This is a genomic window from Paenibacillus cymbidii (assembly GCF_004764705.1).
Classification (GTDB): Bacteria; Bacillota; Bacilli; order Paenibacillales; family NBRC-103111; genus Paenibacillus_AN; species Paenibacillus_AN cymbidii.
Map to the genome: position 1 here is coordinate 1 of NZ_SHLX01000015.1, position 228,282 is coordinate 228,282.

The 228,282-nt window shown below is 58.9% G+C and carries 178 protein-coding genes and 4 pseudogenes; 64 read left to right on the plus strand and 118 right to left on the minus strand.

Annotated features, from left to right (window positions below; translation table 11 throughout):
• Window positions 1-136: 136 nt before the first annotated feature.
• From EXY20_RS39520 to EXY20_RS20295, 7 genes are all read right to left on the minus strand, one after another.
• Window positions 137-679 (minus strand): hypothetical protein, encoded by a 543-nt coding sequence (locus tag EXY20_RS39520; RefSeq protein WP_207671308.1) that lies wholly within the window; start codon window positions 677-679, stop codon window positions 137-139.
• A gap of 34 nt (window positions 680-713) precedes the next feature.
• Complete coding sequence (gene cyoE / locus EXY20_RS20270) at window positions 714-1,661, minus strand: heme o synthase (RefSeq protein ID WP_135553932.1); 948 nt, start codon at window positions 1,659-1,661, stop codon at window positions 714-716.
• 86 nt (window positions 1,662-1,747) lie between these two features.
• The gene (locus EXY20_RS20275) at window positions 1,748-2,614 is read right to left on the minus strand and encodes an urease accessory protein UreD (RefSeq protein WP_135553933.1); all 867 of its coding nucleotides are present in this window, start codon (window positions 2,612-2,614) and stop codon (window positions 1,748-1,750) included.
• Window positions 2,607-3,278 (minus strand): urease accessory protein UreG, encoded by a 672-nt coding sequence (gene ureG, locus EXY20_RS20280; RefSeq protein WP_135554093.1) that lies wholly within the window; start codon window positions 3,276-3,278, stop codon window positions 2,607-2,609. Before ureG ends, EXY20_RS20275 begins: the two co-directional genes overlap by 8 nt.
• Window positions 3,279-3,383: 105 nt before the next feature.
• Window positions 3,384-4,073, minus strand: coding sequence for an urease accessory protein UreF (locus tag EXY20_RS20285; protein WP_135553934.1), 690 nt, complete (start codon window positions 4,071-4,073; stop codon window positions 3,384-3,386).
• 24 nt (window positions 4,074-4,097) lie between these two features.
• Window positions 4,098-5,831, minus strand: coding sequence for an urease subunit alpha (ureC, locus tag EXY20_RS20290; protein ID WP_135553935.1), 1,734 nt, complete (start codon window positions 5,829-5,831; stop codon window positions 4,098-4,100).
• On the minus strand, window positions 5,828-6,550 hold the full coding sequence (locus EXY20_RS20295) for an urease subunit gamma (RefSeq protein ID WP_328592564.1): 723 nt from the start codon (window positions 6,548-6,550) through the stop codon (window positions 5,828-5,830). Before EXY20_RS20295 ends, ureC begins: the two co-directional genes overlap by 4 nt.
• A 291-nt stretch (window positions 6,551-6,841) precedes the next feature.
• On the opposite strand from EXY20_RS20295, the gene urtA reads away from it, so the two are divergent.
• The 12 genes from urtA (at window position 6,842) to EXY20_RS20355 (ending at window position 21,377) form a co-directional block, all read left to right on the plus strand.
• Window positions 6,842-8,101: an urea ABC transporter substrate-binding protein gene (gene urtA / locus EXY20_RS20300; protein WP_135553937.1), complete on the plus strand. Its 1,260-nt coding sequence runs from the start codon at window positions 6,842-6,844 to the stop codon at window positions 8,099-8,101.
• 109 nt (window positions 8,102-8,210) lie between these two features.
• Complete coding sequence (gene urtB / locus EXY20_RS20305; RefSeq protein ID WP_135553938.1) at window positions 8,211-9,116, plus strand: urea ABC transporter permease subunit UrtB; 906 nt, start codon at window positions 8,211-8,213, stop codon at window positions 9,114-9,116.
• A 40-nt stretch (window positions 9,117-9,156) separates the two neighbouring features.
• Window positions 9,157-10,299: an urea ABC transporter permease subunit UrtC gene (gene urtC, locus EXY20_RS20310; RefSeq protein ID WP_135553939.1), complete on the plus strand. Its 1,143-nt coding sequence runs from the start codon at window positions 9,157-9,159 to the stop codon at window positions 10,297-10,299.
• Window positions 10,217-11,017, plus strand: coding sequence for an urea ABC transporter ATP-binding protein UrtD (urtD, locus tag EXY20_RS20315; RefSeq protein ID WP_135553940.1), 801 nt, complete (start codon window positions 10,217-10,219; stop codon window positions 11,015-11,017). The genes urtC and urtD overlap by 83 nt, the downstream gene beginning before the upstream one ends.
• On the plus strand, window positions 11,010-11,705 hold the full coding sequence (gene urtE / locus EXY20_RS20320; RefSeq protein ID WP_135553941.1) for an urea ABC transporter ATP-binding subunit UrtE: 696 nt from the start codon (window positions 11,010-11,012) through the stop codon (window positions 11,703-11,705). The genes urtD and urtE overlap by 8 nt, the downstream gene beginning before the upstream one ends.
• Before the next feature lie 260 nt (window positions 11,706-11,965).
• A complete protein-coding gene (gerQ, locus tag EXY20_RS20325; RefSeq protein WP_235886114.1) occupies window positions 11,966-12,430 on the plus strand; it encodes a spore coat protein GerQ in 465 nt (154 codons plus the stop codon).
• A 130-nt stretch (window positions 12,431-12,560) separates the two neighbouring features.
• Window positions 12,561-13,493 (plus strand): ABC transporter permease, encoded by a 933-nt coding sequence (locus tag EXY20_RS20330; protein WP_235886115.1) that lies wholly within the window; start codon window positions 12,561-12,563, stop codon window positions 13,491-13,493.
• Between the two features lie 27 nt (window positions 13,494-13,520).
• Entirely contained in the window at window positions 13,521-14,411 is an 891-nt protein-coding gene (locus EXY20_RS20335) for a carbohydrate ABC transporter permease (protein WP_135553942.1), read from the plus strand.
• Between the two features lie 66 nt (window positions 14,412-14,477).
• Window positions 14,478-16,151: an extracellular solute-binding protein gene (locus EXY20_RS20340; RefSeq protein ID WP_135553943.1), complete on the plus strand. Its 1,674-nt coding sequence runs from the start codon at window positions 14,478-14,480 to the stop codon at window positions 16,149-16,151.
• Between the two features lie 105 nt (window positions 16,152-16,256).
• Window positions 16,257-18,080 (plus strand): cache domain-containing sensor histidine kinase, encoded by a 1,824-nt coding sequence (locus EXY20_RS20345; protein ID WP_167859387.1) that lies wholly within the window; start codon window positions 16,257-16,259, stop codon window positions 18,078-18,080.
• Window positions 18,073-19,323 carry a response regulator gene (locus EXY20_RS20350; RefSeq protein ID WP_167859388.1) on the plus strand — a complete coding sequence of 417 codons (1,251 nt, stop codon included), beginning with the start codon at window positions 18,073-18,075 and terminating at the stop codon, window positions 19,321-19,323. Before EXY20_RS20345 ends, EXY20_RS20350 begins: the two co-directional genes overlap by 8 nt.
• 38 nt (window positions 19,324-19,361) lie before the next feature.
• Window positions 19,362-21,377 (plus strand): beta-galactosidase, encoded by a 2,016-nt coding sequence (locus tag EXY20_RS20355; RefSeq protein ID WP_135553946.1) that lies wholly within the window; start codon window positions 19,362-19,364, stop codon window positions 21,375-21,377.
• Window positions 21,378-21,878: 501 nt separating this feature from the next.
• On the opposite strand, the gene EXY20_RS20360 is transcribed toward EXY20_RS20355, so the two are convergent.
• The 6 genes from EXY20_RS20360 to EXY20_RS20385 form a co-directional block, all read right to left on the minus strand.
• On the minus strand, window positions 21,879-23,942 hold the full coding sequence (locus tag EXY20_RS20360) for an alpha-L-fucosidase (RefSeq protein WP_135553947.1): 2,064 nt from the start codon (window positions 23,940-23,942) through the stop codon (window positions 21,879-21,881).
• 56 nt (window positions 23,943-23,998) lie between these two features.
• Complete coding sequence (locus EXY20_RS20365; protein WP_135553948.1) at window positions 23,999-25,444, minus strand: sulfatase family protein; 1,446 nt, start codon at window positions 25,442-25,444, stop codon at window positions 23,999-24,001.
• Window positions 25,445-25,462: 18 nt separating this feature from the next.
• Window positions 25,463-27,025, minus strand: a complete 1,563-nt coding sequence (locus EXY20_RS20370) for an extracellular solute-binding protein (RefSeq protein WP_135553949.1) — start codon at window positions 27,023-27,025, stop codon at window positions 25,463-25,465.
• Between the two features lie 46 nt (window positions 27,026-27,071).
• Window positions 27,072-27,974: a carbohydrate ABC transporter permease gene (locus EXY20_RS20375; protein ID WP_235886116.1), complete on the minus strand. Its 903-nt coding sequence runs from the start codon at window positions 27,972-27,974 to the stop codon at window positions 27,072-27,074.
• 4 nt (window positions 27,975-27,978) lie between these two features.
• On the minus strand, window positions 27,979-28,836 hold the full coding sequence (locus EXY20_RS20380; RefSeq protein WP_135554097.1) for an ABC transporter permease: 858 nt from the start codon (window positions 28,834-28,836) through the stop codon (window positions 27,979-27,981).
• A 279-nt stretch (window positions 28,837-29,115) separates the two neighbouring features.
• A complete protein-coding gene (locus EXY20_RS20385) occupies window positions 29,116-31,404 on the minus strand; it encodes a helix-turn-helix domain-containing protein (RefSeq protein ID WP_135553950.1) in 2,289 nt (762 codons plus the stop codon).
• Window positions 31,405-31,469: 65 nt separating this feature from the next.
• On the opposite strand from EXY20_RS20385, the gene EXY20_RS20390 reads away from it, so the two are divergent.
• Window positions 31,470-31,697, plus strand: coding sequence for a hypothetical protein (locus EXY20_RS20390; protein WP_135553951.1), 228 nt, complete (start codon window positions 31,470-31,472; stop codon window positions 31,695-31,697).
• A 230-nt stretch (window positions 31,698-31,927) separates the two neighbouring features.
• On the opposite strand, the gene EXY20_RS20395 is transcribed toward EXY20_RS20390, so the two are convergent.
• The 10 genes from EXY20_RS20395 to EXY20_RS20440 form a co-directional block, all read right to left on the minus strand.
• Entirely contained in the window at window positions 31,928-32,512 is a 585-nt protein-coding gene (locus tag EXY20_RS20395) for a Fe-S-containing hydro-lyase (RefSeq protein WP_328592565.1), read from the minus strand.
• A gap of 516 nt (window positions 32,513-33,028) precedes the next feature.
• Window positions 33,029-34,210 (minus strand): fumarate hydratase, encoded by a 1,182-nt coding sequence (locus tag EXY20_RS20400; protein ID WP_328592566.1) that lies wholly within the window; start codon window positions 34,208-34,210, stop codon window positions 33,029-33,031.
• The gene (sdhB, locus tag EXY20_RS20405; RefSeq protein ID WP_135554100.1) at window positions 34,203-34,949 is read right to left on the minus strand and encodes a succinate dehydrogenase iron-sulfur subunit; all 747 of its coding nucleotides are present in this window, start codon (window positions 34,947-34,949) and stop codon (window positions 34,203-34,205) included. The genes EXY20_RS20400 and sdhB overlap by 8 nt, the downstream gene beginning before the upstream one ends.
• A 130-nt stretch (window positions 34,950-35,079) precedes the next feature.
• Entirely contained in the window at window positions 35,080-36,849 is a 1,770-nt protein-coding gene (sdhA, locus tag EXY20_RS20410) for a succinate dehydrogenase flavoprotein subunit (RefSeq protein ID WP_135553952.1), read from the minus strand.
• Between the two features lie 18 nt (window positions 36,850-36,867).
• Window positions 36,868-37,521, minus strand: a complete 654-nt coding sequence (locus EXY20_RS20415) for a succinate dehydrogenase (RefSeq protein ID WP_135553953.1) — start codon at window positions 37,519-37,521, stop codon at window positions 36,868-36,870.
• A 33-nt stretch (window positions 37,522-37,554) separates the two neighbouring features.
• Window positions 37,555-38,907, minus strand: coding sequence for an MmgE/PrpD family protein (locus tag EXY20_RS20420; protein ID WP_135553954.1), 1,353 nt, complete (start codon window positions 38,905-38,907; stop codon window positions 37,555-37,557).
• A gap of 51 nt (window positions 38,908-38,958) precedes the next feature.
• A complete protein-coding gene (locus tag EXY20_RS20425) occupies window positions 38,959-39,837 on the minus strand; it encodes an HpcH/HpaI aldolase/citrate lyase family protein (RefSeq protein WP_135553955.1) in 879 nt (292 codons plus the stop codon).
• Between the two features lie 63 nt (window positions 39,838-39,900).
• Complete coding sequence (locus tag EXY20_RS20430; RefSeq protein ID WP_135553956.1) at window positions 39,901-41,349, minus strand: aldehyde dehydrogenase family protein; 1,449 nt, start codon at window positions 41,347-41,349, stop codon at window positions 39,901-39,903.
• The gene (locus EXY20_RS20435) at window positions 41,346-42,467 is read right to left on the minus strand and encodes a zinc-binding dehydrogenase (RefSeq protein WP_135553957.1); all 1,122 of its coding nucleotides are present in this window, start codon (window positions 42,465-42,467) and stop codon (window positions 41,346-41,348) included. The genes EXY20_RS20430 and EXY20_RS20435 overlap by 4 nt, the downstream gene beginning before the upstream one ends.
• A gap of 31 nt (window positions 42,468-42,498) precedes the next feature.
• On the minus strand, window positions 42,499-43,680 hold the full coding sequence (locus EXY20_RS20440; protein WP_135553958.1) for a CaiB/BaiF CoA transferase family protein: 1,182 nt from the start codon (window positions 43,678-43,680) through the stop codon (window positions 42,499-42,501).
• Between the two features lie 236 nt (window positions 43,681-43,916).
• Here EXY20_RS20440 and EXY20_RS20445 point away from each other — a divergent pair, with 236 nt between their 5' ends.
• Window positions 43,917-44,555: a GntR family transcriptional regulator gene (locus EXY20_RS20445; protein ID WP_135553959.1), complete on the plus strand. Its 639-nt coding sequence runs from the start codon at window positions 43,917-43,919 to the stop codon at window positions 44,553-44,555.
• A 74-nt stretch (window positions 44,556-44,629) separates the two neighbouring features.
• Here EXY20_RS20445 and fabI read toward each other — a convergent pair whose 3' ends face one another.
• The gene (gene fabI / locus EXY20_RS20450) at window positions 44,630-45,394 is read right to left on the minus strand and encodes an enoyl-ACP reductase FabI (protein WP_207671313.1); all 765 of its coding nucleotides are present in this window, start codon (window positions 45,392-45,394) and stop codon (window positions 44,630-44,632) included.
• A 221-nt stretch (window positions 45,395-45,615) separates the two neighbouring features.
• Here fabI and EXY20_RS20455 point away from each other — a divergent pair, with 221 nt between their 5' ends.
• Window positions 45,616-46,878 (plus strand): discoidin domain-containing protein, encoded by a 1,263-nt coding sequence (locus tag EXY20_RS20455; protein WP_135553961.1) that lies wholly within the window; start codon window positions 45,616-45,618, stop codon window positions 46,876-46,878.
• Between the two features lie 259 nt (window positions 46,879-47,137).
• Here the strand turns inward: EXY20_RS20455 and EXY20_RS20460 are convergent, their stop codons facing one another.
• The gene (locus EXY20_RS20460; RefSeq protein ID WP_135553962.1) at window positions 47,138-48,751 is read right to left on the minus strand and encodes a histidine kinase N-terminal 7TM domain-containing diguanylate cyclase; all 1,614 of its coding nucleotides are present in this window, start codon (window positions 48,749-48,751) and stop codon (window positions 47,138-47,140) included.
• 235 nt (window positions 48,752-48,986) lie between these two features.
• Here EXY20_RS20460 and EXY20_RS20465 point away from each other — a divergent pair, with 235 nt between their 5' ends.
• From EXY20_RS20465 to EXY20_RS20510, 10 genes are all read left to right on the plus strand, one after another.
• Window positions 48,987-49,784 (plus strand): DUF2935 domain-containing protein, encoded by a 798-nt coding sequence (locus EXY20_RS20465; RefSeq protein WP_207671309.1) that lies wholly within the window; start codon window positions 48,987-48,989, stop codon window positions 49,782-49,784.
• A 121-nt stretch (window positions 49,785-49,905) separates the two neighbouring features.
• Window positions 49,906-51,066, plus strand: coding sequence for a glycosyltransferase family 4 protein (locus EXY20_RS20470; RefSeq protein ID WP_135553964.1), 1,161 nt, complete (start codon window positions 49,906-49,908; stop codon window positions 51,064-51,066).
• Between the two features lie 32 nt (window positions 51,067-51,098).
• Complete coding sequence (locus EXY20_RS20475) at window positions 51,099-52,430, plus strand: UDP-glucose dehydrogenase family protein (protein ID WP_135553965.1); 1,332 nt, start codon at window positions 51,099-51,101, stop codon at window positions 52,428-52,430.
• 431 nt (window positions 52,431-52,861) lie between these two features.
• On the plus strand, window positions 52,862-54,652 hold the full coding sequence (locus EXY20_RS20480; protein WP_135553966.1) for a cache domain-containing sensor histidine kinase: 1,791 nt from the start codon (window positions 52,862-52,864) through the stop codon (window positions 54,650-54,652).
• The gene (locus EXY20_RS20485) at window positions 54,645-55,712 is read left to right on the plus strand and encodes a helix-turn-helix domain-containing protein (protein WP_135553967.1); all 1,068 of its coding nucleotides are present in this window, start codon (window positions 54,645-54,647) and stop codon (window positions 55,710-55,712) included. Before EXY20_RS20480 ends, EXY20_RS20485 begins: the two co-directional genes overlap by 8 nt.
• Window positions 55,713-55,859: 147 nt before the next feature.
• Window positions 55,860-57,545, plus strand: a complete 1,686-nt coding sequence (locus EXY20_RS20490; protein WP_135553968.1) for a type 2 periplasmic-binding domain-containing protein — start codon at window positions 55,860-55,862, stop codon at window positions 57,543-57,545.
• A gap of 29 nt (window positions 57,546-57,574) precedes the next feature.
• Window positions 57,575-58,465 carry an ABC transporter permease gene (locus EXY20_RS20495; protein ID WP_135553969.1) on the plus strand — a complete coding sequence of 297 codons (891 nt, stop codon included), beginning with the start codon at window positions 57,575-57,577 and terminating at the stop codon, window positions 58,463-58,465.
• Window positions 58,466-58,482: 17 nt separating this feature from the next.
• Window positions 58,483-59,373, plus strand: coding sequence for a carbohydrate ABC transporter permease (locus EXY20_RS20500; RefSeq protein WP_135553970.1), 891 nt, complete (start codon window positions 58,483-58,485; stop codon window positions 59,371-59,373).
• 1,671 nt (window positions 59,374-61,044) lie between these two features.
• Window positions 61,045-61,917: a metallophosphoesterase family protein gene (locus EXY20_RS20505; RefSeq protein WP_167859389.1), complete on the plus strand. Its 873-nt coding sequence runs from the start codon at window positions 61,045-61,047 to the stop codon at window positions 61,915-61,917.
• A 16-nt stretch (window positions 61,918-61,933) separates the two neighbouring features.
• On the plus strand, window positions 61,934-62,638 hold the full coding sequence (locus tag EXY20_RS20510) for a histidine phosphatase family protein (protein ID WP_135553972.1): 705 nt from the start codon (window positions 61,934-61,936) through the stop codon (window positions 62,636-62,638).
• A 393-nt stretch (window positions 62,639-63,031) separates the two neighbouring features.
• Here the strand turns inward: EXY20_RS20510 and EXY20_RS20515 are convergent, their stop codons facing one another.
• From EXY20_RS20515 to EXY20_RS20550, 8 genes are all read right to left on the minus strand, one after another.
• Window positions 63,032-65,308, minus strand: coding sequence for a DUF5703 domain-containing protein (locus tag EXY20_RS20515; RefSeq protein WP_135553973.1), 2,277 nt, complete (start codon window positions 65,306-65,308; stop codon window positions 63,032-63,034).
• A gap of 414 nt (window positions 65,309-65,722) precedes the next feature.
• Window positions 65,723-67,843, minus strand: coding sequence for an ABC transporter ATP-binding protein (locus EXY20_RS20520; RefSeq protein ID WP_235886117.1), 2,121 nt, complete (start codon window positions 67,841-67,843; stop codon window positions 65,723-65,725).
• On the minus strand, window positions 67,840-69,708 hold the full coding sequence (locus tag EXY20_RS20525; protein WP_135553974.1) for an ABC transporter ATP-binding protein: 1,869 nt from the start codon (window positions 69,706-69,708) through the stop codon (window positions 67,840-67,842). Before EXY20_RS20525 ends, EXY20_RS20520 begins: the two co-directional genes overlap by 4 nt.
• Before the next feature lie 127 nt (window positions 69,709-69,835).
• Window positions 69,836-74,827 carry a glycosyl hydrolase family 28-related protein gene (locus EXY20_RS20530; protein ID WP_135553975.1) on the minus strand — a complete coding sequence of 1,664 codons (4,992 nt, stop codon included), beginning with the start codon at window positions 74,825-74,827 and terminating at the stop codon, window positions 69,836-69,838.
• Window positions 74,828-74,841: 14 nt separating this feature from the next.
• The gene (locus EXY20_RS20535; RefSeq protein WP_135553976.1) at window positions 74,842-75,777 is read right to left on the minus strand and encodes an aldo/keto reductase; all 936 of its coding nucleotides are present in this window, start codon (window positions 75,775-75,777) and stop codon (window positions 74,842-74,844) included.
• A 9-nt stretch (window positions 75,778-75,786) separates the two neighbouring features.
• A complete protein-coding gene (locus EXY20_RS20540; RefSeq protein ID WP_135553977.1) occupies window positions 75,787-76,656 on the minus strand; it encodes a carbohydrate ABC transporter permease in 870 nt (289 codons plus the stop codon).
• Window positions 76,650-77,564, minus strand: coding sequence for an ABC transporter permease (locus tag EXY20_RS20545; RefSeq protein WP_135553978.1), 915 nt, complete (start codon window positions 77,562-77,564; stop codon window positions 76,650-76,652). Before EXY20_RS20545 ends, EXY20_RS20540 begins: the two co-directional genes overlap by 7 nt.
• A gap of 72 nt (window positions 77,565-77,636) precedes the next feature.
• A complete protein-coding gene (locus EXY20_RS20550; RefSeq protein ID WP_135553979.1) occupies window positions 77,637-79,220 on the minus strand; it encodes an extracellular solute-binding protein in 1,584 nt (527 codons plus the stop codon).
• A gap of 301 nt (window positions 79,221-79,521) precedes the next feature.
• Between EXY20_RS20550 and EXY20_RS20555 the strand changes: the two genes are divergently transcribed.
• Window positions 79,522-81,831, plus strand: a complete 2,310-nt coding sequence (locus EXY20_RS20555; protein WP_167859390.1) for a helix-turn-helix domain-containing protein — start codon at window positions 79,522-79,524, stop codon at window positions 81,829-81,831.
• A 9-nt stretch (window positions 81,832-81,840) separates the two neighbouring features.
• Here EXY20_RS20555 and EXY20_RS20560 read toward each other — a convergent pair whose 3' ends face one another.
• Window positions 81,841-82,131, minus strand: coding sequence for a hypothetical protein (locus EXY20_RS20560; RefSeq protein WP_135553981.1), 291 nt, complete (start codon window positions 82,129-82,131; stop codon window positions 81,841-81,843).
• Window positions 82,132-82,340: 209 nt separating this feature from the next.
• Here EXY20_RS20560 and EXY20_RS20565 point away from each other — a divergent pair, with 209 nt between their 5' ends.
• Together EXY20_RS20565 and EXY20_RS20570 are read left to right on the plus strand one after the other, a co-directional pair.
• Window positions 82,341-83,327 carry a metal-dependent hydrolase gene (locus tag EXY20_RS20565; RefSeq protein ID WP_135553982.1) on the plus strand — a complete coding sequence of 329 codons (987 nt, stop codon included), beginning with the start codon at window positions 82,341-82,343 and terminating at the stop codon, window positions 83,325-83,327.
• A gap of 56 nt (window positions 83,328-83,383) precedes the next feature.
• Complete coding sequence (locus tag EXY20_RS20570) at window positions 83,384-83,563, plus strand: DUF5325 family protein (RefSeq protein WP_135553983.1); 180 nt, start codon at window positions 83,384-83,386, stop codon at window positions 83,561-83,563.
• Between the two features lie 275 nt (window positions 83,564-83,838).
• Here EXY20_RS20570 and trpS read toward each other — a convergent pair whose 3' ends face one another.
• On the minus strand, window positions 83,839-84,822 hold the full coding sequence (gene trpS / locus EXY20_RS20575; protein WP_135553984.1) for a tryptophan--tRNA ligase: 984 nt from the start codon (window positions 84,820-84,822) through the stop codon (window positions 83,839-83,841).
• 599 nt (window positions 84,823-85,421) lie between these two features.
• Between trpS and EXY20_RS20580 the strand changes: the two genes are divergently transcribed.
• Window positions 85,422-86,375, plus strand: a complete 954-nt coding sequence (locus tag EXY20_RS20580; protein ID WP_135553985.1) for an aldose 1-epimerase — start codon at window positions 85,422-85,424, stop codon at window positions 86,373-86,375.
• A 4-nt stretch (window positions 86,376-86,379) separates the two neighbouring features.
• On the opposite strand, the gene EXY20_RS20585 is transcribed toward EXY20_RS20580, so the two are convergent.
• Window positions 86,380-86,871: a hypothetical protein gene (locus EXY20_RS20585; RefSeq protein WP_235886118.1), complete on the minus strand. Its 492-nt coding sequence runs from the start codon at window positions 86,869-86,871 to the stop codon at window positions 86,380-86,382.
• A 156-nt stretch (window positions 86,872-87,027) separates the two neighbouring features.
• Between EXY20_RS20585 and EXY20_RS20590 the strand changes: the two genes are divergently transcribed.
• Window positions 87,028-87,255, plus strand: a complete 228-nt coding sequence (locus tag EXY20_RS20590; RefSeq protein WP_135553987.1) for an alpha/beta-type small acid-soluble spore protein — start codon at window positions 87,028-87,030, stop codon at window positions 87,253-87,255.
• Between the two features lie 164 nt (window positions 87,256-87,419).
• Here EXY20_RS20590 and EXY20_RS20595 read toward each other — a convergent pair whose 3' ends face one another.
• Complete coding sequence (locus EXY20_RS20595) at window positions 87,420-87,815, minus strand: O-methyltransferase (protein WP_135553988.1); 396 nt, start codon at window positions 87,813-87,815, stop codon at window positions 87,420-87,422.
• A gap of 270 nt (window positions 87,816-88,085) precedes the next feature.
• Complete coding sequence (locus EXY20_RS20600) at window positions 88,086-88,310, minus strand: hypothetical protein (protein ID WP_135553989.1); 225 nt, start codon at window positions 88,308-88,310, stop codon at window positions 88,086-88,088.
• Between the two features lie 270 nt (window positions 88,311-88,580).
• Between EXY20_RS20600 and EXY20_RS20605 the strand changes: the two genes are divergently transcribed.
• A complete protein-coding gene (locus EXY20_RS20605; RefSeq protein WP_135553990.1) occupies window positions 88,581-89,831 on the plus strand; it encodes a methyl-accepting chemotaxis protein in 1,251 nt (416 codons plus the stop codon).
• 90 nt (window positions 89,832-89,921) lie between these two features.
• Here EXY20_RS20605 and EXY20_RS20610 read toward each other — a convergent pair whose 3' ends face one another.
• Window positions 89,922-91,712 (minus strand): M3 family oligoendopeptidase, encoded by a 1,791-nt coding sequence (locus EXY20_RS20610; RefSeq protein ID WP_135553991.1) that lies wholly within the window; start codon window positions 91,710-91,712, stop codon window positions 89,922-89,924.
• A gap of 140 nt (window positions 91,713-91,852) precedes the next feature.
• On the opposite strand from EXY20_RS20610, the pseudogene EXY20_RS39955 reads away from it, so the two are divergent.
• Together EXY20_RS39955 and EXY20_RS20620 are read left to right on the plus strand one after the other, a co-directional pair.
• Window positions 91,853-91,999: pseudogene (locus EXY20_RS39955) on the plus strand (YycC family protein); the annotation flags it as partial.
• A gap of 212 nt (window positions 92,000-92,211) precedes the next feature.
• A complete protein-coding gene (locus EXY20_RS20620) occupies window positions 92,212-92,445 on the plus strand; it encodes a hypothetical protein (protein WP_135553993.1) in 234 nt (77 codons plus the stop codon).
• Between the two features lie 855 nt (window positions 92,446-93,300).
• Here the strand turns inward: EXY20_RS20620 and EXY20_RS20625 are convergent.
• On the minus strand, window positions 93,301-94,005 hold the full coding sequence (locus tag EXY20_RS20625) for a DUF2225 domain-containing protein (protein ID WP_135553994.1): 705 nt from the start codon (window positions 94,003-94,005) through the stop codon (window positions 93,301-93,303).
• A 54-nt stretch (window positions 94,006-94,059) separates the two neighbouring features.
• A complete protein-coding gene (locus tag EXY20_RS20630; RefSeq protein WP_135553995.1) occupies window positions 94,060-94,449 on the minus strand; it encodes a globin domain-containing protein in 390 nt (129 codons plus the stop codon).
• A 302-nt stretch (window positions 94,450-94,751) separates the two neighbouring features.
• Between EXY20_RS20630 and ylbJ the strand changes: the two genes are divergently transcribed.
• Together ylbJ and EXY20_RS20640 are read left to right on the plus strand one after the other, a co-directional pair.
• Window positions 94,752-96,005, plus strand: a complete 1,254-nt coding sequence (ylbJ, locus tag EXY20_RS20635; protein ID WP_135553996.1) for a sporulation integral membrane protein YlbJ — start codon at window positions 94,752-94,754, stop codon at window positions 96,003-96,005.
• A gap of 101 nt (window positions 96,006-96,106) precedes the next feature.
• Window positions 96,107-96,916, plus strand: a complete 810-nt coding sequence (locus tag EXY20_RS20640; protein WP_135553997.1) for an NAD kinase — start codon at window positions 96,107-96,109, stop codon at window positions 96,914-96,916.
• Window positions 96,917-96,954: 38 nt separating this feature from the next.
• On the opposite strand, the gene EXY20_RS20645 is transcribed toward EXY20_RS20640, so the two are convergent.
• The 4 genes from EXY20_RS20645 to lipA all read right to left on the minus strand — a co-directional run bounded on the left by EXY20_RS20645 (window position 96,955) and on the right by lipA (window position 101,455).
• Window positions 96,955-98,922, minus strand: coding sequence for an ATP-dependent DNA helicase (locus EXY20_RS20645; protein WP_135553998.1), 1,968 nt, complete (start codon window positions 98,920-98,922; stop codon window positions 96,955-96,957).
• A 195-nt stretch (window positions 98,923-99,117) separates the two neighbouring features.
• Window positions 99,118-100,155, minus strand: coding sequence for an efflux RND transporter periplasmic adaptor subunit (locus tag EXY20_RS20650; RefSeq protein ID WP_135553999.1), 1,038 nt, complete (start codon window positions 100,153-100,155; stop codon window positions 99,118-99,120).
• 80 nt (window positions 100,156-100,235) lie between these two features.
• Complete coding sequence (locus EXY20_RS20655; protein ID WP_135554000.1) at window positions 100,236-100,556, minus strand: YutD family protein; 321 nt, start codon at window positions 100,554-100,556, stop codon at window positions 100,236-100,238.
• A gap of 23 nt (window positions 100,557-100,579) precedes the next feature.
• Window positions 100,580-101,455 (minus strand): lipoyl synthase, encoded by an 876-nt coding sequence (gene lipA / locus EXY20_RS20660; RefSeq protein ID WP_135554001.1) that lies wholly within the window; start codon window positions 101,453-101,455, stop codon window positions 100,580-100,582.
• Window positions 101,456-101,981: 526 nt separating this feature from the next.
• On the opposite strand from lipA, the gene larE reads away from it, so the two are divergent.
• The 3 genes from larE to larC are packed head-to-tail and all read left to right on the plus strand — an operon-like array spanning window position 101,982 to window position 104,718.
• A complete protein-coding gene (larE, locus tag EXY20_RS20665) occupies window positions 101,982-102,827 on the plus strand; it encodes an ATP-dependent sacrificial sulfur transferase LarE (RefSeq protein WP_135554002.1) in 846 nt (281 codons plus the stop codon).
• On the plus strand, window positions 102,824-103,621 hold the full coding sequence (gene larB, locus EXY20_RS20670) for a nickel pincer cofactor biosynthesis protein LarB (protein WP_167859391.1): 798 nt from the start codon (window positions 102,824-102,826) through the stop codon (window positions 103,619-103,621). Before larE ends, larB begins: the two co-directional genes overlap by 4 nt.
• Window positions 103,618-104,718 (plus strand): nickel pincer cofactor biosynthesis protein LarC, encoded by a 1,101-nt coding sequence (larC, locus tag EXY20_RS20675; RefSeq protein ID WP_135554003.1) that lies wholly within the window; start codon window positions 103,618-103,620, stop codon window positions 104,716-104,718. Before larB ends, larC begins: the two co-directional genes overlap by 4 nt.
• A gap of 286 nt (window positions 104,719-105,004) precedes the next feature.
• Here larC and EXY20_RS20680 read toward each other — a convergent pair whose 3' ends face one another.
• The 3 genes from EXY20_RS20680 to larC2 are packed head-to-tail and all read right to left on the minus strand — an operon-like array spanning window position 105,005 to window position 107,532.
• Window positions 105,005-106,318 (minus strand): four-carbon acid sugar kinase family protein, encoded by a 1,314-nt coding sequence (locus tag EXY20_RS20680; RefSeq protein WP_235886126.1) that lies wholly within the window; start codon window positions 106,316-106,318, stop codon window positions 105,005-105,007.
• 5 nt (window positions 106,319-106,323) lie between these two features.
• Window positions 106,324-106,986 (minus strand): class II aldolase/adducin family protein, encoded by a 663-nt coding sequence (locus EXY20_RS20685; RefSeq protein ID WP_235886119.1) that lies wholly within the window; start codon window positions 106,984-106,986, stop codon window positions 106,324-106,326.
• A gap of 30 nt (window positions 106,987-107,016) precedes the next feature.
• The gene (gene larC2, locus EXY20_RS20690; protein ID WP_328592573.1) at window positions 107,017-107,532 is read right to left on the minus strand and encodes a nickel pincer cofactor biosynthesis protein LarC2; all 516 of its coding nucleotides are present in this window, start codon (window positions 107,530-107,532) and stop codon (window positions 107,017-107,019) included.
• 145 nt (window positions 107,533-107,677) lie between these two features.
• Here larC2 and EXY20_RS20695 point away from each other — a divergent pair, with 145 nt between their 5' ends.
• Window positions 107,678-108,730 (plus strand): M23 family metallopeptidase, encoded by a 1,053-nt coding sequence (locus EXY20_RS20695; protein WP_135554006.1) that lies wholly within the window; start codon window positions 107,678-107,680, stop codon window positions 108,728-108,730.
• Between the two features lies 1 nt (window position 108,731).
• On the opposite strand, the gene yunB is transcribed toward EXY20_RS20695, so the two are convergent.
• Both yunB and EXY20_RS20705 read right to left on the minus strand, forming a co-directional pair.
• Window positions 108,732-109,565, minus strand: a complete 834-nt coding sequence (gene yunB, locus EXY20_RS20700) for a sporulation protein YunB (protein WP_235886120.1) — start codon at window positions 109,563-109,565, stop codon at window positions 108,732-108,734.
• 142 nt (window positions 109,566-109,707) lie between these two features.
• Window positions 109,708-110,193, minus strand: coding sequence for an effector binding domain-containing protein (locus tag EXY20_RS20705; RefSeq protein WP_135554007.1), 486 nt, complete (start codon window positions 110,191-110,193; stop codon window positions 109,708-109,710).
• A 94-nt stretch (window positions 110,194-110,287) separates the two neighbouring features.
• Between EXY20_RS20705 and EXY20_RS20710 the strand changes: the two genes are divergently transcribed.
• A complete protein-coding gene (locus tag EXY20_RS20710) occupies window positions 110,288-111,214 on the plus strand; it encodes a helix-turn-helix transcriptional regulator (protein WP_135554008.1) in 927 nt (308 codons plus the stop codon).
• Between the two features lie 12 nt (window positions 111,215-111,226).
• On the opposite strand, the gene EXY20_RS20715 is transcribed toward EXY20_RS20710, so the two are convergent.
• The 4 genes from EXY20_RS20715 to EXY20_RS20730 all read right to left on the minus strand — a co-directional run bounded on the left by EXY20_RS20715 (window position 111,227) and on the right by EXY20_RS20730 (window position 114,471).
• Window positions 111,227-111,910 carry an HAD family hydrolase gene (locus EXY20_RS20715; RefSeq protein WP_135554009.1) on the minus strand — a complete coding sequence of 228 codons (684 nt, stop codon included), beginning with the start codon at window positions 111,908-111,910 and terminating at the stop codon, window positions 111,227-111,229.
• On the minus strand, window positions 111,907-113,124 hold the full coding sequence (locus EXY20_RS20720; RefSeq protein ID WP_135554010.1) for an MFS transporter: 1,218 nt from the start codon (window positions 113,122-113,124) through the stop codon (window positions 111,907-111,909). Before EXY20_RS20720 ends, EXY20_RS20715 begins: the two co-directional genes overlap by 4 nt.
• A gap of 201 nt (window positions 113,125-113,325) precedes the next feature.
• On the minus strand, window positions 113,326-113,628 hold the full coding sequence (locus tag EXY20_RS20725; protein WP_135554011.1) for a Dabb family protein: 303 nt from the start codon (window positions 113,626-113,628) through the stop codon (window positions 113,326-113,328).
• A 6-nt stretch (window positions 113,629-113,634) separates the two neighbouring features.
• Entirely contained in the window at window positions 113,635-114,471 is an 837-nt protein-coding gene (locus EXY20_RS20730; protein ID WP_135554012.1) for a helix-turn-helix transcriptional regulator, read from the minus strand.
• A gap of 142 nt (window positions 114,472-114,613) precedes the next feature.
• Between EXY20_RS20730 and EXY20_RS20735 the strand changes: the two genes are divergently transcribed.
• Together EXY20_RS20735 and EXY20_RS20740 are read left to right on the plus strand one after the other, a co-directional pair.
• On the plus strand, window positions 114,614-115,396 hold the full coding sequence (locus EXY20_RS20735; RefSeq protein ID WP_135554013.1) for a sugar phosphate isomerase/epimerase family protein: 783 nt from the start codon (window positions 114,614-114,616) through the stop codon (window positions 115,394-115,396).
• A gap of 3 nt (window positions 115,397-115,399) precedes the next feature.
• Window positions 115,400-116,419, plus strand: coding sequence for a Gfo/Idh/MocA family protein (locus EXY20_RS20740; RefSeq protein WP_135554014.1), 1,020 nt, complete (start codon window positions 115,400-115,402; stop codon window positions 116,417-116,419).
• Window positions 116,420-116,775: 356 nt separating this feature from the next.
• Here EXY20_RS20740 and EXY20_RS20745 read toward each other — a convergent pair whose 3' ends face one another.
• Entirely contained in the window at window positions 116,776-117,387 is a 612-nt protein-coding gene (locus EXY20_RS20745; protein WP_135554015.1) for a biotin transporter BioY, read from the minus strand.
• Window positions 117,388-117,501: 114 nt separating this feature from the next.
• Here EXY20_RS20745 and EXY20_RS20750 point away from each other — a divergent pair, with 114 nt between their 5' ends.
• Both EXY20_RS20750 and EXY20_RS20755 read left to right on the plus strand, forming a co-directional pair.
• Window positions 117,502-118,326 (plus strand): ATP-binding cassette domain-containing protein, encoded by an 825-nt coding sequence (locus EXY20_RS20750; RefSeq protein ID WP_135554016.1) that lies wholly within the window; start codon window positions 117,502-117,504, stop codon window positions 118,324-118,326.
• On the plus strand, window positions 118,311-119,999 hold the full coding sequence (locus tag EXY20_RS20755; protein WP_135554017.1) for an ATP-binding cassette domain-containing protein: 1,689 nt from the start codon (window positions 118,311-118,313) through the stop codon (window positions 119,997-119,999). Before EXY20_RS20750 ends, EXY20_RS20755 begins: the two co-directional genes overlap by 16 nt.
• Before the next feature lie 42 nt (window positions 120,000-120,041).
• On the opposite strand, the gene EXY20_RS20760 is transcribed toward EXY20_RS20755, so the two are convergent.
• The 5 genes from EXY20_RS20760 to EXY20_RS20780 form a co-directional block, all read right to left on the minus strand.
• Window positions 120,042-121,439 carry a TolB family protein gene (locus EXY20_RS20760; RefSeq protein ID WP_135554018.1) on the minus strand — a complete coding sequence of 466 codons (1,398 nt, stop codon included), beginning with the start codon at window positions 121,437-121,439 and terminating at the stop codon, window positions 120,042-120,044.
• A 462-nt stretch (window positions 121,440-121,901) separates the two neighbouring features.
• The gene (locus EXY20_RS20765) at window positions 121,902-122,756 is read right to left on the minus strand and encodes an amidohydrolase family protein (protein WP_135554019.1); all 855 of its coding nucleotides are present in this window, start codon (window positions 122,754-122,756) and stop codon (window positions 121,902-121,904) included.
• Between the two features lie 71 nt (window positions 122,757-122,827).
• Window positions 122,828-123,823, minus strand: coding sequence for a Gfo/Idh/MocA family protein (locus EXY20_RS20770; RefSeq protein WP_135554020.1), 996 nt, complete (start codon window positions 123,821-123,823; stop codon window positions 122,828-122,830).
• Window positions 123,824-123,959: 136 nt separating this feature from the next.
• Window positions 123,960-124,757, minus strand: a complete 798-nt coding sequence (locus EXY20_RS20775) for a TrmH family RNA methyltransferase (RefSeq protein WP_135554021.1) — start codon at window positions 124,755-124,757, stop codon at window positions 123,960-123,962.
• Between the two features lie 3 nt (window positions 124,758-124,760).
• The gene (locus tag EXY20_RS20780) at window positions 124,761-125,453 is read right to left on the minus strand and encodes a potassium channel family protein (protein ID WP_135554022.1); all 693 of its coding nucleotides are present in this window, start codon (window positions 125,451-125,453) and stop codon (window positions 124,761-124,763) included.
• 271 nt (window positions 125,454-125,724) lie between these two features.
• Here EXY20_RS20780 and sspI point away from each other — a divergent pair, with 271 nt between their 5' ends.
• Window positions 125,725-125,943, plus strand: a complete 219-nt coding sequence (sspI, locus tag EXY20_RS20785) for a small acid-soluble spore protein SspI (protein ID WP_135554023.1) — start codon at window positions 125,725-125,727, stop codon at window positions 125,941-125,943.
• Between the two features lie 289 nt (window positions 125,944-126,232).
• Here sspI and EXY20_RS20790 read toward each other — a convergent pair whose 3' ends face one another.
• Together EXY20_RS20790 and EXY20_RS39960 are read right to left on the minus strand one after the other, a co-directional pair.
• Window positions 126,233-126,952 (minus strand): MtnX-like HAD-IB family phosphatase, encoded by a 720-nt coding sequence (locus tag EXY20_RS20790; RefSeq protein WP_167859392.1) that lies wholly within the window; start codon window positions 126,950-126,952, stop codon window positions 126,233-126,235.
• A gap of 104 nt (window positions 126,953-127,056) precedes the next feature.
• Entirely contained in the window at window positions 127,057-127,674 is a 618-nt protein-coding gene (locus EXY20_RS39960; protein WP_235886127.1) for a LysR family transcriptional regulator substrate-binding protein, read from the minus strand.
• Here EXY20_RS39960 and EXY20_RS39965 point away from each other — a divergent pair.
• Both EXY20_RS39965 and EXY20_RS40440 read left to right on the plus strand, forming a co-directional pair.
• Window positions 127,600-127,995: a TOBE domain-containing protein gene (locus tag EXY20_RS39965; RefSeq protein WP_235886122.1), complete on the plus strand. Its 396-nt coding sequence runs from the start codon at window positions 127,600-127,602 to the stop codon at window positions 127,993-127,995. The two genes, EXY20_RS39960 and EXY20_RS39965, sit on opposite strands and share 75 nt — an antisense overlap.
• 28 nt (window positions 127,996-128,023) lie before the next feature.
• Window positions 128,024-128,467, plus strand: a pseudogene (locus tag EXY20_RS40440) (metallophosphoesterase); the annotation flags it as partial.
• 259 nt (window positions 128,468-128,726) lie between these two features.
• Here the strand turns inward: EXY20_RS40440 and EXY20_RS40445 are convergent.
• The 3 genes from EXY20_RS40445 to EXY20_RS20820 form a co-directional block, all read right to left on the minus strand.
• A complete protein-coding gene (locus tag EXY20_RS40445) occupies window positions 128,727-131,357 on the minus strand; it encodes a choice-of-anchor Q domain-containing protein (RefSeq protein ID WP_167859393.1) in 2,631 nt (876 codons plus the stop codon).
• 493 nt (window positions 131,358-131,850) lie between these two features.
• Window positions 131,851-132,084, minus strand: a complete 234-nt coding sequence (locus tag EXY20_RS20815; protein ID WP_135554028.1) for a hypothetical protein — start codon at window positions 132,082-132,084, stop codon at window positions 131,851-131,853.
• A gap of 395 nt (window positions 132,085-132,479) precedes the next feature.
• On the minus strand, window positions 132,480-132,695 hold the full coding sequence (locus tag EXY20_RS20820; RefSeq protein WP_135554029.1) for a hypothetical protein: 216 nt from the start codon (window positions 132,693-132,695) through the stop codon (window positions 132,480-132,482).
• Between the two features lie 96 nt (window positions 132,696-132,791).
• Between EXY20_RS20820 and EXY20_RS20825 the strand changes: the two genes are divergently transcribed.
• The 3 genes from EXY20_RS20825 to EXY20_RS20835 are packed head-to-tail and all read left to right on the plus strand — an operon-like array spanning window position 132,792 to window position 135,846.
• Complete coding sequence (locus EXY20_RS20825) at window positions 132,792-133,817, plus strand: CobW family GTP-binding protein (protein WP_135554030.1); 1,026 nt, start codon at window positions 132,792-132,794, stop codon at window positions 133,815-133,817.
• A gap of 39 nt (window positions 133,818-133,856) precedes the next feature.
• A complete protein-coding gene (locus tag EXY20_RS20830) occupies window positions 133,857-134,867 on the plus strand; it encodes a permease (protein WP_235886123.1) in 1,011 nt (336 codons plus the stop codon).
• 16 nt (window positions 134,868-134,883) lie between these two features.
• A complete protein-coding gene (locus EXY20_RS20835) occupies window positions 134,884-135,846 on the plus strand; it encodes a TIGR03943 family putative permease subunit (RefSeq protein WP_135554031.1) in 963 nt (320 codons plus the stop codon).
• 119 nt (window positions 135,847-135,965) lie between these two features.
• On the opposite strand, the gene EXY20_RS20840 is transcribed toward EXY20_RS20835, so the two are convergent.
• The 11 genes from EXY20_RS20840 to EXY20_RS20890 form a co-directional block, all read right to left on the minus strand.
• Window positions 135,966-136,415 carry a hypothetical protein gene (locus EXY20_RS20840; RefSeq protein ID WP_135554032.1) on the minus strand — a complete coding sequence of 150 codons (450 nt, stop codon included), beginning with the start codon at window positions 136,413-136,415 and terminating at the stop codon, window positions 135,966-135,968.
• A 583-nt stretch (window positions 136,416-136,998) separates the two neighbouring features.
• Window positions 136,999-138,102 (minus strand): Gfo/Idh/MocA family protein, encoded by a 1,104-nt coding sequence (locus EXY20_RS20845; RefSeq protein ID WP_135554033.1) that lies wholly within the window; start codon window positions 138,100-138,102, stop codon window positions 136,999-137,001.
• A gap of 63 nt (window positions 138,103-138,165) precedes the next feature.
• Window positions 138,166-138,891, minus strand: coding sequence for a ThuA domain-containing protein (locus tag EXY20_RS20850; protein ID WP_135554034.1), 726 nt, complete (start codon window positions 138,889-138,891; stop codon window positions 138,166-138,168).
• A gap of 35 nt (window positions 138,892-138,926) precedes the next feature.
• A complete protein-coding gene (locus EXY20_RS20855; RefSeq protein WP_135554035.1) occupies window positions 138,927-140,090 on the minus strand; it encodes a Gfo/Idh/MocA family protein in 1,164 nt (387 codons plus the stop codon).
• Between the two features lie 119 nt (window positions 140,091-140,209).
• Window positions 140,210-141,265 (minus strand): LacI family DNA-binding transcriptional regulator, encoded by a 1,056-nt coding sequence (locus tag EXY20_RS20860; protein ID WP_268966425.1) that lies wholly within the window; start codon window positions 141,263-141,265, stop codon window positions 140,210-140,212.
• Window positions 141,266-141,379: 114 nt separating this feature from the next.
• A complete protein-coding gene (locus EXY20_RS20865) occupies window positions 141,380-142,207 on the minus strand; it encodes a helix-turn-helix transcriptional regulator (RefSeq protein ID WP_167859394.1) in 828 nt (275 codons plus the stop codon).
• A gap of 14 nt (window positions 142,208-142,221) precedes the next feature.
• A complete protein-coding gene (locus tag EXY20_RS20870) occupies window positions 142,222-143,517 on the minus strand; it encodes an enolase-like domain-containing protein (protein ID WP_135554038.1) in 1,296 nt (431 codons plus the stop codon).
• Complete coding sequence (locus EXY20_RS20875; protein WP_135554039.1) at window positions 143,514-144,830, minus strand: enolase-like domain-containing protein; 1,317 nt, start codon at window positions 144,828-144,830, stop codon at window positions 143,514-143,516. Before EXY20_RS20875 ends, EXY20_RS20870 begins: the two co-directional genes overlap by 4 nt.
• 12 nt (window positions 144,831-144,842) lie before the next feature.
• Window positions 144,843-145,760 carry a Gfo/Idh/MocA family protein gene (locus EXY20_RS20880; protein WP_135554040.1) on the minus strand — a complete coding sequence of 306 codons (918 nt, stop codon included), beginning with the start codon at window positions 145,758-145,760 and terminating at the stop codon, window positions 144,843-144,845.
• A 170-nt stretch (window positions 145,761-145,930) separates the two neighbouring features.
• Window positions 145,931-146,686 (minus strand): YheC/YheD family protein, encoded by a 756-nt coding sequence (locus EXY20_RS20885; RefSeq protein ID WP_135554041.1) that lies wholly within the window; start codon window positions 146,684-146,686, stop codon window positions 145,931-145,933.
• Between the two features lie 32 nt (window positions 146,687-146,718).
• On the minus strand, window positions 146,719-147,867 hold the full coding sequence (locus EXY20_RS20890; RefSeq protein WP_135554042.1) for a glycosyltransferase family 4 protein: 1,149 nt from the start codon (window positions 147,865-147,867) through the stop codon (window positions 146,719-146,721).
• A gap of 277 nt (window positions 147,868-148,144) precedes the next feature.
• Between EXY20_RS20890 and EXY20_RS20895 the strand changes: the two genes are divergently transcribed.
• Complete coding sequence (locus tag EXY20_RS20895) at window positions 148,145-149,020, plus strand: aminoglycoside 6-adenylyltransferase (protein WP_135554107.1); 876 nt, start codon at window positions 148,145-148,147, stop codon at window positions 149,018-149,020.
• 990 nt (window positions 149,021-150,010) lie between these two features.
• On the opposite strand, the gene EXY20_RS20900 is transcribed toward EXY20_RS20895, so the two are convergent.
• The 8 genes from EXY20_RS20900 to EXY20_RS20935 all read right to left on the minus strand — a co-directional run bounded on the left by EXY20_RS20900 (window position 150,011) and on the right by EXY20_RS20935 (window position 161,797).
• Entirely contained in the window at window positions 150,011-152,434 is a 2,424-nt protein-coding gene (locus tag EXY20_RS20900) for a DUF4855 domain-containing protein (protein ID WP_135554043.1), read from the minus strand.
• 36 nt (window positions 152,435-152,470) lie between these two features.
• Entirely contained in the window at window positions 152,471-153,562 is a 1,092-nt protein-coding gene (locus tag EXY20_RS20905) for a sialidase family protein (RefSeq protein ID WP_135554044.1), read from the minus strand.
• Between the two features lie 41 nt (window positions 153,563-153,603).
• The gene (locus EXY20_RS20910) at window positions 153,604-154,689 is read right to left on the minus strand and encodes a sialidase family protein (protein WP_167859395.1); all 1,086 of its coding nucleotides are present in this window, start codon (window positions 154,687-154,689) and stop codon (window positions 153,604-153,606) included.
• Window positions 154,690-154,760: 71 nt separating this feature from the next.
• Window positions 154,761-155,651, minus strand: coding sequence for a carbohydrate ABC transporter permease (locus EXY20_RS20915; protein WP_135554046.1), 891 nt, complete (start codon window positions 155,649-155,651; stop codon window positions 154,761-154,763).
• Between the two features lie 15 nt (window positions 155,652-155,666).
• Complete coding sequence (locus EXY20_RS20920) at window positions 155,667-156,602, minus strand: ABC transporter permease (protein ID WP_135554047.1); 936 nt, start codon at window positions 156,600-156,602, stop codon at window positions 155,667-155,669.
• Window positions 156,603-156,626: 24 nt separating this feature from the next.
• Window positions 156,627-158,186 (minus strand): type 2 periplasmic-binding domain-containing protein, encoded by a 1,560-nt coding sequence (locus tag EXY20_RS20925; RefSeq protein ID WP_135554048.1) that lies wholly within the window; start codon window positions 158,184-158,186, stop codon window positions 156,627-156,629.
• A 168-nt stretch (window positions 158,187-158,354) separates the two neighbouring features.
• Window positions 158,355-160,715, minus strand: a complete 2,361-nt coding sequence (locus EXY20_RS20930; protein ID WP_167859396.1) for a helix-turn-helix domain-containing protein — start codon at window positions 160,713-160,715, stop codon at window positions 158,355-158,357.
• Between the two features lie 38 nt (window positions 160,716-160,753).
• Window positions 160,754-161,797 (minus strand): Gfo/Idh/MocA family protein, encoded by a 1,044-nt coding sequence (locus tag EXY20_RS20935; RefSeq protein ID WP_135554050.1) that lies wholly within the window; start codon window positions 161,795-161,797, stop codon window positions 160,754-160,756.
• A 235-nt stretch (window positions 161,798-162,032) separates the two neighbouring features.
• Between EXY20_RS20935 and EXY20_RS20940 the strand changes: the two genes are divergently transcribed.
• On the plus strand, window positions 162,033-162,713 hold the full coding sequence (locus tag EXY20_RS20940) for a FadR/GntR family transcriptional regulator (protein WP_135554051.1): 681 nt from the start codon (window positions 162,033-162,035) through the stop codon (window positions 162,711-162,713).
• A gap of 22 nt (window positions 162,714-162,735) precedes the next feature.
• Here the strand turns inward: EXY20_RS20940 and EXY20_RS20945 are convergent, their stop codons facing one another.
• Window positions 162,736-163,635: an aldo/keto reductase gene (locus tag EXY20_RS20945; protein WP_135554052.1), complete on the minus strand. Its 900-nt coding sequence runs from the start codon at window positions 163,633-163,635 to the stop codon at window positions 162,736-162,738.
• Between the two features lie 417 nt (window positions 163,636-164,052).
• On the opposite strand from EXY20_RS20945, the gene EXY20_RS20950 reads away from it, so the two are divergent.
• From EXY20_RS20950 to EXY20_RS20970, 5 genes are all read left to right on the plus strand, one after another.
• Window positions 164,053-165,525, plus strand: coding sequence for an ABC transporter substrate-binding protein (locus EXY20_RS20950; RefSeq protein ID WP_135554053.1), 1,473 nt, complete (start codon window positions 164,053-164,055; stop codon window positions 165,523-165,525).
• A gap of 70 nt (window positions 165,526-165,595) precedes the next feature.
• The gene (locus EXY20_RS20955; RefSeq protein ID WP_135554054.1) at window positions 165,596-166,498 is read left to right on the plus strand and encodes a carbohydrate ABC transporter permease; all 903 of its coding nucleotides are present in this window, start codon (window positions 165,596-165,598) and stop codon (window positions 166,496-166,498) included.
• A gap of 12 nt (window positions 166,499-166,510) precedes the next feature.
• Window positions 166,511-167,374, plus strand: a complete 864-nt coding sequence (locus EXY20_RS20960; RefSeq protein ID WP_135554055.1) for a carbohydrate ABC transporter permease — start codon at window positions 166,511-166,513, stop codon at window positions 167,372-167,374.
• A gap of 28 nt (window positions 167,375-167,402) precedes the next feature.
• Window positions 167,403-168,344: a sulfatase-like hydrolase/transferase gene (locus EXY20_RS20965; protein ID WP_135554056.1), complete on the plus strand. Its 942-nt coding sequence runs from the start codon at window positions 167,403-167,405 to the stop codon at window positions 168,342-168,344.
• Window positions 168,344-168,532: a hypothetical protein gene (locus EXY20_RS20970; protein ID WP_135554057.1), complete on the plus strand. Its 189-nt coding sequence runs from the start codon at window positions 168,344-168,346 to the stop codon at window positions 168,530-168,532. Before EXY20_RS20965 ends, EXY20_RS20970 begins: the two co-directional genes overlap by 1 nt.
• Before the next feature lie 18 nt (window positions 168,533-168,550).
• Here EXY20_RS20970 and EXY20_RS20975 read toward each other — a convergent pair whose 3' ends face one another.
• The 20 genes from EXY20_RS20975 to EXY20_RS21070 form a co-directional block, all read right to left on the minus strand.
• Complete coding sequence (locus tag EXY20_RS20975) at window positions 168,551-169,435, minus strand: carbohydrate ABC transporter permease (RefSeq protein ID WP_135554058.1); 885 nt, start codon at window positions 169,433-169,435, stop codon at window positions 168,551-168,553.
• 100 nt (window positions 169,436-169,535) lie between these two features.
• Window positions 169,536-171,167: a DUF3502 domain-containing protein gene (locus EXY20_RS20980; protein WP_135554059.1), complete on the minus strand. Its 1,632-nt coding sequence runs from the start codon at window positions 171,165-171,167 to the stop codon at window positions 169,536-169,538.
• A 147-nt stretch (window positions 171,168-171,314) separates the two neighbouring features.
• On the minus strand, window positions 171,315-173,711 hold the full coding sequence (locus EXY20_RS20985) for a helix-turn-helix domain-containing protein (RefSeq protein WP_167859397.1): 2,397 nt from the start codon (window positions 173,709-173,711) through the stop codon (window positions 171,315-171,317).
• 277 nt (window positions 173,712-173,988) lie between these two features.
• Entirely contained in the window at window positions 173,989-175,047 is a 1,059-nt protein-coding gene (locus EXY20_RS20990; RefSeq protein ID WP_135554061.1) for a sialidase family protein, read from the minus strand.
• Between the two features lie 71 nt (window positions 175,048-175,118).
• On the minus strand, window positions 175,119-176,063 hold the full coding sequence (locus tag EXY20_RS20995; RefSeq protein ID WP_135554062.1) for an aldo/keto reductase: 945 nt from the start codon (window positions 176,061-176,063) through the stop codon (window positions 175,119-175,121).
• A gap of 23 nt (window positions 176,064-176,086) precedes the next feature.
• Entirely contained in the window at window positions 176,087-177,022 is a 936-nt protein-coding gene (locus EXY20_RS21000) for a Gfo/Idh/MocA family oxidoreductase (RefSeq protein WP_135554063.1), read from the minus strand.
• 39 nt (window positions 177,023-177,061) lie between these two features.
• Window positions 177,062-177,853: a phytanoyl-CoA dioxygenase family protein gene (locus EXY20_RS21005; protein WP_135554064.1), complete on the minus strand. Its 792-nt coding sequence runs from the start codon at window positions 177,851-177,853 to the stop codon at window positions 177,062-177,064.
• A gap of 166 nt (window positions 177,854-178,019) precedes the next feature.
• On the minus strand, window positions 178,020-179,186 hold the full coding sequence (nagA, locus tag EXY20_RS21010) for an N-acetylglucosamine-6-phosphate deacetylase (RefSeq protein WP_135554065.1): 1,167 nt from the start codon (window positions 179,184-179,186) through the stop codon (window positions 178,020-178,022).
• A 32-nt stretch (window positions 179,187-179,218) separates the two neighbouring features.
• Complete coding sequence (locus EXY20_RS21015) at window positions 179,219-180,001, minus strand: SDR family NAD(P)-dependent oxidoreductase (protein ID WP_207671311.1); 783 nt, start codon at window positions 179,999-180,001, stop codon at window positions 179,219-179,221.
• Window position 180,002: 1 nt separating this feature from the next.
• Window positions 180,003-180,848 (minus strand): HpcH/HpaI aldolase family protein, encoded by an 846-nt coding sequence (locus tag EXY20_RS21020; RefSeq protein WP_135554066.1) that lies wholly within the window; start codon window positions 180,846-180,848, stop codon window positions 180,003-180,005.
• A gap of 47 nt (window positions 180,849-180,895) precedes the next feature.
• Complete coding sequence (locus EXY20_RS21025) at window positions 180,896-181,801, minus strand: ABC transporter permease (protein WP_135554067.1); 906 nt, start codon at window positions 181,799-181,801, stop codon at window positions 180,896-180,898.
• 409 nt (window positions 181,802-182,210) lie between these two features.
• A complete protein-coding gene (locus tag EXY20_RS21030) occupies window positions 182,211-184,634 on the minus strand; it encodes a glycosyl hydrolase family 95 catalytic domain-containing protein (RefSeq protein WP_135554068.1) in 2,424 nt (807 codons plus the stop codon).
• Entirely contained in the window at window positions 184,631-187,177 is a 2,547-nt protein-coding gene (locus tag EXY20_RS21035) for a glucosidase family protein (protein ID WP_135554069.1), read from the minus strand. The genes EXY20_RS21030 and EXY20_RS21035 overlap by 4 nt, the downstream gene beginning before the upstream one ends.
• Before the next feature lie 22 nt (window positions 187,178-187,199).
• Window positions 187,200-188,975 carry a type 2 periplasmic-binding domain-containing protein gene (locus EXY20_RS21040; protein WP_135554070.1) on the minus strand — a complete coding sequence of 592 codons (1,776 nt, stop codon included), beginning with the start codon at window positions 188,973-188,975 and terminating at the stop codon, window positions 187,200-187,202.
• A 65-nt stretch (window positions 188,976-189,040) separates the two neighbouring features.
• On the minus strand, window positions 189,041-189,913 hold the full coding sequence (locus tag EXY20_RS21045; protein ID WP_167859398.1) for a carbohydrate ABC transporter permease: 873 nt from the start codon (window positions 189,911-189,913) through the stop codon (window positions 189,041-189,043).
• Between the two features lie 25 nt (window positions 189,914-189,938).
• A complete protein-coding gene (locus tag EXY20_RS21050; protein WP_167859399.1) occupies window positions 189,939-190,871 on the minus strand; it encodes an ABC transporter permease in 933 nt (310 codons plus the stop codon).
• A gap of 647 nt (window positions 190,872-191,518) precedes the next feature.
• A complete protein-coding gene (locus EXY20_RS21055) occupies window positions 191,519-193,084 on the minus strand; it encodes a response regulator (RefSeq protein WP_135554073.1) in 1,566 nt (521 codons plus the stop codon).
• Window positions 193,085-193,088: 4 nt separating this feature from the next.
• Window positions 193,089-194,819 carry a sensor histidine kinase gene (locus tag EXY20_RS21060; RefSeq protein WP_135554074.1) on the minus strand — a complete coding sequence of 577 codons (1,731 nt, stop codon included), beginning with the start codon at window positions 194,817-194,819 and terminating at the stop codon, window positions 193,089-193,091.
• A 20-nt stretch (window positions 194,820-194,839) separates the two neighbouring features.
• A complete protein-coding gene (locus tag EXY20_RS21065) occupies window positions 194,840-196,804 on the minus strand; it encodes a hypothetical protein (RefSeq protein ID WP_135554075.1) in 1,965 nt (654 codons plus the stop codon).
• 569 nt (window positions 196,805-197,373) lie between these two features.
• Window positions 197,374-198,108, minus strand: coding sequence for a creatininase family protein (locus EXY20_RS21070; protein WP_167859400.1), 735 nt, complete (start codon window positions 198,106-198,108; stop codon window positions 197,374-197,376).
• 235 nt (window positions 198,109-198,343) lie between these two features.
• Here EXY20_RS21070 and EXY20_RS21075 point away from each other — a divergent pair.
• A pseudogene (locus EXY20_RS21075) lies at window positions 198,344-199,256 on the plus strand (serine hydrolase domain-containing protein).
• A 294-nt stretch (window positions 199,257-199,550) separates the two neighbouring features.
• Here EXY20_RS21075 and EXY20_RS21080 read toward each other — a convergent pair.
• Window positions 199,551-201,134, minus strand: coding sequence for a peptide chain release factor 3 (locus EXY20_RS21080; protein WP_135554077.1), 1,584 nt, complete (start codon window positions 201,132-201,134; stop codon window positions 199,551-199,553).
• A 179-nt stretch (window positions 201,135-201,313) separates the two neighbouring features.
• On the opposite strand from EXY20_RS21080, the gene EXY20_RS21085 reads away from it, so the two are divergent.
• Window positions 201,314-201,976: an SOS response-associated peptidase gene (locus EXY20_RS21085; RefSeq protein ID WP_167859401.1), complete on the plus strand. Its 663-nt coding sequence runs from the start codon at window positions 201,314-201,316 to the stop codon at window positions 201,974-201,976.
• Window positions 201,977-202,015: 39 nt separating this feature from the next.
• Here the strand turns inward: EXY20_RS21085 and EXY20_RS21090 are convergent, their stop codons facing one another.
• A complete protein-coding gene (locus tag EXY20_RS21090) occupies window positions 202,016-203,086 on the minus strand; it encodes a metallophosphoesterase family protein (RefSeq protein ID WP_135554079.1) in 1,071 nt (356 codons plus the stop codon).
• 167 nt (window positions 203,087-203,253) lie between these two features.
• Here EXY20_RS21090 and secD point away from each other — a divergent pair, with 167 nt between their 5' ends.
• The 3 genes from secD to EXY20_RS39525 are packed head-to-tail and all read left to right on the plus strand — an operon-like array spanning window position 203,254 to window position 209,328.
• Window positions 203,254-205,533, plus strand: coding sequence for a protein translocase subunit SecD (secD, locus tag EXY20_RS21095; protein ID WP_235886124.1), 2,280 nt, complete (start codon window positions 203,254-203,256; stop codon window positions 205,531-205,533).
• Window positions 205,530-207,902 carry a preprotein translocase subunit SecA gene (gene secA, locus EXY20_RS21100; RefSeq protein ID WP_135554080.1) on the plus strand — a complete coding sequence of 791 codons (2,373 nt, stop codon included), beginning with the start codon at window positions 205,530-205,532 and terminating at the stop codon, window positions 207,900-207,902. Before secD ends, secA begins: the two co-directional genes overlap by 4 nt.
• Window positions 207,903-207,939: 37 nt before the next feature.
• Entirely contained in the window at window positions 207,940-209,328 is a 1,389-nt protein-coding gene (locus tag EXY20_RS39525) for a glycosyltransferase family protein (RefSeq protein WP_207671312.1), read from the plus strand.
• A 64-nt stretch (window positions 209,329-209,392) separates the two neighbouring features.
• On the opposite strand, the gene EXY20_RS21110 is transcribed toward EXY20_RS39525, so the two are convergent.
• The 6 genes and pseudogenes from EXY20_RS21110 to zwf form a co-directional block, all read right to left on the minus strand.
• Window positions 209,393-210,097, minus strand: a complete 705-nt coding sequence (locus EXY20_RS21110) for a glycosyltransferase family 2 protein (protein ID WP_135554081.1) — start codon at window positions 210,095-210,097, stop codon at window positions 209,393-209,395.
• 7 nt (window positions 210,098-210,104) lie between these two features.
• On the minus strand, window positions 210,105-211,949 hold the full coding sequence (locus EXY20_RS21115; protein WP_135554082.1) for a glycosyltransferase family 2 protein: 1,845 nt from the start codon (window positions 211,947-211,949) through the stop codon (window positions 210,105-210,107).
• 109 nt (window positions 211,950-212,058) lie between these two features.
• Window positions 212,059-213,039 carry a BclA C-terminal domain-containing protein gene (locus tag EXY20_RS40800; protein WP_456238569.1) on the minus strand — a complete coding sequence of 327 codons (981 nt, stop codon included), beginning with the start codon at window positions 213,037-213,039 and terminating at the stop codon, window positions 212,059-212,061.
• Between the two features lie 411 nt (window positions 213,040-213,450).
• Window positions 213,451-214,002 (minus strand): annotated as a pseudogene (locus EXY20_RS40805) (S-layer homology domain-containing protein); the annotation flags it as partial.
• Window positions 214,003-214,123: 121 nt separating this feature from the next.
• Complete coding sequence (locus EXY20_RS21125) at window positions 214,124-214,303, minus strand: hypothetical protein (protein ID WP_135554084.1); 180 nt, start codon at window positions 214,301-214,303, stop codon at window positions 214,124-214,126.
• 494 nt (window positions 214,304-214,797) lie between these two features.
• On the minus strand, window positions 214,798-216,348 hold the full coding sequence (gene zwf / locus EXY20_RS21130) for a glucose-6-phosphate dehydrogenase (protein WP_135554085.1): 1,551 nt from the start codon (window positions 216,346-216,348) through the stop codon (window positions 214,798-214,800).
• Window positions 216,349-216,727: 379 nt separating this feature from the next.
• On the opposite strand from zwf, the gene EXY20_RS21135 reads away from it, so the two are divergent.
• Window positions 216,728-217,996 carry a flagellar cap protein FliD N-terminal domain-containing protein gene (locus tag EXY20_RS21135; protein ID WP_135554086.1) on the plus strand — a complete coding sequence of 423 codons (1,269 nt, stop codon included), beginning with the start codon at window positions 216,728-216,730 and terminating at the stop codon, window positions 217,994-217,996.
• Window positions 217,997-218,474: 478 nt separating this feature from the next.
• Here the strand turns inward: EXY20_RS21135 and EXY20_RS21140 are convergent, their stop codons facing one another.
• The 5 genes from EXY20_RS21140 to EXY20_RS21160 all read right to left on the minus strand — a co-directional run bounded on the left by EXY20_RS21140 (window position 218,475) and on the right by EXY20_RS21160 (window position 225,391).
• Entirely contained in the window at window positions 218,475-219,284 is an 810-nt protein-coding gene (locus tag EXY20_RS21140; protein WP_135554087.1) for a histidinol-phosphatase HisJ family protein, read from the minus strand.
• Between the two features lie 45 nt (window positions 219,285-219,329).
• On the minus strand, window positions 219,330-220,217 hold the full coding sequence (locus EXY20_RS21145; RefSeq protein ID WP_235886125.1) for a carbohydrate ABC transporter permease: 888 nt from the start codon (window positions 220,215-220,217) through the stop codon (window positions 219,330-219,332).
• Window positions 220,218-220,224: 7 nt separating this feature from the next.
• On the minus strand, window positions 220,225-221,196 hold the full coding sequence (locus tag EXY20_RS21150) for an ABC transporter permease (protein ID WP_135554089.1): 972 nt from the start codon (window positions 221,194-221,196) through the stop codon (window positions 220,225-220,227).
• 78 nt (window positions 221,197-221,274) lie between these two features.
• Window positions 221,275-222,948: an extracellular solute-binding protein gene (locus EXY20_RS21155; protein ID WP_135554090.1), complete on the minus strand. Its 1,674-nt coding sequence runs from the start codon at window positions 222,946-222,948 to the stop codon at window positions 221,275-221,277.
• A gap of 223 nt (window positions 222,949-223,171) precedes the next feature.
• A complete protein-coding gene (locus EXY20_RS21160; RefSeq protein WP_167859402.1) occupies window positions 223,172-225,391 on the minus strand; it encodes a helix-turn-helix domain-containing protein in 2,220 nt (739 codons plus the stop codon).
• A gap of 225 nt (window positions 225,392-225,616) precedes the next feature.
• On the opposite strand from EXY20_RS21160, the gene EXY20_RS21165 reads away from it, so the two are divergent.
• Window positions 225,617-228,241, plus strand: a complete 2,625-nt coding sequence (locus EXY20_RS21165) for a galactose-binding domain-containing protein (RefSeq protein ID WP_135554092.1) — start codon at window positions 225,617-225,619, stop codon at window positions 228,239-228,241.
• The last annotated feature ends 41 nt before the right edge of the window (window positions 228,242-228,282 follow it).

Genomic DNA, 228,282 nt, shown 5'->3' on the forward strand with positions numbered 1-228,282 from the left:
CGTTTGGCGTTTGAACTCCTCATCAAAATGTTGGCGGATATTTCCCATGACACACCTCGACCTTTCGTTTGTTTGTATTGTATCAGGTCGCTGTTACAGTGTGTCTACTTTCTAGTCTAAATTCAGTTCGATAGTTCTAAATGTAAAAATACATTAAAGATCTTCGAATATAACCGATTATTGGAACGAACCAGGAAATCAAGCGCACATTTGCAGTAAGGTTGTCCATTTCCGCTGTTTGAGACGAATCTAAGTGTAGTAATGCGTTTAAAGGTAATTGTGGTTGTGGTTGTGGTTGTGGTTGTGGTTGTGGTTGTGGTTGTGGTTGTGGTTGTGGTTCTGCTCCTGCTCCTGCTCCTGCTCCTGCTCCTGTTCCTGCTCCTGCTCCTGTTCCTGCTCCTGCTCCTGCTCCTGCTCCTGCTCCTGCTCCTGCTCCTGCTTCTGGTTCTGGTTCTGGTTCTGGTTCTGCTTCTAGTTTCTGCTTCTGGTTCTGGTTCTGCTTCTGCTTCTGCTTCTGCTTCTGCTGTTCTGCTGTTCTGCTTCTGCTGTTCTTCTGCTTCCGGTTTTGCTTCTGCTTCTGCTCCTGTCTCTTGCTCCTGTCTCTGCTCCTGTCTCTGCTCCTGTCTCTGCTTCTGTCTCCCCTTCTGGTTCCGCTTTCTGATTCTGCTTCCGGCAACAACGAAAAAGGCGGCCTCGCGGCCGCCTCGTTCAGCTTACAATCCGTTCGTGTCGATTACCATGATGAGGAACAGCAGCGTCAAGTAGTTGATCGAATACATGAACATCCGCTTCGCCCACAGGTCTTCGTCCTTCGCCCTGAAGCCGGCGACGCTCATGAACGTCCAGATCAGCCCCATGATCGCCGCGGCGAACAAATAAATTTCGCCTACGTAATCGTACATGTAAAGCAGCAGCGATGCCGGGACCAGCAGCACGACGTAACGCACCATGCTGATCTTCGTCGGGAACACGCCGTGTACGACCGGCAGCAGCGGATAGCCCGCGGCGCGATACTCTTCGCGGCGACGGATGCCAAGCGCCCAGAAGTGCGGCGGCTGCCACAGGAACATGATCGCAAACAGGATCCAGGCGCCGGCGTCGATCTCGTTCGTCACCGCGCAATAGCCAATCACCGGCGGAACCGCACCGGAGATGCCGCCGATGACGGTGCTCCACACCGACGTGCGCTTCAGCCAGGCGGTGTACACCCAGACGTAGACGAACAGGCCAAGCAAACCGAGCAGAGCGGCTAGCGAAGAAGCGGCCAAAAATTGCAGCATGGCCAGTCCGGCGACACCGAGCGTAATGCCGTAGACGAGCACCGTTCCCGGCTTGACGGCCCCGGTCGCGGTCGCGCGCTTCTTCGTGCGGCTCATCTTGATGTCCATGTCGCGGTCCAAATAGTTGTTGAGCACGCAGCCGGACGCCATCACGAGCACGGTGCCCAGCATCGTCCACAGCATCAACATGCCGTCGATGTCCCACTTCGAAGCGATCCAGAAGCCGCCGACCGCCGTAATCAAATTGGAAAACAAAATGCCCGGCTTGGCCAAGTGCACAAAATCGCGCCACGTTGCCGGTTTCACCGCCGCCTGTTCCTCCGGCGCGGACGCGGCGCCTGCGAACGATGTTCTATCGTCAAGGCTGACTTGATTGTCCATTGATGAATCCCTCCTTGCTTGCTACCCTAGACACGTTATTATGATAACAAGCCGACCCCGGTTTTACAACCGAGATCGGCCAGTTTTCATAATATTGTCGAACGTTGCGCGGAGGGCTCCGTCAGCCATTCCTTCGCGATCGTCCACGCCAGCGCGATCGTCCGCTGCAGCTGCCACGCGCTGCGGCCGAGCACGGAGACGACGGCTCCGTGCTTGTACGTCATGCTGGCGCCGACCGCCAGCTCCCCCGCCTCGCGCCAGGAGGCGACCTCGCCGGACTGCTCCTCCAGCCGCTCGCGCAGCCGCGCGGCAAAATCGGCTTGCAGCCGGTCGGCAAATACGTACATCGCTCCCTGATGGGTGTACGATGCCCATATTCCCGGCTTGCCGTACCCGCTCCCCGTTGGGGTTGCCGGCGCGATCCGCTGCCGCGAGCAATAAATCAGCTCGCCGCCGCAGAATACGTTCATCGCGGCGGCATAGGCCGCGTAGCAGAACATTTCGCCGCGCAGCACCCGGCCCGGCACAACGATGTCGGACAGCAGCAGCGCAGCGCCCGGACCAAGCGCAATGTCCGTTGCGGACGAGAAGCTGGCGTCCCGGTACAGACTGACCGGCTCCGGCCGGTACTCCAGCATAGCGCCGCGCCCCAGCGTCAGCTTCGTCCGCTGCGAGCTCGGCCGCTCGCGCGACGGATGCACCTTCGTGTACGACTGGTTGGTGACGAAAACAGCCGCCCCCTCATCCAGCGTCAGCTCGATCAAGTAGCGATCGTCCGCCAGCATGCCCGGCGAGCAGTCCATCATGCAGACGGCAAGCGAGCCGTCCGCCCGGGGGAACGATTTGGCCACCTTGAGCGGCGCCGCGTGCCGGCAGCGGGCGAGCCGGGTCGCGCCGCCGCCGGCACGGGCGAACACCGCTTCCAACTCGCCCGTATAAGCGCGCTCAAGCATGGTGAAGCTGCTGTTCCACCCACGCTTCCAGCAGGTCGACGCCTTCGCCGCTCATCAGATTGGAGAAGCAATAAGGCCGGTCGCCGCGCATGCGCTTCGTATCGGCGTCCATCACTTCAAGGCTCGCGCCGACATACGGCGCAAGGTCGATTTTGTTGATGATGAGCAAGTCGGAACGCATGATGCCGGGACCGCCCTTTCGCGGAATCTTCTCCCCCTGCGCCACATCGATGATATAGACGAAGCGGTCGACAAGCTCAGGGCTGAACGCCGCAGCCAAATTGTCGCCGCCGCTTTCGATGAAGATCATGTCGAGATGGCTGAAGCGCGCCTCCAGCTCTTCAATCGCCTCGAAGTTCATCGAGGCGTCCTCGCGGATCGCCGTATGCGGACAGCCGCCGGTCTCCACGCCGATGATGCGTTCCGGCGGCAGCGCCTCCGAGCGGGTCAGGATCAGCGCGTCTTCTTTCGTATAAATGTCGTTTGTGATAACGGCAATGCTGTACCGCCGGTTCAGCCGGCGGGCCAGCTTCTCGACGAGCGCCGTTTTGCCCGAGCCGACCGGGCCGCCGATGCCGATGCGCAGCGGCCGGCTGCGATCCGTCTGCGGCCGCTCCCAGTCGTCGTGGTGGTGATCGCTGCCCGTCCGATGGTACCGGCGCATCTCGCCGTCGAAGAACGGACGGAAAGAATGGCGAAGCCGATTTCTCTCAAGCCTCATGGCGCAACTCCCTTTCCGAAATGGATTGAACGGCTTGATCCAAATGTGTCATGACATGAACAAACGCGAATACAGCGTTTCATGGCGCATCATCGCCAATTCGTTGGCCGGCGCATGGCAGCTCCACTCGAGCGGATCGGCGGCAGCCGTGGCCCGCCACGCCCGCTCCGCCTCCGGCAGCAGCGCGGCGAGCAGCGACTGGCCCTCCGTCTGGCCGATCGGCATCAGCCGCAGCGCGCAGCCGATGCAGCCCGCCGTCGCGGCGTACAAATAGCCTTGCGCCGCCGTGTCGAGCGGAACGCCGAGCTGCCAAGCGATCCAGCCGTGCACGAGCGGGTGCGTGCCGAAACAAGCGCCTGCGCGCACCGCTTCGCCAAGCGGCTCCCAAGCCAGCCGCGGGTGCATCGACCTGCCGAGCCGCAGCAGACGGCGGCCCATCTTCAGCGCGCCGTCGCGCGACTCCGCCGATATCCGCTGCACATGCAGCATCCGGTCGACTAGCCACAACTTCTCCCATTCTCCTTCAGGAGCGTATACGTACACGGCTTTGACGGCCATCGCGTCCGCCGGCGCCCAGCCGAACGCCAGCATCGCCTCGATGTAAGCGCGCAGATCGGCCGGCGAACGAATGCCTCCCTCCTGCACGAGCGTCTCCAGACCGAACGAATGAGAGAAGCCGCCGACGGGCAGCGCCGAATCGAGAAATTGCGCGTAAGCGAGCCATCCGCCCGAATCCATCCTCCGCCCCCCGTCCGCCGCGAATCAGAACATATAGTACAGCTGCGCCATCGGCAGCGATTGCGCCGGCTCGCAAGCCAGCGCCTCGCCGTCGACCGTAACGACGTACGTTTCCGGGTCGACTTCGATCGCCGGCGTCGCGTCGTTGTGAATCATGCTCTTCTTTGTAATGTCGCGGCAGCCGCACACCGTTTCGATGCGCCGCTTCAGCCCGAGCTTCTTGTGCACGCCGCCGGCGTAAGCGGCTTGCGACAGAAACGTGACCGAGGTCGATGCGACCGCCCCGCCGTAGGCGGCGAACATCGGCCGCCCGAATACGGGCTGCGGCGTCGGAATCGACGCGTTCGGATCGCCCATCTGGGCGTAGGCGATCATGCCGCTCTTCAAAATCGTCTCCGGCTTGACGCCGAAATACATCGGCTGCCACAGCACAAGATCGGCCAGCTTGCCCGGCTCGATCGAACCGACGACATGCGCCACGCCGTGCGTAATGGCCGGATTGATCGTGTACTTGGCGATATAGCGCTTGATGCGGAAGTTGTCTCCCGCCGCACAGGCGGCGCCGGCGCCCGCCGGATCCGCCAGCTTGCCGCGCTGGCGCTTCATCTTGTCCGCGGTTTGCCACGTCCGCGTGATGACTTCGCCGATGCGCCCCATCGCCTGCGAATCCGAGCTCATCATGCTGAATACGCCGAGGTCGTGCAGAATGTCCTCCGCCGCAATCGTCTCCGGCCGGATGCGCGAATCGGCGAACGCCACGTCTTCGGGGATGCGGCTGTCGAGATGATGGCACACCATCAGCATGTCGAGATGCTCTTCGATCGTGTTCACCGTAAAAGGCCGGGTCGGATTCGTCGACGACGGCATGACGTTTAGCTCCGCCGCGGCGCGAATAATGTCCGGGGCATGGCCGCCGCCGGCGCCTTCCGTATGGTACGTATGAATCGTCCGGCCGCCGATCGCCGCCAGCGTGTCTTCGACGAAGCCGGCTTCGTTCAGCGTGTCGGTGTGAATCGCCACCTGCACGTCGTAGCGGTCCGCCACCTGCAGGCAGGCATCGATCGCCGCCGGCGTCGTCCCCCAGTCCTCGTGCAGCTTGAGTCCGATCGCCCCCGCTTCCACCTGCTCGGTCAACGGCTCCGGGAACGAGGCGTTGCCTTTGCCGGTGAAGCCGAGGTTCATCGGGAACGCATCGGCCGCTTCCAGCATGCGGTGCAGATGCCACGCGCCGGGCGTGCACGTCGTGGCGTTCGTGCCGGCCGCCGGCCCGGTGCCGCCGCCGATCATCGTCGTGACGCCGGAGGCGAGCGCCGTTTCGATCTGCTGCGGGCAAATGAAATGGATGTGCGTGTCAATGCCGCCCGCCGTTACGATCCGGCCTTCGCCGGCAATCACTTCCGTCGAGGCGCCCACGATCATGTCCGGATCGACGCCGTCCATAATGTCCGGGTTGCCCGCCTTGCCGACACGCACAATACGGCCGTCCCTGATGCCGATGTCCGCCTTGACGATGCCCCAATGGTCGATCACGACGGCGTTCGTTATGACCGTGTCGAGCACGCCTTCCTCCCGCGTAGCGCGGCTCGATTGCCCCATGCCGTCGCGAATCACTTTGCCGCCGCCGAACTTGCATTCGTCGCCGTACACCGTATAGTCGCGCTCGATCACCGCCCACAGCTCCGTATCCGCCAGACGAACGGCATCGCCCGCCGTCGGGCCGAAAGTCAGCGCATAAGCTTGCCGATCCATGCGGCTCATGGCCGGTTCGCCTCCTTCCCGCGCCATCGACTCCCGGCTTCTTCGGACATTCGTCCCGCTTCCGCGAGTCCGTTCGTCAGCCCGTTCAAGCCGTACGCCAGCTTGCGCCCGCCCAGCTCGACGAGAGTCACCGGCTTCTCTTCGCCCGGCTCGAAGCGCACAGCCGTTCCCGCGGGAATGTCGAGCCGCATGCCGAACGCCAACTCGCGCGGGAAGCGCAACGACAAGTTCACTTCAAAAAAATGAAAGTGCGAACCGACCTGCACCGGCCGGTCGCCGGTATTGCCTACCAGAATCTCCGCCGTCCGCCGGCCTTGATTCAATTCGATCGGCGCTCCGTCCGCGACGCGGATTTCGCCCGGCACGACGACGCCCGCTTCGCCGGCCGGCGCAATCGGGTCGTGTACGGTGACGAGCTTGGTCCCGTCCGGGAACGTCGCCTCCACCTGCACTTCGCGAATCATCTCCGGCACGCCGGACATCACCTGATCGGCCTTCAGCACCGTACGGCCGTATGCCATCAGCTCGGCAACCGACCTGCCGTCGCGCGCCCCCTCCATAATCTCCGACGAAAGAATCGCGACGCTTTCCGGCACATTCAGCTTGACGCCGCGCGCCAGCCGCCTTCTGGCCAGGTCGGCCGCCAGCGTAACGAGCAGCTTCTCCTTCTCCCGTTCCGTCCAATGCATGACCGGACCGCCTCCGTTCCAAATCCGCATATTCGCCTTGGCTTAGCAAAAGTATATTCGGTATTTGGCACGATGTAAACGGGTTGAAGTAACTTTCATGTAATTTAATATTCATTTTTATGTTATATTTATGTTATATTTATTGAAATTTCTACCCGATTTACGCAAAAACCATTCGGTTTTGGGCAAATTTTCATTTACCCCGCATTTACAGACCATTTTGGGACGAATAAAATATTTTTGTGTCACCTATATTGACATCCAAGTTGTTCCAAGATTATAGTGGCCTTGAAAGACACTTTGAAAACGGGAGTGGATAGGATGGGGAAAAAGAGAGCATCGGCCGTACTGTTCGTTGCAGTGAGTTTGGCATCCGTGATGGCGCTAGGAGCATGCGGCAAGAAGGCGGAGGAAACGGGAGCGTCGCCTGCCGCTTCGGCGGCAACGTCTTCTGCGGCCGGCGGCGATACGATTCCGGTCGGCATCTTGCATTCCTTGACCGGCACGATGTCCATCAGCGAAGTGACCGTCAGGGATTCCGAACTGCTTGCCATCGATGAAATCAATGCAGCTGGGGGCGTACTCGGCAAAAAAATCAAGCCGATCGTCGAGGACGGCGCGTCCGACTGGCCGACTTTCGCAGAGAAAGCGAAGAAGCTCCTGCAGAAGGACCAGGTCGCGACCGTATTCGGCGGCTGGACGTCGGCAAGCCGCAAGGCGATGCTGCCGGTATTCGAACAGAACAAAGGACTCCTCTGGTACCCGGTGCAATACGAAGGCGTCGAATCGTCGCCGAACATCTTCTATACGGGCGCCACAACCAACCAGCAAATCATTCCTTCGGTCACCTGGCTGCTCAAAGAGAAAGGGAAAAAGTTCTACCTCCTCGGCTCCGACTACGTATTTCCCAGAACGGCCAACAAGATCATCAAGGAACAGCTCAAAGCGGAGGGCGGTACGCTCGTCGCGGAAGAGTACACCCCGCTCGGCCATACCGACTACAACACGATCATCGCCAAAATCAAGCAAGCAAAGCCGGACGTCATTTACAACACGCTGAACGGCGATTCCAACGTGGCGTTCTTCAAGCAGCTGAAAGACGCCGGCATCGGGCCGAACGACATCACGACGATGTCCGTCAGCGTCGCCGAAGAAGAAGTGCGCAGCATCGGGCCCGCGATCATGGCCGGTCATTATGTCGCCTGGAACTATTACCAAACGACCGACATTCCGGAGAACAAAAAGTTCGTCGACGCCTTCAAAGCGAAGTACGGCAAGGACAAGGTAACGTCCGACCCGATGGAGGCGGGCTACAACGCCGTCTACCTGTGGGCCGAAGCGGTGAAGAAAGCCGGCTCGACCGACGTCGAGAAGGTGAAGGCCGCCGCCAAGGGCATCGAGCTCAGCCTGCCGGAAGGCAAGGTAAAGATCGACGGCGACAACCAGCACGTGTACAAAACGGCGCGCATCGGCCAAATCCAGGCCGACGGCATGATCAAGGAAGTGTGGAACTCCGGCCAGGCGCTGAAGCCGGACCCGTATCTGAAAACATACCCGTGGGGCGCCGAAGTGACGAAATAACCAATAAAGGTGACCAAATAACAGAAAGAGAGAAGATCGCAACAGACGGGCTGCCCGGTCGGGCAGTCCGCTGCTGCATCCTGCGGGAGGTATGGGAAAGGAGGAAGCCATGAGCACGCTTATCATGCAATTGTTCAACGGCATAAGCCTGAGCTCCATTCTGCTGCTCATCGCGCTCGGACTCGCCATCACATTCGGGCTGATGAACGTCATCAACATGGCGCACGGCGAATTCATTATGGTCGGCGCCTATATGGCTTATATGGCGCAGCGCTTTTTCCAGCAGGCCTTCCCGTCCGAATGGTTCGGCTTCTATTACGTTGCGGCGCTGGGCATCGCCTTTGCCGTCAGCTTCGCCATCGGCTGGCTGCTGGAAGTGACGCTGATTCGCCGGCTCTACGGCCGGCCGCTCGACAGCCTGCTGGCCACCTGGGGCGTCAGCCTGATTCTGCAGCAGCTGGCGCGCATTACGTTCGGCGCTCCGAACGTCGCCGTCACCGCGCCGTCGTGGCTGGACGGCGGCTGGTCCGTGGCGGACGGCGTCATTCTGCCGTACAAGCGGCTGTTCCTTCTCGGGCTCGTCATCGTCTGCGTCGTCGTCATCTACAGCTACCTGTACCGTTCGGCAGGCGGCCGCCGCATGCGCGCCGTCATGCAGAACCGCGACATGGCGTCGGCGCTCGGCATTTCGACGCGCCGGCTCGACGCGCAGGCGTTCGCCTTCGGCTCGGGCCTGGCCGGCATCGCCGGCTGCGCGCTGTCGCTGCTCGGCCCGATCGGGCCGAATGTCGGCACGTACTACATCGTCGACGCGTTTATGGTCGTCGTGCTCGGCGGTATCGGCAAAATCGCCGGTACGGTGTTCGGAGCGATCGGCATCGGCGTGTTCAATACGGCGTTCGAATATTCGACGACCGCCTCGCTCGGCAAGGTGCTCGTTTTTACGCTCATCATCGCGTTCCTGCAATGGCGGCCGGCCGGACTGGTGACACTCAAGTCGCGCTCGCTCGATTAAACCGGCCGCTTTCAACTTGATTTTACCGGAGGTGCTTCCCATGCTGTCAACGCTTGCCGCCAAGGCGCCGGTGCGCATCAAGCTGATCGCAAGCGGCGTCCTGCTGGCGCTGCTGCTTGCCGCTCCGGCGCTGCTGTCCGAATTCCGGCTGTCGCTGCTCGGCAAATATTTGGCGTTTGCGATCATCGCCGTCGGCCTCGATCTGATCTGGGGCTACACCGGCATTCTCAGCCTGGGCCACGGCGTTTATTTCGGCCTCGGCGCCTACTGCATGGCGATGTACCTGAAGCTGAAAGCGTCGCAAGGCCAGTTGCCCGACTTCATGTCGTGGAGCGGCGTCGAGAAGCTGCCGTGGTTTTGGCAGCCGTTTCATTATTTGCCCGTCGCGCTGCTGCTTGCCATCGCCATCCCCGCCCTGCTCGCCGGCCTGCTCGGCTACCTGACGTTCCGCAACCGGATCAAGGGCGCCTTCTTCTCCATCCTGTCGCAGGCGCTCGTCATTATCGCCGTGACGCTGTTCGTCGGCCAGCAAGGCTTCACCGGCGGCACGAACGGCTTGACCAACTTCGATACGTTTCTCGGCCTGACGCTCGCCTCCCCATCGACGAAGCTGCTGTTTTATTACGTGACGCTCGCTTTCGTGCTGCTCGTGCTGGCGTTCGGCGTCTGGATGACCGCCGGCCGCTTAGGCAACATTCTGAAGGCGATCCGCGACGGCGAAAACCGCGTCCGGTTTCTCGGCTACAACCCGGTAGCGTACAAAGTGTTCATTTATTGCGTCTCCGCCGGACTGGCGGGGCTGGCCGGCATCTTGTTCGTGCTGCAGGAGGGCATCATATCGCCGGCGCAGATGGGCATCGTGCCGTCGATCGAGATGGCCTTGTGGGTTGCCGTCGGCGGACGCGCCACGCTGTACGGCGCGGTGATCGGCGCCATCGTCGTCAACGCGGCGAAAACGTCGTTCAGCGAAGCATACCCGGACATCTGGCCGATCTTCCTCGGCTTGCTCTATATTGCCGTCGTGCTGTTCTTCCCGAGCGGCATCGTCGGCGCCGTCAAATCGGCTGCGGCACGTCTGTCGGCGAGGGGGTGGCTTGCACATGGACAACGCGGCGAAAGCGGCACCGCCAGGCACGCGGAAGGAACCGGCGGAGATCCTGTATACCCGAAGCCTGGAGGTTAGCTTCGACGGCTTCAAGGCGATTCGCGGCGTCGACTTTACGCTGGGCGCCGGCGAGCTGAGGTTCCTGATCGGACCGAACGGCGCCGGCAAAACGACGCTGCTCGACGTCATCTGCGGCAAAGTGAAGCCGTCCGCAGGCGAAGTCGTGTTCGCCGGCCGGCACGACCTGGCCCGCTACCAGGAGCACCAGATCGCCCGGCTCGGCATCGGCCGCAAATTCCAGGCGCCTTCCGTCTTCGCCAACCTGACGGTGCTCGATAATCTGCTGCTGTCGGCGAAGCAGGCGCGCGGGCTGTTCGCCGCCTTGCTGGCGGGGAAGAAGCCGTCGAACGCCGAGCGGCCGCTGGCGACGCTCGAGCTGATCGGGCTGGCGCATCAAGCGAACCGGCCGGCCGGCGCGCTCTCCCACGGCGAGAAGCAGTGGCTCGAAATCGGCATGCTGCTCGTGCAGGAGCCGGAGCTGCTGCTGCTTGACGAGCCGGCCGCCGGCATGACCGACAAGGAGACGGAAAAAACCGGCGAGCTGCTGCACAAAATCAGCTCCCGCCAATCCGTCATCGTCGTCGAGCACGACATGGAATTCGTCCGCCAATTCGCCAAAACGGTGACGGTTATGCACGAAGGCGCCATTCTCAAGCAAGGCACGATGGCCGACGTGCAGAACGACGCGCGCGTGGCGGAAGTGTACCTCGGAAGGCAGGTGGTCAAACATGCTTGATATCGCCGATCTCGAGGTCGGATACGGCGAAAGCAGCGTGCTGCGCGGCGTTTCGCTGAAGGTGAAGCCCGGGCAGATCGTCTGCCTGATGGGCCGCAACGGCGTCGGCAAAACGACGTTGATGAAAAGCGTCATCGGCTTGCTGACGGCCAGGCGAGGCACCGTCGCGTTCGGCGGTGAGGCGATCGGCAAGCAGCCGCCCGACAAACGGGCGCGCGCCGGCATCGGGTATGTGCCGCAAGGCCGGGACATTTTCTCCCAATTGACGGTGGAGGAAAATTTACGGCTCGGCCTGGAAGCGTCCCCGCGCAAAATGAAGCAGGTTCCGGAGCGGCTGTTTGCGATGTTCCCGGTGCTGCAGACGATGCTGAAGCGGCGGGGCGGCGATCTCAGCGGCGGCCAGCAGCAGCAGCTCGCGATCGCCCGGGCGCTCGCCGCCGAACCGAAGCTGCTGCTGCTCGACGAGCCGATGGAAGGCATCCAGCCTTCCGTCGTCGCCGAAATTGAGCACGTAATCGAATCGATCAAACGCGAGCGCACGATGTCGGTGCTGCTCGTGGAGCAAAGCCTCGCCTTTGCCACGACGATCGCCGACTATTATTATGTCATCGACAAGGGCGCCGTCGTGCTCGAGGGGCATTCGGCCGACCTCAGCGTGGAGGAAGTCAAACGCCATCTGCTCGTGTGAAATCCCGCTCCCCCAGCAAGCCAGCCCGTTCCCGGGCTGGCTTGTTTGTCGTCCGCGCGCTGCGGGCGCGCTCGAGTCGTTGTTCGATTGGTTGTAATCGTCTTTCGCCCAAAAAATAGGCTCATCCCCGCGTCACCATTCCGCTCCTACCCGGGTACACTGTACGGAAGCCGTTATAGTCGCCCATGCGCGAGGACGAAAACCGCTCCCGCAGGCGAAACGCACCCACGCAGCGCGTATTAAAGGAGGAGCTTACCGACATGCAGGACAATCAAGCAAGACCCGCTACCGCTTTCCCGAATTACGGGTATCCGTCGTATCCGGTCGGAAACGGTTTTCCCCGGCAAATGGGGACGATGACGTATCCGGCGGGAACGACGCCGCCCAACCCGTCCGGCTCGATGATTCCCGGATCGCCCACCACTTCGGCCAGCGGCACCGGCGTCAATGTGCCCGGCTTGCTGCCGAGCGAGCAGTCGTATGTGGAAAACATTTTGCGGCTGAATCTGGGCAAGGTCGGCACGTTCTACATGACTTACGAGAACAACTCGGAATGGAACGCCAAAATATTCAAAGGCCGCATCGAAGCGGCCGGCCGCGATCACATCGTGCTTTCCGATCCGGCTACCGGCAAACGGTTCCTGCTGCTGATGCTCAACCTCGACTACGTCACGTTCGACGAGCCGATCAATTATTACTACCCGCTGCAGCCGCAGCCGCGCTGACGGCGATTCGCACAAGTCCCTGACTTCGGTCCGGGGCTTTTTTTTGCCGTTACTAAGGTGAACATTTGCAAGTCGGCAGGTTGCCCGCGCACCCGCTTGCGCCGATAATGGGAAGCAAGAAGGTGATCCGATGACGCTTGCCGCGATGTTGCGCTCGAAACGGGCGGCCAAATGGCGCAGGCAGCGCCAGCTTCTGCTGATGACGCTGCCGCTTGCGGCCATGGTCGTCGTCTTCCAGTACGTCCCGCTGTGGGGCTGGCTGATGGCGTTCCAGCAATATTCCGTCGCCAAAGGAATGGCAGGCAGCCCGTTCGTCGGGCTGGACAAATTCGCGGCGCTGTTCGCCGACGACAAATTTTACCTGGTGCTGCGCAATACGCTTGTCATGAGCGCGCTTAACCTGACAACCGGCTTTTTCGGCGCGATTGCGCTTGCGCTGCTGATGAACGAAGTGCGCGTCGGCCTGTTCAAGCGTACGATTCAAACGATTACGTATATCCCCCATTTCGTGTCCTGGGTCGTTATCGCCAACATTGTGTCGATGTTCCTGTCGCCGGACGGCGGCACGCTGAACGAGATGCTGGCGAAGTTCGGCCTGGTCGACAAGCCGGTTTATTTTCTATCCCGGGAGCACTGGTTCTGGTTCATTCATACGGCGGCCAGCCTGTGGAAGGAGCTCGGCTGGAGCACGATCATCTATCTCGCCGTGCTCGCCGGCGTCAATCCGGAGCAGTACGAAGCCGCCGAAGTCGACGGCGCCGGGCGCTTCAGACGCATGTGGCACATCTCCGTGCCCAGTTTGCTGCCAACCGCCTTCATCCTGCTGACGCTGTCGCTCGGCTGGCTGATCCAGAGCGGCTACGAATCGCAGTTCCTGCTCGGCAATTCGATGGTCGTCGATTATTCGGAGGTGCTCGACCTGTATGCCCTGCGCTATTCGCTGCAAATCGGCGATTATTCGTACGGCGTGGCGATCAGCATGTTCAAATCGTGCGTCAGCATCGCGCTTGTGCTGAGCGTCAATTTTCTTGCCGGCCGGTTCGGACAAGGCCGCGTCATTTGAGCTTGAATCCGGGAGGTACCGTTCGTCGTGAGAGCCAAACCGACCTTGGGCGACATCGCCTTCGCCGGCGCCAACTACGCGCTGCTTGCTTGTCTGGGCGCACTGACGCTTTACCCGTTCCTCAACCTGCTTGCCCTGTCGCTGAACGAATCGCTCGATTCGCTCAAAGGCGACATTTACCTGGTGCCGCGCGCCTTTACGCTCGACAACTACCGCACGCTTTTCGCGAACGAGCAGCTTTACGGCGCCGCCCTGCGTTCCGTGCTGCGGACGGTGCTCGGCACGGCGCTCGGCATCCTCTGCACCGCGATGTTCGCTTATGCGCTCAGCCAGCGGGAATTCGTCCTGCGACGCAGCCTGAACGCGCTCATCGTGCTGACGCTGTATGTCAGCGGCGGCATCATCCCGGTTTATTTGCTGATCAAAAACTTGCATCTGGTCAACAGCTATTTCGTTTATTTGCTTCCTTTGCTGGTGAACGGCTTCTACATCATCCTGATGCGCAGCTCGTTCGAGCAGCTGCCGGCGGGACTTGTCGAGTCGGCCAAAATCGACGGCGCCGGCGATTTTCAAACGTTGTTCCGCATCGTGCTGCCCGTCAGCATGCCCGTCGTCGCCACGATTTCGCTGTTTGTCGCCGTCATGCACTGGAATTCCTGGTTCGACAATTACTTGTACAACAGCCGCAATGCCCGGCTGTCGCTGCTTCAATACGAGCTGATGAAAATATTGCTCGATTCCTCCAACCAGCAAAGCGCCGCCCAAACGCATATGGACGAGTCGACGGTCAAGGTCGTTTCGCCGCAGTCGATCCGCGCCACGATGACGATCATCGCCACCGTGCCGATTCTGCTCGTGTACCCGTTCCTGCAAAGCTATTTCATCAAAGGCATGACGCTCGGCGCAGTCAAAGAATGATGATACCGGTCCGCGGCCGTGTCATAAATCAGATTCGCCATTTTCGGCAAAGAAAGAGGGAGTCGCATGAAGCAGAAGCGATGGTTTGCGGGGGCGATGGCTCTGGCCGTAACGGCTGCGCTCGCCGCAGGCTGTTCCGGCGCGAAGGACGACAACAAGGGAACGGCGGGAAGCTCGCCGTCCGGCACGGCGCAAGGCACGGCCTCGGCGGCGAAGACGCCGGTCACTTATTCGATCGGCACCGATCAGAACAAACTGACCTGGGATACGCCGATTACGAAAAAAATAACGGAAAAAACCGGCGTGACGCTCAAGTATGACGTCATCGTCGGCGACATGTTCCAGAAGTGGGACATCTGGCAGGCGAGCGGCGACTATCCCGACATCATCCGGCTCGACGCGCTGCATATGCAGAAGTACATCGAAGCCGGCGCCGTCGTCCCGCTGGAGAAGCTGATCGATCAATACGGGCCGAACATCAAGGCCAAATTCGGTTCCTACTACGATTCGCTGAAGAACAAGGACGGCCATATCTACTCGCTCTATTCCGTCAATCTGGCGAAGGAAGCGCCGGCCAACCGGATGGCGCCGTTCATTGTGCAGCAGGCCGTGCTGGAGGACGCCGGTTACCCGCAAATCAAGACGCTGGCGCAGCTGAAGGACGTCATCAAGGCGTACGCCGCCAAAAATCCGAAAATCGACGGCAAAGACACGATCGGCTTCGCCGCCGGCATGGAATCGTTCATGGTCAACATCATGTTCAACAACCCGTCGATCAGCGCAAGCGGACTGCCGGATCACGGCAACTTTTATCTGGACGGTTCGCTCGTCAAGTGGAACCCGGTATCCGACCGGTCCAAGGAATACTACAAGTTCCTGAACAGCCTGGTCCGCGACAACTTGTTCGATATCGAAGCGTTTTCGATGAACGACGCCGCCTTCAAAACGAAGCTGGCGCAAGGCCGCGTGCTCGCCGCCTATGCGCCGAACTGGCTGTCGGACCAGCCGGACGCCACGCTGCGCGCCGACGGCAAGGAGAAACGAATGTACGCCCACTTGCCGATTCTGATGGACGACAAAACGGCCGACAAGTCGGTCGCCGTTACGCCGACCAGTCCCGGCACGCACCAGTGGGGCATTACGAAAAACGCCAAAAACCCGGAGCGCATCATCCAGTTCATCGACTTCCTGTTCTCCGACGAAGGACAGGTGCTGACGCAATGGGGCATTGAAGGCACGCACTACAAAGTAGTAAACGGCAAGCGGCAAGTGTTGGACGAATGGTTGGACCGCAAGGCGAAGGATCCCGACGCGCTGTACAAAGACGGCTTCAACAGCGAAGGAACGCCGACGATGTGGTTCGGCATCGGCGACGGCGCCAAGCTGGCGGACGGCGATTACGCGACGCCGATGACCAAGGAGCTTGTGCGCAAGCAGTACACGGAAAACACGAAAAACGTACTGGCCAAATACAAAGCGGAGACTTGGGCCGATCTGCTGCCGCCGGCCGTGCAGCTGAAAGGCTACGTATGGCAGCTGCAGCCGCCGGAAGATACGCGCGCGATCGGGGTCAAGCTGGAGGAAGTGTGGCGCAAGAGCCTGCCGAAAATCGTGCTGGCCAAAACGGACGACGAGTTCGCGAAAAACTGGGAGCAGTTCGTGGCCGACGCGAACGCAGCCGGCGCAGCGAAATACAACGACTCGTTCACGAAAATTTGGGCCGATTTCAACACCAAATAAAACGCGCGCCTGTGCTACAATGCTGTCATGGCAAGCGCCAGGGCTTCCCTCCCGGAAGCTCCGGCGTTTTTGTCGCTCGAAGCGAATCGTTGGGGGCGTAACCGGATGAGCGTCAAAATCAAGCTGTTTCTGGTCAATCTGTTCATCGTTACGGTGCTGCTGAGCGCGATTACGTATGTGCTCGTGACGCGCAGCACACGCATCATTCTGGCCCAGGTGAAGACGAATGCGGCGGTTACGTTGTCCCAGCTGTCGCAAAATCTGGACCGGAAGCTGGCGTCTTACGAGGAAATCGCTTACGCCCTCTATCTCAATGTCGGCCTTCAGGAAACGATGCTTGCCGAATACGGCGATTATCGCGAGGCGTACGATGCTTATTTCCGCGTTATCAAGCCGTACATTTCCGTCCTGCAAACGACCAAAAGCATCCAGCGCATCGCCTTCTATACGCCGAACCGCAGCTTTACGTTCTCCGGCATCGCCTTGATCGACGACAGTGTCCGCGCGCCCGGCGGCTGGTACGAGCAGTTGAAACGGTCGGCAACGGGCAGCTATTGGATGGACGCAGGGCGCGATCAATGGACAGGCGAGCAGCTGTTCAGCCTGAAGCAGAAGCTGAATTACGCCGACCCTGCCTCCGATCTGTCGGCGTCTCTGGACATTGACAAGCAAGTGCTTTACGACCTTGTCAATCAGGAAAGCAAAGGCAAACGCATCACCGTTTCGCTGCCGGACGGCGACATCCTGATCGACAGCGGCGCTCCGAACGGGGAGCCGGCACGCCTAGGCGACTATCCTTATTACGACCGGCTGATGGCCGATTCGGCGCAGCCGTCCGGCGAGTTTTCTTTACGGATCGGGGACGAATCGTATTTTGTGTTCCACAGCACGCTTGGTTCGCGCAATGTCGCGCGCGGCATCCGCATTGTGATGATGGTGCCGGTGAGCGATCTGCTGCCCGAAATCGAACGGACGCGCAATTGGGCGATCGTGCTGCTGGTCGCCGCTTGCCTGCTCAGCTCGGTGGCGATTTATGCGATCACGTTCGGGTTGATGCGCCGGCTCACCGAGCTGTCGCGCAAGATGCGAACGATTCGCAGCGACAACTTCCAGTCTTATGTGACGATCCGCGGCAATGATGAAATCAGCCATATGGGCATCACGTTCAACCGCATGGTCCAACAGCTCGACGAATTGTTCCATGAGGTGTACGAAAGCAAGCTGAAACGCCGCGAACTGGAGCTGCGGACGAAGGAGGCGGAGCTGTACGCGCTGCAGACGCAAATCAATCCGCATTTCCTGTTTAATGTGTTCAACACGGTGCAAGGCAATTTACTGGAGCGCGGAGATACCGCCAACGCCCGGTTCGTCAATTTGATCGCGCGATCGTTCCGGCTGATGCTGAAAAAACGCAAACCCGTCGTAACGCTTCGCGAAGAATGCGAGCTGACGCTCAACTATTTGCATATCCAGAAATATCGCTTCGGCGATCGGCTGCACATTGCGTTCGATATGCCGGAAACGCTTCTGGACACGCCGCTCCCCTCGATGTCCCTGCAGCCGCTGGTGGAGAACGTCATCAACCACGTGACGGAGATGCGCAAAGGTCCGACGCGGATCACCGCCAGCTTCGAGCGCGAAGGCGAGCGGGTGCGCATCCGCGTCTGCGACGACGGACCGGGCATCGCCCCGGAACGGCAGGCGGAAATCGCCTTGCTGCTGGCCGAGGAGCCGTTCGAAACGGGGGCGCAGCATTTCGGCTTGCAGAATGTGCATCGCCGGCTGCTGGCCATGTTCGGCCCGGAATGCGGCTTGTCGGTGACGAGCGGCCCGGGCGGAACAACAGTCGCCTTTGCCGTTCCTTCCGCCGGGCCGGCGGCGGATTTATCATCGGAGCAAGCGCCGAAAGGAGGAAGTGAGCTTGTATGACGTCCTGATCGTCGACGACGAGCCGGCGGCTATCAAATCGCTCGTCTATTCGCTGGACTGGGAGAAACACGGCTTCGAAATCGCCGCCGAGGCGTACGATGGCGAAATGGCGCTGCAGCTGCTGGACAGCCATTCGTTTTCGCTGATCATTACCGATATTCGCATGCCCGGCATGGACGGCCTGCGTTTCATCGCGAACGTGCGCAAAGCTTCCGACGTGCCGATCCTCATCGTCAGCGGATACGAGGATTTCGAATACGCCCGGCAAGGGATGAAGCTGAACGTAACCGATTATTTGCTCAAGCCTGTGGAGGCGCAGGAGCTTGGCGCCAAACTGGGGCAAATCAGGCTTGCCATCGAGGAGAAAGCGCTGCTGCACAGCCGGTTGTACCACGGCGTGCCGGTTGTGCGCGACCGGCTGCTGCGGCAGTGGGCGCACGGCTATACGGAGGATGCGCAGCTGCTGCGATCGTTCGATTTTGCCGTGTCGGAGGACGATCTGGCGAAGTACGCGGTGCTGCTGGCCGAAATCGAACGCCACGACGCGACGATTTCCTATTTGCCGGACAAAACGCTGAAGCTGAACCGGTTCGCCGCCCGCAATGTGATCGAAGAGCTGTGCGCAGGCATCGGGTATGTGTTCGAAGAGTCGGACCTGCGCTGCGGCGTTGTGCTGACCGGCGGGGAGCGGGAGATGACGGAAGCGGCGCTGCTCGACTTCGCCGGGAACATGCAAGATCGCGTCCGGCAATACGCCCGCGTGAACGTCACGATCGCCGTCGGAGGGGCGGTAGCGTCGTTTCGCGAATTGGTTTATTCTTATGTAAGCGCGGTTCGTGCGCTTGACGGATGCTCCGGCTCCCGCTGCGGCGCCGTTGTTGCCGGCGAAGGCTTCAGCTGGTCGAAGGAGCAGCGGGTGCAGAAGCTGATCGAGGAAGTGAAGCTGAAGGTGCAGGAGCAGTACGCGTCGAATATGAATTTGCGGCTGATGGCGGGCCAGGTGTTCCTCCATCCTTCCTATCTCGGGCAATTGTTCAAGCAGCACCTCGGCGCATCGTTCAACCAGTATTTGCTGCAGGTGCGGATGGAGCGGGCCAAAGAGCTTCTGCTGCACACCGACAAAAAGATTTACGAAATCGCCAAAGAAGTCGGGTATCGCGAGCTGGACTGGTTTTATCGCAAGTTCAAGGAATATACCGGCACCAGCGCAGGCGATTACCGGACGAAAGGCGCAACGCCCTGACGGGCGCCACGGGAAAACAGGAATCGAGGAGGATCGGGATGTATTTTGGAGCGTGTTATTATCCGGAGCATTGGCCGGAGGAGCGGTGGGCTTACGATCTGGACCTGATGCAGGCCGCATCGTTCAATGTGATCCGCTTGGCCGAATTCGCCTGGATCAAGATGGAGCGCGAAGAAGGCGTATTTACATTTGAATGGCTCGACCGGATCATCGGCATGGCGGCCGAACGCGGCATCCGCGTCATGCTGGGCACGCCGACTGCCGCCCCGCCCAAGTGGCTGATGGACAAACACCCGGACATTTACCAAAAAGACATTTACGGCCGTTCCCGCGGGTTCGGCACACGCCGGCATTATTGCGTCAACAACCGCACGTATCACCGGTACACCGAGGCGATCGTCACGCAGATGGCGGCGCGCTACGGCAACAACCCGCACGTGATGGGCTGGCAAATCGACAACGAATTCGGCATCATCGACACCGCCCGCTGCTATTGCGAAACGTGCCGCGCCGATTTTATCGACTGGCTCAAGGAGCGCTACGGCAGTCTGGATGCGGTCAACGAGGCGTGGGGCACGATTTTCTCCAGCCAGACGTATACCGCGTGGGAACAGCTGCATTTGCCGGTATACGGTGTACACCAGATGCACAATCCGGGCCTGGTGCTCGATTTCCGCCGTTTCTCGTCGGATGCGAACCGCAAGTACCAGAAGCAACAAATCGACATCATCCGCAAGCTGTGCCCGGGCCAACCGATTACGACGAATGAAATGGGCAAATTCAACCAGATCGACTATTACGACTTGTCGGCCGATCTCGACGTTTGTTCGCTCGACCTGTATCCGAACATGAAGAGCGACCCGCTCGGCCGGCCGAGCTATGCGGGGGCGGCGCTCGATTTGACCCGCGGCTTCAAGCGGCTGAACTTCTGGATCACCGAGCACCAGAGCGGCATTCCCGGCGCGCCGGTGCTGCACCCGACGCCGAAGCCGGGCGAGCTGCGGCGCTGGACGTACCAATCCGTGGCGCACGGCGCGGATGCGATCGTTTACTTCCGCTGGCGTACGGCCACCTTCGCGCTCGAGGAATATTGGCACGGCATCCTGCAGCATCACGGCTGTCCGAGCCGCAAGTACGAGGAGACGAAACAGGTCGGCGCCGAACTGGCGCGGCTGGCTCCCCTGCTTGCCGGCACGGCGCCGCGGGCGAAAGTGGCGATTCTGCGCTGCTTCGACAGCGAGTGGGTGTTCGAAATTCAGCCGCATGTGCAGGAGTATACGTATATTACGCATCTGGAGCGTTATTATCGTTACTTCTTCGACCGCAATATCCCGGTCGACCTCGTGTCTCCGGAAACCGACTTGTCCGGCTACGACCTTGTCATCGCGCCGAACCAGATCATGACGCAAGCGCATGCAGCGGACGCCATGTACGCCTATGTGCGCGGCGGCGGCAAGCTGGTGCTCGATTTCCGTGCCGGCGCGAAGGAATGGAACAACCGCATGGCGGAAGCGGTACTGCCGGGCGTGTTCGCCGAACTGCTCGGCATCGCAATCGACGACTACGGCGTCATTCCGGATTACGAGCCGCAAGGGCTGGCGTTTGCTCACGGCGTTGCGGCGTCGGGCGCAATCGGCGAAGCGTCGTACCAGGCGCTGACCTGGTACGACGTGATCGAGCTGAAAGGCGCCGAACCGCTGCTGACGTATACGGCCGACTATTATGCCGGAAGCGCCGCGGCTACGCGGCATGCTTATGGCGACGGCTTCGCCTATTACATCGGCACCGAGCCGGACGATGCCGCGCTCGCCTTGCTGCTTGCGGCGATCGGCCGCGATGCCGGCGTCCGGCCGCTGCTGGGCGGCGTGCCGGAAGGCGTCGAAGTCGCGGCGCGCTGGCGCGGTGACGAGCGGGTGCTGTTCGTCATCAATCACACGACGCAGAGCCGTGTCGTCGAGCTGGACGAGCCGTACCTGGACCGGCTCGCGGAGCGGACGCTGCACGGACGCGTCGAGCTTCCCGGCAACGGCGTGCTCGTGCTTACGAAGGCGTAGCCGCGGCGGCGGGAGCCATCGTTTCGCCAGTGGCGAAAATAGGCCATGAAAAATGGCCTATTTTCCCTATTTCAGCTGTATCATCCCAAATAGCCAGTGAAATCACTGGTTATTCGGGCCAAACCGCCTCAATTGGGGCAGAACGACGGAAATAGCCAGTGAAATCACTGGCTATTTCCTGGCTACAGCCCGTTTTTGACGAAATAGGCCAGAAAAGATGGCCTATTTCGTCATCCCCCTTTCAACTTCGGCGTGCTAACGGTTCCTATTGAGCTTATTCGGGCATTTCGAGCGATTTCCCGGCACTAACGGTTTCCCATGAACTTATTTGCCGATTTTTCTCCGCTTTTGGCGATTTTTCTGCCAATAGCGATGCTGGGAACCGTTCGCGTAGAAAACGGGCCGATATCGCCCCAATAAGCACTGGGGGAACCGTTAGCCGTCAAAACCATTCGAACCGCCGGCCCCGAGGGCGGCGGTTCGCTCGCATCAAGCTGCGCACTAATGCAGCTCAAGCATCGTATGAATGTGCAGCTTCGGCACGGTCACCGCAACGCCGCCGCCGTCGCCGGCGGGCACCACCGGCAGCGGCACCCCTTCGGGCAGCTGCACCGCACCGGCAACGCCCGCTTCCGCCGGAAAGCGCACAACGATGTCATAGATCGGATTGATGCATTCGATCGGATCGTAGAACGCTTCCTTGCGGCTGCCGGTATGGCCGTTCTGGAAGTTGATCAGGTGCAAATACCGCCGCCCGCCGTTCTCCATCATGTTCGCTTCCACGGTAGCCGGCGCCGCCAGCGAAAACGGCTTGCCCGTGTCCATCAAGTCCAGCGCGTTGTTGACGATGCGCCGCAGCCAGAAATGATTGTACTTCCAGTACGTCGCAAAGATCGGCGCCGCCACATACATCGCCTGCCCTTCGCCGTACCGGTTCGTCGTCACGGCGGGGAACTCGCTGATCCGGCCGGCCGGCGGAATCGGATGCCGGAACGCCCGCTGCGGCGCCGGCACGGTCAGCGGCCACTGGATGCGGCTGAGCGTTTCCGCCGTCGACGGCTTCACCTTCAGGAACGGGCCTTCGAGCAGCTGCGGAATGACCGCCGTTCCCTTCCACAACGCCTCGTGTTCGGTCAAGTACGCGAACGGGTACGGCGTCCGGTCGAGATACTCCACGCCGAGCACGTCCGCCAACACGAAGCCGGCTACCGGCTCGCGCCGCAGCGACGCTTCGCCGGCGGCAAGCAGCAGGCCTCCCCGCCGCACGAATTCGCGCAGCCGCTGCGCCGAAGCTTCGCTTAGCAGCACCGTCTCCGGCAGCACGACGATTTGGTAGGCCGCAAGATCGGGGAAATCGTCATTATAAAAGATGTCGAACTGGTGGTGGCCTTCGATCAGCATTTTGGCGGCGCCGAGCGTGGCGGCATCGGGCGGTTCATAGTACCAATTGCCCGGGTAGTGGGCGATCAGCGCCATATGCTTCACGCTGGTCGCCCCGATGCAGGCGGCTTCCCGCTCCTTCACGAAAGCAAACGCTTCGCCGATGACGTCGTAGACGCCGCTCTGCAGCTTGCCGTTCGGCAGCACCTGGTCGCCGATGTTAATGATGCCGCCGTTCGCCATAATCGCGGCGCACTCGTACTTGAGCTGCTCCGCCGTTTTGCAGCTCATCAGTCCCCAGCCTTCGGTGAAGCGAACAGTCATGATTTGCACCGGAACGGGAAGATTGCGCACGTACCGCGAGCGGAACGAATGACACAGGAACGTGCCGGACGCCGGCTGCGATTCCCACAGCCCGTAATCGCTCGTTTCATTGATCGCGTCAGGCTCCCCCATTTTCCACGCCCCGTTGCAGTTGACCAGCACTTCCGGCCGGATCGACTTGACCAGGTCGTACAGCTCCCGCATGCACCGCGCGGCGCTGTCGACGCCGAACTGCATCACGGTATCGCGTTCGGTTTCATACAGCTGCTTCGTCAGCTCGCGGCCGGTTTGTTCCTTGAACCTTTTTTTGCAATACGTGCAGAAGCAAGTGTGCCCCTTCAAATAAGGAATGTCGAACAAGTAGCCGTCCATCGCGTACTTTTCGGTAATTTCCTTGACCTGCGGAATGACCAGTTCCTCACGGTACGGGGAATTAATGCAAGGCAGCTCCCACACGGTGCCGTGGCCGCCCCGCTTTTCGCCGTTTTCGTCGATCTGGTACCAGTCCGGGTTGTGCTCGACCGCATAAGCGTCGGTGCCCAGCGAATAGTAAGCGATCACCTTGATGCCGTGCCGGTGCGCCTCCTCCAGCACCTCGCCGAAAAAGTCCTGCTTAAGCCCGCTGTGCCGGTGCCCGACGCTGTTGTCGTAGAAGGCGTTGCCGAAATGGCATTTGGTGAATACGCCGATCACGTTGACATGGGCGCGGACGAATTCGGCGACAAATTCGCGCGCGTCGAACCGGGTAATCGCATCCGCCGGAAATTCCGGCATGTGAAAATCGACGTGCACCTGGCGCAGATGTCGGGCAAACCAGCCGTCCTCCGGCTGCGTCGCCCGCTCCGTTGCATTCGTCCTCATGGTGACAAGGCTCCCTTGCGATTGGTAGTTGCAGTAGTTGCAGTAGTTACAGCAAATTACAGCACGCTGCCGGGATCGTCCGGCACCGCTTGCATGTTGCGGATCAATCGCTGCAGCAGCTTCTCCTTCATCTCCTGAAGCAAGCCGGCATACGCCGGATCGTCGGCCAAATCGGTCGTTTCGCCGGGGTCGTCGCGCAGATCGTACAGCGAGATCCGGTCCGGCGGCAGAGTGACCGGCCGCCCGAACGCAGGACCGTGATACGGCGCCGCCTGCCAGGCGGTTCGCGTATCCTTGGTCAAATTGCCGTACATCAGCTTATAGCGGCCGTCGAACAGCATTTTGTCGCTGCCCATCTCGCAGTAGGCGTCTTCCCGGTGTGCCGCCGCCGTTCCGGTCAACACCGGCTTCAGGCTGCGCCCCTGGTCGAACGCATGGCTCGCCACCCCGGCATAATCGCACGCCGTCCGGCCGATATCGAGCAGCTCGGCGACCGCGTCGACGGCCGCTCCGGCGCGAATGCCCGGCCCCGCCGCCAGAAACGGCACGTGCACGGAGCCTTCGTACAGGTTGATTTTGCCCCAGAGCCCGTGATCGCCGGCATTGTCGCCATGATCGGAAGTGTAGAGGACGACGGTATTCTCCGTCATCCCCATCTCCTCCAGCACGGCCAGCACCCTGCCGATCCGGTCGTCGACTTCCGTGATGCACGCGGCGTAGGCGATCCACTTGGCGCGATCGACGCCCGGCGGAACGTCCGCTTCTTCGTACCGCTGCCGATAAACCGCCGGCGCGTCGTACGGATCGTGCGGCCCAACGAAGCCGAGATGCAGGTAGAACGGCTTCTCCCGGGGCGTCTGCCGCAAAAATCGGCACGCCTGCTCGGCGATATGGGCGTCCTGCGTCAGCTCGGCGTCCCACGGCCACGGCTCGTGCGGCTTCATCCCGGCGTTCCCCTGGCGAAACCGCCCGGTCCACGCCCGGTACTCGGCCAGCAGCCCGCGCTCGCGCAGGAAACGCACATACCGGCATTCGCAGCCGATGCTGCCGCTGCCCATCTTGCCCGATGTTTCGTACGCGTACTCGAAGCCGAGCCGGTGCACATCCTCCTCATGGCCGACAAAATCGCCGTCCCACACATGCACGTGATGATGCAGCTTGCCGATCATCGCCGTATGGTAGCCGCCGGCCCGCAGCGAATGCAGGAACGTCGGGATGCCCGGGTCGACCGGCTGCCGATTCGTGAAGCAACCCGTGTTGCTGGCGTACCGCCCCGACGTCATGGCGATCCGCGACGGCACGCAGAGCGGCGCATTGCAGTACATCCGGCCGATCCGCGTGCCGCGCGCCGCCAGCCGGTCGAGGTTCGGCGTGCCGACGGCGGCGGAACCGGCGTTGCCCATGTAATCCCAGCGGTGATGATCGGAAGTGATGAACAGAATGTTCGGTTTGTCAACCGCCCGAGCCGCCTCAACCGCCGCCGCTTCGCCCTGATGCGCCATCGCTTTCGTTCACCGCCTTCACTTTTTCGCAAATTTCGCGTATTCCGCGTTGTATTCGTCGATGATTTTATTGCCGCCGCTCGTTTTCCACTGCTCGATCGCCTTCTGCCAGCCCGCGTCGTCAAGCTCGCCGTAAATGTATTTGACCCGCGCGTCGTTGATCAGCTTGTCAAGCTCGCTGCCCTTCTCGATCTGCGTCTGCGAAACGAGCGGCAGCGTCGGATTGGCGACGGCGATCGCCGCGTTGTCGACGTACGTTTTGTTCACCTTGTCGTCCATCGGCGAACCGGTCATCAGCTTCGGCTTCCAGTTCGTGACGAGCAATTCGATCACGGAAGTCACTTCGTCGTCGTACAGCTTCTGGTCGGTGCGCACCGGTTTGCCGTTGTCCATTTTGAAGTGGCGGCCTTCGATGCCGTTGACGAGCAGCTGCTCCACCTTCGGATCGGACAGCTTGTCGATGAAGTCGAGCACGTCCTTCAGCTCGGCTTCGGTTTTGATGCTCGATTTGGGGAACATGTACATGCCGTTGAACCCGTTGGAAGCAAACACGCGCTCGCCTTGCGGCCCTTTGATCCGCGTGACGAAATCAAGCTTGGCGTTCGGATTCGACTGGTACAGCGGCTGCCAGTTCGGAATCGTCGCATGGGCGACAACCGCCGGGTACATGCCCGCCTTGCCGTTTGCGATCGCATCCCACGCATTCGCCTGCTGGATGGCGGCGAAGTCCTGGTTCATCGTTTTTTCGCTGAACAGCTTGCGGTAAAACTTCATCGCGTTCAAATATTCGTCTGTCGTAAACGCCGGGAACAGCTTGCCGTCCTTCACCCCGTAGCCGTTCGGCGCTCCGTGCCAGGCGGCGACTACCGCAAAGCCTTGCGGGCTGATCAGGCTTGGCATGAACTCCTCGAAGCCGACCGTATCCTTCTTGCCGTTTTTGTCCGGATCCTGCTCGGTGAACGCTTTGGCCATCCGGTACACGTCGTCGATCGTTTGCGGTTCCTTCAGCCCGAGATTGTCCAGCCAGTCCTTGCGGTACAGCAGCATCTGCAGCCCGAGCGGCCGCTGGTGCGGCATGCCGTACAGCTTGCCGTCGATCGAAGCGTTGTAGGTCGTCTGCTCGTTGTACAGCGTTTTCAAATTCGGGTAGTTCGCCAGGTAGGGACCAACTTCCCAGAACATATCCGATTTGACCCCGGTGAGAATCGGCGCCAGCTTGTTGTTCTGCACGTTGAACACCATCGGCAGCGAACCCGAGGCGATCGTCGCGTTCACCTTGTTGTCGTAAGCGGAGTTGGGCACCCAGGTGATGTCCAGCTTCGTGTTCGTCATCTCTTCGATTTTCTGAATCATGATGTTGTCTTTTTTCGGCGGCTCGGCAAAATAATAGACCATCATCATGCTGATTTTTTTCGGCTCTTTGGGCGTTTCCTTGGCCGACGCCTTCGGCGTTGCGCTGGCGGCAGGTGTCCCCGTCGCAGCCGACGGCTTCCCGTCCTTGGCGCCGCTGCACGCGGCCAGCAGGCCGGCAAGCATCGTTGCCGCCGTGATCCCGCCTACCCAGTTGAATTTCGGTTTCATCGTTCGATCCCCTCCGTATATTGTTTGCGAACCTTGCAAGGCCGCGCTACCCTTTGACCGAACCGAGCAGCACGCCTTGGGCAAAATGCTTCTGCAAAAACGGATACACAAGCAGTATCGGCAGCGTCGATAGCACGATCATCGCCATGTTGACCGATTTGGCCGGAATGTTGAAGCTGTCCTGGCCGGATTCGCCCAAGCCTCCCTGGGACAAAATAATCAGCTGCCGCACCAGCACCTGCAAGGGCCATTTTTCGGTATCGTTGATGTACAGGATGGCGGTAAAGTAGCTGTTCCAGTGGCCAACCGCGTAAAACATCACGAAAGTGGCGATCGCCGGCAGCGACAGCGGCACGACGATGCGGAACAAAATGCCGACATCGTTGCAGCCGTCGATTTTGGCCGATTCCTCAAGCCCGTCGGGCAGCTGCTGGAAAAAATTTTTCAGCACGATCAAATTGAACGCGCTGATGGCGCCCGGCACGATAAGCGACCAGTAGCTGTCGAGCAGCCCCATCGTTTTGACGATCAGGAACGTCGGAATCATGCCGCCGCTGAACAGCATCGAAAAGATGACCATCAGCATGATTGCCCGCCTGCCGAACAAGTCCCGGCGCGCAATCGCGTACGCCATCAGCACCGTAAACAGAATGTTGACGAATGTGCCGAGCGCCGTAATGTAGAACGATACGCCGAAGCCGCGGAGCATCGTTTCGGAATGGAGCAGGTAGCGGTAAGCGCCGAAGCTCAGCTGCGACGGCAGCAGCGCAAAGCCGTTTGACTGCATCGCTTCGGCGGAAGTGAGCGAACCGGCGATAATGTACAGGAACGGGACGAGCGTCAGCAGCGTGAACAGCGTCAGGAAGCCGTAGTGGAACGCGTCGTACAGCCAGCCGCCGAACGTTCGGCGGGAGCGCAGGCCGGAGCGGCGCGCCGCATGCGTTTGCATCGTGTCAGTACACCCCTTCCTCGCCGAACTTTTTGGCCAAATAGTTCGCGCCCAGCACAAGCGCCAGCGCAACGAACGATTTGAACAGGCCGACGGACGTGCTGTAGCTGAAATGCCCTTGCTGAATGCCGACGCTGTACACGTAAGTGTCGAACACTTCGCCTACCTGGCGGTTGAGCGGATTGAGCATCAGAAAGATTTGCTCGAACCCGGTGTCGAGAAACGTGCCCAGCCGCAAAATGAACAGGATGACGATCGTGCTGCGAATCGCCGGCAAGGTGATGTGCACGAGTTGGCGGAACCGGTTGGCTCCGTCGATATCGGCCGCTTCGTACAGCTGCGGATCGACGCCGGCCAGCGCCGCGAGGAAAATGATCGTCCCCCAGCCGGTCTCCTTCCAGATCACTTCCGATACGACCATAGTCCGGAACCAGTTTTCGCTGACGAGAAAATTGACCTTTTCCCCGCCGAGCGCCGCCAGCCAATCGTTGACGACCCCGCCCTCCGTAGTGAAAAAAATGTACGCGATCCCGACCACCACAACCCACGAGATGAAATGAGGGATGTAAATGATCGTCTGCACGGTCCGTTTGAACAGCTTCTTGCCAATGCCGTGCAGCAGCAGCGCAATAAAGATCGGCATCGGGAAAAAGAAGACGAGGTTGTAGACGGCAAGCAGCAGCGTGTTGCGGAACAGCATCCAGAAGGCGGAGTCGGTGAAAAACCGTTCGAAATGCTTCAGCCCGACCCAATCGCTGTGCAGGAAGCCGCGAAACACCTGGTAATCCTGAAATGCGATGAGCACTCCCCACATCGGCAAATACTTGAAGATCACGAAGTAAACGATTCCGGGTGCCGCCATCAAATACAACCAACGGTTTTTGACGAGGTTTGCCCTCAGGGAATGATGCAACTGTCAACCTCCATTCCTCGCGAATATGACGCCTGCCTTGACTATAGAAGCGGCGGTCCGTAACGTCTACAATCATCGCGGATCATTCGGGGGCTCGACGGCGCGGAAGGGCGCCGGATAATCACTTCGGCTCCGGTAATCATTGCGGCTCCACAGGGCGAACGCGCGGATGGGAGGGGACAAGCGAGGCGGGGACATGCGAGGCGGAGGCGGGGCCGACCGGCCTGGTCAGCCCGAATGTTTGTGCATGTCGCGGTATTGGCCCGGCGTGACGCCTTCGATTTTGCGGAAATAACGAATGAAGTTTTGCGAGTTGTTATATTGCAGCCGTTCGGCGATTTCGCTAACCTTCATCGGAGACTGTGTCAGCCACCTTTTGGCAATTTGCAGACGGTGGTCGGAAACATACTCGCTGAAGCTGACGCCCATGTCGCGCCTAAACACCCGTTTCAAGTGGCTCGGGTGAAAATGCAGCTCCGCCGCGCACGCTTCCAGCGTCAGCTCGCTTTCGATCCGCTCGTGAATGAGCTGCAGCATCTGGTCGGTGATGTTGCGGTCCGGCGGAATGCGCAGCCGTTCCACCGCCTCCACGATGCTTGCGATGATGTCGTGGCGCAGCCATTGTTCGATTTCGCCGGCCGTATGCAGCTCCTGCAGCCGTTCGAACGGAGAGAAGCGGCGGTTCCAGGCGACGCCGAACTGCTGCCCCAGATCGAGCAGTTCGATCAAGAGGCGGGCAAGATGAACCTGATAGTCGCGGGGGCTTTGCCCGCTCGCCAAACAATCGGCGATGTACTGATGCAGCAAATCGTCGATTCGCTCCAGCTGGAGCAGCTTGATCGCGTCGAGCAGATGGCCGGTCACCACCTTCGGATAATGCGGCCCGGCCCCTGCAGCCGGCTGCAGATCTTCAATGAAAATGATCGCTTCGCTGCCAAGCTTGATCCGGTATTTAAGCGCTTCGAGCCCTTCCTGGGCGGCATTCGGTGCGCCGTTCCAGCCGCGGAACGGCCGGCTGATGCCGACGCTGATCCGCAAGCCGAGGTAATCGCGCGCCGCCGCCTGCATCCGTTCGGCCGCCGTGTACAAGCTGATCTTGAACCGCTCCGCATCGCCGGAGTCGCTGCCTACCAGCGTGAGCTGCGACGGGTGGATCAAAATCGGGCTCAGCCGGCTGTCGGCCGGAATGAGTTCGCTGGCCATGTTGTTGATCGCGAACAGCAGCAGATCCCGGTCCGCCTCCGCGAAACGGCTGTCTTCGAGCGAATCGATCTGGGTGACGAGCACCGCTTGCTGCTGCCAATGCAGCGGAAACTGGAATTCGGCCAGCTTGCCGGCCACCTCCGCCCCTCGCACCTCGCCCTGGAGCAGCTTCAGCACAAAAAATTCCTTCAACTGCTGCCGCTGGCCGTACATTTGCCGCTCCAGTTCGTCGTGGGAACGGTGCATCGTGCGGAACCGCTCGTCGATAAACTGCAGCTCGTCGAGCCGCTTCTTGGCGCCGGCGACGGGCGTCGCCCCGCTGACCGACTCGTACAGCTTGCGGATCGGCCCGTACAGGTTGCGCGAATGCGCGTATACGCCGATCAGCGCAACCGCCATGATGCCGGCGCAAATGAGCAGCGTGATAAGCCCGATCGTCCGCGACTCGCGCGTCACGTCGACGACTGGAACGAGCGTCATGTACAGCCAGTCGTTGTAGGCCGACCGTTTGAAGCTGACCGATACATCCTGGCCTTTGAACCGGGCCTGGAACGGTTTGGCATCCTGCCCGCTCCGCTCCAGCTGCGCCAGCAGCTCGCTGCCCGGGAACGGTTGCCCGATCAGATTTCCTTGCGGGTCCGCAAGCACGCGGCTGCGCTCGTCCAAAATATAAGTGGTGCCCATGCCTGGCACGTCTTCCACATATTTGTTGATGTCGCCGAGCGTCAGCTTGATCACGACGAACAACGTAGGCTGCTTCGCGTTAAGCGGCAGCTTGCGGACGAGACTGACCGCGCCCCCGGTGCCTGTGGCAGTGGCGAGATCGTTCGTTTTGCCGCCGCCGTTCGTCCAGAACGAGTTTTTGCCGATTGACGCGTAGTCGTCGACCGGCAGCGTCGCCTTGTATTCGTCCAGCCGGTACAGGCCGGTGTTGTCCATGGCCCATTGCTTGGACGTGTTGATAAGCTGCACGTCCTGAATGCGCAGCTCGTAGGATTGGATGCGCTGCATATATTGGCGCAGCTCCTGGATGAACTGGAACTCCGGGTACGCCAGCTCGCGTTCGATCGCGCTGTTCACCAGCGGCGAGCTGACCAGCTCGAGCGAGGCGGCGTCGACCGCCTTGAGAAATTGCTCGACCCGCAGCTCTGTCTGCAGCGTCACTTGGGCGTTGCCTTCATTGACTTTCTCCAGGGCGATGCTGGACGCCTTGAAATAAGAATAACCGCCAAGCACGATAACGGGCAAAGTGACGAAGAGAATGCCGAACCAAAACAGACGGGAACCGTATTTGGACAACAAGATGCTCCTCATGCCTCTCCCCCTCCTGCTGCGGTGAATTTATTGTAACCAAAGGCTTTCCGGAAGGAAAGCCTTGTTTGCCCGTCGTTCCGCAGCGGCTGGGCGGCGCTGCGGCGGCGATTTATTCCAATAGGCCATTTTTTATGGCCTATTTGCTTGAATTCGCCGGCAGCGTCGAGAATAGCCAGTGTTTTCACTGGCTATTCTGGCCAAACTGGCGCTATATTTGCCATTTCTTTGAAATAGCCAGCGATTTCACTGGCTATTTTGTTTCGGTTGGCCATTTTGGGCGATATAGCCAATAAAACATGGCTTATTCTGAAAGGCAAGCTTGTGAAGTGCCGTAATTGGCTCCCGTTACCTCGCCCGCCGTCTAAAGTCGCACAATCGATCCGCTCCGGGTTTGCATTTGACTAGCTTGCACCGTTGCGCTTCCGACTAGTCTTACTCCGGTTCGCTCCCGACTAGCTTCACGCCGGTTCGCTCCCGACCAACCTCGCGCCGTTACACCTGATCCGCCTCGCTGCAGTTGACGCTAATCCGGCTCGCGATACTGGTTTTGCGCCAAACGATACCAATCGTTGCCTTCGCAATCGATCAGCACGATGGCCGGAAAATCGCTGACTACCAGCCGCTTGACCGATTCCGTGCCGAGATCCTCGTAGGCAACCGTCTCTACGGCGCGCACGGATCGTGCGATCGTCGCTCCCGCCCCGCCGACGGCGCCAAAATAGACGGCGCGATGCCGAATCATCGCCTCAATCACGGACCGATCGCGATAGCCTTTTCCGATCATGCCGTTCAGCCCCCGCTCCAGCAGCGCGGGCGTGTACGCGTCCATCCGCTCCGATGTCGTCGGACCGGCCGAGCCAATCGGGTCGCCCGGCTTGGCCGGCGTAGGGCCGACGTAATAAATCGTCTGCCCCCGCAGCTCGAACGGCAGCGTTTCCCCTCTCGCCAATGCATCGGCCATTCGTTTGTGCGCCGCGTCTCTTGCCGTATACAGTACGCCGCTAATCAACACCCGGTCTCCGGCACGCAGCGACGTTACAACCGTATCGTCCAACGGTGCGACGATGCGCCGCCTTCCCGCACTATCCCGCTCGCTCAGTTCGCTCACCTGGTCGCATCTCCCCGCTCTCCCGTTGTTCCGTCCACCTCTGCCAGGACAAGCCGCAAGCACAGTCCCTGCACCCGAACTACCCTGGAAATACCTTTCACTCCATTGTGGTGCCGCCCCGGCGGCATGGGGGTCTGTAAGGCTGATTTCAGCCTTATTTCGCTCGCTACTCGCCGAAACGCCGCTGCAAGGCTGATTTCAGCCTTATTTCGCTCGCCGCTCGCCGAAACGTCGCTGTAAGGCTGTTTTCAGCCTTATTTTGCTCGCCACTCGCCGAAACGCCGCTGCAAGGCTGATTTCAGCCTTATTTCGCTCGCCACTCGCCGAAACGTCGCTGTAAGGCTGATTTCAGCCTTATTTCCACCCGTCACTCGTCGAAACGTCGCTGTAAGGCTGTTTTCAGCCTTATTTCGCTCGCCACTCGCCGAAACGTCGCTGTAAGGCTGATTTCAGCCTTATTTCACCCGCCACTCGTCGAAACGTCGCTGTAAGGCTGTTTTCAGCCTTATTCCCCGCCTACAATACCGCTTCCTTGTGTCGATTGGCGTGACAGTTCAAATTCACCGCCACCGGCAAAGAAGCAATGTGGCAAGGATGCACATTGATTTTCACATCGAGCGCCGTCACTCGCCCGCCCATGCCTTGCGGCCCGATGCCGAGCCGATTGATGCGCGCGAGCAACTCCTCTTCCAGCGCGGCAATTTCGGCATCCCCGCTCCGCTCGCCCACGGGGCGGAACAGCGCCGTCTTCGCCAGCAGCGCACACTTCTCGAAGCTGCCGCCGATGCCGACGCCGACGACGAGCGGCGGACATGCGTTCGGCCCGGCGATCCGCACCGTGTCGAGCACAAAATCGATCGCCCCCTCCAAGCCGTCGGACGGCTTCAGCATGCGCAGCGCGCTCATGTTTTCGCTGCCGCCGCCCTTGGCCGTCAGCTTCAGCTTCAGCCGGTCGCCGGGGACAAGCTCCGTGTGGATCACGGCGGGCGTGTTGTCGCCCGTATTGACCCGCCGGAATGGGTGCAAGGCGATGGAGCTGCGCAAATACCCTTCGCGGTACCCCTGGCGAACGCCCGCCTGGATCGCCTCCTGCAGCGTCCCGCCGACGATGCGGCAATCGTGCCCCACCTCCGCGATCACCACCGCCATCCCGGTGTCCTGGCACATCGGCACACGTTCGGCGGCTGCCAGCTCCGCGTTATCCAGCAGTAGCTGCAGCACGTCTTTGCCCGTCTCCGACGCTTCCTTGTTCAGCCCGAAGCGCAGCGCGGCCACCGTATCGTCGCCCAGATCGTAGTTTGCTTCCATGCACAAGCGGGCCACCGCAGCCGCGATATCGTCCGCATGCACGAGCCGCATCGGCGGCAACCCGTCTCCCCGCATCGCCTCTTCGCTCCTATACCTCACCTCGCCGTCCTCCCGTCTCATCTCGCCGTTCTCCCGCATCGCTCCTCCAGCGCTTGCCCTTCCTGCCTCTTCCCGGCCGTTCTCCCGCATCGCCCCTCCAGCGCTCGCCCTTCCTGCCTCTTCCCGGCCGTTCTCCCGCATCGCCCCTCCAGCGCTCGCCCTTCCTGCCTCTTCCCGCCCGTTCTCCCGCGTCGGCCTTCCAGCGCTCGCCCCTCCTTCCTCTTCCCGCCCGTGCTCCCGCCTTCCGCCGCCATCCGGATGCCCCATGGTACTGGCTCCGTTGTCAGCCATGCAGCCATCTCCGCAGCGCGTGTTTGGTCGCGGCCCCGTTCAGGCGGGCGATGGCCGTCGTCAGCGGGATGCCTTTCGGGCAAGAGCGCACGCAGTTTTGCGAATTGCCGCAGCCGCTCACCCCGCCGGGACCGATCACCGCGTCCATCCGTGCTTCCTTGTGCATCGCGCCGGTCGGGTGCAGGTTAAAATAGTGCGCCTGCCCCATCGCATACGGCCCCAGATACGGGGACGCCGGACTGACATTCGGGCAAGCGTCCATGCAGACGCCGCACGTCATGCAGGTCGAATACGCATATGCCTCCTGCTGGTTGCGGGGAGATATGCTCGGTCCGGCTCCCAGCGCATACGTCCCGTCGATCGGGATCCACGCTTCGGTCTCGAGCAAGCCGTCGAACATGCGCTGCCGGTCGACGATCAAATCTTTCTCTACCGGAAACGTGCCCATCGGCTCCAGCACGATCGGCTGCGCCAGCCGGTCGACGAGCGCGGTGCACGCCTGGCGCGCCTTGCCGTTGATGCGCATGCTGCAGGCGCCGCATACTTCCTCGAGGCAATTCGACTCCCAGGCGACCGCCCGCACCGGTTCTCCGCCGGCATTAACCGGCCGCCGCTGGATGTCGAGCAACGCGGAAATGACGTTCATGCCCGGCCGAAACGGAACGGCAAACGTTTCCCAATACGGCGGCTGCCCCGGGCCATCCTGCCGCTTGACGCGCAACTGCACCGTCGCCGCCACCGCGTTTCGCTCCGTTTCAGTCGCCGCCGCCGTCTTCCGCTCCCTTCCAGCTGCCGTCACCGCCTTTCGCTCCCTTCCGACTGCCGCCACCGTCTCCCGCTCCACTCCAACTGCCGCCTTTTGCCTCGTTTCAGCTGCCACTGGCGACCGCTCCTTTCGCTTTGGACACGTCGTACCGCCTCTGCCTCGGCGCGATAAACTGCAGGTCGACGTCCTCGTAGCGCAGCGCCGGTCCGTCCGGCGTATGTGTCGCAATCGTCGTTTTCAGCCAATTCGCGTCGTCCCGCTCCGGAAACTCCGGCTTGTAATGCGCTCCCCGGCTTTCGTTGCGGTTCAGGGCGCTGAGCGTAATGACCCGGGCCAGCTCGATCATGTTCCGCAGCTGCCGCACGAACGGAACCGTACGATTGTGTTCGGCCGAACGGTCGTCGATGCCGATCCGCCGCCACCGCTCCTGCAGCTCCTGCAGAAAATCGTCCGTCTGCCGCAGCCCCGCGTTCGTACGCACGACCGTCACATGCTCGACCATACGATCGCTCATCTCTACGTGCAGCCGGTATGCATTTTCCGGGCCGTCCATGGCGTACAGCTGCCGCTGCTCCGCTTCCTGCCGTCCCCGCTCGGCCGCAAACCACGACTCCGCCAGCTCGCCCGCCGGCGTTCGCTGCGCCTCCGCGTAAGCCATCGCCTTCGGCCCGGCCACCATGCCGCCATAGATCGCGGACAGCAGCGAATTGGCGCCGAGCCGGTTCGCCCCGTGGTACTGGTAATCGCACTCCCCGCAGGCGAACAAGCCGGGAATGTTCGTCATCTGGTCGAAATCGACCCACAACCCGCCCATCGAATAATGCATCGCCGGAAAAATTTTCATCGGCACCTTGCGCGGGTCGTCGCCGACGAATTTTTCATACATGCCGACAATGCCGCCAAGCCTTTCCCGCAGCCGTTCCGCGGACAGATGCGACAGGTCGAGGTACACCATATTTTCCCCGCCGATGCCGAGCTTCAAGTCGTAGCAAATATGAAAAATCTCGCGCGTGGCAATATCCCGCGGAACCAGGTTGCCGTAAGCCGGGTATTTGTCCTCGAGAAAATACCACGGTTTGCCGTCGCGATACACCCAGATGCGCCCGCCTTCTCCCCGCGCCGACTCGGACATCAGCCGCAGCTTGTCGTCGCCGGGAATCGCCGTCGGGTGAATTTGGATAAACTCCGCATTGGCGTAGCTCGCGCCTTGCCGGTAAACGGCGGCATGCGCGCTGCCGGTGTTGATGACGGAGTTCGTGCTTCTGCGATAAATATAACCGATGCCGCCGGTCGCCATAATGACGGCGTCGGCGCGAAAATCGCCGATCCGCATCGACTTCAGATGCTGTGCCACGATGCCCGCACAGCGGCCTTCGCCGTCCCTGACGATGGAGAGCATCTCCCAATGCTCGAGCTTCTCGATCCGCCCCTCCGCCTCGAACCGCCGCACCTGCTCGTCAAGCGCGTACAAAATTTGCTGCCCGGTAGTCGAACCGGCAAACGCCGTGCGCGAGTAAGAGGCGCCGCCCAGCCGGCGAAAATCGATGTTGCCTTCCGGCGTCCGGTTGAACGGCACGCCCATGCGGGCCAGCATGTAAATGATGTCCGGCGCCGCTTCGCACATCGCTTTGACCGGCGTCTGGTTGGCGAGGAAGTCGCCTCCGTAGATCGTATCGTCAAAATGCTCCCAGGCGCTGTCGCCTTCGCCCTTCGTGTTGACCGCGCCGTTGATGCCGCCTTGCGCGCACACGGAATGCGAGCGCCGCACCGGCACGAGCGAAAACAATCGCACCCGCTGCCCCGCTTCGGCCAGCTTGATCGCCGCCATCAGTCCGGCCAGTCCGCCGCCGACCACAATGTAAGATCTCCCCATGCCGCTCCGTTCCCCCTCTCAAAATGCCAGCAAAACCGCGATCCACATGCAGCTGAGCGCGGCGAACAGGCCGAGGCCGATCCGGGCCGCAAGCTCCTGCGACCGCGGGCCAACCGTAATGCCCCAGGTCACGAGCGCTGCCGCCATCCCGTTCGTAAAATGAAACGTCGCGCCAATGCTGCCGATAGCGTACAACGCAAGCACAAGCGGCTGCGACACATGCTGCTGGACGTGCTGGTAGTCGACGGTTGTGCCGTAAAACAGCGCCGCCAGCCGAATCGCCCACAAATGCGCCAGCACAAACACAAGCGTAACAATTCCGCTGGCCCGCTGCAGCACGAACAGCCAATTGTTGCGATAGGAATACCTGGTCGCGTTGTTCCGGGCCATGCCGGCGATGTAAATGCCATAACCGGCATGATACAGCAGCGGCAGGGCGATGAAGACGATTTCGGCAGCGCCGAGAAACGGAAGCGACTGAAGCCGGCCGATCTGCCTGTTATAAGCGGCTTCGCCGAACATCGCCACTGCGTTCGTATACAGATGCTCGAGCAAAAACAAGCCGAGCGGCACGATGCCAGCCAGCGAGTGCAGCCGCATCAACGCGAATCGCGTCGCGGAGCGGCGTGCGGATTGCGGGCCGGCGGGCGCCTTGGCGGTTGCGCTTGACATGCTGCCTTCTCCTTTCTGATATACGGGCCGGCGCTATTCGCCGTCGTCGGGGTTCAGGAGCAGATCGGCTGATGCCAGCCGATCGAGCGCCATCACGCGTTCGATATACCGCTCCGTCTCCGCTGTCGGCCGGTCGGCGCACAGCAGGCGGAACTTGTCGACCAGTTCGCCCGTGACCGGCTTCTCCGGATCGCCCTTCGGGTAGTCGGTTTCGCCGGCGAACCGGACGCCGTCGCTTCGTTCGATCGTGACCGCCGCGCCCCATTGGCGCGGGTAAGCCGCATCGATGCGCGGATCGACGCCGACCTCGACGCGGGCCATCAAGGCCCGGATATCCGGATCGACCAACGCCCGCTCGTGAAAATCGGCCAGCCCCGCGCGCTGCCGCACCGCCGCAAGGGCGGCGCAAAACTGCAGGCTGAATTTGGCGGCGTATACCGACTGCGGATCGCCGTTGTCGGTAATGGTCAGCGCCGTCCGATACGTCGCCACCCGGATGCGGCCGATGTCGCGATGCGTCATGCCGTTATCCCGCATCAGCTCCAGAATCAAATCGACGGCATGGTGCGTATGGCGGCATGAGGCGTGGATTTTGAACGAGTTTTCCGTGATTTTGAACGTGCTGCCGAGGCCGTCCGTAATTTTGGCCGGGTCGAATTGATCGGACATCGCCTGCCCGAAGCCGCGCCGGCCTTCCAGGATGCGGCTCGCCGCCGTAAACCCGCGAGCCGCCAGCTGAGCCGCAAGCAAACCGTTCATCGCCGCCTTGCCCGGATGCAGCTGCTTCGACATCGCCCCGTCTTCGATAAATTCCCACAACCCGGCCGCCTGTGTGCCGGCGCTGCCCAGCGCATGCACAAGCTGGTCCTCGCTCAGGCCCAGCAGCTTGCCGGCAGCGGCGGCAGCGCCGAACGTGCCGCAGGTGGCCGTATTGTGCCAGTAATAATAGTGCGACGGCGACACCGCTTCGCCGACCCGGTAGCACACTTCGTAACCGGCCACAATGGCGGCGATCAGTTCCTTGCCGCTGCTGCCTTTCCATTCGGCGGCAGCCAGCGCCGCCGGAATGACTACCGTGGCGGCATGGATGATCGACGCCTTGTGAATGTCGTCCAGCTCCACGACATGGCTGGCCGCGCCGTTCACCAGCGCCGCATGCAGCGCCGACGAGCGGCCGCCGGTCACAAGCGTTGCCTGGCGGTTGCCTCCCATCTCCTCGACAAGTTCGCGGAGCATTTGGACCGGCGCTTCTTTCTCCCCCGCGAGAGCGGAGCCGAGCCAGTCAAGCACGCACAGCTTCGTAAAAGCGACCACCTCTTGCGGCAGCCGTTCGAAGTCGAGCGCAACCGTATAGCGGGCAAGCGCCCGGCTTAATGTGCTTTCCATTGCTTCCCATTCCTTTCGTTATCCCGCACCTTGGAGCGGTATCCGCCTACGTCATGCGCCGTCAAGCAGCCCGAGGCCGCGCGCCGTTTCCAGCAGCTTGCGGCAGCGGTGAACGACCGGATAATCGATCATGCCGCCGTTCAGCCGGATCGCCGCCTGTCCGGAGGCTTCCGATTGCCGGAACGCCTCTACGACCGCCTGCGCCTCGGCGATTTCTTCACGCGTCGGCGCAAACAGCTCGTTGACCGGCGCAATCTGGTCCGGATGCACGACGAGCTTGCCTTCGAAGCCGAGCTGCTTCGCCTGTCGCGTCTCCCGGCGCAATCCCTCCGTATCCTGCAGCCGGATAAACGCCGCATCGATCGGCGCTTCGATGCCGGCGACGCGCGACGCCAGCACAAGCTGGCAGCGGGGGTAGAGCAGCTCCAGCCCGTCGCCGGTCAGCTCGGCGCCGATGTCGAGCGCGTAATCGACCGAACCGAAGGCAAGCCGGCGGACGCGGCTGCAGCCGGACGCCAGCTCAAGCGCGCGGTACACGCCCGCCGCCGTTTCCACCAGCGGAATCAGGCCGATGCGCCCCGTCTCCCAGCCGTTGTCGCGCTCCAGACGGCCCAGATGCGCATCGGCAGCGGCGATGTCCGCCGCGCTGCCCGCCTTCGGCAGCACAATGCCTTGCAGCGGCTCGCAAACGACAGCTTCAAGGTCGGCGGCGAGCAATCCGCTGGCGGCATCGTTGACGCGCACGTACGCCCGGCGCGCCGCCCGCTCCTCCAGTGCTTGGCGCACCGCCTGCCGCGCATTGCCCTTCTCGGCCGGAGGCACCGCGTCCTCCAGATCGTAAATGATCGCATCCGCTTCCAGTTGCCTTACTTTCCGCAGCCGGCGCTCCTGATTGCCGGGCACGAACAGCCACGAGCGTATGAACGTCATGGCACGACGCCTCCTTTTGTCCGCGGACGGTTGTTGTCGATGAATGGAAGGCCCGCCGGCCGTTCACTGAAGCTTGATGCCGATAAACTTGCGGGTCGTCATTTCCTCCAGCGCATATTTGACGCCTTCCTTGCCGGTGCCGCTCAGCTTGACGCCGCCGTACGGCATATGGTCGTAACGCAGCAGCGACGCCTCGTTGATCCAGACGCCGCCCGTCTCCAGCGCCTCCGCCACGCGCAGCGCCCTGTTCAGATCGCGCGTGAACACGCCCGCCTGCAAGCCGTACGGGGAATCGTTGGCGCTTGCGATCGCCTCCTCCTCGGTGGCGAACGGAATCAGGCAAACGAACGGCGCGAACGCCTCGGCGCAAACGACCTTCATCCGGCTGTCGGCACCTGCGATCACCGTCGGCGCAAGCAGCGTGCCGCACCGCGTGCCGCCCGTCAGCAGCCGGGCTCCTTGCGCGACGGCATCCCGCACCCAATCCTCCGCACGTTTGGCGGCAGCGTGCGTAATCATCGGCCCGACATCGGTCGCCGGATCGAGCGGATCGCCGGCCACAAGCCGGCTAGCGGCCTCGCTCATCCGTCGCGCGACTTCTTCGTATACCGGTTCCTGCACGTAAACGCGCTGCACCGACACGCACGTCTGCCCCGCATTGGCGAACGCCCCTCTCGTCAGCGAGGCGACCGCCGCATCGAGATCGGCGTCGGCGAACACCAGATTCGGCGCATTGGAGCCGAGCTCCAGCGTCACGTTGGCGCGTCGCGCCTTCTCCTTGATGCCCCAGCCGACGGCGGCACTGCCGGTAAATGTGATTTTGCCGATGCGCGGGTCGGCGCACAGGATGTTGCCGATCGGCTCGCCCGGCCCCATGAGCACATGCAGCGCGTCGCTTGGCAAACCGGCCTGCGCCAGCAGCCGGTACAGCCACACGGCGGTCAGCGGCGTTTTCTCCGCCGGCTTGAGCACGACAGCGTTGCCTGCGGCAAGCGCCGGCGCCACCTTGTGCAGCACGAGGTTCAGCGGGAAGTTGAACGGCGTGATCGCGGCGACGACGCCGATCGGCACGCGCTGCGCCATGCCGAGCTGCCGTTCGCCGCCGAGCGCGCTGTCCATCGGGATCAGCTCGCCGTACAATTGTTTGGCCCCTTCGGCGGCAAACTTCAGCACTTGCACGCCGCGCGCGATTTCGGCGCGCCCTTCGCGCAGCGGCTTGCCGGCTTCCAGCGCCAGCAGCTTCGCAAGATCGTCGGCGTCCGCCGCCAGAAGCTCTGCGGTCCGATACAAAATATCGGCCCGACGATGCGCCGGCATCCGCCTCATCGTCCCGTAAAAGCCGCGCTCGGCGGCGGTTATGGCATCGCGCACGTCTTCGTCCGTTGCGATTGCGATCGAACCGACCGCGCTGCCGTCGTACGGGTTGACGACCTCCAGCCTCGGCCGGTCCCCCTTGTCGCGCATCGTCCCGTCAATAATCGAACCGTAATGCAGCGCGTCGAATCGGCTCATAACGGCGACTCCCCGTCTGCTGCATAACGGCTGCGGCCCGGCACAATGGAAGCGCGGGTAACCGCGCGGCTCGCCGACCGGTCCAACGCGTCGCCGATTTCGTGCAGCCCGAAATGCCCGTCAAGCAAATCCGCAAACGGATAGTCGTCGATATGGCGCGACAGAAAACGCAGCGCTTCGTCGAGAAACCACGGCTCGTATCGGATGATCGGAATAATGCGAATCGCCTTCCGCGTCAGTTGGCCCGGGTCGAACGCGGTCGTCCGGCCCGGCGACACATTGCCGATGCTGACGTAACGGCCGCCCGGGCGGATCAGCCCGATGCCTTCGGCGAATGCGCCCGGCACGCCGGTCAGCTCCATCGCCATGTCCGCCATCGCGCCGCCCGTCAGCGCCTCGACTGCCCGCGAACGTTTCTCCGGCGTATCGTGCTCGGCCATATCAATCACTTCGTCGGCGCCAAACTGCTTCGCCTTCTCCAGCCGGCTGCGCACCGCATCGATAACGATGACGCGGGCGCCGAACTGTTTGGCCACGGCGGCCGCGTTCAGACCGAGCCCGCCGGCGCCTTGCAGCACGACCGTTTCGCCGTAGCGCAAACCGCCCTGGACGATGCCGTAATACACTTGCGTCAAGGCGCAGTTGACGCTGGCGGCCGCCGCGTCCGGCACGTTGTCCGGCACCTTGTAGAAATATTGATCGGGGTGAATATAGTAGTGCGTGGCGAACGAACCGTGAAAATGCGGCGCTTCGCCGGCTTCTTTCACCCAAAACTTGTAAGCGTTTGCGCATAAGGCGAACTGCCCGCGCTGGCAAGCGGCGCATTTGCGGCACGTAAGAAAATAGGCCGCCACCACCCGATCGCCCGCTTGGACGGGCCGGCCGGCGTAATCGGTCTCCACGCCCGCGCCGAGCCGCTCGATGCGGCCGACCATCTCGTGGCCCATTACCCCGGACCTTTTCGTCGGATGGTTTCCTTGCCAAATATGCAGCTCCGAACCGCAAACGTTCGTCCGTACGACGCTGACCAGCAGCGCTCCCTGCCCGGGCTCCGGCAGCTCGTAATCCTCGTAGGCGAGCTTGCCCGGCTCCGTCATGACGGCAACGGTCCCTTTCATCGTCCAGCCTCCTTGTCGTCGTGCGCTCGTGTCAAACGATGCCTTTGGCACGCCATGCTTCAATGGTTCGCAGCGGAAAGCCGAATTCCTGCAACAGCGCTTCCGTATGTTCGCCGACGCCGGGAATCGGCTTCATCGCCACGTCCCAGCCGTCCAGCGTCGCAGGCGGAAGCAGCGCCTTGACCGGACCGACGGGCGAATCGACCTCGCGCCAGCGGTTGCGCGCCGCAAGCTGCGGATGGTCGGCGAATTCGCGCATCGTATGGAGCCGGGCGTTGGCAATTTGCGCTTCGTTCAGCAGCTCGACGATGTTCGCCGCCGTTTTCGTCCGGAACGATTGTTCGATCCGCTCCGCCAGCCGCTCTTTTGCCCGAAGCCGCTTGCCGTTGCCGTCAAAGGCCGGATCGTGCGCCAGTTCGGGCTGGCCCAGCACGCGCTCGCAGAACATTTGCCATTCCCGTTCGTTCTGGATACCCAGAAACACGTATTTGCCGTCGCCCGCCCGGAACGGCCCGTACGGATAAATCGTCGCGTGGCTTGCGCCCGACCGTTCGGGCTCCTTGCCGCCGTAAGCGGCGTAATAAAGCGGGTAGCCCATCCATTCGCCGATCGCCTCAAGCATCGAAACCTCCACGACCGTACCTTTGCCGCCGGCTTTTTCCCGCGCGAGCAAGGCGGACAAAATACCCGAGTAAGCATACATCCCGGCGGCGATGTCGGCGACGGAAATGCCCGCTTTGGAGGGCGCGTCTTCCGTGCCGGTGATCGACACCAGCCCGGCCTCGCATTGCACGAGCAGGTCGTAAGCTTTTTTATCGCGATAAGGGCCGTCGGCCCCGTAGCCGGAAATGTTGCACACGATCAGCCGCGGATAACGGGCGAGCAGCGACGAGGACCCGTAGCCGAGCCGCTCCGCCGCGCCCGGGGCGAGATTCTGGATGAAGACGTCCGCCTGCGCCAGCAGCGCTTCCATCACCGGCTTCGCCTCCGGCTGCTTCAGGTCGAGCGTGATCGACTCCTTCGAGCGGTTGCACCAGACGAAATGGCTGGACATCCCCGCTACCGCATCGTCATAATCTCGGGCAAAATCGCCGGCTCCGGGCCGTTCGATTTTGATGACGCGCGCGCCTAGATCGGCCAATTGCCGGGAAGCGAAAGGCGCCGCAACCGCCTGTTCCAGCGAAACGACGGTCAATCCTTGCAGGGGCAGCATCAAGGTTCCTCCTCCGATGTCGACTTGTTTATGCTGCATTTTTTTGGATTTTGTATTTTGGATCCAAAACTTAGTTTCACTATACCCTTCGCTCAGCCGAACTGTCAAGACACGATTGGTATGAAAATGGCGCCGCTGTCTCGCAGTTTCCGCAAGTTGCCAGAACCGAGGGAGTTTGATACAATCGAAGCGATTTTGCGGTGATTGCGGATCACGGATGTAAGGAGCCGATAGGGATGGAGCCATTATCGATCGTGCCCGCCCGCGAGCAGGTGGCGGCTGCGCTGCGCAAGGCGATTTTCGAAGGGGAGCTGAAGGTCGGACAGGAGCTGACGCAGGACGAAATCGCCCAGCGGCTCGCCATCTCCCGGATGCCGGTGCGCGAGGCGTTTCAAATTTTGGAGCGCGACGGGCTGCTGCAGTTGAAGAAGCGCAAGGCAATCGTGCTCGGACAAACGGAAGAAGATTTGATCGATCACTATGACATCCGCGCCTTGCTCGAAGGCGAAGCGGCTGCCAAAGCGGCGGCGAGGCGCAAGGAGCCGCGCGATATCGTGCAGGCGCGGGATGATGTGGAGCAGGCGGCGGAACGACGGGATGCGGCGGGGTATTTGCAGGCGAACGAGCAGTTCCACCGCGCCGTCTGGGAAGCCGCCGACAGCGTGCGGCTCGAGAACGTGCTGAGCCAGCTGTGGGTCGGGCTGCCGCCGCATTTGCCGGAGCTGCTGCCGGAGCAGATCGCCAAGTCGATCGCCGAGCACCGGCTCATTGCGGATGCGATCCTGAGCGGCGATGCGGAGCGGGCGAGAGCCGCGATGGCCGCCCATGTCAAACGCAGCTTGAGCGACTTGCTGAAAGCGCGCGCCGAGCGGTAATCCGGCCGGAAACCAAACAGGCAGCCGCCGCGATGAAGTCCGAACCGGACGCCATCTTCGGCAGCTGCCTGTCGCTATATCCCGAGCACGTGATACCCTGCGTCCACATGCAGCACTTCGCCGGTTACGCCGCGCGACAAGCTGCTGAACAGAAACAGCGACGCGTCCCCCACCTCGTCCTGATCGACGTTTCGCCGCAAAGGCGCCTTCTCTTCGATCGTGGACATGATGTCGTTGAAGCCGGAGACGCCTTTGGCCGCCAGGGTGCGAATCGGACCGGCGGACACCGCGTTGACGCGGATATCGTATTTGCCAAGATCCTCCGCCAAATATTTGACGCTCGATTCGAGCGCCGCTTTCGCCACGCCCATGACGTTGTAATTTTTGACCACGCGCTCCGCGCCGAGATACGATTGGGTGACGATGCTCCCGCCTTCGGTCATCAGCTTCTTCGCTTCCCGCGCCACGGCGACAAGCGAGTAGGCGCTTGTGCTTTGCGCCAGCAGGTAGCCTTCCCGGCTCGTATCGAGGTATTCGCCCTTCAGCTCCTCCTTTTCGGCAAAAGCGAGGGAATGGGCAAGGCCGTGAACGACTCCCGCTTCCTCCCCGATCCGGCGGAATGCGGCTTCGATGCTGGCATCGTCGTCGACGTCGCACGATACGCACAGGACGGGCGCGATTCCTTCCGCCTCCAGCAGCTGCGTCAATTTCGCCAGCGAACGTTCCTTGCGATACGTAAAGACGAGTTTCGCCCCCTCGCGATGCAGCGATTTGGCAATGCCCCAGGCAAGGCTCCGCTCGTTGGCGACCCCCATCACAATGACCGTCTTCCCGCTCATCAAACCGGACACGTCGTTTCCTCCAGACTAAATCTTGATAGCTAATCTTAATAGCTGGTGCTAATTCATTTTCCTATTATAGCCTACAAACGCAGTCCGCTCAACTCACGGGCAATGCAACCCCTTTAACAAATGTTTGGCTTTGTTTTTGTCGAACTGGTATTATATAACTATGAAAATAGTGCGAAGCGACTAAACATCCCCTTCCATGGAGCGTACCTATGATCGCCAAATCGCGTTTGTTTGTTAGCGGATTGCTTCTGCTCTCCCTTGCGGTCCCCGTACATACGGTAAGTGCGTCGAATCTGACGGATCGCGGCGGCGACGGTATTCATATCGACGATATCGTGGCATACGCAACCCGGGCGGAAACGTTGTCCGCTTCGGATCTCGCCGGTTTATTGGGGCAAATCGTGCCGCTCTGGGTACCGGACACGCCAACCGATCTCGTTGCCGTTGCCGGCGATTCCGCGGTTCAATTGACTTGGTCGCCCGTCGCCAATGCGGCGTATTACAACGTCTACCGGTCGTCGGACGGTGTCTCCTACCAGTTGATCAGCGCGCGCGGCGCAGTCACTTCTCCCGCTTACGAAGCCGCGGGGCTGTCGAACGGCACCGCCTATTCCTTCCGGGTGACGGCGGCGATGCCCGGCGCGGAAAGCGGCACTACCGACGCCGCAGACGCAACGCCGGCTCCGGCCCAAACGGCGGCTGACATTGCCGATGGAATCACAAGCGTGACGGTTCCCGTTGCAGGAGCAACCCAGCTGACATTGCCCGACGTACCACCGGGCTTTTCCATTGCCATTCTTTCCTCCAGCAACACGGCCGTCATCGGAACGAACGGCGTCATTGCGGCGCCGGCGACCGCAACCAGCGTCAATCTTGTTTTTGTCGTGACCAAATTATCCGATCATTCGACGGCGAATACGGGTATGGTTCCGGTTATGGTGCCTGCTGGTGTCCCTGTGTTCGTACCAAGACCCGGAGCAAGCGTCAATGTTGCGCTGGCGGCGAATAGCGGAACGGTGAGTGCGTCTTCCCAGCTTGGCGGTTTTCCGGCATCGAGCGTCATCAACGGGGATCGAAAAGGAACAGGCTGGGGTAACGGCGGCGGATGGAACGATGCGAATGCAGATGTTTACAACGATTGGTTGACTGTCACCTTTAACGGCGTTCGGACGATTAACGAAATTGACATTATCACCATCCAGGATAATTACAGTTCACCCATCGAACCGACCATTGACATGACGTTTAGCCAGCATGGCATCACGGACTATTACGTCCAATATTGGGAGGCCGGCGATGTCAACGATTGGGTAACGATTCCGGATGGCGTTGTCGCGAACAATAATTATGTGTGGAGGCAATTCACTTTCTCGCCGGTTGCAACCAATCAAATACGATTGATGATTACGAACGCAAAAGGCTACAGCCGGGTCGTCGAAGTCGAAGCGTGGACGTATGTAGCGCCTGATTGAGGCGAGCTTGTTAATAGTGCGGTTTTACGGGTTCGGAAAAAGGGAATGTCGAAAATAAGCCCTATTTGATTGACTATTTCGCCAAAAAGGGCAGGCAACGAAAAAATAGCCAGTGAAATCGCTGGCTATTTCTTTGAAACCGCCGATTTGAAGGCCTTTTGCTCACAATAGCCAGTGTTTTCACTGGCTATTTTCGACGCGCGCGGCAAAATGAGGCGAATAAGCCATTTTTCATGGGCTATTTCGGATGATGAGTCGCTTACCCGGCCAACTCTCGCGCCTCAACGCCCTCCGCGATCAAGTGCACCGTGTTGCGGCCGCTATGCTTGGAGCGGTACAGCGCATGGTCCGCCTGGCGCAGCAGCTGCTCCACGGTATCGGCGGCTGACATCGCTTGCGCGACACCGAAGCTGGCCGTGATCGCCAGTTCCCCCCGCGGTCCGGCCAGCGGGTGACCGGCCAACTCCCGGCGAATGCGCAGCGCCGCCTGCCCGGCCTGCTCCAGCGTCAAGCCCGGCATCGCGACGACAAACTCCTCGCCCCCGTACCGGGCGAACACATCTTCCGTCCGCAGCACGCGCCGGCTCAGCTGCACAATATGCTGCAGCGCGCGGTCGCCGGTTTCGTGCCCGTGCTCGTCGTTGATTCGTTTGAAATAATCGATATCGAACAGCACGATGGACAGCGGTTCGCCGCTGCGATTCGTTTCCGCCAGCAGCGCTTTGCTCAGCCGGAAAAACTGCAGCCGGTTGTATATTTTCGTCAGCCCGTCGTAATAGGCCAGCTCCTTCAGTTCCTCCTGCAGCCGGCGCCGTTCGGTGATCGTCGTCATCACCAGCAGCATGCCCGCCGCTTGTCCGCGCCGCGTGCGAATAAACGAACGGCGAACCAGATAATAGTCCTCCTGCTCCCCGACACGCCAGCCGATTTCGCGAACGTCCTGCGTTTCCCCGCCGATGCCGCCGTTCGAAAGCCTCGCCGGGTCGTCCGAAAGCCGCAGCGGCTCGTCCGTATGAAGCGCCCACACGGCTTCGAGCCTGTGGCCGATCGCCGCGGATGTCAGCTCCGGCATCAGGGCGGCGGCCGCCGAATTGTAGTCGACGAGCCGCAGCTCCAGATCGCAGACGAGCACCCCGTCGTTCATGCTTTCAAACAGCCTGTCGCGGGCAATCGGCACCACGTTGAACAGCCCGGTAGACGTCAGCGCCCACAAATACATCGCCGATGTGACGCTCATCAGCACCGGAATCGGATCGATCCCTTCCGGCGTCATCCCGAACAAATACGCAAAATCGCCCACAAGCGGCAGCAGCACCCCGATCAGCATGGAAAACAGCTGCCTGCGGTACGCCTTCAGCCGGCTCCAGCCGCGAAGCAGCAAAATTACAGCCCCCATCATGCAAGCGCAATTGTAGGCGCCATAGATGGTATACCACGGACCGCCGGCCGCGTTGACCCGCAGCATCGGCGTATCGTCGCGCAATTCCAGCGAACGGTAAAAAAAATGATGCGCGTCGTTGGTCCACATCAGCAGCATCGTGGCGGCCGGGACCAGCAGCAAGGCGATAACGAACGGCCGCCGAATCTGCTTTTCGAACCCGAGATAAATGAGCACAAGCACCAGCTCGAGCGGCGGCAAATACGGCATGCCGATATATTCGATCTGAATCCAGAACTTGATCTCTTCCAGCGAGCCCGCGCCCAGTTCAAGCGCAGCCCCGAAAATATAGACGGCCGAGAGCAGGTTGATGGCGAAAAAAACACGTTTGCCGGCAAAATTCGTTCGTCCGAACAGGACGTAAATGCCCATCAGTACGTTGAATACGCCGGATGTGACGACCAGGGTGATAAAAGCTGCGTATGGTGTGCCCATGTGTATTCTGCTCCATCGGTTAAAATCGCGTGCTGCGTTTGGCGGTCAGCCTGTCTTATCGTGATGGTACCATATAATCAGCACCCGATGGATAGCGCGGCCCAAAAATGAATCTTAAGACCTCCCGCCGTACAAGCCCATGCAAAAAATTGCCGTGTCCGCCTCATGATTGCGGCAACATGCCCAATATACATAAATAAACCCTCAAATAAACGATGGCGAGGAGGCGTTGTTGGTGGCAAACGAGTTTGTCGCGCGATCCTTGAACGAAATCCGGTTCTGGTCGCGGATCATGAAGGAGCACTCGCTGTTCCTGAAGCTGGGCTTCCGGTGCGAGGATACGCAGCTGATCCGGGAAGCGGAGCAGTTCTACTCGTTGTTCGAGCAGATCGAATCGGCGTCCCACAGGTATACGGAACAAACCGATCCGGCGCAAATCCGGCAGTTCAACGTGCAAACCGCAGCGGCGGCGAGCCACATCTGGGCGTTCAAACGCAAGGTGCTGGGCCTCATTATTCAATGCAAGCTGCCGGGCGCCAACAATTTTCCGCTGCTTGTCGATCATACGAGCCGGGAAGCGAATTATTTTCGCAATCGGCTGGTGGAGCTGAACGAAGGCAAGCTAGAGCCGCTGCCGGATGCGATTATCGACGAAAATGTATTTTTCCTGCGCATTATGGCCGATCATGCCAAATTCATTGCCCACTTGCTCGATCCGTCCGAGCGGCAATTGGTGGAGCAGGCGCGAAATTTCGGCCACGATTTTGACCAGCTGCTGTTCCAGGCGATCGACCTCAGCGGCATGCGGCCGCAGGCGCAAACGGTGCCGCTGCTCGATCAGTTTCTTGACGAGAACCGGGTATCGGTGGCGGCATTGCGCGACTTCAAGAAAACGGCGCGGGAGCTGATCGACGCCTGCCGGATCAAAAGCATCATCCACCCGCTGCTGGCCGATCACGTATACCGCGAAGCGGAACGGTTTCTTGCGATCATCGACATGTTCGAAGCGAGCCTGACCGGAGTCAAACCGTAAGCGAACGGCACCGGCAAGCTCCTCCGCGCTGCAATTTTTACAATGTCTCCACATTCCGCTTACTTCCGCCGAATACTGGGCTGTTACGCTGGAAGCATGACGAATTGCGGGAGGAGTTGCCATGCGGATCGCCATCTTTACCGAAACGTTCGCTCCCCAAGTAAACGGCGTCGCCCGTACGCTCAAGCGGTTAACCGATACTTTGCGGCGCCGGGGCGTGGAGCATCTGGTGTTTGCGCCCACGCACGCCGGGAACGGCGCCGACGATTCCAATTGGATGCGGCCGGTCGGCAGCATCCCGTTCTTTCTTTACCCCGAATGCCGGCTGGCCATGCCGAATACGATCGCGATGCGCGCAGAGCTCGACCGGTTCAAGCCCGACCTGATTCATTTGGCCACACCGTTCAATGTCGGCTTGTGCGGCCTGCGATACGCGCGCAAACGCGGCGTCACCCATGTCGCTTCGTACCATACCCATTTCGACCGGTATTTGTCCTACTATCACATTAGTCTGGCCGTGCCGATGTACTGGAAATACATTCGCTGGTTTCATCGCACCTGTTCGGCTACCTTCGCTCCATCGCTGGAAACGATCCGGACGCTGCGCGAGCAGCAGCTGTCCGGCATGCGGCTGTGGTCGCGCGGCGTCGATTGCCGCCTGTTCGCTCCGGTCAAGCGGGACAGCGCAGGCGTTCGAAGTGAATACGGCATCGACGCTCCGCTCCTGCTGCTGTATGTCGGGCGGATAGCGCCGGAAAAAGATATCGACACGCTGCTCGCCGTCATGCAGTCGATCGCGGCCGGGGCGATGCGGCACTCCGTGCACTGGCTCGTCGTCGGCGACGGCCCGATGCTGCCCGACATGCGGGCCAAAGCGCCGGCCAATGTCACCTTCACCGGCTACAAGTCCGGCGAGGAACTGGCGCGGCTGTACGCGTCGGCCGATGTGTTCGTTTCGTCGTCGAGCACGGAAACGTTCGGCAACGTGGTACTGGAAGCGATGGCGTCGGGGGTTCCGGTCGTCGGAGCGGACGCCGGCGGCGTGCGCGAAACCATAAGTGCCGGCGTCACCGGCCAGCTCTGCACGCCGCGGGATGCCGGCGCTTTTGAAAGCGCGATTCGCCGTCTGACGGAGCATGCCGACGTCCGGTCCGCTTATGGCGCCGAAGCTCGGCAAACGGCGCTGGGCCGCTCCTGGGACGCCGTGTTCGACCGGCTGCTGGCGGATTATGCCGCTATCGCCGCAGGCAAAACGGCAGGCGCCGACCCGCACAGCGCCTGACGACGCAACCATTTCCGCGAGGAGGAAACCCGATGCGCATCACAATAGCAGGAACCGGTTACGTCGGATTGGTAGCCGCCGTTTGTTTGGCCGTACGCGGACACGATGTGGTGGCGGTCGACCGCGAAGAGATCGTTCGCGGACTGAAGGAAGGCAAACCGGGCATATGGGAGCCCGGGCTCGACAAGCTGCTGGCGGAAGCGATCGGCAGCGGACGTTTGGCATTCGGCACCGATATCGCCCGCGCGGCCGTACACGCCGATGCGCTGATGATTGCGGTCGGCACCCCTTCCCTTGCCGACGGCAGCGCCGACATGCGGCAATTGCGGGCGGCGTTCGGCGAGCTGATGCGGGCCCGCGTCTGTCCGAAGCTAGTGATCGTCAAAAGCACGGTGCCGATCGGCACCTGCGAGGAATGGGGAACGATTTTGCGCCGTGAAGGCTTCGATACGGAGGTCGCCTACAACCCGGAATTTATGCGGCAAGGCAGCGCGATCCGCGACTTTCTCGAGCCGGCGCGAATCGTGCTCGGCTGCGATTCGCCCGCTGCGGCCGAACGGCTGCGCCGCCTGTACGCGGCCTGGAACGCGCCGATTCATCTTTGCGGCAGGCGCAGCGCCGAAATGATCAAATACGCGTCCAACGCGTTTCTTGCGACGAAGCTGTCGTTCGCCAACATGATGGCCGATCTGTGCGAAGGGTACGGCGCCGATATTCGCGATGTAGTAGCCGGCATCGGCTTCGATAAACGAATCGGCGGCGACTACATGCAGGCGGGCGTCGGCTACGGCGGCTCCTGCCTGCCGAAGGATCTGCAGGCGCTGCAGGCCGCCGGGCGGGCAGTCGGCTGCCCGCTGCCGCTGCTTGACGCCGCCAAACAAGTGAACGACCGGCGCATCCCCGCCTTGTTCGACAAGCTGCTTGCCGCCTGGGAGGAACTCCCGCGCAGCGGCAAACGACTGACCGTGTTCGGCCTTTCCTTCAAGCCGAACACCGGCGATTTGCGCGAGGCGCCGGCGCTGGCGTTTCTGTCGATGTGCCTGACGCACGGCATCGACGTTTGCGCCTACGATCCGGTCGTGCGCAGCATTCCGCTGCCCGGCGTGCAGTTGGCGTCCGATCCGTACGAAGCCGCAGCGGCGTCGGACGCCGTCGCCATCATGACGGAGTGGCCGCAGCTGGCGGCGCTCGACTGGCACCGCATCGCTTCCGCGATGCGCACGCCGGTCGTGCTCGACGGCCGCAATGCGCTGCCGAAGGACGCGATCGTGCGGCTGCTGGCCGCAAGCGGTGCCAGGTATGTGCCGACCGGCCATCCCGCGTCGGCGCTCCGCCCGACCCCGGCGCTGGCCGGCAACATGTAGCGGGCGGCCGGACCATCGCCAGAACCATCGCGCCCGAATGGATGGCTTTGGCGGAGAGACGGTTGCCTCGGCGGCCTGCTCGAGTACCCATTCAAGAATAGCCCATAAAAACCGGCCTATTCGTCCGTTTTCCCGCAGGCCGCGGAAAATAGCCAGCGAAAACACTGGCTATTCCGGCCCAATCGCCGCGGAATCGCACCTTTTCGTCAAATAACCAGCGAAATCGCTGGCTATTTTCGACGAAGGCACGAAAAAGCGGCGAATAGGCCACTTTTCAAGGCTTATTTTTGCGACGCATCGATTGGGAACGCTTTCATGCAAGCGCCGCCAGCCAATTCGACTCCTGCGCCCTGCGGGAACCGGGATTGACGAGTGCCGGGCCGCCACTTATGATGGACTCAATCGAGACATAATCGGAGGCGCAGCCGGCCATGATTACCGCAACGCGTGTTACGGACAATGCCCCGGCGGGCAAGTCCCGCTCCCTGCGGCGCAGCCTCGTCATCGTGCTGCTGCTCAGCACTATCGTGCCGATCGTGTTGATGGGCATCGGCTCCTACTACCTGATCTACTCGATCCTCGACAACAAAATCGCCAACGCCGTACAAAGCACGCTGCGGCAGGTGCGCTCGAACATCGATAAAACGTACGCCAACCTCAATTACGTTTCCCAGCAGCTTTCCTCCAACGACCTGCAATTGCTGTTCCAATCGGACGATACGGTCGAGCGCTACATCCTGAGCCAGACCGTATTCAAAAATCTCGACCTGGTCAGCTTTACGAACCCCGATACGGGACTGTTCTACTACTACACGCCTCCGGAGAACAGCGTCTTTTTCCAAAACCAGAGCATTCGCGAAGGCGCCGACCCGGCCGCCTTGCCGCAGTTGACCGCCGTAAAAGGCGTCACCTACCACGCCCCGCACCGCACGTTATCGGACAAGGGCGATCTTGTCCTGTCCGTCACCCGGTCGATCAATATCGCCAAACGGTCCCCGCTGTACGTGTATGTGGAATCGAACAACGATCTGTACAACCGGCTGCTCAACAGCGAGCAGTACGGCATGCAGGCGATTCATCTGCTGGCGGACAGCCGGGGCAGCGTCATTTTCAGCCAGGACGAAGCGCTGTTCCCCGTCGGCACGTTGATGCCGGCGCAGGTGAACGACCACGGGTACGCGGAACGCAGCGGCCGCTACGTGTTCCGCGAGGCGAGCGCCGAACAGGGCTGGTCCGTGTACACCGTCATCGATCGCCACACGTTCCAGGCCGAAATGAAAAGCTGGACGCTGCTCGGCGCCGCCATCGCCGTCGTTTCGCTGCTGTTCAGCGGCGCGCTCGGCTGGTCGATCTGGAAGATGGTGTACCGGCCGCTTGCCAAGCTGAACAGCGAAATTCGCAAGGTAAAAGCGAGCCGTACGCACGACGACGTGCCGCACGCGCAGGAAATCCGGCTGACGCGCATCGCCGAATTCGACGACGTGCTGCTGCAGTTCCAGGACATGCGTACCCGCATCCGCATGCTGCTGAACGAGCTGATGCAGAAGGAAGAGGACAAGCGCTACCTGGAAGTGGAGAAGCTGGTCGCCCAAATCAACCCGCATTTCCTGTACAACACGCTGAACACGGTGCAGTGGCTGGCGAAGGCAAACGGCCAGGAGGAAATCGTCAACCTGATCGCGGTTTTCACCCGGCTGATGCGCTACAACCTCGGCAAGGACGGCGGCCTCGTCGCCCTGCGCGACGAAATTGCCGCGCTCCGCGACTATATCGCGCTGCAGCAAATCCGCTACAACTACGTATTCGCCATCCGCATCGACGCGGACGACAATACGCTGGACGTGCTGGTGCCGCGTTTCCTGCTGCAGCCGCTGATCGAAAATGCGATCTACCACGGCCAATCGGAGGACGGCAGCGCCATCTCCCTCACCGTAACGGACGAAGGCGACGGCTCGATTCTGGTGCAGGTGCGGGACAACGGGCCCGGCATGAGCCCGGAGCAAATCCACAAGCTGCTTGCTTACCGGCTCGTGCCCGAACGGGACAAAATCGGCATGGGCATCGGCCTGCACTACGTCGCCACCATGCTGCGCGTCCACTTCGGCGAACGAACCGGTCTGCGCGTCGACAGCCGGCCGAACGAAGGCACCACGATTTCGTTTCGCCTGCCGCGCGCGCCGGGACTGGCCGCAGCGCCAAGAGAGGAGCCCCGCCATGATTAATGCAATCGTCGTCGAAGACGAATATATCGTCCGCTTAGGCTTCATCGCCGCGATGCCGTGGGCCGAATTCGGCATTCGTATCGTCGGCGAAGCGGCCAACGGACGCAAGGCGATCGAGCTGCTGGAGCGCGCCGAAGTCGACCTGCTGATCACCGACCTGTCGATGCCGGTCATGAACGGCTTCGACCTGATGCGCCACGTGCGCGAGGCGTATCCGCACATTCGCATCGTCGTGCTCACGTGCCACGAGGATTTTCATTACATCCGCGACGCCATGCGGTTCGGCGCGCTCGATTACATTATCAAGACGGAAATCGAAGGCGACAACATGCAGGAAGCGCTGCGGCGGATCATGGCGCGCCTGCGCGAAACGCAGCCGGCGGCAACCGCCGAAACGGCGCCTTCCGCCGACGAAGCCGGCTGGTCCGAAGCGGACGGCCAGCGGCTGCAGCGGCATATCGACCGTTATTTGCCGCTTTACTTTGCCGTGAGCGACAGCGAGCGCGCCGCCCTGGGCGAAGAGTTACGGGAGCTGGCTCCGCCGGTGGCCGAGCTGCGCAAGGCGATGCACTATTTGCTCGTGGAATGGAGCCGGACGCCCGGCATCGGCAGCCTGCACGAGTGGTCGCGCCAGGCGGACCGGCTGCAGTCGGCGGACGACTGGGACAAGACGCTGGGCGACATTCGGCTGTACTTGCGCAAGCGGCTGCGGCTCGCCCATTACCCGGAAGACGTCGTGCTGCGCATTCTGCAAGCCAAAGAAAAGCTGGCCGCCGAACTGGACGCGCGCACGACGCAGAGCGATCTGGCCGAAAGGCTGCGGCTCAGCCGCGGGTATTTCAGCCGCGCGTTTCAGGATATTGTCGGCGAACCGTTCAATGACCACTTGAAGACGCTGCGCATGAACCGGGCGAAGCTGTTGCTCGCGCAAACGGCCAAGCCGGTGGCCGACGTCGCCGAAGAATGCGGCTTTCTCGATCACCGCTATTTCAGCCGGCAATTCCGCGAGGAAACCGGCTTGCTGCCTTCCGAATACCGCAGCCGCCATGGGCAAGGGTGAAATTTGTTCTCCGCAGGTGTGAATGCGCGCGCCAAGTAAAGTCGCAATTCGCCCTTCGCGAAGCCGATTGTCGCTCACGCTTCGCGGATGCGACCGGCTACTATGAAGCTGTAGCCCAAATCATTTTCGCAAACGGAGGTTCGCTTCATGAAGAAGTGGAAAGCCACCCTGCCCGTCACCCTCGCCGTCGTCCTGACCGCCGGCACGGCGTGCAGCGGCAAACATGAAACCGCTGCCACGCCGACACCGGCAGCCTCGTCCGCCCAGCCTTCGGCAAGCCCGAAGGCGACGGCCAAAGACCCGTTCGGCAAGTTCGAGCAGCCGGTTACGCTGAGCGTCGGGTATTACAATCCCGACGAATACAAGTGGCCGGACGGGGCCATCAACGACAACGAGTACACGAAGCTGTACGAGGACAAGCTGAACGTCAAGTTCAAGCACGCGTTCGAAGTGCCGCACGCCGGCTACGAGCAGAAGGTCAATCTGATGGTGTCGAGCAACGACATCCCGGACGTGCTCGTCGTAACCGAGTCGCAGTTCAAGCTGCTGGCCGAATCGGACATGCTCGAGGACTTGTCCAAGGTGTTCGACGATTACGCTTCGCCGACGCTGAAGAAGCTGTACGCCGATTTTGGCCCGGAATTTATGCGCAAAGTGTCTCCCGGCGGCAAGCTGCTCGGGCTCCCTTCCACCGCGCCCGCCCGCAACAACGACGGCGTCGTCTGGATTCGCCGCGACTGGCTGAAGAACGTCGGCATCGAGCTGCCGGACACGATCAAGATGGCCGATCTGGAGAAAGTGGCCAAAGCGTTCGTCGAGAACGACCCGGACCAGAACGGCAAAAAGGACACCTACGGCATCCAGAGCACGTCCAATTTCGTCACCGCCTCGATGGGCTACAACACGCTCGACCTGCTGTTCACCGCGGGCAAGTCGTTCCCGAAAATATGGACCAAGGACGCCGGCGGCAACATCGTCTACGGCTCGCTGACCAAAGAAACGAAAACGGCGCTTGGCGCCATCCGCGACCTGTACGCCAAAGGGCTGATCGACAAGGAGTTCGGCACGATCAAGCCGGAGCAGTTCAACAAGGACATCTACTCGGGCAAAGCCGGCATCACTACCGGCCAGTCGTGGTCGTCGATCGCGTTTCCCGATTCCGTCAAGAACGATCCGAAGGCGGACTGGAACGCGTACATGCTCGTCGCGGACGACGGCAATTACTACTCCCGCCAATCCAACCCGATCGAGAAGATCGTCGTGGTCAAAAAAGGCGTCAAAAACCCGGAAGCGCTCATCAAAGTCGTCAATCTGATGGCCGAGATGGACAACCGCAAGCCGAATTCGCCGACGGTGTACACGACGACGACCGGCACGACGTGGACGGTGCGGCCGATCCAGGTGCAGATCCGCGAGAAGAATACGTTCAGCGACCGGATCAAAAACCTGCAGGCAACGGCGGCCGGCACGTTCAAGCGCGAGGACCTGCCTCCGAACGACGTGAAAATTTTCGACGATTACAAAAAGGGCTATGAAGCGCTCAAATCGGACCCGGCCGCGTGGGCGTTCGTCATCTACATGTTCAACGGCGGCAAAGTGGTGCTCAGCCCGCTGACAAAAGAAGTGTACAGCGAGTATTACGGCATTACCAAGAGCATGGAAACGAAATGGGCGAACCTGACCAAGCTGGAAAACGAAGCGTTCCTGCGCATTATTGTCGGCGACAAGCCGCTCGACTATTTCGATACGTTCGTGGACGATTGGAAAAAACAAGGCGGAGACGACATCACGAAGGAAGTCGCGGCCGAAATCAAGCGTCTGTCCGGCAAATAGCCGGCCGGATGCGGATCGGAGGAAGCCGCATGAACAACAAGGCGGTGCAGGCGCACTATCATTTGATGATGCTGCCGGGCATGATACTGCTCGCCGTTTTCAGCTTTTACCCGATTCTCGGATCGGTGATCGCGTTCAAAAAATATTTGCCGGCCAAAGGGATCTGGGGTTCCCCCTGGGTTGGCCTCGACAACATCGCCTATATGTTCCAGATTTCGGACAGTAAGGTTATTTTGTACAACACGTTGTTTATCGCCCTGATGAAAATGATCGCCGGGCTCGTTGTGCCGCTCGCCTTTGCGCTGCTGCTGAACGAAGCCCGGGTGCGGCTGGTCAAACGGGTCGTGCAGACGATCGTTTATTTGCCCCACTTCATGTCCTGGGTGCTGCTGTCGGTCATCATGCTGAACCTGCTGTCGCTGCGCGGGGTCGTCAACCAGTTTCTCGGCTTGTTCGGGATCGAACCGATCCTGTTTCTCGGCAGCAACAGCTGGTTTCCCGCCGTGCTGGTCGGAAGCGACGTGTGGAAGGACTTCGGCTTTTCGGCGATCATTTATTTGGCGGCGCTGACTGCGATCAATCCGTCGCTGTACGAGGCAGCCGAAATCGACGGCGCCTCGCGCTGGCGCAAGCTGGCGCATATTACGCTGCCCGGCATTTTGTCGACCGTCGTGCTGCTGGCGACGCTGTCGCTCGGCAACATTCTCGACGCCGGCTTCGAGCAAATTCTCAACCTGTACAACCCGCTCGTCTACGCGTCCGGCGACGTCATCGACACGTACGTGTACCGGGTCGGGCTGGTGCAGTCGCAATACGGCATCGCCAGCGCCGTCGGGCTGATGAAATCGGTCGTCAGCTTCGTGCTGATCGTGATCTCCTATCAGCTTGCCGCGCGGCTGGCGAATTACCGCATTTTCTAGAGCGAGGAGGACCCGTCTTGCACAGCTACGGCACGAATCGAACGAACCGCGGTGTCGACCTCCTCATTCACACGCTGCTGATCGTGATTGCCTTTGTTTCGCTGTTTCCGATTCTGAATGCGTTCGCCAACTCGCTGAGCGACCGCGCCGCCGTCGCCGCGATGAAAGTAACGATTTATCCGATCGATTTCAGTTTGGCCAACTACCGGGCGATTATGGAAGACAAGCAGTTTTTCACGTCGTTCGGCGTGTCGATCGAACGCGTGCTGCTCGGCGGCGCGATCCAGTTCGCGCTGACCGTGCTGCTCGCCTACCCGCTGTCGCGCCATCCGCGGCGGTTCAGGGGCCGGGGCATTTATATGTGGGCGATCGTCGTGGCGATGCTGTTCCACGGCGGGCTCATTCCGTGGTACATCACCGTCAAGTCGGTCGGGCTACTCGACACGATCTGGGCGCTGGTGCTGCCCAAGGCGGTGCCGGTGTTCAACGTCATCCTGCTGATGAACTTCATGCGCGGGCTGCCGAAGGAGTTGGACGAGGCGGCTGAAATCGACGGCGCGGGGCCGTGGTACCAGCTCGTCAAGCTGTACGTGCCGCTGTCGCTGCCGGCGCTGGCCACGGTGACGCTGTTCAGCATCGTCGGCCACTGGAACGCTTTTTTCGACGGGTTGCTGCTGATCCACAGTCCGGAGCGCATGCCGCTGCAAACGTACATCAACCTGTTCATGCTGCAGACGCAGCAGCTTGACGATCTCGACCCGGACCAGATGGAGATGCTGCTGAAAATGTCGAACCAGGGGCTGAACGCGGCCAAAGTCATGCTCAGCATGGTGCCGATCCTGCTGCTGTACCCGCTGCTGCAGCGCTTCTTCATCCACGGTATCGTGCTCGGATCGGTAAAAGAGTGACGTGCTCCGCCGAAGGCAACGGCAGGGAGCCGCCGGCACGATGTTGTTGAAATAGGCCATGAAAAATGGCTTATTGGCTCCGTTTCGGATGTTTCGTCGGAAATAGCCAGTGAAAACGCTGGCTATTTCGGTGAAATGCCGTTCAATCGGGGATTTTGACACGAATAGCCAGTGAAATCACTGGCTATTTCGTGGCGACTGCTCCATTTGCGGCAAATAGGCCATGGAAAGCGGCTTATTTCGCCAGCTCGTTGTTCGATTTGGCGGGGGAGTCATGGATCCGTGGTTTTGTTTGCGCGGCGAAGCAAAAACCTGATTTGTTGAACCATTTTGGGGCAGACGGAGGGGTCAATGCGGCGCGTTAAGCAACGTTTCTTGAAAGAGATTCCACTCCAGACTGATGATCGCTGCACAAGGGGAACATTCCTTTCGCTTGCTGGCGAGACCTGTACTGTCCTCTCCTTGTTTTGCGGTACCGCAGCGACCGGCTTCATTGGAGCCCGATCTGCGAGGCGATGCAACGCACTTCCGTCAAACTCGGCAACATGCGGCTGGGTAAGGCGATGGCGGATGAATGGTCGAAGTCGATAAGTAGCTGAGGTCGGTGGGTAGTTGAGGTTGATGGTTAGCTGGTGCCGGTGAGTAGTCGAGATTGATAGGTAGCTGGTGCCGGTGAGTAGTTGAGATTGATAGGTAGCTGGTGCCGGTGAGTAGTTGAGGTTGATAGGTAGCTGGTGCCGGTGAGTAATCGAGGTTGATAAGTGGCTGGTGCCGGTGAGTAGTCGAGGTTGATAGGTAGCTGGTGCCGGTGAGTAGTCGAGGTTGATAGGTAGCTGGTGCCGGTGAGTAGTCGAGGTTGATAGGTAGCTGGTGCCGGTGAGTAGTCGAGGTTGATAAGTGGCTGGTGCCGGTGAGTAGTCGAGGTTGATAGGTAGCTGGTGCCGGTGAGTAGTCGAGGATGATAGGTAGCTGGTGCCGGTGAGTAGTCGAGGTTGATAGGTAGCTGGTGCCGGTGAGTAGTCGAGGTTGATAGGTAGCTGGTGCCGGTGAGTAGTCGAGGTTGATAAGTGGCTGGATGTTGTCAGGTTAAGCGAGGGTAGCTGTCCGAGTCGCTGCACCACTCGCCGAAACGCCGCTGCAAGGCTGAAATCAGCCTTATTTCGCCCGCTACTCACCAAAAACGCTGCTGCAACGCTGAAATCAGCCTTATTTCGCCCGCCACTCGCCTAAACGCTGCTGCAACGCTGAAATCAGCCTTATTTCGCCCGCTACTCACCGAAACGCTGCTGCAAGGCTGAAATCAGCCTTATTTCGCCCGCTACTCACCGAAACGCTGTTGCAACGCTGAAATCAGCCTTATTTCGCCCGCTACTCGCCTAAACGCTGCTGCAACGCTGAAATCAGCCTTATTTCGCTGACATCCCGAGCAATGAAAACTTACTTTTCCTGACAATATTGAGGCGCCTCCCCATTGTCGCAGCCCCCCCTCTTCGGAGCGATGTGCCTATATACATGAAGCTCCGAAAGAGAATTTGGCTCCCCTGTTGCGCATGACAGCGTTAATGGATGCATGTGACACAGAAAAAGCGGAATTCCGATAGACGACGAAGCAGCTGGGACCAGGGCGTTGCTGCCAGGTTAAACGACCGGCTCGCTGAAGGAGCGAAACGAATGACAGATGTGCTGACGATTCATTGGTGGACCGACCTCCACCTGCGCGACGAGCTGACCGGCAAGCCGGAAGCCGAAGGCGCCATCTGGATGGAGCGGCATTATTACGCCGCGCTAGACAAACTGAAGATGAGCGTCGATATCGCCAACGCGGAGCGGCCGGATCTGACCGTCTGCACCGGCGACGTTATCGACCGCAAGCAGCCGCTGCTGGCGTTCGCGCAGATGTGGGACCGGGTAGCCGGACCGAAGGCGTTCATGCTCGGCAACCACGATCTTGACGCCGGCTACGACAGCGTCGTGCGCGAGCTTGGCTGCGAGGAAAGGCCAGTGACGGCCGGCAGCCGATTCACCTGCTCGTTCCCGCTGTATCGCGGACAGACGCGGGCACGCGTGCTGCTGCTCGACACTTATGTTGACGCAGAGGGCCGTCACCGGTACGATACGTGTGAAGGAACGATCGGCGAAGCGGCGTTCGCCTGGCTCGAAAGCGAAATGACAATCTGCGCGGAGACGGTTGTGCTGCTGTTCGCGCACAACGGCATCGATGGGCCGGAAATGTACTTCGACCCGCGGCATGCGGCCCGCTTCCGCGAATTGGCGTCGCGCGTCGTTGGCAGCGGCAAGCGGCTGTATCATCTCGCCGGGCACCATCACGTGTATCCGCTGGCGGTCGTGCGCGATGTGCTGCCAGGCTACACGTTCGTCAACGGCGTCGCGATGATCGCCGGTTCCCGCTCCAGCGTCAACGTGCTGACGTTGGACGAACGGGGCGAACTGGCGATCGACTATCGCGCAGTCGAGTACCCGTATCGGCCGTATCGGCCGCATCATCCCGATCGGTCCGATCGGGCATCCACCTACCAAAACTGACAAGGGGTTTGTTATCATGCGGTTGTCCATCATTCGCCACGCCGATCCCGACTATGCGAACAATACGATTACGGCCGCCGGCCACCTGGAGGCAAAGGCGCTGGCAGACCGGCTGCAGCGGGAAGGCGTCGACCGCATTTACACGTCTCCGCTGCCGAGGGCGCAGCTTACGTCGCAGTATACGGCGGATCGGCTCGGTCTGGCGACGGTCGTTCTGCCGTGGACGCGTGAGCTCGAAGGCTGGCACATCGACGGCGTGCAAGGGCCGCATACCGCCGCCTGGAACGTGAACGGAGAGACGGTGCGCGAGCGGGCGCCGTTTCCCGGCAGCGGCGACTGGCACGCGTTCGGCCCGTTCGCCGGCGGCGGCTTCCGCGAGCGTTTCGAGGCGCTGCAAGCCGAGTCCGACCGCTTCCTCGCCTCCCTCGGCTACGAGCGCGACGGCGGCCGCTACCGGATCGCCGCGCCGCATCGCGAACGGATCGCCGTCTTTTGCCACCTCGGCTTCGGCTTGACATGGCTGGCCCACCTGCTCGAGCTGCCAGTCCCTTCCGTATGGACGTCGTTCTGGAAAGCGCCCAGCTCGGTAACCACTGTGCTGTTCGACGAACGATCGGCGCAATGGGCCGTGCCCCGCTGCCTGTGTGTCGGCGATACGTCGCACCTGCACCACGCCGGCTTGCCGCTCAGCGCGCAAGGCATTATCGCGAACCGGGACTGAACGCTGCTGCGCACACCGGCCGCTGTGGGACAGGTCAGATGCCTCTTGGCAGCAAAATAAGCCGGGAAAAGCGGCATATTTCAACATCGACGCCCGAATTAGAGCAAATAAGCCGGAAAACCCGGCTTATTCCACCTCCGTCGCCCCGGCCACACCAAATATGCCGGAAAACCAGGCTTATTCCACCTCCGTCGCCCTGGACACACCCAAATTAGCCGGAAAACCCGGCTTATTCCCCCCCGTCGCCCTGGACACACCCAAATTAGCCGGAAAACCCGGCTTATTCCCCCCCGTCGCCCGGGACACACCAAATAAGCCGGAAAATCCGGCTTATTTGAACGTCGACGCCCTGGCCAAGCCATATAAGGCGCTTTCCAGCTTTCCAGGCAAGGGTTACTGGCTCTGCCTTCCTCGCTCCCCTTGCTCCGCCTCGCCGCCGCAGCACACCACAACGTCCCGCCGCCGCGCCGCCGGTTCCACCTGCAGCCGCACCGGCTGGCCCGGTTCATACGCCACTTCCACCGTCGTACCCCGGCCGGCGTGCAGCTTGAACCGGACCGGCAACTCGCTCGGCCATGCAGGCAGCACGTAGATCGCATCGCCGCGCGTTTGCAGCAGCATCGACTGCAGCGCCATCATCGCCGCCGCGCTGTGATCCTGGTCCGGCACCCAGTCGTAGTTCGGCCCGAAGAAACCCGGGAACCGGCCGAACGGAGCGCCGAACCGCGAAGCGACGTCCTGCCACGCTTCTTCCGCCAGCCCGAGCCAGGCCGCCTGGATGCCGTCCTGGTGCCAGCCGACGCCGCGCTTCACCCGGCGGGCCGCAAACGTGCGGCGGCCGATCCCCTCCGCGCCGCTGCCGACCGCATACAACGGATACGGGAACACGGCGTACAGCTCGGGATTTTCCACGTTCATGATCGGCCCGATCAGTTCCTCCGCTGCGGCGATGCGCGTCTCCCCGTCGGAAACGTCAAGCGGCACTTGCGGCAGCTCGCTCAGCATGCGCCGCCACTGCGCCGTGCACCGCGCCGGCCACACGCCGTCGCCGCAGGCGAGCAGCGCCGTCAGCACATGGCGCAGCCCGGCCAGCTCGGGCGCCGGGTTGACCGCCTCGTGCCACGTTTCCAGCGCCGACGCCGGCTCGATGCGCAGCAAGCCCGCCGTATCCCGCGGATAATGCGCGTCATAGAAGCCGAGAATCGCCTCCGCCAGCGGCAGCAGCGTCGTTTCGCGGAAAGACGCGTCCGCGGCATAAGCGTCGTAAGCCAGCATCATCGCCACCAGCTCAAGCCCGCCTTGCCAATAGTAGCGGATATACCCGTTGACAACGTGCGCAATCGGCAATCCGTCACGGTTCCAGCCATAATTGTCGTTGGCGTACGTGCCCCAGAACGCCATCGTTTCCGGAAAATAAGCGCCCTCGTGGCCATAGTACAGCCGCGTCCGGCCGACAGCCAGCGGAAGCGCGCGCTCGTACATGGCGAACAGCGGCGGCATCAGGTCGCAATCGCCCGCCGCCAGCATCGGCCAGTACATCAGGCGCGTGTTTTGAAACCAATAGTGGCCGCCCCAGCGCCGATAGTCGGCGTTGAAGTTTTCGCGCGGCTGGTTTTCGCTTTGCACGTCGATGTCCATCGTGAAGAGCGACCCGTTGAATTTGATCGGGTGCCGCCCCCGGCCCGCGCAAGCGAGCAAATACCGCTGCAGCGCATACCCGCGCGCGACGGTCGCCGCTTCCCCGGCCTTTGCCGTTCCGCTATCCGCCGCTTCCCCGCTTTCGTTCGCCGCCGCTCCGGCCGCCCCTTCGCCCAGCTCTATATAGCTGCGCCGCCAGAAGGCGTCCCACCAGTCGCGATGCGCCGCCCGAGCAGAAGCGAGCGGCACCGCGCCGCTTGCCGCCGCGTGCTCCTGCAGCTGCGCCAGCCATTCTCCGGCCGAGCCGGTTTGCGCGCCGTGCACGACGACCGTAAGCGCCGCCTCCGTCACTTCCCGCTCCGTCGCCAATTCGCAAGGACCGACCCGGCGAAATCCCGTCCCCGCCATCCGCGCGCCCGTCGTCAAGCCGAGCAGCGGATCCGTTAGCGTCGCCGTCAGCGGTCCGAGCCCCTGGTGATCCATCGTCGCCTGCCATACGCTGCGCTCGTTGCGATGATACCAGATCACGCTGTCGTCTTCCGTCTCCGCAACCGTATCGGGCGCTTCAATCCGCGGCTCCGGCGCGTTCATGTAGCCGTAAAATCCGCGCAGCTCCTCCTTCGGAACGACACGCTCCTCCGTGCGCCACAGCTCCAGCCGGGCAGCGATCGCCACCGGCCGGTCCGCCTGCGCCTCCACGTGAACCGCCGGCCGGTTGGCATCGCACCATACCGCGATCCGAACGCTGTCGCCAGCCGTCCCCGCTTCGATCGTCACTTCGCCGCGCCGCAAGGAAAGCGTTTGCCGAAACGGCCGGCGCAGCAGCGCGTTCGGCGTCAGGCTGACGCGCAGCCGCCCGAGCTTGAGCAGCCGCCCGTTTTCGTCCCATGCGTCGGTTTTGCTCACATAAACAAGCAGATCGCCGTTCTCCTCGACCCACACGTTCAGCCCGATGTCGCCGTTCCCGGCAGGCATCGAATCCCACGACCCGGCGCTCGGGCTGTTCCAAATTACCTCGTATTTCTTGTCCATGCGCTCTCTCCCCGCAAATGGTATCCAGCAACCGCCCGAAACTGCTCCAAGAATAGCACAGCCGGCTGCGGCTAACAATCGGGCGGCGTGTGCAAATTTTTTGAGGCGTGTGCATTTTTTTCGAATGGAATAAAAAAGCGGTTTCAACCATCGCCAAACGCGGCGCAGCAGCGACAACTTTGCAAAATAAGCCATGTTTTTATGGCCTATTTCGCCAAAAACGGGCTTCTCCTCCAAAATAACCAGTGAAATCACTGGCTATTTCGTCCAAAAGGCCCGATTCGGGACCTCGCGGAGCAAATAAGCCATGTTTTCACTGGCTATTTCCCCCGAGGCGAGCCCAATCGGGCAAATAAGCCATTTTTCATGGGCTATTTTCGTCAACCCGCCCCGGCAACAAGAAAAACCGCCGGTCTACATCGACTCGGCGGGTTTGATGCGTTTCATGTCCTTGTACTGCAGCTCGAACAGGCGGTGATAATACCCTCTGTGCGCCAGCAGCTCGAAGTGGCTGCCGGTTTCGCGCACTTTGCCTTTGTGCATGACGATGATCTGGTCGGCATGCTGGATCGTCGACAGCCGGTGCGCCACGATCAGCGTCGTCCGCCCTTGCGAAATCGTCTGCAGCGCGTCCTGCACGATCAGCTCCGTTTCCGTGTCGATGTTCGAGGTCGCTTCGTCGAGAATGAGAATTTTCGGCCGGAACACGATCGCGCGGGCGAACGACAGCAGCTGCCGCTGGCCGAGCGACAGCGTCACCCCGCGCTCGCCGAGCGGCGTATGCAAACCTAGCGGCAGCTTGCCGACGAACGGCTCCATATGCACCATGCGCACCGCTTCGGCCACCTGGTCGTCGCCGATCGCATCGTTTTGCAGCCGGATGTTGGAGGCGATATCGCCGGTGAACAGGAACACGTCCTGCTGCACGACGCTCACCGTTCGCCGCAGCTCGTCGAGCGGAAGAAGCCGGATATCGATGCCATCGAGCGTGATGGAGCCTTTCTGAATATCGTAGAACCGGTTGATCAACTGGATGATCGAGCTTTTGCCCGCTCCCGTCGCACCGACGAACGCCACCGTTTGCCCCGGCTCGATGGTGAAGCTGACGTCGCGCAGCACCCATTCGCCTTCATTATAAGCGAACCATACATGCTCGAAACGGATCCGGCCTTTGACATGATCGCTCAGCCGCAGCGGCTCGGGAGCGTCGACGATCGCCGGCTTTTCGCTCAGCATTTCGTAAATGCGCTCCGCGCCGACCATCGCGGTTTGAATCTGGTTGTACTTCTCCGCGATGCTCTGCAGCGGCTGGAAAAACTGGCGGATATACTGCGTAAACGCGTAGACGATACCGAATGTGATTGCGCCGTCCAGCACTTTGACGCCGCCGTACCAGACGAGCAGCGCAATGGCGAGATTGCCGACGAAGCCGATCGCCGGCTGGAAGATCGAGTTGATCGTCGTGCTCCTCATGCCCGCGCGGTAGTATTGCTGGTTGTGATCGTCGAATTGCTCCCACTGCCGCTGTTCGCGAATGAACAGCTGGGTGATGCGGATGCCGGACAAGTTCTCCGCGAGGAACGCGTTCAGCCGCGACAAGATCAGCCGCGCCTTGCGCTGCGCTTCGCGTACCGAGTTGCGGTACCAGAACGTCAGCAGCGCCAGCCCCGGCAGCACGACGAACGCCAGCAGCGACAGCTTGACGGACAGCTGCAGCATGATCACCACAATGCCGATCATGACGATGATGTCTTTGATCAGGTTGACGACAACCTGCGAATACAGCTGGTTGAGCGCCTCGGTGTCCTGCGTGACGCGAACGACGATGCGTCCGACCGGGTTGCGGTCGAAGAACGACATCGACATCTTGCTGAGATGAGTAAACATTTTTTCACGGATATTGAAAATGATATGCTGCCCCGTATACTGCAGCAAATTGCCCTGGATATAGTTGAGCACCGAACCGCCCGCAACCGCCAGCAAAAATAGCAGGCCAAGCTGAAGCAGGCCGTTCAGATCCTTGTGCCGGAAGGCGTTCGTCTGTTCCTTGTCCAGCGGCGCGGCGGCATACGTTGCATGGTCCGCCCGGATCGAAACGGCGCTTCCGCCGTTTTCCAGCACCGGCTCCTGCTTCGGATTGACGATCCAGCCGTCGATCAAATAACGCCCGTCGCCGACCTCCACAATCTGCGCGCGAAACGCGCCGGAAACACGCGCCAGCTTCGCTTCCGCCGCGCCTCCCGCTTGCACCCGCACGTAGGCGTTCCCTTCGACGACGAACGGTTTGCCGAGCGGCTTCAACTCGTCCTTCCGGTCGGCGGAGACGGCGATCATCGGCTGCTCGTACCCTTTGATATGATCGTCGATCGCCAGCTTGATCAAGTACGGCCGCGCCAGGTCGGCGACGACGATCAGCACCGCCAGCGACAGGCATAACAAGATCATCCGCCAGTACGGCTTCGCGAACGAAAACAACCAGAGCAGCAGCCGCGTATCGCGTATGTTTACATTCGTTTTCTCTTCATGGATATTCACGAAACGGCACCGCCCTTCACCTGGGCGGCGAACCGCTTCCCGTCCGCATTCGCTGCGGTTTCCGCCGCCGTCCCCCGGCGCACGGCAACCGGCTCGTGATCGGCGGCATCGTCCGGCAGCCGCTCCGCTTCTTCGTCGAGCTGCTGCTTGCGGTGCAAGTCGGCATACAGCCCGTCGTGCGCAAGCAGTTCCTCGTGCGAGCCGCGTTCGACGATGCGCCCTTCCTCCAGCACGATAATTTGGTCGGCGGCTTGCACCGACGAGATGCGATGGCCGATGATGATCGTCGTGCGGTCCTTCATAATTTCCTGCATGCCGGTCAGAATACGATCCTCCGTCTCGGTATCGACCGCCGACAAGCTGTCGTCAAAAATGAGCACCGACGGCGCCTTGATGATCGCCCGGGCGATGCTCACCCGCTGGCGCTGGCCGCCCGACAGGGAAATCCCGCGCTCCCCGAGCGCCGTTTCGAACCGGTGCGGGAATTCGACGATATTGTCGTATACCTGCGCCACCTTTGCCGCTTGCTCCACCTGTTCATCCGAATAAGGCTGCGGATCGAAGCCGATGTTGTCGCGGATCGTCGACGAGAACAGGAACTGATCCTGCGGCACGATGCCGATTTGCCCGCGCAGCGTCTTGAGCGGCACTTCAAGGATGTCGTGGCCGTCGAGAAACACCGTCCCCTCCGGCGGATTGTACTGGCGCACGAGCAGGTGTACGAGCGTGCTTTTGCCGCTGCCGACGCGGCCGACGATCGCCAGGCTGCCGCCCTTCGGAATATGCAGGTTGATGTCGCGCAATGCGGGTTCGTTTGCTTCCGGGTAGGAGAAGGTCAGGTGGCGGATTTCGATTTCGCCTTCCAGCGATTGAATCGAAGCGACCGCCGTCTGGTCGTCGATAATGTCCGGCTTCGTATTCAGAATCGCCAGCAGCCGCTTCTCCGATGCCCAGCCGCGCTGCAGCTGGTTGACGACTTTGCCGAGGTTTTCGATCGGTCCCATCAGCAGCGACAAGTACGTGTTGAACGCCACGAACTGGCCGAGCGTAATCGCGCCGCGCAGCGCCAGAATGCCGCCGAACACGACGGACACGAGAAAGCTGAGACCGATGACGCCCGAACTGAGCGAGCCGAACAGCGAGTTCGAACGGGCGAACCGACGGTTCATCGCCACCGCGTGGCGATTGTCCGCGGCAAACAGCTCGCGCTCCTGCCGCTCCTGCACGAACGCCTTGACCACCCGAATGCCGGCGGTAAACTCCTGCACCCGGCTGGTCAATGTGCCTACCGCTTCCTGCACGTCAACCGACTGCTTCTGAATTTGTTTGTTGAAGCGGTACGCCAGCAAGCTGAGCAGCGGCAACGGCAGCATCGTCAGCAGCGTCAGCCAGCCGTTCACCGTCGTCACCATGGCGACAACCGCCAGCGTGATCAGCACGAACGCTTCCATCACGTTGAAGATGCCTTGCATCGTTACGTCGCGAATGACGTTCACGTCGCTGATCGCGTGGGACATCAGGTCGCCGATGCGCTGGTTGTTGAAATATTGCGCCGACAGCTTCTCCCAATGCGAGAACAGCTGCCCCCGTACCTTCGTCTCCAGCTGCCGCGACAGCCGGAACAGATAGATCCGGCTCACCGAACGAAAGAATGCGATCCCGAGCCCGATAGCGGTCAGCAGGATCGCATACGTGAATGCTTCGCGATAAGTAAGCGTGAGCTGCTCCAGCTTGTCGGTAAACTGTCCGAGGAAGTGCGGGATAAACAGCTGCAGCAGGCTGGAAATGGACAATAATGCAAAGCCGAAACTGTATGGCCATCGATTCGTGACGATGTATGACCGGAATATCGATGTTCGCTCCACGCCGCTACCCCCTGATTAAGCTAATCTATATGTAAGGGTACAACGAAAGCGGCATGGAATACATGGATAACGCTGCTAAAAAAGATGGACTATCTTGCTTTTCCGCATAGTGCAAATCCCGGCCGGGTCAGTCGACGGCTTCTCTCACCTTGATGTCGTCGATGTATACGGTGCCGCTCCAGCGTCCGTACGGCAGCGTAATCGTCATGACGCGGATCGAAGCGTCGCCGAACGCGAATGTATTCGCGCCGTTGGATAACTGGAGCCTCTGGCCGTCCACGTATACGGCATATTGCCGGGTATCCATATCGATCGCAACTTTGACCCGCTGCCATACGTTCGGCTTGACGGCAAAAGCGTTGGCGGGCTGCCAATTCACATAGTAGCGCCCGTAAGCCGCAAATACCCCTGTCGCCGCGCTGCTCCACGGCACGTCGCCGCTGCCGAAATAAAGCGAATAGTGCAAATCCGCCTGACCGGTGTACATCGACTGCCAGCTGATTTCGTACTTGCCCGACGTCAGTGTCTGAGGCAAATCGAACGATACGGTCGGTTCGCTGTTGTTGCCCGGCGCGGATACGGCAAACGATTTGTCATATTCGCCCGGGACTTCCTTCACGAGAGCCGTCCCGCCGTTCCCCGTTGAGGTCCGGTAGCCTTGGGGAATCGCGCCGGTCGGCTGTAAATTGTACGTTTCCGCAAACAATGTCCGGTACGTGGCGGCGCCGACCGTAAACGATGCCGGAGGCGTCTGCGCTTCCCAAGCTTCGTCGCCGTTATGCGCCTTCACGCGCCAGTAATACGTCCGGCCCGGCTCCAACGTGCCGCCGTACTCATACTGCGTTTGCGTCACCCCCGCCGCAACCGCAATCGGACTGTCCATGTCCGGATTGTCGTCCAGCTCGAACGTATACGAAAGCGCGCCGCCGGCGGGAGTCCATTCGAACAACGGCGTTACGTCGACATCCGTCGTCCCGTTTTCCGGCATGGCCGGAATCGGCGCGCTCCTGGTGTAATCGACGGCAAACTCGGAAGCGTACGTCTTCTCCGCGCCGACGCCGCTCAGTTCAAAGCGCACGATATCGCCTTCATGCGCGTCATAAACGGTTTCCGCGACCGTGCTGTCCGCAAACGATTGATCGGCCAGCACGCTGTCGTTGAGCATGATACGGAAGCCCGACCCTGCCCCGTCTCCCGACAATAGGGAAGCGAATCCGTACACGTGCACTTTCCCGTCGCGCGGCACTGTCCATTTCCGGATGGCGCTGCCTGCCGTTATCGTCGTCGTGCGCGCTTCGAGCGCAACGCTGCCGTCCGCGTTCGCCCATTGCCCGTCTGTATAAGCGAGCGTGCCGCTGCCGTCGTCATAGCTCCATTGCCGGTAGCCCGCGGTGTCGGAATAATCTAGCGGCGACGCATACACGCCGGCGCCGTCAAACCCGGCGGCAACCGGAGAAGCATCCCCCTGACCGTAAGCTTGCTTCAATGTCGCCAGCTTGTAATAATAAAGCTTCTGCGGCTGCACCCCATGATCCTGATAAACGGTTCCCGTCACCGCCTGGCCGCCGTTTAATACGATGTAGCCGCTGTCCGGCATTTCGCTTCGCATGACGTAATAGCCGTCCGCACCGGCCTGTTCGTCCCAGCGGATGTCGACGTAGTTTTCATACGTTGCCGTATAAACGCCCACGGGCGGCGGCATGAGCGCATAATCGACGATTCTCGTATTCGTCCCTCCGTCCGAGTACCTTCGCGGGGCGCCGAGGATGCGATTTTGCCGCAGGACAGTATTCGCCGCATTGCCCGCCACCGTTATTGCGGAAGAGACGCTGTTGCGTTCGATCACGTTGTCGTAGGCGTTGGCTGCCTGTTGAGTCGTGTTGCTGTTGACCGCAAGCGCAGAGCCGGTGCTTGCCGCAATCACATTGCCGAGCAAGCCGACCGACCGCGGCATCGATCCCCTTCCGTATTCGTTATAGCCGATATTCAGGTTCGGCGAAGCCGCATCCCGAATGACGTTGTAATAGGAAGGAAAAAACATATCCGGGTGCGCCATATCGAGCGCAATGACGGAGGAGCCGCCGGTATCGGCAATGTTGCCGTCTATTATATTGCCGATGCCGTCGCCCCACACCATAAAGTTGTTTCCTTTGTTGTGCTGGGCGGTATTGCGGAACACGATGTTTTTGACGAAAAACCGCGTCACCGTCGCTTTGGACGTATAGTCGGGGGCAACGGTCCAATCCCGGTCGAGATACAGCGTATGCCCGTCGTTTGCCGTCACCTTCCGGTATTGCCCCAATCCTTTGCCTTCGACGATCAGAACGTACAGATCCTTCATCTGATCCGGCGACCAGGAAACGCCCTCCATCGTCACGCTGCCCGCGTCGGCGTCCGCAACGGCGCCGTAGTGCATGGCCAGCGTATAGTTCGAATCGGCATTGCTGTCGAACAGCACATATTCGCCGTCGTTGGTCGGGGTCACTTCGTCGCCTACGTACGAAATGACATTATCCGCGACATAGTTCATTTCTGTCGGCGGAAACCCGGTGTCGTTCAGGCCGGCATTAAACGTAATGCCGCGGGAAGCTTTGCGTTTCCCGTCCAGGTTGCGGCCGTCGATAACGTTATTTTCCACGATATTTTTGGCGGCGGACATGAAGACGATCGGCGTATAGCCGCGCACGTGCACAACGTTGCCTGCGATCCGGCTGTACGACAGTACGTCGAAATTGATCGCGCAGTAGCCGTCGAACGTGTTGTCTTCGATCAAGATCCGCTCGAAGCCGGCTTTTCCGCTGCCGAATACCCCGCTGAAATAGCCTTTGATCGGACCGGAGGTCGGGAAATAATTGTCGATGTAGTTGCCCCGTATTACGACGTCCGTCGCTCCCGGGGACACGACGATACCCCGATCGATGCTGACGCTGCCGACGATTTTGAGCCCCTCGATTCCGCCTCTCGTTTCGATCAGGAACATGGCGGGTCCCGCCCCGCCGGCCGTCTGGCCGATCGGCAGCCCATCCTTGTACTTGATCGTCGAGCGGTAATCGCCCGACTCGTCGACCCCTTCTCCCCGAAGCGTCACGTCATGCTGCAAACGAATCGTGTCGTCGATGAGGTAACGGCCGTCAGGGACGACGACCGTCCCGCCGCCCGCGGCGACAGCGGCGTCCACGGCAGCCTGAATGGCCGCGGTATCGGCCGTTTCGTCGTCCGGCGTCGCGCCGAAATCGGTGATGGCGTAGGCAGCGCCCGTGACGGATGCGGCGACCGCGATATGCTGCACGTCCCCCCAGCCGTAGGCGCCGCCGTGGCCGTTATGCGCCGAGACTTCGTAATCCCCGGCGGGCAGGCCGGCCGGCAAATCGAACTTCAGCTCGTACGGGCCGACGCTTGTCAAATCGACCGTATACACGCTGCCCGTCACATCCCGCAAATACACGTAGGCGGTCTCCTGCCCCCCGTTCAGCGACAAGTTTTTGCCGATTACGCTTACTTCCGCGCCGGTTGCCGCATTCACTTGGTTCGGCCAAACGAAATAAACGTCGGTCCGGTTCACGAATAACGGGTTGCTGAGCTTTGAACCGTTCCGCACCCAGAGCGCATATTCGCCATACGTGTACGCCGGCGGAATTACTCCCGAGACGGCATGAGGCGCCTTGCCGATCGGCTCGATCGCCGTTTCCGGCGCAAAATCGATGTCCTCCGCCCCCTTCGGCTCGCCGATCGTGCCGCGAATGGCGCTTTCGCCGACATCCGCGATCCGGGCGATCATGATGTCGCTTTGCTCCAGCTTGCCGCCGGTAAGCTGCACGGTTTGATCCGGCGAAATCGTATCGGGTGCCGCTTCATACAAGGAAGGGATTCTGTCTCCCGTTTCGTCGTATTGCGTGGTGAACGCATTAATCGCATCGTCGGCCCACGTGCCGCCGTCCCGCGACGCAATCGCTTTCCAATAGTATTTCGTGTTGTAGTGCAGCGTATCGCTCCCGGCAAGCGTATACGTATTCGCCGTGATGCCGCTTATGATCCGTTCCGGACTCGTTAAGTCGGGATTGTCGTCAATGACGAGCGTATACGATTGCGCTTCCGTCTGATCCCATTCGAAATGCGCCGCTACGGGCACATCCTCCGCAAGGCGAGCGGGAGAGACGGCTTTGGGCGGACTGTTCTGCAGCTTGATCTCGACATTGTCGAGATAGTACGCGCCGGTGTAATAGACCCCCCAACCGTTTTTGCCGCCGGCAAAATTGAATACGGCAAATTGCTCGATGTTGACGCCGGCACTGAAGACGACGGGGGTTGAAGTCACTTTCTGGTTGTTGATATATAAATCGAACACCCGGTTGCCGAGGTCCGCCACCAGCTTGTAGGCATACCACGCGCCCGCGGCGTTCGTGACGTTGACGTCGTTCCAGTTGACGTAATGTTTGTTGTAGTCGACCTGGACGGCCAGGGCTGACCGGGACGGCAACGCGCCCGCTCCGGCGCCGCCATACCCCAATGCGTAGGCGATCGTATGCTGGTTCGCCGTCCGATACACGTCGAAGGTGACAGTCATGATGCCGCTCGTCATGTTGCGGCCAAAATTGTACGCCGCCCCCGGGCTGGTGAAGTTGTCCTCCGCCGTCTTGTTCAGCATGATCGCCTTGTTGCCGCCAAGATCGGCCAAAGTTACGGTGGACGTAGTCCCCTGCAAATACTTTTGCCATCCGGCGGGAAGAGTCGAGCCTACTGTTTCATTCTCGAAGTTGTTGCTGTACAGGATCGTTTGGTCGGTCGGCGCCGTGCGGAACGCGCCTTGCGCCACTTCCGTCGCCACGCTGTTGTATACCGCTTCGGCCACCCAATAGTAGGGCGTATCGTACGCCAGCTTCGCCGGCACTGTAAATTCGGACGCCTTGATGTTGGCAAACGTCGTCGCGCCGGACAAGTCGGCGTTCGGCGACAGAACGAGCCGGTATTCGTCGGCGACGGCATCGCTCCAGTCCAGATAAGGATAGACCGATTTCTCCGTCAGCAGTTCGTCCGCCGCCGCTTCGGACGGCGAGCCGATATACGGAATTGCCGCCAGCAGCATAAGCAGGGATAACAGCTTGATCCCCAATCGTTTCATTAACTCACGCTCCTTTATTCGTCCATTGTTTGGTTCGGATGCCAATCGACATTGCGCAAACGGTCGTTCGCCGGCTCCAGGCAAGCCAGTGTCGACCGGAGCTGTTCGGCCGTTGCGGGGCCGGTCAACGTGATGTCGATGTCCGCATAACGCAGCGGGAACTGGAGCGCATGCGCAAGCGGCGCAACGCCCCGTTCCCGGCACCAATCGTAATAAGCGATAGCAAGCTTCAGCCGCTCCTGCCTCGAGTCGCCGGGCGGCAAACGAATCGCTCGCGGGTCCTGCCCGGTAATCAGATTGCCCGCCAGCGGGCTGGCGTTGATCGCACCGGCGCCGAGCTCGCGGAACCGCCGGACGTACGGCTCGGCCGGCTGCGCAAGCGGCGTCAGATCGGCATACGTCAGCACCGTATCGAATGCCCCGAGCCGAGCCGCCTGCGTCAGCAGCGGCAGCGAGCGCGTGGCCACGCCGATGTAGCGGACGAGTCCCTGCCGCTTGCAATCGAGCAGCGCCTCCAGCACGCCTCCCGCCGCCGTCGCCTGGTCGAGCGTATCGATATCGTGCAGCTGGTACAGATCGATCCGGCCTGCGCGCAGCCGCTCCAGGCTCCTTTGCAGGCTTTCCTTCACCGCCTGTGCGGCTTCCGCCGGATGCGCGTCCGCAGGGAACCGCTTCGCTTTGGTAGCGACGAATACGGTGCCGCGCGGAACCGACGGCAGCCACTTGCCGACGATCGCCTCGCTGTCCCCGTAATTGGCCGACGTGTCGAAATAGCGGAAGCCGCAGGAGTACGCCGTCTCCAGCAAGGCGACGTCGCGCGCAGCCTGTTCGCCGTCCGTCCTGTCTCTCCCCACGTAGGCGCAGCCGAACCCGTAGGCGATCGCTCTTCCGGCATGCCTCAGCCAAAATGTTCGCACCTCGCGCTTGAAAGCGGTTCCATCGTTTTCCATGTCCGCCACCTATCCTTTTACCGAACCGACCAGCGTCCCTTTTTCAAAAAAACGGAGCAAAAACGGATATAACACGACAACCGGAAGAACGGAAACGATGACGGAAGCCATTTTCAAGCTTTCCGGTGCGGGCGGCTCGCTTGCGGTCATGTTGGAAAAATCGTCAAGCTTGTTGTCGATCAATATTTCGCGGATGATTTGCTGCAGGACGAATTTATTCTTGTCGGTCACGTACAGCAAATTGTCCATAAACGCGTTGATGTGGAAAACGAGCGACCACAACCCGACCGTCACCAGAACGGGAACGGAGAGCGGGATCACGATCCGGAACAAAATGCGCAGCTCGCGGGCGCCGTCGATTTTGGCCGCTTCCGTCAAGTCGGCCGCAATCGATCGGAAAAATGCGATCATCACCAGCACATGAAACGCATTGGCGGCTTGCGGAAGCACATACGCCCACCTCGTGTTGAGCAAATGAAGCTCCTTGAGCAGCAAATAATGCGGCACGATGCCCCCGTCGAATATCATCGTGAACAGCAGGATGAGCGTCAACGCCCGCTTGAGCGGAAAATCGGGCCGCGACAGCGGATACGCCGCGAATATCGTTACGAGCAGCGAAACGAACGTGCCGACCGCCATGCGGAAGACAGTGTTGCCGTACCCGATCCACACATACGGATAAGAAAACAGATTGCGATACGGTTCCAGGCTGAACACCCGCGGATAGAAATGGAACCCGGCGCGAAGCGCCTCGCCCCGGTCGCTGAACGATACCGCAAGCACGTGAAGAAACGGATAAACGACAATGGCGGCCAGCAAAACGAGCAGCGCGTAAATGCACCCCATGGCGACTTTCTCCGGCAGCGAGCTTCTTACCATAGGCCGCTCTCTCCTTTGCTCAGCTTGCGGACGGCCACGTTCGCCGACAGGATCAGCACGAGCCCGACCGCCGATTTGAACAGACCGATCGCCGTTGTGTAGCTGTACTGGAACTGCTGCAAGCCGACCCGGTACACGTACGTGTCAATGACGTCGCCTGTCGCGTAGGTGACCGGGTTCAGCAGATTGACGATCTGCTCGAAGTTCGACTGCAGAAACCCGCCCAATGTCAAAATGAACATAATCGCAACCGTCGGCATGATCGACGGCAGATTGATATGGACGACGCGCTGCCAGCGGCTCGCGCCGTCCACTTTGGCCGAGTCGTGCAGCTCCGGATTGACGCCGGCCAAGGCGGCGAAATAAATGATCGAGCTCCAGCCGATGTCTTTCAGAATCGCCGACAGCACAACGACCGACCGAAAATATTCCTTGTGCCCCATGAAGAAGATCGGCTTGCCGCCAAGCGATTGAATTGCGTAATTGACGACGCCGGTCGTCGGGGACAAAAAATAGACGACGAGTCCGGCCATGATGACCCAGGAGACAAAGTGCGGCAAATACATCGTCGTCTGGATGGCGCGTTGGAACACCCGGTGCCGAACTTCGTTCAGCAGCAGCGCGAGCACGATCGGAGCGGGAAAGGCGAATACGATCAAATACAAATTGAGCAGCAGCGTGTTTTTCAGAATCAGATAAAAGTTGGCGTCGCCGAACAGTCGTTCGAAATGCTTGAACCCGACCCACGAGCTGCCCCAGATGCCGTCCATCACCCGAAAATCCTTGAAGGCGATCAGCACTCCGTACAGCGGCCCGTAACGGAATACGACAAAAAATGCGAACGCCGCCATAAACAGAAGCAGCAATTCCCGATGCTTCCACGCCAGCTGCGCGACGGTTTTCTCCATGGTCCTTCCTTCTCTCTTGCGGAAAATCCGCCGTTCCCCCAAATGCCGGACGGGAGAACGGCGCATCAATCGTCAAGGCTTGAACTGTTTCTTGTACAGCTCGTTCGCTTCTTTGGTCAAGGCGTCGCCGCCTTTGGCGTTCCATTCGCTCACGAACTTGTCGAAATCGTCCAGTGGCCGTTCGCCGATAATGATTTCCGCGTAATATTTTTGCATGAGCACCGTCAAATCCTGTTTAAACTTGGCATCGGACGGCAGCGCCGAGAACAGCAGCGCGTCGGTCCAGCGCGGAGCGGACGAATACGTATTGATCGCATCCACCAGCTTCGGGTTCAAATATTTCTGGCGGAAGTCGAGCGTTGTGATCCCGCCGAGCGAAAACAGCCGCACGCCGTCCTGGTCCCGCTGTTCCGGTTTCTCGAACCCGCTCAAATATTTGGTCGGACCCGAAGCCGCGCCGGCATTGACAAAATCCCAATGCGTGCCTTTGACGCCGCGGCTCGTCATGTTGATCGTTTCCTCGTCGGTCGATTGCGCTTTCAGAATCTCGAACAGCTTTTGCAGCTTGTCCGGCTTATCCTTCACATGGCTGCCAATGACGACAAAATTGCTTTTCATCCCCCAGTCCCAGCTTCCTTCGCCGCCGGGCCCTTTCGGATTTTTCCCGGGGACGAGCTTGGCGTTCGGATTGGCCGCTTTCATTTCCGTAATCGTCGCCGAGTCGTCAAGCGAGAACCGGTCGATCGATTCCTCGATCATGCCGATCCGGTTGTTGTACAGCTTCTTCCGGTAGCCGTCCTGCGTATCGGTCAGAAATTCCGGGTCGATGACGCCGTCCGCATACCATTTGCGCAGTTTGGCCAGCGCTTCCTTCGCTTGCGGCATGACCGAACCGTTCGCGACCGCGCCGTTCTGCTCCAGCCACATCGTCGGCTGCACGCCGTAAGCGCCGAAGACGCTGTAGAAGCCCGACGACCAGGTGGTCGTCATCGTGCCGGTCAATCCGTACGTATCGTTCTTGCCGTTTCCGTCCGGATCCTTTTTCGCGAACGCGTAAACCGCCTGCTCGAATTCGTCGATCGTTTCCGGCGTCTTCGCGATGCCCACCTTGTCGAGCCAGTCTTTGCGCCAGACGGTTGCAAAATCGTACGGCTTGAGCGTCACGTACATCGGAATCGACCACAGCTTGTCGCCGAACGTAACCGATTGAAACAGGTTCGGCGCCGTTTTGTTGATGTCGCGCCAGTAGTCCGGCAGCTTCTCCTCCAGCATTTTTTTGTCGATGCTCATCAGAACGCCTTGGGCCTGGTACGCCGCCACGTTCTCCGGCGCGCCGAGCGTGAAGATGTCGGGAATTTCTCCGGACGCGATGCTGGCGTCGGACACCTTCACCGGCTTGATTTTGACGCCAAATTTCTGCTCGAGAAACTTCTGTACCTTGGTGTCGCTCACGACACCGGGCGCCTGAAAATGGATGCCCCATGTAATTTCCACCGGCTGCTCCGGTTTTTTCGAGCTGCTCGCGCTTGCCCCCGGCGTTGCGGACGCCGCTGCGCCCGTACTGCCGCCATCGTCCTTGCTGCAGCCAACGATCAAGGTCGCCGTCATCGCCACCGCGAGCGACAGCGCCGATACGCTTGTTGCTCTTTTGCCCAACTGCCATTCCCCCTACATATGAGTGGTGTTTCATAGCCGATCCGCTGCCGCCGGCCGCGCCGCAATTCCGCTCCCGGTCGCGGCCCGCTCCGGATCGCACCTTTACCTTACGCCGGTGAAAGCGCTTCTTCAACGAGTTAATCCGGTTATTCTTGTCTTTTTGCGGCATTGGCGGCACCGATTTCGATTGTGTTATCCCGCTATTTGATGTTTTTTCGCTTCGAGCGCGGCGAGCCGAACAGTCTGTGCTATAATATCCTCGTCATCCGATGTAAACGCTGTCATGAAAGCAGGTGCCGATTTGCAGTATCCTCGCGTGTTTCAGAAGCGGTCGATGTACTTCAAGCTGCTGCTGCTTATCACGGCCATTATTTTGGTTACGGTGCTGTTCATTTCGTCCGTCACCTATACGATATCCGCCAACAACAGCTTCGACAACGCCAAAGTTTACAACTGGGCCATTCTGGCCCAACAGCGCGATTTGATGACAAAAGAACTGACGGCAATCAAAAATTTGGCTGTAAACGTCATGGTCACCCAGTCATACTTGTACAGCACGCGAAACAACGGCTTGACCGCGGCGTCGCTCATCGACTTGTCCCGCTATCTGGAACAACAGAAAAACCTCAATCCGTATATCGATTCCATCTACCTTTATTATGAAGATTTGCAGTTGGTGCTTTCGTCTTCCGCGGAAACGCGCACGTCCAGGATCGAAACGTTCGCCGACAGCGACTGGCTTCCTTACGTTCACGAGAACACCGCGGCCCGCATCATTTGGCTGGCCAACCGTACATTGGAGAACAAAGGAAAAGCGATTACCGTCCTGCAAAAAATGCCATGGGTAGGCAGCACCGACGGCGCGGTGCTGGTCAATCTCGACCAGCGCAAGCTGTTTGACGATATTTTCGGCCACTACCACAACAAGATGGGCTCGATGCTTGTGCTCGACCAGCACAATCAACTGCTGTACGCGGAAGCCGGTCCTTCATCCGCCTCCTTGCCCGCGCAAGGGCAAACGCAGCTGTTCGCCAAGGAGGAAGATTCCTTCGTCGACGAGAATCGCAACATCGTTACCTATACAACGTCCGAGCTTAACGGATGGAAATTCATCAATGTGACGCCGCAATCCGCCCTGCTGCAGAAGATGAACCACATCAAGTACATCGTGCTGGGCATTTCCGCTTTCTACATTTCGGTGGCCGTCGTCATTTCGTTCTACATTTCGCGGCGGCTGTACCATCCGCTCAAGGCGGCCATCGCCCATATCGGCAGTTGGGGCGACCGGAAAACGAAACCTGCGGCCCTCGACGAAGCGAGCTTCATCCGCCAGGCATTCGATCAGATGACCACGCGCAACGTCCGGCTGCTCCAGGAGAAGGACAGCATCCAGCATACGCTCGACGAACATCGGGGCGCCCTGAAGGAAAAATATGTCAACGATCTCATCAGCGGCCACACGGCCTTCGCGCCGAACCGGCAAACGGATGCGTATATCGGCCTGTTCGGCCTCAATCTTCACGCAGGAGGCTACTCCGTGCTGACGGCGGAATGGGAAGATGCGGACGCCTTCGTCCGGCAGCACGACAAAATGAGCTTCATGCTCGTGAAATACAAGCTGGTCGAAACGCTCAAGGCGGCGATCGACGGCGAAGTGTTCCTGAAGGACGACGATAAAATCGTCGTCATCGCCAATCTCCGCTCGCATCCGCGCGAAACGGCGACGGAGCTTGCCCGCTTCGTCCAAACGACGATCGAAACGCATGACGGCATCGGCGTATCGGTCGGCGTCAGCAATGCGCACGAAGGCCTGGAGCGGCTGGAGACGGCGTACGGGGAAACGATTGAGGCGCTGCGGCACAGGATGTATTTCGGCAGAGGCGAAATATTGGCGTACCGGTCGGTGGCGCATTGGAGCGGGCAGCAGAGCGAGTACTATTACCCGTACGAACTGGAGAAAAAACTGATTCAGTCGATCAAACAGGCCGACGGCGAAGAAGCGTCCCGCATCGTTGCCGAAATCGTTCAGGTTGCGATCGCGAAAAAACTGGGCAAAACGAATGTTCAGCAGCTCTTCTTTCAGCTGAGCGGCGAAATTATGAAATCGATCGCGCAAAGTGGCGGGGACGTCAAGGCGGTGCTCGGCGAACCGTTCGATTATTTGCAAACCATTTCGCAATCGAACACGCTGCAGTCGATCGAAAGCTGCCTCATTGCGATTTGCCGCACAATCGCCGCCTACTACAACGACAAACGGATGCGCATCAACGACGACACGCTGGAGCTGGCGATTGCGTTCATGCAGGCGAATTACAATAATAACATTACGATCGACACGGTCGCCGAACACGTTCACCTCAGTTCCTCGTACCTCGGCCGGATTTTCAAGGAAATGACGGGGACGACGCTGAACGAATATTTGATCGGCATCCGCATTCGCGAAGCGTGTGCGCTGCTGGATCGATCCGACGCTTCCGTCGAAGACATCTGTTTGCGGGTGGGCTACACCAACGTCAGCTACTTCAACAAGCTGTTCAAGGCAAGGACCGGGCAAACGCCCGGCCATTATCGCCGCAACCGGGCATCACGCGCTTCCCTTCAGCAAGAGTAGGATGCAAACTCAAGCGAACGGCTTGACTTTTTCAAATCGCCATATGTGCGTTTTGGCTGCGCCGCCAACGATCGTTTGCTGCACGCCGCCCCACAATCCGGACGGCTCGCCGAGCCGTTCCCGTTTCATCTCCTCGTAAGCCGCGGCGCTCATATCCGGCCATATTTCCACGAACAGTCCCGGTTGATCCGCCCCTTCGTAAAACTCGAATCCGCCGCGGCGTAATGCCTCTTCCATCAGCCGCATATAAGCGTGGCGGTGTTCCTCCGCCACGCGATATTCCACGAAAACGACGCTCATTCGCCAATCTCCCCACAATTTACAAAATTAAAAGGCTTCTGCGGATTTATTTTTGAACATAAAGTGGTACAATATTATAGTAAACAAATGGCCCAGATCAGAAGTTTCCGGCACCATGCTGCGTGTCAGAGAAGCACAATAGAAGCAGGTGTTCAAAAAGACGGCTTTTTGAACTACCTCTAGAAGCACTTTCGGTTTAGGAGGACATCATGGACACAGGCACACATCTTGTCATCGGGCTCGGTCTGGCCGGCCTCGCATACGTCGATCCGGTCGTAGCTTCGGACGCTACGGTTGCGACCGCCGTGCTGATCGGCACCGTGCTCGGCTCGCAAGCGCCCGATTCGGACGGGCTGCTGCGCTTTCGCGGCAACGCCGCCTACATCAAGAACCATCGCGGCGTCTCGCACTCCATTCCCGCCCTGTTCATATGGACGGCGCTGATTACACTGGCGCTTGCCGCCGTATTCGGCGGAAGCTTGCCGCTGCTCCATGTCGGCGGATGGGTGTTCGCCGCAGTCGCGTTTCACGTCTTTACGGATTTGTTCAACACGTACGGCACGCAAGCCATACGCCCCTTCTCGAAAAAGTGGGTTTCGTGGAACATCATCCATATTTTTGATCCGTTCATTTTCGGCTCGCATTTGTTTGCGATTTTTCTCTGGTCGGTGCACCTGGCCAAACCGTCGATCGTGTTTCCGGTGCTGTATTCCTTTATCGCGATCTACTATATATGGCGGACGGCGTACCACTTCTGGCTGGAACGCAACATGCGCGGCAAGGACGACTATTACGAGCACGGGGACAAATACTATTTGATCCCGACCGTCAGCCTGTATGTCTGGAACGTGGTCAAGAAACATGCGGACGGTTCGTTTACGCTGGGCGAATATCGCAACAAGACGGTCAAATGGGTCGACAGCGCTTCCTGCGCCTCGCATCCGGCCGTCGACGCTTCCAAGCAGCATCCGGATATCGCCGCGTTCCTGTACTTCTCGTCGTTCGCCTGCGCCGAGCTGCGCGAGCACAATTGGGGGTACGAAGTGCGCTGGGCCGACGTTCGTTACCGCCACCGCAAGCAATACCCGTTCGTCGCCGTTCTGCTGCTCGACAACGAGCTGCGGCCGTTCGATTCCTATGTTGGCTGGCTAAGCGATTCTCGGCTCGAGAAGCGGCTGAACATGGACTCCTACTGAGGCGTCCAGATCGCCGCAACCTACATTTGTCCGTACCGAAGGAGATTATCCGCACCATGAAACCGATACCTGCTTTGTTGTTCGCTTTACTCGGCATCGCCCTGCTCACCTGTGTCAGCTTCTTCATGAGTGCCGGCGAGCCGTGGCTGGCCGCGCTTTCAGGCCTCGCCGCCTTTCTCGCCATCGGCTTCGGCTTCGCCTTCAAGGCGCGCGTCCGCAGAAAAGGGAATTCCTGACCGGAATTCCCTTTTTCGTTGCGCCGACAAGCACAGCCGACGAAATAGGCCATAAAAAATGGCTTATTGGCTCCATTTTGCAAGCCTCGCGGGAAATAGCCAGTGAAAACACTGGTTATTTCGGCCGAAGGGGGCGAAACCGGGCCGTTTGCCGCGAATAGCCAGTGAAATCACTGGCTATTTTGCGTCGACTACCCATTTTCGGCGGAATAGGCCGTAAAAAATGGCTTATTTCGATTTCGCCTCGATCTGCGCTCGCCCGCAGCCCCTGCCGCCTACGGCAGCAGGAAGCCCATCAATCGCTTCGCTTCTCGCAGCGTCGGCGCCGCCGCTTCGGCCGCTTCAGCAGCGCCTTTGCGCAGGAAATTGCCGATTTCGCCGCTCTCGCGAATGTCGCGGTACCGCTGCTGCAGCGGCTCCAGCGTGGCGACAACCGCTTCGGCCACGTCCTTCTTGAACGCTCCGTAGCCTTGCCCTTCGTATTTGGCTTCGATCTCCGCCACACTAATATCCGAGCAATGCGTATAAATCGAAATCAGGTTGCTGATTTCCGGCTTGTTCTTCGGATCGTATTTCACTTCCCGGCCCGAGTCGGTGACGGCGCGGCTCAGCTTCTTGCGGATCACGTCCGGCGGATCGAGCAGCGCAATGTAGCTGCCCGGATTCGGGTTGCTCTTGCTCATCTTCTTCGATGCGTCGTCCAGCGACATGATGCGGGCGCCCACTTCCGGAATATACGGCTCCGGAATCGTAAACAGCTCGCCGAAGCGCGTGTTGAACCGGTGCGCCAGATCGCGCGTCAGCTCGAGATGCTGCTTCTGATCGTCGCCGACCGGCACCTGGTCGGCATTGTAGAGCAGAATGTCGGCGGCCATCAGCGCCGGATACGTAAACAGGCCGGTACCGACCGATTCCTTGCCGGCCGACTTGTCCTTGAACTGCGTCATCCGCTCGAGCTCGCCCATATAGGAGAGCGTCGTCATCAACCAGCCGAGCTCGGCATGGGCCGACACGTGCGATTGCATGAACACGCTCGACTTCGCCGGATCGATGCCGGCCGCGATGAACAGCGCCGCTACCGCTTCGGACTGCTCGCGCAGCGCCGCCGGCTCCTGCGGCACCGTAACCGCGTGCATGTCGACGACCATAAAGAAGCAGCGATGCGTGTGCTGCAGCTTGACGAAGTTGCGCATGGCGCCGATGTAGTTGCCGAGGGTCAACTGGCCGCTCGGCTGAATGCCGGACAATACTTTTTTCATGGGACGAACTCCTCCTCGAATGCTTGAATTTGAACGCAAAAAAGGCCTCTCTCCGCAAGGGACGAGAGACCGTGGTGCCACCCTTATTCGCCGACGTCCGTCCGGCGCTTGCTTGCAAGCGGGAAGAAAACGATTCAGCCTTCTGTCTCCGGTAACGGGGAGAAACCGATCCTAACTGACCGCTGCGCGCGCAACAGACGATCGACGGGAATACGCGCGAGTCGGCAGCAGCGTCGCTTTGGACACGATCGTGCTTCCGGCCGTTCGTTTTCCTGCATCAGGGCCCATTCGCGAAGCGCGTTTCACCGGTTTGCAGCAACCACCGGCTCTCTGCAGAAACGACTGCCCGTTACTCTTCCCTGACCATAGTTTGGTGATGTGAGGTTGGTTCTATTATACTCAAGCGGCCGGAGATGTCAACTGCGCGCACAGGAATCGGCCGCAAACAATAGCTGTCACTCCGACAGCAGCGTCAATCCGCAGTATTTTACCCGTGTCCACCATTTTCGCGAGGGCAAATCACAGTTGAGTATTGGCGCCCAAATTCGCTACAATGGTTGTATTGTCTGCACCCTCATTCGAAAGGACATGATATTCCCATGATCAAGCAAGAACAATGGCAAGGCATTCCCGTCTATACGATGACAAGCGGCTCGCTCACCGCATCGTTGTGCCCGTCGCTGGGCAACAATTTGTATCGGCTGTACGACGGGGCGGCAGAACGCGAGATTCTGCGCGTGCCGGACAGCCCGGAGACGCTGCGGCAAACCCCCGGGCATTACGGCACGCCGCTCATGCTGCCGCCGAATCGGCTGCGTCATGGCGCCTTTGCGTACCGCGGGCAAACCTATCAGTTCGACATCAACACGCCGAACGGCCATCACATTCACGGCTTCCTGCGCAACCATGCCTGGCAGGTGACCCGCTTCACCGAAGAAGATGGCGTCTGTACGCTCGTTTCCGTCTTGCGGACGGCCGATTATGCCGACATCATGCGGCAATACCCGCACGAGCTGGAAATTGCGATGACGTATACGCTTACCCCCGATTCGCTGGTGCAGCACGTAGCCATTCGCAATCTCGGCAACACGGCGGCCCCGCTCGGCTTCGGCTTGCATACGTGGTTCATGCTGGACGGCGAGCCGGAGCAATGGTCGCTTCGCCTGCCCGTCGAATCGATCTGGGAGCTCGACGACGAGCTGATGCCGACCGGCCGCCGTTTGCCGCTCGGCGACTTTGCGGGCTTGAACCGCCCGGAAGGGCTGGCGCTGAAAGGCGTCAATCTCGATGCCGTCTTCTATATCGGCAACGGCGCGAAACAGGCCGATCTGGTGAAACCGGGCTGCAAACTTTCGTACCGCGTCTCGGACGAGTACAAGCACTGGGTCATTTTTACGATGGGCACTGCCGATCAGTTCATTTGCCTGGAGCCGTACACCTGGGTGACGAACGCGCCGAATGTGGACGAAGCTCCGGAAATTACCGGTCTTCGTGCCGTAGAGCCGGGAGACGCGCTGCAATTGGAAGTTGCGCTCGACATCGAACGGGCATAGGGCGCTACTCCTCCAGCATATCGCGCACTATCGCTTCCGTATTCGCCAGCAGCGGCCGGTAATCCCGTCCGGCGACGAAACGGGCGAATGCGCTGCCGACTTTTGTCACTTCGGCTGCATACTGAGCCGCGGGAACACGGTACCGTGCCGTCTCCCGCGGCTCTTCTCCTTCGCGCTCCTCCACTTCCGCCAATTCCACCATCGGCTCCTCTCCCTCACCGTTCGTCCGATGCCGGACGGCAAGCGAAAACAGCTGCCGGCAAGCCGGATCGCCGCAACCGCAAACCCAGAAAGGCGCCCGCCGCCACTCCTCGGGAGCCGCCTGGCGCGACGGCGTCGTATCGTGCGTGCGGCTGTACAACATCGCAGGCATTCCCACGTCGACGCAGATCGATTCCTCGAGCACGATTTCCCCGTCGATCGTTACCGTCACATCGGCCTGGACGATTTGCAGCTGCGGGTCGAGCCGCCATTTTTCGTATTGCAGTTGAAACAAACGCCTCATCCCCCCAGCCATTTTTTTAATTGTATGCCGCTGTCGGCGGCAAAGGCAAGCATTGCAGCCGCAACAAAGATTGGCCAAAATTACCAATTGCCAACTCGCGTATTTTGGAGAGATTGGATCATACTACCTTCATGGAGGTGATAACATATGGCACAAGGACAAAGCCGCTCCAGCAACACCCTGGTCGTGCCTCAAGCAAACGCCGCTCTCGATCAGATGAAATACGAAGTGGCGCAAGAGCTCGGCATCCAAATTCCGCAAGACGGCTACTACGGGTTCATGGCAACTCGTGACACCGGTGCGATTGGGGGACATATTACCCGTCGTTTGGTGCAAATCGCCGAGCAACAACTGGCAGGGCAATTTACCAGATAATGAACGACAAGCCGTACATCGATTTGCAGAGGCGACGACCCGGTCGCCTCTTTGCCGTGTTTGCGGTCCTCATGCAAAAAAACAAAGCCCCCGCTGGCGGCCAAAAACGACCGGGCGGAGACTTTGCGAATCGGACAAATCGAATAGGAATGACATAAGTGCCGTTACAGCAATTCCTTCAAGTGACGCCGTTGCGAAGGGCTCATCATCACATTGGCCATATTGTAGTGCGATTCGAAAATGACGCTCGCGCACAAGGTCTGATTGCGGAGCGCGAACTCAAACGCAATTTCGCCGTGGGTCCAGCTTTTCTTGTGCTTCAGCAATTCCGTCGCGAGCTGCCGGAACGTCGCCTGCATCGTATCCGTCAACCCGTTCTCCGAAATTTTCACAACGCCGCCCTTGTTCTCAAGCGGGAAATGCCGAATGCCGAATTTCCCCACCACATTGTTGCGCACATGCAGAAACACAATGCCCGAGGTCATGTGCAGTAATTCTTCCCGGATCGTATGAAAGACGATCTCCACTTGCTTGGATAGCGGCAGTTGTTCCAAAATCACTAATGCCCCTCCTTTCATAGGTACGAATAGAATATTATGTCATATATATGAGCCTTGTGTCACATGATATCATTACTATTATCCAAAATTCAACATCTTTTTTCAAAATATTTCAACTATTTACGAATAACTTTGCCGAAAGCTCCTTCCAGGCGGTGCAACCACGGTTGACGCGGTCGTATGGCGTTCCTCCCACGCCAAAAACACCCTCCGGCTGCATGCATGCGGGAGGGCGTCCTTCCATTCTTCGCTCTTCGATTCAACCGCACCTTACCGGCGAAACGGGACAAAATCGTCCTTGCGCATCTCCAGCAGTTTGGCGATCGGAATGCCGGTCTGTTGGTGAATATCGAGCACCGTGCTGTTCGGATTGGTCCGCAAAAACTGCCGCACCTCCATGAAATGGCGGTCCTGCGTTTGCCGGCACGAGTCGCAATAGAAGGATTGCTGCCGAATATAAAGCCGGTGGCATTGTTTGCAATTGGAAATTGACATCGTTCATTCCCCATTCCTGAGTCATTCCCGCCCCGCTTCGCGAGATGCGTCGAATGTGCCGATCATCCGGACGGACTGCCGACTGCGGCATATGACATAGTTTTCGCGCCAGGAACAAATTTTGGCAGGGTATGCCCTTATACATATTGTAAAATGACGAAAAAAACGTCTCAAGGAACCTTGGCACTATTTCCGTAGACCGAAAGTTAGGGAAATGCTATAATGGAGCGGTACAATATTTGCCAAATTATTAAAGGAGTGTCGAACCTCATGGGTTGGTTGTCCTCGCTGTCGTTTAAACGGAAGCTGCTTGTAGGGTGCTACGTCCCGATCGGGCTATTGTCGATTCTGTTTCTTATCGCTTCCAGCCTGAACATTGTCGTAAGCGCTCTCATAGTTGTCGTCCTGCTGGGCCTCACCTATCCGTTTACGAACTGGATTTCCGGCATGCTGACCGACCCGATCGACAATTTGTCGCGGGTGGCGCTCGGCATTTCCAGAGGCGATTTTTCGCAAAAGGTGCGCATCACAACCGACGATGCGCTCGGCGAGCTCGGACATTCGTTCAATCGGATGATCGACCGGCTCAAGGAAATTTTGAACGAAACGTCGAACATTTCCCGCACGGTCGCCGATTCCAGCCGCGACAGCTACCTGCAAAATAAAAACCTGAAAGACGTGCTCAGCCAAGTGACGACGTCGGCCGGCGAACTGGCCGAAGGCGCCAATCAAATTTCCGAAGAAGTCGCCCATATTTCGGTCGCGATCAAGGACATCGAAACGAAGGTCACTTCCTACGCCTACTCCACCAAAGAAATGAACGACCGCTCGCAACAAATGGTCAAACTCGTCGGCAAAGGACGGACCGCGGTCGAAACGCAAAATGAAGGCATGCAGCGCAACGTTGAAGCGACGCGCATGGTATCGTCGGCGATCGACATGCTGGCCAAGCAGGCGAGCGGCATTTCCCGCATTACGAAGTCGATTTCCGAAATTGCCGAGCAGACGAACCTGCTGTCGCTGAACGCTTCGATCGAAGCGGCCCGGGCCGGCGAACACGGACGAGGCTTTGCCGTCGTCGCGCAGGAAGTGCGCAAGCTGGCCGAAGAGTCGACCGCTTCCACGAAGGAAGTATTCGGCCTCGTCCGCACCATCGAACAAGGCATCAAGGAAGCGCTGGTCAACATCGCCACGAACGAAGAAGTCGTGCGCACGCAAACGACGCTGATTCATGAAACGGCGGCGATTTTCAGCGAAATCGTGCAAAGCATCCAGTTCATCACCGAAAGCATCTCAAGCTTCGCCAAGGAAAGCGATCAGATGCTCGGGCACGCGCAAACGATTTCCGCCACGATGGAGAATATTTCGGCCATCACCGAACAGTCGGCTGCCGGCACCGAAGAAGTATCCGCTTCGATGAACGAGCAGATTGCGTCCGTCGACGCGATGGTGACGCAAGCGGAGCAACTGACGCAAATCGTCGTTCAGCTGCAGCGCAGCATCCAGGTGTTCAAGCTGTAAGCATCGCAATACATACGTTCGAAAGCCCCTAGGCTTGACGGCCAAGGGGCTTTTTTGGTTGTTGGCGTTGGCGGGAAGGCAGCGCTGAGCTTACTCCGTCATCGCCAGAAACTGCTGCACATCCGCGATCGACAGATCGACCGCGCTTTGCCAGAACGCCGGCTGCGTCAAATCCGCTCCCAGATGCTTGCGTGCCAGTTCCTCTACAGGCATGCGTCCGGTATCGCGAAGCAGCGCGGCGTACTTGTCCTCGAAGGCGGCGCCGTCCTGCAGCGCCCGGGCGTAAATGCCCGCACTGAACAGGAAGCCGAACGTATACGGGAAATTGTAGAACGGCACATCGGTAATGTAAAAATGAAGCTTCGCCGCCCAGAAATGCGGATGGTACTCGCCGAGCGCGCCGAGATAAGCCCTCTGCTGCGCGTCCGTCATGAGCGCGTTCAGCCGCTCGATGCCGACCAGTCCTTGTTTGCGTTCCTCGTAAAACGCCGTCTCGAACAGGAACCGGGCGTGAATGTTCATGAAGAAGGCAACGGCGCGCTGGATTTTGTCTTCGACGAGCGCGAGCTTCTCGTCCCGATCTTGCGCCTGCTCCACCGCGGCGCTGCTGACGATCAGTTCCGCCAGCGTGGACGCGGTTTCGGCGACGTTCATCGCGTATTCCTGCGACAGCGGCGGCAAATCATTCATTACATGCTGGTGGTAGGCATGGCCCAGTTCGTGCGCCAGCGTCGATACGTTGGATGCCGAACCGGCGTATGTCATGAAGATGCGCGTCTGCCCGGCTACCGGGAACGACGTGCAGAACCCGCCGGGCCGTTTGCCGTTGCGATCCTCCGCTTCAATCCATCGGTCCCGGAACGCCATTTCCGCAAAATCGGCCATCTTCGGGCTGAAGCGGCGGAACTGATCGACGATCAGCTTGGCGCCTTCGTCGTAGCTGTACACTTTGCGGCTTGTGCCGATCGGTGCGTCAATGTCGTGCCAGGCCGGCTTGCTTACGCCGAGCAGCTTCGCTTTGCGCTCGAGGTATGCGACGAAGTGATGTTTGTTGCGTTCGACCGTTTGCCACATCACGTCCAGCGTCTCCCGGCTCATCCGGTTGATCGCAAGCGGCTCCTGCAGCGGCGATTGCCAGCCGCGGCGGCGGTACAACGCCAGGCGGAAGCCGGCCAGATGGTTCAGCGCGTCGGCGCAAAAGTCGGCTTCTTCGCCCCATTTCGCTTCCCACTGCCGGAACAGTTCGCTGCGACGCTCGCGGTCCGGCATATCCAGCTTGTTGAACATTTGCCCCGCGGACAGCATTTTTGTTTCGCCGTTCTCTTCATAAGGGAAACGAATGCGGCTGACTGTCGTGTCGTAAAGTTCGCTCCAGCCATGGTACCCGTCGACGGCCAAATCGAACACCAGCGCCTCCTGCTCGGGCGGCAGCTTGAGCCGGGCCTGAGTTCGCCGTTCGTCCAGCGAAAAGCCGACCTCCGTCCAGTCGCCGGCCATCAACTCGCTCCAGACGGCATCCGGGATGAGCGACAGGATGCGGTCAAGCCGCGTCAAGGCCGATTGGTAGGCGGCGGCCAGCGTTTTGACTTTGGCGCCGAGCATGACGGCGGTTTTGTCGTTCTGGTTCTCGGCGGCCAGGCAGCCGGTAAACGATTCCGCTTCGCGGATGTTGGCCAGGATGTCCTGCAGCAGCGCGACGAGCGGGGACAGCGTTGCGGCGCCGGCAGCCGCCGATTGCGGCGGTTCGGCTTGTTCCAGCGCGAAGGACAACTTCTCCGTATCGGACTCGATGCGGGCGAGGAATGCGGCGAATGCAGGCGAACTGCTGCCGCCCGGAAAAATCGCGTCCAAGTCCCAAGTTTGATTGAGCGTTTCGACCATTGACAATCCCTTCCTTTGCACATGCGGATGGTTTGCGTACATTGTAACACAATGGACGCTTGATACCGAATTCCGTTCGCGCGTATAATGAAGGCACGAAGAAGCCGCTTTTTTCAGCGGACGGGAAAGGATGAATCGCCATGAGACCTTTGCAAATATCGCCGGAAACGGCCATCAAGCTTGCCGAATCGCTGCGTGTGCCGATTGAGCAGTTGATGCACATGCCGCAGCATATTTTGCTGCAGAAGCTGGGCGAGCTGGCGAAGAGCCAGGCGGCGAGCGGCGCTACGACATCGGCGAAGGGCCAGGCGGAGACGGTAGGGAGCGATGCGGCGGAAGAACGGGCCGAGGCCTCATCTGCGAAGGGCCAGACGGAGAAAGGGACGGATTCGGCGAACGGCAAGGTGGCGGAAACGTCATCTGCGAAGAGCCAGGCGGAGGCTTCATCTGCGAAGAGCCAGGCGGAGACACTGGGAACGGCCGGTTTCGACAACGAGTCATGATTCCATTCGCGCACACATGTCCGTACGAGATCGTCGCAGGCGATCTGTACGTGCTGGAATGCCCATTCTGTCGCGCCGAACGAGTGCTGCTCCCGCTCAGGCGCCACGAATTGCCACTGATTCGGGACGGACGGAAAAAGCTGCTCGTGTTCCCCTGCTGCCACGCAAGCATCACGCTGGTCGACTGCGACGCCGATTATTTGTTGGCCGATCGACCGGTGAGGCGTTAATCCGAAGCGTTCGTGCGCGGCGTAGGGACGAGATTTGCGAGGCGCTATTGCCGCTGAGTGAAGGGTTGGTCCTCCGATCGCTCATTGTTGCCGGATTTTTCTGAACTCACCGCGCTGCGGTGAAAATCCGTCAACAAATAGCGAACGCTGGCGCTTCTACGAACCAACCCTCCACTCCGCTCCCCCGTGCCTCACATTTTTATAAAAACATGTAACCATTTGTCCTCATTCCTTCGGACCACACCACAAGTCATGAAACAGCCCCCAAACGGTGATTTCCTACCGAATAGCCAGTGATTTCACTGGCTATTTACTTTTCGCCGGCCATTTTCGGTGAAATAGGCAATAAAACATGGCCTATTTCGATATCGAATCTCCGCCTATCCTCTGGCGGACTCTGGTGAAGCGCGCGATCTGGCGCGCGCTGGGTGGTCTCTGCGCGCGGCGCGAAGTCGCGGCAAGGGGAGTTGCCGGCGGCGCGGAACGGAGCCGCTGGCGGGCTCTGGCGAAGCGCGCGATCTGGTGCGCACCGGGTGGCCTCTGCGCGCGGCGCGAAGTCGCGACAGCGGAAAAGTGCTGCGGTGGGAAGCGGAGTGGCGGGGGTGCTCTAGAGAAGCGTAGCGTTCGCATTTGGCTTTCGGATGGCAACCGCAGACGATGATTCACAGCCATCCGAAAACAAGTAGCGATCGGAAGAGCACCCCCGCCGCGCAGCGGCAATACCGAAGGGCAAGCTCTCGGGCAGCAGGCAACCGGCCTTGCCGCAAGCTCCAGCCACACCGCGCGCAAGCAAATAAAAGACGTCCGACCGCAATCGGTCGGACGTTTTCTTTTTCCACTGTGCTATGTATGCCGCTAAATCTTTCCCGACTTCATCTCATCCGGCAGGTCCATCTGTGCGGCGAGCATGTCTTCGCGCGTCTGCGTCCACATCTCGCGGCTGGCGCGGATCATGCCGGAGTCCATGATCTTCTTGTCGTTGATGACGCGCGCGAACCATTTCACCGCTTCGTTATAATAGCCCAGCCGGCGATTGAGCTCGCCAAGCAAATACATCAGCCGGGCATTGTTCACATCGATGCCTTCCACTTCATACACCTTCGTGTACGCCTGAAGCGAATATTGCAGGAACCGCCGCTCCTGCTCCGCATCCTGCTTCTCGCGATACAGCCACGCGATATGATGCAAAATGCCGGCGATGACCCGGTCCTTCTCCTGCTTCAGCTGCGCGCATACCAGCGCCAGCTTGTACGTCTGCATCGCCTCGTCCCAGCCGCGCGCCCCGCTGTAGTCGCGCATGTTCCAATTGCTTTTGACCCGTTCCTCGAATGCCAGGCGCTGCGACTTCGTGAAGCTTTCGGAAAAATTCTCCGTGCTGGAGAACCCGCAGAACGGGCATACCCGCACGACATAATAATCCGGATTCACTTCCCGGTACTGCAAATAAAAATCGGTATCGGAGCCGATCGACTTCTTGAAGCTCGGCCGGACACGCGATGTCTGAAACTCGATTTCGCAATACGTGCATTTCACTTTGATCTTGTACAACGGATCCAACATCGAAGCATCACCTCATTTTGGACAGGGATAGGCTAGCGGGCAATGGGCAAACGCTTATTCGTCCGGCGTATTCACGAAGTGGTGGGCAGGTCCGGACAGCCGCTCCAGCATGACCTCGCGCAGCGGTTCGTCCAGGCCGATCTCGCGCAGCGCCTCGGCCATGCAGCCAAGCCACGCTTCCGCACGCTTAGGCGTTACCGGAAAAGGCAGATGGCGGGCCCGCATCATCGGATGGCCGTATTGGTCGGAATACAAGGGCGGTCCGCCGAAAAATTGCGACAGAAACAGAAACTGCTTCTCCATCACAGGGCGGATATCGGCAGGAAAAATCGGTCCAAGCAGCGGATGCGCCTGCACCTTCGGATAAAAGGCTTCCACCAGCCGGCGCAGCGCCGTTTCGCCGCCGATCGCTTCATATATGGTGTTCGCTTGTCGGTCTGACATCGTTGATCTCCTTCTGAACCTTCATCATGAAAACGGCAGCGTCAATAATCGAACTCGTCTTCCGTATCGCTCATCAAGTGCTCCTTGATGACATAGACGTACGCACATACAAAGAGGGCGAACAAGACGATCATCCCATCATCACGCTCCCGGATGCATATGTGACCATTGTATCATACGTGCGGCGAATGTCGATACAGGACGAACCGGAATGTATACCCGATGGCATACATATATTTAGGGAACAACCAGGGCCAAGCCTCAAAAAGTTGCCAACCTGACGACAAGCGGGAGGAACAACGATGGCTACCGTTCGTTTGCGCTTGCCTCTGATCGCCGCTCCGATCGTTGCGGTCATCCTGTACATGCTGCTGCTGCACCCGGCGGAAACCGTTCCGGCAGCGGTCAAAGGCGTCGCCATTTGGTGGGACGTGCTGTTCCCGGCACTGTTTCCGTTTTTCGTCATCTCCGAGCTGCTGCTCGGCTTCGGCATTGTGCACCTGTTCGGCACGCTGCTCGATCCGCTGATGCGTCCCTTGTTTCGCATTCCCGGCATCGGCGGGTTCGTCATGACGATGGGCTTCGCCTCGGGCTATCCGGTAGCGGCCAAGTTAACGGCGCAGCTATGGGACCAAAGCCTTATCAAACGCGAAGAAGGCGAACGCCTCGTGGCATTCGTCACCACATCCGACCCGATCTTCCTGATCGGAGCGGTATCGGTCGGCTTTTTCCACGATGCGCGCATCGCCGTTGTATTGGCCATTGCCCATTTCGGCGCCGCGGCGGCGGTCGGCTTGCTCATGCGGTTTCACGGCCGCAAGGCGCCGATGACGCCCGTTACGCATGCGGCGGAAGGGGCCGGCATCGTGAAACGGGCGCTGCGCGCCATGCACCGGGCGAGACTCGCGGACGGAAGGCCGATCGGCACGCTGCTGCGCCAATCGATCGAAAGCGCGATCCCGCTCGTATTCGTCATCGGCGGGTTGGTCGTTTTTTTCGCCGTCGTGCTGGAAGCGCTCCGCATCAGCCATATGCTCGGCCTGCTGCAAACGGCGACCCATACGCTGCTGCAACTGGCCGGATTGCCCCAGGCGTTGTCGGACGCCGTGGTGAACGGTTTCTTCGAAGTGACGCTCGGCGCCCAAGCCGCCGGCGGCGCGGGAAGCGCGGCATCGCTCGCGGACAAGGCGGCCGTCGCCTCCTTTGTGCTCGCCTGGGCCGGCCTGTCCGTACACGCGCAAATCGCCAGCCTGCTGCACCGCACCAACTTGCGCTACTGGCCGTTCGCGCTGGCGCGCCTTGCGCATGGCGTGCTGGCGGCCGTACTCGTCAAGCTGCTCTGGGGACCGCTCGAGCCGTTGCTGCATGCTCCAGCCGCATTTGCCGGCATCGGGTTCGACAACGTCGCCTCCTCCTCCGTCCTAACGCGTTATGCGGCGCTGCCCCCGGCCCTTGCAGCCGGTATCGCCCTGCTGGCGGCGCTGCTGCTGTTATCCGCGCTGGCGATGGGGCTGGCCAGGCTATGGCGGCGACCTCCGTTCCCGCGGGCAAAATAACCCAAGGCAGCACTTTGATCTCCGCCGCCGAGGCGATTGTTTGGCGGTAGGCGATGTTGTATGATGGGAGCATACGGCATTTGGCCAGGGAGGGTTACGGTTTGAAATTTTTTGTCGTCGATCGCGGGGATGAAACGTCGATTCAGCTCGCGGACAAGTTTCGGAAGCTGGCGCAGCAATTCGGGATGATTCTGGACGAGGTGGCGCCGGAACTCGTCGTTTCCATCGGCGGAGACGGCACGATGCTGCACGCCTTTCATATGTTCAAGGACAGAGCCGACAACATCGCGTTCGTCGGGGTGCATACCGGGCGACTCGGTTTTTTCGCCGACTGGATGCCGCACGAGCTGGAGCAGCTGATGGTGCTGATTCACGCGCCGGAGGAGACAAGCACGCGGCGGCTCGTGCACTATCCGCTGCTCGATATCGAAATCGTCACCGATCTCGGCACCGAGCAGCATACGGCGCTGAACGAATTTACGATCAAGGGCATCACGGAAACGCTTGTCGTCCAGCTCAACATCAACGACGACATCTTCGAAATGTTCCGCGGCGACGGCATCGTCATTTCGACGCCTTCCGGCAGCACGGCGTACAACAAGAGCCTTGGTGGCGCCCTGCTCCACCCTTCGGTGGAAGCGATCCAGATCGCGGAAATCGCGTCGATCAACAACCGAGTCTACCGCACGCTGGGCTCGTCCATGGTGCTGCCGAAGCATCATCATTGCGACATTATCCCGCAGCGCAAAAACCGGCTGCTGTTGGCGATCGACCATATCAACGAAATGCGCGAGGATATCGTGTCGATCCGCTGCAAAGTATCCAGCCGCAAAATCGCTTTTGCCCGCTACCGGCCGTTCCCGTTCTGGAGAAGGGTCCGCGAGGCGTTCATCGATCTTGACGAGCAGTAGCCGGCACAAGGAGCGCGAGCGGGTACACACAAGCCGTCCTATTCCCTCGCACCCGGTGCGGCTTGGTCCAACAAAGCAACGTTCGGCGGCAACAGCCCTTCGATCAGCCGGCGCAGTTGCGGGTCGCGGTGCAGCTCCTCGCTAAGGATGACGATCGTCCCGCGGTCTTCACGAACGCGAATCAGCCTCCCCATGCCCTGCTGCAGGCGAAGCAGCATGTACGGCAGATCAACCTCCTCATATGGCCGCGCCGCAGTCTGACGCTTGGCCGTGAAGAGCGGATCTTGCGGCGGGAACGGCAGCGCCCATACGATCACGCTCGACAGCGAAGGGCCGGGGATATCGAGTCCTTCCCACAAGGTAACGGCGCACAGGACGCTCGTCTCGTCTTGCTGGAAGGCGGCGATCAAATGGCTGATTTCCCGGTCCCCCTCGAACAGAACCCGCATGCCGGCACATTCCGTAAACGATGGCAGCGTTTCTTTGAAGCGCCTCAGCTCATCTTGGGACGGGAATAAAATCAATGCCCGCCCTCCCGAACGGTGCAGCCAGCGGACGGCGGCTTTCATTTTTTCCTCGAACGAGTCGCCGTTCGGCCACTGAGGCGCCACAACCTGCATCCGCTCCGCGTAATCGTACGGAGAAGCGACGCGGAAAGCCAAGTATCGTGAAACGCCCAGATTATCCGCCGCAAAATCGAATGTGCCGCCTACCGACAACGTCGCAGACGAAAAGACGACCGGCATGTGTTGGGAAAACACGCGCTCCTGCAGCACTTCCTTGACGGCTCTTGGCATAATGACGAGCGCCAGTCCGTCCGCTTCTTCGGTTACCCAGCAGATCAGCCCGTTCGACTGGTGGAACAGACGCAGCGCCTTCTGCAGCATGTCGAGATGTTCTTCGACGATGCGCAGATGGTACTCATTGAGTGTGAACATTTCGCTTTCGAATACGAGCGTTTCCTCGATGGCGTCCAGCACCAGACGAAACTCGCGCACTTGTTCCAGCAATCGTTCGCTCATCACAACTTGCTTCCGCTCGGAGCCCGGTATCGCCACGCTTTCGCGCGACAGCAGCGCGAACAATGCTTCGCTCCACTCAATCGCCTCATCGATCAGCACGGCCAATGACTCGCGTACTTCCCCTTTCAGCAAACGAATGATTAATTCCTCGAACACGGAATGCTTCAACCGGTATGTCAGCGCCTTCTGGGCGGCGGATTCCAGCAGATGCCCTTCGTCGAACACAACAGCGCAATGCTCCGGCAGCAACGGCAGCTGTCCCTCCCGTTTCCGCCCTTCGTACGTCCACACGTGTTCCATATAAAAATCATGCGAACAAATGATCAAATCGGCGGATTGCCGGTAATGCTCGCGCGACAGCGTAAGCCCGCACCGATGCCGTCTCTCGCAAGCAAAACAGTCTTGAAACGAATCCCAATTGATTCGTTTCCACTGCCTATCGCTCAACTCGGGATATTGCTTCCGGTCTCCGTAGGCATAAAACGATTGCATCGCTTCGAACCGGTGGACGAACTCGGGCAGTTCCTTGTACATCGTTTGGTAGATGGCCGCATCCTCGTATTCGTACCTCGCCGCATCGAGCTTGACCAAGCATACGTAGGAGTCGGAAGATTTGCTCAATCTGGCGTCGACGGCCAGACTCAGATGCTGCGCCAGCTTGGCCAAATCGCCTTCGGGCTTGGCCAGTTGTTCGATCAGCGACTCGTCGGCGCACGCGATGATCGCCGGTTTGCGGGTGTAACGGGCGTAACAGATCGCATACAGCAAATACACCAGCGTCTTCCCTGTCCCGACTCCGGCTTCGGCAAAAATCGTTTGTTTGTCGGCGAAAGCCCGCTCCATTTGGAACGCCATGTAAATTTGTTCGTCTCGCACCTCGAAGCCCGCTTCCGGCAATAAATCGTAGAACACATCGGCGATCCATTCGCCAACCTGCTCCATAAACGGCCTGCTATGTTCGTACACGAAAGGATATCGATTCATTACCTGCTGCCCCCAACCGCGCGCCTTTATTCGGGTAATTCTAACACATGGCGGATAAGGAAACAATTGTTCCCGTTGTTGCGCCCGATGCCGGGCCCGGAATCATACCCATTCGGGAAACAAAAAGCACCCGCCCCTGACGGGACGAGTGCGCTGTGGCGTTGCTCACGCTGCTTTAGCAGAAACCGGGGGGAATCAATTGTTGACGATCACTTGCTGGCCTTCCTTCAGGCCGTTAGTAATTTCCACTTCCGTCGCTGTCTGCATGCCGCGCTCGACATCGACTTCCTTGCGTACGCCGCCGTCCATGACCTGGACGAAGGAACGCCCTTGCGACGAACGCACGGCAACGCGCGGGAGCTTGACGACATTGTCCTTCTGCTCCGACACGATACGGACGGCCGCCCCGACTCCGAAGCTGACCTCTTTGTTAGCCGGCATGCTGTCGAAACGGATCAGCAGCGTGCGGGAATTGATGTCGCGTTCCCGCTCGTCGATCGACGACGGGGCGGTGGACGGCGTTTGCGCCACCTTGGCCTTGTACGTCGCGCCGCCGATCGTAACGTCTGCCGGCATGCCCACATCGATATTGGCGATCAGCGACATATCGCTGACTCCTACGGTAATCTTGACTTGCATGGCAGCCGGGTCGGCGATCGCCAGAATGTCGCGGTACGGCACAACGGCGTCGCCCTGCTTCAAGTCGTCGGCAAACGTCACGATGCCGGACAGCGGCGCCGTCAGCGGCAAGCTTTGTTCGCGTTTCAGCAGACGGTCGAGCTTCAATTGTTCGATTTCGACGCTCATGTGCGCGAGCCGGGCCGTTTCGTCGTCCGGCGAACCGTCAAGCTGCTGCAAAGCCAGCTGCGCATTCGCCAGCGCAAGGCGCTGCTGCTTCAGATCCATGTCAAGCGTGCCGCGCTGCAGCTTGTACATCACATCGCCCTTGTTGACCGCAACGCCGGCCCGGACGTTAACGCTGTCGATTTTGCCGTCGATCGTAAAAGGCACGTAGGTGACGGTCAGCGGCACGACGATGCCGAAGGCGTTCAGCTCGCGGGCTATGCTGCCGCGGTTTACGGTGAGCAGCTCGGGGGTAAGCTTCACCGGCGCAACCAGCTCGGGCGCCGCCGTCTTGCCTGCCGGCAGCAGCGAGCACCCGGCCAGCGTAATGGAAGCCGCAAGCAGTAAAGTCATTGCGGCCGTTGCTTTCGTTCTGCGGCTTGTCCGCATCGTTCGGAACGCCTCCTGACGACGGTATGGGCTATCGCATCGGCAGCCGGCCAACTCTCGCTTGCGGCATCGCCTCCGCGTTACGGGGCCAATTCCGGCCGCGGCTGGCTAGGCTGCTGCTGCGCTTTCTGGCTGCTCTTCTCGAGAATGAAGTAAGCGCAGCCGAAATTGCAATATTCGTGCAAATAATCTTGTACGCCGGCGAACGACGTTTCCTTCGTCGCCTTCGGGTTCGTTTCCTTGAAGAAGCCGCGCAAGCGAAGCTGGCTGTAGCCCCAGTCGCCGACGATATAGTCGTAGCGCTCCAGCACCTCGCTGAATCTGCCGCGGAACGCTTCCGGGTTCCATCCGTTCTTGTGATCCTGCATCACTTCATACTGGTTGCCGCCGATGACGATCATGCCCCGCTCCTCCTTGACCATCGTTACTGTCCCGTTTGGGCCGCGCCGGCCGACTGCTCGTGCGCGTGATACGAGCTGCGCACCAGCGGCCCCGATTCGACGTGGCGGAAGCCGCGCTTCATCCCTTCGGCCTTCAGCTCGGCAAATTGGTCCGGCGTGTAATAGCGTTCGACCTCGAGATGCTGCGGGCTCGGCTGCAAATATTGCCCGATCGTCATGATCGCCACGCCGGCTTCGCGCAAGTCGTCCATCGTTCGCAAAATTTCGTCCCATTCTTCCCCGACGCCGAGCATGATGCTCGACTTGGTCGGGATGGTGGGCGCAATTTGCAAGGAACGCCGCAGCAGCTCGAGCGAGCGGCGATATTTCGCCTTGGCCCGCACGCGGTCGGACAGCCGTTCGACGGTTTCGACGTTATGGTTCAGGATGTTCGGCTTCGCATCGAGCACCGTGCGGAGCGACGATTCGCTGCCGAGGAAGTCGGGAATGAGCACTTCTACGCCGCACAGCGGCATTCTTCGGCGAACGGCCTCAATCGTCGCGGCAAAAATCGAAGCCCCCCCGTCGGCCAGATCGTCCCGCGCAACCGACGTCACCACGCAGTGGCGCAGCCCCATCTGTTCGGCCGCTTCGGCCACGCGTTCCGGCTCCTGCAGGTCGAGTTCCGTCGGCAAACCCGACTTCACCGCGCAGAAGCGGCACGCCCGCGTGCACACGTCGCCGAGAATCATAAACGTTGCCGTGCGATTTGCCCAGCATTCGTGGATGTTCGGGCATTTCGCTTCTTCGCACACCGTGTGCAGCGTTTTGCCGCGCATCAGCTGCTTCAGCTCTTTATAATGGTCGCCGGTGGCCAGTTTGATCTTCAGCCAGTCCGGTTTGCGTTCTTTCGTCGCCATTCCTTCCACTTCCTTCAGATGATGTCCTGCCGTGCCCATTTCGCTGATTTGCATCAATCATCAATATATTATAGCACGAAACCGGCGGCAGTCCATGCAACTGCATATGCGGGCGGGAAGGGCGGAACAGGAGCGGCGGCGGAGCTTTTCTTCATTGTACTTGCGCGCATCCGCCGCGTAACGGCCGGCGTTGTTGGAAATGGTGCCATTTTGTTCGATTTCCGGCCGGGGGGTATGGTAAACTGTAGAGGAAGTTCAAAAAGCCGTCTTTTGATCACGAAGCATTTCAGGGAGCGTATTCGACATCGAATCTTGCGTTCACCCTTGAAGTCCGTTGCTCATTTAGGATTTTCCTAAACTCCGCTACTCCTTCTGCGGGTTCTCGCAACCTTCTCGGTGCTGAAAAGCCGGCTTTTTGAACACGCACTGGTATTATCCGCATACGCGGCGAAAGTCGGCCCGGCGCACGGCGCTTCACGGGCTCGTTGCTTCCGCCGATGGTCATACGTCTGGGAGGGATTTTGGGATGGATATGCAAGCGCTTCGGGACAAGGACCGCCGTCTCGGCGATATTTTACAGGAAATGGGCAGGGTGATGGTGGCGTTCTCCGGCGGCGTCGACAGCACGTTCGTGCTGAAGCGGGCCCGGCAGGAGCTCGGCGATCAGGTGCTTGCCGTTACCGCAGCTTCGGAAACGTTCCCGTCGCGGGAGTTTGACGCGGCAGTCGCGCTTGCCGAAGAGATGGGCGTCAAGCTGTACAAGACGGAAGTCAAGGAGCTCGAGAACGCCTCCTTTGTGGCAAACAACCCCGACCGCTGCTACCACTGCAAAACAGGGCTGTACACGCACCTGCAGCAGCTCGCCAAGGAGCTCGATTACCGGTTCTTGCTGGACGGCTCGAACGTCGACGATCTCGGCGACTACCGCCCCGGCCTGCAAGCCAAAAACGAACAAGGCGTGCGCAGCGTGCTCCAGGAAGCCGGCCTGAAGAAGGACGAAATCCGCGCGCTGTCGAAGGAGCTCGGACTGTCGACCTGGAACAAGCCGTCGTTCGCCTGCCTTTCGTCGCGCATCCCGTACGGCACCAAGATCGAAAGGTACAAAATCGACCAACTCGACCAGGCCGAATTTTTCCTGTCGCAGCTCGGTTTCTATCAAGTGCGCGTGCGCCATCACGACAAAATCGCCCGAATCGAAGTAATGCCGGACGAAATCGCCAAGGTGATCGAGCATCGCGACGCGATTCACGCCAAGTTCACCAAGCTCGGCTTCTCTTACGTCACGCTCGATCTGCAGGGCTACCGGACGGGCAGCATGAACGAGGTGCTCAGCCAATCGACCAAAGATAAAGTGAAAGAAGCGTCGTTATGACCATTCCCGTAACCGACATGGAGCAACTGCTCAAGCAAGTGCAGGCCGGCGAACTGGACGTCGCCGAAGCCGCCGAACGGCTGAAGCTGCTGCAGCAAAACAGTTCGTCCGCTGTGAGCGATCTCGGTTTTGCACAGCTCGACATCGAACGCGCCAAACGCACCGGCTTTCCCGAAGTGATTTTCGGCGAAGGCAAAACGGCGGCGCAAATCGCCGCCATCTTCGCCAAGCTGATGGAGCACAACGACCGCGTGCTGGCGACGCGCGTCGACGCGTCCAAAGCGGAAACGGTGCTGGCCGCCATCCCCGGCGCAACGTATCACGAAACGGCACGGGCGCTCACCTGGTTCAAGAAGCCGATCATGAAGGTGAACGCCGGTTATATCGCCGTCGTCTGCGCCGGCACGTCGGACTTGCCCGTCGCCGAAGAAGCGGCGATCACTGCGGAAGTGATGGGCAACCATGTGGAGCGCATCTTCGATGTCGGCGTGGCCGGCATTCACCGGCTGTTCCGCCGGCTCGAGCTGATTCGCGGGGCGAACGTGATCGTCGTCGCCGCCGGCATGGAAGGCGCGCTGACGAGCGTCGTCGGCGGGCTGGTGGCGAAGCCGGTTATCGCGGTGCCGACCAGCATCGGCTACGGAGCCAGTATGAACGGCATCGCCGCGCTGCTCGCCATGCTTAACTCGTGCGCGCCGGGCGTCAGCGTCGTCAACATCGACAACGGTTTCGGCGCCGGCTACTGCGCGGGCACCATCAATCAATCTATCGCGAACGAGGGACGCAGCCGATGAAAATCGTGTACTTGGATTGCTTCTCCGGCCTCAGCGGCGACATGACGCTGGCCGCCCTGGTCGATGCGGGAGCCGACCGCGACTACATCGAACGGGAACTGGCCAAAATCGCCGTCGAGCCGTTCAAGCTCGAATGGAAACGGGTGAACAAAAGCGGTATTTCGGCGCTGAAGCTTGATGTAGTGATCGATCCGGAGACCAAACCGGCGCATCACCGCTCTTACGGCGCGATCGTCAATTTGATCGTCGGCTCGGATCTGGGCGAACGGGCGAAGGCGCTCAGTCTCGCCATTTTCGAACAAATCGGCCTCGCCGAAGCCAAAATCCACGGCGTGCCGCCGGAGGACGTGCATTTCCACGAAGTCGGCGCAATCGATTCGATCGCCGACATTATCGGCGTTGCGCTGGCGCTCGATTCGCTGCAGGCGGAGCGCGTCTTCTGCGCGCCGGTGCCGCTCGGCTCGGGCGTCGTGCGCTGCGACCACGGGCTGTACCCGGTGCCGGCGCCGGCGACGCTGGAGATGATGAAAGGGCTGCCGATCGCGCGGACCAAACATATGGTAGAAATGACGACGCCAACCGGCGCCGCTATCGTGGCTGCGCTGGCGCACGATTTTATGCCGGCGATTCCGCCGATGATCGTCGACGCCGTCGGCTATGGCGCAGGCACGCGCAATTTGCCGGACCAGCCGAACGTGCTGCGCGTCGTCGTCGGCCACAGCGACACGCTCGCCGCCGACTGGTCCGCTGCGACGCAACTGCTGCACACCCATGAGCACGCGCACGACCATCCGCACCCGCATCATCATCATGAACACGGGCATCATGATCATGGGCATGAGCATGATCATGATCATGAACACGGACATGAACACGAGCACAAGCACGATCATAAACACGAGCACCGTCAGGATCGCGCGTTTAAGCTCCCAGCGCGGGTTCTGCCCGGCAAGCGGCCGGTATTCGGACTGGTCACCGGCAAGGAAGGCGGCGGCCTGGTGCATGAAGAAGCCGGCGCCTATTCCGTCAATAGCGACGATGACGGCGAAGCGCCAAAACGCGAAATTGTCGCCGGATGCGCCCCCCGGCACCATTAGGGCAGCTACCGGCAAAATAGCCAATAAAACATGGCTTATTCCCGCTTCAACGCGCGGTTCGGCAGAAATAGCCAGTAATAACGCTGGCTATTTCAACCAAATCGCCCCAATATCGTGCATTCCTGCCGAATAGCCAGTGAAATTACTGGCTATTTTGTTGTTGCGGGGCATTTTTCGCGAAATAGCCAATAAAACATGGCCTATTTCACCAAAACCCCTTAAACACCAGACCAACGCAAAAAGGCATCGCCCCCGTCCGCAGCGGGGAGCGATGCCTTTAGCTTGCTTATTGCTGCTTCAAATGCGCGATCGCCTGCTCGAAAAAGTCGGGTTTGCCGAAGCTGCCCGACTTGAGCACGAGCAGCAGCGAGCGTTCGGCGTCAACCGGCAGCGTCAGGCAGGACGGCAGCCCCGGCTGAATTTCCTTCCACACGCGCATGCCGGTAACGCCGAGCCGCGCGCACACCGCCGCGGACGTATCGCCGCCGGCGACGAGCAGCCGGTTCTGGCCGGTGCGGGCGAGTGTCTCCGCAGCGATCGCGGCGACCGTGCCGGAAACGAGCCGCGACACCGCCTTGTTGTCGATGCCGCGCCGCGCCGCCTCCGCTTTGACCGCAGCCACCTGCTCGCTGCCGCTCTCGGAGTGGTACAGTACATCGACGCCGCGGGCGATATCGGCGGCGATGGCCTCCACTAGCCGCAGCGTTTCGGCCTCCCGCTCGCGTTCGTCCAGCAGTCGCAGCGTGTCGATCCGATACGACGCGATGCCGCGCTCTTTCATGTAAGCGATCTGCGCCGCCGTTTGCGGCATCAGACTGCCGGCTGCGCACAACACGCCGAGCCCGGCGGTGCGGCGGATCGGCAGCTCCCGCTGCGCGAGCGTTGCCGCGCCCGTCCGCCGCTGCCGGAGCAGCGCCAGCTCCTCGGACAGCGCCGAGCTGCCGCACAGCACCTTCACGTCATGCACCGCTTCGGCGATGACGGCAAGCGCCGCCTGATCGGTCACGTCGACGATCGCGTAATGGACGTCGGCGCTGCGGTGCCCGTCAAGCTCAGCCCTCAGCGTCTCAGCACCGGCATCAACGACCGCAAACGGCACGGAAGCTACGGTTCGCGACGTTTGGCGCCGCAAGATGGCGGCCAAATCGGAGTCCGTCATCGGGTGCACCGGATCGTGGCGAAACTCCGATTCCTCCAGCTTGCGGCCATGCACGTAGTGAATGCCGCCCACCGTCGTCCGCCCGTTCTTCGGGAAACCGAGCACCACCACGGCGAACGATTCTCCCAGCGCGTCCAGCATCGCGTCGAAAGCGGGACCGATGTTGCCGCGGAACACCGAACACGTCTTGTTGATATATTGCGTGCAGCCCAGCTCCTGCAAGCGCCTCGTCGCTTCGAACACTTTGCCGTAAGCGGCGAGCGGCTCGTCGAAGCGCGAATCCGTATCGAGCACCAGCGCGTCGCAAGCCGAGTCGGGACGAAACGTCCCTGTTCCGCCATAGGAATAAACGTCCGCCGTCAACCCCGCTTTGGCGAACATGATGCCGATATCGCCTGCTCCGGTAATGTCGTCCGCCACGACGCCGACCATGCCGTACATATCGCTCAAACCGGCCACTCCCTTCGCGGCTTGTAGCCGGCGTGCTGCAGAAAGTGCAGCACCGTCTCCTGCGGGAGCGCGGACAATGCAATGCCGGACGAACGCGCCGTAACGATCAAACGGCACGCCATCTCCAGCGTCTGCAGCGCCATGCGGGCTTCGCGCACGCTCGTGTCATACACGAGCACGCCGTGATTGTCCAGCAGCAGCACGTTCGCCAGCGGCGCCTTCCGCCGCACGGCTTCGCCCAGCTCGGCGGAGCCTGGATGGCAATACGGCACCCGCTCCACACGCTCCAAATAATACATCGTTTCAACAAACAAATCCGAAGGCAGCGCCTCGTTTGCGCAGGCGAACAGCGTGCTGTAGAACGGCGACGCATGCAGCACCGCGTTCACTTCCGGCCGCGTTTCGTATACGGCGCGGTGCATCGGCATTTCTTTGGACGGCTTGCGCCGGGCCGGATGCAGCGATTGCCCCCCGAACGTGCACGTCACCAAATCATCGTCGTCGAGCTCGCCCAGAAAGGTGCCGCTGGCGGTGATCACATACCGGTCCGGCCCCGTCCGGGCGCTGATATTGCCGGCATTGCCCCAGGCGAGCCCATGCGTCATCATATACCGGCCCGCTTCAACCAACTGCCGGCGCGCCTCCGTTTCTTCCATCATAACATGCTCCTCCCGCCCTATCTTCTCCCGTCAATTCGGTCCGCCGTCATGCCGCTGCATAAACCGACTGCGCACTTGTTCGTACACGGTTTTCAGCGGCACGCCGTGCTCCTTGGCGATTCGTTCGCATTCGCCGTTCTCCGGCGCGAACTGCACCATTTCGCCGTTGTGGTAGCCCACTTTCACCGTCATCGGCCCCCATGGCGTTTCCACCTGCTCGAATGTGCGCCCCAGCCGGTGGCACGCCACCCGCGTATAGCGCAGCCCCAGTGTCGACGTTTCGGCAAAAACAACTGCTTCGACCGGCTCCAGTTTGGCCGCGTCGACAAGAACGTTCAGCATGATGCCGGGACGGCCTTTTTTCATGATGATAGGAATCCAGTACACGTCGTTAGCGCCCGCGGCAAGCAGGCGGTCCGTCACAAACGAGCAAAACTCGGGGTTCATATCGTCAATATTCGCTTGTACGACCATCATATTGTCGTCGCGATGTTCGTGCGCATGCTCGAAAGGCATAGTCTCGCTCCTCTGTCTTGTGGCGCGAATCGGCGCCGGCTTGCTGAGTCTATCTCCATATTAGGCGCAACGCTCCTGCAGCGCAATAATCCGCAGCCGACCGTCTGGCGGCATAATCCCGCCCAATCTGCGCATGCTACCAAAAAACGCACTCGCCCGATCAGGAGGACTTCCCATGCGCCGATCCGCCACATGGAAACACGCGCTGATTTGCGCCGCCGTTTGCGCGACGCTTGTATGGACCGCTATTCCCGCGTCCGCCGCTGCGCCGCGGAGCGCAAAACGCACGAACGGCCAGACCGAATCGAATCCGACGCTCTTTACGGAACGCAAAGCGCTGTTCGAGCGGTTGTCCCTCGTTACCGGCGTTCCTTGGACGATACTGGCAGCGCTCGACCAATACGAACGCACCATCGCCCTGGCCAAAAAAAAACCGCTGCCGGAACGACTCAGCGCGGTGTTATTTACGGAAGAACAATGGTGCGGCCTGCTGAACCCGGACCGAGGGGACACGAGCTTGCCGACGATCGCATTCTTCGGAGGGCTTGGCCGGGACGGCGACGGCGACGGCAAAGCCGACCGGAACAACGACACGGACACCTTGATAGCAATGGCGCAAATCGTAACGCGCAAAGGGACCAGCCCCGACGACTTGGCTATTGGCCTGTGGGAGTATTACCAGAACACCCGCAGCGTCGAACGGATTTTGCAGTTTGCCGAAATATACGGCGCATTCGGTACGCTTGATCTGCACAAGCATGCGTTCCCGCTGCCGCTGAAAGCGGAATATTCGTACCGCAGCACATGGGGAGCGAGCCGCGGCTGGGGAGGCTTCCGTATCCACGAAGGCACCGATCTGTTCGCCGGCTACGGCGTGCCGGCGCGCAGCACGTGCTACGGCATCGTTGAAGAGATGGGCTGGAACGATTACGGCGGCTGGCGGATCGGCATCCGCGACCTGAACAACGTGTACCATTATTACGCCCATCTGTCCGGCTTCAACAAGAAAGAAGTACACAAAGGCTCGCTGGTCATTCCCGGCCAAACGATCGGCTGGGTCGGCAGCTCCGGCTACGGCAAGCCGGGCACGTCGGGCAAGTTTCCGCCGCACCTGCACTACGGATTGTACCGCGACAACGGGCTGACGGAATGGTCGTTCGATCCGTATCCGTATTTGCGCCGCTGGGAGCGCGAGGAGCGGCTGCGCGGCAAGCCGCAAAACGGCTGAGCTAGTGCGCCGCCCCGCTCGGCGGCAGCGTGACGCTTGGCGGCAGCGGCTTGGAATCGCCGATCGGGTTGCCTTTGCTGTCGACGTAATACATCGGCGTGTCGCCGACAACGAGCAAATACGAAATCGGCAGCTCCGTCTCCACCGTTTGCGGTTCGGAGTCGAACGGGATGATGACCGCCACTTCGGCGGCGATTTTGATATACACTTCCACCAGAATCATGTTGATCCCGGCATTTTCGTAGCGCGTGTTGAGGTCTACCTTGACCGCCCCCGCCGGCACCAGCTTGATCGGCACATCGGGGCCGAACGAGCCGAGGATGGCGCTGCCCATCACTTGCCCGAGCGGGATATGCTCGCGCATTGCCTTCAGGTCGTTCAGCAGCGTCTGCACGGTATTGATCGTGGCCGCCGTTATTTTCATGTGCTCGTTGTAATTCAGCATGAAGCCGCTCACTTTGCCGTTGTTGTCCGTTTTCCACTGGACGAGCTGCTCGAAGCTTGTGCCTTTGGCAATCTGCTCCGAGATCGCCGTGTTGATCGATTGGGTGGCGATTTGCGTTACCCGGATTTTGGCCAGGCTCATCAGCGGCCCTTTCAAATTGCGCTCCACCATCAGAAACGAGAGAAACGAAAAGGCGGAGAACAAAACAAACACGATCATCAGCGCTTTGCCGCGGCTGCGATTCGTTCGCGCCCCTCGCCTGCCGGGAGCATTCCGCCAGCCGCGCGGGCCGGGAGCGCTCCGCCAGCCGCGCGGACCGGCCGAATTCCCGCTCCATTTGACCGTTCGCATGTTGCCCCACATGTTCCGGCTACCCCATCTGCCCGCCATCGTCGTTCCTCCGCCATCAAGGATGTCAGCCGGCGCCTGGACGGCGCCCTCCTCTCCAGCCTATGCGCCGGGCGGACAAAATAGCCCCGGACTTGGCCGGGGCGAAATTCCCCGGCTTATGGCCGGGGGCGGCATGGCATGATCAGCTTCGTTTGCGCACAGGCACCCATACTTCGACTTCCGCGTCGGCCGGGTTGCCGTTCAGCAGCACTTCCGCAACCGGCGAGCCGGCATATTCCCATTCGGCGCCTTCGCGCAGCACTTCGCCAAACGCCTCGTCCTCCAGCCGATCGAACGCCAGCCGCGACAGCCCGCCGCTTCCCGCCAGCACGAGATACTCCCCTGCCGGGAACAGCGCCTCTTCCGTATGCTCGGGTCCGGAGCGCGACGTGCACACGCCTGCATAGTAGCAGGCGCGCCCATCCTCCACCGCAACTGCGGCAAAGCCGTTCCGGCTTTCGGCCAGCGGGCGAAGCCGCTCCATCTGCCCTTCCTGGATCAACCGTTTGAAAAACGCCGTTTTTTGCGCACTGTAGCCCGGGTCATGCACGCCACCCGCTCCTTCCAGCGCCGCTTTGTACCCAAGCACGCGAAACGCCGGTTTGTGTTCCCATCGATAAGCTGCCATTTTCCCATTCCTCCACCGGAAAGTTTGTCTTGCCTGTCCAGCGTAACATCCCAATGTTGACAGCTATATGGCATACTTATATCGAGGTGTCCCTATGAAAATCGATCGTTTGATCGCCATTGTGATGATGATGCTGGAACAGGAAGTGATCAGCGCCGGCGCGCTGGCCGAGAAGCTCGAGGTCAGCCGGAGAACGATATACCGCGATATCGACGCTTTGACGATGGCGGGCTTGCCGATCTATACCGCGCAAGGGGTGGCGGGAGGCGTCGGGCTGATGAAGTCGTACAAAATCGACAAACGCCTGTTTACGCCCAAAGACGTGCAGACGCTGGCGGTTGGCCTCGAAGGCTACCGGCAGCTGTTTGGCCGGTCGCATACGACGCACGTAACGGAGAAACTGCGCGGCATCGGCGCTATTGACCGCCCGGAACGCGAAGGTGCGTTTGCCGTCGATTTGACCTTGCCCGAAGGCAATCGGCTGCTGCGCTCGTTGTTCGGCGTCATCGAAGCGGCGATCAACGGCGCTCGCTATTTGGCGTTCGCGTACATTGACAAGGACGGGAAAACGAGCTCGCGCCAGGTCGAAGCGTACCTGGTCGTGTTCAAGGAACGCAGCTGGTATTTGCAAGCGTATTGCCCGGATCGCGGCGATTACCGCATCTTCAAGCTGGCGCGCATGCGCGGGCTGCGGCTGCTGGCGGAAACGTTCATTCCGCGCCGCTTCGAACCGCTGCCGATGGACGGCGCGTTTATGAACCGGGCGACGGTGGCGGTCACCGTTCGTTTATCCTTGTCGGTCATGGACCGCGTGGTGGAACGATTCGGCGAGCAAAACATTGTGTCAATGGAGGGAGACAGCTGCGTGGCCGTTTATCCGATCGTCGACGGGGAGGCCGGCTACGACACGCTGCTTCGGTTCGGGGCCAAATGCGAGGTGCTGGGCCCGCCCGATGTGCGCGCCAAATTTGTCGCTTATATGCGTACGATACTGGGGAAGTATGAAGCCGAAGATGCCTGAGCGCCGGTTGCCTTACAGCCGGCGGAAATAATCGAGCAGCTCGCGCAGCGTGCGGAACGTCGCCGCCGGTCGGGCCGCGACATGCTCCATCCACGGCTGGTTGCGCCGCAGCCAGATCGTGTCCATGCCGGCGCCGGCGGGCCCCATGATGTCGTTCTCCGGATGGTCGCCGATGAACACGGCGTCGCCCGGCGCGACGCTCATGCCGGCGAGCGCCGTCTCGTATACGAGCGGGTCCGGCTTCTCCGTATCGATTTCGCCGGAAACGAGGATATAATCCAGGTACGGCTCAAGTCCGAGGCGTTCGACCTTGCCGCGCTGAATTTCGCTGCGTCCGTTGGTGACGAGCCCAAGTCTCGCGCCGCGGCCGCGCAAATAAGCCAGCAGCTCATGCGCGTCGTCCATCAGGTGCGAGCCCGATACATAATGCGCGTCGTAAAACGCCAGAAGCGACGCATGCGCCGGCCTGCGCGCCGGTTCCCACGGCAGCGTCTCCAGCAGCTCCGCGTACAGCTCCGGTTTGCGCCGATACCCGTCGCGGTCGGCGACGCGAACCATCTCGATGCAACGCTCCCGGGTCGGCATGTCCAGCGGGCCAAGATGAAAGTCGACGAATCTTTCGGCATACTTGCGAAACGTTTTGTTCCGGTCGAGCAGCGTGTTGTCCAGATCAAAAATGACCGCTTGCCACTTCATACAGCTCCCCCTTTGGCGACTTCGTTTTCCGTTGCCGCCCGGCCGTCAACGACCTCGCTTTTGTGCGAAAAGTACGGGACAAGCAGCGCGGAAACGACCGCCAGCCCGATCAGCACGAAAAACGACGTGCCGTGCAAATCGCGCACGAACAGGGTGAACACCAGCATGGCGATCCGGGACAAGTTCAGGATCCACTCCCGCCAGATGAAGATGCGCGCCTGCTCGATCGGCGTGCGGCTGCTGATGATGCGGAACTGCCGCATGTTCCATATCGTCCCGTAATAGAACATCCCCATCGTCGTCAAAATGTTGGAAATGACAAGCAGCGGAGCCACCGGCCACACCGGGCACAGGAAGCCGACGGAGACGAGCAGCACGCCGATCGTCAGCCACTTGCCGTTCCCCACCTTGAGCCGCCGGTACATCGTCATCGCCGCGATCGAGGACAACGCGTACAACATGTTGTACATGGCGATGACCAGCTTGTCGCTCGACACCGAAAACGTAAAGATAAGCGCAAACAAGCCCTGAAACTGGATAAACAAGCCGGCTGTTATGCACGACGGCACCATCCAGCGCAGCGCGGACGTATTGAAGACGGCGGAGAAACGGATGTTTTCGAACAGCGGCGTGCGTTCCTCGGACAACGTAAGCGTAGGGATGAAAAACGACACCGTAAGCAGCGTTGCCACGAACAGGAACATCAGCAGGAACGATCCGTTGTAGCCGAGCCACTGGATGACAAGGGCAAAAACGATCGGATTGGCGATGGAGATCGCCTGCCCGATCAAGCTGGAGTAAGAAAAATACGATTCAAAATCGCGCCCCTTGCCGTAAAGGCTGAGCGTAATATTTTGCGTCGAGGCGTACAAGCCCCACATGATGCCGACCGGAATGGCGATGATCGAAATCCACAGCAGCTTGTTGTCCAGCTCGAGGAAGCTTAACAGCAGAAACGTCAAACCGCCGCTGATCGCGGTAATCCGGATCAGCAACCGGTTGGAGTAACGGGTCAGGATACGGGCGCCAATGGCGAAAGCGACGATCCACGAAACGAACATGACCAGGTTGAACCAGGTGACGTCGAAGATGCTTTTCTCTTTTTCCCAGATGTACAAGTTTACGAAGATGCCGATATAGTTGAAGATAATCATCGACGACGCGTTCATCAGCAGCAATCGGCGAATTCGGCTGGCGTTTTGCAAAGTTGACACTCCCGTCCTGTCTGCTCCCGTGCTGCACTCCACACATGATAGCATAACCGGATGACCGCTCACGAACCGAATGTAAAGGGGCTTAAGAAGCGAAAACGGGGAATAACGAGGATGTGAACGGTAACAACCGCTCTTGTCGCTCATTATCTCCCGTTTTGCTCCGCGTTGCGCCGTTTGTCTCCCTTTTTGCCGTCTCGCCTGTTACAGCCGGAAGTCGATTTCGAGAAAACGCGTCACTTCCCGCTCCCAGCGATCGCGGACAAACGCGACATGCTTTGGATGCGCGTTGTACGCGTCGTAATCGGACTGTGAGGCGAACTCCATCGAAAAGCCATAATCGTAGTCGTTTTTGACACTGACTTGCCGGAACGACTCGAACCGGGTCACGACCGGAATCGCCGTCAACTCCTCCCGTCCCGCACGCAGAAACGCCTCCGCCTCGGGCGAACCGATCTCATGCTTCAGGCAAAAAATGACCATATGCCGCACGGTTTGCTGCTCCATTGTTCATCACCTCCTCTTGTCTCTGGCGACGTCGTCGCTTCCGCCGGACGCGCCGACTGCAGCCGCGCCTCGATACGCCTTCGGCGCCATGCCGTAACGCGACTTGAACGCGCGGTGAAAATACGGGTAGCTGCCGAAGCCGCAGTTGTCGGCGATCTGATCGAGCGTCATTGTCGTATGCTTCATGCGCTCCACCGCCATCGACAAACGAACTTCAAGCGCGTATTTCATCATCGTGGTGCCGCAGCTTTCGCGGAATAGATGAACGGCGCGCGATACGCTGAGGCCCGCGTGACGGGCGACGTCCGCGATTTTGAACATGGCGGCTGCATTTTCCTCGATATAGCGCTTCATCCGCTGCACCGGAAACGATCGTCCGGCGCCAAGGCTGGCGTCGCGAATCGCCCGGTCGAGACAAAGGCAAAGCGCTTGCAGCAAGCAGCCAAGCAGCTCCTGGTCCGCCTCTTCCTGCACCCGCCGGTTCTCGAACATGAGCTGGCGCCACAACGTCACGATCCGTTCGTCGGCGTCGATGCGCGTATGCTGCGGCCGGTCCGTTCGCGCCCACCACCCGTCGATCCAGGAACCTTTGCAGAACAAATAATAGTCCGCGCTGTTGGCGCCGTTCTCGTCCTTGCCCTGCAGCCGCAGTTCGTACGGTTCGCCGACGCGGTACAGCAGCAAGCTGCCGGCAGCAATTTTCGTCATGTTGCCGTCAACGAGGGCGCTGGCGCTGCCTTCGGTTTGCAAGCGAAATAAGTAATGCGGCAGCCCTTCGCGAATAATCGAGGCAAACGGCGTCTGATGCCGCGAATAACCGCAGCCGAGCAATATGGCAGGCATGAACGTCACCTCGCTGGTTAGTCGCTTTTTAGCCAAATAAGTCAAGTTGGAGCCGGATAGGCTATGTTCACGCGGCGGCTTTCCCCGCTACAATAGCATCGAATAAGCAATCGATTTTATTTTACCGGAAGAGGTGACGGGGATGCAACGCATGGGAATCGGCGTGCAGCTGTACACGCTGCGCGACAACATGGCGGCAGATTTGCCGGGCACGCTGCGGCAAGTGGCCGCGCTCGGATACGAAGGCGTGGAGTTTGCGGGCTATTTCGGCCGGTCGGCGGAAGAGCTGCGGGCGCTTGCGGACGAATACGGACTGAAAGTGATTGGCGCCCACGTCGGGCTCGCCAATTTGCGCAATAACTTGCTTGGCGAAATCGAATTCATGAAGACGCTCGGCGGGTCGTATATCGTTTGCCCGGGCGTGCCGCTCGAAGAGCGCAACACCGTGGAAGGCTGGAAGAAGCTGTTCGCCTTCTTCCGCGAAACCGGCGAAGAAGTGCGCAAGCACGGCCTGCAGTTCGGCTACCATAATCATGCGTTCGAATTCGACCTGCAGGTGGACGGCGCTTATGCGTTCGACGCGTTGTACGCTTCCGCCGCTCCGGATGCGATTCAAGTGGAAATGGACGTCTGCTGGGTGCAAGCCGCCGGCCAGGACCCGCTCGCTTATATTCGGCGTTATGCGAACCGGCTGCCGCTGCTGCATCTGAAAGATTTCAGCCGCAACGAAGACGGCTCGATGAAGACGCTGGAGCTGGGGCAAGGCGTGGTCGACCTGCCGGGCGTGATCGCCGCTTCCGGCGAAGCGGGCGTCAAGTGGCTGATCGTCGAGCAGGACAACTGCCAGAACCCGCCGCTTGCCAGCATCGAGAACAGCCTGAACTGGCTGAAGCAGCATTATCCGGTTGCCGAAGGAGCGAATTAACCCATGGCCAAACTGAGAGTCGCCGTCATCGGCTGCGGCGCGATCGCTATCCGCCGCCATATTCCGGAGTACGCGGCCAATTCGAATGTCGAGCTTGTGGCGTTCGCCGATCCGGTTCCGGGCCGCGCGCAGGGCGTTGCCGACCAATACGGCGGTGTCGCTTACACCGATTTCGAAACGCTGCTGCGCGAAGTGAAGCCGGACGCGGTCAGCGTCTGCACGCCGAACGGGCTGCATGCGCCGGTATCGATTGCCGCATCCAGGGCCGGTGCGCACGTGCTCGTCGAGAAGCCGATGGCGGGTTCCGCCGGAGAAGGCGAAGCGATGATCGCCGCAGCTAAGGCGGCCGGCAAGTTCTTGATGGTTGGCCACAACCAGCGGCTGATGCCGCCGCACGTGAAGGCCAAAGAAATTTTGGCGTCCGGCAAACTCGGCCGCGTGCTGACGTTCCGCACCGCATTCGGCCATCCGGGCCCGGAAAGCTGGAGCGTCGACGGCAAGGAAAGCTGGTTTTTCCGCAAGCAGGACGCGATCATGGGCGCGATGGGCGACCTCGGCGTGCACAAGTCCGACTTGATTCGTTGGCTGCTTGACGACGAAGTGGTCGATATCGCCGCTTTTGTCGGCACGCTTGACAAGAAGGACACCGACGTCGACGACAACGCGTCGTGCATTCTGCGCATGAAGAGCGGCGCGGTCGGCACGCTGGTCGCCAGCTGGACGTACTATAAGGGCGGCGACAACAGCACGATTCTGTGGTGCGAGAACGGTGTGCTGAAGATCGACACCGACCCGAACGACCAGGTGATCGTCGAGCTGCGGAACGACACGCAGGAGCGTTACCGCGTCGGCGCCATGGCGACGAACGAGAAGCAGACGACAAGCGGCGTCATCGACGCGTTCGTGACCAGTATCGTCACGAATACGCCGCCGTCGATTTCGGGCGAAGAAGGGCTTCGTTCGCTGAAGGTTATTTTGGCGGCGTTCGAGTCGCAAGCGAACGGACTCGTGGTGCGAGTGTAAGGCAGTTGGCGGGAAAAAGCCGGGAAAGCGGACACGAAGTTCCGTTTTGCCGGCTTTTTGGGTTGGCGGTTTAAGGGCGGCTGCGGGCTATGGCAGCACTCGAAAAATAGCCCATGAAAAATGGCTTATTTGCTCCTTTTTGCTCGGGATATGAAAAATAGCCAGTGAAATCGCTGGCTATTTCGCTGAAATGTTCGATTTTGCGGCGCTTTGCTGAGAATAGCCAGTGTTTTTACTGGCTATTTGGCTTGCGCGAAGGGAAAACAGGCGAATAAGCCATGTTTCACTGGCTATTTTGGCCGGAGGCCTCGCTCGAGAGGCCGGTTTCAACCTGGCCTCCCGCACAACCCTGCGCGCTAGGCACGGGACGCCGGGTCCGCCTCTCGGCGCACCGCATGGCCGCTGCCGCCCGTCAGCCGCTCGACCGGGAACACCTGGCGCACGGCGATCGTAATCAGCGCCGCCGCCACAACCTTGATCGCGTCGCCGATCAGATACGGATAAAATCCTTCCGTCAACGCTTTGCTGAACGAATACTTGGCGACGTGCGCCAGCCACGGCACGCCGGTCACATAAACGAGCAACGAACCGAACACCGCCATAATCGCCACGATTGCCGCGAATCCGGCCGCATCGTTGCGCTTCACCCGCTGCACGAACCAGCCGATCAGAAACGCGCACACCGGCCAAATGACGATATAACCGCCCGTCGCGCCTTGCAAATACGGAATGCCGCCTTTGCCGTTCAGCAGCGGAAAGCCGAGTGCCGTCAGCACGACGACCAGCAGCATGCTGAACAGACCGTACCTTGCGCCGAGCAAGCCGCCGGCGAGCATGACCGCAAACGTCTGCAGTGTAATCGGCACCGGGGTGAATCCGAGCGAAATGCGGTAAAAGCTGAGCACAACCAGCAATGCGGCGAAAAAGGCGCTAAACGCTACCCCTCGCAATGTAAGCTTCGCTTTCAATTGAGTTTCTCTCCTTCGTTTGCTATAGTGATAGAAAAGGCGATTGTCAACCAATTTACGTACGTACAGGTTAACAATTCGCATTATACCACCGCAAATAAGGAATTGGTACCCATGATTTACGAATCGGCAACGTTTTTTTTTCGCATGGAGCGCGCAAGCGTCGATTATGTTGACGGCCGGAGCGGCCGTTATGCGCTTCGCGAAGTGAGCTGCGCAATCGATCGCGGCTCCTGGACTTGCGTCGCCGGCGGCAACGGCAGCGGCAAAAGCACGTTCGCCAAAGCGCTGGCCGGCATCCTGCCGCTGACCAGCGGCACCCTCGAACGCAGCGGTGTGCCGCACCTCGTGCTGCAGCAGCCGGAATCGCAGTTGCTCGGCTCGACCGTGGAGGAAGAGCTGGCGGTCAGCTTGCGGCAGCCGCCGGACCCGGCGGCCTGGCCGTCCGTGTTGCGCGAGCTGCTGCGCCAGGCGGGGCTGCGCGTCGCCGCGGACGCGGAGGTGCGCCATCTGTCCGGAGGGCAGAAGCAACTGCTGAACATCGCCTCCTGTCTTGCCGCGGATGCGGAAGCTATCGTGTTCGACGAGGCGACGTCGATGCTCGACCCCGGGTCCCGGCAAGCCGTGCTGGACACGGCGGTCCGCCTTCACCGGGCCGGCAAAACGATCGTATGGGTGACGCACCGCATGGAGGAGCTTGGCTACGGCGAACGCGTGCTTGTGCTTGGGGAGGGACGGCTTGTTTACGATGGGACGCCGGACCGGTTCTTCTATGAACGGACGGAATCGGGGACGCCGTGCGAACGGTACGGCTTCGAGCCGCCGTACGTTGTACGCGTTGCGGAGCAGCTGCATCGCCGGAACGTCATGCCGGCAGAACGCCCGTTATTCCCGTCCCATTTGGCTCATGCCATGGAGCAACTATGCCTATCGAACTGAACGATGTGACCGTTCGCCGTGACGATGACCCCCAGGATCACCCGATCCTGAGCCAGATTACGTGCCTGCTTGAAGATCGCCGGCTGACGCTGCTCGTCGGCCAAACCGGCTCCGGCAAAACGACGCTGCTGCGGGCGCTCGCCGGCCTGGCCGAACCAAGCGCCGGCTCCGTTTCGTACGACGGTTCGCCGTTGTGGCGGCGCGGCAAACCGGACCGCGAGCTGCTGCTCCGCAGCGCAATCGCGTTCCAGTTCCCGGAGCATCAGCTGTTCGCCCCTACGCTGCAGCGCGAATTCGATTATTCGCTGCATCCTTACCGGCTTGACGCGGAAGAACGCCGCCGCCGGGTCGCCGCCGCGATGACGGAGCAGCGGCTGCCTGCGGCGTGGCTCGAGACGTCGCCGTTTACGCTGTCCGGCGGCGAGAAGCGCCGCGCGGCGCAGGCCACGGTAACCGCGGCGGAAGCGCCGTGGCTGCTGCTCGACGAGCCGACTGCCGGCCTGGACGCGGCGTCGGCGGCGCAGTTGACGGCATGGCTTGCCCATGCCAAAAGCCGGTGCGGCATCGTGCTCAGCACGCACGATCTCGATGCGCTGTTTCCGGTGGCGGATCGTATATTGGTGCTGCGCGAAGGGCGCATCGTTGCGGATACGACGCCGGAGGCGCTGTATGCCGACCCGCAGCCGCTGGTCGATGCGGGCGTCGGCCTGACCGGCGCGATGGAGACGGCGATGGCGCTGCGGGCCGCAGGCGTTCGCGTGCCGCCGGGCAGCGCAACGCCGGAGCGGATGGCGGATGCGATCGTCGAGACGCTGCGCGAAGGCGCGGCGAAACAAGCCGTACCGCCGCCGGTAGAGGCTGCAGAAGCGGAGGCGGCTTTGCCGGAGTCCGGCGCCACGACGGGGCAGGGACGGCGGCGGGGCATCGCGTACCGCCTGGACGCCAAAGTAAAGTGGGCGCTCTACATGCTGCTGGCCGCCGGCGTCATTATGCAGCGCGACTGGTTCGGCACGCTGTTCGGGCTGCTGCTTGCTGCCTGCTGCCTGCCGACGCTCATTCCGGCCGATCGCGCGAAGCTGCTGCGGATGAGCCGGCCGCTGCTTTTCTTTTTGCTGCTGACGACCGCCATCTCCGGGCTCGATTTGCATCTCGGCGCGGACAGCGGCAGCTTCATCGGCTTCCAGTGGCCGCGGGCGTCCGTTACGGCGCAAAACTTGCTCGATCTGTTTGCCGTAACTGTCTTCGGCATCGCTTTTGCGCTGTCGACCAGCTCGCTGGATATGTACCAAGGGCTGCACCAGGCGCTGTTCAAGCTGCGGCTGCACAAGCGGCTCGCCATGCTGACGCTGGCCGCTTCGCTGCTGCTCCGGTTCATCCCGCTAATTCTCGAGGAGGCCGAACGTTTCGCCGTCATCGCCAAAGCGCGCGGCAAACGGGCGATCAAGCGCGGCCGGCTCCATTTTCGCGAGTTGCCGGTGTTTGCGATTCCGCTGCTGATGTCGCTTTTTATTAACGTGGAGGAACTGATCCTGGCAATGGAACTGAAGAACGTGACCGGCGGCGCCAAACAGCCGCTGCCGCAGCGTTCCGCTGCCGGCTCCGTCCGCCGGGCCAATGCGATGGCGTTGTGCGCCGGCTGCCTCTTGTTCGTTGTGCTGCTTGCCGTGCGTTAAGCCGCAGCTGCAGCCGTGGTCGCGATGGTCGCCGAGGTGGTTTTACCACCCCGGCTCTTTCCCGTCGGCGCGATACTCCGCCCACACGAAGGAATCGTTGCCGGTCCAGCCGATGAAGCGGCCGAGCCCGATCAGGTCGGTCCGGTTCGTTGCCGTATCCCGCAGCCACAATTCCAGATAAAATCCGGCGTTGGACCGGGTAACGTATACCAGCTTCGACCCATCCGGCGAAAAGAACGGCACGATTTCCCGCTCGGACTGCAAAATGTGCAACACGGCCGAATCGCTCATCGCGGCGTCCGGCACTTGCGAAACGGCTTTGGTGGTCAGGTCGATTTCGTTATGCCCCCGCTTGCCGTCAAATTCGCTCATCACCCGAATTTTGCTGTCGTTTGCCCAGTCGATCGGATACCCGTTCAAGTATCCGTCGCTGTGCGACAAGTACGATACTTCCGGCATGCTTGCAACCGGTTTGCCCTTCCGATCGATCACCACAAGATCGGCCTCGGATCGCAATTCGGCATGATGTGCGACCATCAGCCCGATTTTGCTGCCGTCCGGCGAGGAAGATATGCCAAGCAGCGGCAGCGGGGACGTATAAATCCTTTCGCTGCCGGCATCCGACAGCCGGATGCGGTACACCTCGCTGTGCGCCACAATCGCGTACAAAAAGTCGCCGTTGACCCGATTGGAAAACTGATAGGGTTGGTAGCCGTGCAGCTTTTCATAAAGGTTCGGCGTTTGGGGCATCGTGAGCCGGAGCGGCTTTGCCGTTCCTTTCGCCAAATCGATGAACTCGGCCGAACCGGTTTCATAAGACAGTATGTAAGCGGCGGCGGAACCCGATGTTGCCAGCAAATTCGCATTGGCTGGCGAAACGGCTGCGATGTACCGGTTCGTCAACGTGCTGGCGTCGGAAATGACCAGTCCGGCGGTTTGATCGGCGGGCCGGTATTGGAAAGCTGCGGCGTACAAGTGCGGCATATCGGTTTCGTTTAGCGGTTCGGAAGCTTGGGCAAGCGCATGCTGCGTGCTGAAATGAATCGTTTCCCGCGGCTGCAGATCGTGAAAGGCAACGAACAATTCCCGGTCGGACACCCAACGAACGGCATAGAGGATTTCGTTTCTGCCCGGAATGCTGCTGCTCAGTTGTTGCCGGATCGCCTTCTCCACGGAATCGCGGTCCAAATCGACATCGGACGTGAAGCGGACTTCCGCTTGATTTTGGGCGACAATGGGCGATTGGTTCTGGTCCACGTCGGCTCGCAAGCTTCCGGCCGGTTTCGGTACGGCAGACGGACCGGGGGAAAAAGCGGTCGAAGGCGCAGCCGGTGTTGAAAGCGGCGACACGCTTGGCGCAGGCACGGCGTCCCCTGCCTGGCGGCAGGCGCCGAGCAAAAGCAACATAACCAAGCCGGAAGCCAGTCGGGCTCGAGCCATTGTCCTCCACTCCTTTCCAGTTACCCTATTGGACGACACGGCGCCTTTCATTGTTGCGCCGACCCGCGCCCATCGAATGCCGCTCTCCGCTCCCGCCCCCTCGTCCCTGTTTTAGCCGTCGCCAAGCAGACAAATTGCACATAACGCGGCCCTCTCCCCTTCGACAACTAACCAATTCGCTTTTTGTGCCGCTCCGATCGAGCCTCTTGCAATATAGGCCATGTTTTATTGCCTATTTCGCCAAAAACGGGCAGCATCGTCAAAATAGCCAGTGAAATCGCTGGCTATTTCGCTTAAAGTGCCTATTTGAAGGCGACCAGGGGCAAATAACCAGTGAAATCACTGGCTATTTCCGACGAGGCACCTGAAATCGGGCAAATGAGCCATTTTTCATTGGCTATTTTGATAACCCGGTGCGAAAACAAAACCCGGCGCTGCATTGGCAGCGCCGGATTTCTCGTTTCACAAAGACAAACCGTAAATCCGGATCGCGTTCGTTCGGCGCACTTGCTCCAACGTCGCTTCGTCCCAGCCGGCCGGCAGCAGCCGCTCGAAATACTGCACCGTCTCGTCGTAGCTGCCGCCGAGCAGCGCCACAGGCCAGTCGCTGCCGAAGAGAAGCCGGCTTGGCCCGAACAACTCGTTCAGCCGCTCCACGAAAGGACGATGGCGGTCCGGACGGGTCCGGTCGCCCTGCGTAATCATGCCGGACAGCTTGACCGCCGTTTGCGGATAACGCGAGACGGCTTCCATCTGCGACGACCACGGCTCCAGCGCCTCTTCCGCCATCGGCGGGTTGCCCAAATGATCGACGACCGCCTTCAGCCCGTCCACTTCCGGCAGGCACGCGAGCAGCACATCGATCATGCCGGGCGCCATCAGCCATTCGACTACTTTGCCTTTACCGGCAATGTAGCGCAAACCGTCCAGCAGTTCTTCCTTCCTGCTGCCTTCCACGAACAGGTCGCGGAAGCTCGAATCGAGCCGGATGCCGGCAAATGCCGGATGCTCCGCCAGCCGGTCGAACGTCGCGCGAAAATCCGGCGCAATCAGGCTCATCCAACCGATGACGCCTACAATACGCGGATGCTCGTCCGTCAGCTTCAGCAAATATTCCGCTTCCGCCACCGTCGGAGCGGCCTGCACCGCCACAATGCCTTGCACGCCATGAGCATCCAGATGCGGAACGAGCTGCTCGAATGTAAAATCGCGATAAATGGAGCCGGCAGCCGGCGTCAGCCAGCCGTAATCTCCCCGCGCCAGCTCCCACAAATGTACATGACTATCGATATACGCCGCTTTTGGTTGTTCGGCCATTTGCGTCTTCCTCCCCGGTTCCCTATAAAAAATGTATCGTATCACAAATGCAACTCCCTCGCAACGAACGTTCACAGATGCGGCAAGGGTGCGTCCACTCCCGTTTTGTGTTTCGCCCGGATCAGCATGCGGACGGGGTTCAATTCCTCCTCTATGGAGAACGGCATCGGCGTTCCATGACGAAGATGTTCGATGAACACGTCAACGTCATGACGCGACGGTTCGCTTGGCACGATTGTTCCGCAATCTTGCTCGTCCGCCACGAGCCGGGTGCTCCTCCCCACATCGAAGCATTCGACAAATCCTTTCGTGCCGAAGATGCGCACGATTTCGTAGCCCCATCTTCCCATTACAGCGGGCCCGGGGGATAAATAGTTGGCGATCCCGCTGCCGACGCCGCCATTGGCCAGCTTCATCGTCATTGATACGGCCCGCCGGCATTCGCCTGCCGGGTCGCCGTTGCCGAGCTTCGTCTCCGCCACGTCCATATCGATCACCCGAACGCCGGCAATTTGTTCGATGAAGCGCACATTGTAGACGCCCGCCTGCAGCAGCAGTCCCCCATCCACCGCTTCCCGTTGCGGCCGTCCGGTTCCGTAAGGGTATGACTTCTGGCTGAACACCTGCACGACCTCGCCGATAACGCCTTGGCGGACCAGCTTGGCCATCTCCGCATACGGCTGCTGAAACGTTGACGCCGACATTTCGTGAAAGCGCCTTCCCGTTCGCCGAACAGCGGCAATAATCCGCTCCAGATCGGCCTCTGTCGTCGCTGCCGGTTTTTCGGCGTACACATGTTTGCCTGCCTCCAGGCATAGCACGGCGTGGGCTGCCTGCTCCGCCCGAATGGGCGAGCATAACGAGATCATTTCGATAGCGGGATCGGCAAGCATCTCTTCCAGGCTGCCGTACACGGCCGCGCCAGCTGCCGCCAGTCCGGCCGCCAGCGTTTCATCACCGAACCCCGCGATGGCGGCAATTTCGGCTTCGGGATGATCGTTCAAATGCGCGTGAATCTGATGGCCGTTGTGGCCGTATAAGCCTACTTTCCATTTGTCGGCTGCCATTTCACTCACCTCTTCCCCATTTAATCAATTTTATTTGTATTAGAACAATCACCCAATGGATGAAAAAGACTGGTGAAAGGATCGGGGAAAAACAGATCCTATTCCAGTCTTAGGCTTGCTTCATTTGGAACCCTTATTAATATGGTTTGCTTAACCCCCGCTGCCGCGCCGCTTCGAACAGCAGCACGGTGGCGGCCATCGCCACATTGAGGGATTCGGCGCGGCCCGGCATCGGGATAATCGCCCGCTGCGTCACGTGCGCCTCCACCTGCGGCGACACGCCGGCGCCTTCGCTGCCGAAGACGAGCCAGGTCGACTGCGTCAAGTCGAGCTCGTAGCAGCTTTGCCGGGCCGCGAGGCTCGTCCCGACGACTTGTGCACCCGCGGCGGCCGCGTGCGCCAGCCACGGCAGCAGTTCCCCTTGCCCGATGTGCAAATGGAACAACGAACCCATCGTGGCGCGAATCGTCTTCGGGTTGTACAAGTCGACCGTGCCCGGCCCAAGCAGCACCGCCGAGGCGGCGACGGCATCCGCGCTGCGGATGATCGTGCCGAGGTTGCCCGGGTCCTGCACGCCGTCAACGACGACAACAAGCTGCCGCCCGCCCGCCCCGGCGAGCTGCTCCCCGGACAGCGGCGGCAGTTTGGCGGCGATGGCGATGACGCCTTGCGGCGTTTGCGTGTCGCTGCACTTGGCCAGCACCGCGGCGCTGACCGGCACGACCTGAGCGGCGGCGCCTGCGAGCGACTCGGGCAGCCCTTTCTCCGCATCGAACAGCAGCGTTTCCAGCGGATGCCCGGCCTGTTTCGCTTCCTCGATCAGGTGCACGCCTTCCAGCAAAAACTTGCCCGTCTTGTCCCTGCCGCGTTTGGTCAGCAGCTCGCTCCACTGTTTGACCCGCGGGTTGGCGACGGAAGTCAGCATCGGTTCCATTCGTCACTCCATATAAGCCAGTTCTAAGGCGTGCAAATCGTCGTTTTTGCCGACGATGACAAGAATGTCATTCTCGCGAATCGTATCTTCGCCGTACGGGGAAATGTTCATTTGCCCGTCATGTTTGATCGCGATGACGTTGCAGCGGTGTTTGGCGCGAATGTCGAGCTGGCGCAAGGTGCCGCCGATCATGGAACGCGGCGCTTTCAGCTCCAGCAGGCTGTATTCGTCGGACAGCTCGATGTGGTCGAGGATGTTCGGCGACACGAGATGATGGGCGACGCGGTGCCCCATGTCCCGTTCCGGGTACACGACTTTGTCGGCGCCGATCTTGGCCAGCACTTTGCCGTGCAGCTCGTTCTGCGCCTTGACGACAAGCGTCGAAACGCCGAGCTCCTTCAAAATCAGCGTCGTCAAAATGCTCGACTGAATGTCCTGGCCAATCGCCACGACGACCACGTCGAAGTTGCGGATGCCGATGGCGCGCAGCGCCTCTTCCTCCGTGGAGTCCGCTTGCAGCGCATGCGTCACCATGCCGCTTACTTCCTGAATGCGTTCCTCGCTCGAATCGATCGCCAGCACCTCGAAACCGAGCTCGTGCAGCGTCCGGGCAACGCTGGACCCGAAGCGCCCCATGCCCACGACGGCAAACTGTTTTTTCATAGCGGCAATCCTCCCGGCGAGCAATAAAATCATTCCCGCATTGGGCCTCCATCCGGGTCCAACCGGCAATGATTTTCACCGCTTTGTTTCGATCAATAAAATCATTACCGCATTGGGCCGCTCTCCAGGTCCAATCGGCATTGATTTTCACCGCTTGCGCCGAGCCAGCCTCGCTGATTTACATCGATCAATAAAATCATTATAGCACAGCAAGTCCCCATTTCCAGCAAGCCGCGGCATGATTCCGCACCTTGCGACGCATACTAACGCAGGGATTATTTACGGCAAATGGAGGAGTGCGTTCATGAATCTCAATTTGCGCCAGGCGATCATCCAGCGCATGCAGGACAAGTCGACTGACGAGCTGGAGCAAGTCATTGAGGATTCGCTTGGAGGAGACGATCGCGCATTGCCGGGACTCGGCGTGCTGTTCGAAATCATCTGGGAGCACAGTGACGAATCGGCGAAAAAAGCGATGGCGTCAACGCTGAAGGAGCATTTGCCCGCAGCGGCGGCAACCTGACACAGCGCAAATAACCCCACTTGGTGGGGCTTTTCTTTTTGCGCATGTTCGGGCACCCAAACATCCCCGGCATCAGGAAAATAAGCCATGTTTGATTGCCTATTTCGGCGAAAATAGCTGCCAGAAACAAAATAGCCAGTGAAATCACTGGTTATTTCTGCGAAAAACTCAATAGCAAGGCCGTTTGGACAAAATAGCCAGCGAAATCGCTGGTTATTTTTGATGGAGCGAGCAAAAAAGGGCGAATAAGCCATTTTTCATGGGCTATTTTGCCGGAGCAGCCGCAGCCTTACGCGAAGCGGCAAAAATCGTTCGTCCGGCCGCGCCGTCCCGCCGCCGTGCCGGCCCGAAACGACGCCAATTGCGGCTGCAGCACCGCAAGCACGTCGTCGAACGACTCGAACGGGAAAAACGCCTCCCCTTCGCGGGTCAAATACTGTGCCAGCGTGCCGCGGGCGAACACCCAGTCGGCGAACGCCGAGCCGTAGTAGTCGCTCGTGCCGTCGCCGATATAAACGACGAAGCTGCCGTCCCGCTTCAGCTCGCGCACGACGTCGGCTTTGCAGCAGCCGCACCAGCTGCAGGCCGCGTTGTCATTTTGCAGCTTCAGTTCGTACCCGCCGTCCGGCAAGTAGCGGATCGGATTGGCGATCGTCTGCGCCGGCTGCACGCCCTCCCGGGCCAGAATTGTTTCAATATAATAAGCCATGCCGTCGCTCAGCACGGTCACCGGTACGTCCTGTTCCTCGCAATAGCGCAGAAACCGTTTCGCTCCGTCGCGCAGCCGCACCCGCCCGATCACCGCATCCACTTCGTCCTTGCGCCCCGCCAAGTGCGGATAAGCGGCCATGATCCACTCCCTTGAGCCGCCTTCCTTGGTCCGCAACTTGCGCACCGCCTCCTGCAACGCCGGATCGCGCACGACGCCGAGCGCCTCCATCAGCTCGTCGCCCACATCCTCATGCATCAGCGTCCCGTCAAAATCCGTCACCACGTACAAGTTCCCCATCGTGTCCTCCGCGTTCGTATGCTTGTATCCGTCTATTCTATGCCGGGGCGGCAAAAGCGTCAACCCGCGCCAGCGGCAAATCCCGCAACCGCCCGGCCCGGCCCTCATGCCGGCGCCTGTTCGATGCGGTCAAGCAACGTCTGCATAAACAACCGCGCATTTGTCGAGAGCAGCTCCTCGTCCCGGTACACCAGGCAAATATGCCGACGGTTGTCATACGCCGGCAAGTCCCGCTGCAGCAGCTCGCCCGTCTCCGTCTCGCGTATCACGCTGCGGCGCGGCAGCACGGCGATGCCCATGTTGCATTTGACCGCTTCCTTCATCGTTTCGATCGCGCCGAGCTCCATGACCGAATCGAACGGCAGCCCCACCTTGCCGGCCCATTCGTCCGTCAGCTGGCGGGACGTCGAACCCGGCTCGTGCAGCAAAAACCGCTCGCGCCGCAAGTCGTCGACGGTGATCGTCTCCTGGCGGGTCAGCGGATGCCGCGGCGAAAGCAGCAGCTTCAGTTCGTCGGCGACAAGCGGCGTCACGACCATGCCCCTCTCCGACTGATCCGGCAGGGAAACGATCGCCAGCTCGATGTCGTAATTGCGCAGCATGCCAAGCACCGTCTCCGCCGTCTTCACCGACAGCAGCAGCTGGATTTGCGGGAAGTTCGTCTGAAACTCGGCAAAATACGCGTTGGCGGCGCGCTGATCGAAGGCGTCGGCGGCGCCGATCTCGACGCGCTGCCGAACGGTTCGCCGGCGGAAGTGTTGTTCCGGCCGGAAAGCTTGTCGATCGCCGGCATGCTCGCCCCGGCTGCTGCCGCGGAAGCGAGCGCGGCGGCCGAACCGGCAGCCGGCGGCGACAGCATGATGCGCAACCGGCTTGAAGTGACGGTGCTGCTCTGCACGTTCGAAGGCAGCCGCTGGCGTTCGGCGGTAGAGACGGGAGACGGCCAGAAGCTGTATGTGCTGAGCGAGTCGCCGCTTTCCGCCGGTTCGCGGCAGCTCGCCCGGCTGCCCGAAACCGGAGCTTTCCTGTACGCACCGGCATAAAAGACTCCACGAAAGGTTCGCGACGGCAATGACAACTGACCATTCCCCCCGCCTGCTGGCGGTTTCGGATATTCACGGCCACGGAGAAGGGCTGCTCCTGTTTCTCCGCGAAGCCGGCTATGACCCGCGGCGCGATCGGCTGTTCCTGCTCGGCGACTACGTCGATGCCGATCCGTCGACGCGATCGACGCTGGAGATCGTCCATTCGCTTGCGCGGCAAGGCGCGGTGGCGCTGCCGGGCAATCTGGAAGTGCAGCTGCTTCGCAACGACTGGACCGACGCGCCTTGCGACGTGCGCGACTGGCTCGGATCGATTCCGTATTACGCGACGGAGGACGAGTTTCTGTTCGTGCACGCCGGCATTCGCCGCGGTTTGCCGCCGGAACGGCAATCGATCGCGGACATGACGGAGATCCGCGAAGAATTTTGGGCGCATGCGCCGGAACCGGGCCGCACGGTCGTGTTCGGCCACACGCCCACCTTCAAGCTGGGCGCCGCGCCCGGCAGCCTGTGGCTCGCGCCGGGCCGCATCGGCATCGACACCGGCGCCAAGCACGGCCACCGGCTGACTTGCTCGATTTGCGCGGCGACGTTGCGTATTCCTGCTCGACCGCGCCGGACAACCGATACTGCGACGTTCGAGTGGAACCCGTCCGGACGCGTACGGGCTGACGCTGACAAACAAACAGGAGGGGGCGAATATGCCCTCTCCTGTTTGTTTGTTGCGCATGTTAATACTCGTACGCGCCGATGTCGTACGCGCTGCCGTTGGGCCGCGAGTCGCCTTCGATGTCATCGACTACGCCGGAGGACGATGTGTTCAAGCCGGCATCGATCGCCGCCGAACCCGCCTTCAGATGGTAATCGCCGGAAGCGGCATTGACGAAAATGCTGGTGCCGGCGGAAGTCGCATACAAACCGTTCGATTGCGACAGTCCCGTGCCGGAATAATAACTGCCGGATGCGCTGATGACGATGTTGTTGTCGAAATTGCTGCCGGTGAGCGCCGTATTCGAATAAGTGATGCCTCTGGTCGTTGGACCGACGATTGTGTTGTTCAGAATATGGTAGCCGCGATGATCGTTGTACAGCGGGTCGCTCGTATTGGACCGCTCATCCTTCGTGTAGAAGCCGAGCGAACCCGGATTGACGATCAGGTTGTTGTAAATATACGTGTCGCCCCACGCTTGCACCTCGAAGCCTTTGCCTTTCGTGTTGCCGCCGGAAATCCGGTTGTTGTAATAACGCCCGGTCGAGCCCGGATTGATCTGGATGCCGGCCGTTTGTCCGTCTTCGTTCGCAGTGGCGAAATTCGTAATCGTGTTGTTGTACACCAGGACATCGCTGACGGCGCTGCTGACCTGAATGCCGTCCCTGCCCGTCTGGTTCGTCACGTTGTTGAAGACGCGCAGCCCTTCGATCACATGCGGGAGCACCCATTTGTCCTCCATGATCGGATTGCCGTTTTGATCGACTTGCGGTACGCCGTTCACGACTTTTTGACAGGAGATGTCGTGGCCGTTGTAGAACGTGTAACCGATGTAGAAGCCTTCGCCTGTGGTGTTATGCACGTAATTGTCGTGAATGCTGGTGTTGTACTGGACAAAATGGTCGCGATTGCCGCTCAGGTCGCACGTCGGATCGGTTTTCAGGTTCATGCCCGCAAATCCGGCGCCGTACACCTCCATATGATCGATTTCGTAGTCGGTACTGAGTGCGCCGATTTTGACCGTATTGACGCCGGACTTGGTCGCGCTGGCGCGAATGCCGTACGTGTAGTTCGCATCGCCGGTGCCGGTCAGTTGAAAATAAGACGAATTGTCGATGTTCAGCGCATACCCCATCGTCGTATTCGCCAGCGTCACCTGGCCGTTATGGTTGATGAACACAATCGGATCTGCCGCCGACCCGTGGAAATTGTGCAAGTTCAGCGCCGTTCTTGTGCCGCCCTCGATGCAGACGACCGCTCCGGGCCCTACGTTCAAATGGTTGGAGCCTCCGCTTCCGTCGCCGTAATAATCGATCGTGCTGTTAAGCGGAATCGTGGCGGTGCAGCCGGAAGGCGCCGACGTCGTCGTTTTCGATACGACGTTGGACATCGCCGAGGTGTTCGGCACTTCATCCTTCGTCTTCATCGCAAAATAATACGTCGTGCTGGCGGACAACCCGTCTACCCGGACCGACTGCGCCGTGCCGGCGGCTGCGGGAACCGGCGCGTTGTCGATCGGCGTCGCGCTGCCAAAGTTGCCTGAATTGATGGAGGAAGTGCTGTAGCGAATGTCGTACGATGTCGCCGTTCCGGTATTGCCGTCATCGCCCGGCGCGGTCCAGGACAAATTGACGGAATCGCTTGTAGCGCTTGGCGCGGACAACGTCACGGCTGCCGGAGCCGTCGTGTCCGTCGACGTGGAGGAAGGCGAGCCGTACAGCACCACTTCGCGGAAATTGGACTGCCCGTTCGCCTGGTTGAACTGGACGTACCGGGCCGTCACATTGACGTTATGCCCGCTCCAGGTCAAATACGTGTTCATCGGATCGGTGAACAGCGTCGTCCAGCTGCCGACGGTCGTGCCGGCCGACACCGTCAAATTGCCGACTCCGTTGGAATCGTAAATATAGATGGCGGACAAATTGTAATTTTGCCCCAGGTCGAGATACGCTTCCGCCGGGTAGTTCGTGCCGCCGGGCACCCACTGCGTCGTTGGCGCGCCGCCCGAGCCGCCCTTCGGATCGCCGGCAACGGATTGCTCGTCGACCATCAGCGTCGCATCGCCAAAGCCCGAAGTGTTGTGCACCATGGCGGTAGTGAGCGCGATTTTGTTGCCGGACGGCGGCGAGGACGAAGCGGGCGTGCCGTACAGCACCACTTCGCGCAGATTGGCGCCGCCGTCTTCCATCGTTATTTTGACATAGCGGGCGGTTGTCGAAACCGTGTGTCCCCGCCAGGTCAAATACGTGTTCGTCGAATCCGTAAACAGCGACGACCAGCTGCTCGTCGACGTGCCGGAGGAGAACGTCAAATTGCCGACACCGTTGGCGTCGTAATAATATACGTTCGTCAAATTGTAATTTTGCCCCAAATCGAGATAAACGCTTGCCGGATACGTACCGGTTGCGTAACCGGGCTGCCACTGCGTGCCGGGGCTTCCCCCGCTGCCCGCAAGCGGGTCGCCGGCTGTACTCTGCTCGTCGACGAGCTTGGTTGCGTCGCCGTATCCGCTTATATTGTGAACCATGGACGCGTTGAGCGTCAGCTTGACCGGATTCGCGTGCGCCGGGTTCGCCCCTCCGGCAATACCGGCGAAGCAGCTAATAACCAGCAACAAACTCATGGCGATATTCCATAACCATCGTTTCGTCAATTTCATCTACCTCCAAATTTGGAATGGGAACGGCTGAAACCGCAATAGTAGAGCGATTGCGCTGCAACATGCTTTTCAGGCATCATTCGTTTCCGTTGTGCGACTCACCTCCGTTCTTCTGCTTCCTCCGCTGCTGCTCTCCCGAGACAATCGGACGGACGGTTGGTTGGTAGTGAGATTAGTGGGTTGGTTGTTGGGTTGGTGGTTCGGTTGGTGGTTGGGTTGGTGGTTCGGTTGGTGGTTGGGTTGGTTGTTGGGTTGGTTGTTGGGTTGGTTGTTGGGTTGGTGGTTGGGTTGGTTGTTGGGTTGGTTGTTGGGTTGGTTGTTGGGTTGGTTGTTGGGTTGGTTGTTGGGTGAGTTGTTGGGTTGGTTGTTGGGTTGGTTGTTGGGTTGGTTGTTGGGTTGGTTGTTGGGTTGGTTGTTCCAGCGGTTGGGGCGGAACTGCACGGGTCGTGAAGGTTCTTGGATTCTGACCGTTCCGAAACTGTGTGTTTCAACAACTCAGTAAGGTTCCGGGCAACTCCACCAACCCCGCCAGTTTCGACATTTCAAACCGCCCTACCAACCCTGCCAGTTTCGACCTTTCGAACCGCTCCACCAACTCCGCCAGTTTCGACCTTTCGAACCGCTCCACCAACTCCGCCAGTTTCGACCTTTCAAGCCGCTCTACCAACCCTGCCAGTTTCGACGTTTCAAGCCGCTCCACTAGCTCCGTCTGTTTCGACATTTCGGACCGCTCCACTAGCTTCGTATCAGGCCCGAATCCTTGTCATTGTACCGTACCGTTCTGCGTGTCTGAGGGTTTGCAGCAACTTCGTATACATAGTATACAAAGTATTCAAAAATGACAATAAGCGAAAAGACGGATTTTGCAGAATTTTTTCCGACTTCCACCCTTGTACACGATTTTCTTCAACATGAGCAAGCATATGAACGGAAGAGATCCACTCTGCCCGGTCTACCATATGTTTCTTACCACCTGGACAACCATCTAACTGGACACAAACGAAAATGCTGCGGGTTGGCGGGTTCAATAAAGGTATCCTACAAAATAGGCCATGATTTATTGGCTATTTCCTCCGAATCAGCCCTCAGCAACAAAATAGCCAGCGAAATCACTGGCTATTTGGCTGAAAAGTACGAAGTCAGGGCTACTTTTGCAAAATAGGCCATGTTTTCACTGGCTATTTCTATAGAATCACCTGAAATCGGACAAATAAGCCATGTTTTATGGGCTAATTTCGAAGAGAGATACTCGCGAGCCGCCAGCGGCGCCTGTAGCGCATGTTTCCTGCGCTGCAGCGTCAGCACAGGCCGCTCGCGACGCGTCCAGCGCATGCTTCCTGCCCGAGCGCGAACATTTCCTGTACTGAAAATCGCAATCCGTGTTATAATTGTAATAATTACATTTAAATGCGGGCAGGTGTCCATCGGATGCACACGATTCCTGTGATTATTTTGAGCGGCTTTCTCGGGAGCGGGAAAACGACGCTCCTTCTGCGACTGCTCGCCGAGGCCGAGGAGCGCGGACTCCGCCCGGCCGTACTGATGAACGAGCTCGGCAAGCTCGATATGGACGGCCACATGCTCCGGCAACGTTCGCCCGGGCTGACGCTCGAGAAGCTGTTGGACGGCTGCATCTGCTGCGACAAAAAAGAGGAAGTAGCCGCAAGTTTGCTGCTACTTGCCGCAAGGCAGCCCGATGTCGTGCTGATCGAACTGACCGGCGTCGCCAATCCCGAGGAAGTCGCCGACTGCCTGACCGAACCTGCCCTGCGCGGCACGCTGACCCTGCAGCGAATCGTAACGGTGCTCGACGCCGAGCATGTGCGCGAGTACAACAGCATTTTCGCTTCGGATCGCGAGCTTGTCCATACGCTGCGCCGGCAAATGGAAGTGGCCGATCGAATCCTGGTCAACAAATGCGATCTCGTGCCGGCCGCCGAACAGGCCAAAATCGAAAAAACGATCCGCAAACAAAATTCGGCCGCCCCCATCCGCTTTACGACCCAAAGCCGGTACGAGGAACCGTTTCTGCACGATATTCCCGCCTATTCTCGCCAGCATCAGAGCGCGTTGCCCGCTTTCCGCGTGTTGTCCGGGTCCGGCGCTTCCCATCGCCGCCATCATTCGCATCTGCCCGAATCGAACCAACCCGCCGCCGAGGTGCAAACGCGATCGTTTTCCCGGCTTCAAACAATTACTTTGCCGCAATCCGGCAAGCTCGACCGCGGGCAACTCGAACGTTTCCTCAAGCAGCGGCCGACCAGCCTGCTTCGCGCCAAAGGGTATGTGTCGCTGCGCGATCAGCCGGGCGTATGGCTGGTGCAATGGGCCGGCAAACGGTTGTATTGGGAGCCGAGCAACTATGAAGGCGATACATACCTTGTGCTGATCGGTACCGGGCTGGATGCGGGCGCACTCCGCTCGGAATGGACCCAACTGGCTGGCCGCCCGTAAGGCGCCCCGAAACCGAAATCCGGGAAGGAGACGTATCGTTTGCCATCTTTTTTGTCGCGAATGGGCATTCATTTCTTTTTTATCGCCATGATCAGCTTCGTTGCCGTGCTGGCCATGAACCCGCAGGTGTTGGCGCAGCATCCGATCGTTTACGGCGCGGAGCTGCAGTCGTTCAAAATTGTCTGGATCAGCATCATGCTCGAGTCGCTGCCGTTTCTTCTGCTCGGCGTGTTTGTTTCCTCCTTGATGCAAGCATTCGTGCCCGATGCCTGGATCACGAAGTCGATTCCCGGCAATACGCTGCTCGCCGTCCTGTTCGCGATCGCGCTCGGCATTGTGTTTCCCGTCTGCGAATGCGCGATGATCCCCGTCGTGCGCCGCTTCATTCAGAAGGGAATGCCGGCATATATCGGCATTGTGTTCATTCTCGCCGGACCGATCGTCAATCCGGTCGTGTATGCCGCTACCCGCGTGGCGTTTCCGACCCGTCCCGAGATGGTGTCCGCGCGGATGGGGCTGGCTCTGGTTATCGCCGTCGTCATCGGATTGTTGTTCAAAGCGCTGGTCCGCAAAAATATGCTGCGCCACACCGCGGCAACGCAGCTTGCAGCGGGCGACGGGCATGTCCATCAGCGGCAGGGCGGGCGCATCTCGACCTTTCTCGGACATGCGTCCGTCGAAACGTTCGATACCGGCAAATATTTGCTGTTCGGCGCCGCCTTGACCGCGCTCGTGCAAACGTTCGTCCCGCACGGCAGCCTGACCGGTCTGGCGCAGAACGAAGCCGGTTCCAGCCTGCTGATGATGGGTTTCGCTTATGTATTGTCGCTTTGCTCGACATCCGACGCGTTCGTCGCTTCTTCGTTCGTGACGACCTTTTCCGGCGGCGCCTTGCTGTCGTTTCTCGTGTTCGGCCCGATGCTCGATTTCAAAAGCACGCTCATGCTGCTGGCCGTTTTCCGCACCAAATACGTGCTGCTGTTGGCGTTGCTCGTTGCCGTTTTCGTGTTCATAGGCTCGCTTGTTATCGGACAAGTTTATTTATGGTGAAAAAGGAGAGGTTTCCATGGATCGGCAAATCGAGCGGCGTCCGCAGGAATGGTTTCGAGCGCTGATTTTGGCGGCGTTGACCGGGTACATCGTTTACTTGACGAGATCGGACCACCTGCACTATTTTATCGCGCCCCGCATGCAGCCCTATGTCAAATATGCCGCCCTCGCCTGCTTCGTGCTGGCGGCGCATCAAATTTATGTTGCGTGGCGGCGCATGACGTCCTGGGAAGAGCCGGATGCATGCGGCTGCGAACATCCTCACTCGCGATCCGCCTTGCAGCAGTTCGTAACGTACGGCTTGTTCGTCGTTCCGCTGCTGCTCGGCTTTTTGCTGCCGGACACGCTGCTGGGAAGCGCTGCGGCCGCGAACAAAGGGATGAACCTGACGGCGTCGGCGGCCGTCAAGCCGGCATCGGCGCCTGCGGTGTCCGGTACGGCCAGCCGGGCGGCCGAACCAACCTCCGCTTCCCCCGTACCGGTCGCCGAAGCCGGCGCCGCGCCGTCCGCCAACCCGTCCGCGCAAGATCTGGACGAACTGTTCCCGGCGGACAAATACACGGAGGATTACGCGCGGCTGGCGAAGAAACTGTATGCCCTGGACCGAATCGTCGTGCCGGAAGACGGCTACATGGAGACGTTGTCTTCCGTCGACCTGTACGACAACCGCTTCGTGGGCAAAAAAATGCAGCTCAGCGGTTTCGTCTATCGCGAATCGCTGATGAGTCCCGATCAATTCGCCGTCGGCCGGATGGCGATGAGCTGCTGCTCCGCGGACGCCTCCCCGTTCGGGGTCATGATCGAATCGGCGATGAACAAATCGTTCGCGAACGACACATGGGTGAACGTCACCGGCACCATTGCCAAAACAACCTACAACCACAAGGAAATCATGGTGCTGCACGCGGAATCGATCAGCAAAATCGCCGCGCCTGCATCGGCTTACATTTACCCGAACTATCAATATTTGCTGGAGTGAACAAGCGACTTTTATCTGGAATGAAAGAAAATCCGACTGCCACCTCGCTTCATGCAAAAAAGCACCGGTCAGGGTGCTTTTTCTTTACACTCATTAAGGAACGGACTACGTACTTCGGCTTATTGATAGATCAACATGTTGTAATAATAAGTACTCGCCCGATCGCCGCCAATAATGGCGTAATAAACATGTCCAATGGTACCCGTAAAACTAAAATTTTTATTCGTTCCCGCCGGAATGGATTCGCTTACCACGTATGTGTTTGTATTGCCGTCATAAATGAAAAGGACATAATTGGTCGTTTCGCTAGTGCTGGTCGGGTAAAAGACACCATTGATGGTGCTGTTGTTTCCTGTAGTGAAAACGAAAGTGTCTTGATCCGATGCAGAACTTGATTTTCCAAGAGCGGTATCGCCAATAGACATCGTGTTGGCCGTTACTGCCGAATCGTTCGGCTCCGTTTCAAATACGGCTGCGGCAAAAACGGAGCTGGCGCTTACAAGGAATAACATTAAGGCCAAGGCAAATGCTGCTGTTTTTTTTCCAAATAAAAATTTCATGCTCATCATGTTCACACTCCTCATTTCATTGTGATGAACCTGCTATGACAACAAGACATGTAAAATCCTGCAGACTCCTCCTCTACCAAATTTTATGTTGTAAATATCCTAAATTATAGTAATCATTATCATTATAATACATAGTATAAAAATCCTATTATTTCGACAATAACATGCATAATGAAAGGCAAATCGACAAATGTTTCCGTTCCTCTACTATCGTTCTATGTTAAATCGTGCAGAACCCTTGTCGATTTGAAGGTACAAAAAGAGATTGCCGCTTGAAGTTGCCGCTGCGCAAATCGCCGCAGCGAAAATAAGCCCTGTTTTATTGGCTATTGCCCAATAAAACACCCGTTGAGCAGAAATAGCCAGTGAAATCACTGGTTATTTCTTCAAAAACGTCGATTTTGCGGCTGTTTGAGCGGAATAGCCAGTGTTTTTGCTGGCTATTTTCGATGAAGAGGGGCAAAAGAGGGGAATAGGCTATAAAAAGTGGCTTATTTGCACAATAGTCCCGCGTCAACGCCAAAAAGCCCACACCGGCAGCGACAAAATCATCTGCCTTGTGCGGGCTTCATTGCGGCGAGCCTTAGTCCAGCGCGCGGGCGGACAAGCCGAGCGGCAGCGGCGCCGGACGTTCGACTGTGCTCGTCATTTCGTAATGGCGGCGCGAGTCGGAAGCGTCATGGAAGCCGTGCATCGCTTCGAGCACGTGATACGCCAGCTCCGCGCTCGGACGATGCTTGCGGCCGGACAACACGGCGTGCGCCATGTCGGCGACGCCGAGCCCGCGGCCGTTTTCGGTGAAGCCGTGCGTCAGCGGCAGCTCCGTCCACTCCTTCGCGTCTTTGCGGCGAATGCGCACCGGTCCGCCGAACGTATTCGGGTCCGGCACGCTGAGCGTGCCTTCGCTGCCGTAAATTTCGATCCGCGGCAGCTCCGAGCCGCCGAATGCGTCGAAGCTGGTAATGATCGTGCCGATGGCGCCGCTATGGAACTCCATCAGGCCGGACACGTGCGTCGGTACGTCGACGACGATTTTTTGCCCGGCGAGCGGCTGGCTCAGAATCGTGCGCTCCGGGAACGTGATGCGCGTCATGCCGGTCACTGCGCGGATCGGCCCAAGCAGCGCCACCAGTGCCGTCAAATAGTACGGCCCCATGTCGAACATCGGACCGCCGCCCGCCTTGTAGTAAAACTCCGGCGCCGGATGCCAGTTCTCGTGGCCGCGGCCGATCATGAACGCCGTCGCAGCGTTCGGCTCGCCGATCCAGCCGTCGTCGATCAGCTTGATCGACGTCTGCACGCCGCCGCCGAGGAACGTATCGGGGGCGCAGCCGGCCAGCAGCCCTTTCGCCCTCGCCGTATCGACGATTTGTTTGCCTTCCTCGCGGGTGATCGCGAGCGGCTTCTCGACATACACGTGTTTGCCGGCGTTCAGCGCCTTCAGGCAAATGTCGGCATGCGCAATCGGAATCGTCAGGTTGACGACAAGGTCGATCTCGCGGTCGGCGATCAGTTCCTCCACCGTGCAGGCTTTGGCGATTTTGAATTCGGCCGCTTGCGCGCGGGCGCGGTCCATGTCCAGGTCCGCGCAGGCGACGATTTCATAGGAGTCGAAAAACGTGGCTTTGTTCATATAGGCGCCGCTGATTTTGCCGCAGCCGACGATGCCCACTTTCAATTTCCGCATATCGTTCCCCATATCCTTTCCATATTCGATCGTTTGTGGTCCGCTGCCCTAAGAAAGCCGAAATCAATTGCTGTCGCCCATGCCCGTATACGAACCTGCGGCCGCAGCCGCCGCCTGGACGGCGCGCCGTTTGCCTTCGGCGGCCCACAGGAAGCCGCGGCGCATGATCAGCTTCGCTTGCGGCATGTCGACGATGTCCGCCTGGTGCCCCAGCGACGAGTAAAACACATGGCCGACGCCCCAGCGTTTCGTCCAGACCACCGGCATGTCGACCGCCTTGTTGAGCGAATGCGGCCCGGGCGCAAGCGGAAACCGTGTCGTCGCCAGCACTTCGACCGCCGGATCGACGTGCAAATAATATTGCTCGCTGCGCACCGTAAAATCTTCGATGCCTTCCATAATCGGGCTTGTCGTATGTTTGACGTTCACCACATATTCGACGCCGTCGTTGCCGGGATGGGCCACCCACTGCCCGCCGGTCATGAACTGCCAGTCGACGTTGTTGCGGAACGAATCGCACATGCCGCCGTGGCAGCCGGCCAGACCGACGCCGCTCTGCACCGCCGCCGACACGTTCGCGATCTGGCTGTTGGCCGAATCGCCGCTCATCGTCCATACCGGCACGATCAGGTCGAGCGCCTTCAGCTTCTCGACGTCGTTAAACGCGTCGAGCGTATCGGACACTTCGACCGCAAAGCCTTCCTCCTCCAGCACAACGCGGAAAATGTCCGCCACTTCCTGCGGCTGATGGCCGAGCCATCCGCCCCATACGATCAACGCTTGTTTCATCCTCGTTGCTCCTCTCTTTTTCGCGCCGCGCGCTATCACATATCGCCGATGGAAACCCAGCGGCGCTCTTCGATCGAACGGTCGACCGCTTCGAGCACGGCCTGGCATTTGACCCCGTCGACAAAGCTCGGCACCGGCTGGCGATCTTCGCCGATCGCGTTCAGCAACTCCACCACTTCGTGCGTAAACGTCTGCCCGTAGCCGATCGTGTGCCCCGGCGGCCACCAGGCGCCGACATAGTCGTGCGCCGGATCGGTCGCCAGCACGCGGCGGAACCCTTGCACATCGTCCGCATCGTCGGTGAAATACACTTGCAGTTCGTTCATCCGTTCAAAATCGAATTTGACGCTGCCCTTGCTGCCGTTGATTTCGAACGAGTTCGTGCAGCGATGGCCGGGCGCGAAGCGCGTCGCCTCGAAGCTGCCGAGCGCGCCGCCGGCGAAACGGGCCATGAACAGCGTCGCGTCGTCGACGGTAACCGGCCCTTTCTCCCCGCCGCTGCCGCCTTTGGCGCTGAGCCCGGTCATCGAAGCCGGCTTCGGCCGCTCCTTGATGAACGTTTCGTTCATGCCGATCACTTCCGTCATGTCGCCGATCAAATAATGCGCCAGGTCGATCAGATGAGCGCCCAGGTCGCCGTGCGAGCCGGAGCCGGCGATCGACTTGTCGAGCCGCCAGACGAGCGGAAATTCCGGATCGACGATCCAATCCTGCAGAAACCAGGCGCGAAAATGATAAATCCGGCCGAGCCGGCCTTCGCTCACCAGTTTGTGAGCCAAACGAACGGCCGGCGCAAAACGATAGTTGAAGCCGACCATATGTTTGACGCCGGCAGCTTCTGCTGCCGCCAGCATTTCCCGCGAATCGGCCAATGTCAGCGCAAGCGGCTTCTCGCAGAAAATATGTTTGCCTGCCTTGGCTGCGGCGATCGCAATTTCCTTGTGCGCGTCGCTCGGCGCGTTGATGTCGACGATGTCGATATCGTCGCGGGCGACCAACTCGCGCCAGTCGGTTACGCTTTCCGCCCAGCCGAACTGGCCGGCCGCCTGTTCGACGCCGGCCTTGTCGCGGCCGCAAATCAGTTTCATGACCGGCTTCGCCGCCGTATCCGGGAAAAACATCGGGACATCGCGATACGCCTGGCTGTGCGCCTTGCCCATAAATTTGTAGCCGATCATGCCTACGTTCAACTGTTTCATGTCGTTATACTCCTCCCATTCGCTGAGTTTTTCCTTCGCTCCATGCGTCGATGCCCGTCGGCTCCATGCTCACTGCGCCATGCTCGTCGCCCATCGCTCGCCAATCGTCGACGGGAACGTCAATCCGCTTCGCGGGGCCGCGCCAGCGCCGTCGATTGCCTGACGATTAGCTCCGTCGCCAGCTTCTCCGGGGGCAGCGCTTCCTCCGTTCGGCCCGTACAGGCGAACAGCCGCTCCGCGGCGATCCGGCCCATCTCGAAAAAAGGCACGTGAACGGTCGTCAGCGGCGGGTCCGTCAACCGCGACGCATCGGAGTCGTCGTATCCGGCAATGGCGATGTCGACGCCGGGCTTCACGCCAAGCTCGCGCAGCCCTTGCATCAGCCCGATCGCCATCCGGTCGTTGCCGGCAAATACCGCATCGACGGCCCCCCGCAGGCCGGCAATCGACCGCGCCGCGGCGAACCCGCTGGTGCGGCTGTAATTGCCTTCGAGCAGCAGCGATTCGTCGATGGCCACGCCCGCTTCCGCCAGGGCGAGCCGGTATCCTTTCAGCCGGTCCCGGCTGTTCGAATAGGCGGCCTGGCCATTCAGGAAAGCGATGCGGCGGTGGCCGCAAGCGAGCAAATGCTTGACGAGCCGGTAGCTGCCGTCGACATGGTCGGCGTCCACCTCGTTCCATTGCTCGCCTTCGTAATGCTGATTGACGAGGCAGAACGGGTGTCCGCTGCGGGCGAGCGCCTGCAGCGCCTTGCGTTCGTCCGGCCGATCCGACGCGCCGAGCATGATGCAGCCGTCAACCTTCTGCGATTTGTAGAGCGGCTCGTAATCCGTATCCTCGCTCGGCGAGCGGAACAGCAGCAGCAGATCGTGTCCGTTGTCCCGAACCGCCTCGCCGATCCCGCTCAATATTTCGGAAAAGTAGTAGGTCGAGAACAGATGCACCTTCGGCACATAAGGCAGCACAACGCCGATCGTGCCGCTGACGCCGCGGGCGAACCGCTGGGCGATGACGCTGGGCGTATACCCGAGCGCTTCGGCCGCTTCCAGCACGCGCCGGCGGGTCGACTCCTTCATCGGCGTGACGCCGTTGAATACGCGCGACACTGTCGCTTCGGATACGCCCGCGCTTTCGGCCACCTGTTTTCTCGTTCCCATACGTCTCCTCCTTTCCAGCCGGATGAACGACAGCGTTTCGACGCAACTTGTTCCGGCTTCGTTCCATCTTTATGTACACGCGTACATTTTCGCATTCGGACGGCGCCTTGTCAATCGTCTTTTTGCGTCCGCTTATCCAAGCTTGCGGTATTGCTCCGGCGTCAGCCCGACGATTTCCTTGAAATTGCGGCTGAAGTGCGACGGCTGCTTGAAGCCGACCCTCGCGCCGATTTCCGCCACGGGAAGCTCCTTGTTCAAATATAACAGCAGCTTCGCCTGGTTGATGCGGAACTGGTTCAAATAATGGAAAATCGTCATGCCGGTCAATTCCTTGAACAGCTTCATCATCCGCGTCGGATGCAAATGAATGCGGGCAGCCAAGGCGTCCATCGTCACTTCGTTCATATACTGGCTTTCCAGATAAGCGATGACGTCGTGAACGATTTTTTCTTTCTCCACGTACCTCCGTTTGGCGGGAACCGGCTCCTCCGTCTGCGCCGCACCCGCAAAGAGCAGCAAATCGATCACGGCCGTCTGCAGCCGCTCCTCCGGCAGCCGGCGGTAGCTGGCGATCCGCGCCAGCAGCTCCTCCGCCTCCCGGGCGTCGCGATCCGTCAAACGCAAGACCGCCGCGCCGGGGCCGGACAACAGCTGCAGCATCCGCGCGGCGCCGAACAAACGCAAGAGCGGCTGCACGACGGAAAATGCGAGCCGAAGCACCGTAAGCACGCATGTTGCGCCGCCGTCCGCCGCGTCCTCCAGCGCCGGCGGTTCGCCGGACGCGCCGACCAGCAGGTCCCCGGCTTTCAGCCGACCTTCCTCCGAAGAGCCGAACCGGAAACGGCACTCGCCGGCATGCAAATAGACGAGCGTGCAACCTTGACCGCCCGTCGTACTTTCGCCATCGCGATCCCCGATTGCCGTCCGGTGCCGCATCTGATGGACCATGCTTTGTCCCATCCGTTCCTCCGCTTTCATTTCCGCCCGCCGTTTACGACTTCTTCGTAATGAGCGGCCCGATCGAAAATGCCTCCGCCCGTTTCATAAAACGCTTCGTCCAGGACGAACCTGCCGTTCCCGGTTGCCGTCCATGGCGCGTCCCCGCGCGGATGGTACCCGCGCATCCGTTCCCAATGCAAATAAAACTGCGCGCCGTTCGATTCCATTGCGCCCTCCGCCGAGCCGGACAATGGCTGGAGGCGCGCGGCCAAATTTTTGCACCAATCCGCAAGCAGCGGGTTGGCGGTCATGTCGCTGCAATAGGCGTCCACGCCGCGGGCATGGGCGGCGGCGGCGATGCGCAGGCTGACGCTCATCGTTTTGGCGGTGGGCATCAGGGCGACAACCGTATAGCCGAGGTCGATCCGATCCAGCAGCGACTGCACGCTCGCGACGCTTTCGTCGGCCGCCATCCGCACCGGCAAACCCGCTACCGAATCGAACCGTTCCGCGGGGAACGGTTCTTCGAACAGCACGATATGGCCGAGCGCGCCGATCCGATCGGCGTACTCGAACAGCCGCAGCAGCCGGTCGCGGCTGTCGTATCTGCCGTTGGCGTCGAGATAGTAGGCGATGCGGCCGTCCAGTTCGCCGTTGCCTGCGCTGGCGGTTGCCAGCCGATGTACCGCGGCCAGTCGGCGCATGTCCCAGGCAAGCATTTTATCCCGGTCGCCGTCCTGGTCCGGGTCGTGGCCCAGCTTGATTTTGTACGTGTAATGCCCTTGGCGGAGCAGCGCGGCGATCGCGTCCTCGGACATGCCGTACGAGATCAGCGGCATGCATGCCAGCGCCCGCTGCCTGCCTTGCAGCGCAGGCTTAGCCTCTTCCGGAAGCAGTGCGTCGAATGTGCGCGCGCCGGTTGCGGCGGCGTGCAGCATCCATGCCGCATGGTCGATCGCGGCGAGCGCGCTCAGCGCAAATGTCGGCTTCAGCGCTTCGCCCGCCACCTTGCGGCCATAGGCGTACACCGGTGCGAACAGCTCGTCCAGCAGCTCCGGCGGCGTGCGAAACGTCAGGCCGCCGGCCAATTGCAGCGCGTGTCTCGTCAACTGGTGCATCAGCGTATTGCCGTGCAGCTCGCTGTAAGCGGCGAATACGCGCTCGTCCGACCACAGCACGCTTTGCACGCCGAGCCCGATCCCTTCCGCGCCGCCCGCGCGCAGCCTTACCACCGTCTGCCACAGCTCGGTCAAGTATGCACCCTTGAACCCGAGCGGCGCGGCAAGCAGCTCGCGCTCCACCGCCGCCGCTCCGTCCAATGTCATTCTCATTCCGGCACTGCCGCTCCTCCCGATTCCGCTACCCGGTCATAATGCTCGCTGGTCCGGAACACGCCGCCGCTCTGCGCGTAGAAATCGCCGTCCAGCCGGAACACGCCGTCGTCGCCGGTTTGTGTCCAGGACGCGTCGCCCATCGGGTGGTACGACCGCATCGTTTGCCAGTGGCTGTAGTTCTGCGGGCCGTTCGATTCCAGCAGGCCGATGGCGAAGCCCGGAAGCGGCGCCAGACGGGCGGCCATGTTTTTGTTCCAGTCTACCATGAGCGGATTGACTGTCAAGTCGGCGCAGAAACAGGGGATGCCGCGCTCGTGCGCCAGCTTGGCGATTTTCAGGCTCATGGTTGTCGTTTTGGCGATCGGCTTCAGCGCAAACGCGCGGTAGCCCAGCGCAATTCGTTCGATGGCGTCGGCTTCGTCATGCACGCTTTCGTCCCCGACCATCGCTACCGGCAACCCGCTGACGTCCAGCTTGAGCTGCTCGGGGAACGGCTCCTCGAACAGCACGATCCGCTCCAGCGCGCCGATCCGGTCGGCATGCTCCAGCAGGCGCGCCACCCGGTCGATGCTGTCGTAGCGGCCGTTCGCGTCCATGTAGTAGGCGATGCGGCCGCTAGCCGTATAAGCGGTCGTACGTTCGCCCGCCACCCGGTGCACGAACGACAGCTGCCGCTTGTCCCATTCGAGCATCTTCTCCGGGTCGCCGTCCTTGTCCGGGTCGGCGCCGACTTTGATCTTGAGCACGAAGCTGCCGGCGTCCAGCATGCGCGTCAGTTCGTCTTCGGTCGTGCCGTAAGCGACGACCGGGATGCCCGCCACCGCCGTATGGCGATGCGCCAGCGCCGGGCGGTACGCTTCCGGCAGCATGGCGTCGAACGACGCGGCGCCGGTTTCCGCCGCATACAGCAGCCAGGCGGCGTGATCGACGGCGACCAGCGAGTTCAGCGCAAATGTGAGCCGCAGCCGCTCGTTGCCGGTCACTTGTTTGCCATACGCGTAGACGCGAGGCAGCAGCTCGTTCTGCAGCTCGAACGGCGTCGCAAATGCAAGCCGCCGCGCCTCTTCGAGCGCAAACCGGGTCATCTCGCGCATATAGCGGTTGCCTGCAAGCTCCCCGACCGCCGCGAACACGTCCGGATCGGACCACAGAATGCTTTGCACCCCGAGTCCCGTCGCTTGCCGCCCGGACTCGCCGGTCAACCGGACGACGGATTGCCACAGCTCGGTCAAATAACCGCCTTTAAAACCGAACGGAGCCGCAAGCGGCTCCCGTTCGACTCCTTGCGCGGCGCTAATGATTCGCATCATGGGCCGCACCTCCTACAACGCGACGCGATTGCCGGTTTCGCGGCTTTCGTTGGCGGCTTCGATAAATCGCATGATTTCAATGGTTTCATCGAACGCAAGCGGCGATACGCCGGTCTGGAACAGCGTCATCACCTGCTCGAGCAGGCTGGCGTAAAACGGCTTCATCTCCGGCAAGTAGGCGTTGATCGCTTGCACGCCTTTCTCGCGGTACAAGACGGCGCCGTAGCCGCCTGTGCCCTTGCCTTCCTTATGATTGCCGCGCACGGTGCCGACCCGGCCGTCCTTCCATACGCCAACGACAATGTCGCCGCCATCGGCGGTAACGGCGCTGACGTGCTGACAGCCCGGCCCGTAAATCGCGTACAGCGTTTCGACGCCGTGAATGCCGTAGAAGTAGTAGCCCGGGTTCGTCGGTTCAAGCGACATTGGCGTGTAGGCTTCTGCGCCGGTGACGGCCCCTTTGTCCGCTTCGGCCAGCCCGTTCAGCAGCGCTTCCGAATAGCGCAGCGACGAGGAGCTCATCACCGGCACATTGTATTGTTTGGCGATCGCCGCCAGCTCCCGCGCGTCCGCCGAACTGAGCACCATCGGCTTATCGATGAATACCGGCTTGCCGTAAGGCGCAACGCGGCGGAAATAATCGAGGTGCACCCGCCCGTCGACCGACTCGATCATGATCGCGTCGACCGCTTCCGCCACCGCTTCGACCGAACCTTTGATGGCGACGCCGTATTTGTCCCGCAGGTCGTTCGTAAATCCTTCGACGCGGCTGTGGCTGACGAACAGGTCCGGCGATCCGCCCGGAAACGCGGCGGTTACCGTACCGCCGGGAACGTGATGCGGGTTGTCCGGGTTGTTGAGCAATTCGGCAAATGCGGTGACATGCGAGGTATCGAGCCCGATCAGGCCGATGGTCATTCGTTTCGTCATGTTGGATCTCCTCCGATAAGCTATCAGTAGTGCGGCGGCGCAAGAGCCCGGCCGGTTTGACTTTCGCCCCCAGTATACCATACCGGACTTGCGTCTACTTATCGAATTCCATCCATTTTGCCCGATTGCTTATCGGATAACAGTATTGTTGCAACTTGCACCTTTTTACACTACAGCCTGCCGTACGCCTTGGCGTAACGAATCACCTTGCGCACAATCCGTTTATCGGGCAGGTGACGGAAAATGTACGGATCGGGCTTCGTGTTGACTTCGAAAATCCATGGCCGGAACGTGTGATCGACGCCGACGTCGATGCCGATCTCGCGGATGCCGGGGAACGACGCCTGCAGCCGCCTGGCCACCTGTTTGCCCATCGTCCTCATCTCCTGGATGAGCAATTGCCGGTTCACCCGGCCGAGGTGCGGCGCAAGCAGCGTGTCGACCGGCATCGGGGTTCCGCCGCTATGATAGTTGGTCACCACTTTGCGCGGCGCGGCGACGCGGCCGATCAACGCCGTCGTTTCCCAATTTTTGTGCGGATCGTGCTGCACCATGACGCGGACGTCGAACCTGCGGCCGTTGTATTTGAGCAGTTGGATGCCTTTTTGCACCAGGTAGCTTCTTCCGCGCGTGCGCTGCAGCAGGCTGCGGAACAGATCGTCGAATCGGGTGAACTCGCGCGCTTTCGTGCCGATTTGATAGCGATACAACTCCCCGGATGCACCCGTCCTGCGCTCAACCCGCATAACGCCCTGGCCGAACGTGCCTACATCCGGCTTGACGTACACCATGCCGTATTCGTGCAGCATCTTTTCCAGCGACGACCGTGTCAGCCGCTTCGTGTTCGGCACATAGCTTGCGATTTCCTTTGCATGCAGCAGCGCCGCGGTTTTTTTCCACTTGCTTCCGATATACCTCGAACTCATTTCGCTTTCCGCCTCTCTATACGTTGTCGCTTTTACGTCGCCTGCGTCATCCGCTGCGCCAGATGGCTCTCGTACAACGCGGCCAACCGATCGGCCGTTTGCTGCCAATCGAACAGCGCCGCCGCGTCTTCTCTCGCTTGCGCTCCCAACTGCTCCCGCCACTGGCGGTCGGTCGCCAGCCGGACCAGCGTCGCCGCAAAACGGTCCGGCTTCGCATACTCCTCAATCAAACAGCCGTTTCGATCGTGAACGACAATTTCGCGGATACCGCCGTTGTCCGACGCCACGCACGGAATGCCGCACGCCATCGCCTCCACGTTCACCAGGCCGAATGCCTCGTGCTTCTGGGACGGGCAAACAAAACAATCCGCCGCCCGGTACACCCGGTGCATGCGGCCGTGCGGCACGACGCCGACGAACCGTACGCCCGGACCCAGGCGCAGCTTTCGGGCCAGACGCACGAGCCGCGTTTTGTAGCCGCGCTGCTGCGCCCCGCCTGCCACAAGCAGCCGGGCGGACGGCACAACAAGTTTGACTTGGCGGAACGCGCGCAGCAGTACGGGAATGCCTTTGCGCGGGATGAGCCGTCCGGCGAAAGCGACGACGAACCGCCCCCGTACGCCGTACGCTTCCTGCAGTTTCGTTTTCTGCTGCGGCGTCGGCGGGGCGAAACGATCCAAATCGACGCCAAGGTGGACCTTGCGGATCACCTCGGCGAATTGGGGAAATCGCTCTTGCAGCCGCGCGCCAAGCGACATGCTGTTGACGACGATCAAGTCGGCGGACGCCATGCAGGAGGACGCGAGCAACGGCACGATCATCGGCCGGGACACGTACGTAAGCGAATGCAGGAACAACGACACCGGCGTTGCGCCGAGGCGGTTCCGGATGAACGGTACGTAGCGCGGGCGGTTGTCGATCTGAATCCAGTCGGCGGGATGTTCCTGCAAATAGCGGGCGGCGCTTGCGATATAGGTTGCCGGCTTGCGGCCGGCCACGCGGACAATCGTCAAATTGCCGTGTCGGCTGATCCGCGGATAACGCGGATGGCGGCGGCTGATGAGCGTCACGCGATGCCCGCCGGCAAGCCGTTCGGCGATCGCCAGCATGCATATTTCGACCGAACCCCCGCCGAGCGGAGGAACGGGAATTTGTTCGGGCGCGATCATGGCGATGTGCATGCCGGCTACACTCCTCGGATTGGACTGCGGTCGGTTTCCTTACCACAATAGAATTTATAAGTTTCCGGGCGAAGCAGAAATGTCAAATCCTATTTGGCGATAAAACCTACCTCTAACCGCGGTCGCTCATCTTCGAAATGCCTCGATAGAGGTTTTCTCAACCAACACATCCTATGCGCTTGCACAGCGATTGGGTTGGGTGAATGTGGTAAAGTAGAAGAAGAGAAAGTGCTCTTATCAGAAAAGCGAATCGCCTGCGGAGGTGCCATACATGAGGATGAGGACAGAACAACAGATGCTCGATTTGATCGTAGGCTTCGCCAAGGAACGAGATGACGTTCGCGCCGTCGTAATGAACGGCTCGCGGGTTGACCCGGACGCGCCGCGCGACACGTTCCAAGATTACGATATCGTTTATTTCGTCGACCAGGTGGCGGCATACGTGGACAATCGCGCGTGGATCAAAACGTTCGGCGAAATCATGATCATGCAGACGCCGGACGTGATGGAGGGCGGACAGTGGCCAAGCCTCGACCACAAATTTACGTTTTTGCTGCAGTTTGCCGACGGCAACCGCATCGACCTGACGTTCTATGCGGCGCACCGCACGGACGGCTTGCGGCACGGCAGCCTGAGCGTCGTGCTGCTGGACAAGGCGGGCCTGCTGCCGGAGCTGCCGCCGCCCAACGGCAGCGATTACGCCACGGCGCCGCCGGGCGCGGAGCAGTTTGCGGGCTGCTGCAACGAATTTTGGTGGGTCAGCGCCTACGTTGCCAAAGGGCTGTGGCGGCGCGAGCTGTCGTATGCCAAGTACATGACCGATCATCCGGTGCGGGAAGCGCTGATGCGCATGCTGGAATGGCACATCGGCGTACGCTCCGGCTTCACGGCCAGTCCCGGCAAGCTGGGCAAATATTTCGAGCGGCGCCTGGAGCCGCGCTTGTGGCAAACGTTCGTGCTCACGTACGCGGATGCCGATTACGAGCGGATGTGGGACGCGTTGTTCGCGATGTGCGGCTTGTTCCGCGAAACGGCGGCTGAAGTGGCCGCATACTTCGGCTTCGAATACCCTTTCGAGGACGACCGCCGCGTGACGGCGCATCTGCAGCATGTGCGCGGGCTGCCCCGCGACGCGGAGCGCATGTATGAGTAAAGCGGCGGCGGTGGCGCTGCTATGGTACGGAAGGGATAGCCTGCGGCCTCGCGGGGTGCGTTTAGCGCAGGTTTTCTGCGCTGCAGCTTCCGCCGCGGCCTCGGGCGGCGCGTTTAGCGCAGGTTTCCTGCGCTGCAGCGATCTTGTGAGAGCGAGAGTTCGGCCGATATTTCCAAATTGAGGAAATGTCATCATTCCTGGACCGCTACCCTGGAAATACATTTCACTCCACTGTGGTGCCGCCCCGGCGGCATGGGGGTCTGTTAGGCTGATTTCAGCCTTATTTCGAGCTCCACTCGTCGGAACGCTGCTGTAAGGCTGTTTTTAGCCTTATTTCGAGCTCCACTCGCCGAAGAGCAGCTGCAAGGCTGATTTCAGCCTTATTTCGAGCTCCACTCGCCCAAACGCAGCTGTAAAGCTGATTTCAGCCTTATTTCTCTGACTACTAATGATACGGATATTCATGCCAAAGACATAAGAAAACCGTCAGAGAAGAGGATTAGTGTATACGTGTGGTTGCTTATGGTGCGAAGACGGATGTCTTGGGGAGGGGGAATTTATAAATACTGGAAAATTACATAGGTTAAGTACATTTTACTGTTAAACTGCCCCAAACAGCCGTTTGAACCGAGTTAAAGTGTAAACATATAAAATAGTTCTGGTGGTCAGATTAGTGTCGAACCGGAGGGGATGACGAAATAGGCCATCTATTGTGGCCTATTTCGTCAAAAATGGGCTGTCGCCAGGAAATAGCCAGTGTTTTCACTGGCTATTCGTGTAAATCTGCCCCGATTTGGGCTGTTTGGCCCCAATAGCCAGTGTTTTCACTGGCTATTTTCTACCAACGGGGTAAAAATCAGCTAATAAAGCCTTTTTATGGCCTATTTTCTCCCCAGCCCCAAAGCGGGCCGATCGGCCCCCGCCGCTCTCGCTTTCCCGCCTGATCAGCGGCTCAGCACCCTTTTCCCGTATCGGCTCCCACACTTAGCGCTACCGCACCTTCACCTGCAGCCGCTGCCACACCGTTTTGCCGTTGAATGTAAAGGTGGCCGTTAGGGTCGCTTCGCCGGCGTGCACCGCCTGGAAGCCGATTTTGTTCGGCTGCTCCGGATCCGGCGGCGTTAACTGAACGGCGCTCCCGTTCACGCGCCAGTCGATGGCGGCGTTATCGTACGGCACATGGAAGCCGTTCGCGAAACGCGCCTTGAGCGATACCGCCGAGCTGTCGCCGACTTCCAGCAGCGATCGCTGCGCCACCAGCCGGGTCACTGTCCATGGCGACACCTCGACGACAAGCGATTCGACTTCGACGCCGCCCGCGAGCGCCCGGACGACGGCTTTGCCGGGCTTATGCGCAACCGCCACCCCGTTCGGCGCAATCGTCAGCACGTCCGGATTCATGCTCCGGTACTGCGTGTCGACGACAGTAGCCGGATGGTTGCGATCCTTCACAACCAGCTGCGCCGTCTGGCCGACGTCCAGCGTGCGCCTTGCGGCCGATACATCCCACGCGTAATCGGCGACAGGCTCCCGTGCGGCATATTTGACCAGCCGCACATTGTCGACGTACAGCGTATTCGGCAGCTTGAACGGCGGGTTGATGTTTTGCAAAATTTGCATGCTCCGCACGTCGTGAATGTTGAAGCTCGACCCTTGGGCCATGTCCGCAATCGGCACTTCCACGTTCGTCCAGCTATGCGGAGCAAGCTCGAAACGCCGGTCGAAGTAACGCAGGTAGCTCATCAAATCGTCGAAAAACCCGAGCGTGACGTACTGCGTTTCGTTCGACGGATTGTACACGGCGGCCGAAACGGAATCGTAGCCCGACCAGTCCGTTGCCGAATAAGTGCTGCCCCCGGCCGACGTTGCGTTCAGGAATACGCGGAAGTTCTGGAACTCCGTCGTAAAATCGACCTTCAGCGATTGTGCCCCGGTTCGAACGAAAGCCGCATTCGTGTTCAGCGACAACCGGCTCGAATCGTCGGCCGTCACCGTCAGCGAACCGCCTTCAAAATCGGCCAGCGTCAGCTTCGTATCGCCCGGCCCCTCCACCGCCTGCTCCGCCAGGATCAAATCCTTGTAGAGCGTTTGGCCTTCCTCGATTTTGATATCGACCGTCAAATCCTGATACCCGGCCTTGCGCACCGTAAACGGCGTGTGTACGGCATACAGCCCGTCGAAGCGGAACTTGCCGTACTTGTCGGTCGTTTCGATGTGCGGCGTATCGGTCGTAATGACCGCACCGGCAATCGGGTTGCCGGCCGCATCGACGACCCGCCCGCGCAAGCCGCCGACCGGCGCGACATAGACGCCTTTTACGAAGCGGTACAGCTCGTCGTACATCGCTCTTCCGGCCGGAGTATCGTCGTGGTACAGGTCGTAAACTCCCTTGACGTCCTGGTAATACGAAAGCAGCACGTCTTTCGCATAGCCGTATTTCGCCCCGCCGATCAAATAGTCGTTCCATTTCTCGCGGTAAAACGGAAATTCGAGCGCGCGCTGGTCAAACTCGAACTCGATGCCTTCCCCGGCAAGCTGCGCCGTCTGCGCGGTATTGCGCACCCAGTCGATCGTCGAATAGGCGGAGAAAAAGTGGTTCGGCTGCATCAGCGTAAAATCAAAACCGAGCAGCGCGCCCTTGTCCCGGTTCGGCGACGCCCCGAACGGAAACCAGCCGAGCTTGTAGCCGCCGTTATGCACGTATTGGACCGTATGCGCGATATTCGCCAGCTCGTCGGCATCGCTCGTGTCGGCGTCTTCCTGCAGCCAGTAGAAGCCTTTCAACTCCAGATGCCGGTAGTTTGCCTGCGCGAACCGGCCGGCGATTTCGTCCACGTACCATTCCACGGCACGGTTGCGATTGGCCAGCGACGCGAGGCTGTCCGCGACGCCGTCGCCGGTAATGTCGCCGAACGCCGTGCTGCGGGCATCGGGAAACGGGATCATCGCAAACACGCCGACCGTCTTGTTGGCTTCGTCAAGCTGCGCTCCGATCCGGTCAACCGCGTTGTCCAGCGCATCCAACTGCTCGCTTTGCCGGAACAGTTCGTCGATCAGCCATTGCCAATCGAGCTTCGTGCTCGGCACCGGCGTCTCCCGCGGGTCTTTCTGCAACGAACCGCCGTAAGGCGTGTACAGCGAGAGGAACAGGAAGCTGTCGAAGAACGTGTCGTCCGGTTTGCCCTGGTCGTCCAGATGGCCGACATACGGCATAAACTCGCCCGCGTCCCATTTGCCGATCTGCCTGCCGTCATAGTTTGCGGTGTCGTAGCTGCCGTAATAGATCATGGCGATGTTGTCGACTCCTGCCGCATTCCCGTCCCCTTCCGGCAAATAAGCGGCGCTTGCGGACGCGCAGAGGCCGAGCAAACCGAACAACGCGCCGAGCAGCAGCGCAAACAACGTTTTTTTCATCGGCGATCCCCTCCATCAAAAGTAAAAAGTCAAAAGTCAATTGTCGGCAAATACATCGGCCATTTCGATCCGCTTCAGCCTGAGCCTGGCATGGCAGACGCCGTCGTCCGCATTGCCGGCGCAGTAGGCGAGCAGCACGGCGTCGCCCGCCGGATGGATGGCCGTATAACAATAACCCGCGTCCTCATCGTCCTCGATCGTAAAAAACCGCTCCCACGTCTTGCCTTCGTCCCGGCTGACCGCGCCGACGAGCGGCGTTCGTCCGGCGTTGTGCCAGGACACCCGGCGCGTCTGGTAATTGGGGATCGGGTTCCACACGGCCAGCAGGCAATCGCGTCCGGGAATGCGCTTCATCGACAGCGGCGAATTCGGGGACGTAAACGCCGACGGCACGGGCATGCTCCAGTTGTCGCCGCCATCCGTCGAAAACGTCTCGTACTGGTAGCCGGCATGCGTGCGCGCCCACGCCCAGAGCGTGCCGTCCTTCAGCTCGACGACGCCGGGTTCCTCCAGCCCCCAGTGGATGCGCGGAATGTGCAGCGTATAGAACGTTTTCGATTCCCGCCAGGTCGCCCCGTCGTCGTCGGACAAATAAAACAGCAGAATCGAGCGCAAATTGACCGGCCGCACTTCGCCGAACTCGACGAACGGCATCAGGCTGTATTCGCACGGCATGATCAGCCGGCCGCTCGACAGGCGCACGACCCGGTCGTTGTTCACGCAATAATGGCCCTGGCTCGGCATGCAGCGGACGGGAGCGCTCCACGTGCGGCCTTCGTCGGCCGAGCGGCGCAGGTAGGCGTGCATAAAAACACTCTCGCGCACCAAATAAATCAGGCCGATGCCGCCGTCGTTCATCCGCAGCAGGCTGGCGCTCATTTTGTTCGGCGCGCCGCTGTGCTCGTCCCGGCCCACCACGACTTCATCGTCCGACCAGGTCGCTCCGCCGTCCTCCGAAACCCGTTTGACGATGACGGAATCGGCCGCATCGTCCCACGACGTTCCCGTAAACTTGCTGTATACGAACAGCAGCCGGCCGCCGGACAAGTCGAGGAAAGCTCCTTCGCTGTTGCGCGGGTTCCCTTCGGCCGGCGGCAAATCCATGATTCGTTGTCCCAACTTGTGCATAGGAAGCTCCTTGGCTTGGCGCGCAGCGCGCGCGAAATGGTTCAGGGAAGATCCGCCAGCGGAATGCTGCGCAATCGCAGCCTGGCGTGGCAAACACCGTCGGCGGCGCCTCCGGCGCAATAGGCGAGCAGTACGGCATCGGCCGTAAAATGGATGGCGGTGTAGCAAAATCCGGCGTTCTCGTCGTCTTCGATCGTCAGAAACCGTTCCCAGGTCGCGCCTTCGTCGTCGCTTGTCGCCGCCACCAGCGGCGAGCGGCCCCAGTTCGCATACGTAAACGGCTTCGTCTGGTATTTCGGCACCGGGTTCCAGACGGCGAGCAGCCGGCCGCTGCCCGGCACGCGCTTCATCGACAGCGGCGAGCTCGGGGACGTAAACACCGACGGCACGGGAACGCTCCAGTTGTCCCCGCCGTCGGGCGAGAACGTTTCGTATTGCGTGCCCGTCTCCGTCCGGCACCATGCCCACAGCGTGCCGTTCGCCAGCTCGACGACGCCCGGCTCGTCGAGTCCCGAAACGAATCGCGGCGCCTGCAGCGTGTACACCGAACGCGCTTCCCGCCATGACCGGCCGTCGTCGTCGGACAAATAAAACGCCAGGTACGCCCGGCAGTCGAACGACGCCGGATCGCGCACGTTTTCCCCGCGCATGCGGAAGTAGCAGGCCGGCGCAACGAGCCGCCCCGTCGACAGGCGGACGACCCGGTCGTTGTTGACGTTGTAGTAGCCCGGGCCGGACATGCAGACCGTCGGCGCGCCCCAGGTGCGCCCTTCGTCGCCCGAACGCCTGACGCACAGGCGCGTATCGTGCCAGCCGTATCGGACGAGGTAGAACAGCCCGATATCGCCGTTCCCGAGCCGCATCAGGCTGACGCTCATCACGTTGGCGGCGGCGCCATGCTCCTCGGGCAGCACGACGTCCTCGTCTTCCGACCACGTGGCCCCGCCGTCGGCCGAGTACCGCGCGGCAATTTTCGAATACGCCCAATCCTCCCACGACTCGCCGGTAAACTTGCTGTACAGAAACGCGAGCCGACCGTCTTGCAAATCGAGAAACGCTCCCTCGCTGTTGCGCGGATTTCCCGCCGTCGGCGGCAGCTCCAGCACTACTTGGCCTGTACGCGTCATCATTCCCGCTCCTTTGTCGTATGGCTGGCCGGGAGAGCTTTGCCGGCATGCGGCGCCGCCCCCGTCCGCCCTCACCCTTTGATGGAACCGATCATGACTCCTTTGACAAAATGCTTCTGCAGAAACGGATACACGAGCAGAATCGGTACCGTCGTCAATACGATCACCGCCGACTTCAGACTGAGATCGGTCGGCCGTTCGATCAGCGTGACCCGCATCGCCGGGTTCAACTGGTCGGCCGTCATCGTCAGCACGACGCGCCGCAGAAACACTTGCAGCGGCTGCAATGCCGGCTTGTTGATGTAAATTGTCGCGTCAAACCAGGCGTTCCAGTGCGCCACGGCGTAAAACAAGCCGATGGTGGCGAAGGTCGGCAAGCTGAGCGGGATCACGACGCGCAGCAGCACGGTCAGCGGCGACGCTCCGTCCATCGTAGCCGACTCCTCCAGCTCCGGCGGCAGCTGCATAAAAAAATTGCGCATAATAATCAGATTCCAGGCGCTGATCAGGCCGGGAACGATCATCACCCAGAACGTGTCGAGCAGATGCAGCCCTTTGATCAGCAAGTAGCTCGGCACAAGGCCGCCTTCGACCAGCATCGTGACGAACACCAGCGAAACGACGGCATTGCGTCCCGGCATCGCCTTTTTGGCCAACCCGTAAGCCATTGTCGCGGTAAAAATCAGATTGAGCAGCGTGCCGACGGTCACCCGCAGAATGGTAACCAGATAAGCCTGGTAAATCGTCGACCCTTTGCTCAGCAGGACGCGGTATGCGGCCAGATTGAGCTGTTCCGGCACGAGGATGAAGCTGCCCCGGCGAATGAGTTCGCTTTCCCCGACGAACGACGACGACAGTACGGAAACGAACGGCAACAGAAAGGAGACGGACAGCAGGGTCAGCACCACGCAGATGATCGCCTGCAGTCCAATTCCTCTGCCGCGTTTGGAACGGTTGTACATGGTTCGGCCCACCTTCTACCAGATCCCGTCCTGCTCGAGCTTTTTGGCTACGTAGTTCGCGCCGAGCAGCAGGAACAGCGCGATGAACGACTTGAATACCCCGACCGCCGCAGCGAACGAATACTGCATTTCGATCAGGCCTCTGCGGTACACATACGTGTCGATAATATCGGACACCTCGTACACCGGAGGGGAATACAGCAGCATGATTTGCTCGAAGCCAGCGTTCAACATCCCGCCGATCGAAAAGATCAGCATGATCACGACAATGAACAGGATGCCGGGCAGCGTAATATGCCACACTTGTTTCCATTTGCCGGCTCCGTCGACGGTCGCCGCCTCGTACAGCTGCGGGTCGATGCCGGCAATCGCGGCCAAATAAATGATCGAGCTCCAGCCGATATCCTTCCAGATGCCGGATGCAACGAGCACCGAACGAAAATAATGCTTGTCGCCGAGAAAGTTGATCGGCTCGACGCCCAGCTTGTGCAGCAGCGCGTTGACCAGGCCGCCGTCGGTCGTCAGCAGCGTGGTCATCAGCGAAGCGACGATTACCATGCTGATGAAATGCGGCAAGTAGGCGATCGTCTGCACCGAACGTTTGAACCAGACCGATCTCACTTCGTTCAACAGCAGCGCCAGCGCGATCGGCGCCGGAAATCCGAACAGCAGCCGGTAAAAGCTGATCGCCAATGTATTTTTCAAAATATCCCAAAAATAGTAGGACGAAACGAAGTTGCGAAAATGCTTGAGTCCGACCCAGTCGCTGGCGAATATGCCGCGAATGCCGTCGAACGGCGTCACGTCCTTGAAGGCGATGACGATGCCGTAAAGCGGCACATAATGAAAAATGAGGAAGTAGGCGACTCCGGGCAACAGCAGCAAGTAGTGCAGCCTGTACTTCCTCATGCCGACAAAATGACGGTTGTGCTTCGCATAGGTGACCGACATGGCTCGTGATCCGCTGCCCGGCCGTTATTGGCCGGACGACTTGGCTTTATTGTATTGCTCCGTGTACACGTCGATCCACTTGTCGAGGCCGGCGGCATACAGATCCTGCACGAACTTGTCGTAATCCGCCATCGGCCTTGCGCCCATGATGAACTTGGTCACTTCTTCGTTGATCATGCGCGAAATGTCCTCGCGGTTCGGCAGCTTGTCGGCAATCGCCTTCTGGTCGAACTTGTACGAGACGCCGGACGTAAACTCCGCCTTGGACGTAACCGGATTGGCCACGTACTTGTTATAGTATTCGATCTCCGGCTTGACGGCGGGATCGCTCGAGGAGAATTGCACCGTATACGCAAAAGACGAGCCGGTCAAAAATTCGCCGGCGTAATCCTGGTTGATCCGCTCGACGATATGGTTCGCAGGGTCGATGTAGCGCCAATGCTTGTCCTTGATGCCGTACATGAGCAGAAAATAGTTTTCGATGTCGGAGTGAATCCAGTCGAGCAGCTTGACGGCCGCTTGCGGGTCGCGGGCGGTTTTGCTCAGCAGCGTGCCGTACGTGCTGTACCCCTGCATCGTGCGCACGTTGCCTTGCGGCCCTTTCAACGCCGGGGGCACTTCGTATTTCGCTTCCGGCACGGTCGTCTGCAGCGCGGCCTGCGGGTTCGTTACGACCGTCACGTGAAGCGCCGTCGACGCCACCCGGTTTTGCTTGATCAGTTCCTTCATCCGGTCCCAGTTGATCGTAAACGTTTCCTTGTAGATGTACCCTTTCTGGTACCACTCCGCCATCTTCGCGACGAATTGCTTGTAGCCCGGGTGCAGCTCGGCCGGCTTGATTTTGCCGTCCTTGTCCAGCCAGTTGCCGTAGCCGACGTCCATGAAACCGGCGGACAACCCGAGGTTCAGGCCGATCAGGTCGACCAGCAGCGGAATCGTTTGCCCTTTGCCGGCCGGGTCCTGCTCTTTAAACGCTTTCAACACGTTTTCGAATTCGTCCATCGTCGTCGGCATCGGCAAATTCACTTTTTTCAGCCAGTCGGTGCGGATCATCGCCGTCTTCTCGGCCAGGGCGGGAATGATCGGCACGCCCCAAATTTGCCCTTTGTCGTCCGAAACGGCCGGCCACGCATTCGCCCAATCTTTGGGCCACAGCTTGCGGATGTTGCTGCCGTATTGGTCCAGCAAGCCGGTGATCGGCTGCGTGGCGCCCTTGATCCGGTACACGTCGGAAGCGCCCGGGAACAGATCCGGCGACTCGTTCGACGCCAGCAGCAGGTTCAGCTTCTCTTCGTACTGGCTGACCGGCGCAATGATCGGCACAATTTCGATGCCCGACTTGGCGATGATCTCCTTGCGCACCAACTCCAGATCGGCCGCCTTGCTCGGATTGGCCGGCGCCCCCGTATAGACGTATACTTTGGGCGGCTCCTTCTTGTCCGCCGGTTTGGCCGAAGCGGAGCTGTCCGCCTTCGTTCCGTCTGCAGATTTGTTTGAATTCGTTCCGCCGGATTGCTCGGAGCAACCGATCGTTCCTGCGGCAAGCACGCCTGCGAGCACCACTTTCCATGTCGACTTCCCCATCTTTTTCCTCCCTGTTCGTTAGTGAACCTCACGTCGGCCTGTCGTTTCCGCCGACACCTCGATCATAGGGAAGCCGGCAGCATAAAGAAATGCCACCTTTTTGACAACGGTGGCAACAGTCAAATATGTAGCATTGCGAAGGAAAAGGTGCAACTGCAATCGGGACGCTCAGAGCGGATAATGCCTGGCGACTTCCAGGTGCATCTTGCGGTAATCGCCCGGCGTCGTCCCCGTCGTTTCCTTGAAGATGCGGATGAAGTAATTCACTTTGTTGTAACCGAGCATGTCGCAGATGTCCTGCAGCTTCATATCCGTTTCGAGCAGCAGCCGTTTGCTCGTTTCGATCCGGTAGCCGGTCAAGTATTCGAGGAAATTGACGCCCGTTTTCTCCTTGAAAATGCGGCTCAAGTAGGACGGGTTCAAATGAAGCCGGTCCGCGACGGACGCCAGCGAAATCGGCTGGCCCGAGCTTTGCTCGATCAGGCGCAGCGCCTCGTCCACGTGAGCGTTCGATTTGGCCTGCAGCGCCTCTTCGGCATACCGGCTCAGCTTGCGGATCAGCTCGCCGAACCAGGCGATCGTTTCGTCCGGATCTTGCTCTTGCAGCAGAACGGCGTAAAGGCTGGTTTTGCTTCCCGCGATTTGTTCCAGGTCGACGCTCAGGCCGTTCGCCGTTTCCATCAGGCCCACCAGCAGCTGCATGAACGAACGCTGCATGTGCCGGAACGGCAGCGGCCGAATGTCGCTCGTCAGCTCGGCGAACAGGCGCAGCGCATGATCGGTTTGCCCGATCATGATCGCGCGATGAAAGACGGCCTCCTTGTCCTTCGAATACGCAGCCATGACGCCGCTTTGCAGCCGCACATCGTCGAGCGAAATGATTTCCCCTTCGCCGTTCATCCGGCGGTACCGAATCGCTTCGCCCGCCTCCTCGTACGCCCGCTTCATGTCGAGAATGTCGGCGCACGGGTAACCGATCCCGATCGTGCACGGCAAACGCAGCTCGCACAGCACCGAATCGCGAATGCGTTCGGCAAGCTCGTATGCGCGTTTGGCTTCCGCCTGGCCGCATGCGACGACAACGGCGAACACCGATTCCCCGATATCGACCACAATCCCCCGGCCCGTCTCCGCCACCGTCATCTCCAGCACGTCGCCAAGCCGCAGCCTGTCGAGGTTGCGGCTCTCCATATCCGCCCCCGTGCCGTGCGGCGGCTCTCCATATACAACCATCAGCGTCAAATCGCGCATCGGCAAATCGATGCCGAGGAACGCCATCCGTTCGGCGATTTCGTTCCTGTCGTACGTGTGGCCCCGCAGCAGCGACAGCAGAAACTTCTCCTTGTACGCAGGCAAACTTTCTTTCAGCCTGCCTTGCAAGCTTTCCCGGTCCGTAATCGCCCGCTCGAGACTCGTCCGGATCAGCTTCAGTTCGCCGAAGCGGCCGTCCGGCTGCGGCTGCCTGCTGTCGGCCCGATCGGCATGGCGCACGTAAGCGACAAGACTCGAGATCGGGTTGTACAAACTGCGCGACGCGAGCAGGACGAAAGCCCCCGTTGCCGCGACCAGCACAAACACGGTCGTTGCGATCAAGCCGCGCATGCGCGCGATGCCCTGGTACAGATCGCCCGGCGCTACGGCGTTCACGAACGTCCAGCCGAGCGCGGCCGACTTCTTGTACGTGACGAGCAGCTTCTTGCCGTCGGCGGCGCTGGCCGTTCCGCCCGTCGCCAAACCGGAGCCGATGCGCGCGGCGATGAGGCGCTCGCTGCCGCTGTCGCCGCCCGACAGCAGCACGTTGCCGTTCTCCGCCAGCACGAACGTGACGGCGTCGCTTTGCTTCTCGAGCTTCTTGACGATTTTCGCGTAGATCAGCTCCGCGTCCAGATTGACAATCAGCAGCGTATTCGGGTTCGGAGAATTGTAGACGACGGGAATGATCTGCTTCGTCTCCGGGTCGCCGGCTTGCCGCTGCAGGCTTCGCGCGTCCAGGAAGAACGGATATTTCGCGATGCCGGCGGAAATGCCTTCGGCCGCTTCGGGATACGGCAAATCCTCCGTACGCGACGAGCCGTAGGAATCGAGCGCGATGTCCTTCGCATAATCGACGTACTGGACGGAGTGGATGAAGTCGTTGGAACTTTTTAAGGCGTCCAGGTTCCACAGCAGCTTCTTCTTGATCGCCAGGTAACGCTCCAGCGTCGGCAAATCTTCCTTGTTGAGGCTGCCGGACAGCTGCTCGTAGTAATTGCCGCGGGGAAAAACCGCAAAGTCGCGCACCGAGCTGTCGAGCGTAAACTGCTCGAAGTTTTTGCCGATTTGTTTGATGACCAGCTCAACCGCATTGGCCGTTTGATCCAGGTAGCTGGCGTTTGCCAAATGAAGCTCGTCTTTCATCGATTCCCGCATCTTGAAATCGAGAAAGAAGCTTACGGCCAGCAGCGGCAGCAAAGAAACGAGCAGCGACAACGCGATCAGTTTGAGGTAAAAATGTTTGTTGCGCGCGGCATTGCGAATTTTGTCGTACATGTGCATGCCCCCTTGTATCGGTCTTCCCCGCTTCCCCGTCAACGGTATTGATCCGGCAACAGCGCCGGCGGCTTGAGCGGATCGACCGGCTCCGTCCGGCCGCTGACGGCGCTTCGCTCCGCTGCGGCGAGCGTTCCCGTCAGCATGCCGCTCTGGCGATAGCTGAACGGCCAGTCGCATTTGCCTTGCGCCGCGTCGAGGAACGTATTGATTTCCGCTGCATATGTCGCTTCCAGCCGCTCCGCTATCGTCCCGCATTGCAAGGTGTCGTCGATGCCGCGACCGGGAAGCCGGCGCACGATCGATCCCGCCGCGAGATCGAACTCGACGATGCCGTTCGAGCCGACGGCGATGCCTTGGCGCACCGTCTGCGGGCTGGCCATCAGCACTGCCAGTTGGCCGGTCGCGCCGCTCTCCAGCTCCATCTGCAAGCACCATGTATCTTCCGAGTCCATGGTCAGCCCGCCCCTGCGTCCGACCGTACCGGATACCGCGCGCGGCTCGCCGAACACGTAACCGAGGCCGATCAGCTCGAACGGCACCATTTCCCTGCCGGGCGCGGTGCTGCGTCGGCGCGCATAATATTCCGCTCCTTCGCCGGGATGCCAGCCGGGCGCGTCGACGGACAGGCACATCGCATACGCATGCAGCTTGCCGAGATCTTCCCGGACGACATCGTGCAACCGCTGCACGACGGGCAGAAAATAAAACGTGCAGGAAGGCGCCGCCACAATCCCCTTCTCGCGGACGGCCCGTTCAACGACCGTGTAATCGTACGTCCAGATGTCGGCCTCGCTGAAAAAGGACAATCCCTGTTGCATCGCCAGCTCCACATAAGGCGCATGCGCATCCGGCGGCGTGGAAATCACGATCGCGTCCGGCCCCCAGGCGAGCGCTTCCTCAGGCGTGGCGAAGCCGGGGATGCCGAACCGGTTCGCGGCCGCTTCGCGTCTGTCGTCTCTCGCCTCGAGCAGCGCCAGCTGCACGTCCCCGCGTGCGTCCCGGCGAGCGCTCAAATCCCGCAGCCTTCTCGTTCCCATCGACCCCGAACCGATTTGCAGCACCTTGCTGATTTCGCCCATTTGCCATTCCTCCCGCGGAACTTGATATGTTTAAGGTATATTATACTTTCATAACCTTCACTATCTTTACGAGTATGATCGTATCCGACGGATTGACGTTAGTCAATGCTTTGTTTTAACGAAATTGCCGGCAAATCGGGAGGGGTTTCGGCCGATGAAAAGGGAGGGTTGTCGCGGCGGATGAGGTTCAAGTATAATATACTTGTTATTGCTACTTTTAGCGGAAGATGTGATCGTGTTGTCGAATGTGTTGTTGTCCGATATTGTCACCGAACGGATTAAAGCTTATATTGTCGCCAATCGGCTCGCTCCCGGCGACCGGCTCCCGAACGAAAAGGAGTTGGTCGAGAAGTTCGCCGTCAGCCGGACGGTGGTGCGCGAGTCGCTGAAGGCGCTGCACATGGTCGACGTCGTCCGCATCAAGTCGGGCGACGGCTTGTTCGTCGGCGAACCGTCGCTGAAGAGCGTCGCCAGCCACGTCTTTTACCAGTGGAAGCACGACGCGCGCAAAATGCGCGAGCTGCTCGACACGCGCATCGTGTTGGAGCAGGGCGCCGTCGAAATGGCGATCCGGCATAACGACGCGCGGCTGATTGAGGCGATGGAGCAATGGAATCGGCGGCTCCAAGCGGAAGAGGTCGACCCCGATGAGGGCGACCTCGGCTTTCACCGCGCCTTGTTCGCGGCGACCGGCAATGGCGTTTATGCGCAGCTTAGCGATATATTGACCGACTTCTTCCACGCCCCTGCCGCCCGGGGACGGATCGCCGAGCCGGTCTGGAAGGACGCTTGCGAGGAGCACGCGGAGATTGTCGCCGCCATCCGGCGCAAAAACGTCAAAGTGGCCAAACAAATGATGGCCCTGCACCTGGAAACGCTGCGCGCCGCCATTCCGGAGCAGCGCGGAACAGTCTGACGCGGCTGATCGCGAGTATCGATCATAACGGCTGGTGCCGAAACAGCTCGAGCACCCGCTGCTGCTCCTCGGGATCGAGCCCCTTGCCGTCGCAATAGTCGGCATTATGCAGGAGCTCTTGTACATCCGTCGTTCCCGTCAAGGTAACCGATATATCCGGACAACTGATGCAGAAGCGCATGGCGGCTTCAACCAGCCCTCCCGGACCGGCCGATTTGCGCAAAAACGATATTTTTTCCATTCTGGCTTGCGACTCGGTTACCAGTTCCCCGTTCCGGTCAAGAAAGGGAGCCGGCTGGTCGGCCAAAATCCCCATCCACAGCGGACTGGCCAGCACAACGCCGATTCGATTGTGCCGCGTGTGGGGAAACAGCCATTCGTCGGCGCTCTGATCGATCAACGTATACGTCCCGAACGGTTGAATCGCGTCGATCGTCCCGTCCTGAACATAAGGCTCGATGGAACGGGCTTTCCTCCCGCTCACGCCGATAAAACGAATCTTCCCTTGCTCCTGCAGCTTCTTCAGCGCGGGGAGCGTCTCGCTGCGAACCCGCTCGTCCCCAGCATTTTCCAGCGAATGGATCTGCATCAGATCGATATGATCCATACGCAGCAGCTGCAGGCTGCGCTCCACCGATTGGATCGTCCGCTCATAGGAGTACGAGTCGCTCCCATGGCCCTTGCCTACCTTGCTCGCCACAATCGCCTGATTCCGCCGTCCTTTCAGAGCGAGGCCGATTCGTCTTTCGCTTTCCCCGTATGAAGCAGCCGTGTCGATAAAGGTAATGCCCCGATCCAGCGCGGCATGCACCAACGTCTCGGCTTGCCGATCCGACACCGCCTGCTGTTCTCCCATATTGGCTCCTCCGAGTCCCAAGCGGGATACCCGCAGCCCCGTTCTGCCCAGTTCGCTGTACTGCATCGTGCCTCAACTCCCGTTCTGTGGATTATTCCTCCCGCTGCCGCCGCTCCAGGAAGCCCTTCAAAATCAAAATATAAAACATACTGGTCAGATAAGGCAATATCAGTATAGCCTTGTTTTCCGGATTTTCCGAACGATATATCCATGCCATCTGTGTCACAGGAGCGTTTTCCCCGCCTCATCGTCGGTCGGAGCGAAATAGGCCATAAAAGATGGCCTATTTTCGCCATCTCCTTCCTGCTCCGCGTTAACCAGACAACAACCGCTCGCTTGCTGCCGCTAAACTTGAATTGAAAATTTGATTGCAGCAACAATGGAAGCTATGTTACTATTCATTCCGAGTAATTGCATAGGATTTTGCACATTAACATTTTGCCCCAATTTGGATTTATCGCTACCTCTTTAAGAAGGTGCCCCATGAGCAAATTTGTCTTGTCCCCAAACGAAAACGCCAAGTTTTTGCTGCGCAACGTCTCCGTCGTCGTCCTCGGATTGTTCGCGAATCAACTGCTGGAGACATTCGGCGGCATCGCCCTGGGCGCATGCGGCTCGAACGCCGCCAAAGATTCGGGCAGCTCGCCGTCGGCAAGCGCAGGCGCTAGCGCAAGCCCATCGCCGTCCGCCGCCAATGCAGCTGCGCAGGAGAAAACCAAACTCGCCTACTGGACGGCGGAACGGGGACGCGCCGACTTCCTCAAGGACACCGTCAAGCGTTACAACGAAACGAATAAAGACAACATCGAAGTGGAAATTACCATCTTCGCGGACAATTACGCGCAAGCGGTCGATGCGGCTTATGCGGGCGGAACAGCGCCGGACATTATTAACGTCTCGGGTGTCGGCACGCTGGGCACGCTCGTGGCCAAAAACTATCTGGAGCCGCTCGACAGTTATTTGACGCCGGAACTGAAGAAGCAGAACGAAAGCCTGCTTAAGGAAGGCGTCAACACGCTGCAGGGGAAAATTTATTCGCTTCCGAACCAGGGTTCGACTTACCGCCTGCTCTACAATGTCGATCTGTTGAACAAGGCAGGATATGCCAAACCGCCGGAAACGCTCGACGAACTGGTCGATGCAGCCAAGAAGATTACCCAGGCCGGCAAGGCGGAAGGCGTATACGGCTTCGCTTTGCCTTACAAGTCTCCTGCCAGTGCGCTGAGCCGGTCCGCTGCGGTAATCGCGTCTTTGACCGGCTATGAGAAATCCGGGTTCGATTTCAAAACCGGCAAATACGACTTCAGCGGCTACGCCGAGATCATTCAGGCGTTCCGGCAAATGTGGGTCGACGGCAGCACGTTCCCGGGTTCGGAATCGACGGACATCGATCCGCTGAAAGCCCAGTTTGCGGAAGGAAAGATCGGCTTCCTGCTCTCCTCCTCCAACGAGCCTGGCGTGTTCAAGACGCAATTTCCGGCCAAAATCAAGTGGGCGGCCGCAACCGTGCCGACAGGCAAAGGGGTGCGGGGCGGCGCCGCGTATATGACCGGCGGAACCTGGTACGGCATAAGCAAACAATCGAAGAACAAAGATAAAGCCTGGAAATTCCTCTCCTACATGTACGGCGATCAAGTGTTGACGGAGTCGCAGGAGGTTGCCGGTTGGTTGTCCATGGTTCCTGCCATTGTGGCGAAAGCGAAGCTGCCGGATATTCCGGGCACCGAATATTTCCTGCCGGGCAAATACGACGCGATTTGGCCGCAGCCGCCGGAAAATATCGTGCCGGAAGGAAAAAACTCCGATCAAGCGTTCGTCGACTATATTATCGCCGGAGGCAATCTGGATAAAATCATCCAGGGCCTGAATGACAGCTACAACGCCGCGCTGAGCCGTTCCGGCCAGAAGGTAACGCCCAATCCTTCCTTCAACCCGTCGCAGCTTCAGCAGAAATAACGTTTCCGGCGACCATAAAGGGGCCAATCGGCCCCTTTATGGTCGCCGGAAACGGAAAGGAGCCTGACCGATGGCACATTGGCGGGATCGCTGGAAGGCCTATCTTTTTCTTGCGCCCAGTGCGTGTTTGACGCTTGTCTTCTCCGTTTACCCCGTGCTGTGGGTATTCCGCTTCATGTTCTACGAATACCGCGGCTACGGCACACCGAAATTTACCGGGCTGTACAACTTCCACAGGCTGTTCCGGGACGATCAATTCCGGGATGCGCTGTGGAATACGCTGCAATTCGCTTCCGGCAAGCTGATCCTGACGATGCCGATTGCTTTGGTGCTGGCGGTTATTCTTAACGGCAAGCTGCGAGGCAGAAGCTTGCTGCGCATCTTGTTTTTTATGCCGACCGTCATCAGCGTTTCGATCATGTCCGTCGTTTTCTATATCATCTTCAACTCGTACAACGGGCTGCTCAACCAATATTTGCTCAAATTCGGCGTAGTCTCCGGACCCGTCGCATGGCTCGGCTCCGAACACGCGATGCTGACCGTCATTCTCGTTGCGGTCTGGGGAGCGATCGGAAACAACATGCTGCTCTTCCTTGCCGGACTCCAGGGCATCCCCCGGGACGTATACGAAAGCGCGTCGCTCGACGGGGCGGGCGCGTGGCAGAAATTCCGCTTCATCACGATTCCGATGCTCGGACCGGTGCTGCAGATCATCATGATGCTCGCCATCATTTCGTCCCTGAAAGGATACGAGGGCATCATGGTATTGACGGGAGGAGGGCCGGCGGGCACCACGAACGTGCTTTATTTGTATTTGTTCAAAATGTTGTTCCCGATCTCTTCGGCCGGCGGGCCGACGACACAGGAAATCCGCTACGGCAGTTCGGTAGGCTTCGTCATCGCCATCCTGATCGGCATCGTGACGGCAGTGTACTACTTCCTCTCCCGCAGGCTGAACCGCATGCACGAATAAAGGAGACTCGCCATGACAGCCATTCGTACGAACCGGCAGGGGCCGGGAAGGAGATACCGCTTCGCTGCGAGCATGGGCCGCATTTTCGTCGGAGCGTTCGTGCTTGCGGTGCTGTTGTTTACGCTGATCCCGATCGTGCTCGCGCTGCTCGGTTCGCTCAAGACGAACACGGAGCTTACGGTCGGCGCCACGTTCCTGCCTAAGCGCTGGGACTTCTCGACCTATGCGCGCGCCTGGAACGAGGCGCATTTCGCCATCTTTACCTGGAACAGCATTTACGTGAGCGTCCTCTCTTCGATCGGCACGGTAGCGGTCGCGTCGATGGCCGCTTATGCGGTGGGCCGTGTCGCTTTCGCAGGGAAACGGCTGTTCGTCGCCGTGCAAACCGGCACCATGTTCGTGGCGCTCGGCGCGATTACGCTTCGTCCGCAGTTCGACATCATGGTAGGTTTGCATCTGAATACGTCGCTCGCGGCAGTCATTATACTCAACATCTCCAATCATGCCTTTGCCTTCCTGATCTTGCTCGGCTTCATGAAAGGCGGCTTGCTGGATCGTTCGGAAGAGGAGCGCCGTCCTTACGTGTTCAGCGAACTCGATAACCGCGCTATGGTCCGGGAGGAACGATACAAGTACATCTTCTATTCTTCCGGCGAAAAAGAATTGTACGATCTCGACAGCGATCCGCACGAGATGATCAACCTGGCGTATCGCGAATCGTCCCGGGACGTCGTCGACCGGCTTCATCAGGCGCTGGCGCTGCATATGATGGAAACCCGCAACGTGCATACGAAGTTCAATCGCAAAGTGGCGTACGCCAAACGGCTTGAGCTCGAGGAAGCTTACCGGCTGTCGCTGCAGGCGAAGCAAGCCTAATAGTTTGTCCGGAGGAGACGTTCATCCCATGAAGACCAACCCGAATTTGCTGTTCCTCTTCACGGACCAGCAGCGCGCCGATACGCTGCAGGCGTACGGCAACGACAAGATCAGGACGCCGCACCTGAACCGGCTCGGCGAACAGAGCGCCGTGTTCCGCAATACCTACGTGACCCAGCCGGTATGCACGCCTTCCCGCGGGACGATTATGACCGGGCTGTACCCGCATCATCATGGCTGTACGGCAAACAACGACATTCTCGGCGCAGACAAACTCATTCTGCCCGAGCACCTGCGCGAAGCCGACTACCGCAGCGGATATATCGGCAAGTGGCATTTGGGCAACGAAACGATCAAGCAGCGCGGCTTCGACGAGTGGATCAGCGTGGAAGATTATTATTTGGCCGAAACGCTTGCCTCCTCGGGACGCACGGTGTATTCCGACTATCACCGTTATCTGCAGGAGCAAGGCTTGGAGACAGATGCGGCCAGCAACGGGTTCCCCGTCTATTCGCGGGAATTCGCATGCGCGTTGCCCGAGCACTTGAGCAAGCCGGCATTTATCGCCGACCAGGCGTGCCGGTTCATTCGCGAGCATCGCGACGGGCCGTTCGTGCTGTATGCGAATTTCCTGGAGCCGCACCCGCCCTACAACAGTGCGTACGACGACTTGTACGATCCGCAGGAGATCGAGCTTCCGCCCCGCTTCCTCGCCGAGGTTGGCGAGAACATGGTGCTTCGCAGGCGCATTCAGGCGTTCGGACGATTCGATCGCCGACTGGAAGGGATCATTCCCGACGAGCTGGCGCATGACGATGCCGGGCGCCGGAGCTGCTGGCGCACGCCCCTCTCCGGACGGATGACGTCTTCATCGAATGGGTATTCGATCGCGAGCACGGCAAAGTCGGCGATATCGACGCAACACGCGCGGAGGTTCGCGAATCGGTCGGCGTCAACATGCGGGCGGTAGTGTCCGAAGGCAGATGGAAGCTTGTGCTGGCGGACACGGGCGAACACGAGCTGTTCAACTTGTTGGCCGACCCGTTCGAGGATAACAACCTGTACGGCCGCAGCGAGCATCAAGCTATCGCGGAACGCCTGCGCGGGCGCATTGCCGACTGGCAGAAGCGCACGTTTGACGATTGGGAATCATGGTAGATGGGATCACAAACCGAATCATCCTTTAAGCGAGCCGATCATGACACCTTTGACAAAATATTTTTGCAAAAAGGGATAGAAAGCGATAATCGGCGTAATGGCGACAATGATGGTTGCCGCTTTGACCGATTGACTCGATACTTCTTCCGTCATCGTGATAAAGGTCCCTGTGGTGGTGGGATCAATCCGTTCCTGCTGAAAAATCTTCTGTACGAGCAGCTGCAGGACAAAACTGTTCTTATTGCGCAGATAGATCATCGCATCAAACCAGGCGTTCCAATGCGCGACTCCGGACCATAGCGCAATGACCGCAATAATCGGCATCGATAACGGAAAAATAATGCGAAAGGCAACCTGGACCGGATTCGCCCCGTCGATATGAGCGGACTCTTCCAACTCCTTCGGAAACGCCATAAGAAAGTTGCGAGCCAGAATAACATACCAAGCGTTAGCCAGGGTGGGCAGGACAAGCACCCATAATGAACCGATGAGACCATATGATTTCATCGTCAAATAGGTCGGAATCAAGCCGCCGCTGAAAAACATCGTAAACAATAAAAATAATGTGATGGGATTACGGTACGGCAAATCTTTGCGCGACAAGGCGAATGCCGCGAACATCGTAACCAGCACCGTAAGCACAACTCCAAATACCGTACGGAAAATCGTATTGGCAAAAGCGGAATAAATGACATCGCTATGAAACACCTGCTTGTAGGAGGCCCAAGTAAACCCTTCCACCCATAGCCGCAACCCGAGTTTGTTGATGAATGCCGGCCCCGTTACCGACAGCATCAATAAATTCCAAAACGGATAAACGAACACAATCGCCAAAACAACCATAAGTCCATAATTGCATACATCGAAAAAACGAGCTGCAAAGCTTCTTCGACTTACTGACATGATATTCGTTCACCTCTCTTGTGCAACAGCACCTTATATGACTCATGACACCTGCGGAACACACGAAAGCATCCGCAAGTGTCATGATTCGTCTTATTCCTTATTTCTTGTTCGTAGCATCATATAATTTCTGGTATTCTTCCATAATCGCCTGACCGCCGGCATCAAGGAATTTCTTCTTGAAGGCTTCCCATTCTTTGTCGATATCCAGCTTGCCATAGGCGGCATTCGTTTCGAATTCGGTCACTACCGTTGTGATCGCAGTGCCATATTTGGCCAATGCTTCGTTTGTCCCGCCGAATGCGAAATTGACATCGTTGTATTTGATCGGACTGCTCATGGATATCTCATACGCCGGCAAATCTGATTTGCCAGCCAAATTTTTCTTGGCAAAATCCCATGAAACCGGCGCGAACCCAAAATATTGGGCGATGCCTTCCTCATTGATCTTATCAACCGACGAGTATTCCTTGTTCAATACGATAACGCCCGACTGATCCCGCGTATAACCCTTGCCTTCCTCTCCGTAGTACACACGGGTATAGAACTCTTCGTTCGCAGTCAAATATTCCTTAATCGCCATAATCCGCTCGATTTTCTCATCGCTTGTATTCTTGCCGAAGGCAAAACCATACCCTGCACGCGGAAATCCAAGCCCGCCTGCCCCTTTATCCCCGGTCGGACCAGCAAACGGTTTAAGAAAAGCAATCCGGGCAGCCGGGTTTTTATCCGTCACCATATTGGTGATATTCGCAGCTGTTGTGGATGCATACGACCATGGGTGGTCCGCCAACACGCCGAATTTGCCTTCGGACCATTTCGCTCGCTGCTGGGGACGCTGATCGGTAAGCGATTCGGGATCGAGCAAGCCTTCCTTGTTCCATGCCTGCATCGTCTTCAAATAGTCTTTGAAGCCTTCGGATATAGCAATCGGCGCTACCTTTCCATTCTTATCCGCATAGAAAGCGATATTCGAACTGCCAAATCCGAAAGCCCCTCTGAGATACAATTGAAGGCCATGACCGCCAAAAGTATCGTTTTTGCCATTTTTATCCGGATCATTGAACGTAAATCGTTTCAACATGTCATGATATTCTTCCAATGTTTCCGGCAGCTTCGCGATCCCGACGTTGTCCAGCCAATCTTTGCGAACACCCATGACCCAAGGCTGGGTATTTGCATAACCAATATAAGGAACAAAGTAGTTTTTCCCTTTGTATTGCATGGTAATGTCCGTTACATTTTTCCCAATCATTTCATCCACTTTTTTCATCCACGTTGGCATCAGTTTTCGCATCTTGTCCGGTGATATTTCTTTGAACAAGCCCTGATCGAGCAGCGGAGCGTAAGGAACGTTAAGATTAATGAAATCGGCTGTTTTACCCTCGGCAAAATACAAGTTAACTTGTTCTTTGTTGGACATGTCAAGGAGAACCATATTGATCTTTACATTAAACTTCTGTTCGATTAATTTCTTTGTCGAACTGTCCATCTTGTCGTTGGCCTTACCCGTTTGATTAAACCCAATCCACGAAATCTCCAGTTGCTTCTCGTATGGGTTCGCCGAAGCAGAATTGGAAGCCGACGCAGTAGAAGGTGTCGTCGAACTTGCCGTTGCCTTCACGGGCTCCTTGTTGTTGCCGCTACAGCCCGTTAGAATCATTACCGATGATACGGTAATGACGAGCCAAACGGCCACGCTTCTGAATAAAACCCCTTTGTGTCTTACCAATCCGATCACTCCCTGCTCATATTTGTTTGTTACACGCCAATCATAATGGCTACGCTTTCAAGAAAGAAATGCTTCTTTCATGCCTTTTATGCCGTCTTGATGACAAGGCCGCCATCAAAGGCTTCCATTTCGCCGCTCCCGTACAACTCAACTGTTCAGCTTGCGAAACTCCCCAGGCGTAATTCCCGTAGCCTCTTTAAAGATCTTGATAAAATGGTTCACTTTGGTATAGCCCAGTTGTTTGCTGATATCCTGAATTTTCAATTCGGGTTGCAAAAGCAATTTTTTGCTTTTGGCAATACGCGTTCGGGTCACATATTCGGTGAAAGTGGTTGCCGTGTACTCCTTGAAGATTCGGCTTAGGTAAGCCGGATTCAAGTTTAATTTTTCCGCCACTGTTGTAAGCGATATCATGTCGCCACAATCGTCCTCTATCATACGTCTTGCATGCTCAACATGCATATTCTTCTTCTCCCGGAAAGCATCTCCAATATAATCGGCGATTTTGGTTATCACATTTTCAAACCATTCCGACATCTCCAACCAATCATTCCTCTGAAGGAAAGCGGCAAGCAAGTGAGGACGTTCTTCAGGAACGATTGCATTCATATCGAGCGATAAATCCCTGACGGTTTCAATCAACTTTACAAGCAGCAACAAGAAGGCTTGCTGCACTTGCGGGAATGCAACCTTGGCCGCTTTCCCGCGCATGTCTTGCACCATATCGGCAAATACACTCAGCGCTTGCTGCTTGTCTCCATTTTTGAGAAACACGATAAGCGTAGTTTCCTTGTCCTTCGGGTAAGGGAGCGGGTCGTACGATTGCAATCTGACGTCTTCAATATAGACAATTTCGCTGTCGCCTGTCATATTGCGATAACTAAGCGACTCCTCGGCCTCCTTATACGCCTGCGGCAAATCTTCAATCGTGTGGCAGTAGCTGCCGATACCAACCGTGCAAACGATCTCGTGGTTGGTCAGTATGCTGCGCCTGATCGCTTCTGCCGCTGCGAAAACGGCGGATATTCCGTTCTCCCCGCAGTTGACAAGTACCAGGAAAACATGATCCGAGAGTTCAATCACCCATTTCGAATATTGGGAATCGATAGCAGATGAGATGGTATCAATGACGAGCAGATGTTTCAGCTTCTCCGTTTCAATGTTGAGCGGTCTGCCGTCTTCCTCGATAGAAATAAGCATCAGCCCTATTCCTTTCGTCTGCAGTCCGATCCCCAGAAAGCTAAGCCGACCTTCAATATCCTCCATTTGAAAAGCATTCTTCCTCAGCAGTGAGCGAATAAACTTTTCCTGATATGCAGGCAGACTCTCGCGCAACCGCAGCTGCAAGCGATTTCTCGTTTCGTATGCGTTCGTCAAGCTCTCGCTGATGACTTGAAATTCACCCTGCAATCGCTTCGAAATCCCTTTGATTCCCGTTGTTTCCGCAGGCTCCTTGCTCATGTCGGCTTGATGATCATTTTTAATGAACTGCAGCAGCCGGGAAACAGGCATGTACATGCGCCGACCTGAAACAAACGCCAAGCTTGCGGTCGCAATAAGCAGCAGAAAGGTAATCATGAAGAATAACCCGCGAATTCTCAAGACATTGCCATACATCTTATTCAAGTCCGTGACACTGGCAATTCTCCATCCGAGCAAGTCGGACGATTTCCAGGAGATGAGCAACCGGTCCTTGTCCACCATACTTTCCCCTGATTTGCCGCCTGCGCTTTCATCCAATTCCGCATGAACAATGGATGAGCGGGCAGAGTCAATCTGTTCCGCGGTTGAAGCCGCGCCATCGTAAAGCAACGGCTCTCCCTCTTTTGAGAACAAGATGAGTGAAGTTCCGTTGTCTATACCCAGCTTGCTGATCAAATTCGTATAAAAAGCTTCCGCATCCAGATTGATCACAACGGTATAATTGGATTCGGCCGGTCGAAAGGCAATGGGAATCACTCTTTTTAATGAACCATCTACTTGCTTGGCATCCCGTACGTCCATCATGATCGGGTAACCAAACACATTGGGCTTTAAATTCTGATCCCATCCCTGATCATAAAACTTGGATAGCGCATATTGCAAAGATCCGGATGTCAGCACAATTCCTCTGCTCGGATTGATGTAGTAAACGGAATATATAAAATCGTTTAACGACCGCAAATCTACCATGCTCTTCATCACTTTGGCCTTGCTATCGATGTAGCTGAGGATCGACTGCCCGCTCTCGGACCCTTGCCACTTCCCGATTTCCGTGAAATAATCGCCAAGCGGAGATTGATCAAATTCCACAAGCGAATTGTTAATGACCAAATGCCGGTAGCCATTGCCGATCTGTTTGACGACGAGTTCCATCGCATTTACGGTTTGATTCAAATAGCGGTCGTTGGCCAGCTTAATCTCTTGCCTCATAGAAGATTGAACATTGTAATAAAAAAAATAGCTCAGCACGACAATAGGCACCAAACAAATCAACAGCATGTAGGTGATCAATCGGAAAAGAAAGTGTTTGCGCCGGGTAAACCGCCATACTTTATCGATCATTACCATCTTCTCCATCGTTGGTCGGACGAGACGGTTATGTCTCTTTGGCCGAGTAATATTTCCTCTTTGGCAAGCTGAATTCGCTTTCATCTCTGAAAGATTCATTTATTATATCGGTCTTCAACCCAACTTACAATATCGGCACTCGATCCATTACAAGCATCCGGGCTGACCAATGCGCGGCATCTGTTGTACGCCAAGCTAGCCAAAAAGAAGCCGCGTTCCTTCGCGACTTCTTCCCATGTCGGATGCTGCACATCGACTGCTTCATTCACGATTAGAAAAAATCATCCGGCTTCCATCGCAGAACTCCCATATGATAGCGGTTATGGTAAGGCACCCTATTGGCATAATACCCCATGACGAGGGTGCCGTCTGCCAACTGCACGCATGAAGGATAACCTCCGTCTGTTGCGATTTCAAAGTCAACGATAAAGACAGGTTTGCTCCAGCTTGTCCCTTCATCGCTGCTTATTCTGGCTCCGATTCCAAAATTGCATTTATTCCTCATCCCGTAGGTGAGTAAAATCCTTCCATCCTGCAAATGCAGCAAGTGAGCGGGAATTTGCCCCGGCAGAGATGCCGCGCCCTTGGATGCCCATGATAGTCCGAAATCCTCCGAAATGAAAATCTCCAAGTGATCTTCCCCATGCTCGGTTGTCCGAACCGCAGCAAGCAAACGCTGTCCACCCAGAGACAGAATAGCAGACTCCCCGTTATGGAGCCGTTCTGCCTGATGAGCCGATGCGATAAAATGAGGTTCGACCCAAGATTTCCCTTGATCATAACTTCTCGCGAAGTAACTGAACATGATGTTTTCAAACTTGCCCTCTCGATTCATTTCCTTACGAAAGGAATACATCGATGATCCCAAGACGCCTTGACCATTGCTCACAATATCGCCGAATGGAACGATCGCCGAAGCATCTTCAGGCATTTCGACAGATCCCCCCTGGATCCAAGTTCTGCCTCCGTCAGCGGAACGAGATATAACGGGATCCAGTATTTTCCCTCTCGTGCCATGACAGGTTTCAATCACTTGCTTGTCATAGGGCACGACATTATCCCAACCCGAGCTGATCACAATCAATTCTCCGGAATCGGATAGTCCGGCAGAAACATTCATCCGGTTCCTGTTTGGCTGGTGAGGTCCTGGCTCGCCGCTCTTCCTCCAAGAGTACCCTTGGTCATCGCTAACCCAGCAATCCACTCCTCCTTCCGTAATCCCATGATTAGGCTTGTTGAATATGACGGCGGCAATCGACCCATTGGGCAATAACGTCAAATTAGGCCATGCGCATACGTTGTCTATTGCGATAAAGCTCTCCACTTTCATCACTCTCCACCCGATTTAAGTGTTGCAAACCAGCATAATTGCTTCTGTCCCGGCCTTATTGACTCTGTTCCTTATTTGCGTATGGAGCTGTCGTTCCAAATGGCCGGCGTCACAATCTGCTCGCGAATGCCGGCAAACCGGGAAGCGATTTCATGCCGCGTCGATTCGCGCAGCGCGGGAGCTTGCAGCAGGGAAACGTTCATCCTGACTTGCTCCGGCGTTTCCGCGCCGACAATGATGCTGTCGATGCCCGGAAGATCGCGTACGTACGAGAAGGCGAGTTCCGCGACGGACATGCCCTCGCTCTCGGCCATACGGCGCAAATGCGCCAGATACGGCGCTGCGTCACTGATCGGCGCCGGAAGCCGGTCATCATCAAGAAACAGCAGTCCGGTCAAATAGGCGCTGCGTGCAAATACGGATTTGCCTGCTCCCTGCAGCTTGTCAAGCATGCCCGTGCGAAGCAGACGGTGATCGAAAACGTTCATCGGCACCTGCACCAACTCATACAGGTCATCCTGGATAACCGGCCAGATGGCCTCGAATTCCCGGTCGACAAATGCTCCCAACGAGATGCCGACATGTCCGATCAAACCCTGTTCCACATAATCCCTCAATCGGCGCGTCACCTCGCGTCCGTGGTGCTGAAGAAGCAGCGGCCGATGCAGCATCATGCCCGGCAGACGCGACAGCCCCAAGACAGCGGCGGATTTCTCCAGCCCCTCGTCAAGCTGGCGAATCACCTCATCTGCCGTTACTCCGGGGCCAAAATGTTCGAAAAACCATTTGGAAAACAAGAAGGGAGTCGGCTTGCCGGCAAAATAGCCGCCGAGCACCTCTTCTGCGCTGCCATAAGCGGCAGCAGTGTCAAAACTCGTGATGCCTCCTTCAAGTGCAGCTTCCAATATGGCAAACGCTGTGGCTTGATCGGGCTGTCCGCTCCGATTGTTGATGCCGTAGGCAAGCCCAAGCTGGGCGGTACCAAGCGTCAGCCGGGAAATCAATGTTTTGTCCATACCGTCTCCTCTGCACTTTCATTTCATACGAGCATATCGTCGATGAATATCTCGCGGCCGCCTGTTTCCCGGCTGCGAATGCCGGCGATGACCAGCTTCATTAACTCGATCGTCTCTTCGAACGGGTAGGGATCGACACCTGTGCGCACATAATCGACAAAGCTTTGCAGTTGCGCTTTGAAACAATAGAACGTATCTTTCATCGCCGCAACGGCATAATCTTCTGTTCCGCATAACTGCAGCATGCCAAATGCGCCGAACATGTCGTCGACTGCGGAGATGACGATATCCGCGCCGCTGCCATGCTTCAGATGCACCAGATTCCGTGTGGCATCTCCGAGGTTGCGCACCGACAGGAAACCGGCCCCGACAATCGGGTAGATCGCCTCAAGTGCATGTATGCCGTATCGCTCCCAGCTTTTTGGCGTCGTGACGCTGGCAAAACGGATTTTACCGAGATTGTGCACCGATGCCCGATACGGCATAAATTCTTTGCAATAACGCATGCAGCTGGACGACAAGATGCGTTTCCCTTCCTTCCGCCACTGGATAAACTGGCGCAAGTCCGTTTCGTTATCAGCAAGCGGTTTGTCCGCGAACACCGGAATACCGGCCTCCACGAACGGTCGGCAGCGCTCCGCCTGCCCTTCGCCCGTTGGAATGATGACGGCGTCCACGTGGCCGATCACGTCTTCGGGTCGCTGCACCACATGCGGAATGAAGGCCGTAGCCGCAACGCGCAGCGCATCTTCCGGGTCGTCCGTCCAGATGTGGGTGACGCGGGCTCCCTCGATTTGAAGCTTGTCTTTCGGTTCTTTGCGCAAATAATCGCGAATTACGTGATAAGGACACTTCTCCAGCTCTTCCGAATGATAACCGTTGAAGATTACGCTCCACGAATACGGGTGGCCGTTCCCTTCTACCTTGCCGAGCATAGCCAGACGCAAGTCATTTGCCATCGTCTTCTTCCTTTCTCCGCAACAAAGGCTGCCCGCTGTTCAATTGATCCCGTCCGCTTCCGTTTTGCGGATACGCCGGTGATAGGGCGGCCTCGCGTAAGACTCTGCAGGAGGAACACCCATCGGGTTATGCTTGAATTCGTCCTTGCCGCGCACAAGATAGGCCAAGTAGTGCGGCGTTTTCGTCAAATCGCATTTCACATTGGTGCCGGAATACCGTGCGACGAAGCCGATCCTCCAGCGGTCGGAAAGATTGGCCGGCGAGCCGTGGATAACTGCATCGTCGTGCAAGGAAAAGCCTCCTGCCGGAATTGCCAGCGAAACCGCGGTATCTTCCCTATAGGCGCCGTCATCGAGCTCGAACGATAGAATGGAGCTTTTATCCGCGATTTTATGCTTGATGACGCCTCCCCGGTGTGTCCCGGGTATAACTTTCATCGCCGCGTTCCCTTCATCGACGTCTGTAAACGCCATCCATACCGTAACCGTATTATGCGGGTGCAGCGGCCAGTAGTAGGCATCTTGATGCCAAGGGACAATTTTCTCGGAATGCGGTGATTTTGTAATAAAATCGGTCGCCCACAGAACAAAATCCGGCCCGATAATATCTTCCACGGCATCGAGCACTTGCGGATGCGTGCAGAGGTCGTACAACCACCGGCTGGTACGATGCCAGTTGATCATGTCCGATGGCAGTTCCCCCTCCATCAAACTGCCGGTCAGCAATTCATAACCGGCCATGAGTTCCTTGCTGTCAAATACAGGCGGCAAGCCGACCAAATACCCATTCTCTTTGTACGATGCCTTCTGTTGATCGGTTAGACGGAACATGCAGCGTTCCCCTCCTTCTGCTTTAAGGCTCCTGCTCCGCTTTGGGCTTGAGCTTTTTTCAAACCGAACTGCGAACCTATCATAACTCCGCCGATCTTAAGAAGAAATGCTAGTATGATGACTTTTATTGCCCCTTTGATGACAAGCAACCAATTGCTGCCCTTATTTACTCTACAACCTTCCCTTGAAAAACCACCGTTTTCACTTCTATCCTCTCGGATACGATGACCAGATTGGCCAGCTTCCCTTTGGCTACGCTTCCTACGCGATGGTCCAGCTTTAACACCTTCGCCGGATTTAACGATGCCATAATGAATGCATCCACGAGACTTACATTGGCATGATTCACCATGTTCCTGACCGCTTTGTCCATCGTCAGCTTGCTCCCGGATACACCAATGCCTTCAATGAAACGGATATCCCCATGCTTCTCGTCATCCGCAGCTTTCGGCTGTGCGGTGCCGGCTTCATCAATCGCATCCGTAATAATAATGACCCGATGTGTTCCTTTTGTTTTGTGAATCAGTTTGCACATCAAAGGCCGGACGTGAATGCCACCCGCATCGGGAATAATCTCCGCATAAATGTCATCATGTACAAGTACAGCTTCATCCACGCCAATCTCGCGCGATCCGCGATACCGCGAAGGAGACGGTGTTGTACCCGTTGCGTTCGTGCAATGGCAGCCAATCTGAAGTCCCATGTTGGCAAAAGCGAATATCGTTTCTGCATCCGCTTCGGAATGGCCTACGGACAATGCGATGCCATAAGCGGCTGCCGCCTGTGCAAATTGAAGTTGTCCTTCCAATTCGGGGGCAAGCGTCCATACTTTAATCCGGTCACCGGCAAGCGATAGCAGCGTGTTGTATTCTTCGGGATCCACTGGTCGGATCGGTGATTCGATGGCGCCATATTTAGCATTGATGTAAGGCCCTTCCATATGAATGCCCACGATGAGCTCGCTGTAGGTTTTTGTTTCATTCATCGCCCGCACGATGGTTTGAACGCCCTCCAGTGTTTCTTCCCGGCTCTGATTATAGACCAAAGTGGGTAAGATCCCGGTAGTACCGAATTTCAAATGGGCACAGGCAAATGAATACGGCTGCTCCCACGACCAATGCCCCCCTCCCCCATGACAGTGAATGTCAATAAAGCCGGGGCCGACATAATGATGGTTGGCATCGATGAGTTGAGCATCAGCCGGCACATCGAAGCTTCCCTTCGGGCCACATTCCGCAATGAGATCATCGATAATGACAATGACCCCGTTCTCTATGATGGAGTGAGGCGTAACGATCTTCGCATTCACAATTGCTTTCACATTTTGCATCATTCATCGAACTCCAATGTTTGACATAACCTGCTCTACTTCGCCGTATATCCTCCATCCACCGGCAACGTCACACCCGTCACATACTTGGAAGCATCCGAAGCGAGGAATACAATCGTCCCGCCGATATCGCTGTCTTCCGCCATACGTCCGAGTAACGTCCGGTCGCTATAACGTTTCACGAACTCGGCGGATACCCGATCGGAAAGAAGACCTCCGGGACAAACACAGTTGCAGCGAATGCTCCGGGGACCATAATAGGCTGCGATAAATCGCGTAAAATTGATCAGTCCCCCCTTGTGAAAGAAGTAATCCGGGAGAAAACCGTTCATGTTTAAGCCCTCGTATAAGGTTGCATCCGCGCCGACCATCCCTTGGACGGAGCCAATGTTAATGATGGACCCTGCCCCATTCGCGGCCATCCAATCTCCGAACACCCGCGTGACTTCGAACAAACCCGTTGCATTGACTTGCATGCTCAGGGCAAAATGGTCCAGTGGATCGTTATAGTGCTTCACCGGGCGCAAGACAGCATTGTTCACCAGAATATCGCAGCACTCTTCCCGCTCCTTCAGCACATCTTTCATCGCACGAATCGTTTCCGGCTTTTCCTGGTCCATATAAAGGGCGGTCACGGAATAACCTTTCTCTGCATAACTTTTTTCCAATTCACCCAAGCCTTCGAAATTCCGAGTCGTTATATAGGTGCGCGCACCGGCTTCGATACAAGCCATCGTGATCAATTTTCCAAATAAAGCGGAACCGCCCGTTATGACGGCAACCTTATCCTGCAGTGAAAAACGCTCCAGTACGTTCATCTTATTTCCCTCTCCCTTTGTTCCATTCATTTCCGCCATAAATACTGGTACTGGGCTTTATAATTGACTCTTGCTGTGACAGTGCCTTTACGATGCCTTCCAAGTACTGGGTCACCCCAATGACATCTGCGCCTACACTGACAAAGTTGTACCCCATGGACACAATATCCGCCACATTCGCCACAGAACATAAAGTTCCGGCAAATTTGCCGTGCTTGCGGGCCAGATGCGCAATTTTTAGACGCGTTTCGGTGATAAAGGGATGATCCCATTGACCAGGAGCGCCGATCGCTTGACTGAAATCGCCGGGGCCAAAGAAGATCATGTCCATGCCGGGCAGCGCGATGATTTCTTCCAGCTCGGCAAGTGGTTCGGGATCTTCGATCTGCAGCACATTGAAACGTTGTTCATTCGCATCGCGCATATAATCGTCGAGCGGCATTGTGCAAAATGAGCCGTCCGCATTCCCGCCGTCGAGTGCCCGCAAACCAATCGGGTGGAACTTGGTTTGACGGACAATCTGCTTAGCATCCGCCAAGCTCATTACATGGGGGATCATAATGCCGGCAGCATCCATTTCAAGCGGGCGAATCAAGTTGCTGTAACTGCCCCGGGCGACACGAACGAGAACATCGACATCATAACCTTTGGCAGCCCATATTTGCTTCTCGATAATGGACCAGTCATTGGGCACATGCTCCATATCCGTCCATAAACAATCCACTCCACCCAACCTGGCCACGATCTCCGCGACGCGCGCATCAGCTAGATTCAGCTTTAAAGCAATCGCCGTTTCGCCATTTCGCATTTTCTTCAGCACTCTACTCGGTCTCATCGAACTTGCCATTTAGGTTCCTCCCTGTAAACGCCAGATCCACTGTTGCAAGCAAGACCTCACCATATGCCATATTCGTTGAATCGTTTGACGATGTAATTCGCGCCGATGACAAGTACGAGCGCGATGACATTCTTGAACAATCCGACTGCGGAGGAGAAACCGTATTGCGTTTCCAGAAGCCCAATCCGGTACACATAAGTGTCGATGACATCAGCTACGCTGTAGACGGCCGGGTTATACAGATTAAAAATCTGATCAAAACCGGCATTCATAATGCCGCCGATGTTCAGGATAAACAAAATCGTCATGATCGGGATAAGGGCCGGAAGCGTAATGTAAACGATTTGTTGAAAGCGGTTCGCGCCATCAATGGTTGCCGATTCGTACTGCTCTTGATTAATGCCCGCGATGGCGGCCAAATAAATAATGCTTCCCCAGCCGATGCTCTGCCATATGTGAGTGACCACCAACATGCCGACAAACGTATTCGGATCTGCCAGAAAATGAATCGGTTTGCCGCCGAAAAAGGTGATTACATAGTTGAGCGCGCCTCGCGATGGCGACAATATTTCTGCCAAAATACTCGAAAGAATAACCCATGACATGAAGTGCGGCAAATAGGACACGCTTTGGACGATTTTTTTGAACTTGGAGTCCCTCAGCTCGTTAAAGAGCAAAGCAAGAACGATTGGCGCCGGAAAACCGAACAAAATATGCAAGCCACTGATCGTCAGCGTGTTGCGAATGATTCGCCAAAAAAAAACGTCATGGAAAAATTGCTCAAAATAAGCGAATCCGATCCAGGGACTGCCGAGAACGCCATCGATAAATCGATAGTCTTTGAAAGCGATAATGACGCCATACATCGGAACGTAGCTAAAGAGGATGAAGAGAATCAACGCGGGAACGAGCATCAAATAGTAAAATCCGTATTTTCTGAAATTGACCACGTCTTGATTCATACGATTACTCCTTTGCTTATCGTGCAACTTCTAATTTTTTTCCATCTCCTTTTATCGCTATCCAGTCCTGTGAATGACTTGCTCACTCCCTGCTCCTATTGGTGTATTCCAGTTAAGCATACTTCTGCAGGATCAAGGATGGGAATGCCGCATTCATGATGTTTATTGCCTCTTTAGTGACAAAAACCAGCAAGGGGATTAGGAAATAGGTCATCTTTTATAGCCTATATCGTCTAAAATGGGCTGCCGACACAAAATAGCCAGTGATTTCACTGGCTATTCGTGTCAATATGCCCGGGTCGGGGCTGTTTGGCCAAAATAACCAGCGTTTTCGCTGGCTATTTTCGATGCAGCTCCCGAAACAGGGCAAATAGGCCATTTTCCATGGCCTATTTCACCAATATTACCTTCACGCGTCCACTGTCTCATTTCCTGCAGCCGTAATGCGCAGCTGCTGCCCTGCCGCCAGTTTGACGTGCAGCCGGCGCCGGTCGTCAGCCGAAGCGGCGGCTTCTCCGTCGCTTTCCCACGTGCAGGCGTCCAGCCACGCCGGCCATTCAAGCGCAAACGCCGCCGCGCGCTTCGCTTCAATCCGCGCTGCGAACGTTCGTTTGCGCCGGTCCCACTCCATATCGATCGCGCCGCAAGGAAAACGCATCCGCTCCACGCTGCCGGCAGCCCAAGCCGCTGGCAGCGCGGGCAAGAGGCGGACCGAATGCTCCGAAGCGAACAACAGCATTTCCTGCACAGCCGAAACGAGGCCCATATTCGCGTCGAGCTGCACGGGAGCGGGATGGAAAGGCAGCGTAACCCCCATGCCGCGCCAATCGTTGTGCACGGTGAAGAAATTGTTCAACAGGCAGGATCGCGCCAACAAGTGCAAACATTCCAGCGCCTCATCGCCTTGCTCCAGCCGGGCGAACAAATTGGCCAAATGCGTCAGCGACCAGCCGCTTTGATCGCTGATCCCGACAACGCTGCGCTTCTCCACCGCGATGCGGCAGGCGGCAAACAGCTCCGGCTCGCAACGCGCCGTAATTTCCGCCCCCGGAAAAAGCGGATACAGATGGGAAATGTGCCGATGGTTGTAGTTGTCGTCAAATGCCGGATCCATCCATTCCTTCAGCGCTCCGTCCGCATTGATCTGGTAAGGCGGTATGCGCCGCAGCATTTCCTCCCATGCCGGGATGTCACCCGGGTATGCGCCCACGGTCCGGCAGCCCTTCACGAGATTGCCGAGCAGTTCCCTGGCGATGGCAAAATCGAGCGTCGCGTTCGCAGACGTTGGCATCGGATGATCGAGATGGCCGGCTTCCGCCGCCGCCGCGTGATTGGCCGGCGAATTTTCGGGCGAAACGGAAGGGAAGCAGTAAAAATAACCGTCGGGACCCAGCGTAAAAAAGTCCCGATAAAATAACGCCGCCTCGCGCATAAACGGCAGCGCGCGCTCGCGCAAAAACGCCTCGTCGCCGGTGTACGCATAATACTGGTAAAAATGCTGCGCCAGCCAGCCCGCGGCCCCGGTCCAGTTGGTAATCACCGGCACGAGCACGGCGGGAGCCCCGTGTCCCGGCGCCGTATAAGCGGGAATATAGATCCCCCGCGCGCCGAACAGCTTGCGGGCGTTGTCCCTGAATTGCGGCAGCATCGCTTCGTAATAAGCGAACATGGACAGGAGTTGCCCGGCCATTCCGCCGGCGGGAGCGTGCCAAAGCATCATCTGCACGTTTTGATTGGCTACGTATTGACTCCATATCGGTGTATAATCGCCGCCCCAAAGTCCATATAGCGTGCTCGGATTCCCGCGATCCCCCGTCGCCGAAAGCAGCAAATAGCGGCCGTATGCCCACAATTTTTCGATCATGCGGGCGGACGCTTTGCCGTCATAGGCTTCCAGCAGCAGCTCTTCGTTCGATCTGTCATCGTCATCGTCGCCAAGATTCAGTCGCATGGAATGGAAAAGCGGGCGATTCAGCCGGACATGAGCGTCCAGCAGTTCCTCGTAGCTTTCGCCGAGCGAGGATAATTGCGCGCGGAGCTCATCCCACCTCTCTTCCCGGGAGCCTCCGACGAACAGCTTGATCAGCAGCAGCAGTTCACCTTCACCGGCCGCCGCCAATCCGCCGCCGCTCTCTTCGGCCTCGATCCGTCCGCGCTTCGCCACGATGCGGCATACCGCCCCAAAATCGGCGCCGTCGTCGTTGCGCGAGGCGTAGCATAAACAATCGCCGCGAGCGACGGTTTCGGCATACCGGACCAAGTCCGGATGCGGCGCGTGCACGGCGTCTTGCGGGTCGTGCAGCGCAAGCCGCACCCTGGCCCGGATTTCCCCGGCATCGGCAGCCTGGATCCGGCAAACGATCGTGTCGGCGGCGCGCGAAACGAACAGGCAACGTTCCATCTGCCGGTTGCCGTCCTGCCAGCCGACCGTCACTTCCCCCATCTCCATGTTCAAGACACGCCTGTACCGCCGAAACCCTTGACTTACCGGCATGACGATGCTTAAATCTCCCAGAGGAAGCGGGGTCGGCAGCTCGGGGCGATAGCCGCTTGCGAGCAGCGTATCCGCGAGCAGCCGGTTCGCCGCCGCATATTGTCCCTCCGCCATCAGCTTCCGCGCGGCAGGCAGCGTCGAGCCGACGTCGGGCAGCGGCATCGGCTTGCCGCCACGCCACAGGTCCGTATGGTTCAGCAGCACCGTTTCGTCGTGAACGCCGCCATACACCGCCGCACCAATCGTTCCGTTGCCGGAAGGCAGCGCTTCCCGCCATTTGTTTTTCCACCAGGAGGCCGGGCTTCTCATCACGAGACAATAGCGATTCCCTGAACTCATGGCGCTACCCTCGCAAAATTCGGCTTCAGCTGCGCGAGCCGGTCGGAGCAGCCGTCCAGCGCTTCTTCGCGAACAACGAGCCCGTCGATCGTCAGCTCCATCCCCAGATAACCGGTAATGGCCGCCAGCAGGAAATGGTACTGCTCGGCCAGCAACCCTTCATAGCCCGAGGGCGAACCGTCCCGCTTGCGCCAGTCGATGCCGGAATGAAGCCCCCCGCTCAAGCCGCCCTTGCGCGCCAGCGGAGCGAGCTTCATGAACAGCTCGTTCGCTTCCTTGCGCAATCCCGTCTTGTACAGCGCTTGCAGCAAATAATAACACTGGTGATGGGTGTACGAGCCGTTCTGGTACACGCCGACCTGGTCGCTTCCGTCTTGCTCGACGCCTTTGCCTTTCCAATTGTTGTGGCACACGGCCGGGATCGGATCGAGGTAAAGCGGAAGCCCGTATTCATAGGCGGTAAAGCCGGATGCGGCCAGCCGTTCCAGGTAAGCGAGCAGCAGCGGCTTCGCCAGCTCTTTCGGCACAAGGTCCAAAGCGATTGCCGCCCCCAGGTGGATGCGCGAATGAAACCCGTATTTTTGCCCGTTCGCGTCCACCCACTGCATGATTTGACCGCTCTCCCGATCGTAAAACACCTGGCAAAAATTCGCTTTCAGCCTCGCGCTTTTTTCCCGCAGCCTGCCGGCAAGCTCCGCTTCCTCCAGCCGCTCCAGCAGTTCCGCCGCGCGGTTATACGCCCGGTACGCGTGCGCATTCACATACGATTCCAGATGCCCGCTTCTTACACTGTCCGACCAGGACGCCGTCATCACCGGAGCCGGATCGGACGGCACGCCGGAGAAGGAGCACGCCGCGAGCCCCGTATGCGGATCCTCCAGCTCGCCCAGTTGCTTCACCTTCAGCAGCAAATAAGGCTTCATCCGCAGCGCCCACTCCCAATTTCCCGTCGACGCGACATACAGCCAGACGCAATCGATGATGGAAGTGACGGAATTGGGAAATTCCCTGTGGTTCGAATAAACGTTGCCTTCCGTTTCGAACAGCAGCTGCTCCGCACTGACGCGGATCAGCTCGCGCGGCGATAAACCGGGGGCCAATTCGGGCGTGTAAGCTGCCATTTCCGCATTGTAAAACGCGCTGATCGCCACGGAATCGGCGACGGAATTGTTCGCGAATCGCGCGAGCTCCGGCCGGAAGCCGATTCCGCAGAGCCACGCGTCGGGCAGGGCGCCGAGTATCGTTTCCAGGCCGGCAAAAGAGTAAAAAGGCGGCATTTCCCACCAGCCGAACAGACTCGACCGGTCGCGGTTGCCGAACGGGAAAATTTTGGTCAGCTCGAATTCCAGCTCGACGCTGCCGCTGCCTTGCGGCACCTCGAACAAGCCGTTCGCAAGCGGAACGGCGCCGGCGATCAAATCGAGCCACAGCTCCCCGTGCACGCGGAACGGCGCCACCCTGCCGCATGCTTCCGTATCGTCGCTGCTCTCCTTGACCGCGATGCGCATCGTGCCGTAGTTCGGGCTGTTGACGACAAGCGGCAGCCGCACCAAACCCGCCGGTCCCGCGGTGTCCGGCAATGCCAGAACCGTCGTGACGGAGCGGTACAAATCGAACGGCAGCCGCAGCAAAGCGAATTCGCTCGTGACGAACGGCTTCAGGCAGGTCCAGTCGATTCGGAGCGAAAATCCTTTTTCCTTGATCGTATACGCATAAGACAAGACCAGCTCCGGCACGATCCGGATATTCCGATACATCACGCTGCGGCCGTTCACAACGACCGTGCCGCCGCCCGCTTCGCTGGAAACGCGCCTGCCGTCCCGCATGACGACGGGAAACGCCCCTTGCGTATTGCTGTCGCACAGCAAATTGTCCGCTTGTTTGCCCTGCCCCAGCGTATCCCATCCGATGCGGGGCAGCAGCGCAAACGCCGTTGAAAACGCGATCGAAAAAATCGGCGTCTCATACGCGACAGCACCTGCAGCCTCCACCGCTTTCACCCTGTCCGTCGCCGGCGGCTCGTGGCAAATGCCCAGCTTCTCGAACATGTGTTGCCTGCGCGAGCCGGCAAACGGCTCATAAGCGTTGACCTCTCGTCGCTCCAATGGCAGGAACGACGGCCTGCCTCCCGCATCCCGGTTGGGCGCAATAGCATCGGCGCAGCGCAGCCGCACGGAGCGAAAATAAGGGACGAGCGGAAACGCTGCCGCTTCCGGCCGATTCACCACAATCCGCAAGTTATCCGCAAGATAGGGCTCCCATTCGATCAGGAACGGTTTCCCCGCTTCCGGTTTGCTCATGTCCGCTTCCTTCAGCAGCTTCCAGTCGTTCTTGTAATCAAGCGACGTTTCGAACGTCACATCGCCAAGCGGCTGAGCGGCCACCACCTCAATTCCCGTGATCGCAAGCCTCTCCGGGAACTGAACCCACAGATGCTCCTTGCTCAAGGTCGGGCGGCCGTTGCCGTCATTGCTCCAAAGAAAGTTGGTCAGCAGCGCGAAACGGTCCTCCAGCGGATAAAGCGAAATCGAAACAGGCGGCATAAGTCGGCTCTCCTTCTTGTTTTCATTTGCCCCAACCGAACGTTTTGGCGATTTCGGCCATTTCTTTTTGCCCTTCCTGGTACTGGCCTTTATCCAAAAATGTTTTGTACGCCGTATCCCAGTTTTTGTTGAACGTTTCGTCGTCCTTCGCCGTGTACAACGTCGTCGATACTTTCTGGTACAGGTCGCCCCAGATCCAGTTGCCGGCGGCGGAAGACACCTTCGTGCCGCCGGACAGCAGCACATTGTTGCGGTCGAGATTTTTCGTGCTGATGATCGTCGTCGCCAGCGTCGAAATATCGGTCACCGCGAACGGGTAGCTCTTCTGCCACGAAACCGGCACGTAGTGGATAAAATGCGGCGCAGTGGCAAACGCCTTTGCGCTTGGCGCGAATTTGGGAGGCAGCAGGCCGAGACCTTTGTTGTAATACTGCTCATCCGCGATCGTATTCGGCTTGTAGTCGGCGAGCGCCTGATGCAGCGCTTCGTCCTTGAACACTTTTTTGCCGTCCTTCATGACCCACAGGCCCAGCGATTCCGGCCCCCAGATAGCCAAATCGAGCGCTTCGTCCGAATAGAACCAGTCAAAATACTGCAGCAGCCGCGGGATATCTTTAAAATCCTTCTTCACGTAAAACTCGCTGTGCACGAGCGAAAACGGATCGATGCCGGGGTAGGTGACGCCGGCCAGCACCGGCATCGGGATCGGATGATACATGAGGCCGGGCGTTATTTTGTCCACGGCCGCGTTCGCCGCACTGTTGTCCTGCGCGAAAATGTAAGCGGCGACTTTGCCGGCAACAATTTTCTCCTGCAGCTGCGCTTCTTTTTCGACAGGGAAATCGGGATCGATCAATCCTTCCTTATACAGCTTGTTCATATATTGGTAAAATTCCTTGGCGTGCGGCGCGGCGAGCCCGGTTACCACCTGCTTCGTGTCGACATCCCAATACCAGGTGTATTGGAACCCGAACATCGTGCCGAAATGACCCTGGAAATAATTGGGCATATCGAACGGAATGATGCTGCTGTCAAGCGCTTTCACTTTTTTGAAAAATTGATACAGGTCGTCCGGCGTTTTGATCGGCGGATCGATTTGCAGCTCTTCGAACGTCGGCTTTTTGCCGGTCTGATTCGCTTTCTCCTGCACCTTCTTGAGCGGGGTAAATTTGTAGCCGAGCTTCTGGAGCAAATCCTCGCGCAGCAGCAGCGTCCAGTCGGCGTTCGGAACCGCGCTCGGGTCGTTGTCGAATTTGGGATCGACCGTATCGATCTGCACGTTCGGCACGCCCCACAGCTCGCCTTTGTACAAGCCCGACGTCCAATCCTTCTTGGGCAAATATTTCATCATATTCGGCATATACTTCTCGATGAGCGGCCCAAGCTTCTCGTATTTGCCGCTGTCGGCGATGAGCTGAGACTTGCTGCCCGCCTCGATGACGTCCGGCAAATCGCCGGATGCCAGCATCAGATTGAATTTGTCCGTAAACGTCATGCCGTTCGGCAGCTTGTCGATATTCGATACTTGAATATTGAATTTCTTCTCGACGATCGGCGTAATGACATCGCCGGGGTTGTTCATGAACGGATACGTCTGGTCGCTGGTACCCATGAAGTACGAATATTTCAACAGCGGCGGCGGCGTTGCGTCCGCCGTTTTGCCTGCGGACGAATCCGCAGCTCCTTTGTCGCCCGAAGCTCCTTCCTCCTTCGATTTGGTGCAGCCGGATAAAACGATTACCAACACCATGACCAGCGCGATGAATGCGCTTACCGATTGGAATCCTTTCCCCTTCATGTTTTCACCCTCCATATAATGTAGTATAAAATAAACGCCGAAAATCGGCGATTATTACCGGACGGTCAACCTTTCACCGCGCCCAGCATGACGCTTTTGATGAAAAATCGTTGAAAAAACGGGTAAGCGAAAACGATCGGGACGACAGTAACGATCAATACCGCCATACGCAGTGTTTCCACGCTGATTTTGCGCTGTCCGTTCGCCATCTGCATCAGCTGCTCGAAGTTGCTCACCGTCGCCTGCTGCAGCACCTGCTGCAACAGCAGCTGCAGCGGAGCAAGCTTCGGATTGGAAACGAACAGCGACGCGTCGAACCACGAATTCCATTGTCCTACCCCGACGAACAGCGCGACAGTGGCGAACGTAGGCAGCGACAGCGGGAAGTAGATGCGCCAAAAGATCGTAAAATCGTTCGCCCCTTCCAGCTTGGCCGACTCCTCCATGCTTTCCGGAATGCCCTCGAAATAAACGCGCATCAGCAGCATGAGAAACGTGCCGAACGCCCCGGGCAAAATGTACACCAGAAAATGATTCATCAGCCCCAGATCGTGAATCACCACGTAGTAAGGAATCAAGCCGCCGCCCACATACATGACGATGATAAAAAGCACGTTCAACGTGCGCCGCCAGACGAGCTGCGGCTTCGACATGCTGTAAGCGGCCATCCCGATGATCAGCGTGGAATACGTGGTGCCTGCCAAGGTCCGCGCAACCGAGATCTGGGAAGCGTGAAAGATGTCGTTATTCAAAAACACCGCGTGATAATTGTCCCAGGTAAATCCGACGGGCAGCAAGGTGACGTGTTCGGTCATCACGGCAACGCCGTCGCTGAGCGAATACGCCAGCGCGTACAGGAACGGATAAATCATCACAAAGCAAAGGACGACGAGCAAAGCTCCGACAATGAGATCGAACCAGGAAAGTTTTCTGGCCATCGACAATGGAATTCCCTCCCGCATGCTAAATCACCGATGCGCCTCTCCATTTTTTGGCGGCGAAGTTTACCGTGAACAACACGAACAACGAGAATACGGATTGAAACAACCCGATTGCGGTAGCGTAGGAATATTCGCTCCCGAGCACGCCCTTGTAGTAATTGATGACATCGATGACATCGGAGGACGAAGCGACCAGCGGATTGCGCATATTGAGATACGCGTCCAAATTAGGCGTCATCGTGCCGTTCACGCCGCCGTTGCCGCATATGATCGTCGATACGGTCAGGATGAACAGCAAAATGACCGTCGTCGATATGCCCGGCAGCGAAATGTGCCGAATACGCTGGAACCGGTTGGCACCGTCGACCTTGGCCGCCTCGTACAGCGATGAATCGATCGCGTTCAGCGCCGCCAGGTACAGAATCGAATTCCAGCCGATTTCTTTCCAGATGGTGGCGAATACGATAATCGCCCAGAAAAAGTGCGGCTCGCGGAAAAAGGGTATCGGCGAATGCCCGAGCTTCATCAGCAAAATATTGACGATGCCCGAATTCGCGTCCAGCATCCGGTAGAACAGCCCGCCGACGACGACCCACGAAATGAAGTGCGGCAAGTACGATATGCTTTGCACGACCTTCTTGAAGCGCGTGCCCATCATTTCATCCAGCGCAATGGCAAGCACGATCGGCAGCGGAAAAACGAGAATGAGGCAAATGACATTGATGCCGACCGTATTTTTAAGCGCTTGCCAAAACTCATGATCTTCAAAAAACGCGACAAAGTTGGCAAACCCGACAAAATCGCTATGTGCGAAGCCCTTGAGAATATCGAAATCCTGGAAAGCGATCACGATCCCGAACATCGGCAAATAGTTGAACAACAGCACATGTACCAGCGCCGGCACAAGGAATAGCAGCAAAATCCATTGTTTTTTGACCAATCGCAAGCTGTTCAAAACAAGCCTCTCCTTTGCGCAAGCCATTCTGTTTCTACTTCCATGGTAGTGGTTCGCCTCCGCCTTATGAATCCGTAATATTATAGATGTTTGTATGGCAAATTAAAGATTGCGAATAGGCGGCAGGAGATCAAACGGCGAATATCCGGCGAGACCGGCTCCTCGCTCTCCGCTCCCGCCCCCTCGCCCCTGTTTGAAACATCGCAAAGCGCGCCGCCGGCGTCCTCCCCTCCACCAGCTCGCCCATTTCGACACCGGTTTAAGCCGATTTTTTAGGTTCCCAATCACCGGCTGCCTACGCATACAGCGTCGGGGACGAGGGATGTTGTTAGGTTAACGCGGAACAGCAAGGGGATTGCGAAATAGGCCATTTTTTATGGCCTATTTCGTTAAAAATGGGCAGTGACCACGAAATAGCCAGTGATTTCACTGGCTATTCGTGTAAATCTTCCCGGATTGGGGCTGTTTGGCCGAAATAACCAGTGTTTTCATTGGCTATTTTGGAGAGGCTGCCCGTTTTAGGCGAAATAGGCAATAAAACATGGCCTATTTTGCAAGACGCTTCATCGGAGTGGAGCGGCAGTGAAACCAACCCGGCTCGCGCAAAAAAGACACGGGTTGTCCCGTGCCTTGCAGGCGGACGAGCTTTACTTTCGGTTGCCTCTGTACTCGCGGGGGCTTTTTCCTTCGATTTTGCGAAATTGGCTGTAAAAATAGTTGAGATCGCTGTACCCAACCTGCTCGGCTATGGCCGTAATCAGATCGTCGCTCTCCGCCAGACGCTTCATCGCCTGCGCGATCCGGATGTGGTTCAGCCACTGCGACAATGACATGTTTTTTTCCTTCTTGACCAACTGTCCCAAATAAGTCGGGTGGATGTAAAACATTTCCCCGAGCTCCTTCAGCGTTAGCGGCTCGGCATAATGTTCGGCCAAATAGTGCTCCAGCTGGCTGACGATTTTGTGCGGACGCTTCTTCTGCACCTCCGTATCGTAAGTGATCAGCTGCTTGCAGAATCGCTCGAACCATTGCCGCAAATCATCCAACGTCCGCTTGGTCATTAGCGAATCCAGGCCGCCTCCCGACGCTATCATTTGATGGACGCTTCCATTGCTGTCATGGATTGGCTGGATCAGGCCGACCGTCGCTTCGACCAGCAAATGTTTAACGACGCGCTCGGACAGCCGCTTGCTCTGGTATTGCCGGAATAAATCGCGAATGAAGCCGGTGAACCGCTCCTCGTCTTTGGCCGCAATCGCCTCGGACAACGGCTTGATATCGATGCGCTGCGGTTCTTCTTCCCCCTCCGCCAACGCTTGGCTGCCATCGGCCAGTAAAACCGCACCTTTCCCGAAAAAAAATCGCTGCTCCAGCGCCAAGTACGCAGCCTTGTAGGAAACGTTCAGCTGGGCGATGGAATCGACGACGGTGCCGATGCCTATGCTGACGCTGAACTTGCAGCACCGTTCGAGCAGCCGCTTTAATTCCTCCGCCCAAACCGGGCATTCCGTCATACTCGGCTGCGGATGGTTCCAGACGATTCCATAGGACAAAGCGCCTTTTTCGAACCAGTGCAGCGTCCCGTTCGTGTGCAAACGCGAGTAGTCTTGCAAAATATTTTCCACGATAAACCGGTTCAGCTCGATTTCATGATCGTCCAGCTCCAGGAGCGATTCATCGTCCAGCTCGAGCAAAATGACAGTTCCGTAACGAAACGTCCAAAGGATATCGAGCGCATCCAGATCGGGATGGCGATCCCCGCGCATGATTTTGACCCACTGGCGGTTCTGCTCGTAGCGGCTCAGCTGCGACAGCTTGCGCTTTAGTTGTTCGCTTTGGATCACGTGGCTACGTATTTTTGCCAGCAAGGGGATGAGCTGATCCTCGTCGACCGGCTTCAGCAAATAATCGGTCACGCCAAGGCTCATCGCTTTCTGGGCATACTCGAAGTCCGAATAGCCGCTGATGCAGATGACATGCAAATCCGGCAACGCTTCCTTCGCCAGCCGGATCAGCTGCAGCCCCGATATGCCGGGCATGCGTATGTCGGTAATAAGCAGATGAGGCCGAAGCTGCATCATTTTCGCCAAAGCGCTGTCCCCGTCGTTTGCCTCGCCGACAATTTCGTATCCGAGCGTTTCCCAATCGACAAGATTGCGCAGCGTCTCGATCACCCGGAACTCGTCATCGGCGATTACGATCGATATCGCCATTCTCTCACCCCTCCGCTATTCTTCGGTCCAGCTTAAGCGTTACCCGCGTACCGCGCTTCTCCGCAGAGTCGATGTCGACGCCGTAATGCGAGCCGTACAAAATTTGCAGACGCTGATGGACGTTCAGCAAGCCGATATGGCTGGATTGGCGAAAATCCCGCGACGACAGCCGTTCGCGCGTCGCAAGCAGCTGCTGCTCGCTCATCCCGTTGCCCGTATCGCCAACTTCGATCAGCAGATCGTTGTTTACCGCGGTAATGACGATGCTGATGCAAACGATGCCTACCTTTTTCTCCAGGCCGTGAATAACCGCGTTTTCGACAATCGGCTGGACGATGAGGCGGGGAACGAGACATTCGGCTTCCGCGCCTTGGAATTCGATCGACGTTTGCAGCCTTTCTCCGAACCGATAGGTCTGGATGTCCAAATAATCGCGCACCAGCTTCAGTTCCTGCGCCAGCGGGATGAACGGCTGGTCCGCCTGAAGCGAGATGCGCAGCAGCTTGGCCACTTTTTTAATGACGTCGGCCGTATTCCGGTCCTTGTTCTCCAGGGCCTGTCCGCGAATCGACTCGAGAATGTTGAACAGAAAATGAGGATCGATCTGCGACTCGAGCGCCATCAACCGCGCCTCTTTATCGCGAATTTCCCATACATACGCTTCGTTGATGTGATCCTTCAGCTCCTGCACCATCCGGTTGAACGATTCCGTAATGATTTTTAACTCCTCTGTCTGCTTGACGATCGGAATCGGCTCAAAATTGCCCGCCGCCATTTTCTTCATCCCTTTGACAATCCGGGCGATCGGATTCGTAAAGCGATACGAAACAAACCACGCGAACAGCAGCGCGACGATAATCGAGGAAGCCGTAATGAGCAGCAGCAGGCCAAGCGTCTCCTTCAGCCCGACGACAATCGAACCGCGCGATATTTCGTTGACCACGAGCCAATTGTGCGCAAGCGCCCTTGTCGAAACGAGCACGTTCGGATTTTGTTTGGTCGGCGCCAGCGTGCGGGAGGTCGTATCCGGCAGGAACGTCGCGTTTGGAGCCTCTTGACCGGAAGCGTACACCGTTTGGCCGCTGTCGTCCAGTACGCGGGTCGAGCCTTTTTCGATGCCGGACAACCCGATCTGATCGGCGAAATCGGCCTTCGGCATAATATAGAAAAGAGCACCCTGCCAGTTGAAATTTTGGTTGGAAATGTCGACGATATTTTGCTCGAAGACGATAATTTCCTCCGATCGGACGAACAAATCCTTGTACCATTCGCGCGGCACGTAATGCAGACCGGCGTACTTGTCCCGATACAGCTTCTGAAGCCCCGGGTACTTGGCCAGGTCGGCATTAAACTTGATGCTCGGGTTGTCGAGCAAATACAAACGTCCTTCCTGCGTGATCAGGATAACCTCGCTGTTGTGCGGCAAAATCTGCGTAAACGAAAAGTTGATCTGCTCAAACTCCTCGTACTTGCGCCGCTCTTCAATCGAGTCCGGCGAAATGAAAACGTCCGTATACGTTCTCCCCGTATACAGTCGATTGTACGTTTCCACCACCTTGTAAGTAAGATCGTCCATGTTTTTCTGCACCTGGTTCATCTGCCTGTTCATGACGTCGGCGGACTGCCACATCGTCTGGCTGTATAAATAGCGGTAGCCAAGCGACGCGAACAGAATCATCGGGAGTACGGCAAACAGCATCAGCGCCCAAAAGAGGCGATACAAAAATTTGCTCACGGGACTCCCCTCTTCCCTTGTTAGTCAAACTCCTTCTCCAGCACGATCATCGCACAGCCCCGGCCCAGCGGCGTTTGCAGACGAAGCCCTCCCGAATCGGGGATCGCTTCGACCGGCTGCGCCTGCTCCAAGCCGGGAAGAAAGGCTTTGGCGCACATTTTTCCATCCAGGCCCGGAATATTGCGAATCGCGACGACTGCCGCTTCGTGCGTCCCCCCAAAAACGACGGGAATCGCCCAGCCTGCATCCACCCGGAACAAATTGGCTTTGGCCGCATCGTCCATAACGGTGACGCAGTGCGGCTCCAGCACCCACTTTTTGCCGACCATCGCCGCAAGCAGCGGACCATAATCGGTAAAATACGAATCATACGCCGTACCGGGCCGGATCGTATGATCGTTCGTCGGGAAGGGCGCCGTCACAAACGTCCCCAAATAAAGGTTTTGTTGAAAATAACGATCCGGATCGCCCTCAAGCTGCGCCTCGTTCGTCCACATCATTGCCGGTTTGCGCAAGGCAAGCAAAGCGGTACCGTTCACATTCGGATTCCCGTTCATCGGCCACAATTCATCGTAAAAGCCGTCCACATCTTTGTACAAATCGAGCCGGTATGCCATGCAGGAGTTGAAAAAGAGCACCTTGCCGTCATCGCGCATGACCCGGCCGAGCCGATCGAGAAATCGCTTGAACGATTCGCTGAAGTGGCTGCCGCGTCGGTTCCCATACAGGCCGACGCCGTCATCCGCGCCATAATTGACAGGTTGCATTTGGTAGCCTTGTTCCGCCATCGTGCTCCACCACATGCGATCCATGCACAGGCCGGCGGCGTCGGGCAGCATCCGGTTATGTTGCTTCGCCTGCTCCAGCAAAAACTGCTGCCAGCCGCCGTAACCCGGGTCAAGCACAAACGAATACCCTTCAGGCGCCCAACCCGCCCGCGACGGATTCCCGTTTTCATCCCGCCATAAACTCGTGCTCAAGTGCTTCCGCAAAAAGTTCAAGCCGTCCTGCCACAAATCTTTTTCCGCAACGTTCGTCTCCGCAGGAGCATCGACGTCCGGAAGCGCTTTCCTGTCGAAGGTGCCGAATTCCGAGCAGTTAAAATAATACAAATAGTGAAACCCGTCCTGCCGTACCGTTCTGGCGCGTTCGGCCAGCATGGAAATCGATAGTTCATAGGGAGGCGCGGTGCGCCAGCTTTTCCATTGTTCTTCCTCGTCTACAGGCGGCATCCACATGCCATAGTAAGGATAGTCGTAGGAAGCCGCCCAATAGAAGCGGTAGGCCATCTTCCGCAATTGTTCCTTATCGGCCCCGTCATACTGGAGCGGATACGAGCCGCATCCCGCCATGGCGTCCGCGAGCGCATTCTGCGGCTCGAAGTACGCCGGGTAATGATCCGTCATCCATCGCAAGCCGCCGCGCCAATCCGCTTCATGCCGGACGATGCTCATGGACAAGCGGACGGCATGCCCCTCGCCGAATCGGTAATGCTGAAACCGGAAGCGGATTTTCCCCGATGCGTCCGTCAGCAGTTCGACATCGAGCAGCACATTGTCCGGCGAAACGATCCAGCTGAAGCCGGTGTCTTCTGCGGCGTTCAGAACGGTTGCGAGCGGAATGGAAAAACCGGTTTCGAAAAAAGGGCCGTACTTCCACGACGCATCCGCCAAAGGCATGCTGGCCAACGGATCGGTCCATTCCCCGTTCCCGTGCGTCCACGCGGTCCAAAACTTCGTATGCTCATCGACGGGCAAGCATACGCTCGCTTCAACGGGAGCCGTCCATTCCGCCCCGTCGCCGGTTATTTCGATGTCCCAGCGGACACCGTTCGCAATCGGCGTAAACGATTCGCGGACATTCAACTGTGCCGACGGGTCGGCCGGAGCAACCTCCACCTTCAGCTGCAAATCCCCCGTTTCGCTTGCAAGCCAGGTCACCCCGCTGCCAGGTTTGATTTCATACGGTTCGTTTCGGTTCGTCACTTGTTTTGCTTCCCTCCCGATTCATACTGACTTATTCCATAGGCACATTATAGTTCCTTCTTCGCAGCATGCAAATACAATATTGGATTGCTGTTGGAATGGAAGAATGACAAGCTTTAATCCTAGTAATCGCATGGGATTTTATTCGTTTGTATAGCCAACAAATGACGGTCTTTTTGGGTTTGGAGTCTGAAAGGGCTGCTTTTTTACCCCGTGGCCATCGGGGCAAGCGCAATGCCGCGTTGGCAATCTGGCTTGGCCCCATGGAGCAGACACTTTGCTTCATGCGTGCCACTCCCCCATCCGCCAACTCCCCCCTGAAAAATAGGCCATGTTTTCTTGCCTATTTCGCCAAAAACGGGCCGTCCATACGAAATAGCCAGTGTTTTCACTGGCTATTTCGCATGAAAGGCTTATTTTGAAGCGATCTGGGGCAAATAACCAGTGTTTTCACTGGCTATTGCAGGCGGGCCGGGCGAAATCAGGCAAATAGGCCATTTTTCATGGGCTATTTTCGTTGCCGAGCAAGAAATCGGACCATTTCGCCTCGGATTCTTTCACCGGAACCGTTATTTCTTGCGCTGCTCAATCTCCTCCCTCGTTCGCTCCACCTTATCCAAATAGTCAAGCCCGCATTGCACCAGCAGCTCCATCACCCGTTTTCCTTTGTCGGCCGTGCCTTCCTCCGGGAACCCCCAGTACCCGTCTTCCGTCAGTTCGGTTACGTCAAAATAATCCATAAATGCCTGGGGAACGGCCTCCCTTGCCCGTTCCGACTGCTTGATCGTCTTCACCAATTCGGGATACAGATGCAGCATCAGCGACGTCTCGAATTCACCCGCGTGCAGATCGCCTTGCGTATGCTTGAAAATTTCCCCGTGTCTGTGCGCCGCTGCATCGTACTGCAACAGGATGACGTCCATATCCGTCAGTTCCCGATTGAGGTTGCGGACGGTCGGCTTCAAGATCCAATTCCCGCCGTGGAAATTCACGACAATCAACTTTCGATAGCCGGCATACTGCAAGGAAGCGGCAATGTCGCGTACAATGAGTGCCAGTGTGTCCGATTGAATATAAACAGTGCCCTTCCCTTTGCGGTGTTCAATCGAAGACGCAATCGCAATCGCCGGCAACAAATAGGCGTCCAGGGCTTCAGCCATTCCCTTGGCAAACGCCTCGGCGAACAACGTATCCGTGCCGACAGGCAGGTGGCTGCCATGCTGCTCCACCGCTCCGACCGGCAGCACGGCGACCGTACAGTCCGTTTCTTCAAAATCGCGTTTGGTATGATGGATCGTGAGCATGATGATCCTCCGCTTCTTCCCCACCGCTTCACGGTGATGATGATTGGCCAACTCCTTTATCATGCCATAAGTTGGAGTCCCGACTCAATTAAAGACCATTGCAAAAAATTTTATATCATCATACGCTTTTCTCAGACATCGATGTACTTTGATTTAGAAGGAGAAAAGTCTGAATAAAAGAATCACAGATTTCGAAAGTCTTATTAAAACCGACTATGATAATATTGGCGGTATTGTGGTACTGCATGATAGTGAAAAGGTTTATGAAGGGTATTTTAACGGCTACACCGCCGACGATACCATCCATATAGCATCGGTGACAAAGAGCGTGGTTTCTGCGCTGATTGGCATTGCTTTAGATAAAGGCTATATCAAAAGCATAGACCAGAAAGTATTGGAATTTTTCCCCGAATACACGGTCAAGCGTGGAGAAAAAAACGATACAGAATGTCACAATTAAAAATATGTTGACCATGACCGCACCTTATAAATACAAGTCGGAGCCATATACAAAGGTTTATACAAGCGATGATTGGACAAAAGCTGCACTGAACTTGTTGGGGGGTAAGGGCGATTTTGGTGGATTCAAGTATTCCACAATCGGCATGCAGATTTTGTCGGGAATTCTCCAAAATGCAACGAGCCAATCTGTGCTGGATTTTGCCACGGATAATCTGTTTGGAGCGCTTGGAATTAATGCACCCCATAATGCGATTATAAATTGCAAAGAGGAGTATTTGGGTTTCATTAAAGGTAAAAATGTTAGTGGTTGGGTGGTGGATCCCAAAGGGACGAATACCGCTGGTTGGGGACTTGCTTTAACGCCCTTGGATATGGCGAAAATTGGTCAGCTGTACCTGAATGGAGGTTTATGGGGCAAAAATCAAATTATTCCTTCAAAATGGATTGAAGACAGTACCCGGGAGAACAGCCGATGGGGGGAGTTATCTTATGGGTATTTATGGTGGATTGTTAATGATATGGGCAATACTTGTTATGCAGGTTTGGGTGACGGCGGAAATACGATTTTCGTAAATCCCGAAAAGAAAATGGTAATTTCTATTGCTTCTCGTTTCATGCCGCGCGCGAAGGACAGAATTGAACTGATCAGAACGTTTATTGTACCGTGGTTTGAAGAGAATCAGTGAGGACAAATCCCATTCATCGGTGAGTGGTGTATCCGCCCACGATACGGCTGAAGTATACGCAGACGGCGTTCGCATCGGCGGATTCGGTTTGCCGGCGCCGGGAATGCCCTATCAACGCCGCGTCTCCGCGATCAAGCAGGCCGATATGGCTGCAGGCCGGGTATGACGCGGCGAAATGTTTTCCGGACGTGAAACGTGGATATGCTGGACAAATCGAACGCGAGTTGTCCCCCGAAGCGCGTACAGCAAGTTTTTCTCCAAAACCGAATGTGACCCGGCGCCTTCAAAACCTTCTCAAGGCGCCGTCTCCAGAAACTTCGCGCTTGGCATCTTATCCATCGCCGTGCGCATGGCGTATTCGTTCTCGAACAACGCCACGAAGTGGTCATTGCGATCGCGCACCAGCTGCGAATTGATCCGGAACTTCGTCGGATCGATCTTGTCGTCGACGACCCAGCGCGCAAACTGGAACGGCATGCGCTGCAGCATGATGTCGACGCCGTACTCGTTTTTCATCCGGTACTCGAACACCTCGAACTGCAGCTGCCCGACCACGCCGAGAATAATATCGTCGAACCCGACCGTGCGGAAAATTTGCACCGTGCCTTCCTCCGTCAACTGGTCGAGCCCTTTCTGGTACTGCTTGTGCTTGAGCGAGCTCTTCACCGTCACCTTGCTGAACAGCTCCGGCGAAAACGTCGGCAGCTCGTCGAACACGATCGCTCCGCTCTGGCAGAGCGAATCGCCGATGCGGAAAATGCCGGGATCGAACAGGCCGATAATGTCGCCCGCATAGGCGGTGTCGACGATGTCGCGGTCCTGGGCGAGAAACTGCTGCGGCTGCGCCAGCTTGATTTCTTTGCCGACGCGCACGTGTTTGACCGCCATGCCCCGCTCGAACTTGCCGGAGACGATGCGCAGGAACGCGATGCGGTCGCGGTGCGCCGGGTTCATGTTCGCCTGGATCTTGAACACGTAGCCGCTGAACTTGCCCGATTCCGGTTCGACGAGCCCTTCCGTGCTGTTGCGCGGCTCCGGCTTCGGCGCCAGCTGCAGGAAGTTCTCCAGAAACGTCTGCACGCCAAAGTTGTTGATCGCGCTGCCGAAAAACACCGGCGTCAGTTCGCCGCTTCTCACCTTTTCGTAGTCGAATGCGTCGCCCGCCACGTCCAGCAGCTGCAAATCCTCGCACAGCCGCTCGTACAAGTAGTCGCCGGCAATTTCCTTGACGAGCGGGTCCTCGTAGCCGCTCACTTCGCGCACTTCGACGCTGCCCGTCTCCTCCGGCTGGAACAGCTCCAGCTGCGACTTCTCCCGGTCGTACACGCCGCAGAATTGCTTGCCCGAGCCGATCGGCCAGTTCATCGGGTACGAACGAATGCCGAGCAGGCGCTCCAGTTCCTCCAGCAGCTCGAACGGATTTTGCGCTTCGCGGTCGAGCTTGTTGATGAACGTAAAAATCGGGATCCCCCGCTTGCGGCACACCTGAAACAGCTTCTTCGTCTGCGCCTCGACCCCTTTGGCGGCGTCGATCAGCATGACCGCGCTGTCCGCCGCCGTCAGCGTGCGGTACGTGTCTTCGCTGAAGTCCTGGTGACCGGGCGTATCGAGAATGTTGATGCGATGCCCTTCATAATCGAACTGCATCACCGAAGACGTAACGGAAATGCCCCGCTGCTTTTCGATTTCCATCCAGTCGCTTGTCGCGTGCCGGCTCGCCTTGCGCGCCTTGACCGTGCCCGCTTCGCGGATCGCCCCGCCGAACAGCAGCAGCTTTTCGGTCAGCGTCGTTTTCCCTGCGTCCGGGTGGGAAATAATCGCAAACGTCCGCCGCTTGCCCACTTCCTCATGCATTTCTTGCTCCATTGCCGTGGCCATCTGCTCCCTGTCCTTCCTTGCTTCAACCTATCGTAATGTATTCCCGCTCCGGGATAAATTCCATTTCACTTTACCAGTTTTGCGCCCAAACGTCCATTTCATCCTTGTTCCCATACATAATTGCCGCCCAAATGCAGAAACTTCACTTGATAGAAAATGAAGGAAATGAGGGGATTGCGATGTGCACGCGATATTCGCTTACGGCCGAGCTGCCGGAGTTGGCAAGCGCGTTCGGACTCGATCGGGTGGAAATGTGTTACGGGCGAAGGTTCAACATTGCGCCGCGGCAGCAGGTGGCGGTCATTCAGCAGATCGGCGAGGAACGCTGCCTGCGCCAACACCGCTGGGGACTCGTGCCGTTCTGGGCCAAGGATTCGGTCAACGCCGAACGCGACACGCTGCGGGGCAAACCGTTCCTGCACAAGCTGCTGAGCAAAAAAAGATGCGTCATCCCGTGCAGCGGCATCTACACCTGGCGCACGGAAGGAAAAATCCGTCAGCCTTGGCGCATCGTGCGCCGCGACAACGCCGTGTTCGGCATGGCCGGCATTTACGAAATTTGGCGCGACCCGCGCAAAAACGATTCCTACATGTGTACGGTCATCACCACGCCGTCGGCGAGCGAGCCCGGACTGCAGCTGCCGTATATTCTGGACGAAGCCGGCATGGCGGCCTGGCTCAATCCGAAGGAAACGCGCATCGACACGCTGCTTGGCCTGCTGCGCCGGCTGCCGGAAGCGGAGCTGCGCTCCTATCCCGTCTCGCGCCGCATCGACAATGTGGAATTGGAATCGCTGGAGTTGATCGAAGAGCTTCACCCGGCGATGCCGATGGTCAAATAATGCGCCATGCAAGGAGCGGACGACACGGTCCGCTCCTGTTTATGCGCGGTCGAGCGGCACCGTCCAGTCCGCTTCTTTGCCGACCCAGGTACGGTTGCTGAACTCGCGCCCGCGCAGCACGACTTTGCCTTTGTATACTTGCACGTACAAGCCTTGCGCCGCCTCTTTCCGCGTCTGTTGGAAATTGGCGTTCAGCAACTTGCCGACGGACGAATTGTGAAACCAGTGGAACGTCTCTTTGACATAATGCGGTTTTCCGTTCAGGAAATCCTGGTGCTGGTGCCCGGAGAACACGAACACATTGGCATGCGGCCGCAGGATGTCGCGAAACCGTTTGGCCCGAATCAGCTGATGCGTACCGCCGTCCTGGCCGATCGGCGGCAGCGGCTGGTGAATCATGACGAAGATCGGCTTGTCGCCCCGGTGCCGGCTCATGCGCTCCTCGAACCACGTCAACTGCTCGTCGGAGTACCAGGCGCCTTCGCCTACCTCCGGCTTCTCCTGCACGTACGTCTCCTGCGATAACAGCAAAATCGTATACCCGTTTGCTTCCATTTCCGAATACGGTTTCGCCATGCCGAAGAACGACAGGAACTTGTCGCGCGATTTGGCATCGCTTTTGCCGTTCGGCGCCGCGTCCTTGTTCCACTGGCCGCTCTTGTCGATCCAGATGTCGTAATAATCGTGGTTGCCCATATTGGCTGCGATCTGCGGCAGCTTGTAGCCGGAAAGCACGCTTCGCAGCTCCTTGTAATCGCCGTCCGTTGCGGCGTCGGTCAGGTCGCCCGTTACGATCAGCCGCTCCACCTTAGACTCGAATGCGACGATGTCGTCGAGCGCCTTGCGCAGCTTGGCGCTTTGCTCGGTGAATGCGGAGTTGACGTGAAGGTCGCTCAGAATCATAAAAGACAGCAGCGGTTCGTCCGCACCGGGAGTCGGCGCGGGCGACGGAGATGGCGTTGCCGCCCGGGAAGGCGCCGGCGAAGGCGAAGCGGACTTTGCGGCTGCGGGTTCTCCCGGGTCGCCGCCCCGTTGGCGCAGGCCGAATACGAGGGCCAGCGCGGCCGCGGCTGCCGCCAGCAGCCAGCGAATGAAAGCGCGTCTTGACATGAGGCACGTCCTTTTTATAGTGGGCGATATCTTTCTTCATCATAGTGGGAAAAGCGCTTCAAAACAACACGGGATCGAATTCCCCGATCCGACAAAAAGATAGGAGCCGGGAACTAGATATGGTAAAATAGAAATGATGCATCCTGAGAGGAGCCAGACTTGATTACGTGAAAAGATTATGTGCATTTCTTGCGACCGTTGCCGTTACCGCCATGCTCATCGCCTTTACTGTACCGAGCCTTCTCGACAATATTCGACTTGGTCTCGACTTGAAAGGCGGCTTCGAAATCTTATATGAGGCCGAACCGGTGCAAGCCGGAGGCACGATAACGCCAAACAACCTGCGCCAAACGGCCAAAAGCCTGGAGAAGCGCGTTAATGCGTTAGGAACCGCCGAACCTGACATTTGGACCGAAGGAACCAACCGGATCCGCGTGCGGTTGGCCGGTGTCACCGACGAAGCGAAAGTCCGGGAGTTGCTGAAAAAGCCAGCCGAGTTGACCGTTCGCGGTCCGAACGGCGGCGTGGAGCTCTACGGCACCGACTTCAAGGAGGGCGGCGCCAAAGTCGATTACGATGAGATGCATCGGCCAACTATTCTGGTGGAAGTGAAGGACAAGAAAAAGCTGGAGGATCTGTCCACCCGCCTGCTTGGCCAAACAATCCGCTTTCAATTGGACGATCGCATGCTGACCGAACCGGTCGTACAAGCCGTCATGACGAACGGCCTGTGCCGGATTACGGGCAATTTTACTTCCGAAGACGCCAAAGAACTGGTCGATATTATTAATATGGGCGCGCTGCCGCTCAAGCTGACGGAAAAATTCAGCCAATCGATTGGCGCCTCGCTAGGCAAGCTTTCGCTGCAGATGACGCTGCAGGCCGGCGCCGCCGGGTCGCTGTTCATTTTATTGTTCGTGCTTGCGCTGTACCGGCTGCCCGGCCTTGTTGCGGCGGTCACTTTGATTACCTATAGCTGGCTGCTGCTTATTTGCCTGTATTTGCTCCAGGCGACGATGACGCTTCCCGGCATTGCCGCCTTCGTGCTGGGCATCGGCATGGCGGTAGACGCCAACATCATCCACTACGAGCGGCTGAAGGAAGAGCTGCGCGCGGGCTTAAGCCTGCAATCCGCGCACAAGGCAGGCGCCAAACGCTCGTTCCGCACCATTATGGACGCCAACGTCACCACCTTGATCGCCGGCGCAGTCCTGTATTCACTTGGTTCCGGCGCAATCAAAGGCTTTGCCGTTACATTGATCATGAGCATCGTGCTCAGCATCGCGACGAACGTCTTTTTTTCGCAATGGCTGCTGCAGCTGCTCGTCCGTTCCGAACGCTTTCGCAGCATGCGCTGGTTCGGTGTCCGCCCCGATGAGCAATTGGCTGATCGGAATGCGGCAGAACCCATTGCCGCGCCCCGTCGATCGTTCGATTTTGTCAACCAATCGAAACGCTACTTCCTGCTGTCGATTGTTGTCACCGTTCTGGGCGCCGCCAGCCTGCTGTATCAAGGCCTGAACTACGGCGTCGATTTCAAGGCGGGAACCGCGCTTGATGTGACGCTTTCCTCTGCCATTACAGCCGAGAAGGCGGAGCAAATCGTGCGTGAGGCCGGTTTCGAGCCGTCCGTGCTTTCAATCGGCGGAACGGCGCAAGACCGCGTTTCCATGCGATTCGATGCCGTGCTCAACCCGAACGGCAAGGACTCTGCGCGGATCGTCGAACAGTTCAATCAGGCGCAAGGTCCCGTCGTCGGCATCGAGGAGAACACCGTCGATCCGGAAATTGCCCGCGAGCTTGCCCGCCAAGCGATGCTGGCTGTTGCGATCGCCAGTCTGGGCATTTTGCTGTATGTCATGATCCGTTTCGAGTGGCGGTTCGCCATCTCTGCCATTGTTGCGCTGCTGCATGACGTTTTTTTCGTTGTCAGCATGTTTTCCCTGTTGCGGCTGGAGGTCAACCTGCCGTTTATCGCCGCCATGCTGACGATTATCGGCTATTCCATCAACGATACGGTCGTTATTTTCGATCGGATCCGCGAAAACTTGCGCTTCTCGCGTGCGCATACATACGGCGATCTGGCGCGCATCGTCAACAGGAGCATCAATCAAACGCTGACGCGATCGATCAATACAGTCGTCGCGGTACTGTTCGCTTCCATCGCTTTGCTTGTCTGGGGCAGCGAATCGATCCGGCTGTTTTCGCTGGCGATGACAGTTGGGCTGCTCGTCGGCATGTATTCTTCCATCTACATCGCCAGTCAGCTTTGGCTGTTGTTGCGATCAAGGTCGTTCAGACGCTCTAACCCGGCAGACGAACCGACCTCCGATAAGCGCTTTGCTCTGTCGGCGTTGCAAACGGATTTCGACGATGAAGCCGGATCGACTCCGTTGAACCCGTCTTCAAACTACGATAACGCTGAAAAGAGAGGAACTTTCAGATGAGCAACTGGTTTCGCAGCGTATTCGGCAACGATAACGAACGCGAGCTGCGGCGCTACGGCCGCCTTGTCAAAAGGATTCACACGCACTGGCAGACAGCATCGGAACGGGACGACGAATCACTGCGCGACATGACGGCACAATTTCGCGAGCGGCTTCGAGCCGGCGAGCCCCTGGACAATTTGCTTCCGGAAGCTTTCGCTTGCGCCGGCGAGGCGGCGTGGCGGGCGTTGAACATGCGCCATTACGATGTGCAGCTGATGGGCGGCATCGCGCTTCACGAAGGCAAAATCACGGAGATGAAAACCGGCGAAGGCAAAACGTTCGCCGCCGTGCTGCCGGTCTATTTGAACGCGATCGCCGGCGACAGCGTTCACGTCATCACCGCCAACGAATATTTGGCCAAACGCGACAGCGAAACGATGAAGCCGGTGTTTGACAGGCTGGGCTTGACCGTCGGCTGCAATTTGAACGGCATGTCGCTTGCGCATAAACGGGACGTTTATGCACGAGACGTTATTTACGGCACCGGCAGCGAATTCGGTTTCGATTATTTGCGCGACCACATGGCGCTTTTCCCGGATCGCCGCGTGCAGCGTGCGCCTAATTATGCGCTTATCGACGAAGTCGATTCGATCCTGATCGACGAAGCGAGGACGCCGCTGATCATCTCCGGCCGAGGCATTCGCTCGACGGATCTGTACTACAAGGCGGATCGTCTGGCGAGCGTTCTGAAGGAGGGCGAAGACTTTACGGTCGATGCGCGCACGCGCGCGATCCTGCTTGCCGAAGGAAGCGTCCACAAGATCGAGCGATTATTCGGCATCGACAATTTGTTCGCCGAAGAGCATTTGACCATCAACCATCATATGAACCAGGCCATTCGCGCCCGTTATGTGATGAAGCGGGACGTCGACTATATCGTGCAGGAGCAGGAAATCGTAATCGTCGACGAATATACCGGTCGTTTGATGATCGGGCGCCGCTACAGCGACGGCTTGCATCAGGCGATCGAAGCCAAGGAAGGCTGCCTGGTGAAGGACGAAAGCGTCACGAAGGCGACGATTACTTATCAAAACTACTTTCGCGTCTATCGGAAGCTCGCGGGGATGACGGGAACGGCGATAACGGAAGAAGACGAGTTCAGGCATATTTATGGCCTGCGGGTCATGCAAATTCCGACGAACCGACCGACAATCCGCCGAGATGAAGACGATGTCGTCTTCAAGACCGCCGCCGGCAAATTCCGTGCGATTGTGGACGAAATCGTGCGCTGCCATGCGACCGGCCAGCCTGTGCTCGTCGGCACGATTTCGATCGAGCATTCCGACCGCCTGTCCGCCCTGCTGAAGGAGGCGGGTGTGGAGCATCGAGTGCTGCATGCCAAACATCATGAGGAAGAAGCGGCCATCATCGGCAAAGCCGGACAACGAAACGCCGTTACGATTGCGACGAATATGGCCGGGCGCGGGACGGATATTGTGCTTGGCGAAGGCGTGGCGGAGCTGGGCGGTCTTTACGTCATCGGCACAGAACGCCACGAAAGCCGCCGCATCGACAACCAGCTGCGCGGTCGTTCCGGACGCCAGGGCGATCCCGGCGTCTCGCGGTTTTACTTGTCCATGGAGGACGAATTGATGCGCCGCTTCGGCTCGGACAAAATAGCCGCCCGCCTGGAGAAACTCGGCTTCGACGAGGAGACGGCGCTCGAAGGGGAGCTGATGAGCCGGGGCATCGAATCGGCGCAGCGCATTGTCGAAGCCTCCAATTTCGATACGCTGATGTCGGTCATGCGCTACGACGATGTCATTCACCTGCAGCGGGAGCGCATCTACAGGGACCGCCGGGAAGTGCTGGATGCAAGCGACACCCGCGGCATTGTCCTGGGGATGATTCGTTCGGTCGCCCGACGGGCCGTAGTCAAGTTTTGCCCTGAAGACGAAGTGCCGGAGGATTGGTCGCTGACTGAGCTGGCCGCCCATATCCGAACGCATGCGCTTAACGGCGAGCTGGCGGCGGAAGAACTGTGGGGCATGGAGCGGGAGACGCTTGTCGACCATTTGGCGGAGACGGTCACCCGGCAATATGCGGAGCGGGAGCGGCAAATCGGCGAACCCGCGCAACGCTCGCTGGAACGATTTCTGCTGCTGCAGACGGTGGACAGCCATTGGATCGATCACCTCGATGCGATGGATCAGCTGCGGCAAGGCATCCACTTGCGCCTTTACGCCGGCACCGATCCGCTGAGGGAATACGAAACCGAAGGGCACGCGATGTTCCTCGACATGGTGGCGCGAATCGAAGACGAGACAGTCTATCGCATCATGAAGGTAAAAATTGACCCAAGAGTGACTGCCGAAGCGGCAATATGAGGCTTCTTCTTCCCAATCTGCATATAAAGGTGACGACATGGCAAAATTCAAGCTGCTAATTGGCGGACCGGTCCGCCAGAAACCCGCCGTGCTGCAGCATTTTCTCGAATCGCTGCGGCGAATGGAAACCGGAGGGATCGAGGTCGATTATTTGTTCATCGACGATAATACGGACGAATTGTCGGCGAACATGCTTCGCGAATTTGCTCTCGCGACCGGTCGTGCGGAAATCGTCCGGCAACCGGCGAGCGGCAATGAAACGTACCTGTGCGACGATCATTCGCACCACTGGCGAGAGGCGCTGATCTGGAAGGTTGCGGCGATGAAGGACCGCATTCTGGCCACCGCGTTGCAGCGAAAGTACAGCCACGTGTTTCTCGCCGACTCGGACCTGGTGTTCGACCCGCGCACGCTGCTCCGACTGCTTGGCGATCGCAAGGATATCGTATCGGCACTGTACTGGACGCAATGGCAGCCCGGCACTCTCGCCATGCCGCAAGTCTGGTTGCACGGCGAATACGAGTTGTATCCGCTGGCCCGCCAACACCGGCAAACGGACGAGGAATTGACAGCGCAGACCCAAAAATTCATGTTCCAGCTGCGTACGCCGGGCGTTTACAAGGTAGGGGGGCTTGGCGCCTGTACATTGATCAGCCGCAAGGCGCTTAAAGCCGGCGTCCGGTTCGAAGAAATTCCCAACCTCGGGTATTGGGGGGAAGATCGTCATTTCTGCATCCGTGCCGCTGCGCTCGGACTTGACTTGTTCGTCGATACGACGTATCCGGCCTATCACATCTACCGCGGATCCGATATTGAAGGGGTCGAGGACTACATCGCCAATGGATGGAATGGCGAAAGGAATGCGGAGCAGCATGCGGCAGGCGGGGAGGAAGGCCAGCGGCATTACCGCCAGGCGCTGGAGATGATCGCATGCGGCTACAACCAGGCCGCGATCCAAGAGCTGGAGACGTTTCTGGCGATCGGCGGCAACACAACGGATGCCAACGTCCGCGCCTTATTGGAGATTGACGCCTGTTATGGCCGAAGCGGTTCCGCCGACAAGGGTCGGGAACGTCTGCTGCGTGCTATGGGCGCCTATCGAACAGCCGAAATTTACTGCAGACTTGGCGCCAAATGCATGGACAAGGCCAACTGGAGGGAAGCGATTGCCTGGTTCAAGCTGGCGATCCAGACGGAGCGGCCGCAGAACTGGGAGCAATCGCCCGATATCAGCGCATGGATGTGGAAGCCCTATATCCAGATGTGTGTATGTTATACCAATTTGAATGAATTTCAACGGGCATTTGAGTTCAATGAGCTCGGGCTTCGTTTCGACCCGCAGCATTCGGGCATGCTGTCGAATCGGGAATTTCTGCTCCGCCAGCTTCGTCCGGCACCCGTTTCGGCATCGGCCACGTCGATCTGAGCATCGAATATGCCTGCGAACGCAACGGCACAGGTAAGGGAACTCCCGCCTGTGCCGTTCGTTCTTATTCCACCCATTCCACCAGTCTCGGATGCTCATCCACGATGGAGAAATATTGTGCCAGGCTGCCATCCTTTCCCCCGGCATCAAGCCGCATATACCGCTCGAATTTATTGATTCGATCCTCTATTGACGCCCAACCGAAATGCTTCAGGCGCAGCGGGGAAATTTTGTTGGGAAGCGCAAACACATTTTCGGGCAATCTTCCGCAATGCTGATTCGACTCTTTCCAGCTATACGCGAATTCCGGCCGGTACCTTAGCAATAGCGGACGATAAGCCAGATGAGCTTGCCAGTATTGATCTTCGCGGTAGGCGCGTTCGTTCCAGAAGTCGTAGAGGCGAAAGCTGAACAGATCCGACTCCGGATCCTCCATTAGCGCCTGCACCTCGACGCCGAAGCGGTCTTCGAACCATTCGTCGGCATCGAGGCTGAGAATCCAGTCAGGCTGCGTTGCTATCGTTTCTTCCCACTGCTGCTTGCGAAGCAGCACTTCCCGCGCGAAACGCGACTCGCCGTTGCGCACCAGCTTGAGCGGAATGCCCGCCAATTCCCGGATGCAAATGTCGGGCGTATCGTCTGTGCTCCCGTCGTCGATGATGACGGCGGCGTGGATGAATTGCCGGTGCCGCTGCAGCGCTTGCCGCAAGTAGCGACCGCCCTCGTTTTTGACGATCATGGACAATGTCAGTCGCGGCTTGGGAACCATTCCGCCCTCAGCCTCCCGTATGGCCCAGTTTTGCGGCAAAGTACATCCGGTTCTGCAGAACGCGGCTGTCGTCCGGCAAATAGGCGGCCGCCCGTTCATTCGCTTCCCGGGCCAGCTCGAAAGCGCCGATTCGATCGTAGCAGACGCACAGTTGCAATTGGGGCAACCAGGTCCAGCAGGCGTGAATGAGCAGCGCGGAAGTATCGGCCGGCATCTCCAGCTGTGTGGCGAGACGGTACCACCAGATTGCCTCGTGATATCGCTCTTCGCTGAAGTACGCGTACCCGATCCGGCAGCAATTTTCTGCCCGCGGCAACGCTGTGGCGAATGATTGAAGCGCTCTCTGCCGGGCCTTCTCCATCTCCCCCAACTGGAGATAACACTCCGCCGCCCGGCCGCAAGCGCCGATCCGGTCTTCGATCCATACTTCGTGATTCCCGAACGCAAGCAGCTTCTCGTACTGCTCGACTGCGCGCTGCCAGAGCTGATGATCGTACAGCTCGTTGGCATAATAGTACACATCGCGCGGGCCGAACGTTTCGCCGGCATTGACCTTGTTTTCGTAAATGTTCAAATTGCGCGAGGAAGCGGTATGCACGCGGTCGTGCGTTATGGCAATCTCGCTGTTCAACACGACGCCGCTGATCTGCAAATACTCGTGCACGCTGCCGACCCAAGTCAGGCCCAGACTGCGACGGACAATCCGATTGCGGCGCAGGCTGCTCGTTACATTGCCGTACTTGTCCTTGGCCAGATGGTAGTGCATGGACACGACGTCGGTACCCGCCGGCATCGCCGCCAGAAGCAACGCGAGCTTCTCCCGGTCTGCCGGCAGCAGCACGTCGTCCGCATCGAGCCACATGAGATAATCCTGCGTCGCAAGACTGAAGGCAAAGTTGCGGGCGCGGGAGAAATCGTCCACCCACTGGAAATCGACGATGCGGTCGGTAAAGCGGGCGGCGATCTCCTTCGTGCGGTCGGTCGAGCCGGTATCGACGATGACGATTTCCGCAACAAGATCGGCGACACTCGACAAGCAGCGCTCCAGCGTCTCCTCTTCGTTTTTCACGATCATGCACAGGCTGACGGACGCGGGGCGCTCCCAGGCGTACAGCAGCTCGGTAATATCTTTCCCCCATTTGCTTCGGGCCGCCTCCCGGTTTATGACCAGCTGTCGGCCATACCAGGTTGGATCGGTCGGGAACAACAACGGCGGCTGCCCGTACCGCACCAGGCTGTCGCGGGCGATCCGCAGCTCGTAGCCGGCTTGCATCATCCGATAGCATAAATCGTCGTCCTCGTACGACTCCAGCGCGAAGCGCTCGTCGAAGCCGCCAAGCTCGCGGAACACATCGGCCCGGACGGCCAGCAGGAAGCTGAGCAGCCGCGGAGCGGGAGCCGACGCGCCGTGCCTGGCAAGCAGCGAGCGGCGTTCGGTCGGCTTGAGCTTCAGCAGCGCATCGACGGAAACCAGAATGTGCTGCGCGCCGCTGACGCCGTTCGTAACCGGACCGACCATCGCGGCTTTCGGATGCTCATCCAGGCAGCGGAGCAGGCTTTCCAGCCAGCCTGCCGTCACTTCGACGTGATCGCGCAGCATGACAATGATGTCGCCGCTCGCTTGTGCGGCGCCGAGATTGAAACCGGCCGCGACGCCGGAAATTCGTTCCGTTGCGACGATTCGGTCGACGCTGGCTTTGCGCCGCTTGAGCTGCCGGTCAATGGCTGGTGAACCGCCGTCATTGACGACGATCAGCTCGCAAGGCGTCTTCGTATGCTTGCGGATCGCATCCAGGCACGGTCCGAGCAAGCTTTCATGCTGGGACAGCAATACAATACTGACGGACTTCATGATGCACCTCCGTATGCGGGGGAAAATGTGATTGCCGGACGCTGTCGGCGCTGCCGGTCAAGGCGCACGGTTGTCCGTGCGCCGTTGAGCGGATTGCGGGCAGATCTTGTTAAGCCAAGCGGAAGATCGTAATTTTGGCTCCATCCGATGGAGCTAATGTAACTGGTCCCAGCAGATCAAAAAACTGTAACTGTATCGTAGATCCTGCAGTAAGCGGAACGATTACAGAGTCATTCCAGCGTTTAGTAGGTAAAGTTGGTGCTTGAACGCTGTTCGGAATCGTAGTTCCATTTGCTAAAAGTTGAGCGCTTACCAGCATATCGGCTGTCGAATTTAATTCGTATTGAATGTAATAGACGCCTGCTGTGGAGACTGTAAATATATCATTTGTCCCGTTAATAAAAATATCCGCGCTGAATTGCTGTTCGTTAGGAAAAGGAACGTTTGTGCCTCCGAGAACTACTGCAATTGGAGTAACGCTGGTGTTGTTGTTAGTGGAAAATCCATAGCCGGGAATACCTGAGCCCGTTACGCCCGTTACGCCCGTTGCTCCGGTTGCACCCGTTTCTCCGGTTGCGCCGGTTGCTCCCGTCGCACCTGATCCTGTCGCGCCCGTTACGCCGGTTGCTCCGGTTGCTCCCGTTTCTCCGGTTACGCCCGTTGCGCCCGTTGCGCCCGAGCCGGTTGCGCCTGTCATACCAATTGCGCCGGTTGCGCCGGTTTCACCCGTAACTCCTGTCGCTCCGGTTGCCCCAGTCGCGCCGGTTGCGCCGGTCTCACCTATAAGCCCGGTTGCTCCTGTCGAACCCGTTGCTCCGATCGCGCCGGTTGCACCGGTTTCGCCAATCCCCCCTGTCGCTCCGGTAGCTCCGGTTGCACCTGCATCCCCTGTTGCGCCGGTAGCCCCTGCGCCGGTCGCTCCCGTAGCGCCAGTTGCACCCGTCGCTCCTGTTACGCCATTAACGCCCGCTGCGCCGGTTGCTCCGGTTGCGCCAGTAACGCCGGTTGCGCCCTTCGCACCATCCGCGCCAGCTGCGCCAGGTGCACCGGTTGCCCCCGGAGCGCCCGGTGCGCCAGTAGCGCCAGGCATACCGGGAACACCGGTGGCTCCGGGAGCACCCGGTGCGCCGGTGGCTCCAGCCGCGCCCGTTGCGCCGGTAGCGCCGACCTTCGCCAGCTTCTGCAATTGAGCGATAATGTCGTCCATCGTCAGCGCCTGGTCGGTCACTTCGATCATTTCCGCCGTTTCGCCTTGCGCAATGATCGAAACGGGCTGACCTACGGCCAACGAAGAAAGATCAAGCGCATCGTTCGAATTTTTGCCGTAAACGAGCGTGTCTTCCGAAAGCGCAAACGAATGCGATTGGCCGCCTGCCGAAATCGTGACTTGACCGTTGTCAATCGACGATACCACGCCGTATGTTACTTTCTGCGCAACGGAGGACGACGAGTCGTTGATCATGTAAGGCAGTGCGGAAGTCAAAATTTTGGCCATCTGCGCCCGAGTCACCAACTCCAGCGGCTTGAACTCCTGATCCGGGAATCCGTCGACAATATGTAGCTCGGATGCGATGCTGACGGAATTGGCCAGCTGCGGCGATATTTGGTCCGCATCCAGGAACGGCGACGGCGCGCCGGTCAATTGCGGCAAGCTGTTCGCCTGCTGAATGGCGCGCACGACCAGTTGCGTCACCCATTCCCGCGAGGAAGCGGCGCCGCCCCATGTGGTTTGCCCGTCGGACGTCAACTCGGACGAATCGATCAAGCCCAATTCGACGGCAAGCTTGATGTAGCCCTGTGCCCAATCGTCGGCCGAATATCCGGTGACGCCGGAAAGCACCTTGTCTTCGGCATCCATAAGCCGAAGCGTCATAACGACCGCTTCCTGATGCGTCACGTTGTCCTGCGGATCAAAAACTTGATCCCCGCGTCCTTGAATCACTTCGAGCAAACTCATCTGGGCAATTTGTTTCTGCGCCCACGGCACTTGCTGCACATCCTTGAAAAACTCTTTTGCCGCCGCCGCCGCATTTGCCGCTCCGGAGAGCATCATCGTGACGCTCAAACCGGTCAAGACAATCTTCTTTTTGTCCTTCAAGGTCCCGTCTCCTCTAAGTGGTATAGGTATTTGCGACTATCCCAGTCAAAAGTCTGCAATGAGTCGCTACTATATATTATAACGGCAATTCTAAACATTCTCTGAACAATTTCGGCATAATCATGTCGAAATTTGACGAACCATCGACAGTTTGTTCGAATATCTTTTTTCCAGAGCATTCTTCCTGCAATTTGCCCGGGCACAGCGTCATACGAACTGCCGCAACAACAATCAAGCTGCGGCCGATCACTTCCACCGACGGAACCCGTCTATCACCCTCAAACGCGAAAAAACAAAATGAAGCTGCAATGGCGTTCGGACAATGGACTTCGTGCCTAACGGATCGTACGAGGCTTATTCAGTCGAAATCGGCCTGCCAGCAAAACTTAACGGTTCTCACAGACGCTATTCGACGAAAACGGTCAAACCCGGAGTAAAATCGGCTAATAAGCTCACCACGATCCGTTAGCACCAGTAAATCGTCCGAAATGACCGCATAAGCTCATGATGAACCGTTAGAACGCCGAAGGTGGAAGGAAGAAGCTTCTCGCTCCCTCCCGATGGCGAACGAGCGCCATAGCAGGAGAATCATCCCAGCGAACTCGCAACAAGCCTGCTCCCGGGGGGACCACAACAACGGTCCACAGTTAATCGACAGTCCTTTTTCATGGGCTATTTTGGTTACGCGATCCGGCATTGTGCTTTCACGCAAAAAAACCGGCGCCCCACAGGCGCCGGCCACTCCACTTCTTAGGCGCGCACAGGCGCCCAGATTACTTCGCTTTCTTCCTGGCCGTTGACAGGCCACCAATGGAAGCCGTCACGCTCCAGCAGCTCCCTTGCGGCATCCGGCCCCCAGGAACCGGCCGCATAAGGCTGCAGCTCGCTTCGACCCTGCTTCCACGCTTCGGCGATTTTGTCGACGTAGCGCCAGGCGAATTTCACTTCGTCCCACCGCGTAAAATAGGTCGACTCCCCGCGCGCCGCGTCGTGCAGCAGCCGTTCATACGCTTCCGGCGTGTTCAGCCCGACCTGGCAACTTTGGCAGAAATCCATCGCCACCGGAATAATCATGCCGGCGGAACCCGGCTGCTTGGCATTGATTTTGATGTAGATGCCTTCCAGCGGATTGACCCGGAACACGAGCAGGTTCGGCTGCAGCGTATGCTTCTGCGCGAGATACACGTTGTCCGGAATCGTCTTGAACTCGACGACGACTTCGGTCGTTTTCACCGGGAGCCGTTTGCCCGTCCGAATGTAGAACGGCACGCCCGACCAGCGGAAGTTGTCGATCAGCACCTTGGCGGCAAAATACGTCTCCGTCGACGACGCCGGATTGACCGAATCTTCGGCGCGGTACGCTTTCTTCGGCTCGCCTTTCATTTCGCCTTCGGTATATTGGCCGCGGACGACGTTCGCTTCCACTTCATCCGGCGAGTAGGCCCGCAGCGAACGCAGCACCTTCACCTTCTCGTCGCGGATGTCTTCCGGCGCCAGCCGGCTCGGCGGCTCCATCGCCATCATCGTCACCATCTGCAGCATATGGTTCTGCGCCATATCGCGCAGCGCGCCCGAATGATCGTAGTACCCGCCGCGCTCCTCCACGCCGACCGTTTCGCTGAGCGTGATTTGCACATTCGCGATGTACTTGTTGTTCCACAGCGGCTCGAAGAACGCGTTGGCGAACCGGATCACTTCGATGTTCTGCACCATTTCCTTGCCAAGGTAGTGGTCGATGCGGAATATCTCGTTCTCCTTGAACACGCTGCACAGCTCTTCGTTCAGCTTCTCGGCCGACGCCAGATCGAAGCCGAACGGCTTCTCGATGACAAGCCGATGCCAGCCGGCCGATTCGAGCAGCCCGCCCTCCTGCAAATTGCGCGCGACGCTGCCGAACAGATCGGGCGCCAGCGCCAAATAAAACAGCCGGTTGCCGGCGATGCCGAATTTGCTCTCCAGCTTCTGAGCGACGTGCTCCAGCTCGCGGTAGCCGGACGTATCGTTCGTGTTCAGCGACATGTATTCGAAATGAGCGGCGAACCGCGCCCATTGCTCGTCATCCTGGTTGGTGCGATAGCGCGCAAACTCGTGGATCGAAGCCAGCAAGTCTTCGCGGAATTGTTCATTCGTACGCGGTCTTCTGGCCAGGCCGACAACGGCAAATTTCTCCGGCAGCTTGCCTTCCCGGTACAAGCTGTAGAACGCCGGAAACAGCTTGCGCCGCGCCAAATCGCCTGTAGCCCCGAATATAAAAAACAGCGCCCCTTCTTGGTAAAACGCTTCGTGACGTTTATCGCTCATGGTTGGTCCTTCGTTCCTTTGCATGATATACTTGCCGATTCAGTGTACCATATTCCCGCCCGCATCGCTATTCGATCGCATGATGGAATCGATCACTATTTATTATGCTTTTTCCCCATCAGCCACAAAAATGCCAATGCCACCAAAACGACGATGCCGAGAATGACGTTCGCCTCTGTGCCCATGTCGCGCTCCCCTTGCTACAGACTTATGCTTCCATTTTAGATGCAGTGGCGAAAAGAAGTCAAAGATAACGCTTTCGACAAAATATGCAGGGTTAGGTCGAAAGATATATTTTGTGAATATGCCCGCCCGGCTCGTTACGGCGTTCGCGGACAGTGGTATACTATGGTAAAACATTACAAGGATGTGCGTTCGTTTGACAGCGCTGGAACCGTTGCCGGCATCTGCCCGGACAGATGCGGCCTCCCGCTATCGACAAGACAACATGCTGTTCGCGCACGTCTTCGGCGACAGCAATCCGGATAAGGAAAATTCCCCTATGCAAGATCGTCACCCGTTCACCCGACAACATGCCCCATCGTACGCCGCTAATGCGGCCCAAAGCATTGCCGCCATTTTGTCGGCAGCGAGGGCGCTCGACAGCGCGGCTGCGCCGCTGAAGCCGGACGCGGCCGTTTCGACGTTCGCCAAGCGCGAAGTAACCAGCTCCGATCCGCTGGCCGTCAAGGCGACGGCGCGCGACGGCGCGGAACGACGTACGATCCGGCTGCAAGTCGAGCAGACGGCTGTCGCCCAGCGCAACAGCGGCGCCTCCTTCGTCAAGCTCGGACCTACTTCGCTGCTCGCCGGCCCCAACCGCTTCACGGTGGAAAGGAACGGCGGCTCGACGGTCACGATCGAATGCTTCATCCGCGAAGGCGACACCCACGAGCAGGCGCTGACGCGGATGAAACGAGCCATCAACGCTGCCAAAAGCGGGATCAACGCCGTCATTCGCACGGACGACACGGACCGAATCCGGCTGGCGGTCGCCGCCGAAGCGACCGGCACCGGACAAGCGTTCCGGCTCCGCGACGAAAGCGGCAACGCCGTCGGGACTACCGGCATCTCGGCCGTCGATGCGCTGGCGGCGAATGCCAGATACCGGTTGGACGGCGGCGGACCGATCACTTCGGAGTCGAACGAAATTGCGCTGGAGCAAGGCGAAATTGTCGCCTTGCTGGTTGTGCCGACGTCCGGGCCGGTTACGCTGCAGGTGCGCTCGGCGCATGCGACGATCGTGCAAGACATCGTCGCGCTGGGCGCCGCCTACAATCAACTTGCTGGCGCGTTCGCCGCAGCCGAAGGCATTGCCGCGCCGCAGTTGAACCGCATGCTGGCGCAAACGCTTGACGCCGGCACGCTGGAACCGCTCGGCCTGACCCCGCGCAGCGACGGTTCGCTCGACGCGGATCGCGGCAAGCTGCACGCAGCGGCTGTCGGCCGTGTTGCGGAGCTGGAGCGAACCATCGGCGCCTGGGCGGGCAAGCTGAGCAGGATCGCGCTGCGGCTGCTGGCCAGCACGGGCGAAGCGTTGCTGGATCGCGGCAATGCCGAATACCGGCGGTATGTCAACTACCGCCCTTCGATGTCGCTTTACAGCCAATTGCCATTCGACGGCATTCTGCTCAACCGCTTCTTTTGACGAGCAGAGGCGGCGAGCTTAACAACCCGTTCACGCGAAAATGGGGCTTGAGAAGTTTGCGGAACGGCGGCGACGGCGGAGAGATGCGGCACTCGACGGACGAGGCACGACGTGCCGGAGCTAGTGGAAGCAGAGGAATACTTAGGGATGACGAGGCAAACGCCGGCCGGTTGAGGCGGGCAGTACTATGAGGCACATGTGCTGGTGGCTGAAACGAAGGTGGATGAATCGGTGCTGCTCAAGCGAGCGGCTCGAGCAAGACTCACTTGGAAATAGGCCATCTTTTATGGCCTATTTCGCCAAAAACAGGTGCCTGCCGCAAAATAGCCAGTGATTTGACTGGCTATTCGGTCGAAATGCTTGAATAGGCAGCCATTCGGTGCGAATAGCCAGTGTTTTCACTGGCTATTTTCGTTGCAATAGGTCAAATCGGGCAAATAAGCAACTTTTTATGGCCTATTTCGCCCGCCAAGCGTCTCTACCGCACAAGCGGGACCATCTCCCGCTTGCGGTTTCGGAACGCGGCAAGCTGCCGCACGCCGATCCCTTGCAGGAACTCGGCTACTTGCTCCCAATCGTGGAGCAGCTCGGCCGGGCTGTGCGCATCCGAGCCGAATGTGAAGCCGACGCCGGCGCGGTGCAGCCGCTCCAGCAGGTCGGTCGAAGGGAACCACGCCCGCGCCGGCTTCCTCGTCCCGGACGTGTTCACCTCCACGACCAGGTCACGCTCGGCGATGATTCGCACCGTTTCATCCCACAATGCGGTCAGCGGCTCGGACGGAAGGAAGCCCAGTCCCTTCACCGCATCGAGGTGCCCGAGGATGTCGAAGGCGCCGCACTGCGCGGCCTCCTGCACGAGCCGGATGTAATGCGTAAACGTCTGCAGCGGATCGGCGCCATCCTCTTCCCAGCGCCTGCGGTCGAACACGTGCCGGCCTTCGAAGTAATGCACCGAACCGATCACGTAATCGAGCGGATAAGCGGCGAATATCCCCTTGTACCGCTCCATCCAGCCCGGCATGTAGTCGGATTCGACACCGAGCCGGATATCGAGACGGCCGGCATATTCCGCGCGGAGCCGCACCATCTCGTCGGCGTAGCGCGGAAACTCCGACTGCGCCATCGTCATCCCCGGAGCCGGATGGTCGCCCGGCTGAAAAAACAGCGGGATGTGGTCCGACAGGCCAAGCTGATCCATGCCGGCGGCGAGCGCCGCCTCGATCATGTCCCGCAACGTCCCCCGCGCATGCCCGCAGCGGTCATGATGCGTATGATAATCTATTTTCATCTTGTCGCCGTCTCCCTCGCTTCTCTCGCTCACGGTGTTTCCGCTTCACCCTTTGATCGCGCCAATCATCACGCCTTTGACGAAATATTTTTGCAGAAACGGGTAGACGCACAAAATCGGCAGCGTCGACACGATAATAATCGCGTATTTCACCTGCATGATCGCGAGGCTTTTTTCCTCGCTCATCATGATCGAATCGGCCATGCTTTGCGTGTTTTCCACCAGCACCTTCACCAGGTACAGCTGCAGGGGCTGCAGCTCCTTGCTGGGCAAATAAATGAGCGCGCTGAAGTAGCTGTTCCAGTGCTCCACCGCATAGAACAGGATCAGCACGGCCATAATCGGCATTGACAGCGGAGTGACGATCCGCCACAAAATGCCCATGTCGCTCGCGCCGTCCAGCTTGGCCGATTCGATCAGCGTGTCCGGAATCGACTCGAAAAACGTCCGGGCGATAATGACGTACCACACCCCAACCGCCCCGAGCAAAATCAAAATCCAGCGAGTATCGTACAGCCCGATCCGGTTCATCAAAATAAACGTCGGAATCGTGCCGCCCTTGAACAGCATCGTAAACACGATGAACAGCGTCAGCGGCACGCGGATGACGAAACCGCGGCGCGACAGCGGATAAGCGAGCAGAATCGTCATGACTACGTTGAACGCCGTGCCGACCGCCGTATAAAAGATCGTGTTCGCGTAAGCCGTCCACAAATCCGGATTGTCCGTCACCAGTTTGTACGATTGCAGCGAAAAGCCTTTCGGCCACAGCCACACTTCCATCCGGGCGGCGGCAAGCGGATCGCTGATCGACATGCTGAAGACAAACACAAGCGGATAAAGGCAGACGACGATCACACCCAGCATCAGACACGTGATAGCAGCATCGGCCAGCTTGCCGGCAACCGCCGTTCGTTTTTTCACTGTACTCACCATATGCTCACCATAACGAAATCGCCGTCCATTTTTTCGCCAGCTTGTTGAAGGTGACGATCAGAATAAAGTTGATGATCGCGTTCATCAGATCGACCGCGGCGGCGAAGCTGAATTCCCCGCCGACGAGCCCGACCCGGTACACGTACGTCGACACAACGTCCGCCACATCGTACGTCGCGGGGTTGTACAGCAGGATGATTTTTTCGAAGCCGACGCTCATCATCCGGCCGAGCTGCAGAATGAGCAGGATGACGATCGTCGAGGCGAGCCCGGGCAGCGTTACGTGCTGCATTTGCCGCCACCGGCCGGCGCCGTCCATCTTCGCCGCTTCGTACAATTGCGGGTCGATCGCCGCAATCGCCGCCAGGTACAGAATCGAGCTGTAGCCGAAACCGGCCCAAATGTCGGTGCCGATGTAGATCGTACGAAACCAGCCGGCCTCGCTGAGAAAATTGATTTTGTCCAAACCGAGCTGGACGAGCAGCGCGTTAACGATGCCGCTGTTCGGCGACAGGAACGTTACGGTCATCCCCACAATCACGACGACGGAAATAAAATGCGGCAAGTAGCTCACCGACTGCACAACGCGCTTGAACCCTTGGCGCCGCACCTCGTTCAGCAGCAGGGCGAACACGATCGGCACCGGGAACCCCCAGATCAGGTTGTACAAATTGAGCAGCAGCACGTTTTTGATCAGGCGGAAGGCGTAGATGGACTGGAAAAACTGTTCGAACCATTCCAGCCCGACCCACCTGCTGTGCCAAATCCCCTTGGCCGGCGAAAAGTCCTTGAACGCCATCAGCATGCCGTACATCGGCGCGTAGTGAAACAGAAGGAAATACACGACGGCCGGGAGCGTCATCAACAGCAAATATTTGTCCCGGAGCCAGCGCTTGCGGTACCGGCTCCAGCCGGAAGCCGCGGACAGCCGCGACGGTTCGGCGGGCGAAGGCAATTGGCGGGTGTCGTTCATCATGCAGCGTTTCTCTCCTTGTTGCAGGGTCGCAGGCGGCGCGGGCCGCAAGGGCCCGGGCGCCGCCAAAACGCCGCCGCTTTACTTGCCGGCCTTGCTTGCCATCAGACGGTCATACTGCGCCTGGCGAATCGACAGCACATCGGCGATGCCGATGTCCTGGATGCGTTTCGTGAAGCTGTCCCACTTGTCGATCGACTCCTGGCCGAGAATGAACTTGGCGATCATTTCGTCCTTGTACGTCGTAATGTCGGTCAGCTTGCGATTCAGCTTGGCAAACTCGTCCTCCGTCGGCATCGCGAATTCCACAACCGGCACGATATACGGCTCGACGCGGTTGGCCCGCTCGGCCAGCGTGTCGTCGGTCAGTTTCAGCATCGACACCCATTCCTTCTTCATCACGAGGCTGTTGAGCTGCCAGCCGCCGATCGAACGGATCGCTTCCACGGGGCCGAGCCCATTCGGATTTTTCAGCACAAAATCGGTAAACACCGGCTTGCCGTCCTTCATCGTGTACGACTTGCCTTCCACCCCGAGCGTGGCGCGTTTGGAATTTTCCATGCTGTAGATGACGTAGTCGAGCCAGCGGAAGGCGATTTCCGCGTATTTGGAATCCTTGTTGATGACCGCGTTGCCGTTCGAGGTCCAGGTCGACTCGATGTGCCCCTTGTACCCGTTCGGGCCTGCCGGCGGCATCGCCATCACCCATTGCGGGTTCGTTTCGCCCGCTTCCTTCAGCTTGTTGTTCCAGAGCGTGTTCGACTCCTGCCAGGCCAGTGCGGCGCCGCTCAGGTTGCGGATGATTTTCGACGTCAGCTGGTCCTTGTTGTTGACGGCGAACTCCATGTCGAGCAGCCCTTCCTTGACCAGCTTGTTCAGGAACACGACCATTTCCTTCGCCCGCGGGTCGAGCCATTCGTACTGGATTTTGCCTTTGGCGTCCGGGTAGAAGCCGTCGCTCGTGCGCAGATGCAGCCCCCACGCGTTGCCCCAGTAATACAATTGCGCGACGCCCTGGTAGTTGCTCATCGGAATTTCGTCCGCCTTGCCGTTGCCGTTCGGGTCCTTCTCTTTAAACGCTTTCAAAACGTTGTACCAGTCGTCGACCGTCACCGGCTCCTTCAGGTTCAGCTTGTCGAGCCAATCCTTGCGGATGAGCCAACCGTACGGGCCGGAGGCGACCTCTTCGTCGCGGGTGCCCGACAGCGTATACGTGACGCCTTCCGGCGTCTTCATCAGCGCCGGCAGCAGCGGCTTCTGCTTGAACACCTCGGCCGCGTTCTGGCCGTACTTCTTGATCAGATCGTCGAGCGGCAGCAGCAAGCCGTCTTTGCCGTATTTGTACATGTCGAACGAGGTGAACATAATATCGGGCAAATTCGATCTTGCCGCCAGCCGCGTTTGCAGCGCCGTCTGGTATTGGCTGCTCGGGGCCACGTCCCATTTGATTTTGACCCCGGTTGCTTTTTCGATCTCCTGCCAGACCGGCAAATTTTGCGTCAGGCTGGCCGCCGCAAACGGATTGTCGGCAATCGCCACCGTCAGCGTCACCGAACCGTCGGTTACGATCGGCATTTTGTTGACCGGGCCTGCTGCCTGCGCCGGCGAAGCCGAAACGCTCGTCTGCGGGGACGAAACCGGCGATGCCGATGCGGCGCCGTCCGGCTTGCCGGATGACGACGAGCAGCCGGCGGCCGCAACGGTACCGGCCAGCGCCGCCATCAGCCCAAGGCGTGTATACGCAATTTTGTTCATCGAACGAACCCCTCTCCTTCGATTGCTGCGAATGTAAAAGTGCCCCGTCGGCCTATGCCCGCGCCTCGCCGCCGCTGTCCGCGCGCTCCGGATTCGCCGTTCGGCGGCGTGCCGGGCCGGGTCGATCGTTCCGGGTGCCCCCAGTATAGGCGGGGCGGCGACGGACCGTCTACGATCACCTCTTGCCCTCCGCCATACAAAATTTGACCCGGCCGAACGCCGCCTACGGATAACCTTTAAACTGGCTCGGGGTGATGCCCATATATTTTTTGAACAGCCGCCGGAACGTGATGTCGTTGTCGAAGCCGACCTTGTGCGCGATCTGCACGATCGTCGCGTCGCCGGGCAAAAGGCGCTTCGCGGCCTCGATCCGGCAGCGGTTCACATAGTCGATGAAGTTGGTGCCGGTCTGGCTTTTGAAATAGCGGCTCAAATACGAAGAGGAAATGCCGAAGGCGTCCGCCACCGCGGTCAAGGACAAATTCTGATCGGTAAAATGCGCCTCCAAATACGATTTGATGTCGCGAACCAGATGGTCGTTGCGCCCTTCCCGCTCCGCGGCGACCAGGCGAACCGCGTCTTCGTACAGCCCGGCAATCGCATCCAGCATGGCGTCCAGTTCCTTCTGCTGCAGCAGCCCGTTCAGGCTGACCGCCGGCGCTTCGGCGATGTTCAGCTCCTCAAGCGCAAGAAACGCTACGACGGCGACCCGGTAGCAGAGGAAACGAATGGCGCCCAGCGGCAGCCGGTGCCCTTGCGCCTCCGCCCGCACGACGCGGCGCGCCTTGTCGACAGCGGCCGCGGCATGCCCCGCCTTGAGCGCCGCCTTGATCTCTTCCTCTTCGCGGATCGCGCCTTTCCAGTACACCGCTTCCTCGAACCGCTCCGCGTAAAGCGTTGCGCCGTCCTCCTGCGTAAAACGGTACTCCAGCGCACGTTGTGCGTCCGCGTAGGAAAGATGCAGCTCGCCCGGACCGGCGCACGGCCGGCCGACGCCGATCGCCCGGTAGGCGACGTTCATGCTTTGCAGTGCGCCGCGAATCGCTTCCAGCGCCCGTTCGCCGGCGGCTTCATTTTCCACATTGAGAATGACCGCCTTGCTCCGCCCCTCCAGCTCGACCCAGTAGACAGTGGCGGCGCGCGCATCAAGCCCGGCGTTCACCTGCGCGAAGAACGGCTCCGGCACGGTCTGCTCCTCGCCGAGCAGCACGATCAGGCAGCGGTACTCGTCATGCGGGAACGTAATGTCCAGCAGTTCCATCGTACGGGCCATGTCCGCCTGCCCGGTTTCGTCGCGCAGCAGCTTGGCCAGGCACGTATTGCGGGCGAGCGGCTTGTACAGCAGCATTTCGCTTTCGCTGCGGTCGGCGTCGCCCAGCATCGCATAAATCGTTTTTTCCAAAATGCGGTATTCGTTGTGCTCGTTGTCGGCGGCGCGCCGTCGCGAGCCGACCAGGCTCAGCATCTGCGCTACCGGGCGATAATCGCGCCGCGCCAGCAGCAGCGAAATCGCCACGCCGACGGCCAAATAAAACAGCACCAGCCCGGCGGCCACGAGGCGCACGCTCTCCAGCTTGGCGGCCAGCGCGCCGGTTGGCACGGCGAGGTGATACGTCCAGCCGTTCGCGCCTTCCGCCGACCGGTACAGCGTATAGCCCGCTTCCCGCGGGATGCGTTGCTGCAGCGCCGCGGCGACCCCCGGGTCGCCATGGTAATCGGTGACGAGCCGCCCCTCGCTGTCGGTGACGTACACGCTGCCGCCGGCTTTCGCCACGGCGGACTTGCCGAGCAGCTCCTGGATCGTCTCCTCGCGGACGAACAGCAGCAGCGTCGCCTGGAAGCCGGAATCGCCCGGCGGCAGCGCATGCAGATACGTCAGCAGCCGTTTCGGCTGGTTCAGCACGCGAACCTCCTCCGGCAGCAGGATCGTGCGGTTGTTGAGTTGCCCGAGCAGCGCCGACCAGTCGTCCGCCGTCCGCCGCGAATAGCGCATCAGATCGGTAAAAAACCGCTCCCGGCTGTCTTTGCCGACGCTCGAAAGCACCGTGTTTTTGCTTTTGAAATCGATCGCAAGCTCGTCCACAAACGGGTACGTCGCCTGAAAAATGCGCAGCTCCTGCAAAATGTTCAACAGCAGCCCGATGTCCAGCCGGTCGTAGCTGAAGCTGTCTCCCTCCATATTCATCAGCTGCGTCGCCCAGGGCATGTAGGACAGCTGCACCGCAAACGTGTCCAGCGTTTGGAAATTGCGGTCGATTTCGCCGCGAATGTCTTCGAGCACGCTGCTGTAGGCGGCGTGCGTCTCCTTTTCGATCGCGTTCGTCAGCCAATAATAGCTGGCCAGCCCGAACGCGATCATCGGCAGCGTGATAATGAGCAGATAAGAGTACAGCACTTTCATAAACAAGGTGCCCGACCGGTTTCGTCCGAAAATCGTTTTCATCCCGTTCCCCCGCCCGCGTGTATCTTTCGAGGCCAGGCCATCCGCGCGACCTGAGCATGCCTGTATTATGCATGCAAATGATAGCGCTATCAAGACGCGCTGCAACGGAACCGGCAAAAGACGAAAAATGTATGCCGGCGAACAAATTTTGTTCGTTGACGCCCGCACCGGCGCCATTCGATGATGAAAAAGCAAGCCACCATCCATAAAGGAGGGATTTGACGAATGAACCTCATCCATCTTCATCCGCATCCGCGTCGGCTGCTGTCCGTCGCATGCGTTGCCGCCGCGCTGCTGGCTGCGGCACTTCTCGCGCTGCTCCTGCCGCCGCCCGGCCCGGCTTACGGCCAGATGGGCAACGGACTGAAAGGCGACTATTACGACAACGCCGATTTCACCGTCCCGAAGCTGTCGCGCACCGACGCGACGGTCAACTTCAACTGGGGCGCCGGCTCGCCCGACGCCTCCATCGGCGCGGACACGTTCTCCGTCCGCTGGACGGGGCAAGTTCGGCCGCAGTACGCGCAGGCGTACACGTTCTATGTCGGTTTCGACGGCGGCGTCCGGCTGTGGGTCGACGGCGAGCTGCTGATCGACAAGTGGTTCGATCAGACAGGCGCCGAATGGTCGGCGGCGATCGAGCTGGCGGCCAATACCGACTACGACATTCGGCTGGACTATTACACCGCCGCAGGCAACGCCTCCGTCAAGCTCAGTTGGTCGAGCGCCAGCCAGGCGAAGCAGGTCGTGCCGCAAAGCCGGCTGAGCGAAACTCCGCCGCTCGTCAGCGCCGGCAAGCCCGCCACCGCGCAGAGCAGCGAAACCGGGCACGGCCCGGCTTACGGCAACGACGGCGACGCCACCAACGCCAGCTATTGGTCGGCGTATCCGTACACGCAGTGGTGGCAAATCGATCTCGGCGGCGACTACGACATCCGCACGATCAAGCTCCGCAACTACGTTGACGGCACCCGCTACTACCGTTACGACATTCAAACCAGCTCCGACGGCGCCTCATGGACGACCGTTGCGGCCAAAACGAACAACACCCCCGCGACCGACGCCGGCGACTCGTACTCCGTCAGCGGCACGGGGCGATATGTACGGGTGAACGTTACGTACAACTCGGCGAACCGGGGCACGCACATCAGCGATTTTAAAGTATACGGGTACAAGGCGTGTTCGCTCGATCCGTTCCTGCTGACGCTCGGCAAGCCGGCCGAAGTGGAGGCGCTGCCGTCGTCGCCGGGCGACCCGGTGATAACGTACACCCAGACCGGCCACGAGCCGCAATACGCGGTCGACGCCGACGCCACGAACGGCAACTATGCCAGCGTTTCGCCTTACCAGCATTACTGGCAGGTCGACCTTGGCGGCAACTACGACATTCGTCAAATCAGGCTGCGCAACTACGTTGACGGCACCCGCTTTTACCAATATGCGATTTATGTCAGCAAGGACCGGTTCAACTGGACCGAAGTCGGCGCCAAAACGAACACCGCCCCGGCAACCGACGCCGGCGATTCGTATGCGGTCAGCGCAGCCGGGCGGTACATCCGGGTGATGGGCACGTACAATTCCGCCAACGCCGTGTTTCACATTACCGATCTGAAGGCGTACGGCTACCACGAGGCGGTCCCCGTGCCGGCGCCAGCCGCAAACCGCAGCGCGCTTGCGATTATCCAGTCCGAGAACTACGACGCGGTAAGCGGCATCAGCTTCGTGCCGAGCCCCGACTCGACGCACGAATACGGCTACGGTAACGATGCCGACGCGGCCAGCGCAACGACGGCGGGCGACTATTTGCGTTTCGACAACATCGATTTCGGCTCTGGCGGCGTCGATCAATTTATCGCCCGGGTGTATACGCCGAACGCGGATGCCGGTCAGCCGCAGGAAACGGTCAACTTGCAGGTGCGGCTCGACTCTCCGACGGGCACGCTGATCGGCACGCTGCCCGCCTTCAAGCAATGGACGCGCAACAGCACGCTCGCCTGCGACGTCAGCAACGTGACCGGAGTGCACAGCGTGTATTTGATCATCGGCAACAACTCGGCCAAAGGGCTCGGCATCAACTGGTTCCAGTTCGCGAAGAAGCCGGCAGCGCCAACGCCGTCCCCGGCGCCTTCGCCCTTGCCGACGCCGGCAAGCTACAATGTGTACTTCGGCAACCTGCACAGCCACACCGCCTTCTCCGACGGCGTGAGCGTGCCCGACGCGGCGTTCGACTACGCTCGCAACACGGCGCATCTCGATTTTCTGGCGGTTACCGACCACTCCAACCTGTACGACAACGGCCTGGCGTGGGACCGCAGCCTCGAATGGCGCGATCTGAAGTTGGCGGCCGACCGCAAGACGGTGAACGGCAGCTTCGTCGCCATCGCCGGCAGCGAAACGACGTGGTACCCGTCGGACGGCTTCGGGCATATGAACACGCTGGCGATGGAGCATTTTATCAATACGTATGAAACCAAATACAACACGCCGGCCACGTTCTACAACGCGGTGAAGCAGTATCCGGCGGCGATCGTGCAGTGGAACCATCCGTGGGACGCCGATTTTAACGGCTTTGCGCCTTATGATGCGGATGCGGATCAGGTCGTCGATTTAATGGAGGTGCCCGCCTGGACGAATGCGATCAACTACATGGGGTACTATGCGGCGGCGCTCGATCGGGGCTGGCATATCGGCCCGGCGGGCAACCAGGACAACCACCAGGCGAACTGGGGCACACTCGACTTGCGCCGTACGGCAGTGCTGGCGGAGTGTACCTTTGTCAAGAAAGTAGACACACAATTTAAGCGATCTGCTGTTGCTCGTAGTACCTTTTTTCGCATAAATGCGGGGTGAGGTAACCAATTGACGAATGGATGCGAGTGCGATTGTAATCA

Excerpts from the sequence above, each read along its gene's own strand:
- cyoE (WP_135553932.1), bottom strand. The coding sequence starts at position 1,661 with ATGGACAATCAAGTCAGCCTTGACGATAGAACATCGTTCGCAGGCGCC.
- EXY20_RS20275 (WP_135553933.1), bottom strand. The coding sequence starts at position 2,614 with ATGCTTGAGCGCGCTTATACGGGCGAGTTGGAAGCGGTGTTCGCCCGT.
- ureG (WP_135554093.1), bottom strand. The coding sequence starts at position 3,278 with ATGCGCCGGTACCATCGGACGGGCAGCGATCACCACCACGACGACTGG.
- EXY20_RS20285 (WP_135553934.1), bottom strand. The coding sequence starts at position 4,073 with ATGGATTCGGGCGGATGGCTCGCTTACGCGCAATTTCTCGATTCGGCG.
- ureC (WP_135553935.1), bottom strand. The coding sequence starts at position 5,831 with ATGAGCCGCATGGATCGGCAAGCTTATGCGCTGACTTTCGGCCCGACG.
- EXY20_RS20295 (WP_328592564.1), bottom strand. The coding sequence starts at position 6,550 with ATGCGGATTTGGAACGGAGGCGGTCCGGTCATGCATTGGACGGAACGG.
- urtA (WP_135553937.1), top strand. The coding sequence starts at position 6,842 with ATGGGGAAAAAGAGAGCATCGGCCGTACTGTTCGTTGCAGTGAGTTTG.
- urtB (WP_135553938.1), top strand. The coding sequence starts at position 8,211 with ATGAGCACGCTTATCATGCAATTGTTCAACGGCATAAGCCTGAGCTCC.
- urtC (WP_135553939.1), top strand. The coding sequence starts at position 9,157 with ATGCTGTCAACGCTTGCCGCCAAGGCGCCGGTGCGCATCAAGCTGATC.
- urtD (WP_135553940.1), top strand. The coding sequence starts at position 10,217 with ATGGACAACGCGGCGAAAGCGGCACCGCCAGGCACGCGGAAGGAACCG.
- urtE (WP_135553941.1), top strand. The coding sequence starts at position 11,010 with ATGCTTGATATCGCCGATCTCGAGGTCGGATACGGCGAAAGCAGCGTG.
- gerQ (WP_235886114.1), top strand. The coding sequence starts at position 11,966 with ATGCAGGACAATCAAGCAAGACCCGCTACCGCTTTCCCGAATTACGGG.
- EXY20_RS20330 (WP_235886115.1), top strand. The coding sequence starts at position 12,561 with ATGACGCTTGCCGCGATGTTGCGCTCGAAACGGGCGGCCAAATGGCGC.
- EXY20_RS20340 (WP_135553943.1), top strand. The coding sequence starts at position 14,478 with ATGAAGCAGAAGCGATGGTTTGCGGGGGCGATGGCTCTGGCCGTAACG.
- EXY20_RS20345 (WP_167859387.1), top strand. The coding sequence starts at position 16,257 with ATGAGCGTCAAAATCAAGCTGTTTCTGGTCAATCTGTTCATCGTTACG.
- EXY20_RS20355 (WP_135553946.1), top strand. The coding sequence starts at position 19,362 with ATGTATTTTGGAGCGTGTTATTATCCGGAGCATTGGCCGGAGGAGCGG.
- EXY20_RS20360 (WP_135553947.1), bottom strand. The coding sequence starts at position 23,942 with ATGAGGACGAATGCAACGGAGCGGGCGACGCAGCCGGAGGACGGCTGG.
- EXY20_RS20365 (WP_135553948.1), bottom strand. The coding sequence starts at position 25,444 with ATGGCGCATCAGGGCGAAGCGGCGGCGGTTGAGGCGGCTCGGGCGGTT.
- EXY20_RS20370 (WP_135553949.1), bottom strand. The coding sequence starts at position 27,025 with ATGAAACCGAAATTCAACTGGGTAGGCGGGATCACGGCGGCAACGATG.
- EXY20_RS20375 (WP_235886116.1), bottom strand. The coding sequence starts at position 27,974 with ATGCAAACGCATGCGGCGCGCCGCTCCGGCCTGCGCTCCCGCCGAACG.
- EXY20_RS20380 (WP_135554097.1), bottom strand. The coding sequence starts at position 28,836 with ATGGCGGCACCCGGAATCGTTTACTTCGTGATCTTCAAGTATTTGCCG.
- EXY20_RS20385 (WP_135553950.1), bottom strand. The coding sequence starts at position 31,404 with ATGAGGAGCATCTTGTTGTCCAAATACGGTTCCCGTCTGTTTTGGTTC.
- EXY20_RS20400 (WP_328592566.1), bottom strand. The coding sequence starts at position 34,210 with ATGGCTGACAACGGAGCCAGTACCATGGGGCATCCGGATGGCGGCGGA.
- sdhA (WP_135553952.1), bottom strand. The coding sequence starts at position 36,849 with ATGGGGAGATCTTACATTGTGGTCGGCGGCGGACTGGCCGGACTGATG.
- EXY20_RS20415 (WP_135553953.1), bottom strand. The coding sequence starts at position 37,521 with ATGTCAAGCGCAACCGCCAAGGCGCCCGCCGGCCCGCAATCCGCACGC.
- EXY20_RS20420 (WP_135553954.1), bottom strand. The coding sequence starts at position 38,907 with ATGGAAAGCACATTAAGCCGGGCGCTTGCCCGCTATACGGTTGCGCTC.
- EXY20_RS20425 (WP_135553955.1), bottom strand. The coding sequence starts at position 39,837 with ATGACGTTCATACGCTCGTGGCTGTTCGTGCCCGGCAATCAGGAGCGC.
- EXY20_RS20430 (WP_135553956.1), bottom strand. The coding sequence starts at position 41,349 with ATGAGCCGATTCGACGCGCTGCATTACGGTTCGATTATTGACGGGACG.
- EXY20_RS20435 (WP_135553957.1), bottom strand. The coding sequence starts at position 42,467 with ATGAAAGGGACCGTTGCCGTCATGACGGAGCCGGGCAAGCTCGCCTAC.
- EXY20_RS20440 (WP_135553958.1), bottom strand. The coding sequence starts at position 43,680 with ATGCTGCCCCTGCAAGGATTGACCGTCGTTTCGCTGGAACAGGCGGTT.
- EXY20_RS20445 (WP_135553959.1), top strand. The coding sequence starts at position 43,917 with ATGGAGCCATTATCGATCGTGCCCGCCCGCGAGCAGGTGGCGGCTGCG.
- fabI (WP_207671313.1), bottom strand. The coding sequence starts at position 45,394 with ATGAGCGGGAAGACGGTCATTGTGATGGGGGTCGCCAACGAGCGGAGC.
- EXY20_RS20455 (WP_135553961.1), top strand. The coding sequence starts at position 45,616 with ATGATCGCCAAATCGCGTTTGTTTGTTAGCGGATTGCTTCTGCTCTCC.
- EXY20_RS20460 (WP_135553962.1), bottom strand. The coding sequence starts at position 48,751 with ATGGGCACACCATACGCAGCTTTTATCACCCTGGTCGTCACATCCGGC.
- EXY20_RS20470 (WP_135553964.1), top strand. The coding sequence starts at position 49,906 with ATGCGGATCGCCATCTTTACCGAAACGTTCGCTCCCCAAGTAAACGGC.
- EXY20_RS20475 (WP_135553965.1), top strand. The coding sequence starts at position 51,099 with ATGCGCATCACAATAGCAGGAACCGGTTACGTCGGATTGGTAGCCGCC.
- EXY20_RS20480 (WP_135553966.1), top strand. The coding sequence starts at position 52,862 with ATGATTACCGCAACGCGTGTTACGGACAATGCCCCGGCGGGCAAGTCC.
- EXY20_RS20485 (WP_135553967.1), top strand. The coding sequence starts at position 54,645 with ATGATTAATGCAATCGTCGTCGAAGACGAATATATCGTCCGCTTAGGC.
- EXY20_RS20490 (WP_135553968.1), top strand. The coding sequence starts at position 55,860 with ATGAAGAAGTGGAAAGCCACCCTGCCCGTCACCCTCGCCGTCGTCCTG.
- EXY20_RS20495 (WP_135553969.1), top strand. The coding sequence starts at position 57,575 with ATGAACAACAAGGCGGTGCAGGCGCACTATCATTTGATGATGCTGCCG.
- EXY20_RS20505 (WP_167859389.1), top strand. The coding sequence starts at position 61,045 with ATGACAGATGTGCTGACGATTCATTGGTGGACCGACCTCCACCTGCGC.
- EXY20_RS20510 (WP_135553972.1), top strand. The coding sequence starts at position 61,934 with ATGCGGTTGTCCATCATTCGCCACGCCGATCCCGACTATGCGAACAAT.
- EXY20_RS20515 (WP_135553973.1), bottom strand. The coding sequence starts at position 65,308 with ATGGACAAGAAATACGAGGTAATTTGGAACAGCCCGAGCGCCGGGTCG.
- EXY20_RS20530 (WP_135553975.1), bottom strand. The coding sequence starts at position 74,827 with ATGAAACGATTGGGGATCAAGCTGTTATCCCTGCTTATGCTGCTGGCG.
- EXY20_RS20535 (WP_135553976.1), bottom strand. The coding sequence starts at position 75,777 with ATGGAAAACGATGGAACCGCTTTCAAGCGCGAGGTGCGAACATTTTGG.
- EXY20_RS20540 (WP_135553977.1), bottom strand. The coding sequence starts at position 76,656 with ATGGTAAGAAGCTCGCTGCCGGAGAAAGTCGCCATGGGGTGCATTTAC.
- EXY20_RS20545 (WP_135553978.1), bottom strand. The coding sequence starts at position 77,564 with ATGGAGAAAACCGTCGCGCAGCTGGCGTGGAAGCATCGGGAATTGCTG.
- EXY20_RS20560 (WP_135553981.1), bottom strand. The coding sequence starts at position 82,131 with ATGAGCGTCGTTTTCGTGGAATATCGCGTGGCGGAGGAACACCGCCAC.
- EXY20_RS20565 (WP_135553982.1), top strand. The coding sequence starts at position 82,341 with ATGGACACAGGCACACATCTTGTCATCGGGCTCGGTCTGGCCGGCCTC.
- EXY20_RS20570 (WP_135553983.1), top strand. The coding sequence starts at position 83,384 with ATGAAACCGATACCTGCTTTGTTGTTCGCTTTACTCGGCATCGCCCTG.
- trpS (WP_135553984.1), bottom strand. The coding sequence starts at position 84,822 with ATGAAAAAAGTATTGTCCGGCATTCAGCCGAGCGGCCAGTTGACCCTC.
- EXY20_RS20580 (WP_135553985.1), top strand. The coding sequence starts at position 85,422 with ATGATCAAGCAAGAACAATGGCAAGGCATTCCCGTCTATACGATGACA.
- EXY20_RS20590 (WP_135553987.1), top strand. The coding sequence starts at position 87,028 with ATGGCACAAGGACAAAGCCGCTCCAGCAACACCCTGGTCGTGCCTCAA.
- EXY20_RS20600 (WP_135553989.1), bottom strand. The coding sequence starts at position 88,310 with ATGTCAATTTCCAATTGCAAACAATGCCACCGGCTTTATATTCGGCAG.
- EXY20_RS20605 (WP_135553990.1), top strand. The coding sequence starts at position 88,581 with ATGGGTTGGTTGTCCTCGCTGTCGTTTAAACGGAAGCTGCTTGTAGGG.
- EXY20_RS20610 (WP_135553991.1), bottom strand. The coding sequence starts at position 91,712 with ATGGTCGAAACGCTCAATCAAACTTGGGACTTGGACGCGATTTTTCCG.
- EXY20_RS20620 (WP_135553993.1), top strand. The coding sequence starts at position 92,212 with ATGATTCCATTCGCGCACACATGTCCGTACGAGATCGTCGCAGGCGAT.
- EXY20_RS20625 (WP_135553994.1), bottom strand. The coding sequence starts at position 94,005 with ATGTTGGATCCGTTGTACAAGATCAAAGTGAAATGCACGTATTGCGAA.
- EXY20_RS20630 (WP_135553995.1), bottom strand. The coding sequence starts at position 94,449 with ATGTCAGACCGACAAGCGAACACCATATATGAAGCGATCGGCGGCGAA.
- ylbJ (WP_135553996.1), top strand. The coding sequence starts at position 94,752 with ATGGCTACCGTTCGTTTGCGCTTGCCTCTGATCGCCGCTCCGATCGTT.
- EXY20_RS20645 (WP_135553998.1), bottom strand. The coding sequence starts at position 98,922 with ATGAATCGATATCCTTTCGTGTACGAACATAGCAGGCCGTTTATGGAG.
- EXY20_RS20650 (WP_135553999.1), bottom strand. The coding sequence starts at position 100,155 with ATGCGGACAAGCCGCAGAACGAAAGCAACGGCCGCAATGACTTTACTG.
- EXY20_RS20655 (WP_135554000.1), bottom strand. The coding sequence starts at position 100,556 with ATGATCGTCATCGGCGGCAACCAGTATGAAGTGATGCAGGATCACAAG.
- lipA (WP_135554001.1), bottom strand. The coding sequence starts at position 101,455 with ATGGCGACGAAAGAACGCAAACCGGACTGGCTGAAGATCAAACTGGCC.
- larE (WP_135554002.1), top strand. The coding sequence starts at position 101,982 with ATGGATATGCAAGCGCTTCGGGACAAGGACCGCCGTCTCGGCGATATT.
- larB (WP_167859391.1), top strand. The coding sequence starts at position 102,824 with ATGACCATTCCCGTAACCGACATGGAGCAACTGCTCAAGCAAGTGCAG.
- larC (WP_135554003.1), top strand. The coding sequence starts at position 103,618 with ATGAAAATCGTGTACTTGGATTGCTTCTCCGGCCTCAGCGGCGACATG.
- EXY20_RS20680 (WP_235886126.1), bottom strand. The coding sequence starts at position 106,318 with ATGTACGGCATGGTCGGCGTCGTGGCGGACGACATTACCGGAGCAGGC.
- EXY20_RS20685 (WP_235886119.1), bottom strand. The coding sequence starts at position 106,986 with ATGATGGAAGAAACGGAGGCGCGCCGGCAGTTGGTTGAAGCGGGCCGG.
- EXY20_RS20695 (WP_135554006.1), top strand. The coding sequence starts at position 107,678 with ATGCGCCGATCCGCCACATGGAAACACGCGCTGATTTGCGCCGCCGTT.
- yunB (WP_235886120.1), bottom strand. The coding sequence starts at position 109,565 with ATGGCGGGCAGATGGGGTAGCCGGAACATGTGGGGCAACATGCGAACG.
- EXY20_RS20705 (WP_135554007.1), bottom strand. The coding sequence starts at position 110,193 with ATGGCAGCTTATCGATGGGAACACAAACCGGCGTTTCGCGTGCTTGGG.
- EXY20_RS20710 (WP_135554008.1), top strand. The coding sequence starts at position 110,288 with ATGAAAATCGATCGTTTGATCGCCATTGTGATGATGATGCTGGAACAG.
- EXY20_RS20715 (WP_135554009.1), bottom strand. The coding sequence starts at position 111,910 with ATGAAGTGGCAAGCGGTCATTTTTGATCTGGACAACACGCTGCTCGAC.
- EXY20_RS20725 (WP_135554011.1), bottom strand. The coding sequence starts at position 113,628 with ATGGAGCAGCAAACCGTGCGGCATATGGTCATTTTTTGCCTGAAGCAT.
- EXY20_RS20730 (WP_135554012.1), bottom strand. The coding sequence starts at position 114,471 with ATGCCTGCCATATTGCTCGGCTGCGGTTATTCGCGGCATCAGACGCCG.
- EXY20_RS20735 (WP_135554013.1), top strand. The coding sequence starts at position 114,614 with ATGCAACGCATGGGAATCGGCGTGCAGCTGTACACGCTGCGCGACAAC.
- EXY20_RS20740 (WP_135554014.1), top strand. The coding sequence starts at position 115,400 with ATGGCCAAACTGAGAGTCGCCGTCATCGGCTGCGGCGCGATCGCTATC.
- EXY20_RS20750 (WP_135554016.1), top strand. The coding sequence starts at position 117,502 with ATGATTTACGAATCGGCAACGTTTTTTTTTCGCATGGAGCGCGCAAGC.
- EXY20_RS20755 (WP_135554017.1), top strand. The coding sequence starts at position 118,311 with ATGCCTATCGAACTGAACGATGTGACCGTTCGCCGTGACGATGACCCC.
- EXY20_RS20760 (WP_135554018.1), bottom strand. The coding sequence starts at position 121,439 with ATGGCTCGAGCCCGACTGGCTTCCGGCTTGGTTATGTTGCTTTTGCTC.
- EXY20_RS20765 (WP_135554019.1), bottom strand. The coding sequence starts at position 122,756 with ATGGCCGAACAACCAAAAGCGGCGTATATCGATAGTCATGTACATTTG.
- EXY20_RS20770 (WP_135554020.1), bottom strand. The coding sequence starts at position 123,823 with ATGGCAGCCGACAAATGGAAAGTAGGCTTATACGGCCACAACGGCCAT.
- EXY20_RS20775 (WP_135554021.1), bottom strand. The coding sequence starts at position 124,757 with ATGGAACCGATGCTGACTTCCGTCGCCAACCCGCGGGTCAAACAGTGG.
- EXY20_RS20780 (WP_135554022.1), bottom strand. The coding sequence starts at position 125,453 with ATGATTTTATTGCTCGCCGGGAGGATTGCCGCTATGAAAAAACAGTTT.
- sspI (WP_135554023.1), top strand. The coding sequence starts at position 125,725 with ATGAATCTCAATTTGCGCCAGGCGATCATCCAGCGCATGCAGGACAAG.
- EXY20_RS20790 (WP_167859392.1), bottom strand. The coding sequence starts at position 126,952 with ATGGGGAACTTGTACGTGGTGACGGATTTTGACGGGACGCTGATGCAT.
- EXY20_RS20815 (WP_135554028.1), bottom strand. The coding sequence starts at position 132,084 with ATGTCGAAACAGACGGAGCTAGTGGAGCGGCTTGAAACGTCGAAACTG.
- EXY20_RS20820 (WP_135554029.1), bottom strand. The coding sequence starts at position 132,695 with ATGCGCTGGACGCGTCGCGAGCGGCCTGTGCTGACGCTGCAGCGCAGG.
- EXY20_RS20825 (WP_135554030.1), top strand. The coding sequence starts at position 132,792 with ATGCACACGATTCCTGTGATTATTTTGAGCGGCTTTCTCGGGAGCGGG.
- EXY20_RS20835 (WP_135554031.1), top strand. The coding sequence starts at position 134,884 with ATGGATCGGCAAATCGAGCGGCGTCCGCAGGAATGGTTTCGAGCGCTG.
- EXY20_RS20840 (WP_135554032.1), bottom strand. The coding sequence starts at position 136,415 with ATGATGAGCATGAAATTTTTATTTGGAAAAAAAACAGCAGCATTTGCC.
- EXY20_RS20845 (WP_135554033.1), bottom strand. The coding sequence starts at position 138,102 with ATGCGGAAATTGAAAGTGGGCATCGTCGGCTGCGGCAAAATCAGCGGC.
- EXY20_RS20850 (WP_135554034.1), bottom strand. The coding sequence starts at position 138,891 with ATGAAACAAGCGTTGATCGTATGGGGCGGATGGCTCGGCCATCAGCCG.
- EXY20_RS20855 (WP_135554035.1), bottom strand. The coding sequence starts at position 140,090 with ATGAAACAGTTGAACGTAGGCATGATCGGCTACAAATTTATGGGCAAG.
- EXY20_RS20865 (WP_167859394.1), bottom strand. The coding sequence starts at position 142,207 with ATGGGACAAAGCATGGTCCATCAGATGCGGCACCGGACGGCAATCGGG.
- EXY20_RS20870 (WP_135554038.1), bottom strand. The coding sequence starts at position 143,517 with ATGAGAATGACATTGGACGGAGCGGCGGCGGTGGAGCGCGAGCTGCTT.
- EXY20_RS20875 (WP_135554039.1), bottom strand. The coding sequence starts at position 144,830 with ATGATGCGAATCATTAGCGCCGCGCAAGGAGTCGAACGGGAGCCGCTT.
- EXY20_RS20880 (WP_135554040.1), bottom strand. The coding sequence starts at position 145,760 with ATGACGAAACGAATGACCATCGGCCTGATCGGGCTCGATACCTCGCAT.
- EXY20_RS20885 (WP_135554041.1), bottom strand. The coding sequence starts at position 146,686 with ATGAGTTCGAGGTATATCGGAAGCAAGTGGAAAAAAACCGCGGCGCTG.
- EXY20_RS20890 (WP_135554042.1), bottom strand. The coding sequence starts at position 147,867 with ATGCACATCGCCATGATCGCGCCCGAACAAATTCCCGTTCCTCCGCTC.
- EXY20_RS20895 (WP_135554107.1), top strand. The coding sequence starts at position 148,145 with ATGAGGACAGAACAACAGATGCTCGATTTGATCGTAGGCTTCGCCAAG.
- EXY20_RS20900 (WP_135554043.1), bottom strand. The coding sequence starts at position 152,434 with ATGAAAAAAACGTTGTTTGCGCTGCTGCTCGGCGCGTTGTTCGGTTTG.
- EXY20_RS20905 (WP_135554044.1), bottom strand. The coding sequence starts at position 153,562 with ATGCACAAGTTGGGACAACGAATCATGGATTTGCCGCCGGCCGAAGGG.
- EXY20_RS20910 (WP_167859395.1), bottom strand. The coding sequence starts at position 154,689 with ATGACGCGTACAGGCCAAGTAGTGCTGGAGCTGCCGCCGACGGCGGGA.
- EXY20_RS20915 (WP_135554046.1), bottom strand. The coding sequence starts at position 155,651 with ATGTACAACCGTTCCAAACGCGGCAGAGGAATTGGACTGCAGGCGATC.
- EXY20_RS20920 (WP_135554047.1), bottom strand. The coding sequence starts at position 156,602 with ATGTCGGTCACCTATGCGAAGCACAACCGTCATTTTGTCGGCATGAGG.
- EXY20_RS20925 (WP_135554048.1), bottom strand. The coding sequence starts at position 158,186 with ATGGGGAAGTCGACATGGAAAGTGGTGCTCGCAGGCGTGCTTGCCGCA.
- EXY20_RS20930 (WP_167859396.1), bottom strand. The coding sequence starts at position 160,715 with ATGTACGACAAAATTCGCAATGCCGCGCGCAACAAACATTTTTACCTC.
- EXY20_RS20935 (WP_135554050.1), bottom strand. The coding sequence starts at position 161,797 with ATGGGCGAAATCAGCAAGGTGCTGCAAATCGGTTCGGGGTCGATGGGA.
- EXY20_RS20945 (WP_135554052.1), bottom strand. The coding sequence starts at position 163,635 with ATGCAGTACAGCGAACTGGGCAGAACGGGGCTGCGGGTATCCCGCTTG.
- EXY20_RS20950 (WP_135554053.1), top strand. The coding sequence starts at position 164,053 with ATGAGCAAATTTGTCTTGTCCCCAAACGAAAACGCCAAGTTTTTGCTG.
- EXY20_RS20955 (WP_135554054.1), top strand. The coding sequence starts at position 165,596 with ATGGCACATTGGCGGGATCGCTGGAAGGCCTATCTTTTTCTTGCGCCC.
- EXY20_RS20960 (WP_135554055.1), top strand. The coding sequence starts at position 166,511 with ATGACAGCCATTCGTACGAACCGGCAGGGGCCGGGAAGGAGATACCGC.
- EXY20_RS20965 (WP_135554056.1), top strand. The coding sequence starts at position 167,403 with ATGAAGACCAACCCGAATTTGCTGTTCCTCTTCACGGACCAGCAGCGC.
- EXY20_RS20975 (WP_135554058.1), bottom strand. The coding sequence starts at position 169,435 with ATGTCAGTAAGTCGAAGAAGCTTTGCAGCTCGTTTTTTCGATGTATGC.
- EXY20_RS20985 (WP_167859397.1), bottom strand. The coding sequence starts at position 173,711 with ATGATCGATAAAGTATGGCGGTTTACCCGGCGCAAACACTTTCTTTTC.
- EXY20_RS20990 (WP_135554061.1), bottom strand. The coding sequence starts at position 175,047 with ATGAAAGTGGAGAGCTTTATCGCAATAGACAACGTATGCGCATGGCCT.
- EXY20_RS20995 (WP_135554062.1), bottom strand. The coding sequence starts at position 176,063 with ATGGACAAAACATTGATTTCCCGGCTGACGCTTGGTACCGCCCAGCTT.
- EXY20_RS21000 (WP_135554063.1), bottom strand. The coding sequence starts at position 177,022 with ATGGCAAATGACTTGCGTCTGGCTATGCTCGGCAAGGTAGAAGGGAAC.
- EXY20_RS21005 (WP_135554064.1), bottom strand. The coding sequence starts at position 177,853 with ATGTTCCGTCTAACCGATCAACAGAAGGCATCGTACAAAGAGAATGGG.
- nagA (WP_135554065.1), bottom strand. The coding sequence starts at position 179,186 with ATGATGCAAAATGTGAAAGCAATTGTGAATGCGAAGATCGTTACGCCT.
- EXY20_RS21015 (WP_207671311.1), bottom strand. The coding sequence starts at position 180,001 with ATGAACGTACTGGAGCGTTTTTCACTGCAGGATAAGGTTGCCGTCATA.
- EXY20_RS21020 (WP_135554066.1), bottom strand. The coding sequence starts at position 180,848 with ATGGCAAGTTCGATGAGACCGAGTAGAGTGCTGAAGAAAATGCGAAAT.
- EXY20_RS21025 (WP_135554067.1), bottom strand. The coding sequence starts at position 181,801 with ATGAATCAAGACGTGGTCAATTTCAGAAAATACGGATTTTACTATTTG.
- EXY20_RS21030 (WP_135554068.1), bottom strand. The coding sequence starts at position 184,634 with ATGAGTTCAGGGAATCGCTATTGTCTCGTGATGAGAAGCCCGGCCTCC.
- EXY20_RS21035 (WP_135554069.1), bottom strand. The coding sequence starts at position 187,177 with ATGCCGCCTGTTTCGATTTCGCTTTATCCGCTGGAGGACCGTTTCGCG.
- EXY20_RS21040 (WP_135554070.1), bottom strand. The coding sequence starts at position 188,975 with ATGAAGGGGAAAGGATTCCAATCGGTAAGCGCATTCATCGCGCTGGTC.
- EXY20_RS21045 (WP_167859398.1), bottom strand. The coding sequence starts at position 189,913 with ATGGCCAGAAAACTTTCCTGGTTCGATCTCATTGTCGGAGCTTTGCTC.
- EXY20_RS21055 (WP_135554073.1), bottom strand. The coding sequence starts at position 193,084 with ATGGCGATATCGATCGTAATCGCCGATGACGAGTTCCGGGTGATCGAG.
- EXY20_RS21070 (WP_167859400.1), bottom strand. The coding sequence starts at position 198,108 with ATGCTCACGATCCATCATACCAAACGCGATTTTGAAGAAACGGACTGT.
- EXY20_RS21080 (WP_135554077.1), bottom strand. The coding sequence starts at position 201,134 with ATGGCCACGGCAATGGAGCAAGAAATGCATGAGGAAGTGGGCAAGCGG.
- EXY20_RS21085 (WP_167859401.1), top strand. The coding sequence starts at position 201,314 with ATGTGCACGCGATATTCGCTTACGGCCGAGCTGCCGGAGTTGGCAAGC.
- EXY20_RS21090 (WP_135554079.1), bottom strand. The coding sequence starts at position 203,086 with ATGTCAAGACGCGCTTTCATTCGCTGGCTGCTGGCGGCAGCCGCGGCC.
- secA (WP_135554080.1), top strand. The coding sequence starts at position 205,530 with ATGAGCAACTGGTTTCGCAGCGTATTCGGCAACGATAACGAACGCGAG.
- EXY20_RS39525 (WP_207671312.1), top strand. The coding sequence starts at position 207,940 with ATGGCAAAATTCAAGCTGCTAATTGGCGGACCGGTCCGCCAGAAACCC.
- EXY20_RS21110 (WP_135554081.1), bottom strand. The coding sequence starts at position 210,097 with ATGGTTCCCAAGCCGCGACTGACATTGTCCATGATCGTCAAAAACGAG.
- EXY20_RS21115 (WP_135554082.1), bottom strand. The coding sequence starts at position 211,949 with ATGAAGTCCGTCAGTATTGTATTGCTGTCCCAGCATGAAAGCTTGCTC.
- EXY20_RS40800 (WP_456238569.1), bottom strand. The coding sequence starts at position 213,039 with ATGCCTGGCGCTACTGGCGCACCGGGCGCTCCGGGGGCAACCGGTGCA.
- zwf (WP_135554085.1), bottom strand. The coding sequence starts at position 216,348 with ATGAGCGATAAACGTCACGAAGCGTTTTACCAAGAAGGGGCGCTGTTT.
- EXY20_RS21140 (WP_135554087.1), bottom strand. The coding sequence starts at position 219,284 with ATGAAAATAGATTATCATACGCATCATGACCGCTGCGGGCATGCGCGG.
- EXY20_RS21150 (WP_135554089.1), bottom strand. The coding sequence starts at position 221,196 with ATGATGAACGACACCCGCCAATTGCCTTCGCCCGCCGAACCGTCGCGG.
- EXY20_RS21155 (WP_135554090.1), bottom strand. The coding sequence starts at position 222,948 with ATGAACAAAATTGCGTATACACGCCTTGGGCTGATGGCGGCGCTGGCC.
- EXY20_RS21160 (WP_167859402.1), bottom strand. The coding sequence starts at position 225,391 with ATGAAAACGATTTTCGGACGAAACCGGTCGGGCACCTTGTTTATGAAA.
- EXY20_RS21165 (WP_135554092.1), top strand. The coding sequence starts at position 225,617 with ATGAACCTCATCCATCTTCATCCGCATCCGCGTCGGCTGCTGTCCGTC.